General features: G+C 69.0%; 185 protein-coding genes, 2 rRNA genes, 1 pseudogene and 2 CRISPR repeat arrays (2 of these 190 only partly in view). Of the genes and pseudogenes, 105 read left to right on the top strand and 83 right to left on the bottom strand.

All coding sequences use genetic code 11. The features are described 5' to 3' along the window. Window positions 1-1686, top strand: a 23S ribosomal RNA gene (locus A176_RS34855) (it extends 1277 nt beyond the left edge of the window). A 160-nt stretch (window positions 1687-1846) separates the two neighbouring features. Then, window positions 1847-1963: ribosomal RNA gene (rrf, locus tag A176_RS34860) — 5S ribosomal RNA — on the top strand. Window positions 1964-2032: 69 nt separating this feature from the next. Here the strand turns inward: rrf and A176_RS34865 are convergent. Beyond that, the gene (locus tag A176_RS34865) at window positions 2033-2182 is read right to left on the bottom strand and encodes a hypothetical protein (RefSeq protein WP_044889979.1); all 150 of its coding nucleotides are present in this window, start codon (window positions 2180-2182) and stop codon (window positions 2033-2035) included. A 199-nt stretch (window positions 2183-2381) separates the two neighbouring features. On the opposite strand from A176_RS34865, the gene A176_RS34870 reads away from it, so the two are divergent. Then, the gene (locus A176_RS34870) at window positions 2382-2828 is read left to right on the top strand and encodes a hypothetical protein (protein ID WP_002640910.1); all 447 of its coding nucleotides are present in this window, start codon (window positions 2382-2384) and stop codon (window positions 2826-2828) included. Between the two features lie 3 nt (window positions 2829-2831). Here the strand turns inward: A176_RS34870 and A176_RS34875 are convergent, their stop codons facing one another. Then, window positions 2832-3032, bottom strand: a complete 201-nt coding sequence (locus A176_RS34875) for a SlyX family protein (protein WP_002640911.1) — start codon at window positions 3030-3032, stop codon at window positions 2832-2834. Window positions 3033-3097: 65 nt separating this feature from the next. Between A176_RS34875 and A176_RS34880 the strand changes: the two genes are divergently transcribed. Next, window positions 3098-3400 (top strand): hypothetical protein, encoded by a 303-nt coding sequence (locus tag A176_RS34880; protein ID WP_044889978.1) that lies wholly within the window; start codon window positions 3098-3100, stop codon window positions 3398-3400. Window positions 3401-3422: 22 nt separating this feature from the next. On the opposite strand, the gene A176_RS34885 is transcribed toward A176_RS34880, so the two are convergent. The 3 genes from A176_RS34885 to A176_RS34895 all read right to left on the bottom strand — a co-directional run bounded on the left by A176_RS34885 (window position 3423) and on the right by A176_RS34895 (window position 5311). Beyond that, window positions 3423-4349 carry a tetratricopeptide repeat protein gene (locus A176_RS34885; RefSeq protein WP_044890032.1) on the bottom strand — a complete coding sequence of 309 codons (927 nt, stop codon included), beginning with the start codon at window positions 4347-4349 and terminating at the stop codon, window positions 3423-3425. Between the two features lie 86 nt (window positions 4350-4435). Next, window positions 4436-4780 (bottom strand): putative signal transducing protein, encoded by a 345-nt coding sequence (locus A176_RS34890; protein ID WP_002640914.1) that lies wholly within the window; start codon window positions 4778-4780, stop codon window positions 4436-4438. 105 nt (window positions 4781-4885) lie between these two features. Beyond that, window positions 4886-5311: a hypothetical protein gene (locus A176_RS34895; RefSeq protein ID WP_002640915.1), complete on the bottom strand. Its 426-nt coding sequence runs from the start codon at window positions 5309-5311 to the stop codon at window positions 4886-4888. Between the two features lie 214 nt (window positions 5312-5525). Here A176_RS34895 and A176_RS34900 point away from each other — a divergent pair, with 214 nt between their 5' ends. Next, window positions 5526-5747 (top strand): hypothetical protein, encoded by a 222-nt coding sequence (locus A176_RS34900; protein ID WP_002640916.1) that lies wholly within the window; start codon window positions 5526-5528, stop codon window positions 5745-5747. 123 nt (window positions 5748-5870) lie between these two features. Here A176_RS34900 and A176_RS34905 read toward each other — a convergent pair whose 3' ends face one another. Genes A176_RS34905 through A176_RS34915 form a run of 3 tightly spaced genes read right to left on the bottom strand, consistent with a single transcriptional unit; the run spans window position 5871 to window position 9693 of the window. Further along, window positions 5871-6710 carry a hypothetical protein gene (locus A176_RS34905; RefSeq protein WP_002640917.1) on the bottom strand — a complete coding sequence of 280 codons (840 nt, stop codon included), beginning with the start codon at window positions 6708-6710 and terminating at the stop codon, window positions 5871-5873. Further along, window positions 6707-7465, bottom strand: coding sequence for a hypothetical protein (locus A176_RS34910; RefSeq protein WP_021781249.1), 759 nt, complete (start codon window positions 7463-7465; stop codon window positions 6707-6709). The genes A176_RS34905 and A176_RS34910 overlap by 4 nt, the downstream gene beginning before the upstream one ends. Next, window positions 7462-9693, bottom strand: coding sequence for a TonB-dependent receptor (locus A176_RS34915; protein WP_193409821.1), 2232 nt, complete (start codon window positions 9691-9693; stop codon window positions 7462-7464). The genes A176_RS34910 and A176_RS34915 overlap by 4 nt, the downstream gene beginning before the upstream one ends. Before the next feature lie 243 nt (window positions 9694-9936). On the opposite strand from A176_RS34915, the gene A176_RS39250 reads away from it, so the two are divergent. The 4 genes from A176_RS39250 (at window position 9937) to A176_RS34930 (ending at window position 14508) form a co-directional block, all read left to right on the top strand. After that, window positions 9937-10416, top strand: a complete 480-nt coding sequence (locus A176_RS39250) for a hypothetical protein (protein ID WP_044889976.1) — start codon at window positions 9937-9939, stop codon at window positions 10414-10416. Next, a complete protein-coding gene (locus tag A176_RS39480) occupies window positions 10417-10587 on the top strand; it encodes a hypothetical protein (RefSeq protein WP_193409822.1) in 171 nt (56 codons plus the stop codon). It begins immediately after the preceding gene. A gap of 167 nt (window positions 10588-10754) precedes the next feature. Continuing rightward, a complete protein-coding gene (gene glpD, locus A176_RS34925; protein WP_002640227.1) occupies window positions 10755-12452 on the top strand; it encodes a glycerol-3-phosphate dehydrogenase in 1698 nt (565 codons plus the stop codon). 238 nt (window positions 12453-12690) lie between these two features. Then, on the top strand, window positions 12691-14508 hold the full coding sequence (locus A176_RS34930; protein ID WP_002640228.1) for a S8 family serine peptidase: 1818 nt from the start codon (window positions 12691-12693) through the stop codon (window positions 14506-14508). 13 nt (window positions 14509-14521) lie between these two features. Here the strand turns inward: A176_RS34930 and A176_RS34935 are convergent, their stop codons facing one another. Together A176_RS34935 and A176_RS34940 are read right to left on the bottom strand one after the other, a co-directional pair. Further along, window positions 14522-15016 carry an anti-sigma factor family protein gene (locus A176_RS34935; RefSeq protein ID WP_002640229.1) on the bottom strand — a complete coding sequence of 165 codons (495 nt, stop codon included), beginning with the start codon at window positions 15014-15016 and terminating at the stop codon, window positions 14522-14524. Next, window positions 15013-15627, bottom strand: coding sequence for an RNA polymerase sigma factor (locus A176_RS34940; protein ID WP_002640230.1), 615 nt, complete (start codon window positions 15625-15627; stop codon window positions 15013-15015). Before A176_RS34940 ends, A176_RS34935 begins: the two co-directional genes overlap by 4 nt. A gap of 166 nt (window positions 15628-15793) precedes the next feature. Here A176_RS34940 and A176_RS34945 point away from each other — a divergent pair, with 166 nt between their 5' ends. Continuing rightward, window positions 15794-17059 carry an acyltransferase family protein gene (locus tag A176_RS34945; RefSeq protein WP_044889975.1) on the top strand — a complete coding sequence of 422 codons (1266 nt, stop codon included), beginning with the start codon at window positions 15794-15796 and terminating at the stop codon, window positions 17057-17059. 19 nt (window positions 17060-17078) lie between these two features. Here the strand turns inward: A176_RS34945 and A176_RS34950 are convergent, their stop codons facing one another. Beyond that, on the bottom strand, window positions 17079-17372 hold the full coding sequence (locus A176_RS34950) for a hypothetical protein (protein ID WP_002640232.1): 294 nt from the start codon (window positions 17370-17372) through the stop codon (window positions 17079-17081). A gap of 176 nt (window positions 17373-17548) precedes the next feature. After that, window positions 17549-18598, bottom strand: coding sequence for an NAD(P)-dependent alcohol dehydrogenase (locus tag A176_RS34955; RefSeq protein ID WP_002640233.1), 1050 nt, complete (start codon window positions 18596-18598; stop codon window positions 17549-17551). 119 nt (window positions 18599-18717) lie between these two features. Between A176_RS34955 and A176_RS34960 the strand changes: the two genes are divergently transcribed. Continuing rightward, entirely contained in the window at window positions 18718-19626 is a 909-nt protein-coding gene (locus tag A176_RS34960) for a LysR family transcriptional regulator (RefSeq protein ID WP_002640234.1), read from the top strand. A 147-nt stretch (window positions 19627-19773) separates the two neighbouring features. Here the strand turns inward: A176_RS34960 and A176_RS34965 are convergent, their stop codons facing one another. Further along, window positions 19774-21867, bottom strand: a complete 2094-nt coding sequence (locus tag A176_RS34965; RefSeq protein WP_002640235.1) for an ATP-binding protein — start codon at window positions 21865-21867, stop codon at window positions 19774-19776. Between the two features lie 207 nt (window positions 21868-22074). On the opposite strand from A176_RS34965, the gene A176_RS34970 reads away from it, so the two are divergent. After that, window positions 22075-23658 carry a bifunctional 3-(3-hydroxy-phenyl)propionate/3-hydroxycinnamic acid hydroxylase gene (locus A176_RS34970; RefSeq protein WP_002640236.1) on the top strand — a complete coding sequence of 528 codons (1584 nt, stop codon included), beginning with the start codon at window positions 22075-22077 and terminating at the stop codon, window positions 23656-23658. A 16-nt stretch (window positions 23659-23674) separates the two neighbouring features. On the opposite strand, the gene A176_RS34975 is transcribed toward A176_RS34970, so the two are convergent. Together A176_RS34975 and A176_RS39485 are read right to left on the bottom strand one after the other, a co-directional pair. Continuing rightward, window positions 23675-25636 carry a HEAT repeat domain-containing protein gene (locus tag A176_RS34975; protein WP_002640237.1) on the bottom strand — a complete coding sequence of 654 codons (1962 nt, stop codon included), beginning with the start codon at window positions 25634-25636 and terminating at the stop codon, window positions 23675-23677. A gap of 101 nt (window positions 25637-25737) precedes the next feature. Continuing rightward, on the bottom strand, window positions 25738-27105 hold the full coding sequence (locus A176_RS39485; protein ID WP_021781242.1) for a hypothetical protein: 1368 nt from the start codon (window positions 27103-27105) through the stop codon (window positions 25738-25740). A gap of 238 nt (window positions 27106-27343) precedes the next feature. On the opposite strand from A176_RS39485, the gene A176_RS34985 reads away from it, so the two are divergent. Both A176_RS34985 and A176_RS34990 read left to right on the top strand, forming a co-directional pair. Further along, entirely contained in the window at window positions 27344-27751 is a 408-nt protein-coding gene (locus tag A176_RS34985; RefSeq protein ID WP_002639962.1) for a BlaI/MecI/CopY family transcriptional regulator, read from the top strand. Next, the gene (locus tag A176_RS34990; protein WP_002639963.1) at window positions 27748-29364 is read left to right on the top strand and encodes a M56 and MltD domain-containing protein; all 1617 of its coding nucleotides are present in this window, start codon (window positions 27748-27750) and stop codon (window positions 29362-29364) included. The genes A176_RS34985 and A176_RS34990 overlap by 4 nt, the downstream gene beginning before the upstream one ends. A 51-nt stretch (window positions 29365-29415) precedes the next feature. Here A176_RS34990 and A176_RS34995 read toward each other — a convergent pair whose 3' ends face one another. Continuing rightward, entirely contained in the window at window positions 29416-30174 is a 759-nt protein-coding gene (locus A176_RS34995; RefSeq protein WP_002639964.1) for an outer membrane beta-barrel protein, read from the bottom strand. Between the two features lie 183 nt (window positions 30175-30357). Here A176_RS34995 and A176_RS39490 point away from each other — a divergent pair, with 183 nt between their 5' ends. After that, a complete protein-coding gene (locus A176_RS39490) occupies window positions 30358-30525 on the top strand; it encodes a hypothetical protein (protein WP_002639965.1) in 168 nt (55 codons plus the stop codon). Window positions 30526-30537: 12 nt separating this feature from the next. On the opposite strand, the gene A176_RS35000 is transcribed toward A176_RS39490, so the two are convergent. Further along, window positions 30538-31188, bottom strand: coding sequence for a TetR/AcrR family transcriptional regulator (locus A176_RS35000; RefSeq protein ID WP_002639966.1), 651 nt, complete (start codon window positions 31186-31188; stop codon window positions 30538-30540). Window positions 31189-31275: 87 nt separating this feature from the next. On the opposite strand from A176_RS35000, the gene A176_RS35005 reads away from it, so the two are divergent. Next, entirely contained in the window at window positions 31276-32091 is an 816-nt protein-coding gene (locus A176_RS35005) for an alpha/beta fold hydrolase (protein WP_002639967.1), read from the top strand. A gap of 32 nt (window positions 32092-32123) precedes the next feature. Beyond that, a complete protein-coding gene (locus A176_RS35010) occupies window positions 32124-33110 on the top strand; it encodes an extracellular catalytic domain type 1 short-chain-length polyhydroxyalkanoate depolymerase (RefSeq protein WP_002639968.1) in 987 nt (328 codons plus the stop codon). A gap of 12 nt (window positions 33111-33122) precedes the next feature. On the opposite strand, the gene A176_RS35015 is transcribed toward A176_RS35010, so the two are convergent. Continuing rightward, window positions 33123-34070: an MBL fold metallo-hydrolase gene (locus A176_RS35015; protein WP_002639969.1), complete on the bottom strand. Its 948-nt coding sequence runs from the start codon at window positions 34068-34070 to the stop codon at window positions 33123-33125. An 89-nt stretch (window positions 34071-34159) separates the two neighbouring features. Between A176_RS35015 and A176_RS35020 the strand changes: the two genes are divergently transcribed. The 4 genes from A176_RS35020 to A176_RS35035 all read left to right on the top strand — a co-directional run bounded on the left by A176_RS35020 (window position 34160) and on the right by A176_RS35035 (window position 38584). After that, the gene (locus A176_RS35020; RefSeq protein WP_002639970.1) at window positions 34160-35044 is read left to right on the top strand and encodes a LysR family transcriptional regulator; all 885 of its coding nucleotides are present in this window, start codon (window positions 34160-34162) and stop codon (window positions 35042-35044) included. Window positions 35045-35132: 88 nt separating this feature from the next. Beyond that, window positions 35133-36809 carry an isovaleryl-CoA dehydrogenase gene (locus tag A176_RS35025; protein ID WP_002639971.1) on the top strand — a complete coding sequence of 559 codons (1677 nt, stop codon included), beginning with the start codon at window positions 35133-35135 and terminating at the stop codon, window positions 36807-36809. A gap of 90 nt (window positions 36810-36899) precedes the next feature. After that, entirely contained in the window at window positions 36900-37721 is an 822-nt protein-coding gene (locus A176_RS35030) for an SDR family oxidoreductase (protein WP_002639972.1), read from the top strand. 104 nt (window positions 37722-37825) lie between these two features. Further along, a complete protein-coding gene (locus A176_RS35035) occupies window positions 37826-38584 on the top strand; it encodes a hypothetical protein (protein ID WP_002639973.1) in 759 nt (252 codons plus the stop codon). Between the two features lie 6 nt (window positions 38585-38590). On the opposite strand, the gene A176_RS35040 is transcribed toward A176_RS35035, so the two are convergent. Together A176_RS35040 and A176_RS35045 are read right to left on the bottom strand one after the other, a co-directional pair. After that, complete coding sequence (locus A176_RS35040) at window positions 38591-39784, bottom strand: hypothetical protein (protein WP_002639974.1); 1194 nt, start codon at window positions 39782-39784, stop codon at window positions 38591-38593. A gap of 2 nt (window positions 39785-39786) precedes the next feature. Beyond that, window positions 39787-42432 carry a TonB-dependent receptor domain-containing protein gene (locus A176_RS35045; protein WP_021781237.1) on the bottom strand — a complete coding sequence of 882 codons (2646 nt, stop codon included), beginning with the start codon at window positions 42430-42432 and terminating at the stop codon, window positions 39787-39789. Window positions 42433-42723: 291 nt separating this feature from the next. Between A176_RS35045 and A176_RS35050 the strand changes: the two genes are divergently transcribed. Continuing rightward, window positions 42724-46293 (top strand): hypothetical protein, encoded by a 3570-nt coding sequence (locus tag A176_RS35050; RefSeq protein ID WP_021781236.1) that lies wholly within the window; start codon window positions 42724-42726, stop codon window positions 46291-46293. A 107-nt stretch (window positions 46294-46400) separates the two neighbouring features. Continuing rightward, window positions 46401-47636: a murein transglycosylase A gene (gene mltA, locus A176_RS35055; protein WP_002639977.1), complete on the top strand. Its 1236-nt coding sequence runs from the start codon at window positions 46401-46403 to the stop codon at window positions 47634-47636. Here mltA and A176_RS35060 read toward each other — a convergent pair. Next, window positions 47620-48078, bottom strand: a complete 459-nt coding sequence (locus tag A176_RS35060; protein ID WP_002639978.1) for an OsmC family protein — start codon at window positions 48076-48078, stop codon at window positions 47620-47622. The genes mltA and A176_RS35060 overlap by 17 nt on opposite strands. Window positions 48079-48341: 263 nt before the next feature. Here A176_RS35060 and A176_RS35065 point away from each other — a divergent pair, with 263 nt between their 5' ends. The 3 genes from A176_RS35065 (at window position 48342) to A176_RS35075 (ending at window position 51483) form a co-directional block, all read left to right on the top strand. Next, on the top strand, window positions 48342-49433 hold the full coding sequence (locus A176_RS35065) for a 2-oxoglutarate and iron-dependent oxygenase domain-containing protein (protein ID WP_002639979.1): 1092 nt from the start codon (window positions 48342-48344) through the stop codon (window positions 49431-49433). Window positions 49434-49491: 58 nt separating this feature from the next. Then, the gene (locus A176_RS35070) at window positions 49492-49839 is read left to right on the top strand and encodes a DUF2845 domain-containing protein (RefSeq protein WP_021781235.1); all 348 of its coding nucleotides are present in this window, start codon (window positions 49492-49494) and stop codon (window positions 49837-49839) included. A 75-nt stretch (window positions 49840-49914) separates the two neighbouring features. Further along, on the top strand, window positions 49915-51483 hold the full coding sequence (locus A176_RS35075) for a carboxypeptidase-like regulatory domain-containing protein (RefSeq protein WP_002639981.1): 1569 nt from the start codon (window positions 49915-49917) through the stop codon (window positions 51481-51483). An 87-nt stretch (window positions 51484-51570) separates the two neighbouring features. Here the strand turns inward: A176_RS35075 and A176_RS35080 are convergent, their stop codons facing one another. Beyond that, window positions 51571-52896 carry a DsbA family protein gene (locus A176_RS35080; RefSeq protein WP_002639982.1) on the bottom strand — a complete coding sequence of 442 codons (1326 nt, stop codon included), beginning with the start codon at window positions 52894-52896 and terminating at the stop codon, window positions 51571-51573. A 313-nt stretch (window positions 52897-53209) separates the two neighbouring features. Here A176_RS35080 and A176_RS35085 point away from each other — a divergent pair, with 313 nt between their 5' ends. Further along, entirely contained in the window at window positions 53210-53836 is a 627-nt protein-coding gene (locus tag A176_RS35085; protein WP_002639984.1) for a coiled-coil domain-containing protein, read from the top strand. A 69-nt stretch (window positions 53837-53905) separates the two neighbouring features. Then, window positions 53906-54127, top strand: a complete 222-nt coding sequence (locus A176_RS35090; protein WP_002639985.1) for a hypothetical protein — start codon at window positions 53906-53908, stop codon at window positions 54125-54127. A gap of 6 nt (window positions 54128-54133) precedes the next feature. On the opposite strand, the gene A176_RS35095 is transcribed toward A176_RS35090, so the two are convergent. After that, complete coding sequence (locus A176_RS35095) at window positions 54134-54733, bottom strand: CDP-alcohol phosphatidyltransferase family protein (RefSeq protein WP_002639986.1); 600 nt, start codon at window positions 54731-54733, stop codon at window positions 54134-54136. Between the two features lie 183 nt (window positions 54734-54916). Here A176_RS35095 and A176_RS35100 point away from each other — a divergent pair, with 183 nt between their 5' ends. Beyond that, complete coding sequence (locus A176_RS35100; protein WP_002639987.1) at window positions 54917-55855, top strand: DUF4846 domain-containing protein; 939 nt, start codon at window positions 54917-54919, stop codon at window positions 55853-55855. 100 nt (window positions 55856-55955) lie between these two features. Here A176_RS35100 and A176_RS35105 read toward each other — a convergent pair whose 3' ends face one another. From A176_RS35105 to A176_RS35120, 4 genes are all read right to left on the bottom strand, one after another. Then, window positions 55956-57005 carry a fatty acid desaturase family protein gene (locus tag A176_RS35105; protein WP_002639988.1) on the bottom strand — a complete coding sequence of 350 codons (1050 nt, stop codon included), beginning with the start codon at window positions 57003-57005 and terminating at the stop codon, window positions 55956-55958. Between the two features lie 291 nt (window positions 57006-57296). Next, window positions 57297-58586 (bottom strand): cytochrome P450, encoded by a 1290-nt coding sequence (locus A176_RS35110; RefSeq protein WP_002639989.1) that lies wholly within the window; start codon window positions 58584-58586, stop codon window positions 57297-57299. A 413-nt stretch (window positions 58587-58999) separates the two neighbouring features. Beyond that, on the bottom strand, window positions 59000-59410 hold the full coding sequence (locus A176_RS35115) for a hypothetical protein (RefSeq protein ID WP_002639990.1): 411 nt from the start codon (window positions 59408-59410) through the stop codon (window positions 59000-59002). Window positions 59411-59505: 95 nt separating this feature from the next. Continuing rightward, window positions 59506-59925 carry a SpoIIAA family protein gene (locus A176_RS35120; RefSeq protein ID WP_002639991.1) on the bottom strand — a complete coding sequence of 140 codons (420 nt, stop codon included), beginning with the start codon at window positions 59923-59925 and terminating at the stop codon, window positions 59506-59508. Window positions 59926-60167: 242 nt separating this feature from the next. Between A176_RS35120 and A176_RS35125 the strand changes: the two genes are divergently transcribed. The 3 genes from A176_RS35125 to A176_RS35135 are packed head-to-tail and all read left to right on the top strand — an operon-like array spanning window position 60168 to window position 63132. Beyond that, entirely contained in the window at window positions 60168-61448 is a 1281-nt protein-coding gene (locus tag A176_RS35125) for an ABC transporter substrate-binding protein (protein ID WP_002639992.1), read from the top strand. Beyond that, window positions 61445-62323: a carbohydrate ABC transporter permease gene (locus tag A176_RS35130; protein WP_144429674.1), complete on the top strand. Its 879-nt coding sequence runs from the start codon at window positions 61445-61447 to the stop codon at window positions 62321-62323. The genes A176_RS35125 and A176_RS35130 overlap by 4 nt, the downstream gene beginning before the upstream one ends. Next, window positions 62320-63132: a carbohydrate ABC transporter permease gene (locus A176_RS35135; RefSeq protein WP_002639994.1), complete on the top strand. Its 813-nt coding sequence runs from the start codon at window positions 62320-62322 to the stop codon at window positions 63130-63132. Before A176_RS35130 ends, A176_RS35135 begins: the two co-directional genes overlap by 4 nt. Before the next feature lie 9 nt (window positions 63133-63141). On the opposite strand, the gene A176_RS35140 is transcribed toward A176_RS35135, so the two are convergent. After that, window positions 63142-64005, bottom strand: a complete 864-nt coding sequence (locus tag A176_RS35140; protein ID WP_002639995.1) for an RpnC/YadD family protein — start codon at window positions 64003-64005, stop codon at window positions 63142-63144. 182 nt (window positions 64006-64187) lie between these two features. Between A176_RS35140 and A176_RS35145 the strand changes: the two genes are divergently transcribed. The 5 genes from A176_RS35145 (at window position 64188) to A176_RS35165 (ending at window position 72125) form a co-directional block, all read left to right on the top strand. Continuing rightward, window positions 64188-67592: a serine/threonine-protein kinase gene (locus A176_RS35145; RefSeq protein WP_002639996.1), complete on the top strand. Its 3405-nt coding sequence runs from the start codon at window positions 64188-64190 to the stop codon at window positions 67590-67592. Window positions 67593-67606: 14 nt separating this feature from the next. Beyond that, window positions 67607-68389, top strand: a complete 783-nt coding sequence (locus A176_RS35150; RefSeq protein WP_044889972.1) for an RNA polymerase sigma factor — start codon at window positions 67607-67609, stop codon at window positions 68387-68389. 15 nt (window positions 68390-68404) lie between these two features. Then, window positions 68405-69253: a serine/threonine-protein kinase gene (locus A176_RS35155; protein WP_002639998.1), complete on the top strand. Its 849-nt coding sequence runs from the start codon at window positions 68405-68407 to the stop codon at window positions 69251-69253. Between the two features lie 88 nt (window positions 69254-69341). Beyond that, window positions 69342-70205, top strand: coding sequence for a nucleotidyltransferase domain-containing protein (locus A176_RS35160; protein ID WP_002639999.1), 864 nt, complete (start codon window positions 69342-69344; stop codon window positions 70203-70205). Between the two features lie 90 nt (window positions 70206-70295). Further along, window positions 70296-72125: an SAVED domain-containing protein gene (locus tag A176_RS35165; RefSeq protein WP_002640000.1), complete on the top strand. Its 1830-nt coding sequence runs from the start codon at window positions 70296-70298 to the stop codon at window positions 72123-72125. Between the two features lie 46 nt (window positions 72126-72171). On the opposite strand, the gene A176_RS40390 is transcribed toward A176_RS35165, so the two are convergent. After that, a complete protein-coding gene (locus A176_RS40390) occupies window positions 72172-72333 on the bottom strand; it encodes a hypothetical protein (RefSeq protein ID WP_226994083.1) in 162 nt (53 codons plus the stop codon). Here A176_RS40390 and A176_RS35170 point away from each other — a divergent pair. The 13 genes from A176_RS35170 (at window position 72320) to A176_RS35230 (ending at window position 95132) form a co-directional block, all read left to right on the top strand. Beyond that, window positions 72320-73696, top strand: coding sequence for an RAMP superfamily CRISPR-associated protein (locus tag A176_RS35170; protein ID WP_226994084.1), 1377 nt, complete (start codon window positions 72320-72322; stop codon window positions 73694-73696). The genes A176_RS40390 and A176_RS35170 overlap by 14 nt on opposite strands. 4 nt (window positions 73697-73700) lie before the next feature. Then, a complete protein-coding gene (cas10, locus tag A176_RS35175; RefSeq protein WP_002640003.1) occupies window positions 73701-75491 on the top strand; it encodes a type III-B CRISPR-associated protein Cas10/Cmr2 in 1791 nt (596 codons plus the stop codon). Further along, window positions 75488-76690, top strand: a complete 1203-nt coding sequence (locus tag A176_RS35180) for a type III-B CRISPR module-associated protein Cmr3 (protein WP_002640004.1) — start codon at window positions 75488-75490, stop codon at window positions 76688-76690. Before cas10 ends, A176_RS35180 begins: the two co-directional genes overlap by 4 nt. A gap of 2 nt (window positions 76691-76692) precedes the next feature. Next, window positions 76693-77637 carry a type III-B CRISPR module RAMP protein Cmr4 gene (gene cmr4 / locus A176_RS35185; protein WP_002640005.1) on the top strand — a complete coding sequence of 315 codons (945 nt, stop codon included), beginning with the start codon at window positions 76693-76695 and terminating at the stop codon, window positions 77635-77637. Then, a complete protein-coding gene (locus tag A176_RS35190; RefSeq protein WP_002640006.1) occupies window positions 77634-78035 on the top strand; it encodes a type III-B CRISPR module-associated protein Cmr5 in 402 nt (133 codons plus the stop codon). The genes cmr4 and A176_RS35190 overlap by 4 nt, the downstream gene beginning before the upstream one ends. Then, a complete protein-coding gene (cmr6, locus tag A176_RS35195) occupies window positions 78025-79134 on the top strand; it encodes a type III-B CRISPR module RAMP protein Cmr6 (RefSeq protein ID WP_002640007.1) in 1110 nt (369 codons plus the stop codon). Before A176_RS35190 ends, cmr6 begins: the two co-directional genes overlap by 11 nt. Further along, window positions 79131-79757: a type I-MYXAN CRISPR-associated protein Cas6/Cmx6 gene (gene cas6 / locus A176_RS35200; protein WP_002640008.1), complete on the top strand. Its 627-nt coding sequence runs from the start codon at window positions 79131-79133 to the stop codon at window positions 79755-79757. Before cmr6 ends, cas6 (A176_RS35200) begins: the two co-directional genes overlap by 4 nt. A gap of 298 nt (window positions 79758-80055) precedes the next feature. Beyond that, window positions 80056-84501: direct repeats of the CRISPR family, unit length 36 nt; unit sequence GTCGCGCTCGCCGTGATGCCGGAAGGCGTTGAGCAC. 360 nt (window positions 84502-84861) lie between these two features. Beyond that, window positions 84862-85731: a DUF2381 family protein gene (locus tag A176_RS35205; RefSeq protein ID WP_021781226.1), complete on the top strand. Its 870-nt coding sequence runs from the start codon at window positions 84862-84864 to the stop codon at window positions 85729-85731. Further along, window positions 85728-87524, top strand: coding sequence for a serine/threonine protein kinase (locus A176_RS35210; RefSeq protein ID WP_002634056.1), 1797 nt, complete (start codon window positions 85728-85730; stop codon window positions 87522-87524). Before A176_RS35205 ends, A176_RS35210 begins: the two co-directional genes overlap by 4 nt. Window positions 87525-87853: 329 nt before the next feature. Further along, window positions 87854-89485, top strand: coding sequence for an AAA family ATPase (locus A176_RS35215; RefSeq protein WP_002634054.1), 1632 nt, complete (start codon window positions 87854-87856; stop codon window positions 89483-89485). 143 nt (window positions 89486-89628) lie between these two features. Continuing rightward, window positions 89629-91005, top strand: coding sequence for a vWA domain-containing protein (locus A176_RS35220; RefSeq protein WP_226994085.1), 1377 nt, complete (start codon window positions 89629-89631; stop codon window positions 91003-91005). Between the two features lie 216 nt (window positions 91006-91221). Further along, window positions 91222-94203, top strand: coding sequence for a DEAD/DEAH box helicase (locus A176_RS35225; RefSeq protein WP_002634052.1), 2982 nt, complete (start codon window positions 91222-91224; stop codon window positions 94201-94203). Then, complete coding sequence (locus A176_RS35230) at window positions 94200-95132, top strand: SWIM zinc finger family protein (RefSeq protein ID WP_002634051.1); 933 nt, start codon at window positions 94200-94202, stop codon at window positions 95130-95132. The genes A176_RS35225 and A176_RS35230 overlap by 4 nt, the downstream gene beginning before the upstream one ends. A 157-nt stretch (window positions 95133-95289) precedes the next feature. On the opposite strand, the gene A176_RS35235 is transcribed toward A176_RS35230, so the two are convergent. From A176_RS35235 to A176_RS35255, 5 genes are read right to left on the bottom strand one after another with little or no spacing between them, the layout of a single operon-like run. Next, on the bottom strand, window positions 95290-96051 hold the full coding sequence (locus tag A176_RS35235; protein ID WP_144429675.1) for a hypothetical protein: 762 nt from the start codon (window positions 96049-96051) through the stop codon (window positions 95290-95292). Between the two features lie 46 nt (window positions 96052-96097). After that, a complete protein-coding gene (locus tag A176_RS35240; RefSeq protein ID WP_044889970.1) occupies window positions 96098-96862 on the bottom strand; it encodes an SMI1/KNR4 family protein in 765 nt (254 codons plus the stop codon). A 1-nt stretch (window position 96863) separates the two neighbouring features. After that, on the bottom strand, window positions 96864-97856 hold the full coding sequence (locus A176_RS41305) for a DUF4150 domain-containing protein (RefSeq protein WP_420811422.1): 993 nt from the start codon (window positions 97854-97856) through the stop codon (window positions 96864-96866). Further along, on the bottom strand, window positions 97832-98908 hold the full coding sequence (locus A176_RS35250) for a hypothetical protein (protein ID WP_002634047.1): 1077 nt from the start codon (window positions 98906-98908) through the stop codon (window positions 97832-97834). The genes A176_RS41305 and A176_RS35250 overlap by 25 nt, the downstream gene beginning before the upstream one ends. After that, window positions 98905-99945, bottom strand: a complete 1041-nt coding sequence (locus tag A176_RS35255) for a DUF2169 domain-containing protein (protein ID WP_044889969.1) — start codon at window positions 99943-99945, stop codon at window positions 98905-98907. The genes A176_RS35250 and A176_RS35255 overlap by 4 nt, the downstream gene beginning before the upstream one ends. Window positions 99946-99988: 43 nt before the next feature. Between A176_RS35255 and A176_RS39195 the strand changes: the two genes are divergently transcribed. After that, window positions 99989-101287 (top strand): HEAT repeat domain-containing protein, encoded by a 1299-nt coding sequence (locus A176_RS39195; RefSeq protein ID WP_021781224.1) that lies wholly within the window; start codon window positions 99989-99991, stop codon window positions 101285-101287. An 18-nt stretch (window positions 101288-101305) separates the two neighbouring features. On the opposite strand, the gene A176_RS35265 is transcribed toward A176_RS39195, so the two are convergent. Continuing rightward, a complete protein-coding gene (locus A176_RS35265) occupies window positions 101306-102391 on the bottom strand; it encodes an aldo/keto reductase (protein ID WP_002634044.1) in 1086 nt (361 codons plus the stop codon). Window positions 102392-102486: 95 nt separating this feature from the next. On the opposite strand from A176_RS35265, the gene A176_RS35270 reads away from it, so the two are divergent. Both A176_RS35270 and A176_RS35275 read left to right on the top strand, forming a co-directional pair. Then, window positions 102487-102894 (top strand): MarR family winged helix-turn-helix transcriptional regulator, encoded by a 408-nt coding sequence (locus A176_RS35270; protein ID WP_002634043.1) that lies wholly within the window; start codon window positions 102487-102489, stop codon window positions 102892-102894. Window positions 102895-103035: 141 nt separating this feature from the next. Further along, a complete protein-coding gene (locus A176_RS35275; RefSeq protein ID WP_002634042.1) occupies window positions 103036-104124 on the top strand; it encodes an AI-2E family transporter in 1089 nt (362 codons plus the stop codon). A gap of 10 nt (window positions 104125-104134) precedes the next feature. Here the strand turns inward: A176_RS35275 and A176_RS40400 are convergent, their stop codons facing one another. From A176_RS40400 to A176_RS35285, 3 genes and pseudogenes are all read right to left on the bottom strand, one after another. Beyond that, window positions 104135-104494, bottom strand: a complete 360-nt coding sequence (locus A176_RS40400) for a hypothetical protein (protein WP_226994444.1) — start codon at window positions 104492-104494, stop codon at window positions 104135-104137. 792 nt (window positions 104495-105286) lie between these two features. After that, window positions 105287-106039, bottom strand: a pseudogene (locus A176_RS40405) (serine/threonine-protein kinase); the annotation flags it as partial. Beyond that, window positions 106018-106941: a DUF2381 family protein gene (locus tag A176_RS35285; RefSeq protein ID WP_002634040.1), complete on the bottom strand. Its 924-nt coding sequence runs from the start codon at window positions 106939-106941 to the stop codon at window positions 106018-106020. The pseudogene A176_RS40405 and the gene A176_RS35285, both read right to left, overlap by 22 nt. 346 nt (window positions 106942-107287) lie before the next feature. Between A176_RS35285 and A176_RS35290 the strand changes: the two genes are divergently transcribed. The 8 genes from A176_RS35290 to cas2 all read left to right on the top strand — a co-directional run bounded on the left by A176_RS35290 (window position 107288) and on the right by cas2 (window position 117206). Continuing rightward, the gene (locus A176_RS35290; protein ID WP_002634039.1) at window positions 107288-108757 is read left to right on the top strand and encodes an SAVED domain-containing protein; all 1470 of its coding nucleotides are present in this window, start codon (window positions 107288-107290) and stop codon (window positions 108755-108757) included. A 425-nt stretch (window positions 108758-109182) separates the two neighbouring features. Continuing rightward, window positions 109183-109794: a type I-MYXAN CRISPR-associated protein Cas6/Cmx6 gene (gene cas6 / locus A176_RS35295; RefSeq protein WP_082282888.1), complete on the top strand. Its 612-nt coding sequence runs from the start codon at window positions 109183-109185 to the stop codon at window positions 109792-109794. Then, on the top strand, window positions 109791-112031 hold the full coding sequence (locus A176_RS35300) for a CRISPR-associated helicase/endonuclease Cas3 (protein ID WP_002634037.1): 2241 nt from the start codon (window positions 109791-109793) through the stop codon (window positions 112029-112031). The genes cas6 (A176_RS35295) and A176_RS35300 overlap by 4 nt, the downstream gene beginning before the upstream one ends. Continuing rightward, entirely contained in the window at window positions 112028-113632 is a 1605-nt protein-coding gene (cas8a1, locus tag A176_RS35305) for a type I-MYXAN CRISPR-associated Cas8a1/Cmx1 (RefSeq protein WP_021781223.1), read from the top strand. Before A176_RS35300 ends, cas8a1 begins: the two co-directional genes overlap by 4 nt. A gap of 24 nt (window positions 113633-113656) precedes the next feature. Next, window positions 113657-114565 (top strand): type I-B CRISPR-associated protein Cas7/Cst2/DevR, encoded by a 909-nt coding sequence (cas7i, locus tag A176_RS35310; RefSeq protein WP_002634035.1) that lies wholly within the window; start codon window positions 113657-113659, stop codon window positions 114563-114565. Further along, a complete protein-coding gene (gene cas5, locus A176_RS35315) occupies window positions 114562-115206 on the top strand; it encodes a type I-MYXAN CRISPR-associated protein Cas5/Cmx5/DevS (RefSeq protein ID WP_002634034.1) in 645 nt (214 codons plus the stop codon). The genes cas7i and cas5 overlap by 4 nt, the downstream gene beginning before the upstream one ends. Before the next feature lie 41 nt (window positions 115207-115247). After that, window positions 115248-116909 carry a type I-MYXAN CRISPR-associated endonuclease Cas4/Cas1 gene (locus tag A176_RS35320; protein ID WP_002634033.1) on the top strand — a complete coding sequence of 554 codons (1662 nt, stop codon included), beginning with the start codon at window positions 115248-115250 and terminating at the stop codon, window positions 116907-116909. A 3-nt stretch (window positions 116910-116912) separates the two neighbouring features. Then, complete coding sequence (cas2, locus tag A176_RS35325; protein ID WP_002634032.1) at window positions 116913-117206, top strand: CRISPR-associated endonuclease Cas2; 294 nt, start codon at window positions 116913-116915, stop codon at window positions 117204-117206. A 250-nt stretch (window positions 117207-117456) separates the two neighbouring features. Then, a CRISPR array of direct repeats spans window positions 117457-119461; the repeat unit is 37 nt; unit sequence GGTCCCGCTCGCCGTGATGCCGAGAGGCGTTGAGCAC. Window positions 119462-119954: 493 nt separating this feature from the next. Here cas2 and sitI6 read toward each other — a convergent pair. After that, window positions 119955-120680 carry a SitI6 family double-CXXCG motif immunity protein gene (gene sitI6 / locus A176_RS38460; protein WP_021781220.1) on the bottom strand — a complete coding sequence of 242 codons (726 nt, stop codon included), beginning with the start codon at window positions 120678-120680 and terminating at the stop codon, window positions 119955-119957. A 6-nt stretch (window positions 120681-120686) separates the two neighbouring features. Next, window positions 120687-121352 carry a SitA6 family polymorphic toxin lipoprotein gene (gene sitA6 / locus A176_RS35330; RefSeq protein WP_044889968.1) on the bottom strand — a complete coding sequence of 222 codons (666 nt, stop codon included), beginning with the start codon at window positions 121350-121352 and terminating at the stop codon, window positions 120687-120689. Between the two features lie 219 nt (window positions 121353-121571). On the opposite strand from sitA6, the gene A176_RS35335 reads away from it, so the two are divergent. After that, window positions 121572-122690: a glycosyl hydrolase gene (locus A176_RS35335; RefSeq protein WP_002634030.1), complete on the top strand. Its 1119-nt coding sequence runs from the start codon at window positions 121572-121574 to the stop codon at window positions 122688-122690. A 36-nt stretch (window positions 122691-122726) separates the two neighbouring features. Here A176_RS35335 and A176_RS35340 read toward each other — a convergent pair whose 3' ends face one another. Further along, window positions 122727-123386 carry an SDR family oxidoreductase gene (locus tag A176_RS35340; protein ID WP_002634029.1) on the bottom strand — a complete coding sequence of 220 codons (660 nt, stop codon included), beginning with the start codon at window positions 123384-123386 and terminating at the stop codon, window positions 122727-122729. A gap of 233 nt (window positions 123387-123619) precedes the next feature. Between A176_RS35340 and A176_RS35345 the strand changes: the two genes are divergently transcribed. From A176_RS35345 to A176_RS35365, 5 genes are all read left to right on the top strand, one after another. Further along, window positions 123620-124162, top strand: a complete 543-nt coding sequence (locus A176_RS35345; protein WP_002634028.1) for a TIGR02265 family protein — start codon at window positions 123620-123622, stop codon at window positions 124160-124162. 36 nt (window positions 124163-124198) lie between these two features. Then, window positions 124199-124870 carry an exopolysaccharide biosynthesis protein gene (locus tag A176_RS35350; RefSeq protein WP_002634027.1) on the top strand — a complete coding sequence of 224 codons (672 nt, stop codon included), beginning with the start codon at window positions 124199-124201 and terminating at the stop codon, window positions 124868-124870. A gap of 138 nt (window positions 124871-125008) precedes the next feature. After that, window positions 125009-128539, top strand: coding sequence for a serine/threonine-protein kinase (locus A176_RS40935; protein WP_193409823.1), 3531 nt, complete (start codon window positions 125009-125011; stop codon window positions 128537-128539). Beyond that, on the top strand, window positions 128536-129405 hold the full coding sequence (locus A176_RS35360; RefSeq protein ID WP_002634024.1) for a class I SAM-dependent methyltransferase: 870 nt from the start codon (window positions 128536-128538) through the stop codon (window positions 129403-129405). Before A176_RS40935 ends, A176_RS35360 begins: the two co-directional genes overlap by 4 nt. A 250-nt stretch (window positions 129406-129655) precedes the next feature. Beyond that, on the top strand, window positions 129656-132121 hold the full coding sequence (locus A176_RS35365; RefSeq protein ID WP_002634023.1) for a hypothetical protein: 2466 nt from the start codon (window positions 129656-129658) through the stop codon (window positions 132119-132121). A gap of 46 nt (window positions 132122-132167) precedes the next feature. Here A176_RS35365 and A176_RS35370 read toward each other — a convergent pair whose 3' ends face one another. The 8 genes from A176_RS35370 to A176_RS35405 form a co-directional block, all read right to left on the bottom strand. Continuing rightward, window positions 132168-132995 carry an SDR family NAD(P)-dependent oxidoreductase gene (locus A176_RS35370; protein ID WP_002634022.1) on the bottom strand — a complete coding sequence of 276 codons (828 nt, stop codon included), beginning with the start codon at window positions 132993-132995 and terminating at the stop codon, window positions 132168-132170. Continuing rightward, a complete protein-coding gene (locus A176_RS35375; RefSeq protein WP_002634021.1) occupies window positions 132992-133762 on the bottom strand; it encodes a lysophospholipid acyltransferase family protein in 771 nt (256 codons plus the stop codon). Before A176_RS35375 ends, A176_RS35370 begins: the two co-directional genes overlap by 4 nt. Next, window positions 133759-134727 carry a 3-oxoacyl-ACP synthase III family protein gene (locus tag A176_RS35380; RefSeq protein WP_002634020.1) on the bottom strand — a complete coding sequence of 323 codons (969 nt, stop codon included), beginning with the start codon at window positions 134725-134727 and terminating at the stop codon, window positions 133759-133761. Before A176_RS35380 ends, A176_RS35375 begins: the two co-directional genes overlap by 4 nt. Then, on the bottom strand, window positions 134724-136619 hold the full coding sequence (locus A176_RS35385) for a patatin-like phospholipase family protein (RefSeq protein ID WP_002634019.1): 1896 nt from the start codon (window positions 136617-136619) through the stop codon (window positions 134724-134726). Before A176_RS35385 ends, A176_RS35380 begins: the two co-directional genes overlap by 4 nt. A gap of 84 nt (window positions 136620-136703) precedes the next feature. Beyond that, on the bottom strand, window positions 136704-139853 hold the full coding sequence (locus A176_RS35390) for an efflux RND transporter permease subunit (RefSeq protein WP_002634018.1): 3150 nt from the start codon (window positions 139851-139853) through the stop codon (window positions 136704-136706). Window positions 139854-139862: 9 nt separating this feature from the next. Further along, window positions 139863-141074, bottom strand: a complete 1212-nt coding sequence (locus tag A176_RS35395) for an efflux RND transporter periplasmic adaptor subunit (protein WP_002634017.1) — start codon at window positions 141072-141074, stop codon at window positions 139863-139865. After that, the gene (locus A176_RS35400; protein WP_002634016.1) at window positions 141062-142540 is read right to left on the bottom strand and encodes a TolC family protein; all 1479 of its coding nucleotides are present in this window, start codon (window positions 142538-142540) and stop codon (window positions 141062-141064) included. Before A176_RS35400 ends, A176_RS35395 begins: the two co-directional genes overlap by 13 nt. A 148-nt stretch (window positions 142541-142688) precedes the next feature. Beyond that, entirely contained in the window at window positions 142689-143672 is a 984-nt protein-coding gene (locus A176_RS35405) for a hypothetical protein (protein ID WP_021781218.1), read from the bottom strand. Between the two features lie 59 nt (window positions 143673-143731). Between A176_RS35405 and A176_RS39495 the strand changes: the two genes are divergently transcribed. The 3 genes from A176_RS39495 to A176_RS35420 all read left to right on the top strand — a co-directional run bounded on the left by A176_RS39495 (window position 143732) and on the right by A176_RS35420 (window position 146368). Next, window positions 143732-144166, top strand: coding sequence for an SMI1/KNR4 family protein (locus tag A176_RS39495; protein ID WP_063787464.1), 435 nt, complete (start codon window positions 143732-143734; stop codon window positions 144164-144166). A gap of 39 nt (window positions 144167-144205) precedes the next feature. Next, window positions 144206-145447 carry an AAA family ATPase gene (locus A176_RS35415; protein ID WP_002634012.1) on the top strand — a complete coding sequence of 414 codons (1242 nt, stop codon included), beginning with the start codon at window positions 144206-144208 and terminating at the stop codon, window positions 145445-145447. Between the two features lie 93 nt (window positions 145448-145540). Further along, the gene (locus A176_RS35420) at window positions 145541-146368 is read left to right on the top strand and encodes an alpha/beta fold hydrolase (RefSeq protein ID WP_002634011.1); all 828 of its coding nucleotides are present in this window, start codon (window positions 145541-145543) and stop codon (window positions 146366-146368) included. Window positions 146369-146671: 303 nt separating this feature from the next. Here the strand turns inward: A176_RS35420 and A176_RS35430 are convergent, their stop codons facing one another. Continuing rightward, window positions 146672-147532: a sterol desaturase family protein gene (locus A176_RS35430; protein WP_002634010.1), complete on the bottom strand. Its 861-nt coding sequence runs from the start codon at window positions 147530-147532 to the stop codon at window positions 146672-146674. Then, window positions 147532-147783 (bottom strand): hypothetical protein, encoded by a 252-nt coding sequence (locus A176_RS35435; protein ID WP_002634009.1) that lies wholly within the window; start codon window positions 147781-147783, stop codon window positions 147532-147534. Before A176_RS35435 ends, A176_RS35430 begins: the two co-directional genes overlap by 1 nt. A 124-nt stretch (window positions 147784-147907) precedes the next feature. Between A176_RS35435 and A176_RS35440 the strand changes: the two genes are divergently transcribed. Continuing rightward, the gene (locus A176_RS35440) at window positions 147908-148627 is read left to right on the top strand and encodes an N-acetylmuramoyl-L-alanine amidase (RefSeq protein WP_002634008.1); all 720 of its coding nucleotides are present in this window, start codon (window positions 147908-147910) and stop codon (window positions 148625-148627) included. A gap of 8 nt (window positions 148628-148635) precedes the next feature. Here the strand turns inward: A176_RS35440 and A176_RS35445 are convergent, their stop codons facing one another. From A176_RS35445 to A176_RS35455, 3 genes are all read right to left on the bottom strand, one after another. Beyond that, window positions 148636-150879: a hypothetical protein gene (locus A176_RS35445; protein ID WP_002634007.1), complete on the bottom strand. Its 2244-nt coding sequence runs from the start codon at window positions 150877-150879 to the stop codon at window positions 148636-148638. After that, the gene (locus A176_RS35450; protein ID WP_002634006.1) at window positions 150876-151532 is read right to left on the bottom strand and encodes a DUF3142 domain-containing protein; all 657 of its coding nucleotides are present in this window, start codon (window positions 151530-151532) and stop codon (window positions 150876-150878) included. Before A176_RS35450 ends, A176_RS35445 begins: the two co-directional genes overlap by 4 nt. Before the next feature lie 196 nt (window positions 151533-151728). Continuing rightward, window positions 151729-152526: an ABC transporter ATP-binding protein gene (locus A176_RS35455; RefSeq protein ID WP_002634005.1), complete on the bottom strand. Its 798-nt coding sequence runs from the start codon at window positions 152524-152526 to the stop codon at window positions 151729-151731. A 225-nt stretch (window positions 152527-152751) separates the two neighbouring features. Between A176_RS35455 and A176_RS35460 the strand changes: the two genes are divergently transcribed. Next, window positions 152752-153765 carry an ABC transporter ATP-binding protein gene (locus tag A176_RS35460; RefSeq protein ID WP_002634004.1) on the top strand — a complete coding sequence of 338 codons (1014 nt, stop codon included), beginning with the start codon at window positions 152752-152754 and terminating at the stop codon, window positions 153763-153765. Window positions 153766-153777: 12 nt separating this feature from the next. Here the strand turns inward: A176_RS35460 and A176_RS35465 are convergent, their stop codons facing one another. Together A176_RS35465 and A176_RS35470 are read right to left on the bottom strand one after the other, a co-directional pair. Next, window positions 153778-154311 (bottom strand): hypothetical protein, encoded by a 534-nt coding sequence (locus A176_RS35465; RefSeq protein ID WP_002634003.1) that lies wholly within the window; start codon window positions 154309-154311, stop codon window positions 153778-153780. A gap of 58 nt (window positions 154312-154369) precedes the next feature. After that, complete coding sequence (locus tag A176_RS35470; RefSeq protein ID WP_002634002.1) at window positions 154370-154567, bottom strand: hypothetical protein; 198 nt, start codon at window positions 154565-154567, stop codon at window positions 154370-154372. A 171-nt stretch (window positions 154568-154738) separates the two neighbouring features. Here A176_RS35470 and A176_RS35475 point away from each other — a divergent pair, with 171 nt between their 5' ends. The 4 genes from A176_RS35475 to A176_RS35495 all read left to right on the top strand — a co-directional run bounded on the left by A176_RS35475 (window position 154739) and on the right by A176_RS35495 (window position 158622). Continuing rightward, window positions 154739-155059 (top strand): PRC-barrel domain-containing protein, encoded by a 321-nt coding sequence (locus A176_RS35475; protein ID WP_002634001.1) that lies wholly within the window; start codon window positions 154739-154741, stop codon window positions 155057-155059. 195 nt (window positions 155060-155254) lie between these two features. Further along, window positions 155255-156412, top strand: coding sequence for a Kelch repeat-containing protein (locus A176_RS35480; protein WP_002634000.1), 1158 nt, complete (start codon window positions 155255-155257; stop codon window positions 156410-156412). A 304-nt stretch (window positions 156413-156716) separates the two neighbouring features. Next, entirely contained in the window at window positions 156717-157091 is a 375-nt protein-coding gene (locus tag A176_RS35490) for a hypothetical protein (protein ID WP_044890019.1), read from the top strand. A 121-nt stretch (window positions 157092-157212) separates the two neighbouring features. After that, window positions 157213-158622 carry a M24 family metallopeptidase gene (locus tag A176_RS35495; RefSeq protein ID WP_044890018.1) on the top strand — a complete coding sequence of 470 codons (1410 nt, stop codon included), beginning with the start codon at window positions 157213-157215 and terminating at the stop codon, window positions 158620-158622. Window positions 158623-158676: 54 nt separating this feature from the next. On the opposite strand, the gene A176_RS35500 is transcribed toward A176_RS35495, so the two are convergent. From A176_RS35500 to A176_RS35510, 3 genes are all read right to left on the bottom strand, one after another. Beyond that, on the bottom strand, window positions 158677-160320 hold the full coding sequence (locus A176_RS35500) for an Ig-like domain-containing domain (RefSeq protein ID WP_226994087.1): 1644 nt from the start codon (window positions 160318-160320) through the stop codon (window positions 158677-158679). A 318-nt stretch (window positions 160321-160638) separates the two neighbouring features. Continuing rightward, window positions 160639-161802, bottom strand: a complete 1164-nt coding sequence (locus A176_RS35505; RefSeq protein ID WP_002633995.1) for a cytochrome-c peroxidase — start codon at window positions 161800-161802, stop codon at window positions 160639-160641. Window positions 161803-161987: 185 nt separating this feature from the next. Continuing rightward, window positions 161988-162398, bottom strand: a complete 411-nt coding sequence (locus tag A176_RS35510; RefSeq protein WP_002633993.1) for a hypothetical protein — start codon at window positions 162396-162398, stop codon at window positions 161988-161990. A gap of 425 nt (window positions 162399-162823) precedes the next feature. On the opposite strand from A176_RS35510, the gene A176_RS35515 reads away from it, so the two are divergent. Next, a complete protein-coding gene (locus A176_RS35515) occupies window positions 162824-163282 on the top strand; it encodes a DUF2267 domain-containing protein (RefSeq protein WP_002633991.1) in 459 nt (152 codons plus the stop codon). 55 nt (window positions 163283-163337) lie between these two features. On the opposite strand, the gene A176_RS35520 is transcribed toward A176_RS35515, so the two are convergent. Then, complete coding sequence (locus A176_RS35520; protein ID WP_002633989.1) at window positions 163338-164021, bottom strand: outer membrane protein; 684 nt, start codon at window positions 164019-164021, stop codon at window positions 163338-163340. Between the two features lie 110 nt (window positions 164022-164131). Beyond that, on the bottom strand, window positions 164132-165868 hold the full coding sequence (locus tag A176_RS35525) for a S8 family serine peptidase (protein ID WP_044890016.1): 1737 nt from the start codon (window positions 165866-165868) through the stop codon (window positions 164132-164134). 368 nt (window positions 165869-166236) lie between these two features. On the opposite strand from A176_RS35525, the gene A176_RS35530 reads away from it, so the two are divergent. After that, on the top strand, window positions 166237-168534 hold the full coding sequence (locus tag A176_RS35530) for a serine/threonine protein kinase (protein ID WP_044889963.1): 2298 nt from the start codon (window positions 166237-166239) through the stop codon (window positions 168532-168534). Window positions 168535-168553: 19 nt separating this feature from the next. Here A176_RS35530 and A176_RS35535 read toward each other — a convergent pair whose 3' ends face one another. Then, entirely contained in the window at window positions 168554-169225 is a 672-nt protein-coding gene (locus tag A176_RS35535; protein ID WP_002633980.1) for a hypothetical protein, read from the bottom strand. Between the two features lie 410 nt (window positions 169226-169635). Between A176_RS35535 and A176_RS35540 the strand changes: the two genes are divergently transcribed. After that, entirely contained in the window at window positions 169636-173871 is a 4236-nt protein-coding gene (locus A176_RS35540) for a two-component regulator propeller domain-containing protein (protein ID WP_002633975.1), read from the top strand. Between the two features lie 8 nt (window positions 173872-173879). Here the strand turns inward: A176_RS35540 and A176_RS35545 are convergent, their stop codons facing one another. Then, complete coding sequence (locus tag A176_RS35545; protein ID WP_002633974.1) at window positions 173880-174854, bottom strand: PDR/VanB family oxidoreductase; 975 nt, start codon at window positions 174852-174854, stop codon at window positions 173880-173882. Window positions 174855-175214: 360 nt separating this feature from the next. Between A176_RS35545 and A176_RS35550 the strand changes: the two genes are divergently transcribed. Next, complete coding sequence (locus A176_RS35550) at window positions 175215-175850, top strand: hemerythrin domain-containing protein (RefSeq protein WP_002633972.1); 636 nt, start codon at window positions 175215-175217, stop codon at window positions 175848-175850. Window positions 175851-176012: 162 nt separating this feature from the next. Next, window positions 176013-176765 (top strand): SIMPL domain-containing protein, encoded by a 753-nt coding sequence (locus A176_RS35555; protein WP_002633970.1) that lies wholly within the window; start codon window positions 176013-176015, stop codon window positions 176763-176765. A 25-nt stretch (window positions 176766-176790) separates the two neighbouring features. Here the strand turns inward: A176_RS35555 and A176_RS35560 are convergent, their stop codons facing one another. Then, window positions 176791-178725, bottom strand: coding sequence for a hybrid sensor histidine kinase/response regulator (locus A176_RS35560; RefSeq protein ID WP_082282891.1), 1935 nt, complete (start codon window positions 178723-178725; stop codon window positions 176791-176793). Window positions 178726-179030: 305 nt separating this feature from the next. Here A176_RS35560 and A176_RS35565 point away from each other — a divergent pair, with 305 nt between their 5' ends. Then, a complete protein-coding gene (locus A176_RS35565; protein ID WP_044889960.1) occupies window positions 179031-179552 on the top strand; it encodes a hypothetical protein in 522 nt (173 codons plus the stop codon). A 5-nt stretch (window positions 179553-179557) separates the two neighbouring features. On the opposite strand, the gene A176_RS35570 is transcribed toward A176_RS35565, so the two are convergent. From A176_RS35570 to A176_RS38475, 5 genes are all read right to left on the bottom strand, one after another. Beyond that, entirely contained in the window at window positions 179558-182581 is a 3024-nt protein-coding gene (locus A176_RS35570; protein WP_002633966.1) for a putative Ig domain-containing protein, read from the bottom strand. Window positions 182582-182741: 160 nt separating this feature from the next. Beyond that, window positions 182742-184724, bottom strand: a complete 1983-nt coding sequence (locus A176_RS35575; protein ID WP_002633965.1) for an Ig-like domain-containing domain — start codon at window positions 184722-184724, stop codon at window positions 182742-182744. 121 nt (window positions 184725-184845) lie between these two features. Further along, a complete protein-coding gene (locus A176_RS35580; RefSeq protein ID WP_002633964.1) occupies window positions 184846-186264 on the bottom strand; it encodes an IgA Peptidase M64 in 1419 nt (472 codons plus the stop codon). A gap of 140 nt (window positions 186265-186404) precedes the next feature. Further along, window positions 186405-187901 (bottom strand): PEGA domain-containing protein, encoded by a 1497-nt coding sequence (locus A176_RS35585; RefSeq protein WP_044889959.1) that lies wholly within the window; start codon window positions 187899-187901, stop codon window positions 186405-186407. A gap of 34 nt (window positions 187902-187935) precedes the next feature. Beyond that, a complete protein-coding gene (locus A176_RS38475; protein ID WP_144429678.1) occupies window positions 187936-189747 on the bottom strand; it encodes an Ig-like domain-containing protein in 1812 nt (603 codons plus the stop codon). 363 nt (window positions 189748-190110) lie between these two features. Between A176_RS38475 and A176_RS35595 the strand changes: the two genes are divergently transcribed. The 7 genes from A176_RS35595 (at window position 190111) to A176_RS35625 (ending at window position 197906) form a co-directional block, all read left to right on the top strand. After that, entirely contained in the window at window positions 190111-191115 is a 1005-nt protein-coding gene (locus A176_RS35595) for an SDR family oxidoreductase (RefSeq protein ID WP_002633961.1), read from the top strand. Window positions 191116-191197: 82 nt separating this feature from the next. Continuing rightward, complete coding sequence (locus tag A176_RS35600) at window positions 191198-192205, top strand: diacylglycerol/lipid kinase family protein (protein ID WP_002633960.1); 1008 nt, start codon at window positions 191198-191200, stop codon at window positions 192203-192205. Window positions 192206-192289: 84 nt separating this feature from the next. Further along, window positions 192290-192979, top strand: a complete 690-nt coding sequence (locus tag A176_RS35605) for an NUDIX hydrolase (RefSeq protein WP_002633959.1) — start codon at window positions 192290-192292, stop codon at window positions 192977-192979. Window positions 192980-193189: 210 nt separating this feature from the next. Continuing rightward, window positions 193190-193993: a protein phosphatase 2C domain-containing protein gene (locus A176_RS35610; RefSeq protein ID WP_002633958.1), complete on the top strand. Its 804-nt coding sequence runs from the start codon at window positions 193190-193192 to the stop codon at window positions 193991-193993. 4 nt (window positions 193994-193997) lie between these two features. After that, window positions 193998-195875 carry a hypothetical protein gene (locus A176_RS35615; RefSeq protein WP_002633957.1) on the top strand — a complete coding sequence of 626 codons (1878 nt, stop codon included), beginning with the start codon at window positions 193998-194000 and terminating at the stop codon, window positions 195873-195875. A gap of 59 nt (window positions 195876-195934) precedes the next feature. Further along, complete coding sequence (locus tag A176_RS35620; protein WP_002633956.1) at window positions 195935-196999, top strand: cysteine hydrolase family protein; 1065 nt, start codon at window positions 195935-195937, stop codon at window positions 196997-196999. A 109-nt stretch (window positions 197000-197108) separates the two neighbouring features. Continuing rightward, window positions 197109-197906, top strand: a complete 798-nt coding sequence (locus A176_RS35625; RefSeq protein WP_002633955.1) for a hypothetical protein — start codon at window positions 197109-197111, stop codon at window positions 197904-197906. Window positions 197907-197949: 43 nt separating this feature from the next. On the opposite strand, the gene A176_RS35630 is transcribed toward A176_RS35625, so the two are convergent. Continuing rightward, on the bottom strand, window positions 197950-198630 hold the full coding sequence (locus A176_RS35630) for a TetR/AcrR family transcriptional regulator (protein ID WP_044890013.1): 681 nt from the start codon (window positions 198628-198630) through the stop codon (window positions 197950-197952). Between the two features lie 82 nt (window positions 198631-198712). Here A176_RS35630 and A176_RS35635 point away from each other — a divergent pair, with 82 nt between their 5' ends. After that, the gene (locus A176_RS35635) at window positions 198713-199894 is read left to right on the top strand and encodes a DUF418 domain-containing protein (RefSeq protein WP_002633953.1); all 1182 of its coding nucleotides are present in this window, start codon (window positions 198713-198715) and stop codon (window positions 199892-199894) included. Between the two features lie 50 nt (window positions 199895-199944). Beyond that, window positions 199945-201138 carry a glycosyltransferase gene (locus tag A176_RS35640; RefSeq protein ID WP_002633952.1) on the top strand — a complete coding sequence of 398 codons (1194 nt, stop codon included), beginning with the start codon at window positions 199945-199947 and terminating at the stop codon, window positions 201136-201138. Here A176_RS35640 and A176_RS35645 read toward each other — a convergent pair. Continuing rightward, window positions 201069-202331: a glycosyltransferase family 4 protein gene (locus tag A176_RS35645; protein WP_226994088.1), complete on the bottom strand. Its 1263-nt coding sequence runs from the start codon at window positions 202329-202331 to the stop codon at window positions 201069-201071. The two genes, A176_RS35640 and A176_RS35645, sit on opposite strands and share 70 nt — an antisense overlap. Before the next feature lie 92 nt (window positions 202332-202423). Here A176_RS35645 and A176_RS35650 point away from each other — a divergent pair, with 92 nt between their 5' ends. The 4 genes from A176_RS35650 to A176_RS35665 are packed head-to-tail and all read left to right on the top strand — an operon-like array spanning window position 202424 to window position 205414. Continuing rightward, window positions 202424-203338, top strand: a complete 915-nt coding sequence (locus tag A176_RS35650; protein WP_002633950.1) for a hypothetical protein — start codon at window positions 202424-202426, stop codon at window positions 203336-203338. Window positions 203339-203346: 8 nt separating this feature from the next. Continuing rightward, on the top strand, window positions 203347-204024 hold the full coding sequence (locus tag A176_RS35655; RefSeq protein WP_226994089.1) for a hypothetical protein: 678 nt from the start codon (window positions 203347-203349) through the stop codon (window positions 204022-204024). After that, the gene (locus A176_RS35660; protein ID WP_002633948.1) at window positions 204021-204389 is read left to right on the top strand and encodes a hypothetical protein; all 369 of its coding nucleotides are present in this window, start codon (window positions 204021-204023) and stop codon (window positions 204387-204389) included. Before A176_RS35655 ends, A176_RS35660 begins: the two co-directional genes overlap by 4 nt. Next, the gene (locus A176_RS35665) at window positions 204389-205414 is read left to right on the top strand and encodes a hypothetical protein (protein ID WP_002633947.1); all 1026 of its coding nucleotides are present in this window, start codon (window positions 204389-204391) and stop codon (window positions 205412-205414) included. Before A176_RS35660 ends, A176_RS35665 begins: the two co-directional genes overlap by 1 nt. Here A176_RS35665 and A176_RS35670 read toward each other — a convergent pair. Further along, on the bottom strand, window positions 205404-205787 hold the full coding sequence (locus A176_RS35670; RefSeq protein ID WP_002633946.1) for a hypothetical protein: 384 nt from the start codon (window positions 205785-205787) through the stop codon (window positions 205404-205406). The genes A176_RS35665 and A176_RS35670 overlap by 11 nt on opposite strands. A 218-nt stretch (window positions 205788-206005) precedes the next feature. Between A176_RS35670 and A176_RS40940 the strand changes: the two genes are divergently transcribed. Together A176_RS40940 and A176_RS35680 are read left to right on the top strand one after the other, a co-directional pair. Beyond that, complete coding sequence (locus A176_RS40940; RefSeq protein WP_002633945.1) at window positions 206006-207466, top strand: HAMP domain-containing sensor histidine kinase; 1461 nt, start codon at window positions 206006-206008, stop codon at window positions 207464-207466. 117 nt (window positions 207467-207583) lie between these two features. Beyond that, entirely contained in the window at window positions 207584-208177 is a 594-nt protein-coding gene (locus tag A176_RS35680) for a hypothetical protein (RefSeq protein ID WP_002633944.1), read from the top strand. Between the two features lie 16 nt (window positions 208178-208193). Here the strand turns inward: A176_RS35680 and A176_RS35685 are convergent, their stop codons facing one another. The 4 genes from A176_RS35685 to A176_RS35700 form a co-directional block, all read right to left on the bottom strand. Beyond that, on the bottom strand, window positions 208194-208892 hold the full coding sequence (locus A176_RS35685; RefSeq protein ID WP_002633943.1) for a PEGA domain-containing protein: 699 nt from the start codon (window positions 208890-208892) through the stop codon (window positions 208194-208196). 25 nt (window positions 208893-208917) lie between these two features. Then, on the bottom strand, window positions 208918-210441 hold the full coding sequence (locus A176_RS35690; RefSeq protein WP_021781214.1) for a GspE/PulE family protein: 1524 nt from the start codon (window positions 210439-210441) through the stop codon (window positions 208918-208920). A gap of 120 nt (window positions 210442-210561) precedes the next feature. After that, the gene (locus tag A176_RS35695; RefSeq protein ID WP_044889957.1) at window positions 210562-210861 is read right to left on the bottom strand and encodes a hypothetical protein; all 300 of its coding nucleotides are present in this window, start codon (window positions 210859-210861) and stop codon (window positions 210562-210564) included. A gap of 91 nt (window positions 210862-210952) precedes the next feature. Beyond that, window positions 210953-211267, bottom strand: a complete 315-nt coding sequence (locus A176_RS35700; protein WP_275472527.1) for a helix-turn-helix domain-containing protein — start codon at window positions 211265-211267, stop codon at window positions 210953-210955. A 273-nt stretch (window positions 211268-211540) separates the two neighbouring features. Here A176_RS35700 and A176_RS35705 point away from each other — a divergent pair, with 273 nt between their 5' ends. Both A176_RS35705 and A176_RS35710 read left to right on the top strand, forming a co-directional pair. After that, window positions 211541-212980 carry a GDSL-type esterase/lipase family protein gene (locus tag A176_RS35705; protein ID WP_044889955.1) on the top strand — a complete coding sequence of 480 codons (1440 nt, stop codon included), beginning with the start codon at window positions 211541-211543 and terminating at the stop codon, window positions 212978-212980. Beyond that, window positions 212977-215202 carry a serine hydrolase domain-containing protein gene (locus A176_RS35710; protein WP_044889954.1) on the top strand — a complete coding sequence of 742 codons (2226 nt, stop codon included), beginning with the start codon at window positions 212977-212979 and terminating at the stop codon, window positions 215200-215202. The genes A176_RS35705 and A176_RS35710 overlap by 4 nt, the downstream gene beginning before the upstream one ends. A gap of 19 nt (window positions 215203-215221) precedes the next feature. On the opposite strand, the gene A176_RS35715 is transcribed toward A176_RS35710, so the two are convergent. Beyond that, complete coding sequence (locus A176_RS35715) at window positions 215222-215671, bottom strand: energy transducer TonB (RefSeq protein ID WP_002633938.1); 450 nt, start codon at window positions 215669-215671, stop codon at window positions 215222-215224. 92 nt (window positions 215672-215763) lie between these two features. On the opposite strand from A176_RS35715, the gene A176_RS35720 reads away from it, so the two are divergent. Continuing rightward, complete coding sequence (locus A176_RS35720; protein ID WP_002633937.1) at window positions 215764-216645, top strand: YIP1 family protein; 882 nt, start codon at window positions 215764-215766, stop codon at window positions 216643-216645. Between the two features lie 16 nt (window positions 216646-216661). Here the strand turns inward: A176_RS35720 and A176_RS35725 are convergent, their stop codons facing one another. Together A176_RS35725 and A176_RS35730 are read right to left on the bottom strand one after the other, a co-directional pair. Further along, window positions 216662-217759 (bottom strand): hypothetical protein, encoded by a 1098-nt coding sequence (locus A176_RS35725; RefSeq protein ID WP_002633936.1) that lies wholly within the window; start codon window positions 217757-217759, stop codon window positions 216662-216664. A 146-nt stretch (window positions 217760-217905) separates the two neighbouring features. After that, window positions 217906-219252, bottom strand: a complete 1347-nt coding sequence (locus A176_RS35730; protein WP_002633935.1) for a nicotinate phosphoribosyltransferase — start codon at window positions 219250-219252, stop codon at window positions 217906-217908. 276 nt (window positions 219253-219528) lie between these two features. Here A176_RS35730 and A176_RS35735 point away from each other — a divergent pair, with 276 nt between their 5' ends. Further along, window positions 219529-220545 carry a 2-hydroxyacid dehydrogenase gene (locus A176_RS35735; RefSeq protein ID WP_002633934.1) on the top strand — a complete coding sequence of 339 codons (1017 nt, stop codon included), beginning with the start codon at window positions 219529-219531 and terminating at the stop codon, window positions 220543-220545. 42 nt (window positions 220546-220587) lie between these two features. Continuing rightward, window positions 220588-221883 (top strand): universal stress protein, encoded by a 1296-nt coding sequence (locus A176_RS35740; protein ID WP_002633933.1) that lies wholly within the window; start codon window positions 220588-220590, stop codon window positions 221881-221883. A gap of 24 nt (window positions 221884-221907) precedes the next feature. Here A176_RS35740 and A176_RS35745 read toward each other — a convergent pair whose 3' ends face one another. After that, the gene (locus A176_RS35745; protein WP_002633932.1) at window positions 221908-222573 is read right to left on the bottom strand and encodes a metallophosphoesterase; all 666 of its coding nucleotides are present in this window, start codon (window positions 222571-222573) and stop codon (window positions 221908-221910) included. A gap of 207 nt (window positions 222574-222780) precedes the next feature. Here A176_RS35745 and alr point away from each other — a divergent pair, with 207 nt between their 5' ends. Continuing rightward, on the top strand, window positions 222781-224004 hold the full coding sequence (alr, locus tag A176_RS35750) for an alanine racemase (RefSeq protein WP_002633931.1): 1224 nt from the start codon (window positions 222781-222783) through the stop codon (window positions 224002-224004). On the opposite strand, the gene A176_RS35755 is transcribed toward alr, so the two are convergent. After that, on the bottom strand, window positions 223961-225004 hold the full coding sequence (locus A176_RS35755; protein ID WP_002633930.1) for a lysophospholipid acyltransferase family protein: 1044 nt from the start codon (window positions 225002-225004) through the stop codon (window positions 223961-223963). The genes alr and A176_RS35755 overlap by 44 nt on opposite strands. Window positions 225005-225100: 96 nt before the next feature. Between A176_RS35755 and A176_RS35760 the strand changes: the two genes are divergently transcribed. Beyond that, window positions 225101-227845, top strand: coding sequence for a M1 family metallopeptidase (locus A176_RS35760; protein WP_002633929.1), 2745 nt, complete (start codon window positions 225101-225103; stop codon window positions 227843-227845). Window positions 227846-227908: 63 nt separating this feature from the next. On the opposite strand, the gene A176_RS35765 is transcribed toward A176_RS35760, so the two are convergent. Together A176_RS35765 and A176_RS35770 are read right to left on the bottom strand one after the other, a co-directional pair. After that, the gene (locus A176_RS35765; RefSeq protein ID WP_002633928.1) at window positions 227909-228661 is read right to left on the bottom strand and encodes an enoyl-CoA hydratase; all 753 of its coding nucleotides are present in this window, start codon (window positions 228659-228661) and stop codon (window positions 227909-227911) included. Between the two features lie 97 nt (window positions 228662-228758). Then, complete coding sequence (locus A176_RS35770; RefSeq protein WP_002633927.1) at window positions 228759-229664, bottom strand: ribose-phosphate diphosphokinase; 906 nt, start codon at window positions 229662-229664, stop codon at window positions 228759-228761. Between the two features lie 137 nt (window positions 229665-229801). Between A176_RS35770 and A176_RS35775 the strand changes: the two genes are divergently transcribed. Beyond that, on the top strand, window positions 229802-230155 hold the 5' portion of the coding sequence (locus tag A176_RS35775; protein WP_044890011.1) for a phosphoribosyltransferase. The gene runs 330 nt beyond the window's last position; only the first 354 of its 684 coding nucleotides appear in the window; it begins with the start codon at window positions 229802-229804; its stop codon lies beyond the right edge, outside the window.

The raw sequence follows: 230155 nt of genomic DNA on the forward strand, positions 1-230155 counted from the left end.
CTGAAAAGGCGGCTGGAGCGGCTGGGAGTGCTGATGCCGAAATGAGTAGCGATAAAGGGGGTGAGAAACCCCCTCGCCGTAAGCCCAAGGTTTCCTGGGTCAAGTTAATCTTCCCAGGGTTAGTCGGAACCTAAGCCGAGGCCGAAAGGCGTAGGTGATGGAAAGCGGGTTAATATTCCTGCACCATCTTGTGAGCGTTGAACTAAGGGAGGACGGAGAAAGCTAGGCGAGCTGACCGGTGGTTGTGTCAGTCTAAAGGTGTAGGGGTGTCGCGTACGAATAAAGGCGCGGCAGCTATCCCCGAGACTCCATGGCGCCCCGTAAGGGGTAAGTCGCTGATGCTCTGCTTCCAAGAAAAGTCCCGTAGGGAGCTTACAGGGTGTCCGTACCGTAAACCGACACAGGTGGGCGAGGAGAAAATCCTAAGGCGCTTGAGAGAACTCTCCTCCAAGGAACTAGGCAAATTTCCACCGTAACTTCGGAAGAAGGTGGGCCTCTGGTAGGTGTAGGCGTACAGCCGAAGCTGAGAGAGGTTGCAGAGAAATGGCGGTAGCGACTGTTTACCAAAAACACAGGACTCTGCGAAGGCGACAAGCCGACGTATAGGGTCTGACTCCTGCCCGGTGCTGGAAGGTTAAGGGGATTCGTCAGCCGCAAGGTGAAGCGATGATCCGAAGCCCCAGTAAACGGCGGCCGTAACTATAACGGTCCTAAGGTAGCGAAATTCCTTGTCGGGTAAGTTCCGACCTGCACGAATGGAGTAACGACTTCCGCGCTGTCTCGGAGAGGGACTCAGCGAAATTGAAATAGCTGTGCCGATGCAGTTTACCCGCAGCAAGACGGAAAGACCCCGTGAACCTTTACTATAACTTGACAGTGACACTAGGGATTGACTGTGTAGGATAGGTGGGAGCCTTTGAAGCCGGGCCGCTAGGTTCGGTGGAGGCAACGGTGAAATACCACCCTGTTGATTTCTGGTGTCTAACCATGTCCCGTCAGCCGGGATTGGGACACTGTCTGGTGGGTAGTTTGACTGGGGCGGTCGCCTCCCAAAAAGTAACGGAGGCGCGCGATGGTTCCCTCAGCCCGATTGGAAACCGGGCGTCGAGTGCAATGGCATAAGGGAGCTTGACTGCGAGACGGACACGTCGAGCAGGTGCGAAAGCAGGTCATAGTGATCCGGTGGTCCTGAATGGAAGGGCCATCGCTCAACGGATAAAAGGTACTCCGGGGATAACAGGCTTATCTCCCCCAAGAGTTCACATCGACGGGGAGGTTTGGCACCTCGATGTCGGCTCATCGCATCCTGGGGCTGGAGCAGGTCCCAAGGGTTTGGCTGTTCGCCAATTAAAGCGGTACGCGAGCTGGGTTCAAAACGTCGTGAGACAGTTTGGTCCCTATCTGCTGTGGGCGTAGGATACTTGAGAGGCTCTGACCTTAGTACGAGAGGACCGGGTTGGAGGCACCGCTGGTGTACCAGTTGTCTCGCCAGAGGCATCGCTGGGTAGCCATGTGCCGATTGGATAACCGCTGAAAGCATCTAAGCGGGAAACCGACCTCAAGACCAGGTATCCCGGGCGCAAGCCCCTGAAGACCCGTCGAAGACTACGACGTTGATAGGCCGGGTGTGTAAGCGTGGTAACACGTTCAGCTAACCGGTACTAATTGGTCGTGAGGCTTACTTTCCCCATTCTCTTGCATGCCCCCTCAAGGGGAGTAAGGGACTCGGGGCCAAGGCCGAGGCTCGAGTGCGACGCGCACTCGCCTGGAAGACGTACCTACGCACAGCGAGACTTCGCTTGGTAGAAATTCGAAACTTACCCTTTGTATGCACTGTCGCTTGTTTTCCGGTGGCTATGTCGGAGGGGTCCCACCCGTTCCCATCCCGAACACGGAAGTTAAGCCCTCCAGAGCCGATGGTACTTCGCGGGAAACCGCGCGGGAGAGTAGGTCGCTGCCGGATTCTTTTTGAGAAACCCCTGGTGTCCCTCGTGGACACCGGGGGTTTTCCTTTTTGGGCCCTGGGGCTGTCTCAGCGCTGGCGCCGTCCGCGCAGCCAGCGCACGCCCCCGTAGGCCGCCGCCAGCACCGCAGCCAGCAGCACCAGGTGCTCGGCGCGCGCCGCCCCTTTCGCCACCGCATCCACGCTGTGCGAGAAGGCGTAGCCCAGCCCCACACTCATCCTGCGTTGTGATCTGCGGGCTGTCTTGAGCCACGTGATTGCAACGGCGTCCGTTGTGAGTCACTGCCTTCCGTTACGGCTGACCGTCGACAGTGCGATGGTTTGCGTCGTGTTCGTTTGAATCGCTGTGTGGCTGGCTTCATCGCGCGTGGCTTGCTTGAGTACAGACTCCCCCGTTGTGTTGAGAGGAGCCTCTCGAATGAAGCTGCTTCGTCCTTGCCTTGGCGCGCTGCTCGCGGCCGGCCTCTTCATCGTTCCCACGAACTCCGAGGCCGCGGGCGTCCGTGTTGGGCTTGGGGCTGACTATTGGATCGATACGAGCGCGGTCTTCAACTTCACCCTGGGCGTCGAGACTCCGCTCGCGGGTCCGCTCACCGTGGGCGCGCGCTTTGGCGCGATGATCATCACCCAGGGCAATGACATCGGCATCCCCCTGGACCTGGTGCTGCGCGCCAACCTGGCGAGGTCCGGGGTCTACATCGAAGGCCTGGTTGGCCCCTGGCTCGTCTTTGGCCGGGGCGACACGTTCCGCGCCCACGCGGCGTTCGGCTTCGGCCTGCAGGGCAAGGCCGCGAGCATTGGCCTCGAGGTGGGCTACCTGCAGCCCAATCCGACTGTCGGCTTGCGGCTCGGCTACCGGTTCTAAGCCTCAGTAGTGAGGTGGACGCTCGTCGTGCCGGGCGTCCACCAGTCCCGGTTCCGCCTCGAGCTTCTGCTTGAGGCGATCCACCTCGGCCCGCAGTTGGTCGATGACCTTCTGCTGCTCGTAAAGCACCCCGCTCAGCTCCTGCAGCAACTCCTGCTGGTGCATGTAGCGGATCTCCAGCTCGGCGATTCGCTTCTCGTCCATGGCCGGACACCCTTATCCCGCCGAGGTGGCTCACGTCCTCACCTCGTTGCGACTGTCTCGCTCCCATGAACGTCGACGAACACATCCAGCGTGCCCGTGAGCTTCTTGCTCGGAACCAGCCTGAAATGGCCGAGTCCGCGCTCAGTGATGCCATTGATGCCGCCGTCGGCGCCGAGGACATCATCCTGCTCACCCGGGCCCGCTTCGCCTTGGGCGAGCTCTTGTTTCAACAGGAGCGTGACGCGGAGGCGATGCCCTACCTTCAGGCCGTCGTTCGCACCGAACGGGTGGATGGGGCCGTGGACTCGGAGGTGAAGGCTTCCGCTCGGATGCTCCGCCAGATTCGCGGCATCGAGCCTCGCGAATAGCCCCACACAGGCCCTGGTGGGCTCAGGGGATGCTGCAGGACTGGCGAATCAGCTCGGGCTGTCCGGAGAAGCGTCGCTCCAGGTCCATTCGCGTCAGCCGGGCATCGTCGATTCGCTGCTCCTTGAGCTGAATCGCGCACAGGGCCGCGAGCGCCTTCGGGTCCGCCAGGGCCAACCGGTCCGCCCGGCGAAGCGCTTCCTCCGCGGCGTCCAGCCTGCCCAGCCGGTGCCAGGCGAGACCGAGCTCGAAGTGGCCCACGCTCAGCTTCGGGTCTTCCGCCACCGCCGCGCGAAACAGCTTCACGGCCTCCGCGTCACGGCCCTCCCGGCCGTGCACCCGGCCCTGCTCCACGAGGATTCGCGCGGGGGGAACATGTCCCTCCAGTTTCCGCAGGACGGCCAGGGCCTCATCGCCCCGCCTGGCCGCGCTCAGCATGCCCACGTAGCGCAGGCCAATCAGCGCGTCTTCCGGGGCCTTGCCATGCGCCTTCTCCAGGGAGTCCGCGGCGCCCGCCACGTCTCCCGACTTCTCCAAGAGCTCCGCTCGCAGGACGTCCGGTCGTGCATCCCCTGGCGCCAGTGACTCCGCGCGGGACAGGGCGGTTCTGACGCACCGGCTCATCCGCTCCACGTCGCAGATGCGCGCCAGCAGCAACTGGGTCTCGACTTCCTCCGGGCCGCGGCGCTCCGCTTCGAGCGCGAGGGCATGCGCTTCGTCCGGCGCACCGCCGAGAAGCAATGACGCGGCTTCGCGGAGCTCCGCGGTCGTCGCCTGGGCGTCGTCCTTCATGGGCCTCAGGAAGGCGACTCGCTGGGGCACGGTCGACATCGCGCGTGCGATGAAGAGTTGCTGTTCGGGTTCGGTCCTGGGCAGCAGCAGCAGCGGGACGAGGTGGATGACGACGGCCACGGTGCACACCACCAGCAGGCTTCGCCGTCCCCGGCGCATGCCGGGCTTTCGCACGCCCTCTGCTTCCTGCACTCCAGGTCTCCTCGTCGCGGCCCTTGCCGCCCCGCTTTCGTCGCCTGCTGCTACTACACCGCCTTCAACTTGGGACGTAGCCCCGAGGGCAGCTCCAGGCCGCAGCTCCAGCACAGTTCGAAGTTGCCCGGGTTCTCCTCCCGGCACCGGGGGCATTCCACCGACTGCTCGGCGTGCTCCTGGTTCTCCCGGAGCTCCGCCAGGAGGCTCTGGGCGTGCTCCAGGTCCTGGGGGGCGACCCACAGCTCAATCCAGGTCTCCGCGCTCGGTATCTCACCGCTCAGCGGCGCCAGGGCCTCGCCGCGGACCTTCACCGGTACGCCCATGGCCTCCAGCGCGCCCGCGAGCAGCCGCGCTTCTCCCACCGTGCGATGCACGGACAACTGCACCTGCTTCATGCCGCTGTCTTCACAGAAGCCGAGCTCGCCAGCAACCCTGACTCAGCGCCTGTTCACGCCCGGTCGATGGGCGGCCCACCGGGACGCACAGGCCTCCCCGCGACGCTACTGCTCCTCTTCGCGGAGCTGGTGCGGCAACACGGCGTGCGCGTGTCTGGGGGCTCGGGCGTGCAGCTCGGCCGTCAACAGGGCGTCCAGCTCGGACAGGAGGGCGTCGTAGAGCGGGCCCGCGCCCTGGGCGGGAAGCCGCTCGGCCGCCACGCGCACACGGGGCGACTCCTCGTCCTCGAAGGCCAGGGTCACCGCGAGTCCCTCCGGTCCCCCCGCCAGCGGAACCATCACCACGGGCACCGTGTCTTCGTTGGCCCGCTCGAGCAGCGGACCCAGGCGTTGAAGCTCGGCTGCCGTGAGGGCGCGCTCGCTCACGATGTCACCCTGCTCGAGGACCTTCAGGTGCCGCATGCCCTCCAGCCGGAGTGCCTGCGCGCCCGTGTTGGTCCGCCCACTGCGCTCGTACGTTACCGTCCTCACGCCCGAGTCACCTCCTGGGGCACGAGGTAGGCACCCTGGCTCGCCGCCGCATCCAGGCGGCCCTGCGTTCGCGACCGTCCTGTCCGCCCACGGGCGATGTCGTGTTCTTCCCGACACCGGACGAACCCCGCCGCACGAGTGTTCCCCCCTGGGGCACTTCCTAGGTTCGAGCATCCCCGGGCACTTTCGCCATGGGGATTCCCGAGGTCAGTCCATGAGCAAGGACAGCGGCAAGAACCAGAACGACCAGCGCGGCAACACCAAGAATCCGAACAACCCCGCGCACAAGGCGTCGCAGGACAACCGCTCCAACCAGATGAACCCGAACAGCCCTCGGCATCCGGGCAACGGCTCCAACGGGGGGAGCAACAACGGGAACAACCCGATGGGCGGAAACTCCTCCGGCAACTCCTCGGGCTCCTCGAACAAGGGCTGAGCTTTGAAGACCTTCCAGGCCAGGGGAGGGTCGGCCCCAGGCCTGGGTGGCCACGCTGGCGCGGTAGCCGGTGCGGATGACCGCGCTACCGCGCCAGCATGCTTTCTTCCGGGGTGACGTGCTTCAGCGCGCGCGGGGCTCGCACTCGCCCTCGCCGCGGAAGTGGCCCAGGTTGCGCGTCAGCGCGGTGACGAAGTCGCGCAGCGTCCGCACGTTGCCCACGCCCCCCGTGCCGTACTGGCCCGACGGCAGCTCCGTCAGGTCCACCGCCGCCAGCTCCTCCAGCGTCACTTCACCGTCCGGCCCCGCGATGCCGAGGTTGTCCGCGGCAGCCAGCGCGTCGAAGCGCATCCGCGCGTCCGGCGACTGCAGGTGGTCGAAGAAGAGGTGGTCGCCGTGGATGGTGAGCTGCACCGTCTCCTCGCCGTCCTTGGGCACCGTGACGCCCGCGCCCAGGCCCGGGGCCTCGCAGTGCTCGTAGACGGTGTTGGTGGTGAAGCCCCAGGCGAAGCGCTTGGTGGTGTCCCCCTTGGTCGCCGTGCCCTCCATGAAGACGGAGTAGCCGTTGTCCTTCATGCGCGTGACGTCCGCCGCGTCCGCGTTGCCCGCCACGGCGTTCGCGTTGGGTGCGATGGCGAAGCTCACGTGGTCCCATTCCTGTGCCGGCACATCCCGGAACGTCTCCACCGCCACGGGGCCGGGCTTCCGCACGTCGAACACCTTCGCCTGGCTCATGGTGGCGACCGTCTCATCGTGGTTGCCGACCTGCACTTCTCCGAGCACCACGAGGAACTTGCTGAACCGCACCGTCCAGCCGTCCACGATGCCGTCCTCGCCATTCACGGCGGCGGGGATTTCCTTCTCGATGTAGTCCTCGCCGTAGGTGGTGAACGTCACCGTGCCCGAGCTGTCACTGCACGCCATCAGTCCCAGGCACGAAAGCCCCAGCATCCACTTCTTCATTGCGCAGCTCCTTCCACCCACGTCACGACGTAGGCGGTGGTGTCTTCCACGCCACGCAGCAGGGCGTTCTGCGCCTGGCTGTCAGCGGGGAAGGTGTAGACGCCATCCGCGTCCGGGTCGGTCGCGGTGGCGAAGTCGATGCGGCCCAGCCACGTCGCCAGGTTCACGGCAATGCGCACGCGCCCCGGCTCCGTTCCCAAGGTCTTTTCGAAGCGCACACCTTCGATGGGCTTGGACAGGCTCGCCATTGCCTCGAAGCGCACCGTGTCCCCGCCCGTGTTGCGCGCCGTACCCCGCACGCGCATCCCGTGGCCGCTCAGGAGGCCCTGGGCATCCGTGGCCGAGGTGGGCGCCGGCAGCGTCAGCTCCATGGAGCCGTATTGGCCCGTCACCGCGTTGGCGTCGCCCAGTGTGGTGGCCGTGAGCAGGTCCACGGTGTGCGTGCTCAGCAGTTCGGCGAGCGCGTCTCCGGGGGAGTAGTGCCCCGGGTGTGCGTGAGCCGTGCCCCCGATGAGCGTGTACCAATGGAAGCGCCGGGCTTGCAGCGCGCGGCCTTCGAAGAAGCGCACGGGGCCCACCGAGAGATGCGCGGTGTCCACCGTCACCGTCCAGCCGCGCTCGTTGGTGGCGGTGATGGGCGTGGACGTCACCTCCACGGAGAAGGTGCGCCGCTCCGACTCGCTGCCACAGCCCCCCAGGGCCATGGACGCGGCGGCCAGTGTCAGCGCGCCGGTGAGCAGGTGTCTGCGATTCATAGGTGGACCTCCAGTGAGAGCGAGGCCATCCGAGGCGACCCCGCGGTGAAATGTCGTGCCGGGACGAGGCTGGCCGGGGCGCTCGGGTCGAAGCGCGAGCTGTAGACGAACTCGCCGTCCCGCCACCGCGCGTCGAGCAGGTTGGAGACTTCCAATCGCAGACCGAGCTCGCCCCTGCGCACCGCGACGTGCGCGTCCGCGAGGAACACCGTGGCGCTCCGTTCGTCGAAGGGCAGCGGACGCGGGCCGATGAAGGTGAGTCCCGTGCCCAGTGAGAGCGTCGTGCTGGCGCCGAGCCAGGACCAGCCCGGCTGGCCGTCCCAACCCACGTCCGCTCGCGCGACGAAGGGCGCGAAGTAGGGCAGCAGCGTGTCCGAGGACCGCACGTAGGCATGCGCGAGCGTGGCGCTCACGGATGCGACGAGCCCCGGCAGCGGGCGCGCCTGGAGCGCGGCGGAGACACCCGAGCGGAGCGTCTCGCCCGTGTAGACGGTGGTGCCCACCGTGTGGTCGAAGAAGAAGTCGTTGTCCACCTGCGAGCCGAAGAGGCTGAGCTGCAGGGCCCAGCGCTCGCCGTCCTTGCGCGAGCCCACCTCGGCGCTTCGGATGGAGACGAAAGGGGCTCGCTCGCCCTCGGAGAGGCCGCGGGCCTGGGGCGAGCGGAAACCGTCTCCGTAGCTGGCGAACAGCCGCCAGGCGTCCGCGGTGTCTCCCATCGCGTACTCGAGGCCCGCCTTCGTGCCCAGGTGGACGCCGAACGCGCTGCGCGCGTAACCCTGGCCGTCGTAGTGGCGCGGATCCCGGAAGGCGAGCGCGTCGAAGACCTCCACGCCGAGCGCGTCCGCGCGGCCTCCCAGTCGGAAGGACCAGCGGCCCAGCGGCAGCCGCGCTTCCGCCCAGCCCCACACGTCCGTCTGGGTGAACTTCGCGTCGATTTCGTCCGAGAAGAAGGTGCCGTCGGATTCGCGGTAGCGCCGCTGCGTCTGCTCCACGCTGTCGCTCCGCGCGCCCAGGCCCAGCTCCAGCGCCACCGGGCGGCCGAGGATGTTCACCGAGCGGCGGTGCTCGGCGCGGGCGCCCAGCGTGGTGCCGTTGTTCGTCTGCTCCAGGCCGTCTCCACGCACGTCCACGCGAAAGCCCGTGAAGTTGTTGCGCAGGCGCAGGTCCGAAAGGACGCCGAAGACCTCCAGCTTGGTGCGCCCGTTGCCCGTGCGGGGCAGCTCCACGCCGAGGAGGAGTTGATGCCGCGAGACGGAGCCCCCCTGCCGGCCCAGCGCCGCGGAGAAGAAGTCCTCACGGCCCGCGAGCAGGTCGTCCTCGCGCACCACGCCCGGTGAGTCGAAGCGCGTCACGTAGCTGCCGCCGAGCGCGCGCACCGTCACGCCGTTCCCGAGCGATGTGGTGGCCTGGGCGAGCAGGGAGGCTCGGCCGTAGCCGCGCTGCGCGCCGAAGCCTCGGCCCTCGCCCAGCTCCACCGCGGCGAAGGTGCCCGCGTCCTCTCCGGGCCGCACCGTGGCGACGAGTCGCCGCTGGCCGTACTGGCCCACCGTGCCCAGGAGGTGGACGCCGGGCTCCGCGACCCCCAGCTCCATGCGGACCGTGCCCGCGACGGCGAAGTCACCCTGGGATGCCCGATAGGAGCCCTCGGTGACTTCGAGCGACTGCACGACCTCGGGGATGACGAAGTTGATGTCCGCGTACCCGAGCGCGTGGATGTGGCTGACCTCGTTCACCGGCAGGCCACCGACGTCGAGCTCCACGTCCTGGCCGTGAAGCGCGTCGAAGCCTCGGAGGAAGAGCTGCTGGGCCTTGCCCTCGCCGCTGTGCTGCGAGGCGACGAGTCCCGGGACGGCGCGCAGGAGGTCCACGGCGTTGCGTCTCGGCGCTGCGTCCAGGATGTCCCGGCCGAGTGTCACCTCGGACGCTGTCTGGGCGGGACGCGCGCCACGCACCACCGTGGCCTTCTCGGGGGCGTCTTCGGCGGGGGCGGGCTCGGTGGGTGGGGGTGGGGTGTTGGTGTTCGCAGGTTCGGGTGCAGGTGCCTGGTCTTGCCCCACTCGCGGGGCGGTGCTTTCGGCACGGTTCGTTCGCGGGTCTGCTTCGGCCTCGACATGCTCGGAGCGCACGGGCACGCCCTCCGTTCCCTCCTGCGGTGAGGGCGCGGCGGCCAGGACGAGGACACACGAGGACAGTGCGGTAGCGAGAAGCACGGGCACGTACGGACACACGGCGGCGCGGGCCTCGCGCCTTGGCGTCGCGTTCGCGCGGACTTCGCGCGCTTCGCTTGACGCGTGGGTGCGTGGCCCCACCGGCAGGCAGGGGAGGTTCAGGCTGAGGGGATGGAGCGCACGCGCCTCCGCGCGTGCTGCCACGCTCGGGATGCCGCGACCCTTGGTGTTATTGCAGCGCGGCTATGGGCCTTGCGGCATCGCGGTGGGGCGCACCGCGGAGCCGAGGATTCGCGAGGGGCCGTGACGGACTTCGGCCCGCCACGACACCGCGCGCACCAGCGGCAGCTTCAGGGCCGCCCAGGTCAGGGCGACTGCTTGCAGGTGCTCCACCGAGCCTGTCAGGTGCTCGTGGCCTTCCTGTTGATCATCTGGCTCCACCGGGGCGCCGTGGCCCGCGTGGGGGGCTCCCCCCGTATGCCGGGTGGCCTCATCAATGTGTCGGTGGGTGTGCTCGCGGGCGGCGTCGTCACGCCGGTGCGCCTGGGCGCGGGCCGTGTCCCCATGGCGGTGCCCAGGCGCGCGGGCGGTGTCGTCACGCAGGCCCGCGTGCGCGCGGGCGGTGTCCCCATGGCGGTGCCCATGCGCACGGGCGGTGTCGTCACGCGGGTGGGCGTGCTCGCGGGCCGTGTCTCCATGGCGGTGCCCCTGCGCACGGGCGGTGCCGTCACGCGGGTGTGCGTGCGCGCCGGTTCCCTGGAACTCACCCCGGGGGGCATGTGAATGCGGCCTTCCGTGGGCATGGGCATGGAGGTGATGGCCGCCCCCGCCGTGCTCCACCACCGCGTGCAGCACCGGCGCCACGACGAGCCCGTACACCAGGACCATCAGTCCCAGGCACGCCAGGTCGCGTCGGTCGTGGGGGTTCAGCAAGGCCGTGGAGCCCCCGGGTGAGGGGAGGGGTCGGCCGCCTCCTATCTGTCTTCATCCGGACGCGCAAGGCGCCGTCCCCCCTCGGGTGAACACCCTTCCCGGCCTGGAGGACGCCTTCCATGTAGTGCGCTTGACGCGGCGCATTGGTTTGGGCTGCCGACGACGCCCAACGTCGCTACACTTATGCGGTGCGTTCCGAATCTGTCGCGCTCACCCGTGTCGTCCCCGAGGCCGAAGTGCCTCCCCCTCCGTCGCGCGCCGCGCGCCTGCGAACCCTGGCCACCGAGGACTTCGATGTCCTCATCATCGGTGGCGGCGTCACGGGGGCGGGCTCGGCGCGGGATGCCGCGCTCCGGGGCCTCAAGGTGGCGCTCGTCGAGCGAGAAGACTTCGCCAGCGGCACCTCCAGCCGGTCCTCGCGCCTCATCCACGGCGGCCTGCGCTACCTGGAGCACGGCCACCTGGGCCTCGTCTTCGAGTCCAGCATCGAGCGTCAGCGCCTGCTGCGGCTCGCCCCGCATCTGGTGCGGCCGCTCGCCTTCATCTGGCCCGTGTACGCGGGCGCCCGCGTGCCCCGCTGGAAGCTCAACGCGGGCCTCATGCTCTACGACGCCCTGTCGCTGTTCCGGAACGTGAAGGGCTACCGGCGGCTCAACGCCCGTCAGGTCCACGCGGCCGAACCGGGCCTGCGCACCGAGCACCTCAAGGGCGGCGCCCGCTACTACGACGCCGCCACCGACGACGCGCGCCTCACGCTGGCCAACGCCGTGGGCGCCTCCGAGGCGGGCGCCACCGTGCTCAACCACGCGTCCGTGAAGGGGCTCGTGCTCGAAGGCGGCCAGGTGCGTGGCGCCACGGTGCTGGACCACCTCACGGGTGAGGAGGTCACCGTGCGGGCCCGCGCCATCGTCAACGCCACGGGCCCCTGGAGCGACGAGATTCGCAGGCTGGACGCGCCCGATGGCACGAGCCCCGCGGTGCGTGGCAGCAAGGGCGTGCACCTCGCCGTGCCGCGCGCGCGGCTCAATCACCGGGATGCCTTCACGCTGCTGTCCCCGAAGGACGGCCGGGTGATGTTCGTGCTGCCCGCGGACAACTTCACCATCATTGGCACCACGGAAACGTCCACGCGCGCGCACCCCGCGGAGGTCCGCGCCAGCGAGTCGGACGTGGCCTATCTGCTGGAGTCCGCCAACGCCTTCTTCCCGGAGGCGCACCTCACCCGTGAGGACGTGGTGAGCGCCTGGGCCGGAATCCGTCCGCTCGTGGCCAGCGGCTATCACGGCGCGCAGGCCGACGCGGGCAGCGCCAGCCGGGAGCACGCCATCGACGTGAGCCCGTCCGGGGTCCTGGCCATCAGCGGCGGCAAGCTCACCACCTACCGCGTGATGGCGCGCGACGTGGTGGACGCGGTGGAGCGCCGCCTGGGGATTCCACGCCGCCGCTCTCCCACGGAGTCGCTGCCGCTCCCCGGGGGTGACATCCGCAACCTGGACGCCGAGTTCGCCGCGGCCCGCGTCGAAATCGGAGACGAGGCCACGGCCCACCACCTGGTGCGGGCCTATGGCAGTCGCTGGCGCCGGGTGTGGGCGTTGACCTTCGAGGACACGGCGTTGGCCCGGCCGCTCGCGGAGGGGCTGCCCTACCGAGCGGCCGAGGCCGCCTGGGGTGTCACCCACGAGCTGGTGCATTCGCTGTCCGACCTGCTCATCCGCCGCCTCAAGGTGGCCTTCGAGACGCGCGACCAGGGCCATGCCGCCGCGCGCGTGGCGGCGGAAGTCATGGCGCCCCGGCTGGGCTGGGACGCCGCGGAGACGCAGCGGCAGTTGGATGTCTACGCCGCCGATGCGCTCCGCATCTTCGGGGTGGACCCCGCCGAGGCGTGAAGGGGCGGACGCTCCGTCAGGGGAGCGTCCGCTGGTCCACGTGTCCACCGCACGCCTGCATGCCCTCCCCGTCGTGCCCCGAACAGGGGCTTGAGCGGCTGGCTCGCGGCCGTGGTTAACTTGCGCTCCGGGAACGGAAGCAGGTGTCCTCCCGTTCATGCGCGTCCCTCGAAATCCATCAGTCGCGCCGTGCTGTACGACGGGCGTCTTGCTGGACGGGACACTCAAGGAGCGTGAAATGAAGCGTTTCGTCTGGCTGGGTCTGGTCGGAGGGCTGGTGGCGTGCGGCTCGGATTCCAACGTGGAGCCCCAGGCGTGCCCGGGCACCGCGGGGATGGTCCTGCCCCCGGCGACAATGGCGTCCGCCTACCAGGGCGAGGCGGCTCCTCCGGCGGACGGCACGGAGGCGGTCATCATCACCTTCCGGCAGCGCGTGTTCGCCACGGCCAAGGCGAACACGGACGCCTTCGCGGAGGACGTGACGCGCGCCGGTGGCCAGGTGAAGCAGCGCATCCCCTCGCTGAACATGGTGTCCGCCCGCGTGTCGCCGCAGATGCGCGAGGCGCTCGCCCGGAACCCGGATGTCGTGTCCGTGTCTCCCGACCGGGAGGTGCGCGCGCTCGGCATGATGCAGCGGCCGATGTCGCCGCAGGCGTGGCTGGGCGCGGAGCCGAAGCCGGAGCCCAATCGGCAAGGCTCCGTGGGTGAGTACACCCAGGGCTTGAAGATGGTGAAGGCCGACAAAATCTGGGACGCCAACGCCGACGGCATCCTGGATGAAGGCCGCCCCACGGGCACGGGCATCAAGGTGTGTGTCGTCGACAGCGGCTGGGACAACCGTCACCCGGAGCTGAAGGCCGCCTTCATCGGGGGCAAGGACTTCATCCACGGGTCCGCCAACGCCCTGGCGCTGGACGCGCGCGTGGACTCGCAGGGCAACGTGGTGGTGTGGGGCGGCGGGCATGGCACGCACACGGCGGCCACCATCGCCGCGCAGCTCGGCGCGGGCGGGAAGGTGCGGCTGGGGGATGACCCCAACGGCACCGTGGGCGTGGCCCCCACCGCATCCCTGCTGGTGGCCCGCGTGCTGAACGAGACGGGCACGGGCAGCACCACCAACGTCATCACCGCGCTCGAGTGGTGCCAGGAGCAGGGGGCGAACATCGTGTCGCTGTCGCTCGGCGCCGCTTCGAAGAATGCGGCCGAGGAGCTGGCCTTCGATACGGCCAAGGCGAATGGCGTGCTGACCATCGCGGCGACGGGCAACTCGGGTGGAGCGCAGGTGTCGTTTCCGGCCGGCTATGCCTCCGTCGTCGGCGTGGGCGCGGTGAACTTCGCCGGTGAGTGGGCCGCCTTCTCCCAGTACGGCGACGGCACGAACCTGGTGGGCCCTGGCGTGGGCGTGTTGAGCGCGACCATCGTCGGCGGCGCACCCTACGGTGAGGTGGACGCGAACGGTCAGCAGTTCGCCTCCAACCCCCTGGAGTACTCGGCGCTGGGCACGTACTCGGGGCGGCTGGTGGACTGCGGCCTGGGCGCGAGCGTCACCGACTGCGGGGAGGGCGCCACCTGCGAGGGCTTCCTCGCGTACGTGGACCGGGGCGGCGGCATCCTGTTCGAGGAGAAGGTGCGCAACGCCATCCGCGCGGGCGCGAAGGCCGTCATCATTGGCAACCACACCGCGGACGAGGGCGCGGGCAACTTCACGCTCAACGCGCCCTCCGAGCGCTGGGTGCCCACGGTCTCCGTGTCCCTGGAGTCGGCCAACGTCCTGCGCGGGATGATTGGAACGCAGGTGGCCCTGGACGTCTCCGGCCTGGACTACGCGCTGCAGACGGGCACCTCCATGGCGACGCCGCACGTGTCCGGCGTGGCGGCCCTGGTGTGGAGCTTGGATCCGCAGCGGCTGACCTCCGAGCAGGTGCGCTCCGCGCTGATCGACACGGCGGATGACCTGGGCCCCACCGGCTGGGACCAGAACTACGGCAGCGGCCTGGTGAACGCGGAGAAGGCCGTGGACTTCGCCGAGCGGCTGCTGACGCCGCCGGCGCCCTGAGCGCACGGGCGCATCAGCGCAGGGGCAGGAAGGGCGTGGCCACGAGGCACGCCCCCACCCGCGCCTCCAGCGCCGCCACGGCTTCCCGGGAGGGGTCGTCACACCAGTCGACGGGCCGGGCGATGCTGACGAGCGCGTCGCCAGGGCTCCAGGGCTCGTCGACGCTGGGGATGCGCGTCATCTGAATCGTGCTGAGGCCGATGAAGGCCACCACGGCCGTGGCGGCGCTCAGCATCCGTCCCCAGTGCATCCACCCCGCATGTCGAGGCTCGGGCGGTGGCGGCGCCTGTTTCTGGAGCCGGGCCTCCAGCGCGGCGAAGTCCAGCGCGGGCCTTGCCGGCATCCGCTGGGCGCGTTGGGCCATCCAGCCCCGTTCGGCTCGCAGCCAGGTGAGCGCGTGCTGGCAGGCGGTGCAGCCGCTGATGTGCGCGCGGACCCGCGTGGCGTCCTCCGACGCGAGCTCGTTGGCCAGCAGGGCATCCAGTTCGGATTCGCGACAGGCGCTCATGGGCGGCCTCCGACGTGCGCGGCCAGTTGTTCGCGAAGCTGGAGCCGCGCGCGGTGGATTTCGTTCTTCACCTTCTGAATCGACCAACCCATCACCGACGCAATCTCCTCATAGGGAAGGCCATGGTCGATGCGCAGCAGCAGCGCCGCGCGCCGGTCCTCCCGCAGCGTCCCGAGCGCGCCCGCCAGCAGCCCTTCCAGCTCCCGGTCCAGGAGCAGGTCCTCCGGCGTGGGCGTGGGCAGCACCGCGTCCACATGGCGGGCGTGGACGTCATCGTCCACGTCCACATGGACGCCGCGTTGCCGCAGGGACTCCAGGTACACGTGGCGCGCGATGCCCAGGAGCCACGCGCCGAGCCGGTCCTCGTCGCGCAGCGCCCCGAGCCGCGCATGGGCCCGGACGAAGGTCTCCTGCGTGGCCTCGTCCGCCGCGGCGTCGTCGCGCATCAAATCCCGGAGGAAGCGCCACACCCCCGTGGCATGCCGTTCGAACAGCCGCCGGAAGGCCGCGGGGTCCCCCGTGCGCGCCTGGCGCAGCAGCGTCCGCTCCCGGTCCGTGTCGGACGGGGGCGCACCTGCCAGCACCATTTTCATCGCGGAAAGGAGTGCCACGGCACGAAGGTGTCACGAGCCGCCGGGAAGTTTCACGGACGCCCGCGCTTTTCGCGTGCCTGGCTGCCTGGTGGCGGGACTGACACCCCGCTGGCGTCTCCGCAATCCCACGCACGCCCGGTGGTGGTCTTGTTGGATGACAGTCGTTGTTGGTAAGAGCTTTTCCATGTCCTTGAACTCTGGCCGTGTGGATGCTCCCGCGGCGCACGCTCCGCGCCTGCAGGGTCACCTGCCGGTGCTGGACGGCGTGCGAGGTCTCGCCGTCCTGCTGGTGGTGTTCTTCCACACGACGCACCTGAGCGACCAGAGCGTGGCGGGGCGCGTGACGTGGTGGCTGGCCGGGGCTGGATGGACGGGCGTGGACCTGTTCTTCGTCCTCTCCGGCTTCCTCATCACCGGCATCCTGTGGGAGGCGAAGGGACAGCCGTACTTCTTCCGCAACTTCTACATGCGCCGCTTCCTGCGCATCTTCCCGCTCTACTACCTGGCGCTCGCGGTGTCGTTCCTGGTGCTGCCGTCGCTGGCGGGCCGGCTGGGCCTGGATGAGCGCATCACCACCGACGGCGCCACCTGGTACCTGCTGTACCTCTCCAACTTCTACCAGCTCTGGGTGGACACGACGCACCCCATCCTCGGCGTGGTGTGGTCGCTGGCCATCGAGGAGCAGTTCTACATCGTCTGGCCCTTTCTGATCGCCGCGGTGTCCTACCGGGGCGCCATCCGGCTGTGCCTGGGCACCATCGCCATGGCCATCCTGGTGCGGGTGGGGCTCACGCTGTACGGCGCCAGCCTGGAAAGCACGTACGTGGTGACGTTCTGCCGCGTGGACTCGCTGGCCATGGGCGGCCTGCTGGCCATGGCGCTGCGCCACCCGGAAGGCCTGGGGCTGAAGGCCTTCCCCTGGATGCGTTGGGCCGCGTGGGCGTCCGTGCCGGTGGTGCTGGCCCTGGTGGTGCTGCCCGTGGGCCCCATGTTCGAGCTGGTGAAGCGCACGGGGGGCTACACCGCCATCGCCGTCATCTACGCGGTGGGTGTGTACAAGGCGGTGGCCGTGCCCAAGGGCCACCTCGTGCACCGGCTGCTCACGACGCGGCTGCTGCTCACCTTCGGCAAGTACAGCTACGCCATCTACCTCATCCACTCGCCGCTGGACGCCATCCTGCGGCGCACGGTGCTGAAGACACCGCTGAAGACGGTGGCGGGCACGGACTTCCCGATGCAGGTGGTGTTCTACGTGGTGGCCGCCGGGCTCTCGTTGGCGCTCGCGCTGGTGAGCTGGAACCTCTTCGAGAAGCACATGCTGAAGCTCAAGGACTACTTCCCCTACGGCAAGCCCCCCGCGCCCGTGCCTGCCACGGCGTCATTGCCGGTGGCGGCGTCCGCGTCCTTGCCGGAGAGTGAGCGGACAGAGCCGCCCGCCCGAGTGGCGTGACGCTCTCGCTCGGCGCCCGTCAGCCGCGGGGCTTCGCGAGGGCCTCCGCCACGCGCAGCGCCCAGGTCTCCGCCGAGTCCAGCTCGGCGCGGGCGCTGGCGTATCGGTCCAGCCCTTCCTCGGAGCCATCCCGCATGAAGATGGCGTCGTGGAACTCCTTCTGAGCGCGGAGGAGCCAGTGGCTCGCTTTCAGTCGAAGTTGCGCTGCCTTCTGGGGCGTGGGCGCGGCGAGCGCTGGCTCCAGCAGCTCCCGCTCTTCGGGGTACGGGGACGTCACCTTCACGAAACCGGCCTGTGCAATCGTCGTAGTCATGCATTGAGAATCCGCACCCAACGGCGGGCAGGCACCTGACCAGTGGGGCAGGACGACGTGCAATAGCGTGCACTGTCCTGCCCTCCGGCGCGGGTGGGCGGGGCGCGACTTCCAGCAGGGGCCGTCGTTACCTATCGGCCGTTGTCCCGCGAGGTGGGCGCCTGGCTCCGGCGCGATTACTTCCGCAGACTCGCGAGGTCGATGACGAAGCGGTACTTCACGTCTCCCTTCACCAGGCGTTCGTAGGCGTCGTTCACCTGCTGGATGGAAATCAGCTCGATGTCGGAGACGATGCCGTGCTTAGCGCAGAAGTCTAGCATTTCCTGTGTTTCCTGGATACCCCCAATCATCGAGCCGGAGAAGCTCTTCCGCATGGGGATGAGGGAGAAGGGGCGGACCTCGAGCGGCTTCTCGGGGGCGCCGACGAGCACCAGGTGGCCGTCACGGCGCAGCAGCCGCAGGTACGCGTTGAGGTCGTGCTGGGCGGAGACGGTGTCCAGGATGAAGTCGAACTTGCCGGCCTGGGCGGCCATCTCGTCCTTGTTGGCGGAGACGATGACCGCGTCGGCGCCCAGGCGCAGGGCGTCCTGCTTCTTGCGGTCCGTGTGGCTGATGACGGTGACGTGCGCGCCCATGGCCTTGGCGAGCTTCACGCCCATGTGGCCCAGGCCGCCCAGGCCCACCACGGCCACGCGCTGGCCCGGACCGACCTTCCAGTGGTGCAGGGGCGAGTACGTGGTGATGCCGGCGCACAGCAGCGGCGCGGCGGCGGCCGGGTCCAGGTTCTCCGGAATCCGGAGGACGAAGGCCTCGTCCACGACGATGGCCTCGCTGTAGCCACCCTGGTTGACCGTCTTCCCGTCCTTCGACCTGGCGTTGTACGTCTGGATGTTGGCGACCTCGCAGTACTGCTCCAGGCCCTCCTTGCAGCTCGGGCAGGTGCGGCACGAGTCGACCATGCAGCCGACGCCGGCCATGTCCCCGGCCTTGAACTTCGTGACCTGGTCGCCGACGCGAACCACGCGGCCGACGATTTCGTGGCCGGGCACCATGGGGAAGAGCGCGCCGCCCCACTCGTCGCGGGCCTGGTGCAGGTCGGAGTGGCAGACGCCGCAGTAGAGGATTTCAATCTGCACGTCGGTGGGGCCGGGCTCCCGGCGCTCGAACTGGAACGGGGCGAGGGGGGACTTGGCGTCCTGGGCGGCGTAGGCGCGAACGGGAATCATGTGGAGGCTCCTCGAGCGGGGCTGAAGTGGTCTTCCTACCTTGCGCACCGGATGATGCGTCCGGCATCGGCTCAAGGGCACTGATGAATTCGGCACGCGCTGCTTAGGAAAACTTCACAATGGCCTTCACTCCGCTCAACGCCTTGAACGCCTTCCTGGCCGTGGGACGCAAGCGCAGCTTCTCCGCGGCGGCGAAGGAGCTGGGGGTGTCCGGCTCCGCGTTGAGCCAGTCCGTTCGCCAGCTCGAGGCGCGGGTGGGCGTGCCGTTGCTCGTTCGTACCACCCGGAGCGTGGCGCTCACGGACGCGGGGCGCCGCCTGCTGGAGTCCGCGGGGCCGCCGGTGGAGCAGGCGCTCCAGGCGTTGAAGGCGGCGACGGCCCGGCCGGGGGAGGTGACGGGCTCCCTGCGGCTCACCGTGCCCTCCGTGGCGGTGTCGCCCGTCGCGACGCCCATCCTGACGCGCTTCCACCAGCGTCATCCTCGCGTGGAGGTGGAGCTGCGCGTGGAGGACCGGCTGGTGGACATCGTCGCGGAGGGGCTGGATGCCGGCATCCGCATGTCGGAGGCGCTGGAGCGCGACATGGTGCAGGTGCGCCTGTCGGAGGGGGATGACCGCTTCGTGGTGGTGGGCTCGCCCGCGTATCTCAAGCGCCGCGGGATGCCCGAGCGGCCGAAGGACCTGCTGACCCATGACTGCATCTGCATCCGCTCACCGACGAGCGGCGCCATCTACCAGTGGGAGCTGGAGCGTGGTTCGCGGAGCTGGCGCGTCCCGGTGCGAGGGCCCGTCATCACCGGAGAGTGGCGGGCGATGGTGGAGCTGGCCGAGGCGGGCGTGGGGCTGGCGTATGTGTTCGAGCCGAGCGTGAAGAAGCGGCTCGAGCGCGGCACCCTGCGGCTGGTGCTGGAGCCCTACGCGGCGAAGGTGGAGGGCTTCTTCCTGTACTTCCCCAGCCGCGCGCAGGTGTCGCCCGCGATGCGCGCGTTCGTGGACGTGGCGCGCGAGGTGACCGCGCTGGCGCGGTGATCGTGGAGGGCACGCGGTGGGGCTCGCGTGGGTGTTCCTGGTGGGGGCTGTCACGCGGTGGGGATGCCGCGCACGTGGCCTCGGCCCCGGCGTGCGGCCGGCGCGCGGTGGCGATGCTACGAACGAGTGTGCTCCCCGCGGGGCCTGTCACGCGGTGGGGATGCCGCGCACGCGGCCTCGCACCCGTGAGGCCTCATCCGCCTGTCCCGCCTCGTCCAGCAGCGCGGCGGCGCGGTGGAACAGCAGGGCGGCGTCCATGTGGCGCAGGGCCGCGGCCTCCGCGTTGGCCGCGGAGATGAGGAAGGGCACCGCGCGGCGGGGCTCATGCCCATCCATCCAGTGCTGCGCCACCACGACAGGCGGCGCCCCGCGTTGCTCCAGCGCCACGGCCAGCCGGCGGTGCAGCAGCGTGCCCAGCGCGCTGGGCGTCCCCTGCCGCACGACCTCGAAGAGCAAATCGTTGGTGAAGCGCTCGCCCCGCAGAATCTGCGCGCCTTCCAGCTCCGCCACGTGCGTGACGAGCGCGAGCGGATTCATCTCCAGCACCTCGCTGGCCAGCTCCAGCGCGAAGTCCGTCTTCGCCAACGCTGCCAGCCGGGCCACCAGCAGGGACGACGGTGACAATCGCTCCAGCCGCTGCTGGATGAGCTGCTGTCCACGGCCCGACGCGGGGACGTGCTCGGGCCAGCCGCGCTCCAGGCCGCCCGTCTCCAACAGGTACTTGAGCGTCTCCGTGATGAAGAGCGGATTGCCGCCCGTGTGCCGCGTCACGTCCTGCACCAGCTTCTCCGCGCCGGGCAGCTCCAGGCTCTCCAGCAACGCGCCCACGGCGTGGGTGCTCAGCGGTTGCAGCTCGATGGTGATGGCCAGCCCCGCGGCCACCAACTGCTGGATGAACGCGCCGGCCTGCGGCGCCAGCTCATCACCCCGGTACGTGTCGATGAAGCGCGGGAAGCGGCCGCCCGGCCCTGGCGCGTGACGGCGCGACAGCATCAACACCGCGAACTCCGCCGTGGCGCTGTCCATGAACTGGAGGTCATCGGCGACCATGGCGTCCACGCTGGCGGCCAGTTGGTAGACGACCTGGCACTGCGCCTCCAGGAAGCGGCTGCGGTCGGCCTCGTCCGCCATGGGCGGGGGCAGGCCTTCCTGTCCGGCCTGATCCGGCAGCAGCCGCGCCAACTCACGCCGCACCCACTGCGGCAGCTCCGGGTCCGGAATGCGGGCGAGCATCTGCCGCAACAGCCGCACGTGGGACGAGTAGGGCACGCTCTGCTCGCCGGGCCGAGCCTCCAGCAGCAGGTAGGTGCCACGCGACGCGGCGAAGTCATGCGCCAGCCGCGTCTTCCCCACGCCGGGCTCACCGGAGATGAAGATGGTCTGCCCCGCCTCCCACGCGGTCTCCATCCGCGCCCACTCTTGCTCGCGGCCCACGAGCACCGGCGGGCGCAGCACGGACAGGGGCAGCCGCTGCGTGATGGGGGGAATGGACTTGGGCGCCGGCGGGCCCCGCTCGATTTCACGCGCCAACGCCACCGTCTGCGGCAGCGGCGTGGTGTCCAGCTCCTCGCGCAGCAGCCGGCGGCACCGCTCGAAGGCGTTGAGCGCGGCCATCCGGTCCCCGGCCACGTAATGCAGCCGCATCAACCGGCGCCAGGCTTCCTCCGAGTATGGGTCCATGACCAGCAATTGCTCCGCCAGTGCGAGTGAACCCGTCAAATCACCTCGCCGTTCACGGCTTTCCGACTCCGCGACGGCGGCCCGGCGGCGAAGCTTGTCCAACCGCTCACGTGCACTTTCCAGCCACGCTTGGAATTCTGAACAGTCTTCGTATTCAAGAGCCCCAAGTAATACGCCTTCCAGTGCCAGGGCTTCGGTGTAACGTCCCGACAAGACGTGCGCCTGGAGCTCGGCGGCGTCCGAGCCGACGCTGTCACACAGGGAGAGGACGTCCGTGCCCTGTATCAGCTCCACGCCGCAGGCCAGGCGAAGCCGGCGCAGGAGCTGACGCATGTTGTTGCGCGCCGTCGTCTCACCGGACTCCGCCCAGAGCAGTCCGGCCAGCCGGTACTTGGGGTGGGGGCCTTCCAAAGCCAGCCACGCGAGCACTCCGGCGGTCCGCCGCTCCAAGGGGATGCGTGCGTCACCAATCCGGAGCCGGGCCTCGCCGAGCAGCTCCAGTTGAAAACGCTGTGTGCCTGCCGTGTGGCCGGCGGCCATGTCCTCCGGGATTCCTCGCATGGACGGCCCTCAAGTTAACACGCCCGCTCCCAAACCTCCGTCACGGGTAGGGATTGCCCCAGTGGTGACAAAAATTGCGTGTGGTTTTTCCGTCATACGGCAGCTCGCCACCCTGAACGGATGGCTTCGCGTACTTCCGGACTGGTCACACCGTGGTCACACCTGAATCGTTATTAAGAATGCCAGACATTGCCCCGGGAGGCATCCATGGGTTGTGACAGCCAGCAGACCGACGCGCAGGTGGACGTCATCATCAGCGGTTGTGGGCCGGTGGGAGCGTTGACGGGGAACCTGCTGGGTCTCCTCGGCGTGCGCACCCTCTTGCTGGAGCGGGACGTTGCCCCGCACGGCGAGCCCCGCGCTTTTTCGTGCGACGACGAAGGCCTGCGCATCTACCAGTCCACCGGACTGTTGGATTTGCTGCAAAGCAACATGAAGCAGTCGAACTTCGCGGAATACGTGGGAGGCTCGGGAAAGCGCTTCGCGGAGCTCCACATCGGCGATGTGGACTTCGGCTTCGGCCACTCGCCGCTGTGGTTCTTCCACCAGCCCTTGCTGGAGGGCTCGCTGCGTGACGGGCTCAACCGCTTCGAGCACGTGGAGCTGCGCAAGGGCGTGATGGTGGAGGCGGTGTCACAGGACGCCACCGGGGTGACGGTGCGTTACCGTGACTCACGGACGGGGGAGCAGCGCACCGTCCGCTCGCGGTTCCTGCTGGGGTGTGACGGCGCGCGCAGCGGCGTGCGCAAGGCCATGGGCATCCCGCTGTCCGGCCGCGCCTACGGTGAGCCCTGGCTGGCGGTGTCCGGCACCGTCACGGAGGGGGAGGTCCCGGAGCTGTGCCGCTTCGTGTGCGACCCGAAGCGCCCGTCCTTCGTGGCCACCGGCGCGGTGAACCAGATTCGCTGGGAGTTCATGCTGATGCCCGGCGAGACGCGCGAGCAGTTGGAGAGCCGGGACACCATCAACGCGCTCATCGCGCCGTACGTGGACCCCAAGCGCGTCCGCATCGAGCGCGCGCAGGTGTACACCTTCCACTGCCTCAACGCGGCGCGTTGGCGCGACGGCAATGTGTTCCTGCTGGGTGACGCGGCGCACACCATGCCGCCCTTCATGGGCCAGGGCCTGGTGTCGGGCATGCGGGACGCGGCCAACCTGGCGTGGAAGCTCCAGCGGGTGCTCAGCGGGCAGTCCCCGGACTCGCTGCTGGACACCTACGAGCAGGAGCGCCGGCCGCACGTGGAGGCGGTGCAGAAGCTGTGCATCCGGGTGGGGCACCTGTTCCTGGCGCGCAACTCCTGGGTGGCGTCCGCGCGTGACGCGCTGATGCGGACGATTCAGCGCATCCCCCGCGTGCGCAAGTTCATCGAGCGCTTCGAGTTCAAGGAGGCCCCGTCGCACGCGGAGGGCTTCTACTTCGCGGACAAGGGCGAGTACTTCATCCAGCCGCGCGTGAAGCTGGAGTCGGGCGAGGAGGTGCTGCTCGACGACACCCTGGGCAACGACTTCACGGTGATGTGCCGGTGGAACGCGCCGTCGGCGGAGCTGGAGGCGGCGCGGGAGCTGGCGCAGTCCCTGGGCGGCCGGATGCTGACGTTCCGGCCTCCGTCCGAGGCGGCCAGCGATGCGGCGCCTGACGCCGCGCCCGCCGTGGTGGACGTCACCGGGAAGCTGACGGACTGGTTCTCCCAGCACGCCGCGGACGTGGTGGTGCTGCGCCCGGACCGCTTCGTCTTCGGTGCGGTCCAGGCGCGGCGTCTGCCGGAGCTGCGCGAGGCGCTGGGCGTGTAGTCCCGCGGGCCCCGCTTCAGGGGCCCTGCGGGCCGGAGGGCAAACGCGGCGTGAGGTAGGCGATCGCCGTGTGACGGATGTCGCCGTTGGGGTCGTTCTGTCCAGCCCAGGCCAGCAGGTCCGCGGCGCCGGAGAGCTGCGTCACGCGTTCACCCAGCAGTCGCACCACGTCGTTGCGGACCGCGTCCACCGCGTCCGTGCGCAGTGCTCGCTCGAACACCGGCAGGAAGCCCGGCAGCGCCCGGAAGCTCGTGGCGAAGATGGCCGCGCGCCGGACCTCGGGCGCCGGGTCATCCACCATGCGCATGGCCAGGAGCTGGTCCGCGGTGGCGCCGGGAATCAGGCGCAGCGCCTCGATGGCCGCTTCCCGGACGATGGGCGAGGTGTCCCGCAGCGCGTCCTGGATGACGGCGAGCACCTCGGGGCTGGCGGTGTTGCCCAGCGCGCGCAGGCGAAGGGCGCGGGCCTCCGGCGTGGAGGACGCGGCCACGGACTGGGCGAGCTCCCGCAGCAGGTTCTGCGCGTCGGGTGAGTTCTGCTCCTCCAGGTTGCGCGCGGCGTTGCCCAGCGCGAGCGTGGCGGTGCTGCGCACGTCCGTCTCCGGGCTCTGCGCCATCTCCCGCAGCGCGGCGATGCCTTCCTCGGTGGGCTGCGGCGCCATGCCGAGCCCGGCGGCGGCGTCCACGCGCGTGCGCAGGCCTTGCTGGCCATCCGTCATCACCTGCGCCAGGGCGCTCAGGGCCTCGGGCGTGCTGGCCGCCGACAGCGAGCCGATGATGCTGCTGTAGACGTTGCGGTCCTTCTCGCCCCGCAGCAGTTCCGGCACGCCGTGGGCCTTGTCCGGCTCCAGGGTGAAGAGCGCGCGCAGGCGGTTCATCAACTGCGACGTCGCCTCGCCGCTGCTCGCGGAGTCTGGCGGCAGCGCACGGAGCGCGCCGACCAGGTCCGTCAGCTTCGCGCCCGCCACCAGGCGCCGCAGCTCGGCCTTGGGGTCCTGGGCGGCGTACACCTGGGTCGCCAGGGTGGAGGAGCCCAGGTGCTGCCGCCGCAGCTCCAGCGAGCCGATGAGCGCGGGTACGCGCCGCACGTCGCTCCGCGTGAGCCGCACCTCCGAGTCCGCCAGCGCCGTGGGCAGGTCCGGGCCCGACTCCACCGCGACGCGCTCGCGGCTGTGGACCGTCGCGGGCCAGCCTTCCTCGCCCAGGCCGAAGTCGGTGGTGGCGTCCACGGTGATGCTCATCCCGGCCTCCAGCGGGCGCAGGCCCTGGGGCGAGGACATCCGCAGGTAGCGCAGCTTGCGCCGCGCGTATTGCCGCTCGCCCGGGGCGGGCTGGTAATGGGCCACGTACTGGCCGGTGACGTCGAGCTCCTGCGCCTCCCACGTCGTCTGGGTCGTGAGGGGTTTGACGAACTGGGTCGCGGCCACCAGCGAGCGCAGCAGGTTCTGGGTGAGCGGGTCCACGTCCCGCTCGAAGTGCGTGAGCAGCGCGGCGCCCTGCCGGGTGTACGTCACGTAGAAGGGGTGCTGGAGGTGGCCGAGCACGCGCTCACGGGCGTTCGCGTCGAGCGCGTCGCGTCCGTCGGATTGGAAGTCGAAGCGGGCGGTGCGGACCTGCACCTGGGTGTCCAGCCTGTCACCCTGGCCGCCGACGACCGCCATCGTCAGCTCGCCCAGGAAGGTGATGGTCAGGGTTTCACCCGCGCGGGCTCCCTGCTGGGCGAAGGAGAGCTGCTGCCGCGCGTCCAGGTCGTACACGAACTGGGTGCCGGGAACCCAGGCGCGGTGCGCGTGCGCCGTGGGCGGGGACTTCGCGGCACCGGGCGTGGGCGCGGGGGCCGGCGCACTCGAGGCGCGCGCGGTGGGGACCGGGGCGGGCTCGACGGGCGGTGCCTCGTCCGAGAACAGGAGGCGGTGGGCCCCAAGTCCAAGGCCGAGGAGCAGGAGAGGGGCGGCCAGGAGCCAGCGTCGGTCATTCACGGCGAAACCTCGGGACGGCGGAGCGCGAAGGGAGAGGGGGCGTGGCGGCGCGCACGAGGGCGCCGCCACGCCAGGAACCGCGAAACAGCGTTGCTAGCGCCTTACAGCATGCAAGGCATCTGCTCGTACTCGCGCGGCACCTCGAAATGGTGCACGGGCGAGTTCACATCGCCGCCGCAGGAGCCGCCGCCCCAGCCGCCGCCACCACCACCGCCGCCCCAGCCGCCACCACCGCCGCCGCCGCCGTCACCGCCACCGGGGTTGCCGCCGCCCGTGCCGCCGCCGCTGTCGCTGATGAGCGTGCCCGTGCCGCCGACCGGCGCGCCGTTTGAGCAGGTGAAGTTGAGGGGCACGGTGCTGGTGGTGTTGATGAGGTTCCAGTTCTTCGTCGAGCCGCTCCACTTGGCGATGGTCAGCGACGCCTTCTTCTTGATGAAGAACAGCTTGATCTTGACGAAGGCCTTCAGGTTGCCGGACAGCGTGTTGATGTTGAAGTCCGACTTGAGGTTCCAGTCCAGCGAGTTGCAGCTCGTGGAGACGAGCTGGCCGGTGGTGGGCAGGCTCGCGGTGATGAGGGTCAGGCTGCCCTCCACGCCGATGCTCGCCACGAAGACGTTCACGGCCGCGCTGGCCGAGGCGTAGATGCTGCCCTTGGGCGTGGCGACCAGCTTCACCACGGTGGTGTCGACGGAGCCGTCCACCTTGATGCCCGCGTTGCCGTTGAGCGCCGCGGTGACCGTCACGGGGATGAAGAGGATGGTGAAGGTCTTCGACGCGGAGAAGAAGGTCCGGTTGAAGAGCGTCTCATCCACCAACGTGCCGGAGAGCAGGTCCTTCGAGTACACCTGCGAGCCCATCACGTACACGTTGACCTTGGCGCTCGCGAAGGCGTTCTGCTGCGCGGAGCCCGCGGCCCGGGCGCGCACGACCTCGCGCTGGTTCGCGCTGAAGGCCTTGGCCCAGATCTTCCCTTCGGCCACCGCGTCGAGCTTCGCGCCCGCGCTGGGGGTGGCCGGGATGCCGTTCAGCGAGACGTCGATGACGTAGCCCGCGCCGAAGGTGTTGTTGCCAAAGCCCTCGCTCTTGTGGAACGTCTTGCTGAAGGGCTGGCCACCGGTGTTCGCCGTGGACGGGTCCACCTGGCCACCCGGGCCCTCCGTGGTGTTGGCCGCGTCCGGCGTCTCGCCCTCGAAGTCGAAGACGATGATGTCCGGGTCGCCGTACTCCATGCCGGACGTGCAGATGCCCACGCAGTTGCTGGTCGACTCGTAGTTCACCTCCGCGTGAATCTGCGGAAGCACGTAGGGGTCGGCCCCAAAGTAGTTGCCGTCGTCCAGCATGAGGTACGCGACCTCGTGGTGGTACGGCTGGTCGTACATGTTGGGGTAGTTGTAGGCGGCTGCCGGGCTCGCCAGGCAAAGCGCTGCCAGCGCCCCCGTGAGGGGGACGTGGCGTGAAACACGAGACATGGGGGACCTTCTTGTCGTGAGGTGGGTTGTGATTCACCCAGACCGGACAATTCAGTTCAGCCTGGAAGCTGAGTAACCCAATGTTTCACGAAATTGTCAAATTCAGTCGGGAATACACGTTGAGCGATTTTAGCGAGTCTTTGATGACTCATGTTTCAAGCCAGCTCATGCGACAACTAAGTCGTTAGTTGATTTGGAACTAAGCTCTTAGTAGGTTGCTCGTCACGGAGGTTCGCTCGTGACTCGCAAGCCCGTGCCCGAAGTCGAAGAGGCTGCCCGGCCGCTGACGCCGGTGGAGCTGGAGTTGATGCACATCGTCTGGCGCCTGGGGGAGGTGGCCGTGGCGGATGTGCTCACCGCGCTGCCGCCGGAGCGCGCGCTGGCGTACACGTCGGTCTCCACGGTGCTGCGCATCCTGGAGCAGAAGGGCGTGGTGCGCAGCCGCAAGCAGGGGCGAGGTCACCTGTATTCAGCGGTGTTGCCGCGTGACGCCTACGAGGCGCAGAGCGTGCGTCACCTGGTGGAGACCGTCTTCGACGGAACGCCTTCCGCGTTGGTGGCCCGGTTGGTGGAGGCGGTGCCCCTGTCCTCGTCGGACGTGGACCAGTTGCGCAAGCTGCTCGAGGCGAAGGGGCGCAAGCCGTGAGCGCCGTGCTGCGTGAGTTCGCGTCGCTGTATCTGACGTGGGCGTTGCTGCTCGCCGTGGCGCCGCCGTTGGCGTGGCTGTCGTTGGCGGCCCTGGCTCGAATCGGGCGCCCCCTGTCGGCGCGGCAGGCCCTGAAGGTGGGACGCGGCGTGCTGGTGCTCTCGCTGGTGCTTCCGTTGTTGGCGGCGGCCGTGCACACGGTGATGCCCGCGGGGCCGCGCTTCTCCTTCGAGCGCTCGGTGGCGCGTCACGCGGGACGACTGCCCGGGCCCCTGGTGGAGACGCAGCCGGTGGCGCCATCGGCGCGAGTCTCTCGGGCCCTGCCGTCCCTGCCACCGGTGCTGCCGGCCGCCGCGCTGACGCTGCTGCTGGGGGGCGTGGCTGTCACGGTGCGCGCGCTCGTCCGGCATCGGAGGCTGCTGCGCCAGTTGGAGGCGCTGCCGCGCGTGCGAAGCGTGGGGCGCATCGCCGTGGTGCTGGGCGAAGACGGCATGCCGGCGTTCTCCGCGTGGTTTCCGCGCGGGTGGCACCGGGCATCCGCGTGGGTGGTGGTGCCTCCCGCGTTGCTGGAGGACGCGGAGGGTCTGCGGCTCACGGTGTTGCATGAGCTGCAGCACCACCGGCAGCGCGACACGCATTGGGCCTTCGCGCGGCTCGCGCTCACCAGCGCGTTCTTCTGGCACCCGGCCGCGCATGGCCTGTCCCGCTGGTGGGTGTCACTTCAGGAGTTGGCTTGTGACGAGGCGCTCGTGGCCACCGGGCGTGTCCAGCCGCAGGCCTATGCGCGCTGCCTGCTCCAGGCGGCCTTGGCGGTTCCTTCCCATTCCTCACTTCCCGCCGGTGCCACCGGCATGGCTCACCCCACCACAAGGAGAATCCAGATGCTGTTTCAGCCTCGTCCTGCCCGTGCCCAGGGTGTCACCACGCTCTTGGCCGCGCTGTGTCTCGTCCTCGCGCCGCTCGCGGCGTTGTCTCAAGGCGTGGCGAAGGGCCGCGCGGTGACGCTGGTGGAAGCGCAATCCCTGGCGCGGACGAGTCAGCCGGAGGGCGACTTGCCGGTGGTGGTGGATGCGCACGTGGTGGCGCGGCTCAATGCGCTCACGGGCACGGAGAAGGGGCGCGCGTTCATGAAGCGCGCGCTGGAGAACCTGGCGACGCATCGCGCGGCGCTCGCGGGGCCGCTGCGCGCCAAGGGGCTGCCCGAGGGGCTCCTGGCGGTGGCCGTCGTCGAGTCCGCGGCGACGAACATGCCGGAGACGGATGGCCGGCCCTCGCTGGCGCCGGGCATGCGCGGCGCGGGCGTGTGGATGTTCATCCCGGAGACGGCGCGGCGCTACGGGCTGGAGGTGAGTGACGCGCGTGACGAGCGGCTGGACGTGGCGCGCGAAACGCAGGCCGCCGCCGCGCTGCTGTCGGACCTTCACGCGCGGTTCGGTGACTGGCGGCTGGCGCTCGCCGCGTACAACCAGGGCAGCAAGAAGGTGGAGGCGGCGCTCGCCGCGGGCGGCAGCCGTGATGCCACCGCGCTCATCGACGCTGGGCATCTCAACGACTACGCCGCCACCGTGCAGGCGGGGTTGCTCATCCTGCGCAACCCGCACCTGCTGGATTGAGGCGGGTGGGGCGCGGCGCTGGCGAAGCTTTGTCAGCGCCGCGGGCGTGAATCAGAAGCGGACCTGCATCCGGAGGCCCCCCGACAGCCAGGCGTGGACCGCCTTGTTGTCGATGCTCTCCGAGGACGACTCCGAAGCGTCACCCAGGATGGGGACGTTCTTCATCTCGATGCTGGAGGTCGCCGTCTGGTAGACGCCCGCCGCGAGCGACACATAGGGCCCGATGGAGAACGTGTCGTTGATGCGGTAGTCGGCGCCGGCCTGGATGGAAGCGAACTCGATGCCGCGGGCGCCGACGCCGATGATGGACTCGATGTCTCCCTCGCGCGCGGAGACCTTCGTGTTGATCATCTCGTAGCCGATGCCCAGGCCCAGCCAGGGCATGAACTTCTCACCCGCGCGGAAGTGGTAGGACGCGTTGATGCCGAAGCGCATCTGGTCCGAGCTGCAGCTCACCCCCGTCTCGGAGCACGCTGCGTTATCGGGCAGCAGCACGGGCGCATATTGGAAGTAGGCGCCCAGGTAGACGTTCGAGTTGAAGAAGTAACCCACGTCCACCTGCAAGGGGATGGCGCCCTTGTACGCGTCACTCATCTTGAAGTTGTCGCCGCTCCGGGTGCCCGTGGAGTCACCCAGGGGAAGGGCGTAGCCGCCGCGCAGGCCCAAAGTGAAGCCCCGGTCCTCCTGGGCCTGCTCGAGCTCCTCGGTGCTCTTGACCTCCTTGCGCCGGAAGTTGCCGTCGTTGCGCCAGTCCGCGGCGAAGGCGGGAGCGGAGAGAGCGAGGGAGAGCGCCGTGAACTTCCAAATCATGCGAGTCGTCATGGGGAGTGTGTCCAGGGGAGCGAGCCGGCCTCGTTCGCTGCGTGGATGCGCCTTCTGACGGGGCCCCTCCTGGAAAATTCAAAGCGAGCGGCCAACCGGGCCGTCCAGCGCTGCCATGCGGCCGGGGCATCCCTACCTTCAGGGCTCATTCCTGTGTGAAGGAGGCCATCGATGAAGGGGCTGCTCTACGTGGGCCTGGCGTTGCTCACGCTCTGGGTCGTGCTCACCGTGACTCGCGCCGTCGTGGGCGGACTGCTGTGGGTCGTCCTCCTGGTCGGCATCGCCTCACTGGCGGTCTACGCGTTCCAGGTGGCGTCCGGCCGCAGACAGATACGCTAGCCCCAGGCGGCCTCACGTGCTGGAGGCGTGGCCCAGCATCCGCAGCGCGAGCTCTGCGTGGGTGTTCGCCAACGCCTCCACTTCGATGGGGCCGCCGGGCTCGAACCAGTGGGGGATTCGCGAGCCCATGCCGACAATCGCCGCGGCGGTGATGGCGGGATGGAGCGGCGCGAACTGCCCCTGGGCCTGGCCGCGCAGGATGGCGTCCATCAACATGGCGTTGGCCCTGTCCCGCAGCACCTGGGCGGGCGCGGCCAGCTCCTGGCTCAACGCGTAGAACTCCTCGTTCACCACCATGGCGAGCTGCGGGTGCTCCGCGTGGACGCGCGTGTGGGCATGGACCAACGCGCGCACCTGGGCCACGGGCGTGGGCTGCGCGTCGCGGAACGCCGTCTCCAGCGCCTCGAAGTGGGCCTCGTGACCAATGCGCACCAGCTCCGCGAGCACGTGGTCCTTGGCCGCGAAGTGGGCGTACAGCGCGCTGGGCCGCAGCTCCAGGGCGGTGGCGAGGTCCCGGATGGACGTGTCGTGATAGCCGCGGCTCGCGAAGAGCTGGAGGGCCGTCTCCAGGATGCGCCGACGGGTCCCCTCGGGCGGCGCCGCCGTCGTGAGGGGAAGGCGGGCGTCCGTGGCGCGCAGGCGGGAGCGGGGGGGCGTACTCATGAGATACTCTTGATAAACGAACGTTCGTTCATGTAGCTTGGGGCCTGCGGTTCGACACGCTTCCTTACCTGAATCTGGGGTCCGGACATGCCGTTGCTCCAGTTCGAGGAGCTCTCCCTCTACTTCGATGTGTTGGGTGAAGGCACTCCCGTGCTGCTGCTCCATGGGCTTGGCTCCACGGGCCGTGACTGGGAGTCCGTGGCACCCAGACTGACGGCCCGACACCGCGTCATCATCCCCGATGCGCGGGGGCATGGGCGCAGCGGGAAGCCGCCGGGCGAGTATGGGGTGCCCCGCTTCGCTCGGGACATCGCCGGCCTGTGTGACGCGCTGGGTCTGACGCGCGTCCACGTGGTGGGCCTGTCCATGGGCGGCATGATGGCGTTCCAGCTCGCGGCGGATCGGCCGGAGCTGGTGCGCAGCCTGGTCATCGTCAACAGCGGCCCGGAGCTGGTGGCGCGCACGCTGCGCCGCAAGTTCGAGTTCGGGCTGCGCCTGACACTGCTGAAGCTGCTGGGGCCCTCGGCGCTGGCCAAGGTGCTGGCGCCCAAGTTGTTCCCCAAGCCAGAGCAGGAGGCGCTGCGCCAGCGCGCGGTGGAGATTTTCGGCGCCAACGACCCGGACGCCTACCTGCGCGCGACGAAGGGGCTGTTGGGGTGGAGCGTCATGGACCGGCTGGGGGGCATCACCTGCCCGGTGCTGGTGCTCGCGTCGGACCGTGACTACACGCCCGTGGCCGCGAAGCAGGCCTACGTGGACCTGCTGCCCAATGCGAGGCTCCAGGTGTTGAGTGACTCCGGCCATGCGTCACCGCATGACCAGCCCGAGAAGGTCGCCGAGGCCGTGGAGGCCTTCCTGGCCGGAGTCGAGGACGCCGCGGAGGATGCGCGGCAGCCGGGCTGAGCGCGGTTCCCCCACCCCGAAGGAGTCAGCCAATGAAGCGGAACGCTGTCGCGTGCTTACGCACGTGGTTGTTGCTGCTCGCTGTCCTCACGCTCACCGCCGCGGCCCCCGCCCGCGCGGGCACCTGGGTCCATGGCATCGAAGGGACGCGAGGCTTCCAGCTCTGGGTGCCCACGGGCTACCAGGCGGACTCGCCGCTGCCGTTGGTGGTGGCGCTGCACGGCTGTTTCCAGAACCCGAGCCAGTTCGCCGGCCTCACGCGCCTCAATGAGAAGGCGGACGCCGAGAAGTTCCTGGTGCTGTATCCGAACCAGGCGACGTTCGCGAACCCCACCCAGTGTTGGAACTTCATGCTGGTGCTCAACCAGACGCGTGGCCACGGTGAGCCCGCGCTCATCGTGGGCATGGTGGAGCAGGTCCGCCGGCACTACGCGGTGGACGCGCGCCGCATCTACGTGGGCGGTGTCAGCTCCGGCGCGGTGCTCACGGGCACGCTGCTGGCGTGTTACTCGGACGTGTTCGCCGCGGGGATGATTGGCGCGGGGGCCATGTACAAGGCCGCCACCACGATTTCCGGCACGGGCTTCGCGATGCTCTTCGGCAGCATCTACCACCCGGATGACCGGGGCCGGGACGCGTGGGTGTGCTCGGGCCGCCCGCGTCACACGATGCCGGTGCTCGTGGTGCACGGGACGCGGGACAGCGTGGTCGACATCGTCAATGGCCGGCAGGCGACGCGGCAGTTCCTGCAGACCAGTGACTACGGGGATGACGGCGTGGCCAACGACAGCATCCGTCCGGTGGCCACCCAGACGACGCGGGCGAGCGTGCCGGGCGGGCGCAGCTACACCGTGGACGACTACGTCTACGGCGGCTCGCTGGTGGCGCGGCACATCGAAATCCAGGGCATGGACCACGCGTGGCCCGGTGGGGATTCGCGCTATCCCTTCGCGGACCCGTCCGGGCCGGACGCCACCTCCCTCATGTGGGACTTCTTCCGGCAGCACACCCGGAACTGAGGCCTTCGCGCCTCAGTGCTGGTGACCCAGGCGCACCTCGACCTCCGGGTGCGCCTGGGCGAACGCGCGCAGCCGCTTGAAGCTCACCGTCGCGCGGTCCCCGTCGTTGTTGAAGGAGCCTGGCTCCACGTCGTGCTCCCAGCCCCAGCGCGTGTGGCTGATGTCGCCCGCGAGCAGCACCGGGCCCTTCGTGGAGCGCACCAGGTACGCGGTGGTGCCGGGCGTGTGGCCGGGCAGCCAGAGCGCCCACACGGAGCCGTCACCGAAGATGTCCACCGCGCCGTCGAAGAGGCCGGCGTCCTCGCGGGCGTAGGTCCACTCGGACAGCGGCGGCTTGCCGGCCAGGGCGCGGTCGCTGTTGCCCTGGACGACCATGTTCACGAAGGCGCGGTCCCTGGCCTCGCCCGGCCCCGTGTAGACGGGCGTGCCCGCGGGCACGTCCGCCATGCCGGTGATGTGGTCCGGGTGCAGGTGCGTGAGGAACACGCCCGACAGGGGCTGCGGCTGCTTCGCGAGCCACTCGCCCAGCGGCGCGTGCACCGTCATCTTCTCCATGTCCATGGCGCTGGCGATGAGGCCTCGCATCGCGGCCTTCTCCGGCGCGTCGCGCATCGCCGTCTCCACGCCGGTGTCCACGATGAAGAGGCCCTTCTCCGGATGGCGGATGGCATGGAAGAAGACCTGGATGGGCTCGGCGCTGTCGTCCAGGCCCGCGGTCTTCGCGGTGGGGTGGTCCAGGTTGATGAGGCCGCCGCGATCCACGGACCAGTCGCAGGAGACGACCGTCTCCAGTTCCACCGGGCCCGGCTGGCTCAGCAGGGGCAGCAGCTCCGAGGACGGCCGCGCCACGCCGAGCGCGGAGGGCTGCACCCCATGCGAGGTGACGGCGCAGCCGGTGAGGGCCAGGGCGCCTCCGAGCACCGCGGCGAGCGAGAGGGCAATGGAAGAACGGGTCCGCATGGGTGGGGCTCCTTCACGTCGAGACAAGCGCAACGTAGCGATGCGAGAATGAATGGGAAATGGCCATTCCGGCATGAGGTCATGCATTCATGGATATCTCCTGGGATGACGCGCGGCTGTTCCTGGCCATCGCGGAGACGGGCAGCTTCAGCGGGGCGGCGCGGCAGCTTCGCATCGGGCAGCCCACGGTGAGCCGGAGGCTGGCGGCGCTGGAGTACGCGGTGGGCGCCGCGCTGTTCCGCCGGGGCGTGGACGGCGCGGTGCTGACGGTGGCGGGCGAACGGCTGGTGATGCCGGCGAAGAAGATGGCGGAGTGGGCGGGGGAGCTGCACCGCGCGGCGGAGTCGTCGGACACGTCGCCTCGCGGGCTGGTGCGGGTGACGGCCTCGCCGTACATGAGCTTCGACTTCCTCGCGCCCTTCGCTGGGGCCGTGTCGAGGAAGTTCGAGGGCCTGCGGCTGGAGGTTCTCTCCGGGATTCAATACCTGGACCTGGGGCGCGGCGAGGCGGACCTCGCGCTGCGAGCCAAGGCCCCGACGAACGCTGACTTGAAGCGCGTGTATTCGCTGGATGTTCGCAACGCCGTCTTCGTCGCGAAGTCGCTCAAGGCGAGGCTGCCGAAGCGGCCCACGCTCCAGCAGCTCCCGTGGGTGGCCTGGGCGCCGCCGTTCGACATGACGCCACCCAATCCCCAACTGGAGTCCATCATCCCCGGCTTCTCTCCGGTGTTCACGGCGGACAACTACCTGGTGCTGCTGGCGGCGGCCGAGGCCGGCGTGGGGGCCATGGTGCTGGCGGACCTGCGGCACCGCTTCGTGCGCGAGCGGCGCCTCGTGCCGCTCGACATCGACCTGGGGCCCTACGCGACCCTGCCGCTGCACCTGGTGTGCGCGAAGTCCGCGCTCGACATCCCGCGTGTTCGGAAGGTGTCGGAGCTGTTGGTCGAGGAGTTGGAGCAGGCGAAGAAGCGTTGACCCGGCGCGTCCGAGGGCCGCGTGGCGGTGGCCTGCCGAGCCTGTTCACGGTAATTCAAGGGCACTGTTTCCCAGGAGGACCTTCACCATGACTGAACGCAATGCCATCGCCGCCGGCTTCCTCACGCACGAGGTCACGAACCAACCTCCGCCGTTGGTGTACGACGCGTGGAAGACGGACACCGTGCTCCGCGAGGCCGTGGCCCGCGAGGGCGGCGGTTGGGCGGAGGCCGAGCTGGCGAAGTACGGCATCCTGGCGGGCGGCGAGATGCAGCAGTTGGCGTTCCTCGCCAATGAGAACAAGCCGAAGTTCCGGCCCTTCGACCGCTATGGCAACCGCCGCGACGAGGTGGAGTTCCATCCCGCGTACCACCGGCTGATGGAGCTGGGCATGGCCCACGGCGTGTCCGGCTTCGCCTGGCGCAACGAGGACAAGCCCGGCGCCCACGTGGCGCGCATGGCGCTCTTCTACCTGCACAACCAGGCGGACCAGGGCACGAGCTGTCCGCTCACGATGACGTACGCCTCGGTGCCCGCGCTGCGTCACCAGCCGGAGCTGGCGCTGGAGTGGCTGCCGCGCGTCAGTTCCGCGGCCTACGACAGCCGCTTCATCCCCGCCGCGCAGAAGTCCGGCGCCACGCTGGGCATGGGCATGACGGAGAAGCAGGGCGGCTCCGACGTGCGCACCAACACCACCAAGGCGCACCGTCTGGGTGAAGGCCGGGGTCCGGGGCAGCCCTACGCGCTGGTGGGCCACAAGTGGTTCTTCTCCGCGCCCATGAGCGACGCCTTCCTGGTGCTGGCGAACGCCGAGGGCGGGCTGTCGTGCTTCCTGATGCCGCGCTTCACGCCGGACGGCGAGCTCAACGCCATCCGTGTGCAGCGACTGAAGGACAAGCTGGGCGACTGGAGCAACGCCAGCTCCGAGGTGGAGCTGCACGGCGCCTACGCGGTGATGGTGGGCCCGGAGGGGCGCGGTGTCCCCACCATCCTGGAGATGGTCGCGCTGACGCGGCAGGACTGCATGATTGGCTCCAGCGGGCAGATGCGGCAGGCGCTGGTGCAGGCCATCCACCACACGCGGCACCGCGTGACGTTTGGAAAGAAGCTCATCGACCAGCCGCTGATGCGCAACGTGCTGGCGGACCTGTCGCTGGAGCTGGAGGCCCATGTCGCGCTCACCGCGCGCGTCTCCCGCGCCGTGGACGCGACGCCTCGGGACGAGAAGGAGGCCGCGTTCTGCCGCATCGCCACGGCGGTGGGGAAGTATTGGGTGTGCAAGCGCACGCCGGTCTTCGTCAACGAGGCGCAGGAGTGCCTGGGCGGCGCGGGCTACGTGGAGGAGACCAACCTGCCGCGCCTCTACCGTCAGGCCCCGCTCAACTCCATCTGGGAGGGCAGCGGCAACATCCAGTGCCTGGACGTGCTGCGCGCGGCGTCGCGTGAGCCGGCCAGCCGGGAGGCGCTCTTCGCCGAGCTGCTCGCCGCACAGGGCGGGCACCGCGCTTACGACGAGGCCACCGCGCGGTTGGGCAAGGAGTTGGCCAACACGGACTCGCTGGAGGCGCGCGCGCGCTCGTTGGTGGAGGGATTGGCGCTGGCGCTTCAGGCGTCGCTGCTGATTCGCGCGGGGAACACCGCCGTGTCGGATGCCTTCTGCGAGTCGCGCCTGGGCGGCGCGCATGGCCAGACGTTTGGCACGCTGCCGGCGCACGCGCCGATGCAGGTGCTCATCGACCGCGCCTTCTCCGAAGAGACGCCGTGACGTGACGGCCCGGCGAGGTGCTCACGACGCGCCGGGCCAGGAGCGCTCCTCTCGGGAGACCTCGTCGGGTTCGTGATAGGACAGCGCCCCATGTCCAATCTCCACGGAAAGACGCTGTTCATCTCCGGTGCCAGCCGTGGCATCGGCAAGGCCATTGCCCTTCGCGCCGCGCGGGATGGCGCGAACATCATCATCGCCGCCAAGACGACGGAGCCGCACCCCAAGCTCCCCGGCACCATCTACACGGCCGCCGAGGAAATCGAGAAGGCGGGCGGCAAGGCGCTGCCCTGTGTCGTCGACATCCGGGACGAGCAGCAGATCGCCGCCGCCGTGGCGAAGGCCGTGGAGACCTTTGGCGGCATCGACATCCTGGTGAACAACGCCAGCGCCATCAGCCTCACGGGCACGCTCGAGACGCCGATGAAGCGCTTCGACCTGATGCACGGCATCAACACGCGCGGCACGTATGCGTGTTCGCAGGCGTGCATCCCGTACCTGAAGAAGGCCAGCAACCCGCACATCCTCAACAACTCGCCGCCGCTCAACATGGAGGCGCGCTGGTTCGCGCCCCACGTCGCGTACACCATGGCGAAGTTCGGCATGAGCATGTGCGTGCTGGGCATGGCGGAGGAGCTGCGCTCGGACGGCATCGCGGTGAACGCCATCTGGCCGCGCACCGTCATCGCCACCGCGGCGGTGCAGAACCTGCTGGGCGGTGATGAGACCATCCGTGGCTGCCGGACGTCGGAAATCATGGCGGACGCGGCCTACGCCATCCTCACCAAGCCCAGCCGCGAGTTCACCGGCAACTTCTGCATCGACGAGGAAGTGCTGCGCGGCGTGGGCGTGACGGACTTCGACAAGTACCAGTTGGTGCCCGGCGCGGAGCTGCTCCCCGACTACTTCATCTGAGTCTGTTGCACCTCGCCTCGTCCCTCGCGCGGAGTCTCTGGAGCCCGCGCGAGGGCATGGCATGCTGACGGCCCGCACCTGTTGCGTCGAGGGGGCTGTCTTTCATGAACATGAAGTGGTTGGGCTGGGGCTCGCTGCTCTTGGGCTGTCTGTCGGGCTGTGCCGCGTCTTCGCCGGCGCGCGGCGCGCGGGCTGATTCGGGCGGCCCCATCGAGCTGGACCTGCCAGGAGTCCGCTCCAAGGCGGCCCCCGTGGCGCCTTCGGGGAAGGCGTGTCCGGACGACATCGCGGACGAGCCCGCGCTGGAGGACAAGTCCTACACGGGGCGCGAGGCGCGGACGTGGCATGTGAACGTGGACTTGCTGGCGCCGTCGCTCGAGAAGCCTCTCCTGCAGAGGGAGGTCCACAAGCCCTTCACGCTCGCCAGCGGCCCCCTGGAGCTGCTGATTCATCGCTACCTGAGTGAGAAGGGCGAACTCTCCGACGCGACGCTCGTCACGCTGGCCCGTCCTCACGAGGGTGGCCACTGCATCGTGAGCTCCTGGCACCTGGGTGGGATGGAAGGGAAGGCCTCGCTGGTGGACACGTGGGCGGCGCAGGACGGCAAGCACATCATCTTCCTGATGAAGACGGTCCCGACCGAGGACTCCCTGGCCAAGAGCGCCAACTGGGTGGTGGTGGGTTCGGATGGCCGGCGCGCCTGGGCGGCCCTGGGCACGCCGCCGCAGCACCACTTGATGGTGCCGTCGGTGAAGCTCTTCCCCAACGGGAAGGACCTCTACCTGGACATCCAGCAGCGCTACGTCACGCGGCTGCGCCTGGGCCCGGATGGGCGCTTCATCGTGCCCACGCAGGGAAACTGAGCGGCGTCAGGGCGCGGTGAAGAGGGACACCTCCCGGAGCGTCCGGATGCTCTGCTTGAAGCCCGGAGGTCCGCCTCCGGGTGTCGGCACGCCGAACCACACGCGCACCTCGCGGACCTCGGGCACGTTCACCGGCAGCTCCAACCGCACGTAGTACTCCTGGCCGCCCGAGTCCGAGTTCGTCTCGTCCAGATAGGGGCCGGAGGTCGGGTCGGGCAGCACGGCGCTCTTCGCCAGCAGCCGCCAGTCGCTTCCGTCCACCGAGCCCTCCACGTGGAAGACCTGTCCGGGAGGGCCCACCACGCTGGCGCCTCGGATGACGACCTGCCGAGGCCGCGCGGGCTGGGGCAGGACGAGCGTGAGCTCCGTGGCCAGCGCTTGCGGAGGCCCGGGCACGTTGACGGCTTCGAGCCGTCCATCCGTGAAGGGGCAGGGGCTCACGATGCGCGTGCCACCCCGGCAGTCCACGCCGCGGCTGATGGGCACACGTCCCTCGACAGGCAACCGGAAGGGCGGCGCGTCGTGGACGGCGAAGAAGTAGAGCGAGGTGTGGACCCAGACCCGCGCGCCCGCGGAGAAGGCCTGCACGTGGGCGTGCCCGTCCGTGAAGTCCTCGAGGAGCTCCGGGCCCAACCAGGGCTCCTCCTGCTGCGCGGTGCGGATGAGCCACGCGCGCCCCGTGGGGCCGCGTGCCTCCACGAAGTAGTGGGGCTCGGGGACGTCCACGATGGAGGGCATGGCGTCCCACGCCAGCCGGACGCCGCCTGTTGCTTCGACGGACCGGACGTTGCTGCTCCACTGGCGAAGTGGCGGCACGTCCGAGTCCCGGTGGAGCTCGAAGGCGTAGAAGTCCCGGCCTCCGTCCGCTCGCGGGGGCAGCAGGAGCTGAAAGGCATTGTCATCCGCCCAGGGAATGGGGCGCCGGATGTCATCCGCGCCGGTGTCGCGCGCGGTGAGGCGGTGGAGGAACAGGCCGTCCGCGTCGGGTGTCACTTCGGCCCAGGTCTCGAAGCGCATGCGAGGCGAGGACGTGGGCGAGGTCGGAAGGGGCAGGGGCCGGGTGAGGAGGAGCGGCCCGCCTCGCCAGGGCGTGCCGTCCGCCTCCAGCGCGGTGCCGGAGAGGAAGACGGGGTCATCTGGCTCCATCGCGCACGCCAGCAGAGACAGGCACAGGGGCAGCAGGGGCGTGAGGCGAGACATGGTCAGAAGGTCCCCTTCGCGCCCAGCGTGGGCAGGATGACGGGCACGCCGAGAGTGCTCACGCGCAGCGTGTCGACGGCGCCCGTGGAGGTCTCCTCGAAGCCGAACTTGCGGGAGATGACCTCGGTGCGCGCGGTGACGTTGAAGACGTCCAGGTAGACATCGAGCACGAAGTTCTCGAGCGCCCAGGTGTGGGACGCGCGCACGTCCAACCGGAAGAAGGGCGGAAGGCGGTCCACGGCGTCGCGGCTCACGGGGCGCCACTCCGGAGTGCCGTCGTCGGTCGTCCCTGGCCGCATGGTGCGGTAGCCGAACTGGCCGCTCTCCGGTCGGCCCGTGTTGAAGTTCGCCACCGCGCCCACGGTGACGTAGGGGAAGCGGTAGCTGAGCGCGGCCTTGACGGTGTGCGCCTGCTCGAAGACGTAGGGCAGGTAGCCTTCGGCCTGGCCCAGCTCCTCGCCGTTGGGGCCCACGCGTGTGAAGCGCTCGAAGCGCCGGCTCTGGTTGAAGCCGTAGGTGAACCAGCCGAACCAGTTGCGGCCCAGCGGCCGGCGCACCATCAGCTCCACGCCGTAGGTGTGGCCCTTGCCCTGGATGTCCTCCGCCTCCAGGCCGCGGCGGCGCAGGTTGCTGAGCACGTCCTCGAAGTTGAACTCCAGCGTGCGCAGCAGCGGGTTGAAGTAGGCCTCGGCGGAGACCTCCAGCTCCGGGAAGGGACGCCACTCCGCGCCGGCGGAGAGCTGCACCGCGCGTTGCAGTCCCCGGTCCAGCGCGAGCATCTCGCCCGCGGGCACGGGGAGCAGCACGGTGGCGGGTTGATGGTAGAGGCCCGCGCCCGTCTTCAACGTGAGCGTGTCCGTGAGCGCGTGGCGCACCGCGAGCCGCGGCTCCACCGCGAGCATCGTGGGGCTTCCGAAGCCGTGGTAGCTGTCCAGCCGCACGCCGGGCACCAGCGTCCACCGCGCGGAGGGTTTCAGGGCGAGCTGCGCGCCCACCCCCGCGAAGGTGGCGAGGATGTCGGGGCGGTCGTATGCGTCCGGGCCTTCCGCGGGGCCCACGGGGCGGAAGATGCCCACCGCCACCACTTCGGCGCTGCGTCGTTCGAGCTGTCCGAAGAGCTCCATCCGCACAGCGTCTGACAGCTCGCGCGTGAAGCCTCCGCGCAGCGCCACGTTGCCTTGTCGCAGGGTGTATTCGCCGTCGTAGCGGCCGTCGTCGGCGAAGTCGATGCCCAGCTTGTCGGTGCCGAGCGTGAGGCCCAGCTCGGCCTCGCCGCCCGCGAAGGGGTGACGTCCGCGCACGTCCAGTCGGTGGAAGCGCAGTCCCACGCCGCCGGAGTCCTGATTGGCCGCGCGCGCGGAGAGGCCCACCCGGTCCGAGCTGCCCATGGCGAGCACCCGGAGCTGGCCCTGTCCCACGCGCTGGTCCACGCGGGCCTGATAGTCCCAGTAGTTCGCGTAGATGGCCGGGTCTCCACCGCTGGAGTACTGCCCGCCGTCACTGCCTACGTATGCGGAGGGCGCGGTGATGGCGTTGGCCACGCGCGTGACGATAAGGCCCGTGTAGCTGATTCGCGCGGCGGCGGCGACCACGGTGCCCGTGTCCTTCATCGGCACTTCGAGGAAGACGCCGCTGTGGATGAGGTCCAGGTAGGCGCTGCCGTGGATGCCATCCTCTCGGGGCCGACTGATGTGCGCGTCCACCGCGCCGCCCAGCAGGCCGCCGTAGCGCGCGGAGGGGACGCCGACCTGGAAGTCGAGCGTCTCGATGAGGTCGGGGTGCACCACCGCGCCGCCCACCATCAAGTGGTAGAGGAAGGGCACGCGCACGCCGTCCACGTAGAAGGCGCTGGCGGAGGGTTGCACGCCGCGCACCACGGGGTAGGAGAGGCCGGAGGCCAGCGTCGTCACGCCGGGCATCAGCATCACCACGCGGAACGGGTCGCCCATGGTACCGGGGACCTCGCGCAGCTCCTGGTCATGCAAGGTGATGCGGGAGACCTCGGTCCGCGGGCGGTCGCCGCGCACCACCGTCTCGTAGGGGTTCAGCACGAGCGGCTCCAGCGCGTAGACGACCTCCAGGCGTTGGTCTGCTTCCAAGGTCTCCTTCAGGTAGAGCAGCCGGTGTCCGGGCGAGGTGATGAGCAGGGTGTGTTCGCCCGGAGGGAGCGGCAGCTCGAAGAGGCCCTGCGGGTCCGCCTCGGTGAGGTGCTCGCCGCTGCGCACGACGGCGCCTGCGAGCGGCTTGCGCGTGCCCTTCGCCCGGATGCGGCCGGTGAGCATGGCGACGCGGGCGGCGGGCTCGAAGCGGTAGGTGAAGGGCAAGCGCACCGCGACGGGGACACCGCCGGACATGGCCGGATGGAAGCGCAGGCCCGTGGCGGCGTGCAGCGCGGCGCGGAGGAGTTCGGGGGGCGCGTCGTCGCGAGTGACGCGCACGTCGGTGACCTCACCTGCTTCGTCGAGCGTGAGCTCCAGCTCCACCACCACGGGCTCCGTGAGCGGAAAGCCTTCGGGCAGCTTCGCGGGGGAGTTCTCCAGCAGCGTGGGGGGCTCGGGTGGAGCGGGTTCGGCGGCGTCCGACGCGTGAGCGGGGCCTTCAGCGGCCAGGGGCGCTGTCGCGAACGACACCGCGAGCAGCGTGGTCATCACGGTGCCCCAGCCGTGGCTCCACCGGCCCGGACGTGCCCCTCCGTTCGAGGGATGGACAGGTGCCGCTGGAGTGGAGGTCCCTCCCATTCGTCTGTTTCCTCACGCACGTTTCGAGTCCGCGCGCGGCGCACGCCGCGGGCATGTCCATCCGCGGGGACACATTGGCATACGCAGCAGGGGCTGGAATCGGGTTGCTTGCCAAACGGGGCGTCAGTCGTTTCAAAGGGATACACCCTCATCCAGGATGGGCGTTTGTCAGCCTTCCGCGGGTTGGGCAGTCTCCGCGCCATGCTTGTCCCCCGTCTGTCCGAACTGCGCGCGGAGCTGTCCACCCTCCACCGGGATGCTCGTATCCGCAGGATGATTGAACTGGGGCGGCTGGCACCCACGGACCCCGCGGCGCGGGAGGTGTTGGCGGGGCTGTCCCAGGGCGATGCCTACGAGCGGGAGCTCGCGCTTCAGGCCCAATTCACCTGGCGCGATGGGCGGCAGGTACTCGCGGCCACCACGGACGTGTCCGCGCGGGTTCGGTCGCAAGCCTTTCACCTGGTGGCGCTCGCGTGTGATGACCCGCAGGCGCTCGAGGCGCTGAAGATGGCGCATGCCGTCCGCCGGGAGAAGGGGCTCCTTCAGGGGCTCGTGGGCCAGGGGCGGCAGGGCGTCATCGATGCCTATCTCGACTGGTTGGCCCTGCAGGAGGGCGTGTCTGATTTCGCGGACGTCGTCCCGTTGGCGACGCCCGAGGGCACCCGCAAGCACCTGTCGCGGGCGCTGTCGCGGCCCAGCATTCGTTTCTGGGATCGGCTGGCGCGCCACGCGCCCGGCATCCTCGCGGAGGTGTTCACCGAGCGCCTGCAGGCCGTGAAGGGCGAGCCGGACCCCGTCACTCGCATCTACCTGGAGGCGTATCTGGCACGCGTCGCGGACCAGGCCCCCGACGCGGCCCTGTCCTTGTTCGAGATGCTCCTCTCCCGCCACATCCAGCCCGAGGCCAGTGCCTGGCCCAGCCTCGTGGCGCGGCGCCCGGAGGACGCGGTGGCGCTGTTCCAGCGGCACGGGCATGCCACGATTCCGGCGAAGGTGTTCGCGCGTGCCGCCCCGGGGCTGCGTGAGGACTCGCTCCGGTGGCTCGTCCGCCGCGCGCCGGACTCGTTGGGCAAGGCTGGGCGGCTGCTGACCCGGCTCACGGCGCCTGGGGCACTCCGCGCCGTCGTCGAGGCCTGGTGCGCTTCGGTGGACGTGGCTCCGGACTGGGGCCGCGCGTTGCTGCGGTCCATCACCGATGCCTCCGCCCGGGAGCGGGTGTACGCACGCTGGAGCGTCGCCGCGAGGAACCGCGATGGCATCATCCCCGTGCCGCGGTTGAAGGCGCTGCCGTTGGACCTGCGTGAGCGCGAGGCGCGCCGGCACCTCCACGACGTCGTCGCCCTGGGCACGCAGCCGCTGGCGCGCATGGCCTACGCGCAGTTGCTGCCCTGGGACGAGGCGGAGGCCGCGCTCAAGGCCCTTATTGGCCATCCGGAGGGCAACGTGCGTGGCGAGGCGGTGGCCTCGCTGCTGTCGATCGCCGGACTGCGCCCGGATGAGCCCGGGTTGGTGGACCGGGCCCTGCCCTGGGTCCTGGCGCGCAAGAACGAGCAGGACCCCGTGCGCGCGGCGATGTTGAAGGCGCTGGTGCAGTGGCCCCGGCGCGTGTGGCGTCGTGAGCACACCGAGTCGGTGGGTCGGATTTTGCGGGACGCGCTGGACGCCTCCGACCTGTCGCACGTGTCCGCGCAGCTCGCAGAGAGACTCCTTCTGCGGACCTTCGCCAAGGCGCCCGAGTGGGGCGCGACATGGTTGGCCACCCTGCTCAAGGAGCGCGGCCGGTTGCACGACCTCCGCCTGGGTGAGCACCTCACCGATGATGAGGTCCGCGCCGCCGCTGCGCCGCTGCTGAAAATCGCGAAGGCGTGGGCCCAGCGTGAGCGTGGGGGGCCGCTGCTCCATCTGGTCTTCAGTCTGGGAGACCGGATGCGCCTGGTCGAGGGGCTGTCGGAGCTCGTCGCGTCCTTCCGCGACGAGACGACCTGGTCCGCGTTGGCGCTGGGGCTGACCCAGGTGCAGTCCAAGCACGACCATCCCCGCTTCGAGTCCACCGTGGCCGCCACGGTGCGGCGCTTCTTCGACCGGGGATGGCACTCCGAAATCGTCGCGCTGGCCAACTCGGAGGCCGCGGACCAGCCGCTGCATCCCGAGCTCGTCGCCGGACTGGAGCGCGTGGCGCTGCGTCTGAACAAGGAGTCCCACGGGGCCTTGATGGCGCTCCGGTTGCGGTCGCGCGAGGCGTTCGAGCGGCTGTTGCCGGCGTTGTTGGAGACCGATGCCAGCGTCATCTGCTTCCCGGTCGTGCACACGTACCTGCACCGCCGTCGGCAGGACCTCCTGTCGCCCTTCCTGAGCGCGCCGGTCATCACCGGCCGCTACGCGACGGGGAAGACGGGGTGGTTGCTGGCGTTCGACCCGCACGGCTTCTACCGGTGGACGGCGGAGCAGTGCGCCCTCTATTCGCACGCGGTGCAGGGGCTGGTGGAGGACCTGGAGCGGGACACGCCAGCGGTCATCTGGGGCATCGAGACGCTCGCGGCCCTGACCTGGGCGCCGATGGAGGGCCTGTGCGCGCGGGTGGATGACGCGCGGCCGGTGGTGCAGGAGAAGACCCTTCGAGTCCTCGCGCGGTGTGACCAGGGGCAGGGCGTGCCCACGCTGCTGCGTTGCCTGGAGGATGCGCGCGCGCGCATCGCCATCTACGGCCTGCGCCGCGCGTTCAACGGCATGCCGCCTTCGCGTGTGCTGGCCTTGCTGGCGGATGTCCCGCTCACGAAGGTCACCGTCGCCAAGGAGGTGGTGCGGCTGTTGGGCGAGCTGCGCTCCGAGGGGGCCTACGCGCGGCTCCTCGAACTGGATGGCCTGAACCTGCACCGGGACGTGCGCATCGCCATGTTGCGCGCGCTCTGGGACCACCTGGAGCGCGAGCCCACCTGGGCCGTCCTCGAGCGCGCGGCGGAGGCTCCGGATTGGGTCATGGCGTCGCGGCTGGGGGACATTCCGGCGGACCGGCTCACCGAGACCTCCGACCGCAAGCTGTCCGCGTTGCTCGGGCGGGTGCTGGCGAGGCCGGAGCCGGAAGCGCGCATCGACCTGCTCCAGCGCGCCGCGTGGCTCGCCGTGAAGGACATGGAGCGCACCTTCCTGTCCGCGTGTGGTGCGCGGCTGGCGTCGCCTTATGACGACGAGGCGCGCGCGGCGATGCAGGCGCTGCTCCATCGTTCGAATGAGCGGGACCTGGAGCGGCTGGAGGGCATGCTGGACGCGGTGGTGAAGGACCGGCGCGCGCTGAGCGCGGCGTTGAATCAGTTGCTGTCGCTCAACGTGAAGTCTCGCGCCAGCTACATGCAGGCGGCGCGCGCGGCCGAGCGGGTCCTCTCCCGGGACAGCCGTCTGGCGCCGCTGCGGGTCCGCTGCGCCGCTGCGGCGATGCCCCCTCTGGAGCTGGCCGACACGTGGGTCCTCATGGGCGAGACGGGACACCTCCACGCGGACGCGCTGGAGGCCTGTCGCGACGTGGTGGGCACGTTGCCCGAGGGCGACCTGGAGGCCGTGGAGGCCCGGCTCTCCGTGAGCCCGAGCGCCGAGGCGCGGCGCGTGGCCGTCTGGTGCCTGGTGCGCGACGCGGCGCCGGGACGAGGCTGGACGCCCGAGCGATTGGTCCGGCTGGCGCGGTTGCAGGACGACGCCTCGCCGCTGGTCTCTGGCGCGGCCCAGGCCATCTTCCCGCCCAGGGAGCTGGTGGCTCCGGGGGGCGTGGCTCCCGTCTGATGGGGCGCCCGTGGAGAGGCGGTGCCCGCCCGCTTGCTCCCACCCGCGTGCCCGGTGTGGTGCTCCCCATTCGCTCACCCGGGCAGGTGCGATAGGTAGAGGGCCACATGGACCTGCGGCACCTCCGAATCCTCCTGCTGTCGGCGCTGGGGCTCTTCGCCTCGGCCTGTCCCAGCCCCACTCGCGCACCCGTCACCCGGCCCGAGGACGCGCTCCTCGGACTGGCCCGCAAGATGGAGCCGCGCGACGACGGCGACGTCGAGTCCCTGCGCACCGCCGTCGCGGAGAGCCTCGTCTGGCTGCGGAGCCGCCCCTCCGACACACGCTTCATCTACGGCGCGCGGCAGGTCACCCTCGCGGAGCTGCGGACCGCCCTGGAGCGGCTGCACGCGCGGCTCCAGTCGAACCTCACGCCGGAGCAGCTCTGGGCCGTGGTCCTGGAGGACTTCGAGCCCCTGGAGGCCGCGGGCGGCGAGGACGGCCAGGTGCTCTTCACCGGCTACTACGAGCCCACCATCGAGGCGAGCCTGACGCGGACGGCCGAGTACACCGTGCCCATCCACGCGGCCCCGTCCGACTTGATTGAAGTGCCGCTGGAGCCCTTCGCGGAGCGCTTCAAGGCGGAGCGCGTCTTCGGCCGGCTCGATGGGCGCAAGGTGGTGCCGTACTGGTCGCGCGGCGACATCCGCGGTGGGCGGCTCGACGGGCGGAAGCTGGAGCTGGCGTGGGCGAAGGACCCGGTGGCGCTCTTCTTCCTGGAGGTGCAGGGCAGCGGCTCCCTGCAGTTGCCGGACGGGACGCGGCGCCGCTTGGGTTACGCCGCGTCCAACGGGCGCCCGTACCGGAGCATCGGCTCGCTGCTCATCCAGGAGGGCGCCATCCCCAAGGAGGAGATGTCCATGCAGGCGCTGCGCGCGTGGTTGGCGGCGAACCCCCAGCAGCGCACGCGGGTGCTCGAGCACAACGAGTCCTATGTGTTCTTCCGCTTCCTGAACACCGCGTCGGTGGGCTCGCTCGGGCGGCCGGTGACGGCGGGGCGCTCCATCGCGACGGACGCGCGGCTGTTCCCCAAGGGCGGCCTGGCCTTCATCCACACCGAGCGCCCCGTGCGCATGGCTGACGGTTCGGTGCAGTGGAAGCCGCTGGCGCGCTTCGTGCTCAACCAGGACACGGGCGGCGCCATCAAGGGCGCGGGTCGCGTGGACGTCTTCTGGGGCGCGGGGCCCCAGGCGGAGCTGGCCGCGGGGATGATGAAGCAGAAGGGCCGCCTGCTCTTCCTGGTCCCCCGGCCCGGACGCGCCGCGCCCCTGATTGCGCCGCAGCCGCTCACGTCTGCGCCGTAGCGGCCTTCAGCGTGAGGTGCACCGGGGTGGCCCGGGCGAGGTTGTCGCTCACCGGACAGCGGGCCTCCACCTCGCGTTTGAGCAGGGCGAGCTGATCCGCGTTCGCCGGGGTGTGGACGAGCAGGGTGACCTCCAGGGCCTGGTAGCCCGCGCGCGCGCCGCCGCCCTGGCCGGCGAACGTCGCCGGGTCCAGCGAGCCCCGGACGGTGATGTCCGTGCGCGTCACGGGGATGCCCAGCTCGCGGGCGATGAAGAAGGTCATGTAGTTCAGGCAGCCCGCGTGCGCGGCGAGGATGAAGTCGAGCGGGCTGGGCGCGCCATTCCTGCCGCCCAGCTCCACGGGCTCGTCCATGAATATCTTGAAGGGGCCCGCGTCGGTGGTGCTGCGCGCCATGCTCTCTCCGACGGTCCGGACCTCTCCGGTGTACAGGGTGCTTTCCATCGCGGGGTTCTCCTGGTGAGAGGGAATACGCCCGTCCATGTGGTGCCTGGCTGCCTCCGCGCGCGACTGCCCTCGAGGACGAGGTGTCCGGGCCCGGTGCGGGAGCAGGGGCTTTCCGGCCACCTCCGAGAGACGCAGGTGGCGGGCATGCGCCCAAACCGGGCAGTATGTCCCCGTCTCCCTTGTCACGGGTGGCCTGTGCACACCCTGCCCGGCGCGACTGCCGGTGTGGCACCGTGGGGAGAAGACACGAGGCACCTGGGATGAGCAGCGACGTGGTGGAAACGAAAGACGGAGTGGTGGTCCTCGACTATGCGCGGCTCGCGGCGGGCGCGGACCTGAGCGCCGCCATCGAGCGCGCGTACGGGCATGACGGCATTGGCCTCCTGGTCGTCCGGGGCATCCCCGGGCTGGCCGAGCTGCGCGACAACCTGCTGCCCCTGGGCTTCCGGTTCGCGGCGCTGCCCACCGAGGTGAAGGACCGCTACGTCCACGAGCGCAGCAGCTACTCGTTCGGTTGGAGCCACGGCAAGGAGCTGCTGCGTCCCGGCCAGTTCGATGAGTTCAAGGGCTCGTACTACAACAACCCCCAGTACGACGTGCCGCACACCGACGCGGCGCTCATCGAGAAGCACCCGGAGAACTACCACCCCAACGTGTGGCCGGAGGCGGACTTCCCGGAGCTGCGGCCCGCGTTCATGGCGCTGGGGCAGCGCATGGTGGACGTGGGCGTGCTGGTCGCAGGGCAGTGCGACACCTACGTGCAATCCAAGCTGGGCGACCGCTTGTCGCCGGACGCGGCGCTGGCGAAGACGATTCGCGAGTCGCGCGCGTGCAAGGCGCGGCTGCTCTACTACTTCGCCATCAACGAGGACGCGACGCCGCGCACGCGGGATTCGTGGTGTGGCTGGCACAGCGACCACGGCTCGCTCACGGCGCTCTGCCCGGCCATGTACTTCGAGGCCGAGCCCGGCGCGGTGGAGCCCGCGCGCAAGGACATCCCGGTGCCTGACCCGGAGGCGGGGCTCTACGTGCGCACGCGGAATGGCGAGGAGCGCAAGGTCGTCATCCCGAAGGACAGCCTCGCGTTCCAGATTGGCGAGAGCTCGCAGATTGTCACCGGCGGGCTGCTGCGCTCCACGCCGCACGCGGTGCAGGCCCTGGCGCACCCGGCGAGCCGCAACATCTCGCGCTCCACCTTCGCGGTGTTCATGCAGCCGGACAATGACCAGCACCTGCGGGCTCCCGAGGGCGCGGACCCCGTGGAGCAGAAGGTGGGCGCCTTCCAGCCCGGCATGACGTTTGGTGATTTCGCCAAGGCGACGTTCGCGAAGTTTTACAATCCCTACGCGTAACGCCTTCCCGGCTTGCGGGTATTGTAGGGAATCCACCTGGACCGAGAGGAGACAATCAATGCGCGCGTTGGGACTGACAATTGCTCTGGCCATGGCGGGAGCCCCGATGGCGGCGGATGCGGCTTCGCTTCGCTGTGGCCGGGCGCTCGTGTCGGATGGTGCGCTCAAGTCAGAGGTGCTCGCGAAGTGCGGAGAGCCGGAGGCGAAGGGCTTCCGCACGGTGACGGACTCGGCGGGCTCGGTGACGCCCAATCCGAATACGGGGGGCGTCACGACGGAGCGGCGGTCCGTCTCCCGCGAGTACGAGGAGTGGACGTACAACTTCGGGACGCGCCGCTTGATTCAGGTGGTGACATTCGAGAACGGCCGCCTCATCGACGTGCAGAGCGCCGGGTACGGCAACTAGTCGGCCCCGGAGTGCGCCAGCCGGACTGGGAGTGATAGCCTCCAGGTTCCACGTCGGGAACTTGGGGGCGGGTCGATGAAGCACGGGTTTCGCTGGGGCATGGGCCTGGGTGCCATGGCGACGGTGCTCGGGAGCCTGGGCATGTGGCGCGCCGAGGAGCTGGCGCACCCGGAGCTCATCGAGATCCTGACGCCGGAGCTCGTGAGGCTGCCCTCGCTGCCGCCGCTCCCGTTGCCGCCGCCCGCGGCGGATGGCCGGGCGGAGCAGATTCGCGTGCGTGTCCTCTCCGCGAGCAGCGGTGCTCCGCTGGCGGGCGCGATGGTCGCGCTCCTGCGAGGAAAGGCGGACCTCGCGCAGCCGCTGGAGGCCGCGTTCACGAACGCGGAGGGCGTGGCGCTGTTCACGGAGGCGCAGGGCGGGCTGTTCGCCGTCTGTGCCCGTGGCGCGGGCCATGCGGAGGAATGTGAGGCCGAAGTCGGGGTCGTCGCGGGTGGCGAGCTCTCCGTGGAGCTGCGGTTGCCGCCGGGGGCGGTCGTCGAGGGACAGGTCCGTCAGCACGACGGGCTGCCCGCGGCGGGCGTTCGGCTGATGGCGATGGGCACGGCCATGAATGGCCGCATGACAGTGATGCCGACCCAGGCGGTGACGGACGCGGAGGGTCGCTACCGGTTGGATGGAGTGTCGCCGGGGTATGTCCGGGTGACGCCCTTCGCTCCCGAGGGGCCCGGCAACGTCCGGGAGGTTCAGGACGAGGTCACGGTGGGGGCGGTGGCGCGGCTGGACATCCAGCTCGCGGGCTTCGCGCCGGTGACGGTGCATCTGGACATCGCGGAGGGGGACAGGGACGCCGATGTGAGGTCGGTCTCCCTGTCGGGAGCGCTGCGCCGTCAGCCGGACGGCTCCTGGACGGGGGCATCCGAGGCGGGTTCTCAGCGCGCTGGCGCGCATGGATACATCGGTTGGGGCTGGGCGGGGGGCGGGATGCCGGTGGTGTTGACGCCAGGGGTCGCCGCGACGTTCCGGTTTCCCTTCGTGTACGACCGCACTTCCGGAGTCATTCCCAGAGGGCCGCCGTCGCCCAGGGATGAGGACGTCGAGGCCAATCGCTTCGAACTCGCTGGACGCGTCTTCCTGCCGGATGGGACGCCGGTGAAGGGCGGCATTCGGGTTTCGACCGAAGCGCCCATGTACATCGGGCGTTGTGGGAATGTGCCGCGCATCCATTCGCACCATCGCTTCGAGGGCGCGGAGTTCGTCATTCGTCCGATGGTGGGTGAGCGCGAGGTCTACGCGTGGCTCGATGACGGCCGGGCCGGCAAGATCACGGTCAGGGGCCGCGTGGGCGAGAGGGTGTCCGCCGACATCCGGTTGGAAGAGACAGGTGCGGTGGTCGGCCAGTTGGAAGTCGACGACGACTATTACTCGAACAGAAGTGAAGTCATCGTGGTCGATGGCATGTGGTACGGCGTCTGGCATCGCAGTGGCGAAGATGGACGCTTCACCGTGGCGGGGCTCTCGCCGGGAAAGCATTCGCTCGTCACGCCAGCGGGCACGTTGGATTTCAACATCAACGCGCGGGAGCGGACCAACGTGGGGCTCTTGAAGAAGCAGCCGCCGGAAGAGGTCTCGGCCGCGAGTCCGTGAGCCCACTGCCGTGCCAGTCAGGGCTCCGCGGGACTCGGCACACCGAGGGAGTCCTCCCTCGGTGTGGGGGCCACGCTGGGGCTGCGCCTACTTCCCGGCCTTCCGCAACTCGTCGTTGATGATGTTGCGGAACTGGTCGATGGGCCGTGCGCCCACCACCGGGCGGCCGTTGATGAAGAACGTCGGCGTGCCGGTGGCGCCCACGCGCATGGCCTCGGACGCGTCCGCGGTGATGTGCGCGTCATGCTTGCGCGAATCCAGCGAGGCCTTGAAGCGGTTCATGTCCAGGCCCAGTTCCTTCGCGTACGTCTCCAGGGAGGCCCGGTCCAGCTTGCGCTGGTTGGCGAAGAGCAGGTCGTGGAACTCCCAGAACTTGCCCTGTTCGTGCGCCGCCATCGAGGCCGCCGCCGCGGGCTGCGCGTTGGGGTGCTGCGCCAGCGGCTGGTGCTTGAAGGCCACCCGAATCTTGCCCGCGTACTCCTGCTCCAGCGCCTTCAACGTGGGCACGGCGCGAGCGCAGAAGGGGCACTCGAAGTCGGAGAAGGCCACCACCGTCACCGGTGCGTCCGCGGCGCCCCTCGAAGGCGCGTTGCCCACCTCCACCTGCTGCGTCGGAAGCTCCTTCTGCGCCGAGGCCGCGGACACCGCCTCTTCCTTCCCGGCCGCGATGGTGCGCGCATACACCTCCGCAGGACGGACGCCCGTCTTCACCAGGGCCTCCGCCTTGGCCAGCTCCTCGTCCACCACGCTGGAGAAAACCTCCAGTGGCTGCGCGCCACTGATGAAGCGGCCGTTGACGAAGAACGCCGGCGTGCCGGTGGCCCCCAGCTTCAGCGCCAGCGCCTCATCCTGTTGGACACGCTCGGCCAGACGCGGGTCGGCGCGGTCGCGGTTCCACCGCGCGATGTCCAGGCCCACGCCGCGAGCGTGGCGCTCCAGGTCGTCTTCACCCAGGGCCCTCGCGTTGGCGAAGAGCACCTCGTGCATCTCCCAGAACTTGCCCTGCTCACCCGCCGCCAGCGCCGCCAACGCCGCGGGGCGCGCGCGGGGATGCATGGCCAACGGGTGGTGCTTCATCACCACGCGCAGCCGGTCCCCATAGCGCTCCTGGAGCTGCTTCACCGTGGTGTTGCCGCGAGCGCAGAACGGGCACTCGTAATCAGAGAACTCCACCAGCGTGACGAGCGCGTCCTCCGCCCCCGCGACAGGCGAGTTCACCACCGGCACCTTGTAGACGGTGGGCGAGATGGGCGGCCGCGGGCGGGGGGCCGTGGGCGCCGCCGCGTTGACGGCGACCTTCGCGCCCTGCGCCGACCCCGCGGCCGAATCCTCCGTCCCCGACGCGCAACCGCCCACGAATCCCAACGCGAGCCCCATCGACAGGCCCACGGCCCAGCCAGACTGCTTGAGCATGGTGTTTCTCCTCGAGACGAGACACCGGTGGCGCCGCGGTCCGCCGCGCTCCACACCGGGCCAGGCCTTCGTGGGCCCGGCGCCCCAGGAGTGACGCGAGGCCGCCAGGAGTTTCAGCGCCGCCGCGAAGAATTTCCGCGAGGCCTCGCGCCGCTCCCAGGCTCACCGCGCTTCACACCGGACGCGCCTCCCCGGAGCAGCCGGGCCCCTGCCGCCTTGCCTGCCTTGCCAGCACGTCACGGCCGGGCCGGTGGTTGTCCGTTACCCGGCAAGCCCCACCTTTGATGCGGAGCGGAAAGGGGGCCTGTGTCTCATGCTGCGCAAGGCGAGCGGATGGATGTTGGGCATCGCGGGACTGTCGCTGCTGCTGTGCGGCGGGACCGCATCGGCACAGAACACACGACAGGTCCCCGCCCAGACAGGGCAGCCGGCGGAGCAGGCCCCGTCGACCTCGAACACCGACGCCCTCCAGCGCGAGGTGGACCAGCTCCGCGCCGAGCTGACGCAGCTTCGTCAGGAGGTGACGCAGCTTCGCGGGCAGCTCACAGGCGTGGGGGGCTCTGGCGCGCGGGTGGTGCGTCCACGGCAGGACGTGGCCCCGCCGCAGCAGGGCACGGGCGGCACGGGCGCGGCGGGTGTCGTCAGTGACGTGCCTCCCGCGGGCTCGGATGTGCCCACGTCGCCGGGGACGGCCGTGGTGGATGCCGTCTACACGGGCGTGGTCCGTTCGGTGGGGGAGAACCAGGTGGCCATCGCCGTGGGAGAGGGGCCGCCGTTGACGTTGCAGGTGGACCCGCGGACGCGCGTGCTGCGGGATGGGCAGAACATCGCGCTGCGCAAGCTGGAGCCCGGTGAGCAGGTCCGCGCGGTGGTGAACCTGTTGGACAACGAGCGGACGATGGAGATCTCCGTGCTCCCCGCCGACGCTTCCGGGAAGTGAGGTCCCACGCCCCGTCACGCTTCGTCAGTCGCCCGCCCGATGCTCGTCCCCGAGGGGGAGGTTCCCATCATGTCTGCTTACGACCGTTACCGTGCTCTCCTGAACAAGCTGCGGCTCGTCCGCGCTCGGCATCCCGAAGGCGATTCACCCGAGGAGGACGGTCTGCTCGACGCCATGGATGAAGTCTGGATGGAGATGAGCGACGGCGAACGCTCCGCCATCGACACCGAACGCGCGCGCGTGCTGGGCCTGCCCGAATCGCCAGCCGCGGACGCGGCGGTTCCTTCCTGACGCGCGTTACTTGCGCACCGGCGGCAGGGGTGACGCCGGTGACGACGACCCGGCCCCGGGCTTCATCCGCCGGGGGCCGGAGCCTCGCTCCCGGGCTCGCACCACCGCCGTCGAGTAGTCCACCATGGACGCGAGCGACAGCACGCCGATGAGCGCCACCAGCGGCACCACGGCGGGCGGGAACAGCAGGACGCAGAGCAGGGTCACCAACTGCAACGAGGTGACGGCCTTCCCGAGCATCCGGGCTTTCAGCTCGACGCGCCGCAGGTTCGGCACCAGGCGGGCGACCAGGAAGCCCACGGTGGTGCCCAAGTCCCGTATCACCAGCAGCAGCACCGCGATTCCGCTGATGAGCCCGTCGAGGTAGCAGACGACGATGGCCGTCACCATGAAGGCGCGGTCCGCCACCGGGTCGATGAGCGCGCCCAGCCGGGTCGTCAGTCCCCTGTGCCGGGCAATCCAGCCATCCAGGAAGTCCGTGAAGGCGGCCAGCATCACCAGCCCCGCGCGGACCCACACGTCGGGGATGACGACGAACGCAACCGCCAGGGGCAGCCGGGTGAGCGACAAGGTGTTGAGCAGCGCGAGGCTCGCCTGTCGGCGCATACGTCTGAAGGTAGTGCTCGCTCCTCGACGCGCACGTCCAGTGAACCGCGAGCGTTCAGCGGCCGACCCGCCTCGGGCGCCCCGGGTGGATTCGAGGCGTGAGGGAACCTCGGTGCCGTGAGAGACCTCCAACCAGGGGCTCCACCTGTCGTGCCGCCCCTTGCTTCGGGAGCTTGTCGCCGCGTGTCCACGTTCGATTGCCTGCTTCGCCCGTTCATCCCGTCCTGGCCCGTGGGGGGCCGCTCCCGTTCGTGGAAGGTGTGCTGGCCGCTTCTCCTGCTGGCGTTGCTGCCGCCGGCGATGGGCCGGGCCTCGGAGGACGGCAAGCCCCGGGCGCCCACCAAGGAGGAGCGGTCCCGCTACACCTGGTTGACGCCCCAGGCGCAGGTGCGCCCGCTGTCGGCCGCGCTGCCACCGCCGGAGGGCTACACGCGCGTCGCGGTGACGAAGGACTCCTTCGGTGCCTGGCTGCGGGGACTTCCGCTGCGGCCACACGGCACGCCGGTGCTCAGCCACCAGGGCGCGACGATTCTGGCGGCCAGGGACCGGCGGCTGGCGGCGGTGGCGGAGCTGGACGTGGGCACGGCCAACCTCCAGCAGTGCGCGGACTCCGTCATCCGTCTTCATGCGGAGTGGCTCTGGGCCGGCAATCAGACGGACCGGCTCGCCTACCGCTTCACCAGTGGGCACCTGGCGGCCTGGTCGAAGTACGCGGAAGGGGACCGGGCGCGTGTGTCGGGCTCGAAGGTGACGTGGGTGCGCAGCGCGGCGCCGGATGCCTCACGCCGCAGCTTCCGTTCGTGGCTGGACCTGGTCTTCACCTACGCGGGCACGCACTCGCTGTCGTCCCTCAAGGCGCGGCCCACGCACGAGGACGTGCGGCCCGGGGACTTCTTCGTGCTGGGCGGCAGTCCCGGCCACGTGGTGCTGGTGTTGGACGTGGCGGCCAACGCGGCGGGGAAGAAGGTGGCGCTGCTGGGACAGGGCTTCATGCCTGCCCAGGACTTCCATGTGCTGGCGGAGGAGGGGGACACCGCGCCCTGGTTCCCCTTGGAGGAGGGCGAGGACGTCGTGACGCCCTTCTGGAAGCCCTTCCCGTGGTCTTCGTTGCGGCGTTTCTGACCGCGGCGGGCGCCGCGCCTGCTGTCTTCGGTGGAGCCCCCCGGCCACACCTGGGACAGCGGTTGGCGGCGCCCGGCTCACGCGGCCCGGGGCGCCTGTTTCACGAGTGGAGCGGCTGGCCCAGCGCGGCCGGCTGCGACACGGAGGCCGCGGAGGCCTCGGGCTCACGCGTGAGGTGCTGGAACAGGCTGTTCTCCTTGCCCAGGTACGTCTCGAAGCGGTTCACGCCGTCCTCCAGCAGGCCCGTCTTGGCGAACGCCGCGTGCATGGCGGGCAGGTTGTAGAAGGGCACGGAGGGGAACGCGTGGTGGGTGAGGTGCAGGTTCACGTTGAGCGGCGCGATGAAGAAGTTCTCCAGCGCGGTGCCCATCACGTCGCGCGTCTCGCGCGTCTCGTCACCGGACGTCGTCTCCTCGATGGGGTGCTCACCCAGGGCGCGCATCCGGAAGAAGGCCATCATCACCGTCGCCGTCGGCATCACCCACAGCAGCAGCCAGTGCAGCCACGCGCCCGTCGTCACCAGCACGGTGACGAGCGTGGCCACGTAGAGCCAGTAGCGCAGGTGCTCGCCCGCGGTGATGCGCGGCTGGGCGCCCATCGCCAGGCGGCCCCAGTACGTCCAGGGCATCACCACCTTCAGGTGGTTGGGGGCGTAGAGGCCCAGCGCGTCCGCCAGGAAGACGGCCGTCGCGCGCAGCGGCGTGCGCGGGAAGTGCCAGGACGCGTCCACCAACTGCCCGGCCAGGTACGGGTCCTGCGGCGTGTTCACATAGCGGTGGTGCAGCATGTGCTCGTGCCGGTAGCCCGCCGTCGTCATGTTCAGCGGGAAGGCGCAGAGCAGGTCCGCGACCACGTCCGACACCTTGCGGTTGGACAGGAAGTGGTAGTGCGCCGACTCGTGCATCAGCGCCAGCAGCGCGTGCTGCCGCGTCGCGATGACCACGGCCGCCAGCGGCCAGGCCCACCAACGGTCCACCCAGAAGACGAAGGCAAATGCCGCCGCGATGGCTGCCCACTGTACGGCCAGCGTCCATAGCGCCCGCACATTGCTCACCTGGGACAGCTCCCGGGTGACGGCCGCCAGCGCCTTGCGATCAACCCGCTGCGCGAACTGGATGTCTGCCTCATCGACGACCACTTGAGCGTACATGTCGGGGGGCTCCTGATGTTTTACGCGGTAGCAGCGTGTTCCGGGCCTCTTTCTCGTGAAATCGGGCAGTGTGGCAAGAAAATTCTTTCTGGAATGCACGTATTCCAGAATGGGCGCGTTTGGAAGGGTCGCTGGGAACCCTGTGTGGGTTCGCTCTGACTTGGGGTTCGACCTGCGACAGGGTGGGTTTATACCCTTCCTGTAGGAATCCGTGTGCTGAAAACGCGAAGGGCCCGGAGACCGGTGTGGGTCTCCAGGCCCTCGCTCAATTCGGGTACGGCGCGAAGGGGTTCAGTGGGGCGTCCACTCCACCTTCAGGTGCTTCATCTGGCGCAGGACGAGGTTCTGCGTGGTGCCGAAGTCCTGTCCGGCGACGAGCCTGGGGTCGGGCAGCCGGTCCAGGAGGAGGTTGGTGGCGACGTGGAACTGGAGCCGGGCCAGGGGGGCGCCCAGGCAGAAGTGCGTGCCGCGGCCGTAGGTGAGGTGCTGGGGCACTTTCTCCCGGTCCAGGTCGAGCTTGTTGGCGTGGGGGCAGAGGGCTTCGTCCCGGCTCGCCGCGGCGTAGAGCAGCAGCAGGCGTGAGCCTCCGGGAATCTTCACGCCGCCCACCACCACGTCCTCGGTGGCGGTGCGAATCATGGCGTGGGAGACGGAGTCATAGCGGCTGGACTCCTCCAGGAAGCGAGGCACCAGCTCGCGGTGGTCGCGCAGCCGCTGCCAGAGGCCGTGCTGCAGGGCCAGCTTCCAGGCGTTGGCCAGCAGCGCGGTGGTGGACTCGTGGCCGGCGGCCAGCATGGAGCCACCAATGGCCATGATGAGCTCGTGCAGGGACAGGGCCTCGCCGTTGTCCTCCACGGCCAGCATGTGGCTGGCCAGGTCATCGCGCGGGTTGCGGCGCCGGTCCTCGATGAGGCGGATGCAGTACTGCTGGAACTCGAGGAAGCCCTTCGCCATGTCCACCTGCTTCTCGGGCGGGACGTACTCGAAGAGGATGCGCTGCCAGTCGGTGCTCCAGCCCTTGATTCGCCAGAAGTCCTCCTGCGGGACGCCCACGGCGCCGAGGATGACGTGGACCGGCATGGGGTACGCGAGCTGCGTCACCAGGTCCGCCTGGCCCGTCTTGTCGAAGCGCTCCACCAGCTCGGTGGCCATGCGCTGGACCAACGGCGCCAGGCTTGCGACCCGCTGCGGAGTGAAGCACTGGTTCATCAGCCGCCGCAGGCGGGTGTGCTCGGGCGGGTCCATGCCCAGCAGCACGTGCGCGGTGGGATAGCCCTGCGCCAGGATGGCCCGCGCCTCCTCCGTGAGGTGCGCGTGGGTGCCGCTCACGAGCATGTCCCGGTTGGAGAAGCGCGCCGGGTCCCTCAGCACCTGGGCGATGTCGTCGTAGCGGCTGATCAACCACATGTTCAGCATGGGGCTGAACGCGACGGGCTCCTCCTTGCGAAGCTGGTCGAAGAAGGGGTGCGGGTTCTCCACGTGGGGGCCGGCGAAGGGGTTGTACTGGGCTCCCAGGTGAGGACAACGGCCGCTTGAGGCGGGAGCTGGGGCTCCGGTTTCTTCCTGCTTGGGCACGGACATGGCGTGACTCATCAGACGAGCGCGGCCCCCCGGCACGCGGTTCGTTTGCATCGGGTGATGGGCAATGGAGGGGACAGGCCCCTCCTGGCGTGGGTCAGGAATGACGGGAGCCGGCGAGGAACAACCGGGCAGGAAGGGGCTCCCAAATCCGCCTATACAACGAATTCACGCTTTAATGCCAATTTCAGCGCAATTTTTCATCTTCACTGGTTTTCAATATGGACGTTTGATTCCAGTAAAAGTGGCAGATGTGCCTGCGAGTGTGAGGCACTTCACCTTGCGCGAGTCCCCGAGCCAATCACCGGGTGCACCTGGAGTGGGCCCGCCGAGGGCGGTGGCCGGAGGACTCCAGGGCGAAGGAAGGGGCAATCACGGTGGGCCTCGAGGCCCACCCCGGGATGCCGTCAGCGGGCTCAGCCCAGCTTCTTGTTCTTCTGGCGGTGCTGGGCCATCCAGGCGCGGGCCTCGTCATGGTCCTTCACGAACGTCGTTTCGAAGCGCGTCTTGCCGGTGAAGAGCATGCCGAGCGCGATGACCTTGCCGAAGGTCTGCTGCACCACGTCCGCGCCCACGTAGATGCTGCCCTTGAACCAGTCCGCCTTGGCGTTCTCGGACAGGTAGCGCCGCGGCTCTGCGCCGAGCTGGGACTGACCGATGTCCGCGATGAGGTAGTAGGGCCCGTACTTCTGGGCGATCTCCCCATAGGCCTCCACGGACCGCTTGATTTCATCCAGGTCGATGGGCCCGACGAAGTTGGCCAGGACGACGTCTGGCGCCTCGTAGCGAATCGTGTGCGCGCCGATTTTCCATTCCAGTTGCTGCATGTCACTCCCTCCAGAATCCGAGCGAGCATAACGCCCTTGGACGGAATAGTGCGAGATGCATGAATGTCTAATTGGGCGGGGAATTCTTGACCCAGCTAGCCTGTCTTGCCGCGGGCGCGGACCCGGTGCTGGGCCACCCAGGCACGGGCTTCTTCGGGGGTCTTCACGAACACCGTCTCGAAGGTCGACTTGCCGGTGAAGAGCAGCGCCAGGGCGATGGCCTTGACGAAGGTCTGCATCACGATGTCGGCGCCGACGTAGATGATGGCGTGGTACCAGTCGGAGCTGGCCTTCTCGGACATGTACCGGCGTCCCGCGGCCTCCAGCGAGGACCGGCCGATGTCCGCGATGAGGTAGTACTGGCCCTTCTGCTTGTACGTGTCTTCGTAGAGGGTGACCGTCTGTTTCACTTCGTCCAGGCTGATGAGTCCGGTGAAGACGGCGACCAGGGTGTTCGGCTCCTCGATGTGCGCCCGGTGCGCGCCGCACGTCCACTCCCGAGGCTGTTGTTTCATCGTTCCCCCTCCGAGTTGTCCTTGCCTGCGTGAGAATACCGCTCCGGCGGCGTCCAAGCGAATCGTGGCTCTCCCTCAGTTGTCTCTGACTCACAGGCCATGGTTGGCTTTGCTGGCTGACCTTGAATATCTGGAAAGTTTGTTTTCATTCAGAGCGCCAGACTTTCGGGGTGTTGACGTGCGGACCTCCGCGAATTCCCGAGGTTGACGCGAGCGGACGCGGCTGGAGTCATGCCGGGCGCATGGGATGCCCTCGCTCCATCGTGTTCGTCCTGGGCCTCGTCGCGCTGGTGGGCCTGGGCGGTTGCCGGCGCGAAGAAGCGGCGGGCGAGGCCGCGGGCCGCACGCGGCTCGTCTTCAAGTATCAGCCGCTGTGGGGCCCGCCCGAGCCGTTCCGTGAGCTGTTGGCGCGCTTCGAGCGGGAGAACCCGCGGGTGGAGCTCGTCACGGAGGCGTTGCCCAACGCGTCGGACCTGGCGCACCAGTTCTTCCTCACGTCGCTGGAGGGCGGTGCCCGGGACTTCGACGTGTTGGTGGCGGACGTCGTCTGGGTCCCCGAGTTCGCCCGCGCCGGGTGGATTGCCGACCTGTCCGAGTACTTCCCGCCCGAGCGCCTGCGCGAGGATTTCTTCCCGGGCCCCGTGGAGGCGGTGGTGGTGGAGGGCCGCACGTACGCGGTGCCGTGGTACCTGGACGTGGGCGTGCTGTACTACCGGACGGACCTGGTGCCGCGCGCGCCGCGCACGTACGCGGAGCTGGAGCGCTTCGCGCGCGAGGCGATGGCGAAGACGCCGGGGCTCCAGGGCTACGTGTGGCAGGGGCGGCAGTACGAGGGCCTGTCCTGCAACGTCTACGAGGCGCTGTGGGGGCACGGCGGCCAGTCGCTGTCCGCGGATGGGCGGGTGCTGCTGGACGACGCGCCCGCGCGCGAGGCGCTGGCGTACCTGCGCGGGCTGGTGGAGCGCGGCGTGTCACCGGCGACGGTAACGGGGTTCTCGGAGGAGGAGTCCCGGCGCGTATTCCAGGAGGGGCGCGCGGTGTTCATGCGCAACTGGCCCTATGCGTGGAGCGAGGCGCAGAAGCCGGACTCGCCCATTCGCGGCAAGGTGGGCATCGCGCCGCTGCCGACGGTGCGCGGCGAGCCGGGCTCCGGGGCGCTGGGCGGGTGGCAGCTCGCGGTGAACGCGCACGTGTCGCCCGAGCGGCGGAAGTTGGCGGCGCGGTTGATTGCGCACCTCACGTCGCCGGAGGCGAACCGGGTGCTGGCGCTGAACTACGCGCGCAATCCGCCGAGGCCCGCCGTGTATCAGGACCCGCGCCTGCGTGAGGAGGCGCCGTTCATCGCGAGCCTGCTGCCGTTGGTGGAGCGCGCGAAGCCTCGGCCGGTGACGCCGTACTACAACCTGATTTCGGATGTGCTCCAGAGCGAGTTCTCCGCCGCCGTGGCCGGGCTGCGCACGCCCGAGGCCGCGCTGAAGCGCGCGCAGCGGCAGGTGGACCATCTGACGGGGGAGGGGCCGTGAGGGGGCGGGGTTCGATGGAGCAGGAGCGCCGGCAGGCGTACCTGTTGGTGGCTCCGGCGGTGGTGGTGCTGGCGGGCGTGGCGCTGTACCCCATCCTCGCGGCCATCTGGCTGAGCCTGCACCGCTTCATCCTCGTCTTCGGCGAGCGGCGCTTCACGGGGCTGGAGAACTACGCGTACCTGCTGAGTGACGAGCGCTTCTGGGCCGCGCTGGGGAACACGGCGTACTTCACGGCGGTGGCGGTGACGGTGGAGCTCCTGCTCGCGGTGCCGCTGGCGTTGCTGCTGCAGCGGTCCTTCCCGGGCCGGGGACTGTTGCGTGCCTCGGTGCTGGTCCCGTGGGCCATTCCCACGGTGGTGAGCGCGCGCCTGTGGGCGTGGATGTTCAACCCGGAGTACGGCGTCATCAACCGCATGTTGCCGGGGCAGGACATCAACTGGCTGGGCGCGCCGGGGTACGCGTTGCACGCGGCCATCCTGGTGGACGTGTGGAAGACGACGCCCTTCGTGGCGCTGTTGGTGCTCGCCGGGCTGCAAGGCATCTCCGAGGACCTGTACAAGGCGGCGCGCGTCGACGGTGCCTCGCCGTGGCGAACGTTCGTGTCCATCACGCTGCCGTTGCTCAAGCCCGCGTTGCTGCTGGCGCTGTTGTTCCGTTCGCTGGATGCGTTCCGGGTGTTCGACGCCATCTATGTGCTCACGGAGGGCGGGCCGGCGAACACGACGGAGACGCTGAGCATCTACGCGTACAAGACGCTGATGCGCTCGGGGGACTTCGGGTACGGGAGCACCTTGTCGGTGGCGACCTTCCTGTGCGTGGTGATTCTGGCGGCGGTGTGGCTGCGGCTGCTCGGGCGAGAGGAGGCGGCGCGATGAAGCAGCGTCCCGGCCTGGGCACCGCGTTGGCGGTGGTGGCGTTCCTGACCTTCTTCCTGGGGCCCTTCTTCTGGCAGGTGCTGACGAGCCTCTGGCCGGATGGCGAGCTGACGCGGCCGTGGCCCTCGCACCTCACGTTGGAGAACTACGCGAGCGTCCTGTGGGGACGGCCCTTCCTGCGCGTGGTGTTGAACTCGTTGGTGGTGGCGGCACTGACCACGGTGTTTTGTCTCACGGTGGGGGCCGCGGCTGCCTTCGCCCTGGCGAAGCTGGAGTTCCGCGGCAAGGGCCTGCTTTTGAGTGCTGCGCTGGCGGTGAGCATGTTCCCGCCCATCGCCACGGTGAGCCCGCTGTATCTGATTCTGCGCGCGGTGGGGTTGCGCGACAGCCTCGTGGGCCTGGCGTTGCCGTATGCGACCTTCGCGCTGCCGTTGACGCTGTGGGTGCTGACGTCGTTCTTCCGGCAGCTCCCCGACGAGCTCTACCGCGCCGCGCGCGTGGATGGCTGCACGCCGTTCCAGGCCTTCCGGCAGGTATTGCTGCCGCTGGCCGCGCCCGGGCTGGCGACGACGGCGATTCTGGTCTTCATCTTCGCGTGGAACGAATTCCTCTACGCACTGACCTTCCTCTCCACACCGGAGAAGCGCACGGTGCCGGTGGCCATCAGCCTGTTCGCCAGCGAGTACCGCGAGCCCTGGGGCGAAATCGCCGCGGCCTCCGTGGTGGCCACGCTGCCCCTGGTGGCGCTCACGGTGTTGTTCCAGCGGCGCATCGTGTCCGGGCTCACCGCGGGCGCGGTGAAGGAGTAGGGGACGGCGTCAGTGGCCCTGTTGGGCGAGAACCGCACGCAGCTCGGCGGCCGCGGTGTCTGGGGCGGTCACGGCCTGGGTGACGAGGTCCTTCAAGGACGCGGCGCCGAGCTGGGCGAGACGCTCCTCGGCATCGGCGGGCAGGGGGATTCCGCGCGCACGGGCGAAGGTGTGCAGCACCTGGACGCGTTCTTGGACCGCGACTCGGGCCCGAACCAGTTCGCGTTGCTCTTCCCAGAAAGGTGAATCAATCATGATGTCCCTCAAGTGCTGACTGAGCCTTTCCTGCCCGAACCGGCGAGACGCCAGCGTGCCGAGTACCACGAGCAAGTCTAGGCGTTCCTCCGTCGAAAGGCTCGATGCCTGACGGATGCGGGATTCGGCCCAGGCGATGCGTTCAGGACCCGCGCGCGATTCCAGGACAGAGAGGGGAATCAGGGCGGAGGCCGCCTGCAAGGCAGGTTGGAGGTAGTCCACCTCCCAGAGTCGGACCACCTGGAAGTCAAAGGTGAGGACGCGGATGCCAGGGCACGCGAAGCCGTAGGGCGGCGGCGTCCCCTCGGCTTCTGGCGTGAGGTAGATCGCGACCGGAAGCACGGGCAGCTTCTCCCGGCGATGGATGCGGACCGTGTAGTCCAACAACCGCACCGCGAACTGTGGGTCCGCCTGCGCCTGGATTTCGATGTCCACGGCGAAGCGCACGCCGTGGGCTTCCACCACCAGCACCGTGTCCGCGCGCCGCTCGGACTGCGGAAGGCTGGAGTCCGCCATCCGGATGAAGGCGGGCGTCTGTCCCCCAAAGAGGAGCAACAGCAGTTGCTCGGGATGGCCTTGCACCAGCCTGCGCAGGATGAGGTCGAAGACGGTGGTCATGAAGTGTGAAGACCCTACAGGTAGGGTCTGACAGGCGATTCCTCCTGGGTTCAGGCGGGGTCTGACTGCCCCCTACCCGCTTGAATGGCATGGATGACGCTGGAGAAGGGGCGGGGCTGGACTGGGAATGCCCAGGAGGCGCAGGCTCTTGGTGCCTCCGTCCGGGCGGTCACGCGCATCCCATGACGCATCCATCTCAAACCCAGGTCGGTCCCTACCGGTTGCTGCATTCGCTTGGCAGTGGCGGAATGGGGCAAGTCTTCGCGGCGGTCCACGAGAGCGTGGGCAACCAGGTGGCATTGAAGGTGATGTCCCCCTCCGCGGCGGCGGACCCGCAGCGCGTCGCACGCTTTCTCCAAGAAGCGCGGGCCCTTTCTCGGCTGGAGCATCCTGGCGTCGTTCGAATCCTCCACTTCGATCGTGTCGAGGGCACGGCGTATCTGGCCATGGAGCACTTGCAAGGACTGTCGCTCAGGCAGTGGATGCAAGCTCAGCCCCGCATTCCTTTGGAATCTGCCCTGGCCATCTGCGGACAAATCGCCGCCACGATGGTGGACGTCCACGCCGAGGACATCGTCCACCGCGACTTGAAGCCAGAGAACATCTTCCTGTGCCCGGACTCCACGCTGGCGTTGGGGCATCGAATCAAATTGCTCGACTTCGGTATCGCGAAGGTCCCGAGCGGGCAGGCGGACCTGCTGGCCACGCAGGTTCATACGCACGAAGCCACGTTCATCGGGACGTTCCGTTACATGGCACCGGAGCAGTGTCGTAGCGCCGCGAAGGTCGACGGTGCCGCGGATGTCTACGCTTTGGGCGTCCTCTTCTTCGAGTTGCTCGCGGGTCGGCCTCCCTTCGATGAGGACGAGCCCGTGCTGGTCATCGCCGCGCATCAGTACGAAGAGCCCCCGTCCTTGAAGCAGCTTGTGCCGTCCGTGCCCGCGGCACTCGCCACGTTCATCTCGGACATGCTGGAGAAGGAGCCCGCGGCGCGTCCCGACATGAAGCGGTGCCGCGCCCTGTTCGAACGCGCCTGGGCGCAAGAGCTGGATGTCTGCCCCGTACCCGGACTGGCTCCCTTCACGGAGGCGCACGCGGAGCTGTTCTTCGGCCGGCAAGAAGAGTCCCGCGCGCTGCTCCAGCGGTTGGAAGAGGCCCGCCTGGGTTCTCAACGCTGGGTGCAGTTGGAGGGGCCCAGCGGTGTGGGAAAGTCCTCGCTCATCCAGGCCGCGTTGCTACCAGGATTGAGGGAACTGCCTGCTGATGCGGAGCCGCGCTGGCTCATCGCCACGTTGCGTCCCTCGGACACGCCGCTCCGTCATCTCGCGGAGGCGCTCTCCACTGCCTATGTGGCTGTCGGCACCGTCAAGCCGCTTGATGACATCGAGGCGCTCCTCCGAAGTGGTTCTGTCGCTCTCCATGACTTCGTCACGGCGCATACGCCCACGGCGTACCGCCTGCTCCTGGTCATCGAACCGCTGGAGGAGTTGTTCACGCTGGGCAGCGCGGAGTTGGAGACAGTGGATGCGTTGCTCGCGGCCGCGCTGGCGGCCCCGGAGACGCCGCTGCGGCTGTTCACGAGCCTTCGCAGTGACTTCATCCACCGGCTCGAACAGATGCCCTCGCTGCCGCACCACCTCCATGCCGCGGCCCGTTTCCCGTTGCTGCCCATGGGCGACGAGGCCCTCGCGCAGGTGGTCCATGGGGTGGCGAGGCGCGCGAGGCTCCGGCTCAGCGCGGGTCTCGCCGAGCGCATGGTGCAGGACGTCCGGAGCGAGACGGGCCGTCTCCCATTGCTGGGGCATACCTTGCAGAGCCTATGGACGCTCAGTGGCGGCGCGCCGCTGACGCATGAGCACTACGATCGGTTGGGCGGCGTTGGGGGAGCGCTGGCTCTCCAGGCGGAGTCGTTGTTGAAGAGCCTGGGAGAGGAAGGCACGAAGCGGGCGAAGTGGCTCCTCCTGGCGTTGGTTCAGGTGGGGCGCGGCACGGCGGATACCCGCCGCCCTCGTTCCCGTCGAGACATCCTCATGGCGGCGGGAGGCGACACCCTGGCCGAAGAGGTGCTCTACCGTTTGTCTGGCATCCCGTCGGGGCCGTCCACGCCAGGGTTGCCGGGCCTCCGGCTGGTGGTGCTCACGGGAGAGGTCAATCCGTCGCTCCAGCGCGTGGAGTTGGTGCATGAGACCTTGCTGCACCAGTTTCCACCGCTGGCTGCCTGGTTGGCCCAGGAGCGCGTCCTGTTGGAGCGGCAGTTGGATTTGGAAGGCGTGGCGAATGCGTGGGAGCAGGCGCGCCGACCGCGGGAGGGTCTGCCCACTGGGACGCTGCTGGACCACTACAGACGCGGATTCGATATCCCGGACCCACGGGACGCACCCGCCCTCAGCCCTCGCGCGCGGGACTTCCTGCTGGCGGCGGAGCGGCTCTCCCGTCAGCGCATCCGCATCAGGCGGTTCCTCTTGGGCATGGCGGCACTCGCGGGCCTGGCGATTCTCTTCTACGCGGTTCGCGCCGAGCAGGAGCGGCAACACGCGGAGGCCAATCTGCTGCGCCTGGTCGCGGCAGCGGACAACATCTCCGAGGACGCGGATTGGAACCTGAGCAGGTTGGCCCACACGCTCGAACTTCGGCTCAAGATGCTCCGGAGGCTGAACGTGTCCCTGACCTCATTGCCCACGTCCGATAAGGCGCGGTATCCCGTTCGTCTGGCCACCATTCACGTCGCGCACAGGATGGGGGACATCGCCTACTACGATGGCACCCTGGCCGAAGCCGAGAGCCGGTTGACCGAGGCGCTTCGTACGATTCGTTCAGGGCTTGCCGACCGGCCGTCCGACGAGGATCTGCTATGGGAACTCGCGCTGAACGACTCCAAGTTGGGCAAGGTCGCCATGGCGCGGGGGCAATGGGCCCTGGCAGGTGATCGCCTGATGGCGTCCCAGCAGTACATGGAGGAACAGCCCGCGGAGGGAGACACCGCTGTCGATACTCGGCGAAGTCTCGCGGTGAGTCTGTCGGAGCGCGCGGAACTTGAATGGGCGCAGGGACATCTGGGCAATGCCGCCGAACTGTTCGATCGTGCCATTTCGCTGCACGAGATGAATTGGGGGCCCTACGACGAGGCGTTACTCGCGGTGGTGCTCGCGCAGCGGAGCGAGGTCGCCATCGAGGCGGGAGATTTCGACGTGGCGGAGCGGCTCATCCCCAGAACGGTCTTGATTGCGGAGCGATGTGTTTCTGTTCGCGGCGGTGAGCAGTTCTTTCGCTGGGCGCAGGGGCGAAGCCTGGTGGCGGAGGGCGGGCTGCACCTCAGGAAGCGTCGCCTGATGGAGGCGGTGGCGAGTTACGGCAAGGCTCGGGAGTTGGGGAGGGAGTTGCTCGACGGCGAACCCCCCAATAAACGGTTCGCGCTGATGTATGCCCATGCGCTCCGGGGAAGCGAGGACGTGTCGCGCATCCAGGGCCGGGATGTAGAGGGGCAGTCGTTTCGCCAGGAACGGTGTACGCTGGTGAATCGTTTCCTGGAACAGGATCCGGAAGACATTCGCTTCCGTGCCCTGGCATGTGAGAACCACCATCCGTAACGAGGGGGGACGTGATGATTCCGCAATCCCATGAGGAAACAGCATTCGAGGATTTGCTCCAGCGGGCACGTGCTGGAGAGCAGGAGGCCATGGACGCTTTGTTCCGCCGGAGTTGGAAGGCATTGGAGCGGCATGCATCCAAGAGTCCCGCGCTGGGGCTCCAGGGAGCCACCCGCCCGTCGGACATCTTCCAGGACTCCGCGCTGCGCGCCTTCGAGAAGTTGGCGTCCTTTCGTGGCAACTCCGAGGGAGAGTGGGTCACCTGGCTCAAGCAGGTCGTCTTCTCTCAGTCCATCGACATTGTCCGCGTGGAGGCGGGACAGGCGAAATATGTTCCTGGGGGGCGGGTGCCGGAGGGAGAGGCGTCCGAGTCCCTTCCCTCGCAGGAGCGGACGCCAAGCCAGGTCACCGCCCATCATGAGGACTGGCACAGATTGCTGTCGAAGTTCACGCTCCTGACGCCGGACCAACAGAAGGCCATCTCGCTCTTCTGGTTCGACGAACTCTCCGTGGAAGAAGCTGCTCAGCGAATGGGAAAGTCGCATACCTCCGTGTCATCGCTGTTGCAGCGAGGGATGAGCACCCTGCGGCGGGAGATGCGGAGTGATGCGAGTTCCAGCCAGGACGACGCAGAGGTGAGCGCCGCATTGGCCGCGTACTTCCGCAAGCGGGGTGCGGGCGCGTCCCCGGACATGGAAGCCTTCATCGCGGAGTATCCCTCATGCGCGGACGGGCTGCGGGATGCCTTGAACAGTGTGCTGCGGCTGCGCGCGCTCAAGCCCGCCACCCGTTCTTGACGAGGTCCGCCGGGCATGTTGCCTCAAGGAACTCAGGCAGGGGCGTACCGCATCGAACGCAAGGCCGATACGGGGGGAACGAGTGATGTCTATGAGGGCCGCGACGCCAGCGGAGGCCCCGTCGCCATCAAGGTGCTCGCGACCCGGTGGTGTGTCCATGCGGAGATGGTGGCGCGCTTTCTCCAGGAGGCGCAGTCGCTGCTGTCCTTGAGGCATCCGCATCTGGTGCAGGGACTCGCGGTGGGGCTCATCGAAGAGAAGCACCCCTACCTCGTCCTGGAGTGGTTGCCGAGGAGTCTGGAACAAGGGCTCGCCGCAGAGGGAGGCCAATTCAAGGATGATGATTGCGCGCGCATCGTTCACCAACTCGCGGGGGCTTTGTCCCTGCTTCATGAGAATGGGTGGGTTCACCGCGACCTGAAGCCCGCCAACGTGTTGCTCGCCTGCGAGGGCCCGGGCAGGGTGGATGTTCGGCTGTCGGACCTTGGGCTCGCCAAGCGGCTCTCCGGGCCCGAGGCGCCGGACTCCGGCTTGCCGCTGTCGACCGCTGAAGAGTCCTTTTTGGGAAGCCGGCACTACATGGCGCCCGAGCAGTGGGTGAGCGCCAAGCGGGTGGGACCGGCGGTGGACGTCTACGCCCTGGGTGTCCTCTGGTTCCAGATGCTCGCGGGCAGACTCCCGTTTCCCAGCGAAGCCGAGCATGAGCTGATGTTCCAGCATGTCACGGCGCGGCCCCCTACGGAGTTGTTGGAGGCCGTCGCATCCGGGACGACTGTCGAGATGGTCGCGCGGATGCTCGACAAGGTCGCGGGGCGGCGGCCCCCTCTCTCAGACGTCCTCGCGCTGACCTCCGGCACGCGCTGAGGAGGCGTTCCTCAAGAAAATACGCGAGTCGCGATGCCTTTCGCGCGCCGGGAGCGTCCTCCGGGGAGACGGAACAGGAGGCGCCATCGTGTTGAGTGTGGGTGAGGCACTGGAGCGGTTCATCAGTTCGCTGGAGCTGACGGAGGGGCAGCGGGACGAGGTCAGCAGGCAGCACACCTTGGTCCGTGAGGAGCTGAGCCGGAGGCTCGCCGGCTGTGAGACGTCGTTCCTATCGGGGTCCTATAGCCGGAGCACCGCCATCCGGCCGCTGCATGACATCGACATCTTCACTGTGGTGGGGCGGGCATCGTCTACTCCTCCGGAGACGCCGGATGCGGCGCTCAAGCGGGTGCGTCAGGCCCTTCACGAGGCCTGGCCCAATAAGGAACTGCCCATTCTGCAACAGCACTCGGTGCATCTGGAGTTCACGAAGTCCGGCATCGAGTTCGACGTGGTTCCCGCCTATCAGCACCTCAGTCAGGAACTCTTCCTCATCCCGGAGGGGAATACCGGGCGGTGGATTCATACCAACCCACGGATTCACAAGGGGCTGAGTACCGATGCGAACGAGCTGGCGGGCAAGAAGTTCAAGCCGCTCATCAAAGCTGTGAAGCACTGGAACCGCCAGCACGGCTCCAGTCCCTTGCGGTCATTTCACCTGGAGGTGATGGGCTACGAAGCCTTCTCCCAAGCTCCGGTGGGTTATCTGGAGGGGCTGCACACGCTCTTCGCATTCATGGCGGGCCGCGTGGACCGGCCAGTCCCCGACCCCGCGGGGCTGGGAGGCAAGGTCGACGCGCGGATGACGCTTGGGCAGCGGATGGCCGCGAGGAACGCGTTCCAGGGCGCGGCCAGGACGGTGCGGCTGGCGCTGAGTGAGCGCGATTCCAATCCGGAGCGCGCCCATCTCCGGCTTCGGGAGCTCTTCGGCGAGACGTATCGCTATCGCTGACGCCGCGGTCATCCGAAAAGTGAACGGCGCCGCGATGGGTTTCAGGCCTTTTTCGCGTCCTCTCTTTTGAAGCCCTTTCCAGGAGAGGCCATGCGGAGCGAGGACATCCCCATCACCCCGAGGACCCGCGCGCTCATCGTGCGCTACGAGCAGGACCGGCCCGTCATCGAGGCCACTGCGCGGGACACCCTGATTCGGTACGGCCTGGAGGGCGACCGCGACGTCGACTCCGTCGTCTTGCATCCGCATGACCCGGCCCGGGCTGCTCGGAGCCTTCCGGGGCAAGAGTGGAGCGAGTCCTTCGATGAGCACGAGCGTTTCGCGGCGGCCCTGCTCGAGCGGGAGGCGGAACTGCGCATCGACCACCTCCCCGTGCATATCTTCGGCTGCGCGCCCCTGGCGTTGATGCTCGAGCTGGCGTCGCGACTGCCTCGCCGGCCCGTTTGTGTCTATCAGCAGGCGCAGGATGGCTCCTGGTCGCTGGGGTATGACCGGATGATCGCTCCCGCGACGGAGGACTTCTTCCAGGTGGAAGGGCTCCCGTCGGGGCGTCAGGGCGGAAGGGGACATGTCCTGCTGGTCGTCGAGGTGACGCGCGCCATTCGGGACAACGTCCGGTCCAAGGTGTCGGCGTGGCTGCCCGAGGCGTCCCTCCTGACGACGGTCTGCCTCCGTCCCGTGGCGGGGCCATCCACGACCGCGGTCCAGAACCCAGGGCAGGTGGCTCGCGCGGCGGTGCAGTTCCGGGAGGTGCTCGACAGGCTGCATGAGCTGCTGGATGGCGCCGAGTCCGTGGTCCTGGCCATCGACGCGCCGGGCAGCTTCGCGGCGGCGCTGGGCACGGTCGTCAATCCGACCACGCAGCATCCCTTGACGCTCCTACACTTCAACGCGGACCGGCAGGTCTATGACCGGGTGCATGTCATCCGCGCCCGTCGCGTCGTGGCGCCCCGCGTGCCCACCGCGGACGACAAGCTCGCGGCCACGCAGGTGCTCCGAGCGGTTCAACGGGTCCACACGGAGCTGGTCGCCTGGCTCAAGGAGCCTGCGCAGCAGCCCTTCGTCGAGCACATCGATGGGCAAGCCTACCTGCGAAGTGAAATCGAGGACGACCCTGCCTTCGAGAGAACGCCACTCTTCCGTCACGGCGCCGGGAAGTGGAAGTTGGATTGGGAGTTGCTGTTGGGGTTGGGGGCGCTGCGAGAGCGGCTTCAGTCGCAGGACGACTGGAAGGAGTGCCTGCGGCTGTTCCTCATCCACGAGGCCTTCCATGTCCGTCAGGGCGGGCTGACCTCGTACAGCTACCGGGGCATCGGCAGGGCGGGCTTCGTGCTGGAGGCCGCTGACTACGACGCGGATGCCGTGGGCGTCGAGGTGGCGCTGGCGTGGCGCAAGGCCAAGCAGGGCGGCACCGTGAAGGACGTGGGGCAGGTGAAGACGCTCGAGTCCATCGTCTGGAACTCGCTGGAGATTCTGCGGGTCTTCGAGCCCGTGCGCCCCGTGCGGGAGCTCGCCGAGCGGAGGTTGCGCCGTTACCTCATCTGGCTCTTCCATGCGTGCCGGTTCTCCGTGCTCGCGGTGCGTTCACCGGACGCCGAGGTGCGGGATGAGCTGGAGCGGGTGACGGTGGAGTTGGTGGGGCTGCCTGCCTTCAGGGACCCCCACGAGAGCTACTTCCAGCAACGGGTCCGGTTGTCTCTGGAGGACAGCCGCGAGGAGGTGATGCTGGCCATCTACTTCCGGCACCGGCTGGTTCGCATGGACAACCACCGTGCGTGGGTCGAGGACCTGCTCCAGTCGCTCCGGGACTGGGAGGCGTCTTCGCGTGAAGAGCTCCAGGACCGCGTGCGGTTGCTCTTTGAGCGCCTCTTCGAGAGGCACCCGGAGTTGCTCGCCGCCCGGCGGACGGACGCGCGGTAGCCGCGCGGCAGGAAGGCACGGTGGGGCCGGTTCCCACCGTGCGTGCTCACACGCCTCGTTCACGTCGCTGCTCTACCTCCTGCCCTGGGAGCGCCATGTCCCCGTTGGACTTGCCTGAACCTTCTTCAACCGAAGCCAGCTTCTTGCGCCGGCGCTCCGCATCGGCACCGCCGCTGGAGTCCTTCACGTTGTCCTTGAAGACCGTCACGCCCATTCTGGGGGGCGGCGTCGTGGCGCGGAGCCTCGAGCTTCCCACCGTGGACATCATCCGGGTCCCCACCTTGCGCGGACACCTGCGCTTCTGGTGGCGCGCGCTCTACGGCCACGCTTTCGCCGCGCGTGGCCCCGCTGGAGCGGAGGCGTTGGCGCGCGAGGAACGCCAGCTCTGGGGCGGCATGGGAGGGGCGAAGACACAGGACGACGATGACGCCGGTGCCCGTCGCTCACAGGTGGAGCTCCGGGTGCTGGAGGTGCGTCCCGCCGGGGAGGACACGGGGAAGATCGACCTTGGCGCCTTGCCCTCCTATGCGCTGTGGCCCGCTCGGAACGGGAAGGGCGAAGCAGACCTTCCTCGCTGGAAGCCAGGCCTTCGCTTCACGCTGGAAGTCATCGCTCCCCAGGGGGAGGTCATGGCCCAGGTTCGCAACGCGGTGCGTGCCTGGATTCTGTTCGGCGGGTACGGCTCGCGCGTGCGTCGCGGCTGCGGCGCTGTGTGTCTGGAGCCCTCGACGCCCGATATCGCCCAATGGCTCCCGGCTTCGGCGGACCGGGCCTCGCTGCGTCGGCTCTTTGGGGACCTGCCGCTCTTCTCCCCTGAACTGGCGGAACGCCCGGGTGACATGCCCCTGCTTCGGGGAGCGCACCTCTTCCGAGGGGATGTGAGCGCGAGCCAACGTGACGGCGAGAAGGTCTGGCTGTCCGCGTTGGGATGGCTGCGTGATTTCCGTCAGGGCACTCAGCCCACGTCCTCGGGCAACACCGAGGAGCTGGGCGTGGCGAGGAACCCAGGCGAGGGAAAGCGCGCGGGACGCTCCAACTGGCCCGAGGCCGACAAGGTTCGCCGCTTCGCCAGAGCGGCCCGTCATGACAGGCGGGCAGGCAATGCCTATCCAGACGTTCACGCGCCACGCAAGCAACACTCCGCGACGCCAGCATGGCCGCGCTCCGGCTTCGGGCTGCCCATCGTCTTTCACTTCCAGCAGAAGCGGCGAGAAGGAGGCGATTACCTCCCCAAGGAGCCCGAGGACGTACAGCTCCAGTGGGAGCGGCAGGTGGGGAACCAGTGGGAGTCGATGGACCGGCTCGCGTCGCCGCTCATCGTCAAGGCGTTGCCGCTCGCGGATGGTCGCTTCGAGCCCATCGCACTGTGGTTGGAGCGAGGCTCGCCCAAGGGCGGCCAAGTCGTGATGACGCAGTTCAAGGACGCCGACCCGCGCACGCGCGTGTCCTTCGCGCACGCGTTTCGCGCCAGCGACGACCAACCCCTCTTCAAGCCACTCCAGCGCGCGGACAACCTGCGCGACGCCTTCTTCCTGTGGCTGAAGGAAACCCGCAAGGCCCAGGAGGCGTGAGCCCATGAAGCACGTCATCGTTCTCAAGGTGGGCCCGGTTCAGGGCTACATCGCGCAGGCTCGCCGCACGCGGGACCTCTGGTATGGCAGTCAGCTCCTGTCGAAGCTGGCCCGGGAGATGGCGAGGTCGCTCGAAGCGTCAGGGGCCTCGCTCATCTTTCCGCACCCGGACCAGGTGCGCGACACGAGCACCGGTGTGGCCAACAAGGTCGTCGCGCTGGTGGAGGACGCGCCGGAGCAGGCTGCCCGGCGCGCCAGGGACGCGGCGAAGTCCCTGCTGCGGGCAGAGTGGAAGCGGGTCTTCGACAAATGCGAGGCCCTCCTCATTCTCGGCGCGGAGGCGCTCGCCGAGGAGCAACTCGACAGCTTCCTGGAGGTCCACGCCGCGTGGGCGCTCGTCGAGGATGCACCCACGGGCTACGCCACCGCCTTGCATGAGGCCGAGCGTGCCCTGGAGGCTCGCCGCGGCCTTCGCGAGTTCGCTCCGTGGAAGCAGACGCCCCCCGATGGCACACACAAATCGAGCCTCGACGGCGCGCGTCCGTCCTTGCTGCGCCGCGACCGCGAGAAGGGGCGCCTCTGGAGCGCCCTCCGCATCGGCCTGCGCGAGGAGTTGGATGCGCTCGGAGTTCTCAAGCGCGCTGGCGGCACTCCGGGGCAGTTCGTGCCCGTGCCCTCCATCGGGCTGGCGGCATGGCTCCAGGCCGCGCGTGCGCGGCATCCGGAGCTCCTCGCGCGACTCAAGGAGGCGTGTAAGGCGCTCGCCTTCCAATCCGTGAGCACCCGGTCACGTCCCTGGGTGGAGGCGTTCCCCTACGACGGGCAGTTGCTCCATCCCGAGCGGTTGCAGCCGTACTTCGAGGAGTACGCCATCCCCGAAGCCCGGCAGGCCGCCGCGCGCTTCGGCCGTGACTTCGTGGAGCCCTTGCGTCGCGCCATGAAGACAGAGCCCTTCCCTTACGTGGCTTGCCTGGTGGCGGATGGTGACCGGATGGGCCACGCCCTGGAGCAACTCGCGAAGCGGCCTGATGGGCATCAGGCGCACCAGCGTGTCTCCCGGGCGCTCGCCGGGTTCACGCAGGAGGCGAAGCGCATCGTCGAGGTGAATCACCGTGGCGTACTCGTCTACGCGGGCGGCGACGACGTGCTCGCCTTCGTCACGCCCATGGACGCGCCCGCCTGCGCGCAGGCGCTCGCCACCGCCTTCCGCACCGCGCTGGAGGCGGCGCTCGCTGGCACGGGCGCAGACGTTCCCACGCTGTCCGTGGGAGTGGGCGTCGGTCATGTCCTGGAGAGCCTGGGCGAGCTGCTCACGCTGGGCCGCCGCGCGGAGACCGCCGCGAAGAAGGCGGGGCGCAACGCGCTGGCCCTCCTCGTGGCGAAGCACGCCGGCCGGGAGCGCCTGTGGACCGCGCCGTGGACCGCCGACCCCGTGGGACAACTGGAGAAGGACGTGGCGCTGCTCACGCGGGACACCTTGCCTCTGCCTCTGGGCAAGGTCCACGAGGTGGCGGCCCTCGCGCGCCGCTTCCCCGCAGGCACCGCCGACGCGCCCACGTTGGCTCAACTGCTGAAGGATGAAGCTGGCCGAATCCTCGCCAGGACCGAGGCGGGCCGCGCGCCCAAGCCGCTCACTCCAGCGGAGGTGGGCCTCGAGCTGTCCACGGACCCTCACGCCCACGAGTCGCCGTGGGTGGCGCTGGAGCGTTGGTCCTCGCGGTTGCTGGTCGCGGACACCTTCGCTCGCGCGGGACGCGGGCTTGCTTCAGCCGAGGACAAGGAAGGTGCGAGATGAGTGACGCGTGCTTCGCGCTGCTGCCGCGCGACGGCCTGTCGGCCAAGGATGGCCGGGGCTGGTACACCTCGGAAGTGGGGCGCGGGTACTCCCTGCCGTGGCCCCTGCCCACCACGGTGCGAGGCGCCCTTCGCGCGGCCTGGGGCCACGACGTCATGGCGGCCACGGGCATCACCTTGTCCCCAGCGTCGTGGGAGCACCGCTCGGAGCAGGTGGGGCTCCAGCGCTTTATCGCGCTGCGCCGCGCCCTGGGGGAGTCGTTCACGCGCGCCCACCGGATGTGGCCCGTTCCCGCCGACGCGGTGCGTGTCCTCGACGAACGGGGCGCGGAGTGTCTGGTCCGGCTGGAGCCGCACCCAGGTGGTTCCAGGACGCTGGGGCCGGATGAAGACGACGCCCGGGAGGCGCTGTGGCATCCGCGCCGGAGCGCGAGCGGCAAGCCGCTGACCTCGCCCCTGTTCTGGCCGGAGTCCCGGATGATGGCGTGGCTGAGCGGCGCGCCGGTCTCCCCCATGCCGGAGCAGGAGGGGTTGTCTCAGCGTACGGACATCCACCTGGCCATCGACGTGGAGACGCAGGCGTCGCAGGACTCCATGCTTCACTCCCGCGAGGTGGTCGAGATGCTCCGCGCCCAGCGGCAGGCAGGAGGCTTCGCCGTGGAGGAGTGGGCGCTCGGCCTTTCCTGTGTGTGGCCGGATCCGGCCAGCGGGCTGCCGCGAGGCCCGGTGGGCCTGGGTGGGCGGCGGCGTCTCTCATCCGTGGAGCGGCTGGACGTGGCGCTCTTCGCCATGCCGGATGCGCTGGCCCAGAGGACGCGAGGCTTGCGTCTGGTGCTGGCCACGCCCGCGGAGTTCCAGCGCGGCTGGCTGCCGGACGGCTTCGAGCGCGTGGCCGGGGCGCCGCCTCGCTACGTGGGCCGGTTGCCCTGCGTCGACGCGCCCGTGGTGCTGCGGGCCGCGTTGGTGCCGCGTGCATTGGAAGTGTCAGGCTGGGACATGGTGCTGCGGCGGCCCCGTCCCACGCGGCGCTGGGTGCCTGCCGGCGCCGTCTACTTCTTCGAGAAGCACGGCGGTGGGGACTTCACCGCCGAAGAGCTGCGCGCGCTGTGGCTGGCCTCCTGGGGCAGCGGCCACGCGGAGGCGCTGGGGCAGGTGCTGCCCGGCGTTTGGCAACCGCCCCATCACGGACAAGGAGCCTGAGCATGGAGAGCCGACCCTATCTGCTTCACGCGCTGTCACCGCTGCACGTGGGCACCGGACAGAGCGTGGGCGTCATCGACTTGCCCCTGGCGCGAATGAAGGCCACGGGCATCCCCTTCGTCCCGGGCTCGTCGCTCAAGGGCGTGCTGCGCGAGCTGCTGCGGCCTCGCGAGGAGGCGGGCGACGCGAAGAATCTGCACGACGCCGTCTTCGGACCTCGGCGCCTGACGGCGGGCCCCGCAGGTGATGAACCTGGGGACTACGCGGGCGCGCTGGTGGTGGGCGACGCGCGGCTGCTCGCCCTGCCGGTGCGCAGCTTCGTGGGCACCTTCGCGCTGGTGACGTCGCCCCTGTTGCTCGCGCTGGCACGCCGGGACCTGGGCGAGACGGCGGGGGCGTGGCCCAAGGTCGAGCCTTTGGGCAAGCTCGGCGCGCGTGTGGCCTCCGTGAAGGGCAACTCCGTCGTGTATGGCGCCGGGACGCCGTCGGCCCGGGTGTACCTGGAGGACCTGGACCTCCCCGTCGAGCCGAAGGACGACGCGGCCCTGGCCGCCTGGGCCCAGGGACTGTGCGGGTTGCTGCCGGAGCCGGAGCGCGACCTGCTGGCGGAGCGGCTGGTGCTGGTGGACGACGAGACGATGTCCTTCCTCTGGGAGACGGCCACGCAGGTGGACACGCGCGTGAGCATCGACCCGGTGACGGGCACCGCCGCGCCTGGGCAGCTCTGGACGGAGGAGAGTCTTCCCGCGGAGACGCTGCTGGTGGGCGTGCTGGGCGCCACGGGCACCTTCAACAAGGCCCCGCGCAAGTTGACGGCGGACGAGGTGCTGGGCGAGGCGCTCGGTGGCGAGGGCACGGTGCTGCAACTGGGCGGCAAGGCCACCGTGGGACGCGGCCGGTGCCGGCTGCTGGGCTGGACGATGGCGAGCACGCGAGGTGGCCGATGACGGCCCGGACGCGCGAGCAGCAGCGCGCGCTGGAGGTCTACGCGCGGGTCCGCGCGGTGCCCTCCGGCTTGTGCGCGGAGTACAAGCCCCGGGTGAACGGCCTGGGCGCGGCGGTGCTGCGCGACGGACTGGCGGCGGCGCTCTCCTTCCTGGAGCGTGAGCGCGCCAAGAACGAGGCCGCGAGGCAGTTGCTGAAGGACCTGGCCTTCTGTCTGTCCCATGCGCGGCTGCCTGGGCTGACGAAGCCGGGCTTGAGTGATGAGAGCCTGCCGGAAGAGGTGCGGCGACTGGAGTTGAGTGAGTACATGCTGGCCACGCGCGAGTCGCTGCGGCTGCTGATCTGGTTCCGCCGCGCGGTGCAGGCCACGTTCCCCGCGGAGGTGCCTGGTGACGCGTGACGCTCAGACGCCGGTGGAGACCATGCGCGTCGCCTTGCGACCGCTCGCGGGAAGGGTGGAAGAGGGCGCTCACGCCGGGCTCCTGTACGAGCGGTACGCGCCAGCGAAGGTGCATGGCAAGGACCCGAAGACCGACCCGTGGGAGCAGTGGTTGTCCGGGTTGGAGACGCACCCCGAGCCCAAGGGATACGCCGTCGCCTACAAGCGCTGGGAGGAGTCGCTCCGTCAGTCGTACACGGTGACCTTCCGGGCGCGTGCCGACAGCCGCCTGTTGGTGGGGCATGGCAATGCCTCACCGACTGGCGTGGGGCTGACGCTGCACCACACGTGGGGCGTGCCCGTGGTGCCGGGCTCATCACTGAAGGGCGTGCTCGCCGGCTACCTGCGCGCGGTGTACGGCGATGACGCGGCGGATGCGCGGCGCCGACTCTTCGGTGTACCCGGGGAGGATGGCGCGCAGGCCCATGCGGGCGAGGTCATCTTCCACGACGCGCAGTGGGTGCCGCATCCTCGCGAGTCCGAGGGGCAGAAGCCGCCAGCGTTCCTGGCCCGCGACGTGCTCACGGTCCACCACGCGGGTTGGTATGGTGGTTCGTCCGAATGGCCGAACGATTATGAGTCGCCCAATCCCGTGGCCTTCTTGACGGTTCGGCCTGGGGGCTGCTTCCTCGTCGCGTTGAGCCTGGCGCCGGGAATGGAGGCGGACCCCCAGGCGGAAGCGTTCTTGTCCTGGACCGCAAGGCGATTGGACGAAGCGCTGCGGCACTGGGGCGTGGGGGGCAAGACGGCGGCGGGGTACGGCCGGTTGGTCAGGCAAGGGAACTTCGACATCCGTTCTCCCCGGCGTCCGATGCTCGCGTCGCCCGTGCTGACAGAGTTCCTGGCGTGGGTGGATGCGCGTCGTGAAGACAAGACGCCCAAGCGGCAGGTCCTGACGTCCTTTGAGGAGATGTGGCTGCCACGGCTGATGACGCTCGCTCCGGCGGCGCGTGATGAGGGCGCGGCGGGCCTTCGAAAGCTGATCAACAAGCACCCGAAGCTCGAGACGGTGATGGACAACTTGATTGCCCGGATGATGGGTACGGGAGGTTCTCCGTGACGTCTTTCGACCTGCTCTTTCCCGTGCGAGGTGGGCCCGTGCCGTTGGACCACGGATACGTGCTCTTCTCGTCGCTGTGTGCCCGGGTGCCCGAGTTGCACGGGCGGACGGACCTGGGGGTGTTCACCCTTCGGGGCGAGCGCGCCGAGGGAGCGTCGCTGCACCTGGGACGGGGCACGCTGCGCCTGCGTTGCTCACCGGAGCTGGTGCCGCACCTCCTTCCGCTGACCTCCGCGCCGCTGAACGTCGCCGGGCGCGAGGTGGTGCTCGGTTCGCCGGTGGTTCGCGCGCTGGAGCCAGCGTCTTCGCTGAATGCGCGGGTCGTGACCTTCAAGCATGCGCTCGACGCGGCCTCCTTCCTGCGGGGTGTCTCCCGTTCGCTCCAGGAGTTGGAATGTGAAGCGCGGCCGGTGCTGGGCCGCAGGCGGGTGGTGTGCATCCAGGGGCGGCGGGTGGTGGGGTATGCCCTTGAACTGCAGGGCCTGTCGAAAGAGGACTCGCTGCGTGTCCAGGCGCGAGGGATGGGCGGACGTCGCCACATGGGTTGCGGCCTGTTCCTTCCGCCTCGCCCCGCGGTACGAGGCGTCGTCCCGCTTCGTGAGGGGCTCGCGACCGCCGCGTGAGTCCAGGTGCCGTTGTGTCCTGGCAGGGGCCCTGCGGGGATTGAAGGGCGCGAAAGACATTCAAGCACCTCGCCGTGGCGGAGGGCTGTCACGGCGAAATGGGCGAATTCCCCAGGGAGTTCATGGGGTTGTGGCTCTTTGACAGGTGAATAGGTGCATGATCGATGAAAAGACGAGTGATTTCCGTAGGTTCGGAGTTCTGGGTAGGGTCTGGACCTGACAACCTGGGTGGAGGCGGGGGAGGTGCTTGAAAAGAGGGCTGTAAGTCCCTGGAGTTGCTGGGGAATTCGGGCGGGCTGTCGCGCTCGCCGTGATGCCGGAAGGCGTTGAGCACCCCTGGTACTCGTCGTGCTCCTTGACCATGCCCCGGGTCGCGCTCGCCGTGATGCCGGAAGGCGTTGAGCACTAGCGCCCCGCCGCGTCCTTGACCGGCTCGGCGTCCTTGAGCCAGTCGCGCTCGCCGTGATGCCGGAAGGCGTTGAGCACTGGTCGTTTGTCCTTGCGTTTCATCCGATGGCGGGTCGCGCTCGCCGTGATGCCGGAAGGCGTTGAGCACGCGTCAATGAGTTCCTTCACCAGACCCTGCTTGAGGTCGCGCTCGCCGTGATGCCGGAAGGCGTTGAGCACACGAACACCTGCCGGGTCTCGAACAGCTCAAGGCCCGTCGCGCTCGCCGTGATGCCGGAAGGCGTTGAGCACAGACCTCGCGCCGCGATTGACTTGCCCAGTCCGGCAGTCGCGCTCGCCGTGATGCCGGAAGGCGTTGAGCACAGCGGCCACGGGTTGGACTGGATATTGGGTGCGGTGGTGTCGCGCTCGCCGTGATGCCGGAAGGCGTTGAGCACTACGCTACGCATACTGTTCGTTGCGTAGGACGGCGGACGGGTCGCGCTCGCCGTGATGCCGGAAGGCGTTGAGCACACAGGGAGGGGTGCGATGGTGGCGAGCGTGCGCGGCGGTGTCGCGCTCGCCGTGATGCCGGAAGGCGTTGATCACCTATCTCTCTGTGGTTCAGGCAGGGGAAGAAGGGGAGTCGCGCTCGCCGTGATGCCGGAAGGCGTTGAGCGCCACCACTCGATGTTCCGACGCACGATGTCGAAGAGCTGGTCGCGCTCGCCGTGATGCCGGAAGGCGTCGAGCACTTGGACGTGGGCTTGCGGCTGAAGTGGGGGGCGAACGTCGCGCTCGCCGTGATACCGGAAGGCGTTGAGCACTTGACTCGTTGGGCACCAAGACGGTCGCGCGCGCCGTGATACCGGAAGGCGTTGAGCAGCACCCCAGCTTGATCTGAGCGCCGTCACTACCGGCGCTCGTCGCGCTCGCCGTGATGCCGGAAGGCGTTGAGCACACGACGGGCGATGCGCCCACGGCCACCTAGTAGGCATAGTCGCGCTCGCCGTGATGCCGGAAGGCGTTGAGCACTTCTTGATGTTGTGATGCAGGACGCCGTTGATGAGGTCGCGCGCGCCGTGATGCCGGAAGGCGTTGAGCATCAGTGCTGGACCACGATCTCCTTGCCGAAGTGCTTGGGGTCGAACTCGCCGTGATGCCGGAAGGCGTTGAGCACCACTCCCAGTGGTTGCCGATGGCCGACTGGAGACAGTCGCGCTCGCCGTGATGCCGGAAGGCGTTGAGCACTCGGCGGCTACGTGGACCTTGGGCGCAGGTTCGGTGTCGCGCTCGCCGTGATGCCGGAATGCGTTGAGCACCCTTGGACACAACCACGGCTGGCAGACCGGTCTTGGTCGCGCTCGCCGTGATGCCGGAAGGCGTTGAGCACTTCGACGCTGAGAACGACGTAGGACTGGGTGAAGAGGTCGCGCTCGCCGTGATGCCGGAAGGCGTTGAGCACTTGAGCGTGCCCGCCGAAGTCGGCGTACCCGTCACGGTCGCGCTCGCCGTGATGCCGGAAGGCGTTGAGCACCTTCTCCATGAGGGCGAACTTCGGCGTGCAGCGAAAAGTCGCGCTCGCCGTGATGCCAGAAGGCGTTGAGCACAGGAAGTCCGGCTCCAGGTAGAAGGGGAACTCCGTGTCCAGTCGCGCTCGCCGTGATGCCGGAAGGCGTTGAGCACAGCTGTCGGTCGGCACACCCTCAGCCACCGGCGCATCCACGTCGCGCTCGCCGTGATGCCGGAAGGCGTTGAGCACGCGTCGGGGATGCCAGCGAATGACGTGGTGGTGCGTCGCGCTCGCCGTGATGCCGGAAGGCGTTGAGCACGTGGTGCCCGACACCACAGGGTTGCCAGACGGCAGGGTAGTCGCGCTCGCCGTGATGCCGGAAGGCGTTGAGCACGCGTTCTTGACTGAACTTTTCTTCACCATCTCCGGTCGGTCGCGCTCGCCGTGATGCCGGAAGGCGTTGAGCACACTGCTATGCGTCCACGTATGGGCCGTGGGCGCGCGGTCGCGCTCGCCGTGATGCCGGAAGGCGTTGAGCACCACCCTGCAGGCTGCAGAACAGCATGGGTGCGAAGTCGCGCTCGCCGTGATGCCGGAAGGCGTTGAGCACATCTCCGGCAACTTCTTCACGGCCTTCTTCGCCTTCGTCGCGCTCGCCGTGATGCCGGAAGGCGTTGAGCACCGGTAGACGATCTGGGCCTGGAACCCCATCACCTGTCGCGCTCGCCATGATGCCGGAAGGCGTTGAGCACAGGATCAGCTCGCCCGTGCGCCCATCGAACGGCGCGAGTCGCGCTCGCCGTGATGCCGGAAGGCGTTGAGCACTTCGTCCAGAGGATGCACCTCAACCCCTGCACGTCGAGTCGCTCTCGCCGTGATGCCGGAAGGCGTTGAGCACCGAAGCGAACGGAGCCTCTCCGCGCATCAGGCAGTGTCGCGCTCGCCGTGATGCCGGAAGGCGTTGAGCACGTGTCATTGCCATACCACCGGACCGAGCACCGGGTGTCGCGCTCGCCGTGATGCCGGAAGGCGTTGAGCACGTCCGGCCGCGCAGCTCGACCTCAATCTCGACTTCCTGGTGTCGCGCTCGCCGTGATGCCGGAAGGCGTTGAGCACATGCACCGACGCGGGATTGAGTGCCATCACACAAGGTCGCGCTCGCCGTGATGCCGGAAGGCGTTGAGCACCTCAACAGAATCAAGCTGCCATCGGAACGCGTTCTGTCGCGCTCGCCGTGATGCCGGAAGGCGTTGAGCACTTCGAGAGGCCCAGCTTCTCCTTCGCGTTCTGCGTGTCGCGCTCGCCGTGATGCCGGAAGGCGTTGAGCACGGTAGGACGCTGGCACTTATACGCGCGTGAGAACCGGGTCGCGCTCGCCGTGATGCCGGAAGGCGTTGAGCACGGTAGGACGCTGGCACTTATACGCGCGTGAGAACCGGGTCGCGCTCGCCGTGATGCCGGAAGGCGTTGAGCACTCACGCACCCGGGCGACCTCGGGGGCAAGGTACATGTCGCGCTCGCCGTGATGCCGGAAGGCGTTGAGCATCCTTCCCCACCTTGTGCCACGCCATCCCACGTCAGTCGCGCTCGCCGTGATGCCGGAAGGCGTTGAGCACTCGCCGAGGAGGTTCAGATGCAGCTTCATGCTCGTGTCGCGCTCGTCGTGATGCCGGAAGGCGTTGAGCACAACACGTCCGCAATCAGCACGTCATCGATGAAGATTGTCGCGCTCGCCGTGATGCCGGAAGGCGTTGAGCACGCTCTGGCAGCCTCACGCGCCTTGACCGCTCGCGAGGCGGGTCGCGCTCGCCGTGATGCCGGAAGGCGTTGAGCACGTGACGACAGGGCCCTTTCCACGCTTGGCGGCTGTTATGTCGCGCTCGCCGTGATGCCGGAAGGCGTTGAGCACAACGTGCCGGTGAAAAACAGCGGGCCAGCACCGTAACGTCGCGCTCGCCGTGATGCCGGAAGGCGTTGAGCACGGGGTCATTGTCCGCCTGGGTGAGGTGATTCGCCCGTCGCGCTCGCCGTGATGCCGGAAGGCGTTGAGCACAGCATCTGCGCCAACGACGCCAACAGACCGAGCGAGGAGTCGCGCTCGCCGTGATGCCGGAAGGCGTTGAGCACCCTTGCCCGCGCTCAGCGCGAGCATACCGCCAGCGGTCGCGCTCGCCGTGATGCCGGAAGGCGTTGAGCACTACTCCTCGCGTATGAAGGGACCCTTCAACTTGGGTCGCGCTCGCCGTGATGCCGGAAGGCGTTGAGCACCACCACGCGGCGACGCGGTCACACCGCTCCCCGGTCGCGCTCGCCGTGATGCCGGAAGGCGTTGAGCACACTTCCACCCTCGCTACTGGAAGGAAACGAGTCGGAGAGTCGCGCTCGCCGTGATGCCGGAAGGCGTTGAGCACTTGCTGAACGCCCCACCCGGCCACGCACTGCTTCGGCACGTCGCGCTCGCCGTGATGCCGGAAGGCGTTGAGCACCCGTCGAGGCCGCACCACAGCGCATCCACCCACTCCCGGGTCGCGCTCGCCGTGATGCCGGAATGCGTTGAGCACTATTCACCGGCCAAAGCACATACATCCGTCTTAGTCGCGCTCGCCGTGATGCCGGAAGGCGTTGAGCACAGCCAGCCGACCGCGCCGGAAGTGTCGAACTGGAAGTCGCGCTCGCCGTGATGCCGGAAGGCGTTGAGCACTGTGTCGTCGCTGGTTGTCCGAACCCGGCATCCCGTCGCGCTCGCCGTGATGCCGGAAGGCGTTGAGCACCAGTGCTGGACCACGATCTCCTTGCCGAAGTGCTTGGGTCGCACTCGCCGTGATGCCGGAAGGCGTTGGGCACCAGAAGGCCGCAAGGTCAATAGTCGCCGTTCACCAGGCGCCGCAACACTTCGTCGAGCGGGTCCCCAAGGCCTGCAATGGCTGTGGAAGTCGGTTGATGGGCAGAGGTTCCGCGCCACGCTGCCATCAGGTGGTGGAAGTTCCGCTTGTTTCCCGCCAGCGGCACCGTCCGTGCGGCAGCTCGCTGGGGCCTCTCGCCACCACATCCGCTCATGGCGCATCACGTTGTGCCTGCTGGCACAGCGTCAGCACCTGCACCCAGGGGGCCTGGTGGCGCGGAACGCGGCTCGGGCGACAGGAAAGAGCCGCACTGCGCGGGCATCCACGATGGTAGCCTTCCCATTCGGGAGGTCACGTACCATTGCTCCAACCTTTCAGATTGGCCCTCGTGCTCGCGCTCGTCTCGGGCGCCGCTGCGGCGAATGAGCAGGCACCGGGGGCGCGCGTCAGGCGGGAGCGCGCCGTCACCGTCGCCCGTACGCCCGCGGAGCCGCTGCCCGTCGTCCACGTCTCGGGGGACACGCCGACCGTCTTCCTGTTCAATTCGCCCATCCAGAAGAGGACGCTGTCCTTTGATGCGTCCCGGCTGCGTGTCCTGGATGCGGGCGAGCGCTCCTTCATCGTTCAACCCGTGGCCCACCTGGGCGACGGGGAGCGGCAGGAAATCGGGGTCTTCTTCGCCGATGGCCAGCAGCCGGCTCGGGCCGCCTTCGTGCTCATGATCCATTCGGCCGAAGTGGACTCCCGAATCGACGTGCAACGTCCGGAGCCACCGAACACGGCCTGCCAGCCCACGGCCCACGCGCCGACGCCGAAGCCGGAAGACTTCGTGCTGCTCGGCTACGTGGACGCGCAGGGTGTCACGGCATCAAGCCGCAAAGGCAAGCGTGTGATGATGCAGGGGCTCAACCTGGACGAGTTCGTCGCCTATCGGGGCACGGGTTGGATTCTGGCGGACATGAGAATCGTGAACGGCACCACGCACCCAGCCTGGACACCCCGAGAAGCGACCTTCGTGGGTCGAGACGGTGTGTCCCTGCGGGCGCGGCTCGTCACGGAGAATTCAGGGGCAATCCTTCCGGGGAAGGATGGGCGCATTCTGGCGGTCGTGGACGTGCCCAAGACATCATCAGACCTGGTCTTCACCCTGGAGGTGCGTGGGAATGGGGACCGTCGACTCACGATTCCAGACGTGCGCTTTCCGGAGCCCGTCGCGGAGGAGGCACCATGAACGCGACGATGCTCCACGTTCCGCCCGGTTCGTTGATTGACGGATGGCAGGTCTCCAAGCCACTCGGGGACGGAGGCTTTGCGTTCGTCTTCCTCGGCGAAAAGAATGGCAGGCACCGGGCCATCAAGGTGGCTCAGCACCGGGAGTCCAGCGGCGACCCCAAGCAGACGCATGCGCGGACGCTGCGGGAGTTGACGGCGCTGCTCATGCTGGACCATCCCCACATCGTCCGGCCGCAAGGATATGGGCTCGCGGAGAGTGGGAACCTCTACCTCGCGCTCGACTACGTGGACGGATGGACGCTCGCGGAGTGGGCGGAGCGCAAGCACCCCACCGTCCGCGAAATCGTCGCCGTCTTCGAGAAGCTCGCCGGTGCACTGTCGTACATGCACGGCCGGGGCATCCTGCACCGGGACTTGAAGCTGTCCAACGTCCTCATCCGCAAGAGCGACGGCGAGCCCGTCATCATCGACTTCAGTTGCGCGACCTATGCGCTCGCCGAACACCTGACGGACGGGGGCCTGCCTCCGGGCACGGACCGCTATCGCGCGCCCGAGCAGTTCAAGTTCCTGCGCGAGCACAAGGACGAGCACCGGGCCCGCTACGCGTTCCAGGTCACCGACGAAATCTTCGCCGTCGGCGTCATGCTCCATGAGCTGCTGACCGACCCACGCCCGACGGAGCTTCGTCCGCGCTTCGACTTGAACAGCCACACCCTCCGACCGCCGCCCCCTCGACTGGTGAATGCGCGGGTGCCAGCGGTGCTGAGCGACCTCGTCGAGCACATCCTGGCCAGAGACCCGAGGACGCGTCCGGTCGACACCGAGGCGCTGTGCCGCGAGCTGGCGGACCTCCGCGCCGAGCGCTCCGCTGAGTATGACGTGCCGGCCCATCCACCCGCGGAGCAGCGGCGCGGAGGGCCACCACCCGCGGCGCTGGCGATACCCTCCAAGCCGCAACCCATGGAGCGGGAGGTGGCTCGGATGGAGCGACCGCTTCGCGCGGGCAGGTGGCTCGCGGGCCTCGCCTGCATCGTCGCGCTCGTCATGGCCGCGGCCCTCTGGCGCGCGCCAGGGCACGTTCCCTCCGAGTCGCGTCAGGCCACGGCCCCACCCCTGCCTGCCGCCACACCCCATTCCCCACCGTCCCGGATAGCACCTCCTGCTATGACACCTGACAGCGCTTCGACCGTGACAGTCCCGGGGCCCGCCATCGCCGCTGCACCGAAGGAAGGATTCACCTTGAAGACCCCCGTCCCAGAAGTCTCGCCCTCAGCACGTGCGCTCCGCCCGCCGAAGAAGTCCGTTGCCGCCGTCCAGTGCGCGTCGCTGTCGCTGGTCGCTGCGCTGGCGGCGGGGTGTCCGGGGGCCCAGATACGGCCCGAGGCCTTCACGTGCCCGGCTGGGGCGGAGGAGGCCATGCGGGAGCAGCTTCATTGGGAATATAGGGCTGGTTTCTCCCTCCACCTCGATCACAGCCAAGAGCAGTTTGATGGTGTGTGGTTCACCCCTGGTGCTGAGGTGGTGTCGGTTGCCCCTGAAGTCAACGATCACCGGCAGCGTGAGGTCGTCCCCGCCGGAACGCGCTTCTACGGCAAGGCGTACTACCTCTCCGACAAGATGGGGCGCGCGGATGGGCCGGCGCTCGTCATCCGGTACGACCGCGTGAAGCTCCCGGGGCAGGCGGAGTACCCTATCTGCTTCGTCCACGAGGGGACCGTCGAGGAGTTCAAGGACGGCAGGGTGAAGGCGTCCAATCGCGGGCGCGGATACGTTGTTCACCGCTGGCCCTGAGCGGGCCGTGGAGACGCGGTGGGCGGGTGACGCGCAGCTCCTCCTGCGCTACTTCGACGCGCACCTGCATTCAGCGAAATGGGGAAGCCGCCGGTTGATGTTGCGCCTTCCTCGGGAGGGGCTCGGCGTGAAGGCGCTCAAGAGGCGCCCATGATCCCCGAGAGCCTGGATGCACTGCATTCGCTGGTGGGCTGGCTTCGAAGCGACGAAGACCTGCTCACGGCGGCGGCGAGGGTTCTTCGACCGGTGAAAACTACGGGGGGGACCGATGCCGTGGAACCCTTCGGGACGTCTCTCTGAACAGTGCTGCTGCGCTGAACGGAGAAGCCATGTCCGAAGCCCTGAAAGAGTCACCGCCCGACCTCGCCGCTCGCCTCAAGACCCTCCGAGATGGTCTGCTGACCGGGCTCGTCGAACGAGACGTGCCAGTTCGCCTCGCGCTGCTCGCCACCCTGGCGGGTGAGCACCTCTTGCTGGTCGGCCCGCCAGGGACGGCGAAGAGCCTGGTCGCGAGGCGCCTGCATCAGGCCTTCGCGTCGACCACCTACTTCGAGCGACTGTTGACGCGGTTCACGGTGCCGGAGGAACTTTTTGGTCCCCTGTCCATCAAGGGACTGGAAGAGGACCGGTACGAACGCCTCACGGAGGCCTACCTCCCCAAGGCGTCCATTGCCTTCCTCGATGAAATCTTCAAGGCGAACAGCGCGATCCTCAACGCGCTCCTCACGTTGCTCAACGAGCGCGAGTTCGACAACGGGACCCGCCGCGAGTCCACTCCGCTGATCGCCGTGGTGGGCGCGAGCAACGAGCTTCCGGAATGCGAGGAGCTCGACGCGCTCTTCGACCGGTTCCTGCTGCGGTGTCACGTCGGGCCGGTATCGAAGTCAGGGTTCCCCGCCTTGCTGGGGCTCCGGGGCGACGTGGCCGCGGAGGTCGCCACGCACCTCCGGTTGAGCGCCGAGGACCTGAGCGCGGTTCAACAAGCGGCGTCGGCGGTGGCCGTCCCGGATGACGTGGTGGCGTTGCTCTCGGAGCTGCGCGACTGGTGTACGGCCGAGAAGCTCCAGGTGTCGGACCGCCGCTGGCGGAAGGTCGTGAAGCTCCTCCAGACGGCGGCGCTCACGAACGGCAGGAACCGGGTGTCCATCTGGGATTGCTGGTTGCTTCAGCACTGCCTTTGGAACGAGCCCGAGCAGCGCGCCAAGGTCTACGACTGGTACGCGGCGAGGGCCGGAGCGAGCGCGGCGATGGACCCGTCCAGACTCACCCGCATCGTGGTGTCTTGGGAGGCCCGGCTCAAGCAGGACCAGGACAGCCGCTCCCAAGTGCGCGACGCAGCGGGGACCCTCTTGTTCAAGGATTCGACGGGAAAGCCCACGACGAACAACGCCCACACGGAGCAGGCCCGGCGTGGGAAGGACCTGTTGTTCCTTGCTCCCGATGGTGCTCGAACCGTGGACCCCAACTACTACAGGGACAGAGGAGAGATTCGAGACCGTGCCAACGCAGGGCAAGGCTTTACACTTGCCGAGCTGAACCCTCTGTATGTCCAAGACCGGCATTATGGCTGGCGAGAGTTCAAACACTGGTCGAACCGTGACGCCTACGTCGCGGACAAATCGAATTGGCACATGGACGCGTTGCCCCTTCCTCCCCTCGTGGAGCCAACGCGCCAGAAGCCGGCCCATGTCGAGGCCTGTCTCAAGGAACTCGGAACAGTCCGGCAGCAGGTCGAAACCTACAAGGAGCAGTTGCTCGCCCACATCGCCAGCCTGGACGCGGACATCCGTACGCACCTCTGGGTGACCGACGACTTCGCCGAGCCCGCGGCGCGAAGCCTGGGCGCCACGCGGCGTGTGGTCGAAACCCTGCTGGGGCGCATCGAGAAACTGCGTCAAGGCTTCGAGATGCTTCCACGCGAGCAAGACGTCGGTGGCGCCTCCGTGGAGAAAGGTCCATGAAAGAGGCCTTTGATGCGGGCGCCCTCGAACGGGGTTACGCGTTCCTGGACGACTGCCCCGAGCAGTTCCTCCAGGCCCTCATCACGCTGCCCGTCGGCTCCCTCCCGGAGCGAGTCCACGGCCTCCGTGCCTGGCGAGATTCCTTGCTCGACGGCCGCTTCCCACCCCCCGGGACGTGGCCGCCGCCGGAAATCGCCGCCCCCGCGCGGCTTGCCGCCGAGTCGCTGGGCTTCTTGCGCTTTTGCAAGGGCCAGCCCGAGTTGGTGGATGCCTTTCTGCGGGACGTGCTCGTCTCGTTCACGCGTCAGGCGTCCGAGGTCCGAGCCGAGATCGCGACGCGTCTGCGCACGTTGGAGCAACTCGAACGCAAGCGCTTGGAGAAACAGGAATCCCAAGCCGTGACACGAGGGCCGCGGAAGAGAAAGGCCACGCACATCGACGAGGTCATGCTCGCGCGTCTGCGCCAACAGGCCGAGCGAGAGGCCTCCCAGCGGACTGTGACGGAGGACGCTGAACTCATCGCGAGATGGGGAGAGCGGACGCGTGAATGGGCGGCGATCTCGGACGTTTTCGGTGACCTGGGCGAGTTGATGGGGCGAGGCTGGGACCTGAGCCTCGGCGTTTTGAAACACACCGGTTGGACAGACCTCGTGCGTCTGCGTGAACTCGTCAGGCAATTGCTGCAGTTCGCAGATATCGTGCGGACTCTCGGGCGATGGCACGCGAGCGAGGCCGAAGCGACCCTCGCGGAGACGGTTTTCCTCCCCATGCGACGGCTCGAGGAGGAGCGCCGCGAGGTTTGGACGCCACACGTTCCGGCAGAGATGCGGGGCGTCGAACGGAGTGGTGAACTCGCGAGGATGTTGCCTGTGGAGGCGGTCAACCTCGGACACCCCAAGCTCCGCTTTTTGTGGCATGCGCGCCGAGCGGAGCGCGCGCTGCTCTCGTATCGCGTTGAAGGCCTCGAAGTGGAGCGCACGCTCGTCGAGCGCGAAAGCGAAGAGGCCGTCGAGCAACGAAGACCCCGCCCGCAGCGAGGTCCCATCATCGCCGTGATGGATACGTCCGGCTCGATGCACGGCCTGCCGGAGCGAGTAGGGAAGGCCCTGGTGTTGGAGGCACTTCGGACCGCGCACGCGGAGAAGCGCCGATGCTTCCTCTACACCTACAGCGGACCGGGGCAGGTGCTGGAGCACGAGCTCTCGCTGACGGAGGAGGGCGTTGGACGGCTGCTGTCGTTCCTCGGCCAATCCTTCGGAGGCGGCAACGACGAGGCCAGCGTCATGGCGAGGGTGGTTCAACGCCTTGAGGAGAAGGACTGGAGACGGGCGGACGTGCTGTTTGTCAGCGACGGCGAGTGGCCTGCACCGCCCCACCTCAGCCAGATGGTCGAGAAGGCGCGCGAGGCGGGAACCCGGTTTCACGGCGTCCAGATTGGCAACAGGGGCCGCACCGGTCTTCACGCCATCTGTGAGCCGGTCCACGTCTTCCAGGACTGGGCGGCCGCTGGGGGCTGGTAGTTCGCGCGATGCGCTGCGAGGCGGTTGACGCAAGGCCGTGCCTGGCTTGCTGGGGAGGGGGCTGCTCTCAGCTCGTAATGATGCCGGCTCAGCGCGGTCCGCCACATCGTCGCATCCCACTGAAGGTGTCGGCCTCCGGGCAGTCCCTCGCGGCGACTGGCGCCCGCCGTCAAGCTTGGCCTGTCGCTCGCGGTGGTTGGGGTTACTTTCCCCCCGATGCCCCTCGTGTTCCTGCCAGACACCGAGACGCCGTTCCTCTGGGGCACGGAGCTGCTGCCTCGCTCGCTCTCCGGCCTGTCGCGCGCGGGCGCCCGTGCCGCCGCCTCGCTTGTGACACCCGAGGGACTCCGCGAGTGCGACGGACGTGGGCTGCCCTTGGCCGCCACTGTCGAACGGCTCGCGGTGGCTCGGTCCTCCGACGCGGCTGCGTTTCCCGGCTCCATCGCCCTGTGGACGCTGGCCAGCAAGCTCGCGTTGGAGTTGGTTGCGCGTGAGCGCGTGGTTCCCGCGCTCCTGCGGCGGGGTGGGCGCACCGAGGCACGCTGGGGGGCGGCCCTCTCCGCCCCCGAGGACGCCAGCCGCGTCGCCGCCCTCGCCAAGAGCCTGCCGCCCAGCGCGCACGCAGTCCCGGTCGGCCCGGAGCGAGGCGGCACCGTCTGGGCGCCGGATGCCTTGCTGCGCGCCTTCCTCGATGCCACCGTCGACGCCTTCCTGCGCGCGGCGCGAGGTTCCTCTTCGTTTCCGTCGCGTGCCCGTCCCCGGCCCCCGTCCTCATGGGAAGCTCGCTGGAACGAGGCGCTCACCAGCGAGCGGCGCGACTTTGTCCCCGAGGGCTTCGCCGAGCGCTCCGTCGTGGACGAGCTCACCCGCTGGAGCGAGCCCGCGCTCGGCGCCAGGGACCGGCTGCGCGCCTGCTTCCGGCTGGAGCCCCCGAAGGCGGACCATAAGCCCTTCGCCTTGAGCTTCCACCTCCAGGCCCCGGATGACCCGAGCCTGCTCGTCCCGGCCACGGACGTCTGGAAAACGCGCGGACGCAGCCTGGAGAAGCTCGGCCGGGCCTTCCGTGACCCGCAGGAGTCGCTGCTCGAGGCGCTCGGCCGCGCGTCACGGCTCTTTCCTCCGCTGGCGCTCGTGCTCGAGAGCCCTCGTCCCCAGGCGCTCCTGCTCGAACCCGCCGCCGCGTGGACGTTTCTCGCGGAGGGCGCCCACGTGCTCTCCGACGCGGGCTTCGGCGTCATCGTCCCCGGCGAGCTCACCACCTCGGGCAGGCGCCGCCTGCGCCTGCGCATGCGCGTGGGAGCGAGCTCGAAGGCCGTGGGCGTCGTCGACGGCGCCTCGGGGCTGGGGCTGGACGCGCTGCTGCGCGTGGACTGGGACGCCGTGCTGGGTGACCAACCCCTCTCCGCGCAGGAACTGGCGCTGCTCGCCCAGCGCAAGGCCCCCCTCGTGCGCTTCCATGGCGAGTGGGTCGCGGTGGATCCCCAGGAGCTCGACGCCATTCAGCGCCATCTGGCCCAGGGCCCCGGGCGGATGGCGCTGAGCGAGGCGGTGCGGGTGTCCCTGCTCGGGGAGACGCGCCACGGCGAACTCCCCGTCACCGTCCTCGCCACGGGGGAACTCGAAGCGCGCTTGCGCCACCTGCGCGCGGGCGGCGCCACGGCCCAGGGCGCGCCCCACGCGCTGCGTGCCTCGCTCAGGCCCTACCAGGCGCGGGGCCTGCATTGGTTGGACACGCTGGCTTCGTTGGGGCTCGGTGCCTGCCTCGCGGATGACATGGGGTTGGGGAAGACGGTGCAGATGCTGGCCTTCCTGTTGCAGCGGCGCGAGCGCGCCCCTCGCGAGGCAAGCCCCACGTTGCTGGTGGCCCCCACCTCCGTGGTGGGCAACTGGGAGCGAGAGATCGCCCGCTTCGCTCCCACCCTGCGCGTGACGCCGCACTACGGCGCCGAGCGCGCCCGCACGGTGCGCGGCTTCCCTCGCGGGCCAGGCGCGCTGGTGCTCACCACCTACGGCCTGCTGCGCCGTGACGCCGCGCTGCTTTCGCGCGTGAACTGGGACGCGGTGGTGCTCGACGAGGCGCAGAACATCAAGAACGCCGCGTCGGCCACCGCCCGCGCGGCCCGGTCGCTGCGCGCCAGCCAGCGCTTCGCGCTCACCGGCACGCCGGTGGAGAACCGCCTGGCGGAGCTGTGGTCCATCCTCGAGTTCGCCAACCCCGGGCTGCTCGGGCCGCTGGAGACGTTCCGGCGCGAGGTGGCGCTGCCCATCGAGCGCCATGGCAGTCAGGAGGCCGCGGACCGGTTGCGGCGCATCGTCGGCCCCTTCGTCCTGCGCCGCCTCAAGAGCGACCCGACCATCATCGCGGACCTGCCCGCCAAGAACGAGATGAAGGTCGTCTGCACGCTCACGCGCGAACAGGCCACGCTCTACAAGGCCGTGGTGGACGAGGAGCTGCGCCGCATCGAGGCGTCCGACGGCATGGCGCGACGTGGCCGCGTGCTCGCGCTGCTGCTGTACACCAAGCAGATCGCCAACCACCCGGCGCAGTATCTCGGAGAGGCGGGGCCTCTGCCGGGGCGCTCGGGGAAGCTGGCGCGCGTGATGGAGATGCTCGAGGAGGCACTCTCCGTTGGAGACAAGGCGCTCGTCTTCACGCAGTTCCGGGAGATGGGCGACAAGCTGGTGGCGCACCTGTTGGAGCACCTGGGGCACGAGGTGCTGTTCCTCCACGGTGGGACGTCCCGAAAGGCGAGGGATGAGATGGTGCGGCGCTTCCAGGAGGAGACCCACGGCCCGCGGGTCTTCGTCCTGTCCGTGAAGGCGGGAGGCACGGGCCTCAACCTGACGGCGGCGAGCCATGTGTTTCATTACGACCGCTGGTGGAACCCGGCCGTCGAGGACCAGGCCACCGACCGCGCGTACCGCATTGGCCAGAAGCGCGCGGTGCAGGTCCACAAGCTGGTGTGCGCGGGCACGGTCGAGGAGAAGATCGACCGGTTGCTCGAACAGAAGCGCCAGCTCGCGGAGAAGGTCGTGGGCGCGGGCGAGCACTGGGTGACGGAGCTGGGCACGTCGGCGCTGCGTGAGCTGTTCTCCCTGTCCGAGGGCGCTGTCGTGGACGAGGGGGAGGATGAACGGCCACGAGGGAGTCCCACGAGACGAAGCGGACGTGCGCGCTCGAAGGCGGTGGCGTCATGAGCCCTCGGGACTTCTGGGACTGGCCATCCACGCCGAAGCGGCCGCCGCCCGCGCATGGCATCAAGGTGAAGAAGGCCGGCGCCACGTGGTGGGGCGAGCGGTGGTTGGAGGCGCTCGAGAGCGTCCTGGAAGGAGATTCGGGACGGCTGTCCCGGGGACGAACGTATGCGCGGGCGGGGCGCACGCATGACCTGGTCATCCAGCGCGGCAAGGTCTCCGCGCGGGTGACGGGCTCGCGCCCGACGCCCTACGCCGTCTCGCTGTCACTCAACCATTTCGACGCGGGCGTCTGGAAGAAGGCCGTCGCGGGGATGGCTGGCAGGGCCCAGTACGCCGCGGAGCTGCTCGCGGGGACGATGCCCCAGGACATCGACGCGGTCTTCCGCGCCGCGGGCGTCAGCCTCTTCCCTCGAAGCCGCGAGGAGCTGGTGACGAACTGCACATGTCCCGACTGGGGAGACCCCTGCAAGCACGTCGCAGCCACGCACTACGTGTTGGGCGAGGCGCTGGACCGCGACCCGTTCCTCCTGTTCGAGCTGCGTGGTTGGACGAAGGCGCGGGTGCTGGACGCGCTGCGGACCGCGCGCGGAGGCGAGCCGCCCGGTGTTGTGAAGCGGAAGCGGAGGGCGCAGGACGCGGAGGGAGTGGCCCCCGAGGTACCAGGTGTGAAGCCGGGCAAAATGACGCAGGGCCGGTACGACGAGCCGCGCGTGCCACTGCCTGCGATGAGCTTCTCGTTCGACGCACCGGTGGTCCCCGGTGCCGTTCTGCGGCAGTTGGGCGCGCCCGCGTCGTGGGGCGCGGAGGACGCGCCTGGGGAGCTGCTCGCGCCCCGGGTTCGAGCGGCGGCGGAGGTGGCGCGGCGCATCGCACTTCGGGAGACCGACTCGGGAGAAGATGCTCCACCCGCGAGGAAGCCAAGGCGGTAGGGCATCGCGGATGCGCAGTGGCCGCCGGCCGCGCGTGAGAACAGCATGGCTTGCGGCCTTTGGTGCAGCCGGCGGCCCTGTACGGAGCTCTGATGGTGCTGACCTCTCACGGGCCTCTTGCCAGACGGTGAGCTGACACGGCCCTGTCCCTCTCACCTCACAGACCTTCCCTCGATGGCGGTGAAGGAGTCGCGGCCAGTCGTTTGCTCAGCCCCTCTACCAGCTCCTGCAGGCGTACCTCGTCTCGCATAGAAAGGGAGAGGCGCACGGACTCACCAGGGTTGGGACTCATGATGGCGGTCGCGTCGTGTCGCTCGAAGTAGCGAACGACAGTAGATTCGGCGTGTTGCTCGAACCCGAAGGGAGTGAGTTGGGCCGCGCCCCGTTCGACCTCGCTGGGGGACTTCGCCGCGAAGAAAAGGGTCCTCTGATGGGAGAACTGGGGCCAGCGGTATTTCAGGTAGGCCTTGGCGAAGAGCGCTTCGTGAAGCGTGGGCTCGACGAGGTCGAAGATCTGGATGGATTCGGAGAACTCGCGCGGCCGCTCAGGCGGAGGGTATGCGGTGAGCACGAACTCCCCCGTGTCCTCGTCTTCGTCCAACTCGATGGGTTGTTCACCCGTCTCGTAGCGGGAGATGCCGATGACCAGTGCGCTGTCTCGCGAAGCACCCACGTGGGCGTAGTACCGGGTGAGTGCTTCCATGCGGAAATCGCCTTCCTGGAAGGACAGTTCTCCCATCCTGCGGCCCATGCTCCGAAGGAAGTCGACGTAGGGCCCGGGAAGCGGTCGACCCACGATTGCCTGGTGCTTTTCGATTTCCTCGGAAGTGTACCCCTCGATTTCACCGCGGAAGGTGGGGTGATACCGCGTGATGGCGGAAATCAATTGCTCCATTCGGCTCGCTGAGGAAGTGCTCAAGGCTTGCTCCTGCGCGACGGGGCACCTGAAATGGAGGGTTCCCAGGTCATCCGGGCGTGATGAGCTGGAGTTGCTGCGCCAGGACGTCCTCGATTTTGAGCAACTCCTTCCGGTCGTACGCGGCCACGGTGAAGAGCAGGGGCGCGTCCGAAGGATGGCTCTTGCTGGCCACCACCAGACTGGTCGGGCGTTCGTAGTACGCAACGGCATCGCTCGACAGGGGATGCCGCGTAAATCCCAGTTTCGTTAGCGGCGCCGCAGCCTGTTCCTGGTCGAGACGGGAGCGTGCTTCAGGAGATTCGGCGAGGGACGTCCTCTGGGGAAATTGAGACACGTGGAACTGGAAGAATGCCTTGGCGAAAATGAACTCAGAGAGAGAGGGTGCAAGCCAGTCACATTGTTGAATGGCCGCGGGGAAGTCCTTGGCGGACTCGGGCGTCGGGAACCGGATGACCTGGGGTTCTTGGCTGCCACTGTCCAGGTAGATGTCGAAATAAGGATCATCCTCCGCGAGGCCAAACAGCAGGTAGCGCGCTGGTGCTTTGGGGATGTCTTTGTTGTCGTGATACGCGACGACGGGTTCGAAGGAGAAAACGTCTGAGTCCTGGAGCAACTGCAAGGGCCCCGTGCTGCGCCCCATGGTGCGCAGGAAGTCGACGTAGCTGGCTGGCAGCGGCCTGCCGACGGCTGCCTCGATGCGCGCGACCTCGGAAGGAGTGCATCCGCGCACTTCGTTGGCGAACGTGGGGTGGTACTGGGTGATGGCTTGGACCACGGATGGGATTGCGGGCGCCGATGCAGGAGGGGACATGTCAAGAGTCCTTGAGTTCGACGACAGTCGTGCCGTTACCGGGTTGTGGGCACAAGAGGGCGGGAAGAACCTTCTTGCAGGTGGGGCAGGACTCGTAGTGATGGCCGTCGCTCCGCCCCTCTTCGTTGGAGGGGCCGACCCAGAACTCCGTCATGGACTTGATTTCAAGCCCCAGCCGGGTGGCCTCTGAAACGAGCTTCTGCGCCGCGCAGCTCTCTTCCGGTGGCCCCTTGAAGTCGGGACTCCGCGTGAGCTGGATTTTCTGTCCGCCCCGGCTCTTCCACGCGATGGGCGCGGAAGGCTTGGGCTTCATGACGAAGCCTGAGATGGATGTTTTCCCGGAGTGCATCTGCAGGAGGACCGTTCTTCCGGTTTCGGGGTGGCGGCAACGCAGCACACCCGCCATATAGCCTTTTTTCTGGCCTCGAACGCTCTTGTGCGGCGGACATTTCTTGTAGAGCCGCTGGGCCGCTTTCTCGCTGCGTTCATCCGATTTCAGTTCATGTCCCTCCGGATTGCCGCAGATGGGGCACTTGGCGTCCGCGCCATACGTCAGACCCACGCTGGGTTTGCCGGTCGCGGCGTTGCCCCCTGTATTGACCTTGTTTCCGTTGTGCAGGCAGATGTCGAGGAAGCGGACGACGTTCTTTCCTTCGAACTTCACATCCGGGCTGAAGGTGGCCCACGTCAACTTGCCTTTCGTCTTGGAGGAGATGATGCCGCCACCCGCGGTGCCCGCCTCGTCGCCAACGCTGGTGCTCAAGTTGGAGTTGCTGAGGGCCACGGGGTGCCCCTCGATTGACACGGCCTTGGTTCCCTTCGCCAGGTCGGAGTCTCGTGCCACGTTGATGTAGGGGACTGGCACAGGCCCGCCAGGGGATGGCGTCTTGCACACGTCTGGGGCCGGACAGCTCTGAGTCTGTCCATCGCCTGCATTGAGCGCCATGCGCCCATTGACGAAGACATGACTCACGTTTGCACCTCCACCATGCATGCCCCCACGTGGCCGCGATCCGAACAGCCATAGACCAACGTTCTCCAGACGCCTGGTCGTGCTTCGCCCCAGTTGCCCCGGGCATGCAATGCCATTCCAGTCTGGATGATGCCTGCCGCGGCTCCCGGGTCACCCAGGCTCCCGGCAATGACTTCCCCTGTCAACGGTTCAGGCAGCAGTTCGATGTTGCGCAGGTAGGCCTGGGTGAACTCCCGGCCCCAGAATGCCTCCGTGGACTGACATGAAAGGAAGAAGTCGGCACGCCGTGTCCCTGTCACGGGGTGGACCCGCAGTCGCTGAAAGACCTCGGTCAGTCCGTGCCCCAGCGGTGGTTGGGGTTGCAGGAAGTGCCGTTCGTCCGTGGCGAGAGCGCACCCCAGCACCCGGCCCCGTGCCGTATGGGCGCGTGTCTCCATCCCGCCCGCTTTGGAGACAAGTACGAAGCCAGCGCCTTCGCCGGGAATGATTCCGTCCCGATGGGGCCCTCCGAGCGTGCGGCCTTGAGCGGCGAGCCGCTGCAGGGACTCGCGGTCGCAGAAAGAATCCACCGCGCCGACGAGCACACGCGGACAGCGCAGGGTGTCCAGCAACGCACTGGCCCGGCAGAGGGCATGGAAGAAGGCAGCTCGGCCCAAGGCAAGCGCTCCCCTGGGCGCGAGTTGGATGTGCCAGTGCACGCCTGCCTCCTCGATGGCGCGGACCAGTTCCTCGACATCCAACGGCGCGCCCTCTTCGGGGGCGGAGAGCCCCAGTACCAGGGGGAGCAGGGGGAGCGGATGGGGACCTGGGCTGGGCACATCGCGCATGCAGTCCTGAAGGGCGGTGATCGCCATGGCGGCCATTCGCTCCGTGCGTGGCAGTGCCGCGCCCAGTGGCTCCAGCATGGACGCTCGGACGGGTTCTCCCCAGGGGTCCGAGACGTCCGTCTGGAACATGCGAGCGGTGCCCGCGGCAATCTCCGCTTGGGTGGCGCGCGCGGTGAGCCCCAGCGGGGTGCAGAGCCCGATCGCCAGGATGTCGAGCGGCTGGCTGCCCATGTCCGCGGGTGTCATCCGTCCTCCCAGGGCTCGAGCTCGCGCACGAATGTCTGCTCATGATGGGCGAGCTCTCGCTCCGCTGGGAAGGCGGCTCGCCAGTACATCCGGAGTAGCCGCTCGTCGGGCTCCAGCAGCACCGCGTCCAGGCGCATGCGCCGACGGTCGACCCGATTGCGGAACTTCGCGCTGGCCACGAGGCGAGGACGCGGCAGATGGAAGCTGAGGGTTCCATCGGGAGAGAAGCCACTCAGGACCACGGGCTCTCCCCCCTCCAGCCAGGGTGTTGCCACCAAGCCTGGGGAGGCTGCTTGGAAGAATCGCTCATCGAAGTCGCGCGGCCAGAGCGGGGCGCGCTGTTCGACCCACTGTGGGTTGTACGTGCCTCCGTAAGCCAGCCGTGGCTGCCAGGCTCGAGAGATGGCACCAAAGCCCGCAGGTGGAACCCGCTCGGTCGGCGATGCCAGCCGGTGCAAGGGGTCTTCCAGATTGGGCAGCGGTTGATTCTCGGCGTCGCGCCCACCAGGGTGGAAGCCGCGACCAATCGGGTTGCGGTCTTCATATGCACGAGGGCGTTCCGCGTCTTCGCGGACGGCGGGGCCTCCGAAGCTCCGTTCATAGCGGAGTGGCATGGATGTGAAGGGTTCCGGGGATGAGGGGCGCCAGCCGGTGATGCCTCGCCACCACACTCGGTCTCCAAACACCTGAACGCCTTTCTGACAGGTCCCCACCCGGACCGCGACCAGGAGTTCCTTCACCAGACGTCCGCGTGGGGCCCAGGCCTGGCCATTGACGTAGATGTCGGTGCCTGGCCGGAAATAGGCGGATTGGCCTTCGTACCGCACGCTGGAGGTTCCTGGCTCGTCCCAGTACACGTCTTCGGGGAGCGGTTCGGGTTGCGCCTCTGCCAGATGCAGCGCCTCCTGACTGGGTTTGCCAGGGGGTGGAAGGCGGAACGACCCGCAGACACAGATGACCAGCGTGTCCGCCCCTTCCTTGTCCATGGACAGGAAGTCCCGGGCCGTGAAAGCGGTTGCGTTCTCGATGATAGGCATATGTGTGCGGCGCGTTGGGAATGGGATGATGGTATGCTAACGCATGGCCATGCCTCAGATATTGATGGGTGGTGCGTCTGTCATGGAGTTCCTTCAGGGGCTCCAGGAGCAGCACATGTCAGAGCTGGCATTTCTGCTAGCGCAGCGGCAGCGCCAACTGCATGATGCCAGGGTGGAGTGGCCCGATGTCGAGTTGTTGGAGGTTCGCGTACTCCGCCATGCAGAGGCGATGTGTGTGGGAGGTGATGTCGCCCTGGCATGCGCACGTGAGGCATTGGCCAGCGACGCCTTCGACGAGCTTGCCGCGGGCAGCTATGTCCGGGTGCTTCTCGGGCCGGGTGAGGAAGGTATCGAAGAGGTCCTGGCGCGCATTGCCAGTCTGGATGTGGCGTTGCTGTCGCATTGCGCGCAGCCCCTGATGTTGGCGCCGCACCCACGGATGTCGTCGCGGTTGGAAGACTTGCTTCCGTCATCTGGACCCTCGCTGCGGGCTTTCGCTGCGCGCGTCATGGGGCTTCGACGCGACGGTGACGCGGAATCCCTTCTGCCCTTGCTGGATGACAATGAGCCCGACGTTCGTGCCTCCGCTGCGCTCGCGGTCTCGAAGCTGGGATACCGGCCCGCGCTGCCTGTCTTCGAGCGCAAGCTGGCGCAGGCGCCAGCAGGCGAGATGCATGTGTGGGCGTTGGCGGCGCTGCGTGTGGGGTCATCCCGTGCGCTCCAAGTCTGTCGTCAGGCCTGTCGTGCCTTGGGGACGCCACCTCCGCGACTGACCTGGCTCCTGGGGTTGGCGGGGGATGCTCAAGACTTCGGCGTGGTGCGGACGTTGTGTGGCCGGGCGGAGACCTTGGTGGAAGGCCTCGACGCGCTGGGCCTGCTCGGAGTGCCTGAGGCTGTGCCGTTATTACTTGAACACGTGGGTCACGGGGCGCCTGAGGTGAAGAGCGCGGCGGCAGCGGCGCTGGTGCTCATGACCGGGGCGGAGCTTACGGAGACGGTCGAGCTTCCTACGGAAGGGGCCGGTGAGGGCGGCGAGGTGGAGTCAGCGCTGCGCGTGCGCACGTGCACGGACAGCTCCGCGTGGCGGGTCTGGTGGGAAGCCCACCGGCCCCGTTTGGATGGTTTATCGCGGATGCGGCTGGGCCAGCCCTTCCACCTGTCGGTGTGTCTTCAGGAGCTGGCCCATCCACGTACCTCTCTGGCGGGCCGTGAGCGGGCAGGCCAGGAACTCTCCATCCGATCCGGGCAGACCGTGGGATTCCACCCGGAATGGCCGGTTCGTTACCAGCGGCAGGCAATCGAGCAGTGGCGGCAGGTCCGGGCTGTTCATGCCAGGAGATGAAGCCGCGCGTCCGCGCGCTCAGTAGACCTTGTCGCCCTTCGTCACGCCGAAGCCAGACGCCTCCGCGAAGACGCCGTTCACGGTGGTGCCGCCGTTGTGGATGCTGGGGAACATGGGCTCCATGCTCTGCGGGAAGCCGAAGGTGGGCTTCGTGAGCGTGTCGAGCCGCTGGAACTCCTCGGGCGTGAGCTTCACGTCGAGCGCCCCCACGTTGTCCTCGAGCTGCGACAGCCGCCGCGCGCCGATGATGGTCGAGCCCACCGCCGGCTGCGCCTGCACCCAGGCCAGGGCCACGCGGGCCACGGAGGTGTCATGCGCCCGGGCGATGTCCTGGAGCGCGTCGATGAGGGTGTAGGTCTTCTCGTTCAATGCGGACTCGATGAAGGCGGCGCGGTCGGCCTTCTGCTGGCCGGCGTTCGCGCGGGTGTACTTGCCGCTGAGCACGCCGCTCTTCAGCGGCGACCACGGGGTGATGCCCAGGCCGAACTCGCGAGCCATGGGCACCAGCTCCTGCTCCACGCTGCGCTCCAGCAGCGAGTACTCAATCTGCAACCCGATGAACGACGACCAGCCTCGGAAGTGCGCCATCACGTTGGCCTGGGCAATCTTCCACGCGGGCGTGTCGGAGACGCCGAGGTAGCGGACCTTGCCCGCTCGGACGAGGTCCTCCAGTGCGGCCATCGTCTCCTCGATGGGCGTGTGGATGTCCCAATTGTGCAGCCAGTAGAGGTCGATGTAGTCCGTCTGCAGGCGGCGGAGCGAGTTCTCGCAGGCCGCGATGATGGACTTGCGGCCCGAGCCACCGCCGTTCGGGTCACCCGGGTACAGGTTCCCGCTGAACTTCGTCGCAATCACGAGCCGGTCGCGCCGCGCGGGGTGGCGGCCGATGTGGTCTCCGATGATCTTCTCGGAGTGGCTCTTCGTATAGAAGTTCGCGGTGTCGATGAAGTTGCCGCCGAGCTCGATGTAGCGGTCCATGATGCGCTGGGACTCCTCGACGCTGGACCCCCAACCGAGGTCTTCACCGAAAGTCATGGCTCCCAGGCACAGCGGGCTTACTCGCAGGCCGGAACGGCCGAGCGTGACGTAGTGGTTCAGAGGCATGAGGGGCTCCCAAGGGCGTGCTACATTGTGCGGACAGCGAATTAGTTCAACCTGGAACTGGTTTAATTTGGAACCAATTTCCTCGCCATGAAGTCATGTCGAAAATCGACCCTGCGAAAATCTGGTCGCTCAACCACCGGCTGTTGATGGCGGTGATTTCCAGTGTCGCCGCCGACATCGCCGCCCTGGGGCTCGAGACGAAGGAGCTCTTCGTTCTCGCGGAGGTGGACGAGCATCCGTATCCCGCCGAGCTGGCGGCCTCGCTCTGCATGCCGAAGCCGTCGGTGACGCTGTACGTGAAGCGGCTCGAGGCCGCGGGCTTCCTCCGCCGTGAAATTGACACCGAGGACCTGCGGCGGCACCGGCTGCAACTCACCCCGGCTGGCCGCAAGGTGATGCAGCAGGGGACCGCGCTGCTCTCCGAGGCGTACAGCGAGCGGCTCGGACGCTTGAGCGCCGCGCAGCAGTCGGAGCTGCGGGCCCTGCTCGAAAAGATGATTTGACCCTCGGTGTGGCGCGCCGGGGACGTTCGTCGGATTTAGACCGCGCCGGACCGCGTGTGCGTCTCATCCGTTCATGAGGTCACACCGCCGGAAGCTCGCCCGGTGCGCTATCCCACCTCGTGCATAGGGTGCCCGGGACGTATGGCCACCCTGGACTCTCCATCTCACTCCTGGCTCACGCGCAGCGCGCTGTTCAGCGGCAAGCTGATTCTGATCGCGGGCGCCGTGGTCGCGCTCGTGCTGCTGCTGGCGCGGCTCTATCTCATCGTGCTGCCTTCGGTGGTGGCGCTGTTGCTGGCGACCCTTCTCTATCCCCCGGTGCGCTGGCTGTCCGCCGGGAAGGTGCCGCGAGCGCTCGCGACGCTGCTGGCCGTGCTGGTGTTGCTGCTGGTCGCCGGCGCCGTGCTGCTGCTGCTCGTGCCGCGCATCGTCCAGGAGGTCAGCGCGGCGGGGGCGAACATGCAGACGGGGATGGAGGGCGCCATCGGGTGGATGACCCAGGAGCTGCCCGTGTCCCGGGAGCAACTCGATGGCCTGTTGCAAGAGGGGCTGGCGTTCCTGAAGTCGAACGCGGGCCGCATCACCTCGGGCGTCCTCGCGGGCGCCAACTTCGCCGTGCAGGCGATGGCGGGTGGGCTGCTGACGCTGACGTTGCTGTTCTTCTTCGTGAAGGACGCCGAGCAACTTGGCGGTTGGGTATTGGCGCGTGTGTCCCCGACGCGGCGAGACACCGTGCGCGCCGTGGGGCTGCGCGCCTGGAGGACGCTCAGTGGTTACCTGCGCGGCGTCGTCATCATCGCCATGGTGGACGCGGTGGGCATCGGCGTGGGCCTGGCCATCATCGGTGTGCCGCTCGTGCTGCCGCTGGCGGCGCTGACCTTCATGGGCGGCTTCTTTCCCATTGTGGGCGCCACCGTGGCGGGGTTCATTGCGGTGCTGGTGGCCCTCATCACCAGCGGTCCGCTCGACGCGCTCCTGGCGTTGGTCGTCGTGCTGGGGGTCCAGCAGTTGGAGAGCAACGTCCTGGAGCCCGTGGTGATGGGCCGCGCCGTGCCGCTGCACCCGGTGGTCATCCTGCTGTCCATCACCGCGGGCGGCGTGCTCTTCGGCGTGGCGGGAGCCTTCCTCTCAGTGCCTGTCGCCGCGGTGCTGTCCGCCGTGGGCAACGAGCTGCGGCTGCGCAACGAGGCCCGCGTCATCGAGCAGCCGTCGCGAGTCTCGCCACCCTGAGCGGGCGTCTTCAGGGGAATCGATCCACCGCCATGGCGTTGGACCACGGATGAACACGGGTGTATCCAGGGCGGGAGCCCTGGTCCTTGGGCATTCCCGTCGCGTTACCCAGGACGAAGCACACCGGGTACTCACTGCCGTCGGGCGTCCTCACGCGTGTGTAGCGGCCCTGAATTCGTTCTCCGCCCGTCCAGATGCGTCCGTAGAAGAGCGTGTTCGTTGGGAGGTGGCCCAAAGTCTCATCGAGCCGGCTGGTGATGGGCCCGTCACTGACGACGATGCTGTAGTTGGTCTGGTCCGAATCATCCGGCTGCTGAAGGTCGAGCTGGATGAACCCTCCAACGCCGATGGGGAGTTCAAGTCGGCGCATCGACTCCAGTGCCTCGACGGGGCACTTCTCGGGACCGGGCCGTACCTGGGGACCTGAGCAGGCATTGAGACTGGCGGCGGAGAATGCAGCCAGCAAGTAGTGATGGAGTCGGGTGGCACATCGCGCGTGGGGCTCGGTGGTGGACATGGCATCTGCCGGCCACGGGAACTCTGCGATGGGGAACGGATGGGCCGTGGCGGGCAACCCAGTGTCCGCTGGTCCCTCGGTCCGCGCCAGTTGCTGCGCGGGAAGGGCGGCTGTGTTTCCTGGAGGAATGCCTACCTGGGCCAGGGCCCCGGCGATGCACACGACCAAGCTCAGAGCCCCGGCGATTCGTATCCGCCGACTCACGTGTCGTTGCGCTGAAGGGCCTGCTGACTCCGTGGTGCATTGCGCTTCTACCTCCGAACGCACGCGTCGTCGCCGCCAGCGCTTCTCGCGGTGGAGCTGGACCCGTGACTCGCGAAGGGGCCTTGCAGAGTGGAGCGCCGCTTCTTCTCCAGGTGCGACAGCTCCCCCACCGTTCTCCTCCTGTGTCGTGCGCGTCGCGGTTGAGGCGCCCTCGTACCAGTCGAACAGGGGTGCGTCCCAAGCTGGCCCCGCTCGGGCGAGGGCCTCATGAACATCCCTGGCAAGGCTCCCGGCGCTGGCTGGCCGTGCCTCGGGCGTGAACGCGAGCAGCTCACCAATCCATCGGGCGAGAGGCTCGGGCACTCGCGGGTTGAGGACTCGCAAGGTGGCGGAGGCCAGGGGAGGGCGGGGCTCCTGCAGGACAAGCGGTGGATACTGCTCCACCACCAACCGGTGGAAGGTCACGCCCATCGCGTACAGGTCGTCGGCCACCGTGTATGGGTAGTGCTCGGAGGGAGCCGCTTGTCGTGGTGCCTGCATGCTCCAGAGGAGGGCTTGGGGACTGCGGTAGGGGCCTGTTCCAGGCGGCAGCCGTGTCGCGGACGTAAGAGGGCTGGCTTCGGGATGCCAGCTCGCGCCCCAGTCCAAGACCACCAGTCGCCCGTCGTCTCTGATGCGAAGGTTGTCCCCCTTGAAGTCTCGGTGAAGCACCCGCCTGCGATGTGCGGCGTCCAATGCCCAGGCGGACTGTGCCAATAGGCTGGCTACGTGCCGCGCCGTTGGATTCCGTGCTCGGGACCAATCATAGAGCGTGCTGCCACGCACGTATTCCAGCACGAGGTAGGGGTATGCGGCGGTTCCTGTGTGCCAGATCCCTGTAGCTCGCAGTCGCACGACGCCGGGGTGGCGAAGCAGACGAAGCGCCCGGGCCTCGCGTTGGAAGCGGAGGTCTGAGGGGGCGTGGGCCAGCTTGAGCGCGTAGCTGCGGCCTCCGGGACGCGAGCGAACTTCGTACACAGTGCCGTTGCCACCGCCTCCAATGCGACGTGCCACACTCCAGCGGTCCAATCGTGTGCCGACGGGCAGGGCCTGTGTGGACAGCACACGAGGCCTTGGGGAAGAGGATGTTGACTCCAGTCGCATGACGGATTCCTTCGGGGCGGTTGTCCCGTCTACGGCGTCAGTCGTGCCCATCTCGCGCCACGGCGCCGCCCTGTGTCCCAGAGCTCCAGCGCATAGGCTGGAGGCGGACTCACGGGCGCCGACCACTCAATGACGGCTGCCGCGCTTTGTCCGGGCAACAGCCGTGGTTCCTGCATCAGCAGGGGCACCTCCAGCGTCTCTCCCGTGGGGTGGCCACTCGGGTCGAGGTGAATCAGCCGAGCAATGCCCGGCTGCCAAGGCGCCTCACTCCGAGGATTCTCCAGCCTCACGGCGAAAGCCATCCACGCACCAGAGCGATAGCTGCGAAGTCGGTGGACCTTGAGCCCGGTCTCGCTGGCCTTGTCTTCCAGCCAGTGGACGACCACCCCCGAGGACGCGATGGCGTCAGAGAGGATTGCGCCCACGAGCCCCTGTTGCGGCACCGTCCTGCGCGCTGATGCCAACCGGGCCTCCAGCACCGCATTGCGCTCACGGAGTGCCACCAACTCGGCCTCCAGTTGCTCCACGGTGGCGGGACGGCGCCGGACTTCGACGACCGCGTCCACCACGGAGGCTTCGGTCGACAGCTCCAGGACGAGCCTCCGGGGCGCGGCTTCGTCCGTGAAGCGCAGCACCAGGGGCGGCACGCCGCTCGCGGGCATCACGACAGCAGGCTTGAGCAGCAGGTGCTTTCCCGCGAAGTCCAGGCGATGGAACAGCCCCTGGAGGGGCTCGTGCGGTTCACCTTCCAGTACGGCATCCGAGTCGAGCAGCACCGTCGTCACGACACCAGGTGCCACCCGGAGCCGTTGAATGGGCTCACCGGTGCCCGCACTCAGGTCCACGGTTCGTTCAATACGCCGCCAACGCTTCGCGTCCGGCGTCTGGGCCAGTGCTGCCGTGCCCAGCAGGAGCACCACCGCCGTCATCAACAACGAGCCAGGGGGGAACACGCAGAGGCAACCTCCAGGGTTGTAACCTAATCGACGGGGATGACACGACGGGCCGTGCGAAGACCCCGTGTTCTTCGAGGAGGAACACGCCTCCGTCTGGCACCCCGGGATGGGTGATGTCTACCTGAAAGGTAGTCAGGGGCACACAGGACGTTTGAAGGTCGGCGTGACCTCGTTTGGCATGTCCTGGGAGGGCATCACCCGTCGCAGGCCGCACGCAGGGAAGAAAATCAGCAGGCCCGCGATGGAATGTTCCGGGCGTTGGCGTCTTCCTTTTTGAGCGCCGCCATCCATGCCCCTGGGGAGGTATCCACGGAAGCTGCTGGCGTCGCTATGAGGGAACGCCATGGGAGAGCAGAGTGCGTCTCGCCTGGAAGGCGACCGCTATCAGCATCTGCTGAGCTGGTATGAGCTGCTCCGGCTGCTCGAGGCGGACAGCCCTTTTGAGTCTGGCCATGTCGAGCACCCGACGGCGGGCTCCGCGGATGACGTGACGCTGCACGCTCGGCCCGGCGCTGGCGTGTCCAGCCGCTACATGCAGGTGAAGTGGCACGTCGACCATCGGGACACGTACTCCCTCTCCGGGCTGGTGACGCCTCCCCGGGAGGGCAACTCCCTGCTGCGAAAGCTGCTGGAGAGCTGGTTGGCGCTGCGGCCCCTGGGGCCCGTCGAAATCTGGCTGTTGAGCAACTGGGCCTCGGCGGAGGACCTGGGGCGCTATCTGCATGGCAGGGACCACTGCTTCACGGACGCGTTCTTCGTGCAGCCACCGCGAGGTGCCCTGAAGAAGCACTGGGCGGAGTGGGAGCGGCAGCTCGGTGCGCCAGCGGAGACGCTGCGGGCTTTCTGCAAGGACCTCCGCTTGCGGCTCGTCGCGGGCAGCATCACCGACGTGGAGGAACAGGTGGATGACCGGATGGGGAGGCTGGGCCTGCGCACGGGCCGGCAGCCACGCGCCGTCGCGGTGGACGGGCTCCGGGAGTGGGTCGAGCTTGGGGGCGGCAAGAAGCGCGTCACCCCGGAGTCGCTGCGAGAAGTCATTCGGGCCTGGGGGCTGCTGGCCTCGCGGGAGGCTGTGCCCACCGTGAGCCTCTGGATTCATGGGTGGGCGCGGCGTGCGTGGGATGTGCCTCCCACCGAGGAGTTGGATTGGACGGCGTACTTCGACCGAGACACCCGGACGCTGCCGTCGGAGGCGGTGTGGCGGGAGACGTTGCTGCCTTCCTTGCTGGCCGTGCGTCAGCGCCTGTCGAGGCGGCCTGATGGTGCGTTGATCGACCTGCGGGGCAAGTTGCCGCTGAGCACGGTGCTGGCGGTGGGCTTCCAATTCCCGGAGGTGGGGGGCTACCGCTTCCGAGTCGAACAGCCCACGCGGGGAGAGACCTTCCTGTGGCGCTCGGACGCGAAGCCATCTGGGCGCGGGCTGCGTGTCACCCGGCACGACGTCAACGCGGATGCCGCTGAGTTGCTCGTGATGTTCCAGATGACGGGCGATGCGCGCGCGGACGTGGACCGCTTCCTGGCCGAGCGCCCCGGTCACTTTCGCGCGGTGCTCTACCTGGAGCCAGAGGGTGGGCCGCATGATGGCGCCGTGGGTTCGGCTGCGGACGCGGTTGAGTTCGCCGTCCAGGCGCGCGAGCAGCTCCGGCGAGAGCGCAACGCGCTACGAACGACGGTGACGCATCTCATTCTCTATGCCCCCGCGGCGTGTTGCCTGTTCCTGGGCCAGCGGCTCAACGCCGTGGGGCCAGTCGTGGCCTACGAGCGCACCGGGACTGGCGGCTACGCACCCGCGCTCACGTTGCAGACGGGGTGAGACTTGGGGGTAGTGCAATGTTTAAACAAAGTCGCAGGCTTGCCCTGAGGTGTGGAGGCATTGACGGGCACAGGCTCCCGTCTGCATATCCATTCGCGACCTGTGCATGTTGGTATCTGCTCAGGTGAGGAGCGTTGGCGGTAACTTTCGGGAGCGGGCGGAGCGGGTACTTCGAATTGTTTCACTCGTTCTGCTTGTTGCGAAGACGCTGGTCGAGTTGGTGGATGTGACCCTGATCTGAAATCGCTGTCAGGGCGCGGAAAATCGCAGTGACGATCGACGTTGTGCGCGTCGGTGTTGAGCAATTGGTGTCGGCTCAGGTGCAGTTCGAGGTGTCGCGAGCCGTTGGCGCGGGGCGTCGGATGACGGCGCCCCGCGCTGCCGACTGCCTTGGGTGATGTGGTTGGTTCTGAAGGAGACGTCGAATGGCGTTTGTTGATTTGCTGTTCCCTGTGCAAGGCGGCCCGGTTCCGCTCGACCACGGTTATCTCCTGTTCGCCGCTCTCTCTCGTCACATCCCCGCTCTGCATGAGTGTGCGGACATGGGGGTGTTCTCTCTTCGGGGCGTGAGCAACACCCGCGAGTTGCTCTACCTGGGGCGGGGCACGTTGCGCCTTCGGTGTCCCGTCGATGCCGTGGGCACATTGTTGCCGCTGGTCAGCGCACCACTGGAGGTTGCGGGACGGCGCCTGTCCCTGGGCGCTCCCTCGTTGTACGCCCTGGAGCCGGTGCCGGTGCTATCCGCGCGGCTGGTGACCTTCAAGCACGCGATGGACGAGGCTTCCTTTGTCGTGGCGGTCACCCGGGCGCTGGAGACGTTCGGCGTCGAGGCTTCGTTGAAGGTGGGCCGTCGGCGCATCGTGTGCATCGCTGGCAAGAAGGTCGTGGGCTTCGCGCTCGAACTGCATGGACTGTCCGCCGAACACTCGCTCCGCGTGCAGGAGCGCGGCTTGGGCGGCCGCCGTCACATGGGATGTGGTCTCTTCCTTCCGCCGGGCCGAGTAGCGCGCGCTCAGTCTCGAGGGAAGGCCGCGTGAAGCGGCTGCTGGCCAAGACGACCGCCACGCCCGACAGGCCCGAGGGCGAAGCGACGTTGCTGGGACATACCGCCCTGGTGCTGTCATCCGCGCGACGGCTCCTGGAACACCGGGGACGCGCGTCGCTCCTGGCCGCGGGATTGGCCCCGACCTGGGAGCCTCGTCTGCGGCGCATCGCCCTGCTCGCCGCTGCGCTCCATGACCTGGGCAAGTGCAGCGAGCACTTCCAGTCAATGCTCCGCCGCAAGCGCACCGAGCCGCAGTTGGTTCGACATGAAGCGCTCTCCCTGTGGCTTTGCTGGCCAGGCCAGCCTCTTTCGTCGTGGCTCCTGGGCGGGATGGATGAGCTGGACCTGTGCCTCGCACTGGTCAGCGCGGCGGCCCACCACCGCAAGTTTCAGTCAGACGCTTTCGCGCCGGATGGCACGGGGGCCGGGCTGTCGTTGGAGTTGTGGGTTCATCATGAGGACTTCGCCCGGACGTTGAAGCGAATCGCCGAGGAGCTCCAGCTCTCCGCGCCGCCGGTTTTCACCGCGCCCATCGTGCTGCGGGCCACGAGGAAGGAGCACCCGCGCGACCAGCTCCAGTCCTGGCAGGACGACTTCGAGCGCGTCGTGCCCGTGGACTCTCCGGACGCGCGGCTCCTGTCCGTGTGTAAAGCGCTGGTGCTCGCGGCGGACGTCGCTGGCTCGGCGCTTCCTCGGAGCGGCGAGAAACAGGACTGGGTGGACCGGCAGCTCACGGCCCCACACCCGGCGGAGGCGCTTCGCACCGTGGTCGAGCGCCGCCTCGGCGGTCGCTTGCCACGACCCTTCCAGGATGCGGTGGCTCGGAGCTCCGCGCCCGTGACGCTGGTGCGGGCCGGGTGTGGCAGTGGCAAGACGGTCGCCGCATACCTGTGGGCCGTGACGCGGCATCCGGGCCGTCCCCTGTGGCTCACCTATCCAACCATGGGCACGGCCACCGAGGGCTTTCGGGATTACCTCCATGGCGCCGATGTGGATGCCCGGTTGCAGCATTCGCGAGCGGAAGTGGACTTCGACATCTTCGGCCTCCGGGATGGTGCGGACCCGGGTAGGGGCTCGCGGGATCAGGACCGGCTCGACGCGCTCCGCTCATGGGGCGTTGATGCCATGAGCTGCACGGCCGATACGGTGCTCGGGCTCGTCCAGAGCCAGCGCCAGGGGCTCTATGCTTGGCCATCGCTTTGCTCTGCTTGCGTCGTCTTCGACGAAATCCATGCCTACGATGACCGGCTCTTCGGTTGCTTGTTGCGCTTCCTGGAGGCCCTCCCGGGACTCCCCGTCCTGTTGATGACGGCCAGTCTGCCTGTCGCGAGGCTCGGGGCGTTGCGTGACCTGTGCGAGCGCGTCCATGGCCGGAGCCTCGCGGTGGTCGACGGACCGGAGGACCTGGAGACGCTGCCGCGCTACCAGCGCCTCGACGTCGAGGACCCGTGGCCTCTCGTAACCCAGTGCCTGCGGGACGACGGCAAGGTGCTGTGGGTCAGCAACACCGTGGATCGCTGCATGCGGGCCGCTGAGGCGGCCTCGTCACGTGGTGCTCATGCCTTGCTGTATCACAGCCGTTTTCGCTACGAGGACCGCGTCCACCGTCATGGCGCTGTCGTCGCGGCTTTCGCGAAGAGCGGCTGCTCCGTCTTCGCATCGACGACGCAGGTGGCGGAGATGAGCCTGGACCTGTCCGCGGACCTGCTGGTCACGGACCTGGCGCCCATCCCCGCGCTCATTCAACGCCTGGGGCGTCTCAACCGTCGCAGTACGCCCGAAGCGCCGGAGCGGGTCCGTCCCTTCGTGGTGCTGCCCTTCGATGGCGCCCCCTATTCAGCACCAGCCCTGCGCGATGCACGTGCCTGGCTCGTACGTTTGGGAATGGGGGAGTTGTGTCAGCGAGACCTGGTGTCCGCGTGGGAGGCGCACGGGGTGACGGAGGCGCCGCAGCGGTACTCCAGCACCTGGTTGGACGGACGCTTCGACACCTGGCCCGCGCCGGTTCGCGACGGGAGCCCCAGCTTGACGGTGCTCCTGGAGGAGGATGCCCGGAAGGTCCTGGCGGGCGAGGTGCGTGCCCACGAAGTCACCCTGCCCATGAACCTTCCACCTGAGTCCCTCAAGTGGCGTGGCTGGCCGCGCCCTGGCCGGCTGCCGTACCCCATCCCTCCAGCGGGCACGCTGGACTACGACGAACTGCGAGGTGCGCGATGGCGAAAGCCGTGAGCCCGCGGAAGAAGGCGTTGCCTGCTCCGCTCTCCATCTCGCTGTACGCACCTGGGATGACGCCCTTGCTGCGGGCGGGCGCGGGTGGGCTGGCCGCATCCCTTCGCGCCATTCTCCTGGGCGCGACGCCGTCCGCCTCCTGGCCGTCACCGGTTTCACTGGGGCCCGGAACGGCGACGGTGTCGCCAGAGGCCATCCACTTCGATTGGGGCGGTGCGGCACCCGAGGCCACGCTCAAGCCGTTGTTCGAGGCGTCGTTCCGAGTGAAGCAAGGCTTCATCGACCTGCCCGGCGCGAGACGTCCAAACGCCCCTGAGCCGCCGCCCGAGCTGGCCGCCGCGCTTCATGACGCGCTGAAGGTGACCTTCCTCCAGCACGGCAAGTCGACGCAGGGGGGGACGCGCAAGCGCATCACCTTCGAGGTGGATGACCAGCCGGTGGTCGTGGAGTCGCAGGGGTACGCGTCCTTCGTCCATCAGGGCGCCTGGCAGAACGTGCTCGAGGCACTGGAGTCGGGGAGCACGGTGCTGGCGAGCTGGGCCTACCCAGGGGCGGCGGAGCGGCACATTGGCGTGCGGGTCACGAAGGTGGAGTACACGGCGCAGGAGGCGCTCTGTGCATGCTTCGCGCTCGTGGGGTGTGTCTCCTTCAAGCTGCCGCAGCTCCGAGGTGGTGCCTTCGTGGCGCTGGCGCCCACGGACCTAGTTTGTTTCGCGCGGCTGCGTTCCGGGCTGACGCCCGGCAGGCTCGTGGATGTCGCGGTGGCTGGGGCCTCGGACGCGGTGCTCGCGGCGCAGCTCGCGATGAAGCTGGAGGCGAAGGGGGAACTCGGCAAGGTGCTGGGCGCCGCGGAGGCGGTGGCGCTGCGGCAGATGCCGTGGAACGCACAACAGAAGATTCGCGGCGCGGTGGTACGGCAGGACACGGTGAGCGAGGACGTGCTGAACGCCTATGAGGTCGCTGCCGCCGCCTTGAAGTCCAAGCTGAGAGTGCGCAAGCCCGAGGGCAAGGGCGAGGCGGGCTACTTCATCGCGACCAGCGCGCTGCGCGCCTTCATCACCGAGAACCTCGCTGCCGCGCGCCCCTGGTTCGCGGGCTTCGCCACCGCGACGACGGCGGAGGGCCGCTTCATTCACGACTACTGCGGCCGGGACAACCTGGGCGCGTTGCTGTGGGACGAAAGGAAGGGGCTCATCGCCATGCATCCGAAGCTGAAGGAGTCCGAACAGTGGCTCGTCCAGAGCGTTCACCTCGCGCTGCGCAGCCGGTTCAGGGGCATCTACGAGGACACCAAGGAGAGTCCCCCGGCCACGCGCTCCAACAGGCTCAAAGGGGAGCGCGAACGCCTGCGGCTGAGCTTCGCGGGGGCCAAGACGCCGGAGCAGGTACGGGCGGCGCTCGCGGACCTGTGGAGCCGCGCCGGTCCCAATCGGGAACTCCAAGAGCACTGGAAGGACATCCTGCCCCTGCTTGGGCCGGAGCGGTGGCGGGATGCCCGTGACCTCTCATTGGTGGCGTTGGCCAGCTACCAAGGACGCGGAGGCGATACCGCGGAGCTGGAGGACGCGGAGGCGTCATCCGACGCGTCCGAGCTGTCCTGAGCACTCTTTTACCGGAGCCATGTCATGAGCCTTCACGTCTTCGCCGCCTTCGTCACCCCGCTGGGAACCGCCGCCAACAACCGGGGCCTCACCGAGGGAAACATCACCAGTCTTCAGAAGCTGGTGTGGAACGGACAGGTCCACACCACTGTCTCCGCGGAGTCCATTCGCTTCGCGTTGCGGCGGCGCTTGAATGAGCAGGAGCCCTGCAACCGCACCTACGACGATGCTGCGCGCGCCAACGTGTGGAAGGACGACGCCTTCAGCGCCTGGGCCGCGAAGTCCAAGGAGAAGACGTACATCGACGACGACCTGCTGGGCTTCATGTCGGCGGAGGGGGCGAAGCAGGAGAAGGAGAAGGGGACGGCCAAGGTCCGCCGCGCGGTGTTGGAGGTGTCGCGTGCCGTGAGCCTCACGCCGTGGTCCGGGGATGTTACCTTCAACGCCGCGAGCCCGGGAGCCACGCCGTCCGCGCAGAAGAAGGGCAGCAACCCTGTTCCCTATGGCACGGAGATGCATGCGACGCGCTATCAGTATGGCGTGGCGCTGACGCCAGAGGCACTGCGAGTACCGGCGAGAGCCGCGACGGCGCTGAACCAGTTGTGTGCATTGGGGCCGGTCGCGGGGAACCACGGTCGTTTCCTCTTCGACTTCAGCCCGGAGTCGGTCGTGTTCCGGCTCACGCAGGAGGCCGCGCCTCGCATTCTTCATGCTTTCGAGCCGTCATCCCGGGCAGGGGGCGTGGAGCTCGCCTCGTTACTGCGCAAGGTGAAGAGCGGCGATGTTCCCGCGAAGGAGTTGGTCCTGGGGGGGCATGTGGTGGAGGGGCTGAGCGCCGAGGAGCGCGAGGTGCTCGCGGGCGCGGAACTCCACACGGGTGTTGTCGCCGCCTGCCGCGCGGCCTGCAAGCGGATGGAGGTGGGGAAGAAGTGATCGCGATCGAGCTGACCGTGCCCGTGGCGTGCTGGCGGAAGGGCCGGGCGCGTGAGTTGGTGGAGACCGAAGTCCTTCCGCCGCCAGCGACCTGCTACGGCGCGCTGCTGTCGCTGGTCGGTGAGCAGGACCGTGAACGGCACCGGGGCTGCCGCGTGACGGCGGGGCTGTTGAACGCGCCTGGCATCAGCACGGTGCTCCGCACGTTCTGGCGGACGAAGAACCTCAAGGTCGCGAAGGGGAACGAAGAGAACGCCGCGCCAGACCAGCAGCAGCTCGTCATCGACGCGCATCTGGTGGTCTGGTGTGACAGCTCCGAGGAGCACGCCTCCGCCGAGTCGTTGGAGGCCCGTGTCGTCCGCGCGATGCGGGCACCCGGCACCGTGGAGCGTGCTGGTGCGTGGTCGTTGGGCGAGTCCACGCACCTCATCAACGACGCACGCCTGCTCCCGGAGGGGCGTCCTCCTTCGGACTGTCGCGTCTTCCTGACCGCGTCAATGGGAGGCATCACCCTGCCGGTCTGGGTGGACCATGTGGGGACTCGCGGCTCGCGCTACGCGGTGGGGCGGCTCGAGGCGGTCACGGAGGCCCCCGAGGTTCAGCGGCTTCCTCGCATTCCGCTCGTGGAAGAGGCCGCATAGCTGTCTGTCGTAGGGCTGTACCGGGGCGGGGGGCCCCATGAATGAGCACATCCGTCTTGAGTCCGAAGCCGGCGAATACTGAGCCGTCCATCCGGACGCATGCGTTGCACGCGCTCGCGTACTGCGAACGGCTCTTCTACCTGGAGGAAGTGGAGGAGTTGCGTGTGGCGGACGCCGCCATCTACGCGGGACGGAGGCTGCACCATCAGCTCCAGGAGGAGGGCGAGCGCGTCGAACTGGAGTTGGCGAGCGAAGCCTTGGGCCTGCACGGCAGGGTGGACGCGGTGAGGACGCGAGAGGGGACCCTGGTCGTCCATGAGCACAAGCGCGGACGTCATGCGCCGGCCCCGGAGGTGCCGGGGGCCTGGCCGAGCGATCGGCTCCAGGTGGGCGCCTATGCGCTACTGGTGGAGGAGCGCTTCCCAGGTGTACCCGTGGAGTGCCGGGTCCGTTATCACCAGACGGAGACGACGGTGCGGTTCCCTCTTGATGCCGCGCTGCGGGGCGAGGTGGCGTCGGCCGTGGCCCGTGCCCGGTTGTTGCGAGCGTCGCGGGAGCGGCCACCCGTGACGCAAGAGGAGCGAAAGTGCGCGAAGTGCTCGCTCGCGCCCGTGTGTCTGCCCGAGGAGGAGCGGCAGGTCGCCGGGGAAGACCGGCCCCGGCTCTTTCCGGAGGACGACGTGCGGCAGGTGCTGCACGTGGCGACACCAGGGACTCGGGTGGGGCGTGCGTCGGAGGAACTGGTGGTGACGCCTCCGGAAGGGGAGGGGGCGCCGTCGAGACAGCCGGGGCGGATGGTCTCGGCGCTCGTCGCGCATGGCGCGGTGCAGGTGAGCTCGCAGGCGTTGGCGTACTGCGTGGAGAACGACATCGGCGTGCACTGGTTTACTTCCGGTGGTCGCTATCTGGGGGGATTGGGCGGCGGGACGGGGCATGTCCACCGGAGGATGCGCCAGTTCGAGGCGCTCCGGCAGGAGTCGGTGAGCCTGGGGCTCGCGCGTCGTCTGGTCGCGGCGAAGTTGGAGGGGCAGCTCCGCTTCTTGTTGCGTGCGTCGCGCGGAGACGCGGATGCCCGCGAGGTGCTGGCCTCGGCGGTGAGGGATCTCCGGGCGTTGCTCCCGAAGTGCGCGGAGGCGCCTTCCCGGGACGTGCTCCTGGGGCTGGAAGGCGCGGGAGCGGCACGGTACTTCGGGGCGCTGCCGTATCTTCAAGGCGAGGACGTGGACCCGCGTCTGCGTTTCGATGGGCGCAACCGGCGGCCACCGAGAGACCGGTTCAACGCGGTGCTCGGTTTCTTGTATGGGATGGTGCACCGTGAGGTGGATGCGGCCATCCGGTCCGTGGGACTGGATGTGGCGTTCGGCTTCTACCACCAGCCTCGGGGCTCGGCGGGTCCGCTGGGCCTGGATGTGATGGAGCTGTTTCGTGTGCCGTTGGCGGACATGCCGCTGGTGGCATCGGTGAACCGGCGGACGTGGGACGTGGAGGCGGACTTCGAGGTGACGTCCGAGCACGTCTGGCTCAGCAAGGCGGGGCGGGCGAAGGCCATCGAGCTGTACGAGCGCCGCAAGCGGGAGACGTGGAAGCACAACGTGTTGGGGTATTCGCTCAGCTATGCGCGGCTGGTGGAGCTGGAGGTGCGGCTGCTGGAGAAGGAGTGGACGGGCAAGCCGGGGCTGTTCGCGACGTTCCGCTTGAGGTGAGCCATGGCCGAGCCGAGGCGTTGGTATCTGATTACGTATGACATCCGCGACCCCAGACGCTGGCGGAAGGTGTACGCCCTGCTGAAGGGGTATGGGGAGTGGTTGCAGCTCTCGGTGTTTCGCTGCTCGCTGACGGACCGGGACCGCGAGAAGCTGCGCTGGGAGCTGGCGCGCCGGATGGATGCCGTGGATACGTTGCTGGTGATTGGGCGCTGTGGCGGGTGCGTGGAGCGCGTGCGGGCCATCAACGCGAAGGAGGATTGGCCGGAGGAGCCCGCACTTTTCAAGGTGCTGTGAGGTGAGCGACAATCAAGCACCTCGCCGTGGCGGAGGCCCGCGACGGCGATAGTGCTGAAATCCCCAGGAAGTTCATGGGGTTGAGGCTCTTTGACAGGTGAATAGGTGCATGATCGACGAAAAGCCCTGGGGTTTCATGGGGTTGGCGACCTTGGGTAGGGCTTGGGGTTGCCAACCTGGGTGAAGGAGGGGGAGGTGCTTGAAAAGAGGGTCGTAAGCTGGCGGAATTGTTGGGAGATTCAGGCGGGCTGGTCCCGCTCGCCGTGATGCCGAGAGGCGTTGAGCACTTTTCCCGCTCGGCCACGCCGGGCAGGGCGAGCGTGGTCCCGCTCGCCGTGATGCCGAGAGGCGTTGAGCACAAACACTGGCTGGGCGTGCTCGCGCATGCGCCCTCGGTCCCGCTCGCCGTGATGCCGAGAGGCGTTGAGCACACCAACCTTCGCCGTGCGCTGCATGAAGAACGGAAGTGGTCCCGCTCGCCGTGATGCCGAGAGGCGTTGAGCACCCGGGCCGAATGGAAACGCTGGTGCGAAAGGCCGGGTCCCGCTCGCCGTGATGCCGAGAGGCGTTGAGCACTCGAACTCGGCGGCGAAAAACGGGACGCGGGTGGTCGGGTCCCGCTCGCCGTGATGCCGAGAGGCGTTGAGCACATTGCCCACGCATGCGAATTCAGAAACCTTCTTAGGGTCCCGCTCGCCGTGATGCCGAGAGGCGTTGAGCACTCGTTGAGCGCGAGGGGCAGGCCGTAGAGCTTGTTGAGGTCCCGCTCGCCGTGATGCCGAGAGGCGTTGAGCACAACATGAACGAGACGGTGTTTTTCTCTGGTGGGCACCCCAGGTCCCGCTCGCCGTGATGCCGAGAGGCGTTGAGCACACGCACTCGTGCGCATGGCGTCGCTGTACGGGATCGGGTCCCGCTCGCCGTGATGCCGAGAGGCGTTGAGCACCTGCTACTCCGCCCGACTCGGGTCGTCCGGGGCCGGTCCCGCTCGCCGTGATGCCGAGATGCGTTGAGCACGGACCCATCGAGGGGGTGGGTGGGGAATGGGGGGTGGGTCCCGCTCGCCGTGATGCCGAGAGGCGTTGAGCACTTCAGTTGGGCCACCTTGCCTGAATCTGGATACGAGGGTCCCGCTCGCCGTGATGCCGAGAGGCGTTGAGCACACCGTGCAGTCGATTGACTCCGACCTCATCGACGCCGGAGGGTCCCGCTCGCCGTGATGCCGAGAGGCGTTGAGCACGCTTGCAAAATGACCGTACGTGAGCGGCGGGCACCCAAGTCCCGCGCGCCGTGATGCCGAGATGCGTTGAGCACGGCACGCCGCTGGCGGCCTCCTTGGGGGTCGGCGTCCCGCTCGCCGTGATGCCGAGAGGCGTTGAGCACATCCAGGGCGTGGTGACGGCAGCGGCCAACGCAGGCGTGGTCCCGCTCGCCGTGATGCCGAGAGGCGTTGAGCACATTCGGAGCAAGTACGACGCCTTCGAGCGCGCCTTTTCCCGCTCGCCGTGATGCCGAGAGGCGTTGAGCGCAAGGGCGTCCAGGCGTGGATTCCCTTCACGAAGCCGGTCCCGCTCGCCGTGATGCTGATCGGCGTTGAGCACACGTAGCGAAGGCGGCGACCGTTCTCTGGCCTCGTCCCGCGCGCCGTGATGCCGAGAGGCGTTGAGCACTCGACGTGCCCGTCGGCGTAGTGGAGGCGGTAGTCCCGCGCGCCGTGATGCCGAGAGGCGTTGGGCACCTGACTGTCGCCACCATGCCGGTGGACGTGACGGGAAGTCCCGCGCGCCGTGATGCCGAGAGGCGTTGAGCACCGGAACGAATCTTCTGCCCCAGCTTCTCGTCCCACCGCTGGTCCCGCGCGCCGTGATGCCGAGAGGCGTTGAGCACCCATCCTTGATGGTCATCGCGCCAATGGCCATGAGTCCCACTCGCCGTGATGCCGAGAGGCGTTGAGCACTTCGCCGACACCAAGCGCCCTCCCATGGGCAGGGGGCCGGGTCCCGCTCGCCGTGATGCCGAGAGGCGTTGAGCACATGTCGGACATGGCCGTGACCTCGTAGAGCATGTCCCGGAGTCCCGCTCGCCGTGATGCCGAGAGGCGTTGAGCACCTGCACGTCGGGTCTACCGCCGCCGTCACGGTGCCGGTCCCGCTCGCGGTGATGCCGAGAGGCGTTGAACCCTACCAGTCGAGGACGCCCTTTGCGATTGCTACCTCTGGCCCCGCTCGCAATGATGCCGAGAGGCGTTGAGAACGATCGCTGCCAGCCGCGCGGGTTCGATAGCTCGCGCGTCCCGCTCGCAGTGCGGCGATGAGCCTAATTCTGGGCCACCGACGCGAGCCCGGAGGTGACGTCCCGCTCGCCGAGATGCCGAGAGGCGTTGAGCATGTGTCGAGGAAGTCATCCTCGCGCCACCCGACCTAATCCCGCTCGCGATGATGCCGAGAGGCGTTGAGCACCGCTGTTGGCTCGCTTCAGGCGAGCCGCCGCCGTCAGCCCCGTTCGCGGTGATGCCGAGAGGCGTTGAACATGTGTAGGTGGTGTTCATCTCCAGCAAATCCGGGTCTGGGATGTTTCGCTCGCCGTGATGCCTGGAGCCTTAGCGTTGCGTCGCGGATGGTCAGTTCGGTGACGAAGCATAGCAGGTAACTCACCGATTTTCTGCCATGCGAACAGATGAGACGCCTTCCTGGTTCGGGATGATGCACGCTGTTGGAGAGGGACAGTGCGTCGGTGTTTGCGTGGCGGTTAGCGCATAGCGAGTTCGAGAAAGCGGATGCCTTTCAGCTTCGATTGAAGTACCGCATTCATGAAGCGTTCAGTACTTACGATCATCGTTGCGAAGTTCCCCAGCCGGAATATGTCGAGGTTTGGGGGAATTGCTGTCGCATCCAGTACGGGCTCTTCGGGGCGAGAAAGGTCCACCCAGCCGCATGTTCCACACGGTGGAGTCGCATCCCTCGGGAGGCAGTCGGGATGCAGTCGCCCATGAGGTTGGAGCTGGGGCTCGAAGTATGCCGGAGGTGACTTCTGCCGGAACCGTAACGAGGCCCAGCCTCCGATGAAACCGTAGACATCCTTCATCTGGAGCTGCTCCAGCGCATCCTGGCGCATCAGCAGCAGGGCGTTCCCTATCCAGGTGAATGGACCGAGATCTCCTCGGGCCGTGCCTTCCAGCGGGCCGAACCGAGTTCCTGGTGGGAGCGGCACGTGCGGAGGGGCGAGAGGACGCACGAGTTCACGCAGCCGCGCGTACTCGGAGAAAGGTTCGGGCCTCGCCTTCAAGAAGGAGGCTTGTTCAGGGAGCGCGGACAGGTCAACGGCGGGGTAGTAGTGACCAGCGCCTGCCCATGTCGCGCCACATCCTGGGCAACTGGCGAGCCCCGGTAGCTTCCACCGATGTGCCGCGTTGATGTCGCCTGCGTGGCGAGCGGTCGCGGCCTTGTCTTCGACGAGCCAGTAGTAGCGGGTCATTCGTCGTCATGCTCCCGGCCGGGAATAGTAGGGCTGAATCGGACCGCCCAGGAGTTGGAAGCGGTAGATGAGCTGGCCGGCATGCTTGTAGATGTCCTCCGGACGGGCGTTGGGCCTGGCTTCCATGAACTCCCGCCAGGCTTGATTCCACGCGCCGCCGCGTTCTCCGCCCCGGTGAATCCGTTGGTGGAGGTCGCGTGGAATCGGCATGGTGTAGTGGTGAATCTTCACGCCTTGGGTCTCGAACCACTCCGCGAGGTCGCGGGCCTGAGGAAAGATGTGGTGCTTCTCCCATCTTCCCGCCGGAAGCTGGTGGGAAGGTGGGATGATTCGCTCTGGAGCACCATTCCAGTTGGGGAAGACCATGACGGCCCCCCGAGGAAGTTGCTGCCCAGGTCCCCAGTTTCTCCTGGGACCGGCGCCCGGAGCTGCTGCCGCGGCTGGTGGCCGCGCAGGTGGAAATCGTGCTAGCTGGAACGGGCGGAGGTCGTTGTCGCAGCGGTAGAAGCCGCAGGCATCGCCGATACACAACAAGTTGACGCAAGGTGCTTCCGGACTCGGATGACATTCCGTGCTCGCGTCAGCTCCTGTCTGTGCTCGGGATGATTCTGTGGTGGCGCAGGCCTGTATGAACACGGCGAGCAGCAGCCGGAGAAGTAGCCGGGTTCCCATTGTTCGATGCCCCCAGATGCAGGTGTTTGTTTGTTCATGTTTTGCCTGAATTGAGGGTTGACGCAAGAAGGGGCCGCCTGCCAGTTCTCGGCGATGCAGGCAAAGGGAGGCCGCACCCACATGCACACGTCATCGATTGCTGCGTCGCTACGTTTTTCGAACCCCCTCCGGAGAGTCATTCTGGGCGCCGCCGTATGCGTCACGGCCCTGCTCCTCAACTTGAGTCCCACGGCAGCCCAGGCCCAGGTCTCCCGGACGCTGAGCACCCCGTTCCCCTCACCGCAGGCGCGGAAGGTCTTCGACCTGTTGGTGACGCTGGAGAACAACAGCCGCAACGGCGTCTCCAAGCAGACCATCATGGGCCAGCACTGCGAGGCGCAGAAGGAGCGCTACGCAGGCGAGTACTGGGTGCGCGTGGGCGAAATCGCGGGGCGCCGGCCGGGCTTCGTGGAGTTCGACTTCGGGCCGGGCAACTACGGGCCCACGTACCAGGCGCCCTACGTGGACACGTCTGTCGGCTTCGCTCGCGACCGCTTCCTCTTCGGCGAGGGCATCGTTGGCTTCAGCTTCCACCAGTCCTATCCCGGCGCGTCCGTGAAGAGCTGGGAGAACAACTTCCGGCAGCCGTGGATGGATTACAACTGGTTCGGCCGCGTCATCAACTGGCAGGCGAACACGGCGGAGTACCGCGCGCTCCTGTCGGACCTGTCCTTCGCGGCGGACAAGCTCGCCATCCTGAAGCAGCTCAACGTGCCGGTGCTGTACCGCCCGTTCCACGAGATGAACAAGCGCCCCAACGCGTCGCCGTTCTGGTGGTCCAACCAGGACCCCGCCCAGTACAGACAACTCTGGGTCATCATGCATGACTACCTGGTGAGGACGCGGGGGCTCGACAACCTCATCTTCGTCTGGTCGCCGTACGAGTGGGACGGCACCTACGGCGGTGACCCGTGGAACTACTACCCGGGCGATGACCGCGTGGACGTGGTCGCGGTGGACATCTACCACGGCAATCCCTACTTCCCGGGCCAGTTCTACACGGACCTGGGCGCGCGCTACCGCAAGCCGCGCATGCTCGCGGAGACCGACAAGCTCCCGGTGCGCTGGGGCGACAGCCGCTACGCCACCGTGTCTGAGATTGACGCGCGGCCCTGGGTGCTCTGGTCCGTGTGGGGCGACACGCTGCTCTACAACGTGGGCACCACCACGCCGAACGACTGGAACGTGTCGAACAACCACAAGGCCATCCGCGACAGCTACAGCTACCACGACGGCAGCATCTGGCGCGTGCTCACCGGCGGCGCCAACCCCACGTACAACTGGGGCTCTCTGCGCTGACGCCTGTGCACCGCGGGCCCTGGGCGCGAAGACGGCTCAGGCGCCCGCGGCGGCGACCTCGGCCCAGAGGGTGTCTCCCTCCAGCACTTGATTCAGGGGCGCGCGCCGCTCGGCGACGCGCAGGAGCACTGCGGCGAGCTGGTCCAGGTGGATGGGGCGCATGCCGCGAAGCAGTGGCAGGCGCGTGAGCGCGCGCAGCACGGGGCTGATGTGGTGGTACTCGCCCTCGAAGGCGGGCGGGCGGACAATGGTCCACGGGATGCCGCTCTCGCGCACCAACCGCTCCGCCTCCGCCTTGGCCTTGAGGTAGGCCCCCACCGGGCGGCCCGCGCCCACCGAGCTGAGCAGCACCAGGTGGTCCACGCCCAAGCTCTTCGCCGCGTGCACCAGATTCCGCGTGGTGCCGATGTCGCTCGTCTCGTAGGTGTCCCCTGAGCCGAAGCGCTTGCGCATGGTGCCGATGAGCTGAAGCACCGTGGTCACCCCCGCGCCGCGAAGTTGCTCCACCAGTTCGTCGACGCGCGCTATCTCGACCACCGCCTTGTGGGGCCACGCTTGGGCCAGCTCGCTGCTCGCGCTCTTGGGGCGCAGGTGCGCCGTCGCGGGAACGCCGCGCGCAATCGCCTGGCGCATCACGTTGCGGCCCGTGGCGCCCGTGGCGCCCGCGACGAAGAGGTGACGGGGGGACATGTTCATGGCGGGCTCCGGCGAAGTCAGAAGGCGGTCGAGGTGCCGTGATGTCGTGCCCACGCACATGACGCGGGCTGTCGGCTCTTCACCACACCGCGTCGCGCGCGCCCAGCGCCGAATGGCACGGCGTGTTGAATGCGCTACGCGCTCGGGACACCCGCCGGAGTGTTGATAAGTCATCGCACCCGGGGGACCCGCCGGGTTGAGGACCTGTCCTCCAAACGATACATTGCCGCGGCTTGGAAAAACCTGAACCCCTTGTATTCCAGCAGAGCTTCCAGGGTCTGATTCGCGCATTGGGCGACGACCTGGACGACACGTGTGCGGGCCGGCTGCGGGACGCGGGGCTCGACACGCGGGGCTCGCTCGCCCTGGCCTATCCCCTGGAGGTCTGGGTCGCCGCGCTGAAGGTGGCGGCGGCCACCCTGGCCCCGGAGTCGCCGTTGGACGAGGCCGCCGCGGTGGTGGGGAAGCGCTTCGTGGAGGGCTTCAGCTCCACGCTCATCGGCAACGCGCTCCTGGGCACCGTCCGGCTGCTGGGCCCGCAGCGCATGCTGGCGCGGATGACGCGCAACCTGCGCACGGGCACCAACTACCTGGAAACACACATGGAGCAGTTGGGGCCCACCCGGTATGCCCTCACCTGCCGGCCCGTGGTGGTGGCGGGCTTCTACGTGGGGCTCTTCCTGGCGGGCCTGGAGGCCAGTGGCGCCCGCAATCCCGCCGTCCAGATTGTCCGCAGGGAGGGCGAGGAGGCGGTGTACGACATCGCTTGGGGGTGAGCATCAGGGGGGAGGGCGTGCTAGTGACGGCCTGAAATGTCCACGCCTTCGTCGAACCCTTCGTCCTCGTCCGCGAGCTTCTCCGACACCCAGGTCCAGCTCTCCGCCACGCTCCGCGCCCTGTCCTCGCGGCTGCCCGAATCCCTGACGGTGCGCGAGCTGATGCAGGCGTGTGGCGAGCAGGGCCTCCTGCTCTTCTGCTGCATCCTGACCTTCCCCTTCCTGCTGCCCGTGTCGATTCCGGGCGTGTCCACGGTGTTCGGCCTCCTCATCGTCCTCATCGGCGTGGGCGTGACGTTCAACCGGACCCCCTGGCTGCCCCGCAAGCTGCTGGACAAGACGCTGCTGCGCACCAACCTGGCGCCGGCGTTGGACAAGGGCGCGGAGGTCTTCACGAAGTACGTGGACCGGCTGAGCAAGCCGCGGCTGCTGGTCCTCACGCACGGTAGCAGCACCAACCGTTTCAACGGCTTCATGCTGTTCTTCGCCGGCGTGCTGCTGATGATGCCCTTCGGGCTGATTCCCTTCAGCAACACGCTTCCGGCGCTCGCCGCGCTCTTCTTCGCCATCGGCATCCTGCAGCGCGACGGCTACTTCATCCTCATGGGGCACGGCATGACGGTGGGCACGCTCACCTACTTCACCGTCCTCATCTACGGCGCGGTGCAGGGCGGCCGCAGCCTGGCCAGCGTCTTCGGCGGGGGCTGAGCCCGCACGTGGGTGCGGGCTGACCTGCCGCCCGGGTTGACCTTATTTGCCCGGTGAGCCGGGCATTACGGCCCGTCTGGAATCCGTCCTACCGTCCCCGGGCGTTCTCGTTATCATCCGTCCGGGCGGCCCCCCCCGATGCGGCAATACCCTCTCGAAACCCAGCCCCGGCTGGAGGATGCGGCGCGTCGCCACGCGGAAGGCGAGGTCGTGGGCGGCCGTTACCGCATCCTCGACTTCCTCGGTCGGGGCGGGGCGGGCACCGTCTGGCGCGCGCAGGACCTGCTCGCGGGCCCGGTGGCCGTGAAGCGGCTGCACCAGACGCTGGAGGACCTGGCGCGCCTGCCCGAGGGCGAGAACACGCCGTCCTCCATGGCCCGGCACGAGCTGGCGCTGTCGCTGGCGCACGAGTTCCAGACGCTCGCCTCGGTCCGCCATCCGCACGTCATCAGCGTGTTGGACTACGGCTTCGACGCGGAGCACCGGCCGTATCTGGCCATGGACCTGCTGGAGGACGCGCAGCACCTGGTGAAGGCGGGCACGGGCCAGCCGCTGCGCGTGCAGGTGGGCCTCTTGGTCCAGACGCTGCTGGCGCTGGCGTACCTGCACCGGCGCGGCATCATCCACCGCGACCTCAAGCCGGCGAACGTGCTGGTGGCCCATGGCCAGGTGAAGGTGCTGGATTTCGGGCTGGCGGTGGGGCGCGAGCATGTCCACCGCGCGCAGCCGGGCGGCACGCCGGGTTACCTCGCGCCGGAGCTGTTCGAGGACCAGCCGCCCTCCGAGGTGACGGACCTCTTCAGCGTGGGCGCCATGGCCAGCCAGATGATGTTCGGCCGGCTGCCGCATGCGGGGCAGGTGCCCGCGCCGCCGGACTTCCCGCCCGAGCTCAAGGCGGCGCTGGAGCGGTTGGTGTCTCCGGACCCTCGGGAGCGGCCGCGTGGCGCCGACGCGGTGATTGCGGAGCTCTGCGCCGCCACGGGTGAGCCGGTGCCGCCCGAGTCCGCCGCCACGCGGGAGAGCTTCCTTCAGGCCGCGCGCTATGTGGGCCGGGTGGAGGAGCTGTCGCGTCTGTCCGCCGTGCTGGAGGCGGCCATGGTGGGCCGCGGAGGCGCGTGGCTGGTGGGCGGCGAGAGCGGCGTGGGCAAGTCGCGGCTCCTGGAGGAGCTGCGCGCGCTGGCGCTGGTGAAGGGCGCGGTGGTGCTGCGAGGCCAGGGCGTGGCGGCGGGTGGCAGCCCCTACCAGGAATGGCGCCCGGTGCTGCGCTGGCTGTCCATCCTCACCCCGCTGGACGAGCGCGAGGCCAGCGTCCTCAAGCCGCTGGTGCCGGACATCGAGTCGCTGCTGGGCCACCCCGTGGCCGACCCGGCCGAGGTGGGCGCGGACATGGTGCAGGCGCGCTTGCTCCAGGTGGTGGAGGACGTCTTCGCGCGGCTGACGCAGCCCGTGGTGGTGGTGCTGGAGGACCTGCACTGGGCGGGGGGCGAGTCGCTGCACCTGCTCGCGCGGCTGGCCACGCGCGCGCCCACGTTGAGCCTGCTGCTCCTGGGGAGCTTCCGCGACGACGAGGCGCCCGCGTTGCCCTCGGCGCTGCCGGACTTGTCGCTGCTGCGGCTGCCCCGGCTGGGGGCTCGGGAAGTCTCCCTGCTCAGCGAGTCCATGATGGGCGCGCCGGGGAGCCGGCCGCACCTGGTGGAGCTGCTGCTGCGCGAGACGGAGGGCAACCCGTTCTTCCTGGTGGAGGTGGTGCGCGCGCTGGCGGAGGAGGCGGGCGGGTTGGACCGGCTGGGCGACATGGCGCTGCCCGAGCGCGTCTTCGCGGGCGGCGTGCGCCGGCTGGTGCAACGGCGCCTGGAGAAGGTGCCCGTGGCGGCGCGGGAGCTGCTCCGGGTGGCGGCCATCGTCGGACGGCAGGTGGATGTGCCGCTGTTGCGGCATGCCGTGCCCGGCGTGGACGTGGAGGGCTGGCTCACGGACTGCGAGGCGGCCGCCGTGCTGGACGTGGCGGACGACCACTGGCGCTTCGCGCACGACAAGCTGCGCGAAGGCGTCCTGGACGAGCTGCCCGCCGACGCTCGGCCCGAACTGCACCGGCGCGCCGCGCTGGCGATGGAGGCCGCGCACGGGCAGCGGCCGGAGTGGGCCTCCGCGCTGGCCTACCACTGGGGCATGGCCGGGGACGCGCTGCGCGAGGCGTCGCATGCGCGGCGCGCGGGCGAGGATGCGCTGCGCGTGGGCGCCTGTCAGGAGGCGCTGTCGTTCCTGACGCGGGCGCTGGAACGCGTGTCCGGGGCCGGCGGTGATGCGATGTCGCTGGGGCACCTGGAGGCGCTGCTCGCGGAGACGCGCTTTCAGCTCGGGGAGCTTCAGGCGTTCCGGTCTCATGCGGAGCGAGCGCTGAAGCACTTCGGCTGGCCGGTGCCCACCACGCGCATGGGGTGGGCGCTGGGGACGGTGGGGCAGGGCGTGCTGCGGCTGGCGCAGAGCTCTCGGCCGGAGGATTACGACGAGGAGACGGAGGACCGGCGGCGGGTGCGGCGCGTGGCGGGGCGGCTGCTGATGCGGCTGCTCGACGCGTTCATCTACGCGCACCAGGCGCTCCCGGTGCTCTGGTCCGGATTGCGCGCGTTGAACCTGTGCGAGCCCGCGGGGGCTTCGCCGGAGCTGGCGCGGGGCTACACGAGCATGGCGGTGGTGGTGGGCACGCTGCCCATCCGCGCGGTGGCGGAGACGTGGGTCCGCCGCGCGCTGGAGGTGGCCGAAAGCGTGGGCAGCCCCGCGGACCTGGCCTTCGTGCTGTGCCGCAACGCCGTGTACGGGGCGTACGTGGCGCGGTGGGCGGAGGCGGAGGCGTGGCTGGAGCGGGCCATTGGCATCGTCGACTCCGTGGGCGACTTGCGGCTGGCGGAGGAGTGCCGCGCGCTCCTCACGGTGGTGTCGTGCTACCAGGGGAAGTTCGCGCGGGGCCTGCCGTTGATGGCGTGGCTGAAGCACTCGGCGCGGCGGCGTGGCGCGCTCCAGACGCAGCATTGGGCGTTGCACTACCAGGCGCACATCCACCTGCGGCTGGGGGCGCTCGACAAGGCGCGCGCCGCGCTGGAAGAGACGCTGGCGTGGACGGAGTCGCAGGGCGGCCAGACGGACCGCATCATCGTGGAAGGGACGTTGGCGCTGCTGCGGCTGCGCGAGGGCGACGCGGCGGGGGCTCGCGAGGCGGCGGAGCAGGCCCTGGCGAAGATGTCGGCCGGCAAGCCGGTGGCGCACTTCGTGTACTTCGGCGTCGTGACGGTGGCCGAGGTGCTGCTGACGCTGTGGGAGCAGGGCGCGGACGCTTCGCTGGTCGCGAGCGCCAAGGCTGCGCGGCGAGAGGCGGATGTCTTCGCCAGGGTGTTTCCCTTTGGCGAAGCCGCGGCTCGGCTGTGGCGCGGGAGCGAGGCGTGGCTGGAAGGGGATGCCACGCGGGCCTTCGAGTCGTGGCGCCGGTGCATCACCGTGGCGTCGAAGAAGGGACAGGCCTTCGAGGAGGCGCACGCGAGGTTGTCCCTGGCGCGGCATCTGCCTTCGGAGGACCCCGCGCGGTGGGGGCACCAGCAACGCGCGGTGGAGCTGTTTACCCGTCTGGGCATGCGTGATGAGCTGGCCCGGGCGGAGGCCATCGCGAGCCGATGAACGGCGTGCAAGCACGGGATGTGGCATCGCTGGCGTGTCCGGCCTGTGGCGGGACGCTGGTGTTCCACGGGCGCGAGGCGCACGGGTGCCTCCGCGAAGGGTGGCTGCGGTGCGGCGGCTGCGGCGAGGCGTGGCGTGTGGAGCGCGGCATGGCCCGGCTGTACCGAGAGGACACGGTGCGCGGCACGGACCGGCTGATGCGCGTCATCTACGACGGGCTGCCGGTGCTGCATGACCCGCTGACCACGTTGCTGACGCCGCTGTTCCAATCGGTCTCGGAAGCGCGGATGCGCGCGGGGTACATGCGGCGGCTGGAGCTCGCTTCGCTGGTTCCGCACGAGGACGGGAGCCCGGTGCGGGTGTTGGAGGTTGGCGTGGGGTCCGGGGCGAACCTGCCGCTCATCCGGGATGGCCTGCCGTCAGGGCTCGATGTGGAAGTGTGGGGCGTGGACCTGAGCGAGGGCATGCTCAAGCACTGTCGGCGGCGGCTGAAGGCCGGTGATTACTCGGGTGTGCGGTTGATGATGGCGGATGCGCACACGCTGCCGTTTCCGGACGCGTCGTTCGACCGGGTGTTGCACGTGGGCGGCATCGGTGGCTACCGGGAGCCCGCGCAGGCCCTGGCCGAGATGGCCCGGGTGGCGAAGCCAGGGACGCCGCTGGTGGTGGTGGACGAGCAGATGGACCCAGCCTTCCGGCCCTCGCTGTTCCAACGTGCCGCGTTCCGGGCGATTACGTTCTACTCGAGCGACCCGCACTGTCCCCGTGAGCTGTTGCCCACTGGCGCGGTCGATGTCCGCGAGGAACAGGTGGCGCCGTTCTATTACTGTCTGTCGTTCCGGATGCCAGGCGCGCATGCCGGTTGAGATGTCCTGTGCGACACCTGCTTCAGTGGCTCGACCGCATGCCCTGAGCTCGTTCACGAGAGAATGCAGACGCGGGCAGGGTCTCAAGGGCAAACTGCTTCTAGAAACTCAACGTCAGGTGTGCCCGGGGGCTCGGGGGCTCATCGTGAATGTTGTTTGATGGGCAGGGTTCATGTGTCTGATTGAGTGGCCGGTGCTCCTGTGATCGACACTCCTGTCGCCCACCCGCGGGCGTTCAGGAGGATGACGAATGTCCAAGCCAGAGTTCGAGCTTCACTTGGGGGGAGGCCTCTATCTCGACAGTCAGGGAAACATCCGACAGGGCGCCCCGCCTCCCAAGTCCGTGCCCGTCTTCGAAGTGCCTTTCCAGTTGCCCCTGGAGCCGAGCAAGCTCAAGGACACGGTGGCCAAAGTCGAGAAGGCGCTGAAATCCGTCACGAAAGACCCGGAGGTCATCGCGATGTTCGCGCGGTTTGGATATGCATCCAAGCTGCTCGATGTGCTTTCCGCTGTCACGAAGGTGGCCGCGATGATTGCGCCCGTTCTGAGCGTCGCAGCCTTCGCCTATGACATCCTGAAGCTATTCGGTCTCTTCAAGAGCACGCCTTCCTCATTCGAGAAGAAGGTCATGGAGGCCGTGGCGGAAATCACCGACACGCAGCGGGTCATCTTCGCGCATATCACTGAAACCCATGTGACTGGGGCGCACAGCCGAATCTCGACATGGGTCGCAGGTGTGATGGACTACTTCACGTCCCTGCAGAACAGCCACCCGAGCCTTCAGGACTTGAAGGACGAGTACAACAAGCTCGAGTCCACGCAGGAAGAGCGGTCCGGAGACGTCCAGTGGTTGTTGACGGACCTCACCTGGCGCATCCTCTTCCCTCGGGCTGATTATTCCCGGGTGTGGGGATTCATGAGTGACCTGGTCCACACGATGCCCGCGGCCGCCGGTCAACCGCCGGTGAAGACGCCGTTCCCGGCCAACAACAGCCTCGTATTCGACCATCGCCTGATGACGCCGCTGGTCTTGTTTGCCAGCGAGGCATACCTCACCGCCATCCGGGCAATTCGCCCGGAGCACCGCGTGATTGGGACCTTCCACAACAAGTTGCTGCTCATGGCGGACGCGCTGGAGCGTTGCGCGCAGCAGATGCGCTCCGATGGACTGGGGCGCACGGTCTACGCCCCAAGCCACTTCACCAGGGTCCGCGCCAGCGACGTCATCCCCGGCCGGCCGTTCACCGGGGCGCCGGTCATCTCTCCTCGCTGCAGTCGCTGGCCCGTTGGCGCCCTCGACTTGCGGCGGCACAGCGATTCCTACTTCAACACGTTCCTGAACGACCTCTCCCTGGCTGAGACACGCGGCAATGTGACGTCCAGTCGTTTCGGTGGACTCGATTTTCGCTGGATACCGCCCGCGGTGCTCGGGGAGCACCAAGAGCCTTGGGGATGGGAGATCCTGAACCCGGACGAATGCGCGGCCGCCGCCAATGCACAGTCCGAGGCAGACTATGCCGAGTTGCTGGCGACCAGCGGATATGTCGAGTTGCTTCGGGTGGTCGCTCTGTTGCGCAACGAGGCGACGGAGCCTTCCTCCAGCATGACCGCGTCACAGAAGCGGATGAGTCTCTTTCGTGCACCCCTCCCGGCGGAGTCCGTGGCGATCAAGAGCGGCGGCTCCGGTTGGGTCAAGGAGACGGTCGGCACGGGAAAGCGGGAGTCACAGAACTGGGGGGCGACGCTCGCCCTGGGCACGCAGCCCCTGAATCGTGCCTATCCCCTCAAATACAATATCGTGCTGCGAACGCTGGTGGCTGGCGCTTCCTATGAAGATTACTATCGAACGTCTTATGTGCCCGAGCCTGACCGTCCGAGTGCATTGGCGTTGGCCATCGACACGGTGCCCGGCGTCTTGCTCGACGAGTTCTACATCTTCAAGAACGTCGAGAGTCCGCGGGAAGCGGTCGGCCTGCACGACCGCCAGCGGGTGATGACCGCGGCGACATTCGATTGGTGGATTCAAGTTGCTACTCCGTTCTCGCTCGACAATGACTTTCTTGAGACGGCCGTCGAGCTGGGCACGTTAGGGTTTATCGCTCCAGTGGGAGGCGGTTCGGCCGGAGACCGGCTACCAGATGGCACCCCTGGCACGGGCGCCTCGGTGGGCATGGCGTCCTGGCTTCCTGGTGGGCTGCCGAACGACGTCATCGGGACGCACACCCCCTTCATCGGCTGGAAGCCAGGGGTGGCGGAGCTGGATGGGCAGCGTCGCGAACCGAAGGTGGTCCCTGTCACCGTGAAGTATCGAATCGATTGGCTGGGCGACGATCTGCGAATGGAGTTTCGAAACGTCCCGCAGGACCGCAACTACGTGGTGCATGTCGTGCTGGAGGAGTTCCTGCCACGAACGGGCAAATGGCTGCATACGGCGATTCCCGTTCCAATCAATGGCTGCCTGACCTTCATTCCCCAGCGCTTCTTCGAGGAGGAAGCCAAGGCTGTCGCGAACGCGGGCCAAGCCATCGCAGTGTTCTACAAACGCCAGTTCGTGGATGTTGCCGTCGGGCGCCCTCCGCCAGATCCGAAGTTCGACCCGATTCGTCCGGGCGATCTCGTCAGTCTCAATCAGGTCGTTTCACTGGGACAATCGCTTGAGCGCCTCGGCTTCACTCTGGAAATGCAGGAGAGGGATGGGGGCCCTGGCGAGGGGTAGGGGCGGTCGCTTGCGGGAGGCCCTCGCGCGCTTTGTGCACCCGTCCCTACGGATTCAACACCAAATCCAGCAGCCGCAGCGTCATGCCACCCGTGAAATCAATGGTGGCACCGTTGAACCAACCCGCTTCCTCACCGGCGAGCACGGTGACGAAGCGGGCCACTTCCTCCACGGTGCTCATGCGTCCCGCGGGGTTCATCTTCGCGTGCGCGGCCTCCAGCCGGGCCAGGGCCTCCGGCGAGTAGACGTGCTTGAGCGCGGGCGTCATCACCGTGCCGAACTTGAGCAGATTCACCCGGTGTCCCCTGGGGCCCAGCTCCATCGCGAGGTAACGGACGTACATCTCCAGCGCCGCCTTCGACGCGCTGATGAGCCCCGTGTTCCCCAGGTGCGTCTCATCCAGCGGATTCTGGAGCCCCAGCAGCCGCGACTCCGGAGCCAACAGGTCCGCGTCCGCCAGCGCCTGCGCCCAATACACGAACGAGTGCGCCATCGTGTCGAAGGTGCGGCGGATGCGCCGCGCGTGCAGCCGGTCCTCTCCCGCCGACAGGAAGTGCCCCACCGACGCCCCTGCAATCGAATGCACGAAGAGCTTCACGCTTCGGAGACCCGCCACCTCCCGGAGCGCGGCCACGCCCGCCTCCGCGGCCTCCGGCGTGGAGGCATCCGCTTGCCACATCACCACGCGGCGTCCCGCGCTCCGGACCTGTTGCTCCAACTGCGAGGCCGTGTCCGGGTACCGGCCCCGGTGGACCCCGAAGACATTCAGCCCGGGTTTGTGTGCCACCGCCTCCGCGATGCCCGCGCCCGTCCCCGATGAAGCGCCCAGAATGACCGCCCACTCCTGCCCTGTGTCGCCGCCACCTTCGTTCATCGCCCCGCCTCCCTCGTCCCGATGTTGTCCACACCGCGCGCCCTATCGAGCAGCCCCTGCACCGCGCTCGCGACGTCCTGATGCACCGCGCGCATCGCGTCCCGGTCGCTCGCGTCGAAGCCCGGCGCCAGGTGCCGCGTCAGCGGTTCGCCCACCCACTGCGTCATCTTCACGGGGAAGGGCAGGGACAGCGGCCACAGCCCCGTCGCGCCCACGCCCAGCCACAGCGGCAGCCTCGCGGGCATTCCCACGCGGCGCCCCAGCGCATAGCCGTCGTTGAGCCCCACGTACGCGTCATCCATCCCGCTGCCACCCACGGGGACGATGGGCAACCCGTAGCGCACCGCCAGCCGCAGGTAGCCCATGCGCTCGCCCCAGTCGACGCGGTAGCGGTGCCGGAAGTCGCGGCACCCCTCGCGCGTGCCGCCCGGTTGCAGCAGCACGTGCTCCCCGCGCGCCACCGCCTCCGCCAGCCGCGGGTCATCCCCCGTGACGAAGCCCAGTCCATCCGCCACCGTGCGCATGCCCGGAATCGAATCGAACGCGCCATGCGCCACGCCGTGCGGCAGGTAGCCCAGGCGCTCGTACAGGGTCACCGTCAGCATGCACAGGTCCACGGCCAGGGGGCGCCCGTGGTACCCGACGATGAGCTTCGCTCCGGGCCGCAGCAGCGGCTCCAGGTTCATGACCTCGTAGCGGTGATAGCGGCGCAGGAGCCGGAACGTCGCGAGCCACGCTCTCAGGGGCCAGCCCCCTGCTTGCGTCATTCGCCCACCCGGTACAGCACCGCGCCATGGGCCACACCCGCGCCCACGCCCACCAGGAGGATGCGATGCCCCGGCTTCACCGGGCGCGTGCGCAGCAGCCGGTCCAGACTGGTGCCCAAGGAGGCCGAGCCCACGCTGCCCACCGTGTCCACCACGCGCACGCTGCGCTCCGGCGCCACGCCCAACGCGTCCAGGATGGCCTCCAACATGCGCCCATTGGGCTGGTGCGTGAGCACCCACTCCACGTCCCGCATCGCCACGCCCGCCGCGTCCAACGCCGCGTGCGCCGCTCCCACCAGCGCGTCCAGCGCCACGCGCGTCATCGCCTGGCTCGGGGTGAGGAAGTGCATCCGCTCCAGCTTGCCCGTGGCGATGGGATTCTCCAGCACGACATCGGGCGGCAGCGTGCCGTTGTTGCCCAGGGCCACGCCCAGCACGCCTTCACCCGCACGCCCCGTGCCCAGGACGGCCGCCGCCGCCGCGTCACCCAGCACGAGATAGGGTCGCGGTGACTCGGGGGTCGTGGTGCGCGACAGCAGCTCCACGGACACGATGCCCACGGGACCCAGCCCCGTGGCCACCGAGCGCGCCGCCAGGTCGAAGGCGCTCAAGAACCCCATGCAGGCGTTGCTGAGGTCCATGGCGTCGCAGCTCCCCGACAGCCCCAGCGCCGCCGCCACCCGGTTGGCCGTGGCGGGCGTGGTGACGTCGCCGCCCATGGACGAGACGCAGAGGATGCGTCGCAGCGCGGTGGGCTCCAGCGCCGCGGCGCGCAGCGCGTCGCGCAGGGCCTGCGCCGCGACCTCCGCCGCCTTCGTGCCCGGTGGCGCGAAGTGACGCGTGTGGATTCCCGTCTTCCGTTCCACCTCCGAGGCGTCGCGTCCCACCCGTGCGCACAGCTCCGCGGTGCTCACGGCGGGGCCGGGGAGGACACTGGCGGTGCCCAGGATGCGAACGGGAATCATGCGGCCTGCTGTCCTCCAAGTCGCGGGTGGGCACGGGCACCCCGGGCTTTGACCTGGAGCCAGTGCTGCTTCATGTCCTCCAGCCTTTTCGCGAGCGACGCATCCGCCGCCGCCCTGCCCAGAATCTCCCGTGCCCGGGTGAACTCCATGGCCGTCATCAGCGGGGCCTCCGCCGAGTGGAGGTCGTAGCTGACGTCCGCGAGCTGGCTCTCGACGTCACCACTGCGGTGCAATAGCAGCACGCCACTGGCCGCGAGGTCCAGGGCGCGCGCCACCGGATTGAGCCCCGCGAGGAAGCGGCCCAGTCCCGTTGTTGGCACGGGTGGCGCGTGTCTGACCCCCGAGGGGAAGATGTTGCTGGCGAGGATGACGTCCGCGCCCGCGTTGAGGAGTACATGGGCGGGCACCATGCTGGTGAAGGCGCCATCCACGTACCGTGCGGGAGGCACCACCGTGGGTCCCCAGATGCCAGGGGCCGACCCGCTGGCGCGCACGCCCAGCGCCACGGGGCCTCGCTCCAGCGCCACGCATTCACCCCGAGTCAGGTCCGTCGTCACGGGGAGGAAGCGGGTGGACAGCTCCTCCAGGCAGATGGGACCCAGGTCGCGCTCCACGAAGCGCTCCAGGGAGTACGACGTCAGGATGGCGGCCGCGGCGGCCAGGGAGAGCTGACGGCTGACGGCCCGCTCCTCCAGCCGTCGCAGCCCCTCCAGGCCGCTCCGCCCATCCAGCGCGCTCCCGCAGAAGTAGGCCCCCACCAGTGCGCCCATGCTGGCGCCGCTGATGATGTCAATGGGCACGCCCTGACCCACCAGCCAGCGGAGGATGTGGACATGGTAGAAACCCCACACACCGCCGCCGCTGAGCGCCAGACCCACGCGCCGGTGCGTGAGCGCGCGCGCCCAGCGGGCCAGGGCGTCCCGCTCGGTGTGACTCAGCTCCCGGTCCTCCAGCGGCTTGTCATCCAATGCCATCCGCGAGAACCGCTCCAGGTTCAGCCGCAGCGGGCAGGGGGGATGTCGCGGGGGATGCGGATGGGGGCCGTCGTGCTGCGCCTGTCCGCTCAGCTCGGACGTGCGCGTGGGGCGCCGCGGGTCCATCACCACCGTGGGCAGCAGCCGAGGGCTCGCAGCCGTCCGCGCCGACGCGTCCGTCACCAGTCGCACCGTCTTGTCGAGCATCCCCGCGTCCGCGACATCGCAGCCGTCGAGGAAGACCGCGTGCAGCCCGTGCTTGGCCTCGAGCCGTTGAAGCACGGAAGGCGTCAGCCGGCCCGGAGCCCCGGAGGCGGCGGGTGACAGTGTCGCGCGCAGGACACCATCCGCGCCGCGGGTGACGATGGGTACGTCCAAACCCTGCTCATGGCTCCGGGCGGCGGTGCGGAGGACGAGCACCCGGTCCCCGAAGTCCTGGTGGATGACCTTCGCCACCAGCTCGATGAGCGTGGACAGCGGGGCCCTGCGGACGTCGCTCTCGAAGGCGACCACTTCGGCGCGGGGCTGAGGCCGCTCCGGTGGCGCGGAGGGGGCATGGGGCAGGCTCGACACGTCATCCTTCGGAAAGAAGAGGCCGTGGGCGTCCACCGCCGCGCGGACGGTGACGGAATGGCGGCCGCTCGTCAGCGCCTCGAGGCCCAGCGGCGTGCCGGGCTGCAGTATCATCAGCGGCTCGCCACACCGCGAGACTTCCAGCTCACCCTCCAGGAGTACGTAGAAGCCCTCGGTGGCTTCTCCCTCCCGGCACAGCACCTCGCCGCGAGCCCAGGTGACCTCCCGGCTCTTGCTCAGCAGTTGCAGCAGCGCGGTGTTGCCATGATGCCGAAGCCCAGGCGCACGCTTGAGCGCATACAGCCGCCGTTGCCGCGCGTCATCGAGTGACGTGAAGTGAGACATGGCACTTTGCAGGATAACGAAGCCCTTTCATGGGGGCATAAGGAGGCCCGGCCCCTGCGGAAAGTGCTACGCGACCTGACGGGTTCATGCGGATTGCGGCGTGGGTGGGTTGACGGGAGGTGAGCCCTTGTGCCGCCGGAACCGGGACCTCACGCCTTCCAGCACCACGTACAGCACGGGAATGAAGATGAGGTTCACGAAGGTGGAGAGCAGCATTCCGCCGAACACGGTGGTGCCCAGCGACTTGCGCGCGGAGGCCCCCGCGCCTGATGCCAGCATCAGCGGCACCACGCCCATGAGGAAGGCGAAGGACGTCATCAGGATGGGGCGCAGGCGCGTCTGCGCGGAGTGGATGGCGGCGTCCCCCACGCTGCGGCCTTCATGGCGGAGCTGCTCGGCGAACTCGACGATGAGGATGGCGTTCTTGCTGGCCAGCCCCACCAACATGACGAGCCCCACCTGGCAGAACACGTCGTTCTGGAGTCCGCGCAGGTTCTGGAGCCCCAGCGCGCCCAGCATGGCCACCGGCACGCCCAGGAGGATGACGAAGGGCAGGGCGAAGCTCTCGTACTGCGCGGACAGCACCAGGAACACGAAGACGATGCCCAGCCCGAAGATGAGCAGCACGCTGCTGCCCGCTTCCTTCTGCTCCTGGGACAGGCCCGTCCATTCGAAGGTGTAGCCCACGGGCAGGGACTTGCGCGCCACGGCCTCCATCGCGTCCAGCGCCTGACCGGAGCTGGAGCCCGGCGCGGCCTGCCCGTTGATGGTGGCCGAGCGGTACAGGTTGTAGTGCTGGATGTTCTGCGCGCTGGTGATGGGGCGCACCTGCACCAGGGCCTCCAGCGGCACCATCTCCCCGCGCGTGGAGCGAACGTAGAGCGCGTCGATGTCGCGCGGCTCGTTGCGGAAGGGGACGGCGGCCTGCACGTACACGCGGTACACGCGACTGGCGAAGGTGAAGTCATTCACATACTGGCTGCCCAGATAGACTTGCAGCGTGGAGAAGACGCCGTCCAGCGGGACGCCCATCGCCAGCGCCTTCTCCCGGTTCACCTGCACGTCCAGCAGGGGCGTGTTCGCCGTGTAGGAGGAGAAGACGCCGCGCAGGCCGGGGTCCTGGCCGGCCCGGGCCACCAGCATGTCCGTCGTCTGCGCCAGTTGCTCCAGTGAGCGGCCCCCCTGCTGGTCCTCCAGCACGAACTCGAAGCCGCCCACGCTGCCCACGCCGCGGATGGCGGGCGGTTCGAAGGGCAGGACGCGCGCGCCGCCAATGGCCAGCAGCGGGCGCCGGAGCCGCTCCACCAGCCCCGCCACGCTCTGGTCCGGTCGCTTGCGTTCATCCCAGAGGTGCAGGTTGACGAAGAGGGTGCCGTAGTTGACGCCGGTGCCCAGCAGCGAGAAGCCGCCCACGGTGAAGATGTCCGCCACCTCCGGCTGCTGGCGCAACACGTCCTCCGCCTGGAGCAGCACCTGCCGCGTGTAGTCCAGGGAGGTGCCCTCCGGGCCCTGCACGGCGACGATGAGGTAGCCCTGGTCCTCGCCCGGGATGAAGCCCGCCGGCGTGAGGCGGTACACCAGGAAGGTGCCGGCCAGACACAGCGCGAAGGCGATGACCACCGGCCAGCGCAGCGGCCCGATGAGCTTCGCCAGGAGCCGGCCGTAGGCGTCTCGGAACGTATCGAGCCCCTTGTCGAACATGCGGAAGGCCTTCCACTTCTGGCCTTCGTGCGGACGCAGCAGCAGGGCACACAACGCGGGGGACAGCGTGAGCGCCACCAACGCGGAGAGGCTGATGGAGAAGGCCAGGGTGAGCGCGAACTGCCGGTAGATGATGCCCGTCGTCCCGGGGAAGAAGGACACGGGCACGAACACCGACGACAGCACCAGGGCGATGGCCACCAGCGCGCCGGCCACCTGCTTCATGCCCCGGTGGGTCGCCTCGCGCGGACCCACGTTGTCCTGCTCCATGGTGCGCTCGACGTTCTCGATGACGATGATGGCGTCATCCACCACCAGGCCCGTGGCCAGCGTGAGGCCGAAGAGCGTCAGCGTGTTGATGGAGAAGCCGAACGCGTTGACGAAGAGGAAGGTGCCCACCAGGGACACGGGCAGCGTGGTGGCCACCACCAGCACGCTGCGCCAGCCGTGCAGGAAGATGAAGATGACCAGCACCACCAGGAGGATGGCCTCGCCCAGCGTCTGCAACACCTCCTCGATGGAGGCCTGCACCGCCGCCGTGGTGTCGAAGGCGCGCGCGTAGCGCATGCCCGGCGGGAAGTTCTTCTCCAGGCGCTCCAGCTCCGCCACGACGCCTTCGCGCACCTTCAACGCGTTGGAGCCGGGGAGCTGGAAGATGCCCAGGCCCACGCCTTCATGGCCATTGAAGCGCAGGAGCTGTCCGTAGTTCTCCGCGCCCAGCTCCGCGTGGCCCACGTCCTTCAGCCGCACCAGCGAGCCGTCCGGGCCCTGCTGCACGACGATGTTGTTGAACTCCTCGGCGGTGGTGAGCTGCCCCAGCACGCGCACGGTGAACTGGTACGTCTGGCCTGGAGGGGCGGGGGGCTGGCCCACCTGACCCGCGCCAATCTGGACGTTCTGCGCGCGCAGCGCGTTCACCACGTCCGTTGCCGCGAGCCCCCGGCGCGCCAGCTCCGTGGGGTCCAGCCACAGCCGCATGGCGAAGCGCCGCTCGCCGAAGATGCGCACGTCGCCGACGCCGTCCACCCGCAGCAGCGCGTCCCGGATGAAGACGTCCGCGTAGTTGCTGAGGAAGCCCGTCTCGTAGCGGCCGTTCTCGTCGAACAGGCCGAAGGCGATGAGGAGCTGCGTCTGCGCCTTGGTGATGGTGATGCCCAGCGCGTTGACCGCGGCCGGGAGCTGCGCGGACGCGGTGGCCACGCGGTTCTGGACGTCCACCGCGGCGATGTCCAGGTTCCGGCTCTGGTCGAACGTGACGGTGATGGTGCTCACGCCCGTGTTGCTGCTGGTGGAGGAGATGTACCGCATGCCCTCCACGCCGTTGAGCTGGCGCTCCAACACGGTGGTGACGGCGCTCTCCACGGTCTCCGCCGACGCGCCAATGTACGTCGCCGTCACCTGCACCACGGGCAGGGACAGGTCCGGGTACTGCTCGATGGGCAGGTTGGGGATGGAGATGGCCCCCACCAACGTGATGATGATGGACACCACGCTGGAGAAGACGGGACGGCGGATGAAGAAGTCCGTGAACATGCCGTTCTCTCACTGTCCCGGCGCGGCGCCGCTGCCCGCGTCATGGCTTCCGGTGTCCTGTGCTGGCGCCGGGGTCCCTCCATCCTGACCAGGGCCGCTGCCGCCGACGCCGGGAGGCCCGTCGCGGACATGCGCTTTGGGGTGGATGGGTTGGCCGTCGCGCAAGAGCTGGATGCTGCTGAGCACCACCGGCGTTCCCGCGTCCAGGCCGCCCGTCACCTCGTAGTCGTTGCCGGAGACGATGCCCACGCTCACCGGCGACCGCTGCGCCACCGTGCCGCCGTCCGCGTCCCGGACCACGAAGACGAACGTCTGACTGCTGATGCGCGTCACCGCGGCGGTGGGGACGCGCAGGGCTTCCCGGGTGGCGTAGACGACGCGGGCTCGCACGAACTGCCCGGCGCGCAGGCCCTGGGTGTTCTCGAAGGCGCCGCGTATCTCCACGAGCTGCGTGTTGGTGTTGGGAATGGGCGCCACGAAGAACACGGGCGCGGACACCAGGAGGCGTCCGTCCGCATCCAGGACCTCCACCGGCGTGCCACCCACCTTGACCGTCTGGGCCCGCTCCACGGGAATCTGCACGGACACTTCCAGCGTGTTGCTCTGGTCCAGCGTGGTCAGGGCCGTCTGCTGCGTGACGAAGTCGCCCACTTTCACCGGGTAGTCGCCCACGGTGCCCGCGAAGGGCGCGCTCACGTCGTAGAAGCCGAGCTGGACCTCCTGGGCCTGCACCTGCGCCTCGATGGCGCGCGCGCTGGCCTCGGCTTGCAGCGCCTGCGCCACGGCCTGGTCGTAGTCCTGCCGGCTCTGGAGCCCTTCCTTCAACAGTTGCTCGCTGCGCTTTCGCGTCTGCTGGGCGTATTCGCGCTGGGCCAGGGCCGCGGCCCGCTGTGCCTGGGTGGCGCGCAGTCCCGCGCTCTCGCGGCGGGGGTCCACCACGAGCAGCACCTCGTCTTGTTGCACGCGCGTGCCCGGCTTGAGGGGAATCGACTTCACGTAGCCCGCGACCTGGGGGTAGACGGTGATGCTGCTGCGGGAGATGAGCGCGCCCAGGTACTCGTTGGCCTCGCGCACCTCGCCGGGCTCCAGCCGCTCCACCTCGACGGTCATGGCCTGGTTCGCGGCCTGCTGGCCACCCTGGGGACCCGCGTCCTTCTGGGAGTGGCACCCCATGTGGAGCAGTACGGCGAGCCCCAGGCTCCACGTCGTCACCAATCGCATGCGGCCTCCGCCAGAAATGCCGCGACCCGTGCCTGCTCCAACTCGAACTCGCGCACCACGAGGACCAGCTCCGCCTGCCGCAGGTCCGCCGCCGTCTGGATGAGCTCCAGGCTGGTGCCGGTGCCCACCTCGAAGCTGCGCCGGGTGAGCCGGTCGTTCTCCTCGGCCAGCGTGCGTCCCCGCCCCGCGATGCGCGCGGCGGCGTCCGCGACGTCCACGGCGCGCCGGGCCTGCACCACCTCCACCGTGGCCGCGCGCTCCAGCTCCAACAGGCCCTGCTTCGCCAGCTCCACGCCCGCGCGTGTCTGCCGGAGCAGGCCCTCGCGCGCGCCGCCGTCCCAGAAGGGCAGCACCAGGCTGGCGCCGATGTTCCAGACGGGCACCGTCACGAAGTCCTCTTCCACGGTGAGGGCCAGCGTGGTGCTGGTGAGCGCGAGCGTCGGTGCGTAGCTCGCCTTCACCTCCGACACCCGCCGTTCGGCCAGGGTGCGCCGCGAGCGGGCCACTTCGATGTCGGCGCGCCGCTCGAGTGATTCCAAGGGCTGGCAGTCCCGCCGCGCGTTCTGGAGCAGCGCTTCCAGCCGGGCCCCGCGCGCCAGGCCCACGCTTTGGGGAATGCCCAGCACCAGCCCGAGCGTCTCCCGTGCCTTTCGGAGCGACTCATCCCCCAGGACGACGAGGTTGCGCGCCGTCTCGGTGTCCTGTTGCACGCGCACCACGTCCAGCCGCGTGCCGGCGCCCAGCTCGAAGCGGCGCTCGGTGAGGGCCAGCCGCTCCAGCGCGGTGCGGAGGTTGACGCGGTTGACCTCGGCCAGCCGCTCCTGCGCGGAGACGAGCACCAGCGCCTGGGCCAGGGCGCTGGTGAGCTGCCTGCGGGTCTCCGCCAGCGTCAGGGTGGCGTTGCGGCGGGCCTCGCGCGCGGTGCCCAGCGCGACGATGGACGACAGGTTGAACAAGGGCATGGAGGCATTGAGGAGCCCGAGGAAGGGCGGCCGGGTGAGCCGCGGGGACGCGCCCCCACCGACGTCGCCTCCGATGCCGCCGCCAATGCCTCCGCCCACGCCGCCTCCCACGCCACCGCCTCCTCCGAAGAGCGGCGTCGCATCGGGGTTGAGCACGTTGTACTGGACGGAGACCGTGCCGGTGACGGTGGGGAGCAGCGTGGCCAGGGCCACGCGCTGTGCGCCCGCCGCGGCCTCCACCTGGGCGAGCGCGCTGTACAGGGTCGTGGAGCGCTGACGCAGCAGCCGCAGCGCCTCGTCCCAGGTCGCCACTTGCAGGCTGGCGGGGGGAATGGGCTCCAACAGTGGATCCGAGACGGGAAACTGTGGCGGCTCGGGCGTGTCCGGGGAGAGGGCGGGTGCGCTCGATGCGGGTTGCCCCGTGCCCGCATCGCTGCTGGCGCCCGCCTGGGCCAGCAGGACGCTGGAAGTTGAGAGCAGGGCTGCGAGCAGCAGGGCGTTCATGGGAGCGGGCGCACAGGTAGGAAGCGCGTCGCCCGCAGGCCACGGCCGCCAGGGCGGCCCCATGTCTGGTGGACAGAAGAAGCCGTGCGGCGGCGGGTCTGTGAATCACCCCGGACACGGGCCTCCGTCCCCAGGGTGGGTCCGCCGCTCAGAGCTCCGCGTCCCAGTACACGTCGAAGCGCAGCATCCCCGTGAGGGTGCGCGCGTGTTCGCCGGGGGCGAGCCGCGCCAGGCCCGAGCTTGCTTCGAACCCCACCCGGTACTCGCGGTGGGTGACCCACAGTCCACCGCCGAGTTCTCGGTTCCGGAACGCGCCCGCGGTCAGTTCACCGGCGTAGCGATAGTGGAGCCGGAGGCCCACGGTGATGCGCGGGAGGTCGAACACCTGAAAGGGGGGCGTCTGGGCGCCTGCACCCAGGCCCATTTCGAGCAGCCCCACGTCTCCCGGCCCTCGGGTGAGGAGCTGGAGGTAACGCGCATGCGCGGTGGCCTCTGCGTAGGGCCACGGTGACACGCGAAGGGCGAGGCTTGGCGCGAGCGTTGTTCGCCCGCCCACGGAGAGCGCCGCCGGGGTGATGCTGCCCGCGAAGCCCCGACCGTCGACGTACTCGCCGTCGAGGTTCACGGTGAGGGTGGTGTACTGCGGCTCGAAGGGCAGCGCGTAGGAGACTCCCGCGCCGGCCGCCCAGGTCCGCCGTTCGGAGTCCGCGAGCGTCAATCCCTCGACGTCGGTGAGCGTGGCGCCGGTAAAGCGCAGCCGCGTGGCGAGGCGGGGCAACGCGTAGTGCTGGACGTTGATGCTCGCGGACGGGCCGCTGTACCTGCCAGAGGGCGTGTCGCCGCCGGAGTACGTCAGGCCCGAATAGGCTACCTGGGCGCCCACATGGTCGAAGACGTCGGTGTCCGGCACGCCCTCCGCGGGCATCATCGTGGGGGCGCCCCAGACGCAGAGCGGGATGATGCAGGTCGTGCCGGGGCCGGTGCAGATGCCACAACCGCGATTGCAGCAGGTCTCGTTCTTCCCACAGTCGTTGGGGCCGCAGCGGATGCGGTTGAAGCACCCGGAGCCGCCAAGACTCACGGCGCACGCCAGGAGGAGGCACAGCAGCCTGTTCGAGCCAGAGGTCGTCATGCGAGGAATTACGCATGGTGCTTCCTGCCGCATCCTCATGGCTTCATCATGGATGGCGCATGAAGGTTGAAGCGTTTCGAAGGGCCCTCGACAAACGGACCGCGTCCTCGGGACTGGCCGTGGACTTCCACCCGCCCGCCACCCCCGGCGCGCTGCGCGCGCTCTCGGAGCGACTGGGCGAGCCGCTGCCGCCGCAGGTCGAGTGGTTCTGGGGCGCCCACGATGGGCTCGTCATCCAGGAGCCTCGCTTGCACATCCTGGCCTGCGGTCAGTGGGCGCCTGTCAACGGGCTCATGCACTTCGCCACCTTCGACGACACGCATCGGCTGGGCTTCGACCTCCGGCGCCGGAACGAGGCGGACCAGTGGGACATCCTCAACGTGGAGACCGGGTTCCGCGTGACGCTGACGATGGCCAGCTTCTGGTCGAACAAGGTCCTGGCCTGGGTGGACAAACGCCGTGCCGTCTGGGCTCCCTGGGCCCCGCCAGCCTGAGTTGACGTTGATACGTCCAGGGCGCCAGTCTCCCGCTTGATGCTCAAGCTCCAGTGGCTCCAGGTCCACCAGTTCCGCACCGTGAAGCCCGGGACGCGGCTGTTGTTCAGCCCGTCCCTCAACGTGCTGCTCGGGGACAACGGCACTGGGAAGTCCACGCTGCTGGACCTCGCCGCCGCTGTCGTCAGCTCGGACTTCACGCCGCTGCGGCACGAAGCCCTCGACCTCGAATACGCGCTGGCCGCCGACTCCGGTCGCATCACCGTGCGGGTGTGCAACGTCCCCTCGCCTGGAGAGGGGACAGGCGGCCTGTCCATGGACATCACCGTGGCGCCCCGCGACATGGCCTGGCCCATCGTCATCCACCGCGAGGGCCAGCAGGTCCGCGTCTCCCGCGAAGGAGACACCTCCGACGTGGTGCATGAGCGCATCGCCCCCGAGGTCGGCGGCCGTCTGTGGCTCGTCCTCATGTCCGGCGGCATCGCCTGGGTGGAGAAGACGGGAGAAGGCACCGCCGCCGTCGAGCCGCTCCTCGCCATGGCGCGAGAGGTCTCCGCGCTGTCGGACCTCCGCCGCTTCGACGAGGGGCTCGCCCACTTCGATCAGCTCTGGCAGGCCGAACTGCGGCTCTCCCGCCGCGCGGAGGGCGTGCTCGCCACGGGCACGGGCGTGGCCTCGGAGGACCTGCTGGACGGGCTGCGCAAGGTCGCCGCCGCGCAGTGGGGCTCCCCTCGCTACGTGCTGCCTTCCCCGAGCGTCCCCTTCCTCCATGACGCGGCCCGTCTGCTCGGCTTCACTTCCGCCGAGGCGCTCCTGTCGCCGCTGGAGACGCAGCCCCAGGGCAAATACGAGACGCTGACGCTGGGCCACCTGGACCTGTGCTTCGTCACCGCCTCCGGGCAGCGGCTCTCCGCGCGACAGCTCGGCTATGGCCAGAAGCGCCTGGTGGCCTTCCTCCACTACCTGGCCCACGCCCGCGCCGTCGTCATCGCGGACGAGGTGGCCCACGCGTTCCACCCGCGGCAGGTGCGCGCCCTCCTCGACCAGTTCGGCGGCCGGCAGGCCCTGCTCACCAGCCAGAGCCCGGAGCTGCTCGACAGCCTCACCTTCGACTCGCCGGAGGAGGTGCGCTCCACCTTCGTGCGCTGCCGCCGCGAGGACGACACCGGGCGCCTCGTCTGGGAGAACCTGTCTCCCGACGCCGCTGGAGACGTCTTCGCGGCGTGGCGCGCCGAGCCTCGGCACGTGGGCGAGCTGCTCCAGTCGAAGGGCCTCTGGTAGCGCCGGACGTCATCCGGCCAACGACGGCATGGCGTGAAGCGTCAGACTTGGGTCCCGCTCGTCTATCCTCGCGAGCCGGGGAGGGTGCCACGCATGCCGATGCTGCCGGTCAACGGAACGGAGCTGTACTACGAGGACTCGGGGGGCACGGGCGTGCCCATCGTCTTCAGTCACGGCCTGCTGTGGAGCAGCCGCCTCTTCGACCCGCAGGTGGAGGCGTTGAGCGGGCGCTACCGCTGCATCGCCTATGACCACCGGGGACAGGGCCAGAGCGCCGTGCCGCCGGTGCGCGTCATCGACATGGAGACGGTGTACCTGGACGCGGTGGCCCTCATCGAGCAGCTCGGCGTGGGGCCTTGCCACTTCGTGGGGCTGTCCATGGGCGGCTTCGTGGGCATGCGCATCGCCGCGCGGCGACCGGACCTGCTGCGCTCCCTGGTGCTGATGGAGACGTCCGCGGACCCCGAGCCCCTTCTCAACGTGCCGCGCTATACGCTGCTCAACCTCACCGCCCGGCTGGCGGGGCTGCGCCCGGTGGCAGACCCGGTGATGCGCATCATGTTCGGCCGTGGATTCCTGAACGACCCCAATCGCGGTGAGGAGCGTGCCCGCTGGCGCGAGCGCCTGCTGGGGAACCGCCGCGACATCTGGCGCGCCGTCAACGGCGTCATCGAGCGCCGTGGCGTGGCCAACGAGGTGCCCCACATCCGCGTGCCCACCCTCATCGTCGTGGGCTCCGAGGACACCGCCACCGTCCCCGCCAAGGCCGAACGGCTCAACCGCCTCATCCCGGGCTCGCGGCTCGTGAAGCTGCCGCGCGGCGGGCACTCGTCCACGGTGGAGGAGCCCTCGCTCGTGAATGCCACCTTGGGAACGTTCCTGGATGCGCAGACGGAGCCCAAGGCATCCCAGGCGGGGTGACGGGTTGAAACTGTCAGTCTTTGAATCCTAGCCTCTCATTCATGACCAAGCTGATGCGTGTGCTGAGGCGGAGTGCCCTTGCGGGCGTGGTGCTGGGCCTGTCCGCATGCGGCGGTATCGAGGTGCCCGAGACGGACGCGCGGGTGTCCTCCGAGGACCGGCTGACGTGCTCGTCGTGCGGCCCCACGCAGCACTCCGATTCCGCGGGAGGGGAGGGCATCACGTGCGGCGCGGCATACCGGAGCGCCACGGCGGCCCTGCAGGTCTACATGCAGCGCGTTTGCTCGGCGGGGACCTGCAATGTCAGGACGTCGCTCGAGGACTGCTGGCCGGTGGGGCCGAACCGCGACGACGGCTTCGAAGCCGAGGCCAGCGTGACGTTCCACTGCTGTCAGTAGTCCGCGCCACCGGCGAGACGAGCTGCGCGAGGAAGCGCCGGGGAAACGGCTCCACGAGCCCGAGCGGATACAGCTCGGGTCCGGTGGGTCGGTGGTAGGTGCCGAAGAGCCAGTCCGTCCACGGCGCGAGGTTGCCGAAGTTGTGCCGCGTGTGCCGCTCGCGCGCGTGATGCCAATGGTGCAGCTCGGGCGCGCCGAAGAGGAAGCCCAGCGGGCCCAGCGGCAGCCGCACGTTGGCGTGGATGAAGATGGCCCACATGCCCCGGAAGACGATGAGCATCGCCAGCGTGGGGAGCGGGAAGCCCATCATCAGCGCGGGGAGGTTCACGACCATCTGCGTGAGCAGTCCATCGACGGGGTGCTCGCGGTGCGCGGCGAGCCAGTCGAGGTGCTCGGCGGAGTGGTGGACGGCGTGGAAGCGCCAGAGGAAGTCCACCTGGTGCGACAGCCGGTGGAAGCCGTAGACGAGCAGGTCGCACAGCACCACCGCTTCCAGCGCCTGCAGCCACCAGGGCTGGCTCGCCACCGCGGCCTGGAAGCCCATGAGCGCTTCGGTGTGGCAGAGCGTCTTCACGCCGCTCAGGACGAACAGCGACAGCGGCGCGAGGACGAGGTACTGCGCGACGAAGTAGGCCAGGTCCGTGCGGAGGCCGGGGCGCAGCAGCGGCTGTTCAGGACGCGCGGCCCACGCCCGCTCCAGCGGCCAGAAGAGGATGGCCAGCACGACGAAGGACAACACCATGCCGCCAATGGCAGCCAGGGGCATCACGGCGTGGCCGGGGGGCCGGCGTCGCCCGCGTCTGGCGCGTGCGGGGTGCTCGCGTCAGGCGTCTCCACGTCGAACCGGGTCATCACGATGGGGTCGCCCGCGAGCGCGTCCGCGGACCCTCGGTAGAGAGCGCCCACCTTGGTGCCGCCGAAGAAAGTGGCGGCTCCCGTCAGCACGATGACTGCAAGTCCAATCACCGCGATGACCACGGTGACGGGGCCCAAGACCTTGCGCTTCTGCGATGACATGAGTTTACCGGCTCCCGCTGTCTGGGAAAGCTACACCAGGGCTGCACGTCACGCACGACCGCGCAACATCTCGGGGCTGGAGAAGATAATCCCAGCAGTCCCCCACCCCCCCCAGGAGATGGACATGGTTTCCCGGCTCAATGGCTCCTCTCGGAGCCGCTCCGTCCGTCCGCCCTCCGAGGTCGAGTCCCGGCGTCTTCCGAAACCCGAGGCCCGCGTGGCCCCTCCGCCGCGGGACACCTTCGAGCCCGCGCGGGCCGTGAGGACGAACGGGCCGGACGCGCCGAATGACACGAGCCGGGTCCGGCCGACGAAGCCCGAGGTCGTGTCCCGCCCGACGGACAATTTCAATGCGCGCCCGCCGGGTCAGGACATCGACACCATCGTCCTGCACCACACCGCGGACGGAGACGACAAGAGCAGCCTGGAGACGCTGACGGGCCAGTCGGACAACCTCCTGGGACAGGCCTACCTGTGGGCCAAGGAGCAGATCAAGGGCGAGGTCAGCGCGCACTACACCATCGGCAAGGATGGGACCATCTACCAGCACGTGGATGATGAGATGCGCGCGTGGCACGCCGGTGTGGGCTCGCTGCGAGGCGATGGCGCGGATGTGAATGACCGCTCCATCGGCATCGAAATCGTCAACGAGGGTGACGGCCAGGACGCCTACACGGAGGCGCAGTACCGCGCGCTCGAACAGCTCGTGCCGTACCTCGCGAGCGAGCACGGCGTCCCCTTGGAGAACGTGGTGGGCCACAAGGAGACGAACCCGAACAAGGTGGACCCGTCTCCGAACTTCGACTTCGACCGCATCCTGGACGCCACCCGGCGGGTGCTGTAGGCGCCGCGTCAGTACACGTAGGGCGTCCGCTTCGCCCAGGTCGTCTTCCCGTAATGCTTGTGCAGGTAGCGGAAGGCCGCCTGGGCCTCGGGCGTGCGTTGGCCGCAGCCGCGTTTGCTGGCCCGGACGGCGCGGAACAGCGCGATGGGAGAGCGCGGGTCGTCCGGATGCGCCTTGGCCCACGCGAGCGCGACGCGCGCGAAGTACGGCACCGAGTTCCCCGCGTCGACGAGCGCCTGCCACTCCCGCGCAGCCTCCTCGGCGTCGGGTGGGGGCGGGAAATGCGCGGCGGGTAGCTCCTGCTCCTTGGGCGGGCCGCACCACCCGTTGCGCGTATAGGACATGTCCAAGGTGAGGTTGAGCTTGGGGCTGGTGTCCTGCAGCCGGTCTTCCAGGGGCTGGAGCCGCGCGGAGACCGCGGGCAGGCCCATGAGCAGCAACTGCGCCTCGAACTGGCGCTCCTCGGCGGTCGGCTTGTCCACGAGCGCCAGCAGCTCCGCCTTCGCCGTCGGGTTGGTCTCCGCCAGGCGCTTCGCCACGCTTTGAAGGGTCGCGTCGTCCCCCGCGATGGCCGCGCGCGCGAAGGCGGCCCACAGCACCTGCCGGCGAGGGACGGCGGGGTTGCCGTCAATCTCCGCCAGCACGACCAGCCGCTTCGCCGTCAGCCGAGCCTCCAGGGCGTACACCGTCTTGGGGCTGAAGACGCGCGGCCGGGAATCCCCAGGCGCGTCGTAGGGGCCGCCATAGCTCTCGTCCGAGGTGTAGTCCGCGACGTCGCTGAGGGACTCCTTCATCGCCTCGTCCAGGTCCCTCGCCAGCGCGAAGCGTTCATCGCGCAGGAGGTTGCGCGAGGTGGGGCTGTGCCGCACCTGCTCGGAGGGCACCGTCGCGAGCCGCGCCCGCGCCGCATCCAGGTCCCCGCGCGCATGAAGGACCTGGGCGCTGTAGTAGGCAATGGACACGCCCGCGGGTGACTCCGGCGGCACCTTCGCCGCGGCCTCGAGCAGCGCGGGCAGGCCGGGGGACTCGGGCACCGCCGTCTTCAGCGCGGCGAGCAGCCACGTCACATGGCGGGCCTTCTTCCAGTGGGTCCGCGCCAGGTCATGCTGGGCACGCTGGTAGTGGTCCCGGTTCTCCACCTTGAGCGGCGCGCTGCCCATGGACTGGAGCCAGGCGTGGAGCTCCGCCGCGGGGGCGGGGAGCCCTTCACACGTCATGTCGAAGCGGATCTTCCAGAGCAGGTTGAGGTCGCCGAGCTCCGAGGCGAGCGCGGAGCCTGTCCCCGGTTCGAGCACGTGTGACAACAGCTCGCAGGCCCAGGACTCGGGCTGGAGTCGGTAGCGCACGATGCTGCGCAAACCCCGGGCGGGGCCATGGACCTCCGCGAGCGCGGGTGACGCGAGGATTCCCGCGATCACCTTGTCGGCCTCGGTGAGGCGGGAGAGGAAGACGCCCGTCGGCTTCTGGGGTTCGTAGCGGAAGGTCGCCGGGTTCTCCATCAGGGCCTGGCGCACGTGCGTGCGCGCCACGAGATACGCGGCGAGGACCCGGTGGGGCGACTCCTTCGAGTCGGCGATGGCCTGGAAGGCCGCCATGGCTCCGGGATAGTCATCGCAGTAGAAGCGCGAGGACGCCTCCTGATAGGCGCGCTCGGCCCGGCGGCGGGCCTGCTGTTCGGGGCTCACGCCTTCGTCGAGTCGAGGGTCGAGCTCCGGCAGGATGGTGCAGACACCGAAGACGGCGTCCTGGTTGCTCAGCCACTCCGCCATCAACGCGGGATGTTTCTTCCACGCCTTCGCGAGCGCGTCGGCCGTGTTCGAGGCCCGCCGGAGCGCGTCGTCATGGATGCGGATGCGCTCCGCGTAGTCCGCTTCGCTCGTCATCAGGGGCTCGTTTTCGGGCGCTTGGGGCACGATGCGCCTGCGGGTTGCCAGCCACCGCTGGAGCTCGGGCGTCACGGTGCTCGAATGCAGCACGGTGTGCGCGCTCTGCCAGCGGGTCACCAGGTGCCGCTGCTCCTCGGGCGTGGTGGGGATGCCCTTCATCGTCCGGTACGCATGAATGGCGTACATCGGATTGTCCCAGCCGAGCACGATGCCCAGGCGCCCGGCCGCGAACGGCTCGATGGGAAAGTCCGGCCGCGCGGTGTTGAAGAGCTCCGTTTGATAGGAGCTGGGGCCACAGGCCCGCGCCTCGGTGGGATGGAGCAGGAGCGAGAGACCACTGGTGCATGCGACGAGCAGCTTCTTCATGGTGAGAGCCCCGTCACCGCGCGCGTGAACGCCTCGGGCGTCCAAGGGCGGGGGTTGAAAACATAGAGTGTGGAGACGCCGGGCGGAACAGCCTGCCATTCATCGAGCGCGAGCCCCACGCTGCCACGGCAGGGCGCGGGCACGCCGCGTGCGAAGCGGGCGCGCCACGTGGACGCGTCCGGGCCCATGCGGAAGAGCTGCGGCACCACCTCGTCCACGGGCGCGCGCGTCAGCCAGCTCCCCGGCGCGCACCATGACGCCAGGCCGGTGATGGACAGCGTCATCGTGGAGGGCAGGTGTCGTCGGAGCGCCTGGAGCAGCGCGACGTAGGCCTCGTATTCGGACGCACGGGCGTCGAAGTCGAGCTGGAGCCCCGTCACCTCCGGACGCTTCGCGAGGGCGGCCAGCCGCTCCGCCAGGGACTGCAAGCGCTCGGGCGGGTAGTTCGCGAGCGAGGCCTTGGGCTGGGCCTCCAGTCGCACCGTGGCCTGGAGCTTCATGCCGGAGGGGACGTGGAGCGGATACCGGCGGGGCTGCTCCCGCACCTCCGTCTCCGTGAGCGCGAGCGTGGCGAGCAGGAAGGCCACGCGGACCGGGCGTCCCGAGTCCGCGAGGAAGCGCAGGTCCTCGGGGCGCTCCCAGGCCCAGAGCACGACCTGGGGCGGGGCGGGGGGCGGTGAGGACGGACACGCCGCGCACAGGAGCGCCGCGGCGAGGGTGGCCCATGGGCCGCGCCGTGTCCTTGCTGCCGCGAATGGTGAGGAGGTCTTCGAAGGCATCGTGGTCGCCGGGCCGCGTTCGGGCGGCGGGCCGGACGGTTTGCAACCCGCGTTCCGTTCGCGGGCCGCCTCAGGCCTGGGCCGCGCGCCGGCTCTGGGCGCGGCGCTGGAGCCAGTTGCGGAGGAAGGCCTTCACCTCGGGGTGTTGCGACTCGCGGAAGGTGTCGGGCGGGCCGTACTCCACGACGCGGCCCTCGTGCATGAGCGCCAGGTGGTCCGCCATGCCGAAGGCGGAGGCCACGTCCGGCGTAATCACCACCGAGGTGGCGCCGAGCTGCTGCTTGCCGGTGGTGATGATTTCGTTCACCGCGGCGGTGGTGAGCGGGTCCAGGCCGGCGGTGGGGTCGTCGTAGAGGAGAATCTTCGGCTGGAGGATGGTGGCGCGCGCGAAGCCCACGCGCTTCTGCATGCCGCCGGAGAGCTCACCCGGGAAGCGCTGCGTCGCGTGCGACAGGCCCACCCGCTCCAGCGTCTTGTTCACCAGTTCGGCGATTTCCTTCTCGGGCGTGCGGGTGCGCTCGCGGAGCGGAAAGGCCACGTTGTCGAAGACGGTGAGCGAGTCGAAGAGGGCGTTGGCCTGGAAGAGGATGCCCTGCTTGCGGCGCATCTCGCTGAGGGCGCTCTCGTTCATCCCCGCGATGTCCTCGCCCTCCACCTGCACGGAGCCCCGGTCCGGCTGGAGCAACCCCATGATGTGCTTCATCAGCACCGTCTTGCCGGAGCCGGACACGCCCAGCAGCACGCAGGTGGTGCCCTCCGGCACCACCAGGTTCACCCCGCGCAGCGCCTGCTGGTCGCCGAAGGACTTGTGCAGGTCCCGCACTTCGATGGCCAGCTTGGGGGACGGCGAGGGGCTCGTGGTGCTCATGGCCGCGCGAACATAGTGCGCGTCCGCCGCCTTCCGCCTCCAAGAAGCGGCGGGCGAGCGTCCGGCGAAGGGGCGCCCGGCCGCCTGGGCTCCCGCCCGGTGTCAGCGGGTGTACGGCGCCTCGCCTCGGGGCTTGCCCTGGGAGCACGGGGCGCGATGCTTCCGCACCTGTGGGTGTGACAGTGCGACACGAGCCGTGTCCAAGACACCCGGGAGGCATGGCGTTTGGCGACGGTGTCCCTGGAGGACGTGCGCAAGGTGTATCGGGGCGGGGTGGCCGCGGTGAAGGGCGTGAGCCTGGACATCGCGGACGGTGAGTTCATCTCCCTGGTGGGGCCGTCGGGTTGCGGCAAGTCCACGACGCTGAACCTCATCGCCGGGCTGGAGGAGATGTCGGGCGGCACGCTGCGCATCGACGGTGCGGTGGTGAACGACATGTCGCCGCGCGAGCGGGACATCGCCATGGTGTTCCAGAGCTACGCGCTCTACCCGCACCTGGACGTGGCGCGGAACCTGGCCTTCCCGCTGAAGGTCGCGGGGCTGTCGCGGGAGGACATCGACGCGCGCGTGCGCGAGGTGGCGGCCCTGCTGGGGCTGGACGCGCTGCTCTCGCGCAAGCCGAAGGAGCTGTCGGGCGGTCAGCGGCAACGCGTGGCGCTCGGCCGGGCGCTGGTGCGGCGGCCCAAGGTGTTCCTCTTCGACGAGCCGCTGTCCAACCTGGACGCGGCGCTGCGCACGCAGATGCGGGGCGAAATCAAGAAGCTGCATGAGCAACTCAAGGCCACGTTCATCTACGTCACGCACGACCAGGCGGAGGCGATGACGCTGTCGGACCGCGTGGTGGTGATGCACCAGGGCGCGGTGCAGCAGGTGGCCCCGCCGCGCGAGCTGTACGACGCGCCCGCGAACCTGTTCGTGGCGGGCTTCTTCGGCGCCCCGCGCATCAACCTGGTGAAGCCCGGGACGCTGGGCCAGCCGGACGCGGACGTGGTGCTGGGGCTGCGTCCCGAACACCTGGAAGTGGGGCAGGGTGACGCCCCTCCCGGCGCGCTGGAGGGCCGCGTGTACCTGGTGGAGCCCATGGGCGCGGAGAGCTGGGTGACGGTGGAGTCCGCTGGCGAGCGCCTGGTCGCGCGCGCCGCTGGGGACTTCCGGGTGCCCACCGGCGCGTCCGTGTGGCTGCGGTACGACGCGTCGAAGCTGCGGCGCTTCGACGCGAAGTCGGGGCGGGCCCTTTGAGGGGCTTGGCGGCTACCGGAGGAACCGGAAGTTCTCCTCGGGGAAGGCTTCCTTGGCGAGCTGGTACAGGAACGTGTAGTCCGACAGGACGCCCACGTTGCGCGAGGCAATCTGCTCGCCCTTCGCATCGATGTAGATGAACTGGATGCAGCCCAGGCAGACGATGACATCCATCCACGTGTTGCCGCGCCAGTAGCGCAGCGCGATGTCCGGGTTGAACCCGCACTTCTTTTCCGGGATGGGGTTGGGTTCGGACGCCGGGACGAAGGCGGCCGCCAATTGCTTGCGGTGTTCCTTGCTCAGCTCGGGGCCCTCCTGGGGGAGCACGAAGTTCTTGCCGCTGCGGGGAAGGTCTTCCTCCTTCACGCCCGGGGGCAGGTCGCGATAGTCGCGGCCCCAGGACGTCGGGTGGTCCGCGAGGAATATCTGCACCCGGTCCGGGCGGCGGAGGAAGTCCTCGTGGGACGCCCCGAACGTGAAGGCGTCCGCGGTACAGGAGAGGGCGGCTGGGATGACCAGCAGGACGGCGAGAAACGGCGTGCGCATCGGGCGAGCCTATCGCGTCTTCCCTGGACTGATAGGAATCAGCGCATGGCGACTCGCGTCAGGCGTAGACCTGCTCCCCCTCGAGCGACATGTCGAGCCGCCGGTTGAGCTGGTCCAGCCGGGTGAAGCGCTCGCGCAACAGGTCGCGGTAGGCGCTCGGCCCCGCTTGGGCAATCTCTTCCTGAAGCGCGCGCAGCGCCGAGTCCAACGCTTGCTTCATCTCGCGAGCCTCCACCGCGGACAGTTCCACCAGCATGGTGCACCTCCTGCGCGGAACGTTAGGCACGCGCGTGAAGGGGCAGCGTTTGCGTTTGCCTGGAACGGGCGGGGCCAGGCGCCCTGGCGCTGGGTGCAATGGGCCCTGCCCGCTCGCACCGTTGTCTGGGATGCCCGGACGCAGGGGCCGCCCGAACGCGAGGAGGCCGGAATGATTCGGACAGACGCGGTACACGAAGGCATGACGGTGCGGACGGCGAAGGGCGTCGTCCTGGGGCACGTGACGGCCATCGGAGACACGCACTTCGAACTGGAGCCCGGGCTCGTCCCCATCCCCCGGCGTGACTACCTGGTGGAGTTCTCCGACGTGGACTTCATCAGCGGCAAGGACGTCTACCTGGTCGACGCGGACCATCCGCTCCTCACGCTGGAGGTGGATGACGACGGCGGCGCGCTTCCACCCCGTCATTCAAGGGGCATGGACCGGGAGCCGGTGAACGAGGGCCTGGAGTCCGAGCCCGCGCGCGAGTGAGTGACGCAGGGCGTTGCATGGCGGGGTGGCGCCGCTCCCGGGTGGGGTCTCACCGGTCCCCGGGGGAGGGTTAAGCGTCGGGAATCACTCAGGTTGGCCAGCCCTGGAATGTCAGACGGTCAGGTTAAACGTGACCGCTTCGACGGGCCTTCCAGGTGGGTTATGCAACGGTTTTCGACGTCATGCGTCACGGTCATGCTTTTCGCTCTCATGTTCTCCTGCAGCGCGGGTCCGCGTTCGGAGGACGGCGATTCCGGGGTGGTGGGGCAGGGGCTGACGCTCGCCTCGCCGCGCAAGCTGCTGCCCTTCGTCACGTTGGATGACGGGCGCGTGCTGGCCGCCGGCGGGCATGACGGCCACCGCACGCTGTCGAGCTGCGAGGTGTTCGAGCCCGCGACGGGCCGCTGGAGTGAGACGGGGCCTTTGCGCACGCGCCGGCGCAACCACGCGGCGGTGCGGCTGACGGACGGGCGCGTGCTGGTGATGGGCGGCTCGAACGGCGTGGCCATGGGCGCGCTCGCGGAGGCGGAGGTGTACTCGCCTGTCGCCGGGACGTGGACGGAGGTGGCCCGCATGGCCGTGGCGCGCAATGACCCGGCGGCGGTGCGCCTGGCGGATGGACGGGTGCTGGTGGCGGGCGGCACGGACGTGGACCTGCGGCCCCTGCGCTCGGCGGAGGTGTTCGACCCGGAGACGGGGACGTGGAGCTTCGTGTCGCCTCCGGGCTTCGTGCGGGGCGGCGCCCTGACGGCGGTGCTGTTGGACACGGGCAAGGTGCTCTTCGTGAGCGGGCTCCAGGCGGAGCTTTACGACGCGGTGACGGACCTCTGGGAGAAGGCGGGACCCGCGGGGGGCGCGGCGGGGACGCACCGGTTGGCGCATTCGGTGACGTTGCTGCAGGACGGGCGCGTGTTGGTGGTGGGCGGGACGACGGCGCGCGCCGCGGCCACGGCGGAGGTGTACTCACCCCAGACGGGAACGTGGACGCTGGTGGCCGCGCCCCAGGTGCCTCGCGAGCACCACGCCACGGTGGTGTTGCCGGATGGCGCGGTGCTGGTGATGGGCGGCGAGCACTACACGACGGGGGCGCTCGCGTCCGTGGAGCGCTTCGACCCGCGGACGGAGACGTGGTCCTCCGAACCCGCGTTGGAGGAGCCGCGTGAGAAGCTGGGCGCCCTGGCGCTGGTGGATGGCGCGGTGCTGGTGATGGGCGGAGGCAATGAGGCGATGGGCATGCTCATCGAGGCCGAGCGCTATGTGCCGGGGACGTGTGGCGTGCAGCCGTGCTCGGCGCCGCAGCCGGCCAGCGTGCAGGGCGTGGCGGCGCTCCCGGTGTCCGGGTTGGCCGAGTAGGCGGGCGGCGCGCTGTGGCCACAGCGTGCCGGAGCCGGCCCGTGTGGTGCGCGTGGTGGCCGTTCCGTTGCTCGGGAGGGGTGAGTGATGGATCGGCACGCGCTGGGCAGTCCGGCGCTGGAGTTGGCCCGTGCAATGCGCATGGCGACCCTTTGGGGCTCCGTGATGGAACAGCGCGAAGCCGTTCTCGGCACGCCACTGCAGGCCCGTGCGCGGGGCGTGGCTGCCCTCTCGACGTCCGGGCCTGTCGAGGGAGCCCGCCGCGCCAGTGACTTGGATGCCCATGCCGGGTGAGAGTGCGGGCATGAACCCGAGGATGGCTCCGCTGGTGATGTCGACGTGGCTGTGGGCGTGTGGTGGCGCGGAGCCGCAGCAGCTCTCCTACGTGGGTTGGGCGGAGCGGTCGGCGGCCTCGGCCTGTGCCCACACCGAGCTGTGCGGAACGCTGGAGGTGCCTCGCGAGCAGTGCGAGGCGGACCTCTTCGCGGCCTACGCGGCGGTGGAGGCCCGACTCGCGCGTGGCGACACCGGCGCGAAGGCGGGCTGTGTGCAGTGCATGCGCATCCGCGCCGAGGAGTTCGACGTGGCCACCGCGAGCGGGTGTCAGCAGGTTCCCAACGAGGCGCGGCTGCTCGCGGTGTGCGGCGAGGACAACGCGGCCTGTGCGGGCGTGCCCTGACGCGCGCGAGTTGAGGGCTGCTCACCGCGTTCCGGAGTCTCCGGGCTCACGGGGCCCGTGCGCGGCATGACGCGTGAAGTCCGCGCGCGCCGCGTGGCCGTGCGTGACAGACTGCGCGGCCATGCGCACCCGGACCTTGCTGCTTGCCCCGTTGCTGCTCTCCACTTCCTGCGCCACCGTCGCTCCCTCGGCGCAGGCCTCGGACGCCGCCGAGAAGACCGCGGCGAAGGCGTCCACGCCCGCGCGTCCCTTCGGCACCTTGCGTGAGCAGGCGCAGCGCCAGCAGACCTGGCTGGCCGAGCGCATGGAGACCGCCTTGCCCCAGCTCATGCGGAAGTACGGCGTGGACATGTGGGTCATCCCGATGCGCGAGTACAACGAGGACCCTGTCTTCAAGGCGCTCGTGTCGCCCACGACGTTCGCCGCGCGCCGCCGGACCATCTACGTGTTCTTCGACCGGGGCCCCGAGCAGGGCATCGAGCGGCTCGCGTTGGGTGGAGGCTCGCAGGGCGGCATCTACACGCCACGCCGCGCGCAGCGGCAGGTGGACGGCGGCGGTGTGAACCGTCAGGCGGAGCTGTGGGGCCCCGAGCAGTGGCAGGTGCTCAAGCAGGTGCTGGAGGAGCGCCAGCCGAAGTCCATCGCGCTCAACGTGTCGCGCACCTTCGCTTTCGCGGACGGCCTCAGCCATGGCGAGTACGAGGGCATGGCGGAGGCGCTCGGGCCCGACTGGGTGAATCGCTTCACGTCGGTGGACGGGCTGGCGGTGGACTTCATCGCCTGGCGCTCGGCGGACGAGGCCCGCTTCTACGAGGAGCAGACGAAGCTCGCGTGGGACATCATCGAGACGGCCTTCTCCAATCAGGTCATCACCCCGGGCGTCACGACCACGCGTGACGTGGAGTGGTGGATGCGGCAGCGCCTGGCGGACCTGGGCCTGGAGACGTGGTTCCAGCCGTCGGTGGACGTGCAGCGGCAGGGCGCCGACGACAAGGGGCTGGGCGAGAACCCGGTCATCCAGCGCGGCGACGTGCTGCACTGCGACTACGGCGTCACCGCGCTGGGGCTGAACACGGACACCCAGCACATGGGCTACGTGCTGCGCGAGGGCGAGACGGACGTGCCCGAAGGGTTGAAGGCGGCGCTGAAGGCGTCCAACCGGCTGCAGGACATCGTCTTCGAGGAGCTGCGTCCGGGGCGCTCGGGCAATGACATCCTGCGCGTCTCGCGGGAGCGGATGCGCGCCGAGGGCATCAATGGCACGGTGTACTCGCATCCCATTGGTCTGCACGGCCACGGCGCCGGCCCCATGGTGGGCCTGTGGGACCGGCAGGAGGGCGTGCCCGGCAATGGGGACCATCAGGTGATTGCGAACCAGTGGTACTCCATCGAGCTCCAGGCCACGTCCGCGGTGCCGGAGTGGAACGGCCAACTGCTGCGCTCGGCGCAGGAAGAGGACGTCACCATCGACGCCGAGGGCCGCGTGCACTGGGCCTGGAAGCGTCAGACGGACTTCCACCTGGTGCGCTGAACGCTGGGCCCGTGAGGCGTGACGCGCGGCTCCGGGCAGGAGCCGCGCGGGACTTCACTGCGGGCGTACGACGGCGCCGCCCGACAAGGCCCAGGGGCCCCCAGCGGTGTCGAGCAAGAAGTCCTGCAGCCACTCTCTGGCAATGAATTGCTTGAGCTCCCAGCCCGTGGCACGGCGCCTGCGGAAATAGCTCTCTACCTCTGAGATATACATGTGGCGTTCGGTCCACGCCAGCCAGGGCTCACCGTCGTTGTCGACGACGAGATGGAGTTCCGAGTACCGACTCTCGCCAATCTGGGCAGCTACAGATTCGGGTGAGTCCCAATTGGATTGCGAGGAGTCCAGCGTCATGGATGAAACTTTGATGTTGCTTGAGGTGTGGGAAAATCCGTTCTCAGTCCAAGAAATGAAAATGTGGCGGTCGGGTTGTATCGCAAGCGTGATGTGGTCCACGAATGCATTCGCTCTGGATGGGATGGCTGTGCCTACGGGAGTCCATCTTCCATTCTCGAACGCAGCGACGTGGATGTGCTTGGCGAAAAGACCTGCTGCGAAGGTCCACTCCTCCCAGCCCACGAACACTCGAGTGGCATCGACAGCGATAGCGACCTGCGGCATGGGGCTCCTGTTGAAGGGAGTGCCCAGTGAAATCCACTCCGAGCCTGTCCATCGAAGGACTCGGACTTCCGTTTCGGAAGCGGAGACATTTCGCTCCACTACGATGACGGGTTTGCCCTCCTCGTCCAGCGCCAGAGGGATTTTTCCGAGGTCGGAGCGAGTGTCGTGGGGCGCGCCCAGATGTTGCCACGCCCTTCCGTTGTAGCTCGCGACATGAAGTTGAATGGTTCGGGTCGTTGCGCTCTTCTCGGTCCAGGCGGTGACAAGCACGCCGGTCTTTTGCGCCACCAGAATCTCGGAGGCATGTTCAGTTCGTGTATTGGCTTCGCGAATCGGGGGGAGTCGCTGCCAGGCGCCGTCACGCCATCGTGCGACCATGGGCTCTCGGATACCCTGTTCGTCTTGGGTATAGCCGATGATGGGCTCGGTCCTGTTATCGCCGCTTTCAAGCACGAACGAACGCGGCCCTTCGCCGGAGGCAAGAGGCGCCGTGACACGGCCAAAGGGCCAGTAGTCGGCGAAGTGCATGTGAGCGAAATCTGGCAGGACTGTCTCGAGTAGGTTTCCGGCCAGGTCGGTCAGGCTCGTCTGGAGTTCCAGCGCATACAACGTGAATGGGGGCTGGAGCAGTGATTCCGGCACCAACTCAAGGACCGTTCCGTTTTCCCGAAGAACCGCTTGATATGGGACTGGTAGATTGGTCGGGCCGATGAGCCTCGCCGGCTCGGATTGAAGTGACTCCGGCAGTATCGGCTCTGAGAAGACGAACCCCATTGGTGAAGACACGGACGGATGGCTGTGGCCAGGCTTCACGGAGACCACGGTCGGTGGCGTGCGGTCCACCGTGACAGCCACCGCTTCGGCGTCGACGTGCTTGCCATCAACCCACGCGCGAGCCTTGAACGCGAAGCGTCCCTCGGCATGAGCGGCGCAGTCGACGACGTGCTGGTACGGGGCCTCCAGCCGCGTGGGTACCTCGTCGTTCGTGATGAGTTGGACTCGCTCCGGAGTGGCGCCTTCGAAGGAGACGGAGAGCGTCCACGCTCCCTCCCGGCAGTACGCCGGGCCTTGGGTCTGCACGGTGACGCGCAGCGCGGGTGGCTGCTCCCCGGGATGGGGCGGGGGCGTCGGAGGGGACGGGGAGTTGTCGCAAGCGGGGAGTCCCAGCGTCGCGCAGAGCAGTGGAAGGGCCCAACGGGCGTGGAGATGTCTGGGGTTCATGAAAGACCTTTGGGAGGACACGCCCAACCGTTGCGGCGGAACTCGGCGCGAGCAGCTTGGACCGAGTCCCCGCCTGGCGACAATGCCAGCACGGTGGATGAGCACCTTCCACCGGGCTTGCCACTCACCACCTGCCGTCCGCGCACGGACGCGGAAGGCAGGCTGGGAACTCCGCGCTCAGTGGTGCGTCGCGCCCGTCATGGACTGGAGCAGCGTCACCAGCGCGCGCTTCTCCTCGTTCGTGAGGTCCAGCGGCACCATGGTCTCAGTCTTCTTGCCCACGAAGGTGCCGGCCGCGCCGCCACCGTCGTTGTAGAAGTCGATGACCTCTTCCAGCGTGGCCTGCTCGCCGGTGTGCATGTACGGCGCCGTCAGCGTCAGGTTGCGCAGCGACGGCGTGCGGAACGCCCCCTCCAGCGTCTCGCGGTTCGCCTGGGTCCTCAGCGTCTGGAGCCGGGCCGCGATGGTGCCGGTGGGCGCGTCGCTGTGGCGGCTGGCGGCGTTGAACTCCCAGTCCAGCAGCGGCGTCAGCACGCTCCACTGGCCCCCTCCGCCGGGGCCGGTGTCCTCCACGCCGATGTTGTGGAACAGGTCGTCGGTGAGCGCCGGGCCCTTGTGGCACACGATGCACTGGCCCTTGCGCAGGAACGTCTTCAACCCCAGGTACGCCGGGTCCGCCTCCGCCTGGCCCGCCTCCACCGCCGTGAGGAAGCGGCGCACGTCGGCGTCGAACGGCGCGTCGATGCGCACCAGCGTCCGCTGATAGGCGGCCATCGCCTTGCCCACGTTGGCCAGCAGCGCGTCGTCCGTCGCCTCCGAGGGCGTCGTGCCGAACATGGCCTGATACTCGGTGACGTAGTCGGGAACGGCGTCGAGCCGGGCGCGCACCACCTGCGCGTCCGAGTTCATCTCCACCGGGTTGAGCAGGGGCAGGACGGCCTGGCTCCACAGCCGGTCCGCGCGGCCGTCCCACATGAACCAGCGGTTGTACGCCACGTTCAACAGGGTGGGCGGGTTGCGCTCGGACAGGTGCCCGTCACAGCCCTCCGCCTTGGCGGTGCTGACCGTGAGGCCCTCGCCACCGTGGCAGCTCGCGCAGGACACCGTGCCGCAGCGTGACAAGCCGGCATCGTGAAACAGCCGGTCGCCCAGCGCCTCGGCGCGTGCCACGCCGTCCACGCGGTTGGTGCTGTCCCTGGGCGGCTGACGCCCCAGGCTGTGCAGGCTGCGAAGCTGGTCCAGCTCGTCGAGATTGGGGAACGCTTCTTCGGATTCACACGCCATGCCCGACCCGCCGAGGACCAGGGCGAGCGTCACGGCGCGCCAGCGATACAAAGTCATCACCCAACTCGTCTTTCTGCGAAGGACCCGGGAAGCTTCGCGTCCCCTTCGACGCGAATCAATCCACAAGGCCCCCTTGCCCGCAGGACGAGTTCGTGCTGATGCCGTGACGCCGCCTCGCCTGCCCCAGGGGGCGAGGACGGGCGGCGCCCGGTTCGGACTTCAAGACTTCAAGACGCCGGACTTCAGGCGCCGCAGCTCAGCGAGAAGTCGCGGGTGGCGGTGCCGTAGTCGTTCACCTTCACGGTGGTCGGCTCCGGGGAGACGGACGGCGCGGCGCCCGCCTCGCACTTCAGGTCGCTGCCCACGGTCAGGCCGACCTGGAGGTCGGTGTTGCTGGGGACGCCCGTCACGGAGAACGAGCAGCGGTTGCCACGGCTGGGCTTCACCATGGCCCGGCCCAGCCCGACGGTGGGCGAGGACGGCGACGCGACGATGACCTGCAACTGCCCGCACGCATCGTCAGCACGCAGCCCGCTCTCCGGCAGGCGGACGACCCCCGCGACGGTGGCGTTGCCCTCGCGGCCTCCACCACCGCCCGTGGTGGCGCAACCGGATGCGGCAAGGACCAGGGCGGCGACGGCAATGCGATACATGAAATCCTCAATTCTTATGGGTTGAGATGGCGGTAGGGCCGCCGTGCAATGGAACTACGATGCGCGCCCTAGACAATTGCGACGGGAATTCATTCCAACCAGTCCTCTGCTTCTTTTGGGGGGCAGGGTTTAAACAATTCCCCTGGATTACCGGGCGACTCCGGACGCCGGGTGGTGGAAGGTCGACACGCGCGGTGACGTCCCATCAGGGGAAGTCATCAATCGAATCAAACACAGACGGTGGCGCCTCCCGGAGGGCCGCTTCGTCCCAAAGACGGACACCCGCGTTCCGATTCCGGTCATGTCAGGAATTGGAATTCCGGGCCGATTCCCAGCGGACCGTGCGTCCCTGCCGCCGCCTCGCGCTCTGCTGTCAGCGCCGCTGCGTGCCCCCACGGTGAAGGGGAGGCAGAGGAGGCGACACCATGTCGATACAGAAGCAGGAGCGCACGACCTCGTGGACGGGGTTGGGCGTGGGGACGGACCGCAAGTCGTTTCTGGACGCAATATCCTCCCAGATTCCGGATTACGAGGCGGACCGGGCGGCCGAAGCGGTGTTCTGCACGCTGTCGGAACGGCTGTCCGCGTCGTGGGTGGCGCACCTGCGAGAGCAGCTCCCGCCGGACATCCGCGACGCGTTTCGCGTTTGTCACCGGCACCGGGGGGAAGCCCCCGTGAAGCTGGACCGCGATGACTTCTACCTGAGGGTGGCCAACCACCTGAACGCCGAGCCGGAGAACGTGCGGCTGGTGCTTCACGGGGTGTTCTCCGCGCTGCACGCGCAGCTTCCGGATGCGGAGGCCAAGAAGTTGGAACAGCAGCTTCCCGCCTGGCTCCAAGGCACGTGGGCCGCCGCGCGGTTGCACGTGGACCGGCCGTACTGAGCCCGTACCACCGGGCGTCCGGGGCAGGGGTGCCCGGACGCTCGCGCGGTCCTCTTCAATAGGTGCCGCCCAGCGAGAGCACCGCCGCGTAGCGGCCATCCAGCGCGCCCGGCTCACGCCCACCGGGGGCGAAGTCCTGGTCGAAGAGGAAGTTGTAGTTCACCCGCGCGTCGGCGGTGATGAGCTGGCCCACCTGGTAGCGCAGGCCCACGCCCGCCGGGACGTAGCCGCTGGTGTCGTCCGAGAAGCCGCGCAGCGCGCCTCGGGCATCATTGCGGACGTTGTAGCGGTCCACGCCGATGCCCGCGAGCACGTAGGGCTGGAGCCGGGTGTCGGTGAGGTTGCCCACGACGACGGCCTGGCCGGCGTTGCGCACGATGTCCGGCCCACCCCGGGTGTCTTCCAGCAGGCCCACGCGGTCGTCGATGTCGCTCAGGCCGCCGCTGTAGCCCAGCTCCAGTGCGACGAACGGATGGGGCCGGTAGCCCACGGCGACGCCGTAGGAGAAGCCGGGGGTGACCTCCGGGGCGAGCTGTCCGGTGTAGCCCTCCAGTCCGCCGCCGAGCTGCGCGTAGATGCCAGTGTCGGCCCGCGGCTGCTCCCGGTCCCGGTCCCGGACCGCCACGGCCTCTGGAGAGCGCAGGTCCGGTTCTTCGTAGGGGCGGTCATCCATCTGGGCCAGCGCCGCGCCACCCCAGAGCGCCGCCGTGCACAGCGCGCCACGTCCGAGTGCCTTCATGACGGACTCCTTTGTTCGCGTCCGAAAGGCAACGTGGTCCGCGCGGGAGGGCCTGGCAATCAGGCCCACGCGGGCCGTGAGGCACCTGGTGGGGCTGGACTTCCCTCCCTTCAGGGCATGGCGGCGAGCGTCTCCAGCGCGAGCCGCGCCTGCACCAGGCCGTGGCCGTAGTCCTCGTCGTAGCCCGCGGGCCCCAGGTCCTTCGCGGAGGACAGCAGCGCGTGCTTCACCTGGTCGGGCGTGGCGGCGGGGTAGGCGCTGAAGAGCAGCGCGGCCACGCCACTGACGTACGGCGTGGCCATGGAGGTGCCGGACATATACGTGTAGTCCGCCCGCACCATGCTGACGCGCGCCAGCTCCCCCAGCATCCGGTTCAGGACGGTGCCTCCCGCCTGGGTGATGGTGACGGCGGGCACCCACTGCCCGCGCCTGGGCATGGAGAGGATGTCCACGCCTCCCTCCGGGCGCGCGTTGCCGAAGATGACGGCGCGCGCGCCCTGCTTCATCACGTTGACCATGGCGAAGTCCGTGGGGACCTTGCCGTGGCGGACATAGGCGATGAACCCGCTGCACGTGCTGCCCTTGCAGGAGTCCAGCGAGTCGCCAAAGCCGCAGTCCACCAGCTTGCCCCATCGGTTCTCGATGGGGCCGTACAGCAGCGAGCGCGACGTGGGCTGCGTGCCCTGCACGTCCACGGTGGAGAAGGCCCCCTGGCCGCGCGGGAAGGTGGAGAGCACGTCCACGCCCGGTGCCATCAGCGCCAGCCCGCGCCCGCCCGAGGAGAAGTTGGCGCGGCGGTCGTAGGCGTCCAGGGCCCCCACCGCCAGCACGTTCGGATCCGACGCGGGGTAGTCCACCGCCTGGACCGCGTAGTTGCCCGATGCGGCCACCACCAACATGCCCTGTGCGCGCGCGGCCTCGAACACCTCGAGCGTCGTCTTGGTGGCGACGCCGCCGCCCAGGGACAGCGAGACGACCTTGGCGCCTTGTTCGGCGCAGTACTCCACCGCCGCCAGCACGAAGCTCATGTGCGTGCTGCCGTAGAGGTCCAACACGCGCGCGATGACGAGCTCCGCGCCGGGTGCCACGCCCATCAGTCCCGTGGGCTGCAGCGCCGGGGTGCCCTGACCGCCGTGGCCCGGCCGCGCGGCGATGATGCCGGCCACGTGCGTGCCATGGCCGGTGCCCCACCCGTGGCTGCCGCTGAAGTCGGACGGCGTGTCGTCGTCATCCAGCAGGTCGCGTCCGGCCACCACCGCGTCCATCAGCTCCGGATGTTCCAGGTCCAGCCCGCTGTCGATGACACACACGCGCACGCCCGCGCCCGTGGGGCGGCCCGGGTCCGGCAGGCCATCGCCGTCCAGGTCCCACACCTCGTTCGCCTGGACCTTGCGCAGCCCGGCGGTGAGCTCGTTCGGGTTCGCGCCGCGCGTCAGCGCCGTCAGGAGGGTGGGCGCGGGCGCCGTGGCGGCCGCGAGGGCGTGCCAGGTCTGGTCCAGCTCGATGCTCTCCACCAGCGGGTCTTCCGCCAGCAACGCCCGCTGCTCCTGGAGGGACATCCGCGCCGCCACCGCGGGGGTGGTGCGGAAGGTGGCCGTCACCTGGCCGCCCACCTGCTCCACGCGCCCCTGGGCCCGAACGCCCATGTTCCGGTAGCGGATGATGACCCGCTGCCGGCCGTCCTCCTCCATTTGGAGGGGCGCGCCGACCTGCCGGGTGCTCACGGGCTCCGACAGGGCGCCCGCGATGACGTTGGGGCACACACGACTTTGGGCTCCCTTGTCGGAGGCGTCGTCCGGCCCACATGCCACGAGCGCCAACAGCCCCATGAGTCCCCACCGCTTCATGAGCCGCTCCTTCTCGAACGGCGTCCGGCCGAGGTACCGGGCGCGCACTCCCAGGGAACGCACTTCCTGAAAGCGTGGCATCGGACTGGGGGGCGGCCCTCTGCCTGGGGTGCGCCGGTTCACATCGCGTGTGTTGGGCGCAGGAACCTGCCCGGGAGCGGGCTTGCCTTCACGCACGCACCCGGCGTCCCCCTCGCTCCTGGACACCCACCCTGCCCGACGGGTGCGCGGCGGGCGCACGGGCGGACGCCTTTCGGACCGGTGGGGTGGGGGAGTTTGCGTTCGAGGCCTTGGCGGTGTCCGTGGGAAGGAAGTCGTCCACTGCTTGATTCCGTCCGCTTTCGAGTGCTTCGCTGCCGCCAGACGCCATGAGTACCGACCCCACAGAGTCCTCTCGCTTCCTCGGACGCTACGAGCTCGTCCATCCCCTGGGTCAGGGAGGGATGGGTGAGGTGTACCTGGCGAAGATCAGCGGCGCGGCCGGCTTCGAGAAGCCGTGCATCGTGAAGACCATCCTGCCGGCCCTCCTGAAGGACCGGCAGTTCCTGGACCGCTTCCACCATGAGGCCAAGGTGCTGGTGCACCTGGTGCACTCGTCCATCGCCCAGGTCTACGACATGGGGGAGGCGGACGGGACGTACTTCATGGCGCTGGAATACGTGGCCGGCGTGGACCTGGCCTACCTGCTGGAGCAGGCGCGCGCGCAGGGCGTGGCGGTGCCGGTGCCGGTGGCGCTGTTCATTGGCCAGCGCATCGCGGAGGGCCTGGGCTACGCGCACCGCAAGGCGGGGCCGGATGGCTCGCCGCTGGGCATCGTCCACCGCGACGTGTCGCCGCACAACGTCATGGTGTCCTACGAGGGCGAGGTGAAGGTCATCGACTTCGGCCTCGCCAAGTCCGCGGCGCGCAGCAAGTACACGCTGCCGGCCACGGTGATGGGGAAGCTCGGCTACATGTCGCCCGAACAGGTGCGCGCCGAGCCCCTGGACCACCGCAGCGACATCTACTCCAGCGGTGTCGTGGTGTGGGAGATGCTGGCCGGCCGGTCCCTCATTCCCCACGGCACGGTGGGGGAGATGATGGCGGCCATGTCGAATCCGGTGGTGCCTTCGTTGAAGGAGCTCCGCTCGGACGTCGAGGCCTCGTTGGATGCCGTCGTGGCGCGCGCGCTCGATGCGCGTCCGGACGGGCGCTACACGCGGTCGGATGAGCTGGCGCGCGCGCTCAACACGGAGCTGGTGCGCTCGGGCGCGGAGATGGGCGCGGAGGAAGTGGGGCACTTCGTGCGCGGCTTGTGCCCGGAGGCGTTCGATGCCCAGCGCAGGCTCATCTCCAAGGTGTCCTCGGGCTCCAACATCCGCCGCACCCCCACGCCGGCCGGATATGGCACGGGGCCGCAGCCGGTGAGCGCCTTCGAGCACACGGTGATGCGCGGCCCGGAGACGCAGCCGCGTCTCGTCTCCGGCGGCGTCGCCCGGCCGGGCGCCGTCTACGCGGATGAAGCGGATGACCTGGGCACGGGCGCCACGGCGGTGCGGCCGTCCTTGGACTCCACCCCCACCGTGATGGTGTCCGGGATCACGATGTCGTCCGCGTCCGCGGTGGAGCGTGAGCCTGTTGACGGGGCCTCCGGCCTGGACACGGCGACGTCCCGCAAGCGGCCGATGGGGCTGTATGCGGCCATCGCCGTGCTGCTCGTGATTGCCACCGCCGCGACCACCGCGTTGGTGGTCCAGACGCCCGCGGGCCCGGAGCCGGTCGCCAGTGCCACGGGGAAGGATGCTCCGTCAGTGGAGCCCGCGGTCGGGATGCTGGGCCAAACGGCGCAGGCGCCCGCGCAGGCTGTCGGCGTGGGCATCGACGCCGGCGAGGCGGGGAACGCCGTGGCCGAGGTGACGCCCGACAAGGTGGCGGCGATCACCCCTGACGTCGACGCGCCGGAGAAGGTCGCGCCGGACAAGTCGAGGACGCCTCGCGCGCAGCCGGTGAAGGCGCCGGTGAAGAAGCCGGTGGCCGTCACGCCGGCCGTGGTCTACGTGACGCCCGCGAAGGTCGCCCCCATCAAGAAGCTCAACGGCAAGCCGTACGTCGACAGGGTCCTGGGCCGGGCCTTCGCTCCTGGCGAGGAGGTTGACGTGCTGGGGCCGCTGAAGAGCGGCAAGCACGAGGTCCTGGGCCGGGCCCGGGTGACGCGCGGCGGGCGCGCTGGACTGCGGCCGATGCGGGCGTTCCTGGAGCTGGATGACCGCGCGCTCGAGGCCACGGGGGCGCTCTTCGTGGCGGTTCCGGATTTCGGGCCGGCCGCCGCCGAGGCCAAGGCCGATGAAGAGACCTCCGCCGCGTCACCTCCCTCCGCCACGTCGCAGGTCGACGCCGGCGTGACGGTGGCGCCTCCCGCGAAACGCACCCTGCGAGGCCATGTGAGCGAGCAGGGCGGCGTGGGGGGATTCCTGGCCCCCGGGGTGGAGGTCCAGAATCACGAGCGGATCGACTGGACCGACTGCAACGTGGTGAAGGACATCCGCAGCGTGGCGTGGCTGGGCGTGGTGAAGGCCGGGGATCGCAAGTCGGCCAGCCGTTTCCGGATCGACTCGGACTTCGACGTGGGCTCCGGCTACCTGGGCGTCTTCTGCAATGAAGGCGAGCTGCGCGTGAAGCTGCGCTGACGCCTGGCCCCGCTCGCGCTCACGGCTTCAGCCGCGCGCCCGCGACGGGGCAGTCCGCCACCAGCTTCTGGACGTCCGGGTCCTCGCCCCGGGCGTTGCGCACCGCGCGGTCCAGCGACGTGCGGCACTGCCACGTCACCTCACGCGTGCCGTGGCAGCAGTGCCAGCCCGTCAGGGTGCGTCCCAGGTACTGGAGCATCTCCGCCCGGGTGGGCGTGACGAGCAGCCACACCGCGCTGGCCAGCACCGCGAGCCAGGGCAGTTGGAGCGCCACGCCCTTGAGGCGGGGGCCCACGCCCGCGTCCACGGGCTCCGCGTGCAGGCCCAGCAGCGAATCCAGCGGCCTGCGGAGCAGCACGCCATTGAGCAGCAGGTCCAGCGGCGTGGTGAGGCCCCGGGCCAGGCCGCGGAGCAGCCCGGGCCGGTGCTCCGCGCGCACCAGCTTCACGCCCGCCACCTGCCGCCAGAACGTCCGGCCCGTCACGCCGCCCACGGCGGAGGTGAGGAGCCACGTCAGGACCATGGACAGGAGCATCGATGCGGGCGTGCGGTCCAACTCCAGGGCTCGCAGCGCGGCCCACCCCACGAGGACGGACGTCCCCAGGTCCAAGACATCCGCCACCCACAGGTGCCACTGGTACCGCGACTCCGTGGCCACCTGGTCCGTCGAAAACAACGACCCGTCGCTCATCCACCCTCTTTTCGGCGCGCGGAGCATAGACCGGACGGGTGGCCGTGCGCCTCATGGCTCCGCCGGCTTCGACCGGGGGACACCCCGGGTGTCTCATTCCCGCAGTGGCGCGCTGGAGGAGCGCCTCGCATCTTCATCTCTGCGCGACGCGTCGGAGACCTCCGCCACCACCGGGGTCTCCTCGCCGGACGCGCAATGGCCAAGGCCATGAAGGAGCCGGGAGTGCGGTCCCCGGTTCCACAGGTGGTGGCGGACGCGGCGGCAGCGGCGGGGGGAAGTCGGGGGGTTGTATTGGGTGAGGAGGCCGGTCCCCCGCCGCTGTCGCCAAGACCGTTCACTGAACGTTCCACTCTGAGTGGATTGGCCCGCGTGTGGCCTCGCGGCCGTTTCTGCCGGACACTGCGGTCGACATGCGCACTCCGGGGCAACGGGCCCGCGCTTCGTGGCGGGGGTTCATCGGCTGGTTCTTCCTCGCGGGACTCGTCCTGGCGACGCCGGGCATGGCCTTGGACCCCCAACGCCGCGTCTCGCAGTACAGCCAGGACGTGTGGCGCAGCGACGAAGGGCTCCCGCAGAACAGCCTGCTGTCCATGGTGCAGACGCGCGACGGCTACCTCTGGGTGGGCACGTGGGAGGGGCTCGCGCGCTTCGACGGCGCGCGCTTCACCGTCTTCGACAAGCGCAACACGCCGGAGCTGCGCAACCACACCATCAAGGCGTTGGTGGAGGACGCGTCCGGCACGTTGTGGGTGGGCACGGACCAGGGGTTGGTGGCCTACCGTCAGGGCCGCTTCGAGCGTTCTCCCGGCGCCGCCGCGGCGCTGGAGGGCGCGCGGGTGGAGACGCTGGTGGCGGGCGATGGCGTGCTCTGGGTGGGCACGACCACTGGCCTCTGGCAGGTGCCACGGGGCGAGGGCGTGGCACGTCAGTACACCGTCGCGGATGGACTGCCGGCCGCTCGCATCACCGCGCTGACCCGGGGCGAGCGCACGGCGCTCTGGGTGGGGACGCCCGAGGGCCTGGTCCGGCTGGTGGACGGCAGCGTGGTGCCAGCGCCTTTTCCGTTTCCAGGCCCGGATCCCCGGCCGCACGTGACGGCGCTGCGCCGTGACGCGATGGGCGTGCTCTGGGTGGGCTCGCAAGAAGGGCTCTACGCCTGGAATGGCGTGGTGGCCCGGCGCTACACGCCCGACGAGGGCCTGCCGTCCCTCTCCGTCAACGCGCTGTACGCGGATGGCGACGGCAACCTCTGGGTGGGCACGCAGCGCGGGGGCCTGACGCGGCACAACGCGAAGGGCTTCAGCGAGCCCGTGCCCGGCATGAAGTGGATGGCCGAGTCGGCCGTGTTGTCGCTGCTGGAGGACCGGAACGGCCACCTCTGGGTGGGCACGTATTCGGGCCTGATGCGCCTTCGCGACGGACCCTTCGCCACGTACGGCATCCCGGAGGGCCTGGCCGACGAGATGGTGAGCGCGGTGCTGGAGGACCGGCACGGCACGTTGTGGCTGGGCACCACCAGCGGCCTGTTCCGGTACACGGGCGGCGCCTTCGTCCACGTGGGCGCCGAGCAGGGGCTCCCGGAGAGCGTCATCCCCGCGCTGCACGAGTCGCCCGACGGGACGCTGTGGGTGGGCACCCTGACGGGCGCTTACCGGTATGACGGCCAGCGCTTCACGCGGGTGTCGCGCGCGCAGGGACTGCCGCATGACGTGGTGACCGCCATTCTGGTCGACTCACGGGGCGACACGTGGCTGGGCACGCAGGCCGGGCTGGCGCGGCTGCGTGGGAGCGAGGTGACCGTCTACGGCGCGAAGCAGGGCTTCAGCGACCCCATCATCGTCATGGTGGAGGACGTCCAGGGCCGGGTGTGGTTCGGCTCGGACACGGGGCTGATGCGGTGGGACGGCGAGCAGAAGGGCTTCCAGCGCTTCACGCAGAAGGACGGCCTGCCCGGGGACCTGGTCCTGGCGCTGCTCGCGGATCCGGACGGCACGGTGTGGGTGGGCACGGAGACGGGCCTGGGCCGCTGGCGTGATGGCACCTGGGTGCGCTTCACCGTCGCCCAGGGCCTGTACGACGACGCGGTGTTCAGCCTGGTGCCGGATGGGGACGGCTCGCTGTGGATGAGCAGCAACAAGGGCGTGTCCCGCGTCGCCCGCAGGGATTTGGAGGCGGTGGCGGCGGGTGAGCGTCCGCGCCTGACGACGCTGGATTTCGACACGCGCGACGGCATGCGCAGCGCGGAGTGCAACGGCAACACGCAGCCTTCGGCGTGGCGAGGCCAGGACGGGCGGCTGTGGTTCACCAACCTCCGGGGCGCCATCGCGGTGGACCCGGTGCGCGTGCACGCGAGCCGTCAGCCGCCCGAGGTGCGGATTGAAGAGGTGCGCGTGCAGGGCAAGCCGGTGTCGGTGGAGGGCCCGGTGGAGCTGGAGCCCGGCGCGTCCCGGTTGGAGATTCGCTTCACGGCCTTCACGGCGGTGGACGCGGCGCGCCTGCCTTTCCGCTACCGGCTCGCGGGCCACGACGATACGTGGGTCCACGCGGAGGCCCGGCGCGCGCTGTACAACGGGCTGCGGCCAGGCAGTTACCGCTTCGAGGTCCAGGCGAAGGGCCGCGACGGCGGTTGGACGGAGCCCGTGTCGCTGGACGTCCTGCTGGAGCCGAAGCTGTGGCAGCGCACGGGCTTCTGGCTGCTGTGCGTGCTGGGTGTGAGCATGCTGGCCGTCAGCGTGTACCTGCTGCGCGTGGGGCAGTTGAAGGACCGGGAGCGGTGGCTCGCCGAGCGCGTGCAGGACCGCACGCAGGCGCTGGCGCGGGCCAACGCGGAGCTGGAGGCGAACATGCGCACGCTCCGGCAGGCCCAGGCGCAGCTTGTCCAGACGGGACGGCTGGCGGCGGTGGGCCAGTTGGCGGCGGGCGTGGGGCATGAAATCAACAACCCGCTGGCCTACATCGTGTCCAACCTGGAGCACGCGAGCGATGAGGCCGACGCGCTCGCGCGGGAGCTGTCGGGCACGCGGGATGTGGGCACGCGGTTGAAGGACGTGAACCAGGCGCTTCGCGAGGCGCTGCTCGGCGCGGAGCGGGTGCGGCGCATCGTGCAGGACCTGAAGATGTTCTCCCGGCCGGACGAGGAGCATCAGGGGCCGGTGGCGTTGCACGCGGTGCTGGACTCGGCGGTGAAGATCGCCATGGGCGAGCTGCGCCCGCGCGCGAAGCTGGTGCGGGACTATGGCGACGTGCCCCACGTGGAGGGGAACGAGGCCCGTCTGGCGCAGGTGTTCCTCAACCTGCTCATCAACGCGGCCCAGGCGCTGCCAGAGGGACAGGCGGAGGCGAACGAGGTGCGGCTCGTCACGCGCACCAACCCGGAGGGCCGCGTGGTGGCGGAGGTGCGGGACACCGGCAGCGGGATTGCGCCCGAGTTGCTCGGTCGCATCTTCGACCCCTTCTACACGACGAAGCCCGTGGGCGTGGGCACGGGCCTGGGCCTGTCGCTGTGCCACGCCTACCTGACGGCCATGGGCGGCACCATCGCGGTGGAGAGCGAGGCCGGGAAGGGCTCGGTGTTCCGCGTGACGCTGCGGGCCGCGTCCGTGGCAGCCGGTGCGCCGCTGTTGGAGGCGGGGCGGTCAGCGGTCGAGGTGGCGCGGGGACAGGATGTGTCCACGGCGGAGGCCGGTGTCGCGGCGGAGACTCGAGGTGACGCCGCGGACGCGAAGGCCGAGGCCCGGCACGTGTCCGATTCGGGGGCCGTCCCTGTTCCTGTCCGTGAAGCAGGCCACGGCGCTGACGCAGGCTCCCCTGCGCGAGAAGAGGTTTCAGGCGCCACGCACGACGCCGTTGCGGCTGCGGCCGTGTCGGCCGGTGCGCGAGGGCCTGGGACTGCCGCCTTCACGCCCGCGCATCCGGATGGGGCGCCTCGCGCCTCGGAGGCAGTGGCTCCGGGGGAGCGACGAGGAAACGGAGGTCATATGGCCGAGCGAGACTCCGGTACCGAGGACACGGCAGCGCGGTCACAGGAGGCACGGGGCGAGGACGTCCCTGTGAGTCGGGGCGGTTCGGCTTTGGGTTCAAGAGGGACGTCCACCGCCGAGGGTCACGCCACTTCGCCACCCGTTTCGAGCCACACGGGCTCGGGCTCGGACGCGCGGGGTGGCGCCGCTTCGGGACAGGGAACTCGTACGGAGTCTCCCTCCAGCGTGTCAGCCCAGGCGCCCGACGCGGAGTCCTCGCGCGCGGTGCGAGGCCGGGTGCTGGTGGTGGACGACGACGCGCTGGTGAGTGGCGCCATCCGCCGCACGCTGTCCCGGGAGAACGACGTAGAGGTGCTGGTGAGCGCGCGTCAGGCCCTGGAGAAGCTCACCGGGCCGGAGGCGCGCTACGACGTCGTGCTCTGCGATTTGATGATGCCGGAGATGACCGGCATGGACCTGTACGACGCGCTGTCGCAGGTGTCGCCGCGCGCCGCCGAGCGCATCGTCTTCATCACGGGTGGCGCCTTCACCTCCACCGCGCGGCTGTTCCTGGAGCGCGTCGGAAATCCGCGCGTGGAGAAGCCCTTCGACCCGGAGGCGCTGCGTCAGGTCATCCGGACCGAGGTGGCGCGTGCCCGCCGTGAGGCCTCGGGCCGGGCGGCGTGACGGAGCCTTCAGAGGTCCAGCACCAGCTTTTTGGACCGGGCGCGGGACACGCAGACGAGCATGCGCTGGTCTCCCGCGGGCTCCGCCTGGAAGAACGTGTCGCGGTGGTCGACCTGTCCATCGCAGACGCGCGTGACGCAGGTGCCGCAGGTGCCGGCCTCGCAGTCGCTGGGGATGCGCACCCCGTTGCGGCGCAGCACGTTGAGCACCGACTGGCCGGCGGGCACTTGCAGCACCTGGCCCGTGCTGCGGATGGTCACCTCGAAGCCCTGCTCCTCGCGGCCCGTGGCGGCGCTGGTGCCCTCGGCGGTGAAGGACTCGAAGTGCACCTTCTCCCGGGGCCAGCGGTGCAGGGTGGCGGCGTCACGCACGGCCTTCATCAGGCCCGCGGGGCCACAGCAATACAGGCGGGCACCCGGCAGCCGCGTGGCCAGCAGCTCCTTCACGTCGAGCCCCTTGCTGGGGTCGCCTCCGTCGAAGGAGAAGCGCACGCGCTCGGTGAAGGGGGCCTGGGACAGCAACTCCCGGTAGGCGGTGCGTCCGGGCTCGCGGGCGCAGTAGTGCAGGGAGTAGTTCGCGCCCGTGCGTTCGAGCATGCGCGCCATGGACAGCAGCGGGGTGATGCCAATGCCACCGGCCACGAGCATGTAGCTGCGCGCGAACAGCAGGGGGAAGTTGTTGCGAGGCGCGTGGACCTCCAACGCGTCGCCTTCCCTCACGCGTTCGTGCATCGCGGAGGAGCCGCCGCGTCCCTTGGCATCCCGTGAGACGGTGATGACGTAGCGGTGCGTCTCCTCCGGGTCGTTGCAGAGCGAATACGCGCGCAGGAAGTCACCTGGGCCCGGGACGCGGACCTCCAGATGGGCGCCGGCCTCGAAAGCAGGCAGGGCGCCTCCCTCCGCCGCGACCAGTTCGTACGACAGGATGTCCTCGGCCTCGCGTGTGATGCGCGCGACGCGGACACGCAGGATGTCATTGCCCATGGTGCTCCCCCTTCCCCAGTCCCATCAGCGGCGCACCCATCCATCCAGGGTACGGTGGACCGGACATTGGGCCGGGAAACGCCCCCGGGTGATTGCCCGGGAGTCCCGGAGGACGTCGTCCCCGCGTCGCGTGTGGCGCCTCCACGGCGCGTTGAATGGACGCGTCACCGGACACAGGGCCCGTGGCGAGGGCCTCCCGGTCGCCTGCTGGGCGTCCAGGGCACCGAGCCGTCCGCCGTCCGCCCCCGCATCCTCGCGTCACCATCCCCACCATCCACGACATGCCGCGCTGCGCCAGGAATGGACTGGCGCACGAAGCCGGGAACCCGTCGCGGCCCACGAACTCAGGGAGGCGAACCCATGGATGCCATTGCGTTGCTGAAGGCGGACCACAAGACGGTGGAGCAGTTGTTCCGGAAGTTCGAGAAGGCGGGCCCCAACGCGCACAAGCTGAAGCGCCGGCTGGTGGACCAGATGGTCACCGCGCTGTCCGTGCACGCCACCATCGAGGAGCAGGTCTTCTATCCGGCGGTGCGCTCGCGCTCGGAGGCGTTGGGTCCGGAGGTGCTGCGCTCGCTGGAGGAGCACCACGTGGTGAAGTGGGTGCTGGCGGAGCTGGACGGCATGTCGCCCGAGGCTGAGCGCTTCGACGCGAAGGTGCAGGTGCTGATGGAGAACGTGCGAGCCCACGTGCTCCAGGAAGAGAACGAGCTGTTTCCCGCGCTGAAGAAGGTCTTCCGTCCGCAGGAGCTCCGGACGATGGGCGACGTGCTGGAGATGTCGCGCAAGACGGCGCCCACGCGGCCGCATCCGATGGCGCCGGACACGCCGCCGGGCAACCTGGTTGCGGGCGCGGTGTCCGCGGTGATGGACATGGGCCGGGATGCGCTGCGCGCCGCGCGGCGCAAGGCCACCACCAAGGTCCGCTCCGTCGCGGCGCGGGGCCCCCGCCAGGTGATGCGCGACATGACGGGCGCCGAAGCCGCCAGTCCGTGACATTCCGGTGACACGGAAGGCCCGCGCTCCTTTCTCCTCCTGGGAGGAAGGGGCGTTTCGGGCGTGGGTTGGGGCGTGTGAATGTCCCCGGGCGCCATCCGTTCCATGGGGTAAGGACGTCGAAGTCCGACGCCAGCAATGGCTGACCCCCAAGGAGGCACCATGTTTCGAGCCCGCCCTGTTCGTTCCCTGCTGCTGACCGCGATGCTCTTCACGGGCGCGACGGCTTTCGCGCAGCCGCAGCCCGTCTCCACGCAGCAGCGAGCGCAGGCGCCCGCGGGCCTGCGGACGATTCGCGTGGAGGGCACCGGCGAGGTGAAGGCGCAGCCCGACGAGGCCTTCATCGACGTGGCGGTGGAGACGCTGGCGCCCAACGTGAAGGCCGCGGGTGAGCAGAACGCGAAGCGGATGGAGAAGGTGATTGCCGCGTTGACGTCCGCGGGCATCGCCCGGCGCGACATCCAGACGCGCAACTATTCGGTGTACCCGGACTACGCGCCGCCGCTGCCCAACCAGACGGAGCCGAAGCTGCGCGGCTACCGCGTGAGCAACCTGGTCAGCGTCCACGTGAAGGACCTGTCGCGCGTGGGCAGCCTGCTGGACCAGGCGCTGGCGGCGGGGGCCAACCGGGTGGACTCGGTGCGCTTCGGGCTCAGCCGCCAGGAGGCGGTGCAGGGCGAGGCGCTGCGGCAGGCGGTGGCGCGGGCCCGCAAGTCGGCGGAGGTGCTGGCCGCGTCGCTGAACGTGAAGCTGGGCGCGGTGCTCGACGCGAGCACGGTGACGGAGCCCCCGCAGTTCTACCCGGCGCGGCTCGCCATGGCGGAGGCGGCGGATGGCCGCGCGATGTCCACGCCCATCCAGCCCGAGGAGCAGACCGTGCAGGCGAAGGTGACGCTCGTCTTCGGCATCGAGTAGCCCGCCGCGGAAGGGATGCCCCTGCTCAGCCTCGTGTTTCGGGGCGGGCGGGGGCCTGTCGCGGCAGGCTCACGGTGAAGGTGGTGCCTTCTCCCCGCGAGGACCTCACGTCGATGTGTCCCTGGTGCGCGTCGACGATGGCCTTCACGATGAAGAGCCCGAGCCCCACGCTGCGGCTGGTGACGTCCACCGCGTCGGAGCCTCGCTGGAGGGGCTGAAAGAGGCCCTGAAGGCGCTCGGGGGGAATGGGGGGGCCTTCGTTGTGGACCCGCAGCGTCACCGGGTCGCCGTCGCCTTCAATCTCCACCAGGATGGGGGCTCCGGGCTGGCCGTACTTCACGGCATTCATCACCAGGTTCTGCAGCACCTGGGAGAGCCGGTCCGCGTCCCAGGCGCCCCGCCCATCTCCGCGCGTTGTCAGCTCCACGCGCGCGGCGGGGTTGGCCTCCTCCACTTCCTCCAAGGCGGTCCGGCCGAGCGCATGGAGGTCCATGGGCGCGCGCTCGATTCGGATGCCGCCGCCCAGGCGGGCTTGGGTGAAGTCGAGAAGCTCCCGTACCAGGCGCACCGCGCGGGCCGCCGACTCGAGGATTCGGTCCACGGTCCGGATGGCGCTGGGTGCCAGCGCCTCCTTGCGCTTCAGCCGCTCCGCCCCCAGGTGGATGGCGCCCAGGGGGTTGCGCAAATCGTGGCTCACGATGCCGATGAGCTGCTGTTCGAACTCCGCCTGCTCCTGGAGCCTTCGCGCGTGCAGCTCGCGCTCCTGCTCCAGCTTCCTTTCCACCGTGATGTCCTGGAGCAGCGCGACATAGCCCGCCCCGGGCTGCCCTGGCTCGCTGTGCGCGATGAAGGACACCTTCACGTCCCGTTTGCCGCCCAGCCGATAGGGGACGTCGTGTTGCTCGAAGGAGAGGCTCTCGCCCGCGAGCCCGCGCTTCACGAAGGGGCTCATCACGGCATAGGCCGCCTCGCCGATGACATCGCGAATCTTCTGGTCCCGAAGGCCGTCCTGCGAAATCCCGAACCACTCCTCGTAGGCCTTGTTGACGCGGCCATAGCGCTCGTCCGCGTTGACGAACGAGACGAGGACGGGAATCGCGTCGAGCAGCGTGGCCTGTTCCGCCTCACTGGCCCGCAGCCGCGCCGTGAGGGCTTCGTTGCGCTCGCGCACCTGGGTCTGCGCGGTGACGTCGCGGAAGATGAGCACGGCGCCGGAGATGTCGTGAGGGCTCGTGCGAATCGGCGCGATGCTGCCTTCGATGGGGACTTCCGTTCCGTCCTTGCGGAGGAGCAGCGTCGGCCCCGAGAACCCTTGCGCCTCATCGAAAGGGAGGGCGGGTACCCGGGGCACTCGCGTGGTGGCGTCGATGATGCGGCACACCTCCACCGCGGGGTGCTGCCATGCCTCCCGCGTCGTCCATCCGGTGAGCCGCTCGGCCGCGGGGTTGAGCAAGACGACGCGGCCGGCGCGGTCCGCGGTGATGACGGCGTCGCCGATGCTGGCGAGCGTCGTGAACAGGTACGCCTCGCGTTCCTTCAGCCGCTCGCTCTGCGCTCGGATGCGCTGGAGACTGGCCACGCGGGCGAGCAGCTCCGCGTCGTGGTAGGGCTTGGCGATGTGGTCGTTGGCTCCCGCCTGCAACCCTTCCGTGAAGTCAGCGACGGTGCCTGGGTGTGAGAGCACCAGGATGGGGAGGGAGACCTCGTCGTAGTGCTCGCGCACGGCGCGGCAGGCCGCCAGTCCCGAGATGCCCGGCAACTGCCAGTCCAGCAGGAGCACTTCGGGAGGCTGCCTCAGGGAGAGCCGCCCCAGCATCTGCTCTGCGTCGCGGAAGGTCTCGACCGCGTAGTGCCTCGAGAGCAACTCACGGGCGCGCGCCAGGTGTGTCGGGCTGTCATCGACCAGCCAGACGCTGGGCAACGGTGCGCTGTCCAGGGCTGGGCGAGAAGGACGAGTCATGGGGCTCCGCTTCCCTGGGTGAAAATAGGCAGGAACTGGGGGCTCCGCCGGGCTCTCCCGCCAAGGGGGGGCCGCTTGCTCGCATGCTCGGGTCCGCTCACTTCGCGTGCCTGGCCGCGAAGCCGCCTGGGCCGGAGAGGGGCCGGGCAGCACGGCCCTGGGTTGCTTGCTGGGGCATCTCAGGTGCTCGCTTCGCGCGGCCTGGGTTCTCGCCCGCCAGGGCCATCCTCATGTTGAAGAGGCGACACGATGCGCCGGGCTGCGGCCGGGCTGGCAGTGACTTCCACACGCGGAGGCACGTGACGATGAAGGCAACGCGCGGCTGGAAGTGGGTGGGCATCGCGCTGTGTGCGGCGTGGTTCAGTTGCGGCCAGCGGAGCGAGGACCGAAGCCCTCCTTCCGCGAATGAGCGAGAGGGCCGCTCCGACATCCTGCAGGGACTCATGTCCTCGCGTGAGCGTGCACCCGCTGGCGGCGTTGGCTCGGCCGTCCTGCCCACGGAGCCGTTGGGACAGGGAGGGGCAGGCCGGCCAGAGCCTTCGGGCCGGCTTCAGGGGCACGTGTCCTGGGTGGGAGACAACGAGCTGCTCATCAAGGATGCCGACGGCGTGGAGCACGACGTCGGCGTGGATGCCCAGACCCTGCTCTACATGCAGGGAGAACCCGCGAGCGGGCTGCGCGAGTTCCGCGAGGGCGACGAGGTTCGAGTCACGTACGGTGATGGTCCCGGCGGGCTGGTGGCACATCTGGTGGATGGGACGCCTGGGCCCGGCCCGCGCCAGGGCGATGCGCGCCCGGAGGCGTCCTCGTCCGATGGGGCGCGGTGAGCCTGTCAGAAGGCACTGCCGTTCGCGCGGCGCCCTGGGGAGGAGTTCCGCCCGGGCGACACGATGTGGTGATAGGTGAAGCCCGCGTTCGGCGTGAGGTCGGGCGACCGGTTGTAGGAGACGTTGTCGAGGGTCTCCCCATAGAGCATCGTGTCCGCGTACTCGCCACTGGGCGTGAGGAGGGAGACGATGTCGCTGTCGTTGTTGAGCCCCAATCCTCCCGAGGACGCCACCACGGTGTTGGGCGTGCCCGGCGGGAAGCCTCGGGGGCCGCCGTAGACGACGATGACACCACCGGGGCTGAGGGTCGTGCCGGACGCGAACACGTGCCTGACGGTGGCGGCGTCCGTCAGGCTCCAGCCGGACAGGTTCACCGCGGTGTTCCCCGCGTTGTACAGCTCGATGAACTCGTATTGGGTGTCCGGCAGCGTCTGCCCGGGGGGGATGGGCTCGTTGGGAAGGACCTCGTTGATGATGACGCGCGGCACGGGCTGCGGGTCGGTCTCTCCTCCCGAGCCACCCAGGGCATAGCGGCTGATGACGGGATAGTGGTCGCTGACGATGTTCCCGTAGTTGGGGAGCGGAATCGACAAATCCGGCCGCAGGATTTGGACCGAGCCGGACAGGTAGTCCACGGCCATCTCGTTGGACGCGAGCGTGTGGTCGATGACGTCACGGTACGAGACGGTGGTGCGCTCACCCGCGGATGACAGCGGCGCGGTGATGAAGGTGTAGCGCTGCGTGTCCTCGACGAACGCGGCGAAGGGGGTGGGCAGGTACGCGCCGTTGCCTCCGCGGGTGATGGACTGGTCGACGTCGTCGTTCCAATCCCCGATGACGAGCACGCGCTCGGTGGGGAGCTGGTTGTCGAGATAGTCCTTCAACGCCGCGCTCGAGCGTTGCCGCTGGCTGTAGGACGTCTCGTCCGCGAACGCCTTCATGTGGAGGACGATGACGACCAGCGGCGTGTTCACGCCGTGGATGCGCGTCGTGAAGTCCACGCGCAGCGGGGGGCGGCCTCCGAAGTCCGAGTCGTAGGCGGTGAGGATGAGCTGCACGTTCTGGAGGGTGAGGCTGCTGTCGTAGAGGATGCCGGGCTTCTGCTCGCCGTTGCTGTAGTAGGCCGTGCCGTTGGGCACGTAGGCCGTGTCATTGGCGAGAAAGCCGTCGTAGCCAGGGAGCTGGGCCTTGAGCGTGGCGAAGTCCGCCGCGTCCACCATCTCCACCAGTCCCCACACGTTGACGCCCGAGTCGCGGATGATGTCGCGGGCGTGGGCAATCTGGAGGTCGTCGGTCGCCCCGCCCGGCGACGTGGAGTCCGGCGGGCCCTGGTTGGGGGCTCCGAACCACTCGAGGTTCCAGTGGCCCACGGTGAAGGTGCCTCCGCCGCCGCGAATGGTGAGCGTCAGCTCGCGGTAGGACTCCTGCGCGTTGGCGTCCGTCACGACGGCGGTGAGGGCGACTTCCTGCGCGTTCGTGGTGGTGCCGCTGATGACGCCCGAGGTCGAGAGCGTGAGTCCCGGAGGGAGCACGGCCCCCAGGTTGCGCCAGGTCAGCGGCGCCTTGCCCCCGGTGGCCTGGAGCTGGGTGGAGTAGGGGACGTTGATTCGCGCTTCGGGGAGCGAGGTGGTGGTGATGGCCGGGCGTTCGTAGATGGTGAACGCGACCGTGCGCGAGTTTGTGCGGCCGTTCGCGTCGGTGACCACGACTTGCCCCGTGGTGTTCCCGGAGGCGGTGGGTGTGCCCGTCATCGACCCGGCCGGGAAGAGCCGCATTCCGGCGGGCAGCTCGCCGGTGAGCGTGAACGTGTAGGGCGGCTTGCCATCGGTGGCGGAGTACGTGGCGCTGAAGCCCTGGGCGACATAGCCGTCCAACTGCTGGGCGGGGCCCGTCACGGTGGGGGGCCGGTACACGACGATGCTGAGCGACCGCGTCGCGGTGCGAGCGTCGGCATCGGTGACGCGGATGGAGAAGGTGGACGTGCCCACCGAGGAAGGCGTGCCTTCGAGCACCCCGGCGGCGGTGAGGCGGACTCCAGAGGGCAGGGTCCCCGAGGCCATCGCCCATGCGAACGGCGCGCGTCCATTCAGCGCGGAGAGGCTCTGTCGGTAGGGGGTGGCGGTATAGGCATCCGGAGCGCTCTGCGGGCTGATGCCAAGGCCGCCCTCCACGGTGAGGCGGAAGGTCCCAGACGCGGCACGGCCGTTGGCGTCCTGGGCTTCGACCGTGAACGACGTGGTGCTCGCCGCGCTGGGCGTGCCGAGCACGGTGTCCGCTTCCAAGCGGAGCCCCGCGGGCAGGGAGCCCGAGGTGATGCGGAAGGTGAGCGGTGGCCGACCCCCGGTGGCGGTGAGCCTGGCGGAGTAGGCGGCGCTGCTGAGCGCGGGGTCGAGCGTACCGCCGGCGATGGAGGGCAGGGAGAATGCGGAGAGTTCGACGGTGCGCTGGTCCGTGAGGCCGTTGGCGTCCTGGACGCGCACGGTGAGGGAGAAGGTGCCGGAGGTGGTGGGGGTGCCCGAGACAGCGCCTTGAGAGTCGAGGCGCATGCCCGTGGGCAGGGTGCCCTCCACGAGGGTCCACGTCTGCGACCCCACGCCGCCGGAGGCGGGGATGTTCGCCGAGTACGTTTCGCCCAGGTACGCATCGGGGAGCGCTGACGCGGCGATTCGAAGCTCGGTGTGGCGGACCTCGAGCGCGAAGCTGTTGCGAGCGGTATTGCCGCGCGAGTCCCGGACCTCGGCCTCGAACGACGCGGTGCCCGCCGACTGCGGCGTTCCGGTGATTTCGCCCAACGTGGAGAGGCTGAGCCCGGAGGGGAGGGCGCCTTGGACGACCCGCCAGGAGTAGGCCGGCGTGCCACCCGAGGCCGCGAGGTCATTTCGGTATGCCTGCGCGACCGAGGCGAAGGGCAGCGAAGCGGTGGTGATGGCCAGCCTGGGGCCGGTGCCGTCGGAATCAGGAGGTGTGGAGCCAGGACACGCGGTCAGCAGCAGCGCGAGAAGCAGGGGCAGGGCGGGGTGAACGCGCATGAAGACTCCGGCCCGCCAAGGTGTCGGGCCCACGGATGAATTGGGCCGCACTGTAATGTCACTTGGGGTGAAGGCGTCCAGAGGGGGCGGGCGGGCCAATGAAAAGGGCCGCGGCTCCCAAGGAGCCGCGGCCCGGATGCTTCAGAGAGAACCGCTCAGACTACATCGGGTTGGGCACGCCCCACGACGGAGCGCCCACGGCCCAGTCCGCGGCCGTGTTGGTGTCCGTCGCGCTGATGCGGCGGACACTGGGGCTCGTCGCATTCGCACCATTGGAAATGCCCCCCCAGTTCGCGGAGATTTCGGAGGCAGTGGGCGACGAGGTCGCCGTGCAGGGGGCGCCACTGCAGTCCGCGGGGCTCCACTGGCCAGCGGCCTGGATGGCCTGCAGGTAGGTCGGGAACGCGGCCGGCGGCGTTCCCGTCGTCCGGAAAGGCACCGCATCCTGAATCGTCCCCGCGGCGTCCTGCACGAGGATGACGCGGCTGGAGTAGGTGATGTTGGGGGCGGCGGTGCCGTTGCCGGTGGCCTTGAAGTCCCACGCGGTGTCGTAGTGCGCCGCGTTGGTGGCTCGGGGCGCCTCGTCCTTGGACACGGTCTCGGTGATGAACGTGCCAGTCGTTTCGTCCGGATTGAAGTGCACGACGATGATGTCACCTTCCGCGACGTCCACATCCGGGAACCGGGTGAGGATGCCGTTGTTCGCGGTGGCTGAATCCTGAACCAGGATGAGACCCGCCGTGGTCCCGGCGGTGACGACCTGCAGTTCGACCAGGTCCCTCGAGCTGCCTGCGTTCGGCTGCACTTCAGTAAGACGGAGAACCGCACCCGTGCGGAAGCCGCGGAACGCCTGCGTGCTCGCCCCGGCGGCGATGGTGCCACCCGACAGGTCCGTCACCGTGTTCGCAACGGTGACCGAGTAGTTGGTGCCCGGGGTCTGCTCGCTCGTGGTCAGGAAGACCTGCCGGCCCTCAACGCGGGCCGAGGCGACAGTCAGTCCCTCGGTCAGCGTGAACTGCTCTTGCGCGTTGGTGATGCTCGCCGCCGAGATGTTGCGGCTGAAGTTCAGGACAACCTCCGTCAACGACGTCGCCGAAGCCGAGTTGAACGCGGGGGCCGCGCAGTTCGTCAGGGTGAGATCGGCAGCGGTGAACGCGGACGGCTGCGCGTTGCCCGTGAACCGCCAGATCGGGCCCGCGTTCAGCGTGAACGTGCAGCCCGGCTCGATGTCGAGCTCGGCCACGAGCGCCGCGGGGACGCGGAGCCGGAAGGTGGGCGCGCCAGCGGCGATACCCGCAGTGGTGATCTGGAAGCCGGTGTAGCCAGTGCCGATCCCGCCGCTCGTGCCGATCGTGCCCGTCAGGTACGTGAGTTCGGACTCCACGGCGTCGAGGCCGTCGACCAGCGTCGCGGAGGTGTCCGCCGAGCGGTCAACCGCCAGACCGGCCGGGGTCGCCGTCGACAGGTTCCGCACGGGGTGACCCTGGCTGATGACCGTGGTCCCCGTGACGGCGGACGCGATGCGCAGACCATCGGTGGTCGCCTTCGTGGACACGGAGAAGCTGACCCGGTCACCGACCGTCACGAGGCCCAGCGCGGTGGCGTCGGTCACGAAGAGGGCGGGACCCTGCGCCTCGGCCTGGACGAAGAAGCCGACCGGCTCGGAGCTGCCCGCGACAGTGGGCTTGATGAACGTGACGAAAGCACCTTCGATCGCGAGCGCGGGGTCGAGCGCGCCGTCCGCGGCATCCCGGACCGCCTGGATCTGCGTGCTGGTCGTCGCCACCGGCGTGACGAAGGCGGAAGGCTCGCAGGTGCTCGCCTCCACGTTGCAGGTCTCGGTCAGGCCGCAGGTCGCGTTGCTGGTGCAGCCCTCGGTGCCCGCGTCCGGGTCGGTGCCGGCATCCGTCTCCGGGTCGGTGCCAGCATCCGTCTCCGGGTCGGTGCCCGCATCATTGGGGGGCGGGGTGGTGAGGTCGCGCTGCTCGCACGTACCGGAGTTGCAGGTCCAATACTTGCCGGCGGGCGGGGCGCCCTTGTCGCTCCGGCAGTCGAACTGGTCAACGCACTCGTCGCCACATCCCGTGCCCATCGTGACCATCGCGGCCGTGAAGACCGCCGGGAGCCAAAATCGTTTCTGCATTGAGTTCCCCTCCATGGGAAGCAGGTTGCGTCCCCCCTTACACCTGAACTGGAGGGCAATCCATTGTCCAGCCTTGGTGACATCCGCATGTCACACAAGTTGGCACTGGATTTTCAGGGGTTCAGGGCTTGGCCCGAGGTTGCTTGGCGGAAGGCCCGGAATACAGGTCGATGACCTCGGAAATGGCGCTCTGGCACACCGCGCAAAAGGGCACGCGGTCCCGAGTGAACATCACGCAGTCGACCTGTGGCCGGTAGTAGCCCTTCGGCTCGTACATGGCGCCCTCGAAGGCGCCGACCCGGCCTGCATACTTCTGTGAGGAAAGGAACTTTTCCTCCCAGTCGCGCTGGGACATGAACAGGTTGTCCATCTCCGACTCAGGTTTACGCTGTGCACGGATCTGCCCTCGGCGCTTCTGCACATCATTGGAGTGCTTTTCGTAGCCGGGCTTGTCCCAGGGAGTGGGCAGTGGTGTCCCAGGGGAGACGAGATGCTTCCACTTCACGTGCTCAGGGGAGTGGAGGGCCGTGACGTTCTTCTCCCACGGCTCCTGTCGGTCCGCGGCGGGCGCGTAGACGGATTCGGACGTGTAGTACTCGTCGGCCAGTCCGGCGAAGTGGTGGCCGAACTCGTGGACGAAGACGTACGGCGCCCACAGGCTCTCCGCGGCCACCGTGCCGTAGAGGCCGAAGATGCCTCCTCCGCCGTACGTGTTGCCGTTGACCAGGATCTCCACGAACTCATACGGCGCGAACGCAGCCGTTTCACGGAAAGCCTTGTTGTCGAAGGTGAGGACGTAGCGCTCGCTGCCGAAGGCGTCATAGGTCGCGCCGATGGGCGAGCGCCGGTGGATGCCCGTCGAAGGACGGGAGATGCCGGACTGCGCCGCGGCGGGCACGAGACCCCACACATTGAAGTCCGACTTGCGCTCCTTGAAAGGAGCGTAGGTGAAGAGGATGTCCACCATGCGCCGGGCGTCCTTCTCGAACTTGGCGTGCTCGGCCTGGGTGTAGCCGTCACCGAGGATGAGCAGGTCCACCTTCTGTTCCGGAGGGCCGTTCTCCAGCAGCTTCAACAGGCGCCCAGGCGCGGGAGGTGACGAGGGGTCGACGAACATGCCCTTCGGATCCACGACCAGCGACCACACTTCTCGAAAGGCGTTCTGGGCATCCCGCTTCTTGAGGAGGACCTGAACCGGGCGGTCTGGAGTGGGGAACCGCAGTGATTCGTGGAAGGTGCGGTTGCTGCTGCGCGCCTCGTTCGTGACTTCCCACTCGCCATAGATGGAGGCGAAGCCGCGCGAGAAGAGGAGCCGGTTGTTGTCCCGGTCCCGGACCTCGAAGAGGTACTTGCCGAGGTTCGTCTCGTCGATGGCGCGTTCCGGGTGGCCGGGCCACGGCAGCGGTTCGATGACGACCTTGTCGAGACTGAAGCGCTCCTCGGTGGCGTTGCCGGTGTGGAAGTAGTCGACCCGAAGGGTTCGCGGCGACGCCGCGGAGGCGCTGGTGGCCAGCAGCAGGACGAAAAGGGCTCGCATCATGACCGGCACTCTACGCGCCCAATCGGGCGACGGCGCGCACTCCGCACGCGTCCTATTCAACGCCAGACGTGCGTGGCCACGGCATTCCCCGGATACGCGAACACCCGAGGAATGCCGCTCCCTTGGGGTGGCGGTTCCGTTCAGAACGCGCCCGAAAAGGAGGCCGCGGCGCCGTGGCTGTCAGCGGAGACGCCGACCGTCACGGGAGGCGCCGAACGTGAATCTGGTGACAGCAGATAGAGCACGGCGCCCGTGGCGACGGCCGCGCCGCCTCCAATGAGCAGGCCGTTGAGGATGTTGCTCTTCTGCATCAATGCATTCCTGAGTCCGAGCGCCTCCTTGTCCGTGGACAGAATCCGGCCGTTGTCGAGCCGCTTCTCCAGGGCATTCATGTCCTTCTGGGCCAGAAGCCGGACAATGCCCGCCCCTCCGAACGCCGCGACACCTGTTCCGAGCGCCACGTAAGACGCCATGCGGAGCCCTGAGTTCGAGCGCGGCCTGGAGTCTCCCTCCGAGAGCATGTTGGGAGCGCTGAGGTCCATTCCGCCCTGTTTCAATCCAGCGGGAGGATCCCAAGGCGCCTTGCCATTGGAGTTCATGACCACCAGGTTCGAGGGGGAGCGGCCGGTGGTGACGAAGTCGACGAGGGCGGCGAGGGCTTCGTTTGAAGTTTCCGGGTCCTGCGTCTTGAATCCGCCCTCGCGGAGTTTCTGTCCGCCTTCGACATTGAGCACGGTGGCCGCGAACCACTTCGGGCCACTGCTCGGTCGCTCAAGGCGGACAACGATGACTTCCTCGACACCCAGCGTGCCGCCCAGACGGACGGCGTGGCTGAGGGTTCGTTCGTCGTTGCCATCGGTAGCCGCAAGGCAGGGGAAGGGGCTGGCGGAAACAGAGCCTTCGTAGGCCACGTCGACGAGCAACGGTGTTTCAGTGCCTTGCACCTGGACGTTTCGCGGGAAGCTGGTGGTGTCGCCCTTGACGAGGGTGAGGTGATAGGTGCCTGGGACCGCATCGAGCGCGAGCGGCGTCTGGCCCAGCTTGAGGCCGTCCAGGTACACGTCGGCGGTGGGCAGCGTGGACTTCACGGACAGCTTCACCTTGCGCGTCTGGTCGAGTTCGCGACGGAGCTTGTCGAAGTTCTGCCGTACGGACGGGGCAAAGTAATCCGCGTCGAGTTCGTGCTTGGGCTGGAGCCGCAGCACGTTGCGGAACGCGGCATCGCTCTCTTTCGCCTTGCCCATGGCGCGGTAGTTGAGGCCATGGAGAAGCTGCGCATCGACGTAGAGTTTCCAGCGTGCATCACCCACGGGGAGCCGGGTGATTTGTTGCAGGGCTTCATCGACGGCTTGGAGGGTCCTGGCGTTGCGGCCCTCGTAGAACTGGTCCTGGGCAGCTTCGAGTTGACGCTGGAGGTCCTCGAAGCTCTTGGTCGGCTGGGGGAAGAGCCGCTCACTGAATTGCGCTGCGCTGAGCGTGTCCTGCTCTGGCCGGGAGGCGAGGGCGCTCAGGAATGCCTTGGCCTGCCCGCTCAGTTCCGCGTCCTTGCAGTCGCCACTGGCAACGACTGTGCGGAGAGGGGCTGAGTAAGCGTGGGTTGATAGACAAAACGCCAAGATGGCTGGTGCGATCCTCATCTTCAACTCTCTTTGATACGTAAGGTCGGCGGGACTAGGGTTGTTGATTTTTTCTGTATACGAGAATTTCGTCTTGATGGTCGTTGTGCCTCTCGGTCCAGGAGAGAACAATGTTTCCCTGAGCATCTGAGGCCATGCTGGAGTTGTGGAATTTGAAGTTCGTTTCGCGAAATGCGTCGTCTGAACTCCAGATTTTCTCCCATGTTTCGTTGGTGCGGTGGCTTAGTGTCAGAGAAGAAATACCTGCATTGTTTTCCACGAACGAGACAATTAGCGTTTCGTCAGGACTGCAGTAGGCTCCATGGACACTCCTGTCGTTCTCCGCTGAGAGTTTGGGTGGTGTGCCAAGCCAGACCCATTGGTTGTTGACCCAGTGGCTGGAAAAGAAATCGTTTGTTGTTGAGCCGGTGGTGGCTTGGCCTGACCAGGTTATTATGGGCTGGTTGTGCTGATTGAATGAGATGATTTGCTTGGGAAATGTGGATGAGGTGCCGCTGGGGTTGACTGTGTTGCCTAGTGATTCGAAGTCAGTCCCATTCCATCTTTGTGCGAAGAGTTTGGTTGACTCGCCTGAGTGGTAGAACGCGACGACAGGGCGATCGAGGAGATCAAGGGCGAGAGTCGGGGTGCTTGTCTCGGATGTAGGAGCGGCACGGACCGGAGAACCGAGTCTCGTCCAGTTGCTCCCCTGAAATTGGTATACATGGATGGTTCCACCCTCGATATCTTCCCAGTCCATGTTAATGGCAACTACAGGTTGCCCTTGACGGGTCAGTTGTAGCGAAACGCTCCGTGCGTGAGGCCGGTCGGGAATGATTCCTTGCTCTCCGCCAAGGCGTTTCCAGTCTTCCCCCGTCCATTGGGCGACATGCACATAGTTGTTGAACTCAGCGCCCATGTCTTCTTGCCATGCGACAATTGGATTTCCATCTGGCGACAGCTGGAGATTGGGGTGGTGGAGTTCATACTCGTCAGGGCTTGTTTTGAGGTTGGAGCCCAGTTGCTGCCACGCCTCACCTGTCCATCGACTGACGGACAGGTGGCCGCCTTGCGCATTCTCATAATGTGTCATGACGACGGGGTTCCCATTTGGGTCCAGTCTGACCTGAGCTCGCGCTGCACCACTCCATGGCCTACGGGGCACTGGGTGGAATGGATACGGCACGAACTCCGGAACCACCCACCCCCACGCCGCCCCCAGGTCGACAGCGGCGTTCCCAGCCAGGTCCGTGAGCGCCCCCGTGACACTCAACTCCACGGTGCTGGGCGCGGTCAGCGCCGTGACGGGTGTCACCGTCACGGTCCTCCCGTCCTCCGACAGGGACACCGTGTGGGCCACGGCGAGTTCGCCGACGCGGAGGTGTACGGACTCGGTGGTCACGGTGCTGCGCTTCATGGGTTCGGAGAACTCGGCGCGGATGGGGCTCTGGACCCAGACCTCCTGGGCACCCGGTTCCGGAACACGCGACACCACCTGCGGTGGCGTCCGGTCCACGACCACGTCGCGGCTCGCGCTCACGAACGCGGTGTCGCCCAGCACCGCGCGGGCCTCCAGCCGGTAGGTCCCCTCGGCTTCACCCGCCGTGTCCCACGTGTACACGTACGGCGGCGCCAGCTCCGCCAGGACCTCGCCGTTCTTCAGCAGCTCCACCCGCTCCGGCGCGTGGCCCGTGACAGCGAGCCGGAACTCCAGCACACCGTTCGTATAAGCCGTCTCCACGGGCGAGGTGATTCGCACCTCCGTTTCGGCGGACTCGATGGCCGGCACGTTGATGCACGCCGAGGCACACAGCAGGACGACAGCCGCCGTCCAAGGCGGCGGGAAGAAGCGTTCGGGAAGGTTCATGGCGCGGGTGCCGGGTGCAGGTTGCGTTCCGTTGCCTGCCCGACAGTCGCTCGCACATACCAAGCCGGTTCCGGTTCCTCCAACTCACCGTTCCCGCACGAAAACCCGAGCCATCTCCACCCTTTACCCGCGTGGGACCGAGTCTCCACCCGCCGTGCGGACACACCCCTCCGCGAACCGGCGCCCGTCCCGGCGCTGGACCCCCATCCCCGACGACGGCCTGCCTCCGCAGCCCGAGCCCTCGCCCCTCCGGCTGCCCTTCAGCCGAGTGTGCGATGACCCGGTGCGTCGCTGTGTGCAGTCGCCATCTTCGCGAGGGGGACGGGGTGCCGTGCGCCGAGGCACGCGAAGGAGACCGCGGACATGAAGCGAGCCTGGAAGAACCGAGTCGTCGTCGTCACCGGTGCGTCGAGCGGAATCGGCCGCGCCACCGCATTGGCCCTGGCGAAGAAGGGGGCCCACGTCGTCCTGGCTGCTCGCCGTGAGGAGCCCCTGGAGGACCTCGCTCGGGAGTGCGAGGCGCTCGGCGTCCGGGCCATCGTGGTCCCCACGGACGTGTCGGATGCCGCCGCCGTCCAACGACTCGCCGAGGAGGCACGCACCGCCTTCGGCCACTTCGATGCGTGGATCAACAACGCGGGTGTCTACCTCATGGGCCGCTTGGAGGAGACGCCCGACGACGCCTTCCGCCAGGTGATGGAGACGAATTTCTTCGGCACCGTCAGCGGCGCCCGCGCCGCCGTGGCGCAGTTCCGCCGGCAGGGCTACGGCACCCTGGTCAACGTCTCCTCGACCTTCGGTACGGTGGCCGCGCCCTATGTCAGCGCGTACGTGGCCTCCAAGCACGCGGTGCGCGGCTTCTCCGCCTCCGTCCGCCAGGAGCTGCTCGATACGGGCATCGACGTGTGCACCATCCTCCCCGCCGCCATCGACACGCCGCTGTGGCAGCACACGGCCAACTACACCGGCTGGCGCATCCGTCCCGTGGAGCCCGTGTACACCCCGGAGCGGGTCGCTCGGGCCATCCTCCGGGTGCTGCGCAGCCCCCGGCACGAAGTCTTCGTGGGACCCGTGGCCCGCAGCTTCGCGGCCCTGCATGGTCTGCTGCCGCGCACCTTCGAGCGCACCATGCACGGTGTCACCGAGGCCCAACACTTCGAGCAGGAGCGCCAGGGCCACACCTCCGGCACGCTGTTCCGGCCCATGGCCGAGGGGACCGGGACCTCGGGCGGCTACCATGCGGCGGGCAAGCAGTGGTTGCGCCGGCTGCTCCTGGCGGGAGGGGTGGCCACGGCGGCGTTCTCCCTGCGCCGGCGGCGGGAAACACGGGGGCTGAGGGCCCGTGTTGCTCAGGTACTCGGAGCGTGAAGTCATTTTTGCGTCACGCCGTGTCACGCGTTGCGACGCCATGACAGGGCCATGACAAAGCGTGGGGAGAGTCCCGCCCGCCATGAACGACATCGCCGTCCTCGTCAACCTGCGTGCACGCCGGGGCTCCGAAGGCATGGGAGGGCTGGTTCAGCGCTTCCTTCCGCGGGCTCGCGTGGCGCTCACCCGTTCGCTCGAGGAGGCCCGAGCGTGGATTTCGGACACGCTCCGGCCCAACCCGCCCGCCCTGCTGCTCGCGGGCGGTGGAGACGGGACGATTACGGGGCTGCTCAACGAGCTGCGGACCGCGGGCGTCGCCCTGCCGGCCATCGGCGTGCTCCCCATGGGCACGGGCAACGCCTGGGCCCGAGTCACCGGCGCGCCCCGGCCCGCCGTGGCCCTGAAGCAGATTGCCGCGGTGGGCGAGCGCCTGCCCCCCCTGCGTCCCTTCTCCCTGGTTCGCGTCGAGGGCAAGGTGGCCCCCTTCGCGGGCACCGGCTGGGACGCGGAGATGATTCAGGACTTCAAGAACCAGCTCGCCGCCTCCGGTCCCCTGCGCAGCACCCAGGCGGGCCTCCGCGGGTATCTGGGCGCCATGTTCACCCGGACGGTGCCGCGCCACGTCTTCGGCGAGGGCAACCCCATGGTGTCCGTCTACAACCTGGGGGAGCCCGCGCTCACGGTGGACGCGAGCGGTTCCGTGCAGCCCGTGCCCCACGGAGACAAGGGCGCGCTCCTGTACCGGGGCCCCGCGGGCGTCGCGGGCGCGGCGACCACGACCGAGTGGGGCTTCGGCTTCAAGGCGTTCCCCTTCGCACAAGCGGTGCCCCACCGGCTGTCCGTGCGCGTCTACGGCGGGGGTGTGCTGGAGGCCACCCGGAACATGTTCCGGCTCTGGCGGGGCGAGCACCCGATGCCCCACATGCATGACTGGTTCGTCCAGCGCCTGCGCATGGACTTCGATCGCGAGGTGCCGTTCCAGATGGGCGGGGACGTGATTGGCATGCGCCGCTCGCTGGAGTTCGACCTGGCCGAGGAGAGCGTCCAGCTCGTGGATTGGCGCCAGTTGTCGCGCATGGTCCACCTGTAGGCCGACCCGTCGCCCATGGCTTGACCCGGGTGTGTTCCGGACACTATGCGAGGAGCCCCCTCGCAGCCCGGAACGGATGGACCCGTGAGCTACACCTATGAGTACCCGAGGCCGGCGCTGACGGTGGACTGCGTCGTCTTCGGTCTGGATGACGACGACCTGAAGGTGTTGCTCATCCGCCGGGGCGTGGAGCCCTTCGCCGGCAGGTGGGCGCTGCCGGGTGGCTTCGTGCGGATGGAGGAGTCGCTCGACGACGCGGCCCGCCGTGAGCTGGAGGAGGAGTCCGGCGTCCGTCCCGGCCACCTGGAGCAGCTCTACACGTTCGGCACGCCGGGGAGAGACCCTCGGGGCCGCGTCGTCACCGTGGCGTACTTCGCGCTCGTGAAGCTCAGTGACCACGTGCCGCATGCCTCGACGGACGCGCGCGAGGCGGCGTGGTTCTCCGTCTGGGACACGCCGAAGCTGGCGTTCGACCACGCGGACGTGCTCGGCACCGCGCTGCAGCGGCTCAAGGGGAAGGTCCGCTATCAGCCCATCGGCTTCGAGCTGCTGCCGCCCAAGTTCACGCTGACGCAGTTGCAGCGGCTGTACGAGGTCGTCCTGGAGCGGGAGCTCGACAAGCGGAACTTCCGCAAGAAGATCCTCGCCATGGACCTGCTCGAGGAGCTGGATGAGGTGGAGCAGGACGTCTCCCACCGCGCCGCGCGCCTCTACCGGTTCGACCACAAGAAGTACAAGCAGTTGGAAAAGGCCGGCTTCAACTTCGAGCTCTGAGTCCTGAACAACGTCCCTCCCCTGGGACAGGGCCCCTCTGCGGATTGACATTGTGTCATTCGGACACTATGTTGGTGTCATTGAGACACGAACTTGGGTGGACCCAGGTTCGTGAGGGGCCGCTGCCCACGGGGTGTCCGTGGGGCTCGTCGTGCCGCCCAGTGACTGTCCGTCCCGCTGTACGTGCTCCGCCGGAGCCACGGGAGAGCCATGTCCGCGCTGCCATTCGACATCGCCGCTGCCTCGGTGCTGGGGCGGGAGCACGCCCGGGCGGGACGCAACAACCAGGATGCGCTGTGTGTCCGCGCCAGTGAGCACGGGCTGGTGGCCGTGGTGGCGGACGGGTGTGGCAGCCAGGCGTGCAGTGAGTTGGGAGCGCAGCTCGGTGTTCGTGGGTTGGTGAGGGCGGCGCTGGCTCGGCTCGCGGCGGGCGAGTCCGTGGACGCGCCCGACTTTCTTCCCGCGCTCCGGCAGGACGTGTTGCTGCTCCTGGCGCGGCTCCGCGAGGACCTGGGCCGGGAGGCGGTGAAGGACTTCCTCTTCACGGTGGTCGGCGCGGTCATGACGCCCGCCTCGACGCTGGTCTTCTCTGCGGGGGATGGCGTGTGGGCGCTCAATGGGGAGGTGCGTTCGCTCGGACCGTTTCCGGGGAACGCGCCGCCGTACCTCGCCTACGCGCTGGTGGGCGGAGATGACGTGCCATTGATTCAGCAAGCCTTGCTGCCCACCGAGGACGTCCACGCGCTGCTGTTGGGCACCGATGGGGTGGTGGACCTCGAGCAACTGGCCACCACGCGAATGCCGGAGCGTGAGGAGTGTGTCGGTCCGCTGTCCCGGCTCTGGACCGAGGACCGCTACTTCGCCAACCCGGACGCGCTGCGACGGCGGCTGGCCTTGCTCAACCGCGAATCCGTCCGCGCTGACTTCGCCACGCAGTGCGTGGTGCGCACGCCGGGCTTGCTGCCGGACGACACCACGCTGGTGGTGCTGCGCCGTCGCATGGGGAGGGCGTGAGGCCATGGACATCTGGCTCGAAGGAAAGCGGTTCCGGTTGAATCCCGCGAAGGCGCTGGGCAAGGGCGGCGAGGCGGATGTGTTCGACCTGGGGGATGGCCGTGCCCTCAAGGTGTTCAAGCCCCCTGAGCATCCCGATTACATGGGCCTGCCCACCGAGCAGGCCGCGGCCCGCGTCCGTTTGGACGAACACCAGCACAAGCTGCGCGCCTTTCCCGTGGGACTCCCTGGCCGGGTGGTGTCGCCCCAGGCCCTGGCGACGGACAAATCAGGGCGGGCGGTGCTGGGCTACGCCATGCGCAAGCTGGACGGCGTGGAGCCGCTGCGGCGCTTCAGTGAGCCATCATTCCGCAGGGCCGGCGCCACGGCGGGGCGTGTCGTCGAGGTGCTGAGCGGGCTCCACCGGACGCTGGGTGCGGTGCATGCCGCGGGTGTGGTGGTGGGGGACTTCAATGACCTGAACGTGCTGGTCGAGGGGACGTCGGATGCCTACGTCATCGACGCGGACAGCTTCCAGTTCGGCGCGTTCCTGTGTCCGGTGTTCACCGAGCGGTTCCTCGACCCGCTGCGGTTGGGGAAGAACGGTGCGCAGGGCCTGGTGCCCTCGCGGCCCGCGTCGCCTGAGAGTGATTGGTATGCCTATACCCTCGCGGTGATGCAGTCCCTGTTGTGCGTGGGGCCGCATGGCGGCGTCCACAAACCCAAGAGCCTCACGGCGCGGACCACGCCCGCGGGACGGCTGCTCCAACGCATCACCGTCTTCCACCCGGAGGTGCAGTACCCGAAGCCCGCGCTGCCCCTGGCGACATTGCCAGACACGGTGCTGCACCACCTGTACGGCGTCTTCGTGGAGGACCGGCGCGGTGCCTTTCCGCTTCCGTTGTTGGACTCGCTGCGCTTCGCGCCGTGCACGTCGTGTGGTGTCGAGCACGCCCGCGCGGCATGCCCCATGTGCCGCCCGCACGCGACGGCGGCCACGACGCCCGTATCGTCCGCTCGAGGGCAGGTGACGGCGACGCGCTTGTTCTCCACGCGAGGCGTGCTGGTGCACGCGAGCAACGAAGAGGGCGTCCTCCGTTGGCTGTACCACGCGGACGGGGCGTACCGGCGCGAGGATGGGCGGGTTGTCCTGAGAGGACTGCTGGACCCGTCGCTGCGTTGGGCCCTGCAAGGTGAGGTCACGCTGGTGGGGCGAGGGGGCGAGGTCGCGGTGCTGGCACCGGGCCGGCCACCCGAGCGCGTGGGGGTGGACGCGCCCGAGGGGACACCGGCCTTCGCCACCAATGCCCGGCATCGCTACTGGGCCGTGGGGGGCGGCCTGTGGCGGGACGGGCCGCATGGTCCGGAGCGCATCGGAGATGTGCTCGAAGGACAGACGCGGCTCTTCGTGGGGCCTCGCTTCGGGTTGGGCTTTCACCGGGCGGCTGGACTGCGCGGCGCTTTCGTCTTCGACGCGGAGCGCTTGGGGTTGAAGGACGGCCTCGTGTTGCCGTGGCCCTCGGGGAAGCTCGTGGATGCGGAGTGCGTCTTCGACGGTGACCAGGCCTGGTTGTTCCTGGTGGAGGAAGCCGGCGGACGCACGCTGAACCACTGCGTGGTGGTGGGCGCGGACGGTGGCGTGCGCGCGAGCGCGGTGGCGGTCGCCGGGGATGGCTCGTGGTTGGGCAACGTCCCTCGAGGACGGTGCGCGGTGGGGCATGCGTTGTTCTGTGCCACCGACACCGGGCTCGCGCGGGTGGAGTTGCGGCAGGGGCAGTTGGAGATGGTGCGCGAGTTCCCCGACACCGAGCCCTTCGTGGATTCGGGCAGCCCGCTCTTTCTCGTGGAGCAAGGGCTGGCGGTGGTGGGGCGGCAGGACATCACCGCGCTGCGGATGGCGTGAATGGATGTGTTTCGACCGCGTGGAGCAGGCGTCTCCACGCCAGACAGGAGGGTAGGACGATGAAGACGCAAGTGAAGTCGCTTCCGCTTCCGGGGTTCTACGATGCGGCCCATGCCGGGCAGTACGCGTATGGCCCCAATGCCGGGACGCTGCAGATGGAGGCCTGGCGCTGGCGCGCGGCGAACAACCTGACGGTGTCCGCGACGGACAGCTTCAACCTGCACCTGCTCCTCATCGACGTGCAGAAGGACTTCTGCTTCCCGGAGGGTTCGCTCTACGTCGCGGGGCGCAGCGGGCGCGGCGCCGTGGATGACAGCCGCCGCATCGCGGAGTTCATCTACCGGAACCTCGGCGCGCTGACGAACGTGACGACGACGCTGGACACCCACTTCGCGTACCAGATTTTCTTCCCGGCCTTCTGGGTGGACCAGGATGACCAGCCGCTGACGCCGTATCGCGAAGTCACGCGCGAGCAGATTGAGCGCGGGCAGGCGCGGCCCAATCCTGCGATGGCGAAGTGGCTGTGCGGCGGCAACTACCCCTGGCTGCTCAAGCAGGTGAAGCACTACTGCGAGGAACTGGAGCGGGCCGGGAAGTACACGTTGTACCTGTGGCCGCCGCACTGCTTGCTCGGCAGCGATGGGCACGCACTGGCCGGTGTGGTGCAGGAGGCGCGGCTGTTCCACGCGTTCGCTCGCGGCGTGCAGTCGTGGGCGGAGGTGAAGGGGGGCAATCCGCTGACGGAGAACTACTCGGTGCTGCGGCCGGAGGTGCTGGGTCGGCATGACGGCCAGCCGCTGGCACAGCGCAACACGCAGTTCCTCAAGACGCTGCTGACCGCCGACGCGGTGGTGATTGGTGGCCAGGCGGCGAGCCACTGCGTGAAGAGCTCCATCGATGACCTGCTCGGGGAGATTGTCGCGCAGGACGCGGCGCTGGCGCGCAAGGTGTACCTGCTGACGGACTGCATGTCGTCGGTGACGGTGCCGGATGGGAAGGGCGGTTTCGCGGCGGATTTCACGCCACAGGCGGATGCGGCGCTCCAGCGCTTCGCTGACGCGGGCATGCACCTGGTGAAGTCCACGGACCCGCTGGTGAGCTGGCCGGACCTGCGCATCGCCTGATTCTTCCGGCGCACGCAAAGACACTCATTCAATGACGGGCTTTGACAAGTCTCGCCAGCGCGGGATGGGCGGAGCCCTGCCCTCGGAAGAGGGAAAAGGAGCGTGGGACATGGGCAGCAAGGCGAATGGCACGGGCATCCAGAAGCTCTTCGATGACGCGCATGCGGAGGGCGTGCTGAGCCCGGCGGGGTTGCAGGCGCTGTCGGTGGTCGACCTGGGCGCGCAGATTCAGGCGGGCCTGGGCGTCAACGTGGACGACGTGCAGGCCAGTGAGGTGGTGCTGGTGACGGTGATGCCGGATGACTCGGGGAGCATCGACTACGCGGGGCACTCTAAGACGGTGTGTGATGGGCACAACCTGGTGCTCGACGCGCTGCTGGCGAGCAAGCAGAAGGATGGCGTCCTCTTCCACACGCGCTACCTCAATGGGTTCGTGCTGAACCCGTTCCGGCCCGTGGAAGACGTGGTGCGGATGCATGGCAAGAACTACCGGGCGGACCAGGGCACGCCCCTGTATGACCAAGCGGTGGTGCTGCTGGGCACGGTGCTGGCGAAGGCGCAGGAGTTCAGCGCCAACGGCGTTCCGGTGCGGACGGTGACGCTGCTGATTACGGACGGCGGCGACGCGCATTCGATGAACGCGAAGGCGCGGGACGTGGCGGCGGTGGTGAAGGACCTGAAGCGCGCGGAGAACCACATCGTCGCGGGCATGGGCATCAGCGATGGGAGCACGGACTTCCGCCGCGTGTTCCGGGACATGGGCATCGATGACAAGTGGATTCTCACGCCAGGGCAGAGCGCTCAGGAGATACGCGCGGCGTTCCAGGTGTTCAGCCAGTCCGCCGCGCGCGTGAGTCAGGGGGCCGCGAGCTTCAGCCGTACGGCGCTGGGGGGCTTCGGGCAGTGACGGTGGGTGGGAAGTGGCCTCCGTTGGGGCGGAGGCCACTGCTTCAAGTCGTACGGCGGCGGCGAGGCGGGCTCCGCTGAGCCGCCGGTGCGCGCCGTACACCCAGGTAGCCGGCCATCAGTGCACGCAGCTCACGCTCGAAGCGCGGGCTGTCGAGCAGCTCCGGCTGGAAGAGCAAGGCATGGTCGGTGAGCGCGTCGATCGAGGTGATCAGGATGTGCGCGGTGAGTGATGGGTCGGCGACGTCGAGCTCGTCGCGCCGAACCACCAGCCAGTCGGCCAGTGCGTCCGCGAGCCGTCGATTGACACGTGCGAAGAGTTCCAGTGTGCCCTGGCGAGGCAGTTCGATGAGCACTGCCCGGTAAAGCGGGGCGTCGCGCCGGGAGAGGTCGAGGGCCGCGCGCACGAACGTCGTGATGCCCTCGTCGACCGTCGCGTCGCCCAACGCCGTGCCCACCTCAATCAACCGCGCCGTCATCTCATCGGCGATTCGCTCGACCAGCGCGAGCAGCAGTGCCTCCTTGTTCGGGAAGTACTGGTACAGGCTGCCCACGCTCACGCCTGCCTCGCGGGCAATCTGATTGGTGGTCATCGCCTGCCAGCCATCTCGGAGCAAAACGCGAGCTGTCGTTTGAATCAGGGCATCGACCAGCGCTTTGCTGCGGACCTGCGAGGGCTGCTTGCGGGCGCCATCTCGCCTGGGGCTACGGGTTTTCGTGCGCATCGCCGCCATCCTGGGCAGGGGTTCTCGAACGCGAGTCCGCTGCGAGTATCGAACGCGAGCATTCATTCATAATTTTCAGTGCATGAGCCAGCGTTCTCGTCTTGCCCCTATCGATGTCCTGCGAGGCTTCTGCCTGCTCGGCATCCTCGTGATGAACATCCAGACCTTCTCGATGCCCTTCGCGGCCTATCTGAATCCCACGGTGTTCGGTTCGCTCGAAGGCGCGGACGGTCTTGCCTGGGCGCTCGGGCGTCTTCTCTTCGACTGCAAGTTCCTCAATCTGTTCGCCATGCTCTTCGGCGCGTCCCTGGTGCTGGGCGGCGATGAAGTCCGTCCCCGCAAACGGCTCGCGTGGCTGGTCGTCTTCGGGCTCGTGCATGCCTATGGCGTCTGGTACGGCGACATCCTGTTCACCTACGGCGTCGTCGGCATGCTGATTGTCGGTGCGCGCACCTGGTCTCCCGGGCGGCAGTTGCGTCTGGGGCTCGCGCTCGTTTCCGTCGGGCCCGCGCTCTCCCTGGCGGTTGCCCTGGGGTTCGAACACCTTCCGCCCTCGGTGGTCGGCGGGATCCGCGAGGTCCTTGGTGGAGGCTCGGTCCCGGGAGAACTCGCGGCCTTCGGTGGGGACTGGATGGCGCAGTTGCCCGTTCGGGCGAAGCTGGCCTTCTCGGCCCAGACCTTCCACCTCGTCTTTGAAACGGGCTGGAGGGCGGCGGGGTGCATGTTGCTCGGCATGGCGGGGCTTCAGTTCGGGGTGTTCGAAGGACGCTTCGTGTCACCCCGAGGCGCGTTGCTGCTCGGTGGGCTTGGCCTTGCGGTGACCTCCGCGGGTCTGGCGGTGCAGATTGTCTGGGGCTTCGCACCGCGTGCCTGGTTGGTCGCCCAGGCGCTGCACGAGTTGGGCGCGGTCCCGCTGGCCATCGCGATTGGCGTCACGGTGGTGGGGCTGGCCCGGCGCTTCGCGGAGGCTTCGCCCACGCGTGCCATCGCGTCCCTCGGCAAGGTCGCGTTCACCGCCTACCTGATGCAGTCCATCGTCGGAACGCTGGTGTTCGGAGGTCACGGCCTGGGCGCCTTTGGAACGTGGAGCCGTTTGGCGCTCCTGCTGGCTCCGTTCGTCTTCTGGGGACTGCAGGTGATGCTCGCGAACGTCTGGTTGCGGCACTTCGGGCGCGGCCCGCTCGAGGCGCTCTGGCGAGGTCTCACGCGCAAGGACTTCTCGCTCCGCCCCCGCGTGCCACAGGCCAGGCAGCCGGTCGTGTGATTCAGGTTGCGCGTGGAGCGGGCTCGCGACGGAGGTAGGGTGCACGGGCCATGTCCGACAGCCCGCGTGTCCTCCTCCTCGCTGAACGCTTCCCGCCCGATATCGGAGGCCTGGCTCGCAGTGGGGCGCGCACGGCGGGCTCGCTGGTGAAGCTGGGCGCCAAGGTGGACGTGCTGGCGTGGACACGCACCGCCGCGCCGGGTGCGTTGCAGACCGTGGACGACGCGGGAGACATCTCCCCGTTCGCTCGCGGCGTGACGCTCCACCGGCTGGGGCTCTTCGGCAGCACGGACCTGTCCATGCAGCACACGCTCGACGTGCTCGGCTACCTGCACGCGAAGCAGCGGTATGACCTCGTGTGGGGGCACTACCTGTTCCCGCCCGGGTTCCTCGCCGTCGCCTTCGCCGAGTCCGTGGGCATCGCCTCCGTCGTCAGCGCCCGGGGCAATGACGTGGACCAGCTCATGTTCCCTCCGGGCGACTTCGCGCGCCTGCTGTGGACCCTGCAGCGGGCCCGTATTCTCACGGCTGCGTCCGCGGACCTCGGCCGGAAGATGTGCATGCTCCTGGGCCGAGAAGAGACGGTCGAGGTCGTCCCCAACGCCGTGGACACCGCCATTTTCTCGCCCGGTCCGGCGGACCCCGCGCTCCGGGAGCGGCTGGGCATCGCTCCCGATGAAGCCGTGCTCGGCTTCTCCGGCGAGCTTCGTCACAAGAAGGGCCTGCCCTTCCTGCTCTCCGCCCTCACCGAGGTGCGCCGCGTACGGCCCGCGTGCCTGCTCGTCATCGGTGAGGTGCGGCCGCGCGACGCCGAGCACCTGGTCGCCTTCCGCGCCGAGCATCCCGAGGACGCCGCGCGCATCCTCATCTCCGGGCCGCTCGACACACCGGAGTCCATCGCCGCGCACCTGCGCCTGTGTGACGTGTACCTCCAGCCGTCCCTGTGGGAAGGCATGCCCAACGCCCTGCTGGAGGCCATGGCCTGCGCCCGGCCCGTCGTCGCCAGTGACGCGGGCGGCATCCCCGAGGCCGTGGACGCGGGCCGCAATGGCTTCATCGTCCCCAAGGCCTTGCTCAATCACCTGGGGCAGGCGTGTCTCGACGTGCTCTCCCTGCCTCCCGAGCAGCGCGCCGCGCTCGGCGTCGCGGCCCGTCAGCGCATCGAAGCGCGCTTTCAGGCCGAGGCCGAAGCCGAGGTGCTCCGGCGCATCCTGGCCCGCGCCATCCCGAGCCGCTCTTCGTAGACGCGCACCAGCGCCTCCCCCGCGCGGCTCCAAGGGAAGTCCCGTTCCACCCGCGCCCGGGCCTTGGCGCTCAGCGCGGGGCCCAGGGTCGGGTCCGCGAGCAAGGCCTTCACCGCCTCGGCGATGGCCTTCGCGGAGCCCGGCCGTATCAACATCACCTCGTCGGGCTCGGCCAAGGTGCGCACCACGGGGAGGTTGCTCGCCACCACCGGTGTCCCCGTGGCCATCGCCTCCAACAGCTTCAGCGGACAGCAGCCCTGCACGCAGTTGCGGTCATTCACGGGCAGGGGCACCAGCACCACGTCACACGCGTGGTGCAGCGCCGCCAGCTCTACCTGGGGCAGGGGCTCCAGCAGCTCCACCGCGCCCTCCAGCAGCAGGTCGCCGCACCGGTCCAACAGCGCCCGCTTCGCGTGCCTGCGCAGCGGCCCCACCAGCGTCAGCACCGTGGGCACCTCCCGCCGCAGCAGCCGGCACGCCTCGATGGCGTGATGCACGCCCTGCCACGACGTCATGGTGCCGCTGTACAGCAGCCGCACGGGACGCCCCGGCTCGGGAGCGCGCGGGGGCGCGTAGCGGAACACCTCCAGGTCGGCGCCATTCGGAATCACCTTCACCCGTGAGGCCTCCACGCCTCGCGCCGTCACGAGGTACTCCGCCGTCACCTCGCTCGGTGTCAGCAGCAGGTCCGCGCGCGACAGGCACACGTCCTCCTGGGCCACCAGCTTGCGCAGCAGCTCCGCGTCGTCCGCGACGTCCGGGTAGTGGTACTTCAGCTCGATGGAAGGCAGCCCGTTCACCTCGAAGACGAGCGCCTCCGTGAGGGCCTCCTTGCGGCAGGCGACGGGGTAGCCCTCGAAGATGGAGCGCACGTGCACCACGGCGGCGCGCGGACGTCCTCGCCACCACTCCGCCAGGTGCGAGCGGAATGACAGCGCCTGCGCCACCAGGTCTTTCCCCCGGGATTCCAGCGGGTGATACGTCACGCCCTCCGTGAGGGCGAGCGGGCCGGTGGGCGATGTGCTGCTGTCCCGGAGCGCGACCAGGTCCACGTGGCCAAACGCCGCGCCCAGGGCCTCGACGAAGGCGCGGATGTGCACCGCCGCGCCCTTGGGCGAAGGGAAGCGGTCGAACGACGCGTAGACAATGCCGGTGTCGGGAATGGGAGACACATCGGCGTTGCTATCGCGCATTGGCCGGTCCAGCAAACACGAGGGTTTGACCCTGCTGGAGGGGACCCGTACGCTCCGAATACTTCCGAGACGCCGAGGGGGCGAAACTCACCGTGGCTTTCAACATCGACCGGTTCCGCAAGGAGCAAGTCTACAGATGCGCCGGCCCCATCGCCGAGCTGCGGGCCGACCTCGAGCAGCTTGGCCTCTTCGACACGGATGTGGAGCGGTTGAGGAAGGCGTGGGGGCAGGCGACCCTGCTGTGTCTGGCCGCCGCCTTCGTGGCCTTCATCACCTGGGTGATGACGGTGGCGGGGCCGGAGGAGGACCCCCTGGGAATGCTCACCCTGGGCGCGTTGGGGTTGCTGCTCGTGGGCACGGTGGGCTGCCTCGTGCGATACCTCGGCTACCGCCGTCTCGACCTGGACAACCGCCGCTACACGCTGGCCGGCCAGGTGATTCACCGGCTGCGCCGGGACATTGGCCCCACCGCGCCCGTGACGCTGTCGATGGACTTCCGCCGGGTGGACCTGCCGGAGAAGAAGCTGGGCAATCGCGTCACGCCGAGCGGCTGGAAGGCCGAGGACTTCGCTGACCCCTGGCTGACGCTCCAGACGCGGCTGCTGGATGGAACGCACCTGAGCATCGGCATGGTGCAGCGCCTCCAGAAGCGCTCGCGCACGCGTCGCAGCATCAGCGGCAAGTACAAGACGAAGTTCCGCAAGAAGGGCTGGGTCGTCATCCAGATTCAGCTTCGCGTGAAGGCGGAGCGGTATCCGGACCTCGCGCTGCTGGAGCCGGAGGCCCGGAAGTACCTGAAGTTGCCAGAGGGGGTCTCCGTCGCGCGGCTCCAACTGAGCGAGGACCGGCTGCTCCTGAGCGCGCGGCTGGACGAGAACTGGACGGCGGGCACGCTCGCCCAGGATGCCGCCCCGGACGCGTCGAAGGCGGTGGTGATGATGTTGCTGAGCCTCTACCAGGTACTCAACTACTCCAAGCACCTGCACAAGCAGGCGAAGGCTTCGTGATGATGGGCATGGGCCGTTTGTTCCTCATGGGTTCGCTCGTGGTGCTCACGGGTGCCACCGCGTGCACGCGCCAGGGCGAGGCCGAGGCGCCGCGAGAAGCCGCTGCGAAGGCGGGCCCTGGCTCGGCCTCGGCCGCGGTGGGGCTCCAAGGCACGGTCAAGTTCAAGGAGGACGGTGGCCGCGAGCGCTTCTCCCTCAAGCCCAAGGAGGATGGCGCCAAGCTGGTGGACGCGGACGACCGTGAAATCGCGCGCCTCAAGTGGAAGGGCGCGGCGCTGAAGGTCTCCGGCCCGGATGACGTGGCGTTGGGCTACGTCGTGGGGTCCGCGGGCGGGGCGCTCACCGTGCGGGATGGCGAGCAGCAGCAGGTGCTCTTCACGCTCGCCCGGCAGGGCGCGGGCTGGCGGCTCAACGACATGAAGGGCCAGCTCCTGTATTCGATGTGGCCGGAGGATGAAGGCGCTCGCATCCAGGACGGCGCGGGCGCGGAGGTGGGGCGCGTGAAGATTCGCGAGGGCAAGGTGTCGCTGCGCGACGCCGAGGGCCGTACGCAGCTCTCCACCAAGTCGCTGCTGGACGCCGAGGCGGTCGCGTGTCTCGCGTTCGAGGCGATGGACCTGCCCCTGCGCGTGGCGTTGCTCTTCCACCTCCAGGCTCCGCGTTCGACGGAGCCGTCCTCCCCATGAGCGCCTTCGTCTGTCAGGAGAACGTGGGCTTCTTGTTCTCCCATGCCTGTGGGGGCGACGCGGCCATGGCGTGCATGCGGTGCGCGAAGCCGCTGTGTGATGCGCACCTGACGTCCGTGGGCGGGGAGTCGCTCTGCGCCCAGTGCGCCCGGGAGCATGAGGACTCCACGGAGGACTCGCACGCCGCCGACGAGGACGACCCGAGCTACTACTACAACAACTACGGGTACTACGGCGCCGCCTCGGCCGGCTCCTCGTGGGGCCGGGGTTCGTCTCACGACGCCAACGATTTCACCGAAGCCGACGGTGAGAGCCTCCGCCGTGAGGACGACGCCTCCTTCGAGGAGGACATGGGCGGGAGCTGATGGTGGGCCGCTGGCTCATCTACGCGCTGGGAGGCGGCATGGGGCACCTCACCCGTGCTTCCGCGCTCGCGCGTGCGGCGGCCCGAAGGGGCCACGGCGTGGTCCTGCTCATCAACACGCCCTTCGCGCCCGGGCTGCCCTTGGAGGACGTGCTGGGGCCGCGCGTCCAGGTGCTTCGCCTGAGTCCCGCGTTGGGCAAGGCGGGCGTGGGCGAAGTGGTGGCGCGGTGTCTCGAGGACGTGCGCCCGGACCTGTTCGTCGTGGACACCTTCCCCCGAGGGCTCGGCGGTGAGCTGGTGCCGCTGCTGGCCCGGATGCGCGCGCGCAAGGTGCTGGTCCACCGCGACGTGAACCCCGTGTACGTGAAGAAGTACGGCCTGGCGCGGGCGGTGGACGCGTTCGACCTGCTGCTCGTCCCGGGCGAGGACGCGCCCTTCGGCAGACATCCCCGCGCCGTGCGGACCGCGCCCTGGCTGCTGCTGCGCGCCGGGGAGCTGCTGTCCCGAGGCGCCGCGCGGGCCCGGCTGGACGTGCGGGCCGGTGACGCGCGCCCCCTGGTGGCGGTGATGGGGTGTGGCACGCCGGAGGAGGTGGAGGAGGCGGGGGGCATCGCGTCGCGGCTGGAGGCGACGCTGGGCGCTCACGCGGTGGTGCGGTGGCTGGTGCCTCCCGGCTTGGACGTGGACTTGGAGGGAGCGCCTGGGTCGAGCCGCGCCGAGAGGGCCGTCGTGTGGCCCGCGCTGGCGGTGCTCCCGGGCGTGGACGTGCTGGTGGGGGCGGGCGGCTACAACACCGTGCAGGAGGCGCGCGCCACGGGAACGCCTTTCGTGGCGCTGGCGCGGTCTCGGCTCTACGACAGGCAGGCCGTGCGGCTGCGTCCCGAGGAGCTGGCGGGCTCCGTGGACGAACTGGTGGCCCGGGCCGCGGAGCTCGCGTCCAGCCGTCCCGTCAGAGGTCCGTGCCTCTACCTCAGCGGGACGGAAGACGCGGTGACGCTCATCGAGCGCACCGTGCTCAGTGCTTGAGGTCCTTGTGGCCCGGCGCCGGGTCGATGCCGTGCGCCATGATGAAGTGGTAGAGCGCCTGCGGGTCTTCCTTCGGTCCGCCCATGAGCTCGACCAGGAAGTGGCCCTGGGTGCCGGTGTCCGGGTCGGGGGCGACGTTCACCTCGGTCACCTCGCGGCCGGGGATGATGAGCTCGCCCACCAGCACCTTGCCCTTGAGGACCTGGACGATGTGCTGACGCTCCTCCTCCAGGAGGGCCCAGTGGAAGTCGTCGTGGTCGTACAGCATGGCGTCGACGGAGCCGCACCGCAGGATGCAGTGCGTGTGCTCCTGGAGCCAGCGCCAGAAGCCATCGAATTTCAGGGTGCGTACCGGCTGGGAGATGATGTCCATGGAGCCCTCTCGCTCGTCTACCGCCCCTCCCTAGCATGGCTGGCGGTGCCGGGGGCGGTCCCCTTTTCCGGGACTCCCGGGCCCATGCCCGCCTGCTGTCGGGTCCGCGAATCCCGCGGGCACCAGGCGTGTTCCTCCTCTCAGAAATCGGGGCGCTTCTCGCGTCCCGGAATGCCGGTGGGGGCGCATTGAAGGTTCCTTTTGGACAGGCGGGCTCCATGAGCCTGCGGGCATGGTTGGGCGCGACCATGGGCATCCTGGCCCTGTTGACGCTGTCCGCCGCCGCCTTGCTCGTCATCCTGACGGCCGTGTTGGACCGCTCCGCCGCGACCTTGGGCGACGCCGTGGAAGGCATCCGCTTGTCCGAGGAGCTGGAGGTCGGGCTGCTGGCGCACGACCGGATGGTGCGCGAGGGCCCGACGAAGGTACCGCGTGGCCCCGGTGGACTCACTCGCATCGAGCTCGAGGCCTCGCTGTATCAACAAATCGGGTCGCTGCGCCGCATCGCTGCGACCGAGGAGGAGCGCGGGCAGCTCGACGCGGTTCGTGGGGACGTGGACGTCTACTTCTCCTCGCAGTGGGACCCGGCGCGGGCGGAGAAGGACGCGGGGCCGGCGCTGGACGCCGCGTTGGGCGGGCTGGAGCATGTCATCGCCATCAACGTGGAAGGCGCGCGCGTGGCCCGGCTCCAGGCGGAGCGGTGGAACACCATGGCGGACTCCGCAGGGGTGGTGCTCTGCGTGTTGCTGCTGGTGGGCGTGCTCGTCGTGAGCCTGTTGCTCCGGCGCGTGGCGCTCCAGCCCTTGCGAGACATCAGCCAGTCCATGCGCCGCTTCGGCGCGGGCAGCAAGCGCACCCGCGCGCCCGAGGCGGGGCCCACCGAGCTGCGCGACATGGCCCGGACGTTCAACGAGATGGCCAACAGCCTGACGCACCAGCAGGAGCAGCAACTGGCCTTCCTCGCGGGCGTGGCCCACGAGCTGCGCAACCCGCTGTCCGCCCTCAAGTTGTCCACGGCCCTGACGGACCGGAGCCGCGCCCAGCTCACCCCCGAGCGCATGGACCGCACCCTGGCCCTGGTGGGCCGGCAGGTGGAGCGGTTGGACCGGATGGTGGGGGACCTGCTCGACGCCACCCGCATCGAGGCGGGCCGGCTGGAGCTGCGGCCGGAGGTTCGGGACGCGTGTGAGCTGGCGCGCGAGGTGGTGGAGCTCTACCGCTCCGGCGACACCGGCCATGTCCTCCGCCTGTCCCTGCCGGACGCGCCCGTGCTGGTGCGGGCCGACGCGGCCCGGCTGGAGCAGGTGCTGCACAACCTCATCAGCAACGCGCTGAAGTACTCACCGGGGGGCAGCAGCGTGGAGGTGCTCGTCCGCCGGGAGCAGGGGGAGGCCGTCCTGTGCGTGACGGACCAGGGCATTGGCATCTCCGACGACGAGAAGCGCCTGCTCTTCGCGCCCTTCCAGCGCGCGGGCAACGCGCGTCAGCGCGCGCCGGGGGTGGGCCTGGGACTGTCGGTGGCCCGGCGCATCGTCGAGGCCCATGGTGGCAGCATCGACGTGGTGAGCGAGCCGGGCCATGGCTCCGTCTTCTCCGTGCGGCTGGCCCTGGCCTCCGAGGCGCCGCGGCATCCGGAAGAGGGCGGGGGGCTGACGCCTCCCCAGGACGCCTTGCACTGAGGCACCCCTGGGTGGGGCGAAGCGTCGCATGCCGCGCGTCCCCGCGCAGAGGGCGGATGCGTTCCGGCAAGGCCCGACGTACCTTCGGGGCCCAACCATCAGGAGTCGCCTGCCCTTATGAAAAACCTGCGCCGAGCCGCGCCGCTTGCCGCCCTCCTGGCCCTGGGAGGGCTGGGGGCGTGTGCCTCCCGTCAGCAGGCGCCGGCCGCCGCGAAGCCCGAGTCCTCCGAGCCTGTCGTCCAGTCCACGGAAGGGGGCTTCTCCGTCGCGATTCCCAGGCCGGTGAGCGAGGAGCGCCGTTCGCAGGAGACGGATGTCGGCGCGGTGACACTCCACACCTTCATCTCCGTCCGTCCGGACGTGGACACCGCGTACTACGTCTCCTACACGGACTTCCCGCCCGCCGCCGTGGCCCAGGCCGACCCGCGCGACGTGGTGGCCCGCGCCAGCAACGGGGCGCTGGAGGCGCTGGGCGCCACCGGGCTGTCCTCGCGTCCGCTGATGCTGAGCGGCTTCCCGGGTTGGGAGATTGAAGGCATCTCCGGCCCGCGTCACCTGCGCGGGCGCTTCTTCCTGGTGGGGCCGCGCCTCTATCAGCAGTTGCTGCTGCACCCCGAGGGCAAGCCCCCGCAGGACGCGGAGCGCTTCTTCGAATCGTTCCAGTTGGATCCGCAGGTGGCCGCGATGCTGACGGGCGAGCGGCGCTCCTGAGCACCCGGCGCGGCGCTCACGGCTTCGCGCCGCCCCGGGCCTTGCGCAGCTTGCCGGTGAGCTGCGTCATCGTGTCCTGACGGCAGGTCAGCGTGTGCTCGAGTGGGCTGAATCCCCGGCGCGTGAGCTTCACCGCCACGGGGGTGCCCGCCAGACAGTCCAGCGTCACCGTCAGCGGGGTGGCGCCCTCGCTTCGGCCGTTCACGAACAGGGTCGCTCCCGGCGGGAGGGTGTCGACCATGAGCACGCTGACGCCTTCCATGAACGCGTGCTGCGCATGGACCTCGCCCTCGCGGACCTCGACGGGGGTGTCGAGTTGCGGCGCGAGCGTCGTCTCGGGGCGGGCCGTGGCCAGCTCCTCGCGCGTGGGCGGCGCCTCGCCTGCTTTCTGGAGCGCGGGCAGCGCGAAGATGCCCGCGGCCACCACGGCGGCGGCGGCGCCGCACAGCCGGAGTGCCGCGGCCAGCGCGCTGGGCGGCGGAGGCGGTGGCGGGACGTTGACGAGCTTGCGCCGGGGCGCCGCGTTCCCCTCCACGGGCAGGTGCCGTCCCGGCGCGGTGGCCGCGTCGTCGTCGGACGCGGCCGTCTGGGCCTGCTGCGCCTGGAGGTGGGCCAGCTCCTCGGTGCGCCCCATCAGGGACTGAGACCAGGTGTCGGGCTCGGAGGACGCGTTGTGCGTGGGGCGGCCGTGGCTGGGCGTGGGAGAGGTGCTCATGTCGGGGTGCTCCCTCGGAATGCGTTCATCCGCCCACCACCCGGAAGACTTCCCGCAGGGACGTGGTGCCGTCGCGCGCGCGTTCGACGCCCGCGGCGAGCAGGGTGACCATGCCCTCCTGGACGGCGATCTCCTGGACGCGGGAGCTGGGCACCTTGGCGTTGATGGCGTCGCGGATGTTCTGGGAGATGACGAGCATCTCGTAGATGGCGGTGCGGCCCAGGTAGCCGCTGCCCTCGCAGCGCTCGCAGCCCACGGGCCCGAAGAAGTTGCCACGGGGCAGGCCCGCGGCGTCCAACCGCACCGCCTCTTCCGGCGTGAGCGGCTGGGGCGCCCGGCAGTGGGGGCACAGGCTTCGCACCAGCCGCTGGGACAGCGTGGCGGCGGTCGCGGAGGCGAGCAGGAAGGGCTCGACGCCCATGTCGATGAGGCGGTTGAAGGCGCCCGCGGCCGAGTTCGCGTGGATGGTGCTCAGCAGCAGGTGACCGCTGAGGCCCGCCTGGATGGCCGTGCGGGCCGTCTCCGAGTCGCGAATCTCGCCCACCATGATGACGTTGGGGTCCTGCCGGAGCACCGCGCGCAGGCCCTGCGCGAAGGTGAAGCCCTGCGCGGCGTTGACCTGCGTCTGGGCGAAGAGCGGGACGTCGAACTCGATGGGGTCTTCGATGGTGGCGATGCGCGTGAGCTCGCCGCGCGACTGCTGGATGTGGCCCAGCGAGGCATACAGCGACGTCGTCTTGCCGCTGCCGGTGGCGCCCGCCACCAGGATGAGGCCCTGGGGAAGCGCGAGCCGCTCCTGGAACTTGGAGAGCAGGGCCTCGGGGAAGCCGAGCGCCGACAGTTGGGGCAGCCGCACGCCGGTGCGCGCGATGCGCAGGGCCACCGCCGCGCCGTGGTTGGTGGGGAGGATGGAGACGCGGATGTCCGCGGGGCCCTCGTCCGTGGACAAGGGAAAGTGCCCGTCCAGCGGCTTGTCGAGGTCGTAGAGCGGCAGCTTGGCGAGCACCTTGACGCGGTTGATGAGCCGCGAATGGTGCTCACGCGGGAAGGTGAGCACTTCCTCCAGGACGCCGTGCATGCGGAAGGCGATGCGCGTTCCCGCCTCCAGCGGATGGATGTGGACGTCGCTGGCGCCCAGCCGGATGGCGCCGTCCATCAACTGGCCCATGAAGCCGATGATGTCCGGATCGGGCTTCGCGGCGATGCGGCGCAGTCGCTGGCCCAGCTCCGTCAGCAGGGTCCTGACGGCGGTGGCCGTGTCATGGGTGAGCACCTCCAGCGGAGACAGGCTCGGTCCCTTGGCCAGCGGCTTGGGCTTGGGCTCCCGGTGCCGCGCGCGGCGGGCCGCCACACCCGAGGCGTAGCTGAAGCCGAAGGCCAGGGCCACGCTCGCGGCGAAGAGCGGTGACATCACATCGCGCAGGTAGTGGCCGCCGGCCTCGAGGGCGGGGCCCGTTCCCAGCGAGGCGTGCCGGTACACCCACACGCCGGTACCTCCCACCACGGCGAGGACCGCCAGGGTCCACAGCAGGTTGGCGGCTCGATTCATCAGCGGGGTCATGTGAGGTCAAAGACTATCACCCTGGCCGAGCTCCCTCCAACGCGGCCAGAGACAGGGGGGCAGGTGCGGTGGGCGCATCCTGACCCCCTGGAAACCCCTGAGTCCGGCTCAGCTCTCGACTTCGGTCGAGGCCTTGTCGGCGTTCTGCTGCGTGTCACACGCCTTCTGGGCGTCGTCGGACGACGTCTGCGAATCCGCGGACGCCCGCGGGTCGGCCTTCGCGCAGTTGCCGACGCACGGCATGCCCGCCGAACCGCACCGGGAGCGCTCACCCATGTCCTGGCACGGCGTGTTGCAAGCCGACGTGCACGTGCAGACGTCTGCACAGGACTGCGCCTGGACGCCAGGGGCGAAGGTGAGCGCGAAGATGAAGGAGGCACCCGCGAAGAACTTCGTCAGCATGGTCATGATGATTCCTGTGAGGAACAGCCACGTCGCGGCCCTTCATGAGCCGCGACGTTGGGTGTACCGGCCACAGGGTGATGAAAGCGTGACGGGCTCAGCGCTCCTCGAACATCGCCTGGATGACGCGCCAGGCGAGGTCCACCTCCCGCCCCGAGCGCAGGGACAGGAAGTCGCAGATTTCCGCCACGGCGTTGGAGCGCTCGCGCTCGAAGCCCTGGAAGAGCGTCTTCAAGGAGACGTCGAGCCCCTTGGAGAGCTTGCCGAGCGTGTCGAGGGAGGGAGAAAAGGAACCCCGCTCGATCCGCCGGATGGCATCGACAGACAAGTCGCTGCGTTCGGCCAGTGACTCCTGGGTGAGTTCCCGGGCCGTCCGGAGCTTGCGCACGTGGTCGCCGAACCGGCGATGCAAGCGCGTCCAGTTGGCGACCCTGTTGTTCCGTTTCTCCATAAGAGGGAACGGATAATTTGGGGCATCCCGGTCCCAAGTGAAGGGAGGATGTTCGGGGCTTGACCCTGCATTTGCGCCGGGCCGTTTCTCCCGCAACTTCCAATGACTCAGAGGCACCACTTCACGGGGGCCAGGAACGCGGAGTGCGAGCCCCGGGCCCGCCCCTCCAGCAGGCGGGGAGACGGCGGCCGGGAACATGCGCGGCCAGGGGCTTTCGTCTACGCTGCTGCCTACATGACGCATCTGGAAGTCGGGCGGGGCGGCCGGCGGACCTGGTTCCCGGTCCTGCTCGGTGGGCTGCTGACCGCCTGTGACATCGGGTCCCCGCCTCGCGCCGCCACCCCCCCGGCCCCCGCAGTGGAGAGTCCCGCCCCGAAACCGGCCCCCGAGCCCGTGTTCCGCCGGGTGATGCCCGTTCGGCCCGATCGCATCGGGGTGGTGCAGGCCCAGGCCGAGAAGCTGGGCGCACCCGGCGCCCGGGTCGAGGACCCGTGTGTGACGCCCTCGGGCGGTGGCTGCGCGCGCACGGCGCTGGCGCCCTTCTTCACCGCGCTGGACGCGCTGGCCGCTGGGACGGCTTCGGGCCCGGTCGTCATCGAGGCGTTCGGGAACTCGTTGATCGCCGGCGATCGCATCGTGGACGTGCTGCGGGATGACCTGTCCACGGCCTACGGGAGCGCGGGGCGGGGGGTGTTGCTGGTGGACCGCATGGCGCCCTACGGCGGGCGGGGCCGCACCAGCGCGAGCAGCAGCGGATGGCAGCCGCGCACGCTGGGGGAGCTGCGCGCGCCGCCCCATGCCTTCGGCATCAGCGGCGTGTATCACGTGGCCACCCGCGCGAAGGCGCGCAGCCGCTTCAAGCTGGAGGGCGAGGCGCGCGGCACGTTGTGGTGGCTGGATGTGCCCGGCGGCGGGGCGCTCACGGTGATGAGCGAGGGCCAGGTGCTCGCGCGGACCGAGCCCACGGGTGACGGCGCGTCGCGCGCCACGGCCTTCGTGTTGCCCGAAGGCGGACGGACGCTGGACGTGGTGGCCGAGGGCCAGGGCGCGGTGGTGCAGGGCGTCGTGTTGCAGCACGCGCGGCCCGGCATCGTCCTGGACACGCTGGGCGTGCCGTCCTCGGACGCGGGGCTCTACGCGCGCATCGACGGCGCGGCGCTCACGTCCCAGCTCGCCGAGCGCGCCCCCAAGCTGCTGGTCTTCTTCCTGGGCGGCAATGAGTCCAAGCGCATCGAGTGGAAGCGCCTGGACATGGAGAAGCTGCGCGCGGACCTGAGCGCGTTGCTCCGCCGCACGCGGGCCGCCGCGCCCCAGAGCGCCTGCCTGTTGGTGGGGCCCATGGACGCGGTGCGCGGGCCCGACGCGAAGGCCCAGTCGCTGACGCAGCGGCCCTCGCTGGAGGCCGTCAACGCGGCGGAGCGGGAGGTCGCGCTCGCTGAAGGGTGCGCCTTCTTCGACTTCTACGCCGCCATGGGCGGAAAGGGGGCCCTGGTGCGTTTCCATGAGGCGGGCTTCATGCACGAGGACCTGGTGCACCCGCGTGGCGCGGGGCTGGACGTGCTGGGGCACCTCGTCACCGACGCGCTACTGCGCGCCTATGTGGAGACGCCGCCGTTCGCGCCGGGCGTCGCGGTCGCCTCCCCGAACGAGACCAGCGTGGAGGTCACGCCATGAGTGGAGGGTGGGTGAAGTTCAGCGCCGTGGCGCTGCTGGTGTTCTCGAGCCCCTCGGCCTGGGCCGCCGCGCCTCGCGCCGCGCTGGAGATGACGTGTGAGCCCGGTCCCGGCGACGACGAGGCCTCGCCGCGCGCGTTTCCCGAGGAGGTGCGCACCGCGCTGGACTCGATTGTCCGCGCCGAGTTGTCGCAAGGGCCCGTCGCGGGCCTGTCCGTGGGCGTCACGCGGGGGGCGTACCGCTGGGTGTGCGCCTACGGCCATCGGGATGTGGCCCGCCGCCTCCCCGCGACGCCGCGCACCACGTACCGCATGGCGTCCGTCACCAAGTCCTTCACCGCGGTGGCGGTGCTCCAGTTGGTGGAGCAGGGGAAGCTGGACCTGGACGCCAACGTCACCACGCTGGTGCCGGCATATCCGGGCAAGCAGTGGCCCGTCACCGTGAGGGATTTGCTGGGGCACCTGAGCGGTGTGCCCACGTACGACGGGCCCGCCGCCACCCGCAATTTGAAGGCGATGAACTCCGCGGAGGCCATCGCCGTCTTCGCGAGCAAGCCGCTCGTCTTCGAGCCGCGCACCCGCTACCTGTACACGACGTGGGGCTTCAACCTGCTGGGCGGGGTGGTGGAGACCGCCTCCGGCCAGTCCTACCGGGACTACGTGCGCGAGCACCTCTTCAAGCCCGCGGACATGCCGTTCGCGGACCTGGACATCCTGGCCACGCGGGATGAGCACCATGCCAAGGGCTACCGGGTGGTGGGCGGGAAGCTGAAGCCCTCGCGCTTGCTCGACGTGACCAGCCGCTTCGCGGGCGGTGGGACGCGGGCCACGGTGGGGGACATGCTGGGCTTCGGCCGGGCCGTGCTGGCGCACACGTTGGTGTCCCGCGAGACCATGGGCCGGATGCAGACCTCCATGGCCACCACCGACGGGCGCCTGACCGACTACGGCATGGGCTTCGCCACCTATCCGGTGCGAGGCCACTACGTGGTGGCGCACGCGGGAGGGCAGCCCGAAACGAGCACGATGTTGATGATGCTCCCCGCCGAGGACACGGTCATCGCGCTGGCCACCAACGTGGAGGGCGAAGCCCGGCGCATGCGCCGGCTCACCAACCGGTTGATGGAGCAGTTGGTCGATGACGCCCTCACGCGCCGCGACGCCTATGTCTCGGACCCGGTGGACGCGGTGGTGAACGAAGGGCTGAACCGCGTCGCCAGCTATGGACTGTCCTACTACCAGTGGGCCACGCGCGGTCCAGGCTCGCTGCCCGAGGTGGCGGACCTGCCAGGGGCCTTCGCGAGTGTCTCCGCGATGCTGAGCCGGAAGGAGATTGGCCGGGATACGCGCGTGGCGCTGGAGCGCGTCCGCGGTGGTCACGAGCCCCGTTCGGGCGCGGCCTTCATCCACGTGGGCGCGCACATGGCGCGCACGTTGGAGAAGCTCCACGGCGCGGAGCGCCTGAGCGCGTATTCCGCCGAGGGGCCGCTGGCCTTCTTCGCGGACTACCTGGCCGCGTGTGGCGCGGAGAAGGTGCCCAGCGCGGAGTGCTTCGGTGAGCCGCTGCGGGGAGATGTGCTCCGGCTCTCCACGGTGTGGAGGCGCGCGCAGGTGGCTTCACTGGACCGCGTGCGCCTGGACGAGGAGAAGAGCCCGGAGTCGCACTGGGCCGCGCTGCGCAAGTCCGTGGCGGCCTCGCCGGGCTTCCATCCGGACTACTCGGATGAGCTGCTGCGCATCGCGGACGGCTTCGCCTGGCGCAAGCAGCAGGTGCTCCGCCGGCGCTGGTTGGAGCGCGCCGTGGAGCTTCAGCCCCGGGGCTTGGATGCGCGCTGGGCGCTGTCCGAGGCGCTGCTGACGGCGAACCCGGAGGACGCGGTGCTGCCGCACCTTCGCGAGGCGGTGACGACGCCGCAGGGCGCCCTGGCGCTCGCGCCGAGGAACTTCCTGAAGCGCCTGGCGAACGTGGAGTCCGCCGCCGTGGCCGCGGGACTGCTGCGCGCGGGGGTGCTGCTGCATCCGGATGCGCCAGAGCTCTGGGATGCCCTGGCGCGGCGGGAGAAGTCGCTCGGGAGGAAGGCCGCGGCCACGACGGCGCAGCGCGAGGCCGAGCGCGCGCGGAAGGCGCCCAAGCCGGCGGTGGTGCCCGTCGCGCCCGTCAGCGACACGCCGGGCGGCGGAGCGGTGCCGGACGACCACGGCGTGGTGCCCGCCGGGAAGTGACCGGGGGCGCCGTCTCCGCTCAGTTCTGCGGACGCGGCGTCAGCTTTCCCGACACAGTGCAGATGACCGCGTTGGGCTCGCCTTTGTACATGGCGGGCTTGAAGCGCCACTGCTTGATGCGCTCGCGGTTCTTGGCGTCCAGGCCCAGCGATGGCTCGTACATCAAGCAGCGCGTGGCCTTCCCGTCGAGCTTGAACGTGCACCTCAGTTGGTAGGTGGTCTGGTCCTCGTCGAGGCGCGCGAGTTGAGCGGGGGCGAAATCGAGGTCCTCGCCGCTGATGCGCTCGGGGCGCATCGGTGGTTGACCACAGGGGATGGGGAAGGTGCGGTCCCTGTTCTTCTCGATCGTCTCCATCGTGCGCTGGATGTCGGCTTCGAGGGCGGCCTTGTCCTGGGCCTGGGCGGCTGGCTCGGCGGCCAGGACAGGCGCGGACAGCAGGAGGACGGAGGCGAGGGCGGTCAGGTTCATGGTCTGTCCTTGTAAGCGGCCCTGGGGGCGCGCGAAAACGAAAGGGAGACTCCGGCCTCACCGGGAGGACTCATGCGAGGATGGCGGCACGTATGAGCATTCCGTGTCCCCGCTGTCAGGCCCTCGTCGTCCCCGGTGTGGAGCGCTGTGCCTGGTGCGGCAACTCACTCGTGATGGAGGCCACGCCCGGCTCCTCCGACCCGGTGTGCGCAGTCCACCCGGAGCTGCGCAGCCTGCACGCGTGCGCCCGGTGCGGCAGCTTCGCGTGCGCGAAGTGCTTGCGGAAGGGGTATCGGGACGAGCCCCTCTGCGCTTCGTGCCATGAGCGCGTGCCCGAGGATGCCCTGCCTTGGGACCAGCGCGCCGAGCTGGGGACGCTGAAGGCGTTCTGGCAGACGTGTCTGGCGGTGCTGTTTCGCCCGTCGGCCACCCTGGAGCGCGCGCGGCCGGACGGCTCGGTGGGCAGCTCGCTGGGGTTCGCGGCGCTGAGCTACTTCGTGGGCTACTTCACCACGATTCTCCTCTACATGACCCTCGTGTTCGCCATCCCTCGGGAGCTGGCGGAGAGCGACAACATCAATCCAGACGCGATGCGTTTGATGTGGCTGGGGTTGATGTGCGTGGGCCTCGTGATGGCGCCCGTCATGGGCGTCGCGACCACCATCGTGAACTCGGGCCTGGACCACCTGGTGTTCCGGCTGCAGGGCACCGGGCAGCCCTTCTCCGTCACGCTGAGGGCCAACGCGCTGTCCCTGTCTCCGTTCCTGGTGGGCTTGATTCCCCTCTGTGGCGCGTACGTCTCGCCCCTCTGGTCCCTGGGCCTGCGCATCTACGCGTACCGGGCCCTGCACCGCACGAACTGGGGAACCGCGGCGCTGGGCGCGCTGGCGGTGCCGCTCTTGTCCTGCGGCCTCGTCTTCGGCCTCTACGCGGTGCTGCTCCTGGTGGGCCTGAGCATGGGCGGCGGCCGGTAGCGCGCCACCCCGGGGGCTACGGCGCCGTCACCGCGCTGGCGGGCACCGCGGCGGTGACGGTGCGCTGCCGCGGCCAGAAGCTCGCGCCGCGGACGCTCTCCAGCGCGGCGAGGCGCTTCTTCGTCTTCGCGTCATAGACGCGGGCGGACTGCTCCGCCGAGACGAGCAGCAGGTGGTCGCGCATCCGCAGCTCCACGCTGGAGGTGGGGGCCAGCGCGAGCTGCTCCGGCTCCACCAGCTTGTCATTCACTTCCCAGCGGAGCGGAAGCATGAGCGTGGGCAGCTCGCTCGCGGCTTCCCAGGCGTAGAGCGGACCCTGGTGGGTCTCCATGGAAATCCACATGCCGTAGGCCGTGTGGCCCCGGTCCTTCACCACCGCGTCGAGCCGGGCCGCGTCTTCGCTGCCTTCCACCAGCTCGGACTCCACGAGCCGGTCGGGGTCTCGCATGAAGGTGGAGGACGTCAGCCGGCTCGCCGTGGCCAGGGCGTTGGTGCCCGCGGCGCCATCCATTTCGAAGAGGCTGACCACCGTCTCCAGGTGCTTCCACTGGCCCGCGTCATGGCGGTACGCGTGGGCCAGGCCCGGGGTGCCGTCGGCGTCCGGGACGAGGTAGCGCTTGCCTTCGTGCAGGAGGTACTCGCGGCCGCTGTCCATCTTCCGCGGCAAGTCGTCCAACTGCGACACCAGCGCGACGACGTGGCCTTCCTCGTCGAAGCCCAGCGTGTCCGTGTGGCCGGACTCGGGGAGGAGGAGCCGGTTCGTCTGGGCGGATTCGAAGTCCACCTGCCACGCGCGGGGCGGCAGCTCGCCGTTGCCCCGGTCCACCATCAGCCCCTGCCGACCCCGGGGGCCCCAGGCGAGCTTGAGCCGCTCACACACCGCATCCACGGTGGCGAGCGGCTTGCGTGTGCCTGTCGATTCATGGCGCGTCCAGGTACAGCCCGAGGGGGACGCGGCTTCGAGGAAGGACAGCGTGTAGCTGGGGGCGGGCTCCGTGGGCGCCGGAGGCTTGGGGGCGGGCGCCTCGGGGGCGGGGTCCTCTGACTTCTTGCAGGCGCTGCCCAGGAGCAGTGCCGAGCCAAGGATGAGTGCGGGGCCGAGACGGCGATCCATGTTGCGCTCCAGCGGAGAAACGGCCCTCCACCATGGCAGATGCTTGGCCCTCAGAGGAAGTCACCCCAGGAGTACCTGGGAGGCGGCACCGGGGTGGTTCGGACCTCCTCGCTTGCTGTCCTTCATGGCAGCGCGTGCGCCGCGTCTCACGGCGCCGCGGACCACAGCTCCACTTCATGCTCGCGGGCCCGTGCCAGCGCGCGTCCCAGCGTCACGGGATAGGGCGGGCGCGCGGGGGCCAGCGCGCGGAGCTCGGGTGGAAGCCGTGACACTTCGCGTCGCGCGTGCGCCTGGATGTCCGCGAGCGTGGGTGTGGCGCCAGGCAGGCGTTGACCCGCGCGCATCACGGGTTGAAGCAGCGGCCTTCCGGGCGCCACGTCGTCCCGGTTGGTGAGCACGTCGCCGCGCGCCACGCCGTCCACGTCGTGCCGGTAGATTTGCTTCGCGCCCGGCAGCAGCACCTTGCCCGAGGACAGCTTCACCCGGGGACGGCCCGCGTACGCCACCAGCTTGTAGGCCATGTCCAACGCGGGCGCGTCCGCCGACACGCCCATCGCCGTGCCCACGCCGAAGCTGTCGATGGGCGCGCCGTGTGTCACCAGCCGCGCCACCGTGTCCTCGTCGAGTCCACCGCTCGCGTACACCCGCACCTGCGGGAGGCCCGCCTCGTCGAGCATCTCGCGCGCGGCGATGGACAACGAGAGCAGGTCGCCAGAGTCCAGCCGGATGGAGCGCACCTGGAAGTCCTCGCCCAGCTCGCGCGCGAGCCGGATGACGTGCTGCACGCCGCGCAGCGTGTCGTAGGTGTCCACCAGCAGCGTGGCGCTGGGGTAGACGCGCACGAAGGCGCGGAACGCCTCCAGTTCGTCGTCGTGCGCCTGCACGTAGCTGTGCGCCATGGTGCCCGCGAGCGGAATCCCGTACCGCTTTCCCGCCAGCACGTTGGAGGTGGAGCCCACGCCCGCGAGGTACGCGGCGCGCGCGACCTTCAGGCCCGCGTCCGTCCCGTGGTAGCGCCGCAGGCCGAACTCCATGACGTCGCGCCCCGCGGCGGCTTCCACCACCCGCCGGGCCTTCGAGGCCACCGCCGTCTGGAAGTGCACCTGGTTGAGGAGGTACGTCTCCACGAGCTGCGCCTCGGGCAGGGGCGCGCGGACCTCCAGCAGGGGCTCCTCGGCGAACACGGGCGTGCCTTCCGGCACCGCGTCCACGTCACCGCTGAAGCGGAAGCGTTCGAGCCACCCGAGCAGCCGGTCCGAGAAGCGTCCCTGGGATGCCAGCCAGTCCAGCGTCTCCGCGTCGAAGCGCAGTTGCTCCAGGTAGGTCAGCGCATCGTCGAGCCCCGCCGCCAGCAAGTAGTTGCGCCGGGCCGGGAGCTTGCGCGCGAAGAGGCTGAAGACGGCCTCGTCCCACATTCCTTCCTCGAGATAGGCCTCCGTCATCGTGAGTTCGTAGAGGTCCGTCAGCAGCGCGGTGTCGTCCGGACGATTCATGTCGGGGGCTCCGCTCGAAGGGGGCTGGTGCCTGCGATTCAAGCTAGGCCCTGGACCGCGCGCGCGCTCACGCGGCCCGCCTTCGCCGCGCCCTCCAGTCCGCTGCCTGGCGAGCAGGCATCCGCCCACCGCGCAGGTTTTGCCGCCCCCACCCTCGCTGCGCATCTTTTGCACGGCTGTCGAGGACCGATGTCTTTGGGGGGCCGCATGGAGCAGGCCTTGCACTGAAGCGGGCCATACCGGGCCGGAGGGGCCCGCCGAGCAGGGGAGCAGGCGATGCGGGTGGCCGTCTTCGATACACACCGATACGACCGGGACGCGTTGGAGGCGGCGAACGTCCGTTTCGGACACGCGCTCACCTACTTCGAGCCCCGGCTGACCTTGCAGACGGCGCCCCTGGCGGAGGGGTTCCCCGCCGTGTGCTCCTTCGTCAACGACACGGTGGACGCGGCCACGCTGGAGGTGCTGCACGCGGGTGGGGTGCGGCTCGTGGCGGCGCGCTCCGCGGGCTACAACCACGTGGACCTGGAGGCCGCGCGGCGGTGGGACCTGCGCGTCACGCGCGTGCCGGAGTACTCACCGCACGCGGTGGCCGAGCACGCGGTGGCGCTGGTGCTGTCCCTCAACCGCCACATCCCGCGTGCCTTCTCCCGCGTGCGGGATTGGAACTTCTCGCTCGACGGGTTGGTGGGTTTCGACCTCGCCGGCAAGACGGTGGGCGTGGTGGGCACGGGCCGCATCGGCCGCGTGGCGGCGCGCATCTTCAAGGGCTTTGGCTGCGACGTCCTCTGCTACGACGTGGCGCCGGATGCGGCGTTCGAGCGTGAGCTGGGGGTGCGCTACGTCGCGCTCGACGCCTTGTTTTCTCAGGCCGACATCATCTCCTTTCACATCCCGCTCACGCCGGACACGCGGCACCTGGTGGACGCGGCGGCGCTGGCGCGGATGAAGCGGGGCGTGATGCTCATCAACACGGGACGCGGCGCGCTCATCGACAGCAAGGCGCTGGTCGCCGCGCTCAAGTCCGGCCACGTCGGCGGTGCCGGCTTGGATGTGTATGAAGAAGAGGAGGGGGTCTTCTTCCAGGACCTCTCCGGGCAGGTGCTCCAGGACGATGTGCTGGCGCGGCTGCTCACCTTTCCAAACGTGCTCGTCACGTCGCATCAGGCCTTCCTCACCCACGAGGCGCTCGCCAACATCGCGGAGACGACGCTGGCGGGCATCCAGGCCTTCGAGCGTGGCGAGCCCTTGCTGAACGAGGTTCGCGCCGAGCAGGTGCTTCGCGCGCGTTGAGTGGATTCGAGGATTCAAGCCCCACCCTTACCTGGAGCTGCCATGTCCATTGTCTGCGCCACCAACTTCTCCGACGACGCGCGGCGGGCCTCCACGCTTGCCGCGGAGCTCGCTCGCAAGGCCGGTACGCCCTTGTGGCTGGTTCATGTGCTCAACCCCGACTCCGTGCGTGCCTTCGGCAAGGCGCTGATAGGCTCCGCCGAGGCGGTGCTGAGTGACGAGCAGAAGCGCTTGGAGAAGCTGGGCGCGAAGGTGGAGCCCGTGCTGCTCACCGGCGAGCCCGCGGTGAGGGTGGAGGAGTTCTGCCGCGAGCGGGGGGCCTCGCTGGTGGTGGCGTCCCGGCCTCCCGACGAATCCCAGTTCGGTGGCGAGGGCGGCACGGTGGACCGGATGGCGCAGTCGTTGACGGTGCCGCTGCTCGTCGTGAGGGACCCCGCGCCGCTGGAGGCCTGGGCTCGCGGCGAGCGCCCGTTGAAGGTGCTGCTGGGCGTGGACCGCTCGCTGCCCTTCGAGGCCGCGCGGGATTGGGTGCTGGCGCTGGGCAAAGGCGGCCCGCTGGACGTGGTGGGCGGGCGCGTCTACTGGCCCGAGGAAGAGGCCCGCCGGCTGGGGCTGAACCAGCGCATGGACTACGGCGAGGCCTCGCCGGAGCTGCGGCAGGCGCTGGAGCGCGAGAGCGCGGACCTGGTGGCGCCGCTGGCCCAAGCGGGCGGGAGGTCCGTGCGCCTCCGCGTGGAGCCGGGTGTGGGGCGCATCGCCGACCATCTGGTGGAGCTGGCCGACCAGGAGCATGTGGACCTCCTGGTGGTGGGCACGCACCACCGCAAGGCGCTGGGGCGGTTGTGGAGCGTGTCGCGGCATGCGCTGCGGCTGGCGCGGATGTCGGTGGTGTGCGTGCCCACGCAGGCGCTGTCGGTGGGCGCGGAGACGCCGCTGCCGGAGTACCGGGAGGTGATGGTGACCACGGACTTCTCGGAGACGGGCAACCGCGCGGTGGCGCATGCCTTCGCCCTGGCGGCGCCGGGGGGCACCGTGCACCTGGTGCATGCCACCGAGTCGAAGCCGTCGCTGGAGGAGGAGGCGCGGCTTCGCGAGCAGCTCTCCACGCTGGTGCCCAAGGCCGCGCGGGACCGGAACGTGCGACTGGAGATTGTCCCGGGCGGCAAGGACGTGGTGGCAACGCTGGCGCAGACGGCCGAGCGGCTGGGCGTGGGCGCCATCGTCATGGGCACCCATGGCCGGTCGGGCTGGAAGCGCGCGGTGCTCGGCTCGGTGACGCAGTCCATGCTCGTGCACACGGACCGGCCGGTGCTGCTGGTGCGCGCTCCGGGGGCGTGAGCGTGGGCCGCGGTGGACGCCTTGCTAGTGGGCGTCCACATCCACGTAGGCGCGCCGGGCCAGCACGGACACGAGGCGGCCCTCCGGCATCACGTAGGCGGTGAGCTTGCCGCCGTACACGCAGCCGGAGTCCAACCCCACGGCGTGCGGATGGCGCTGGATGCCCCGCATGGCGTCGTGGCCGAAGATGACCAGCTCGGGGCCGGTCCAGAGGCTGGCCCAGGGCGCGCCCGCGTCCACGCGCTTCGAGGGCGTTCCGTCCGGCAGGATGCTGCGCAGGTTGAGCAGCTCGTCCTCCTTCTGGGCTTCCAACGGCACGCCCGGCACCAGGCCGCCGTGGACCGCCACCACGTTCAGCTCCGGGAAGCAGCGGTAGAGCGGCTGGGCTTCCAGCCACGCCCAATCCTCGGGCGTCAGGGTGTCCAGCACCTGCTGATGCTCGGGCTTCAGCTTCTTGCCGCGCGGCGCCCGGCCCGCGTGCCAGCGCAGCACGTGGGCGTCATGGTTGCCCCTCACCGCGAGAAAGCCGCGCTCCCGCGCGCGACGCACCACGCCAGCGGAGTCCGGGCCCTTCGCCACCAGGTCGCCCACCAGCACCACGCGGTCGCCAGGCTGCCAGTCGCACCGGGCCAGCAGCGCGTCCAGTTCCTCCGCGCACCCGTGCACGTCCCCGATGAAGAGCGTTCGCATCCACTCTTCCTTTAATGCGCTTTGCCCGCGTCCGGAAACCCTCTGTCGGCTGTCTGGCGCTCCAGGCGCTGGCGCGGCGGGGATGTGTGCGGGCCTGGGCAGGCCGGTCCGCCCAAGCCGCCGTCCGCCTGCTTCAGACGCGGGCGGGTGTGGCGTGCCGGCCGCGCCTGGCGCATGGCCCGCGCATTGCTGGTATGGCTGGGGACCGTGGCGGAGGTGAATGTGGAGTCGATTGGCAGTGGCCCTGGAGACGCGGTCCATTCCTCGTGGCTGGAGGTGAGCGCGTCCGCGTTGCGGCACAACGTCGCCGTGTTCCGGGCCCTGGAGGGGCAGCAGGGCGCCACGCCGCGCGCGCTGGGTGTGGTTCTGAAGGGCAACGCCTACGGGCACGGGCTCGCGCAGGTGCTGCCCGCGGTCCACGGCGCGGTGGACCTCCTCTATGTGATTGCGCCGCAGGACGCCCTGAAGGTGCGCGAGTACGAGCGGGCCCAGGGGCTTTCGCCCCGGCAGGTGCTCGTCCTGGGGGCGGTGGCGCCCGAGGAAGCGGTGGTGCTGGCGCGCGAGGGCGTGGACGTGGTGGTGGCGGACCGTGGCTGGGCGGACGCGGTGCCGGTGTTGCGCGCGGCGAAGCTGGAGCGCCCCCTGCGGGCCCACGTCCACATCGACACGGGCCTGGGGCGCGAGGGGTTCACGCTGGAAGGGCTGCCCACCGAGTCCCGCTTCCTGGTGGAGGCGCGCGACGTGCTGGAGGTGGTGGGCGCGCTCAGTCACTTCGCCAACACGGAGGACGTGACGGAGCAGGGCTACGCGCTGGCGCAGGTGGAGGCCTTCGAGAAGGGCCTGGCCTTCCTGGCCTCTCAACTGGAGCCGGCCCAGCCTCTGCAACGCCACATCGCCGCGAGCGCCGCTACATTGGTGCTGCCGCGCGCGCGCTACGAGGCGTTGCGCGTGGGCATCTCGCTGTACGGCCTGTGGCCCTCCGCGGAGACGCGGCTGTCGGCGCGGCTGGTGCTGGGCGAGGTGCCAGTGCTCAAGCCGGCGTTGTCGTGGCGGTGCCGCAGCCAGGTGGTGAAGTGGCTGCCCGCGGGCAGCTACGTGGGCTACGGCTGTACGTACCGCTGCCCGGAGCCCACGCGCATCGCGGTGCTGCCGGTGGGGTACTACGACGGATATCCCCGGCTCGCGTCGGGGCAGGCGCACGTGCTGGTGAATGGCCGCCGGTGTCCGGTGCTGGGACGGGTGATGATGAATCACCTCATCGTGGACGTGACGCGCGCCACGTCCGACGAGCGCCCGGTGACGGCCACGCTGCTGGGCCGTGACGGCGAGGAGGCCGTGCCCGCCGAGTCATTGGCCGGCTGGGCCCAGACGATTCACTACGAGGTCGTCACCCGGCTGGGGGCGCATCTGAAGCGGGTGGTGGTGGCGTAGTCCCCGCGGGCAGGGCGGCCTCCGACGGAGGCTGCACCTTCCAGCGGCGGTGCAGCCACATCCACTGGTCCGGGTGCTTGCGGATGCAGCGCTCCAGCGCGGCCGTCACGCGCGCGGTGTGCTCCGTCATCGGGTCGGCGCACTCCCCCGGCGTGGGCGGGAGGATGGGGCCTTCCACTTCCATCCGGAAGCGCGCGCCGCCTCGGCCGTTGCGCACGGCCATCACCACGAACACCGGCGCCTTGGTCCGCGCCGCCGCCACCGCCATGGCGGGTGTCGTGGAGGCCAGCTTGCCGAAGAAGGGGACGAAGGCCGCGCTCTTCGCGGGCAGCGCCTGGTCCAGCAGCATGAGGGGCGACTCGCCGCGCTTCACGGCTTCGATGATTTCCTGGATGGCGCCACGTGGGTAGATGAGGCCGGCGCCCATGCGCACGCGGTTCTCCGCGATGCGCGTGTTGAGCGCGCCCTTCAGCGGGCGCACCAGCCCGTCCATGGGAACTCCGCGGCGGATGAGCATCTCCCCCAGCAGTTCCCAATTGCCGAAGTGCGCCGTCACCAGCAGCGCGCCTTTGCCCGTGTCCACGCGTGCCTTCAGGGCCCGCCACGCCTCTTCGCCCTCGAGGCCCTGCTCGGCCCAGTCCTTGGGCAACCGGTCGCCCGACGGCAGTGACTCCAGCACCACGCGTGTCATGTTGATGTAGGCGCCGCGCGCGATGTCGCGCCGCTCCGCGTCACTCTTCTCCGGCATCGCCATGGCCAGGTTTTCCAGCGCTACGCGACGACGGATGCCCAGGCTGTAGGCCAGGTTGCCAAAGAAGCGGGCGAGCGCGTCACGCGACTCCGGAGACAGCCAGGTCAAGAAAGCCCAGACGAAGCGCGTCAGGAATCCCACCACCCGTCCGGGCGGCGTCCCGACGACGCGGAGCAGGTGCGCCGAGGAAGGCTTCAGCGTCACGGGAAGTGCGTCAGGGGGCGGGGAGGCAGGCTCGGTCACGGACACGGGGGCGCACTCCATCGTGAAGTGGAGATGACAGCAAGGCCACACGTGCTGGTTGCGCGCTACCTTGCCCGCCCGGCATGGGACACACTGCGCGCCATGCCCAACCTGCTCCGTCCAGCGGCACTGGCCGCTGTCGCCCTCCTCAGTGCGTGCGGTGCCCGGCAGAATCCTCCCGCCACCGCCGAGCCGCCGCCTTCCTCACAAGCCGTCACCGCCACACCGCAGTCGCCGAAGCTGCGGCTCCCCACCGAGATGCGGCCCACGGGCTACACGGTGGAGCTCACCCTGGACCCGAAGGTGGCCACGTTCCAGGGCGTGGTGGACATCGACCTGGACGTCACGAAGTCCGTGTCCGTCGTGTGGTTGCACGCCAAGGGCCTGACGGTGAAGAAGGCCACGCTCACGCAAGGCGCGTCCTCCTTCGACGTGACGGCGGTGCCGGGCGAAGAGGACTTCCTCGGCTTCCCGTTGGCGAAGGCGCTGGCCACCGGCCCCGCGAAGCTGCGCGTCGTCTATGACGGCCTCGCGTCGGAGAAGGAGACGAACGGTGCGTTCCGCGTCAACGAAGGCGACGACTGGTACATCTACACCCAGTTCGAGCCGGTGGCCGCGCGCCGCGTGTTCCCCTCGTTCGACGAGCCCGGCTTCAAGGTGCCGTGGCAGCTCACCTTCCACGTGCCCGCGGGCACGGTGGCCGTCACCAACACGCCGCAGGAGTCCGAGGAGGCCCGCCCGGACGGTGGCCGCACCTTCCGCTTCGCGCGCACGCAGCCGCTGCCCAGCTACCTCATCGCCTTTGGCGTGGGCCCCTTCGACTTCCTCCCCGCCGCCGACGCGGGCCAGAAGAAGGTGAAGACGCGCATCATCACCCCGCGCGGTCGCACCGAAGAGGGCGTCTACGCCGCGCAGGTGACGCCGGAAATCCTCGCCGCGCTGGAGGACTACTTCGGCATGCCGTACCCGTACGAGAAGCTGGACGTGCTGGCGGTGCCGCTGCTCGGCGGCGCCATGGAGCACCCCGGCCTGGTGACGTTCAACTCGCGCTTCATGCTGTCCAAGCCGGCGGAGGACTCGCTGGGCCGCCAGCGCGCCTTCTCCGAGACGCAGGTGCATGAGCTGGCGCACCAGTGGTTCGGCAACCTGGTCACCATGCAGTGGTGGGACGACCTGTGGCTCAACGAGGCCTTCGCCTCGTGGATGACCCCGCGCATCGTGGAGACCTGGCGCCCGGGCTGGGACGCGCCCGTCGAGCGCGTGCATGACCGCGCCCGGGCCCTGGACTCGGACAGCTTGCTGTCCGCGCGCCGCATCCGCCAGCCCATCGAGAGCGCCAACGACATCCACAACGCCTTCGACGGCATCACCTACGGCAAGGGCTCCGCGGTGCTGAGCATGACGGAGGAGTGGCTGGGCCGGGACGTCTTCCGCCGCGGCATCCAGCGCTACTTCCGCAAGCACGCGGGCGGCAACGCCACCGCGAAGGACTTCCTGGACGCCGTGTCCGCCGAGTCTGGCAAGGACGTGACGGGCATGCTGGGGACCTTCCTGGACCAGAGCGGCGCGCCGCTCGTCACCGCGTCGCTCGCGTGCGGCGCGGACGGGGCGAAGGTGGTGCTCACGCAGAAGCGCTACCTGCGTCTGGGCACGCAGTCGCCGGGCGCACAGACGTGGAAGGTGCCGGTGTGCGTGAAGTACGCGAACGGCGCGAAGGAGGCCCGGACCTGCACCCTGCTGGAGGGCGAGCGCACCGAGGTGGCCCTGCGCGAGGCGAAGACGTGCCCCGCCTGGGTGTTCCCCAACGCCGAGGGCGCGGGCTACTTCCGGGTTCAACTGGACGCCGACGCGGCGGCGAAGCTGGCGAAGGCGGGCATGCAGAAGCTGTCGCGCACGGAGCGGGTGACGTTCCTGACGGACGTGCGCGCGTTGGCGCTGGCCGGGTCGATTCCCGCCGCCGACGCCCTGTCGCTGGCGCGCCGCATGTCGAACGACCCGGACCGCGTTGTCACCCTGGCCTCGCTGGACCTGCTGGAGCTGGTCAGCTCGCGGCTGCTCCCGGACGAGAAGCTGAAGGACCGGGCCCGCTTCCTGCGTGACACGTATGGCCCCCGGGCGCGGCAGCTCGGCTTCACCCCGCGCAAGGGCGAGAACGAGGACACCCGCCTGCTCCGCCCCCGGCTGGTGCGGCTGGCGGGCCGTGACGGCAGGGACCCGAAGCTGCTCGCGGAGGCGCGCACCCTCGCGGACACGTGGCTGAAGGACAAGAGCGCGGTGGCGCCGGAGATGGTGGACGTGGTGCTCGCCATCGCCGCCACGGAGGGCGACGCGGCCTTCCGGGAGAAGCTCGCCGCCGCGGTGCGGGGTGAGAAGGACCGGCGCACGCGCCAGTACCTCATCGGCGCGCTGAGCAACTTCACGGACCCGGAGCTGGTGAAGAAGAACCTGGCCCTCGTCTTCGAGAAGGGCCTGGACCCGCGCGAGACGGTGTGGATGGCGTTCGCGGCGTCGCAGGGCCTGCGCACGCAGGACGTGGCCTTCGACTTCGTGACGACGAACTACGACCGGCTCGTGGGCGATTCTCCCGAGGCGCTGTTGCCCGAGGAGGCCGCCGGGCGCATGGCCTACGTCGGCAGCAACTTCTGCGACGCGGGCAAGCGCCAGCAGATGGCGGACTTCTTCACCGAGCGCAGCGCGAAGGCGAAGGGCGGCCCGCGGACGCTGGCGCAGGTGCTGGAAATCGTGGACCAGTGCATCGCGCTGAAGCAGGCGCAGGGGGCCAGCGTCGAGTCCTTCCTCGCGCAGGGCGCCACGCCGCGTCCGCCGCAGGCTCCGGCCGTGCGGTAGTCCGGGGTGCCATCCGGGCCCGGCGCGTGTCCTCGCGTCCGGGCCCGGTGTCCCGCCGGGGTGCTACTTCCGGCCGCGGGACATGAACGACATGAAGGCTTCCTGCGCCTCGGTGGACTGGAGGCGCTGGATGAACTCGGCGCCCTCGCGGGCCAGCGTCTCGCGAATCTGGGCGCGCAGCGGCTCGCGGACCAGCCGCTTCGTCACGCGCACCGCCTCCGCGGGGCGCGAGGCCAGGGTGGCGGCGCGCTCGGCGGCCACCTGCTGGAGGCTGCCTTCCGGCACCACCTTGTTGATGATGCCCGCGCGCAGCGCCGTGGCCGCGTCGAAGGGCTCGCCGAAGAGCAGCAGCTCGCTGGCCAGCGCGAGGCCCGCCGTCCTGGGGATGAGCAGGCTGCTGGCGCCCTCCGCGCACAGCCCCAGTTGGACGAAGGGCATGTGGAAGCGCGCGCGCTCCGTGGCCACCACGTAGTCACAGTGGAGCAGCAGCGTGGTGCCAATGCCCACCGCGGGGCCGTCCACCGCGGCCAGGATGGGCTTGTCGGCGTCCACCAGCGCGCGCAGGAAGCGGAACACGGCGCTGTCCTCGCCCGCGGGCGGGTGCTCCATGAAGTCGCCAATGTCGTTGCCGGCGGTGAAGACGCTGCCCGCGCCGGTGAGCAGCACCACGCGGACGTCCGCGTTGCCTTCCGCGTCCTTCAACGCGGCGGTGGCCGCCTCGTACATGGCATGCGTGAAGGCGTTCTTCTTCTCGGGCCGGTTGAAGGTGAGGGTGAGGACCCCCGAATCGAGCTTCGTGAGCAGCGTGTCGGACATGGCGCCGGAGCCTAACCGACTCCGTGTGTCAGGGCGGGAGAATGCCGCTTCGCGAGCGGCGCCCCTCGGTGGCTTACCCGGCCCCCGGCGCCCGAGGTCAGGGCCGCAGCGCCCGGGCCACCAGCGGCGCCAGCGTCACCACCTGGTGGTGGAAGGGCAGGCCCTGGACGGGCTCCACGCTGTCGGTGCTGACCAGGCGGGTCAGCGGCAGGTTGCGCAGCCGCTCCACCGCGGTGCCCACCAGCAGGGCGTGCGTCGTCACGACCGTGAAGTCCTCCGTGCAGCCCGCGTCGCGCAGGGTGCCCGCCGCCGCGGCCAGGGTGCCGCCCGTGGACACCATGTCATCCACCAGGATGGGACGACGGCCGCGCACCTCGCCCATGAGGCCGCTGGCGTGGACCTCGTCGCCGCTCAGGCGCACCTTGTGGATGACGGCCCACGGCCGGTTCAGCAGCCGGGCCAGCGCCTCCGCGCGCTTCACCGCGCCCAGGTCCGGGGCCACGACGACGGACGTGTCGGTGACGGACTCGCGCAGCGCGTCCGCCAGCAGGGGCAGCGCGGTGAGGTGCTCCAGGGGCGCGCCGAAGCAGCCCTCCAGCGCGGGGCTGTGCAGGTCCACCACCTGGACCTTCGCGAAGCGGCCCTGGGTGAGCAGGTCGGCAATCAACCGCCCGCCCAAAGGCTCGCCGGGCTTGGCGCGTCGGTCCTGCCGCGCGTAGCCGAGGTAGGGGACCACCGCCTCCAGCCGCGCGGCGCCCATGCGCCAGCACGCGTCCGCCATCAGCAGCAGCTCCAGCAGGTGCTCGCCCGCGGGCGGCGTCGTGGACTGCACCAGCACCACGGTGCGGCCACGGACGCGCTCGGGCACCTCGACGTGCATCTCCCCGTCCGGGAAGCGCTCGAAGTGGCAGTCCGCGGGCGCCACGCCCAGGGCTTGCCCGAGCGCGCGTCCGAGGTGAGGGCTCGCCGTGCCAACAAGGAGGACAGGGTCCATGGGCCGCACCCTAGCGCGCCTGCCAGGCGGACGGCGCATTCAGCGAGGTCCCCCCGCGAGCATCCCGGCGGGACGGCCCCTGCCTGCCCCTTCGCCGCCAGTCGGGGGCCCCGTGACTTCCTTGTGTGAAGTGGAGGATGGACGCGATGCGGTTCAGGGACCGAGCAGATGCGGGTCGCCGGCTGGCGACTCGGCTGTTGCCTTACCGGGGGGATGCGGTGCGCGTGCTGGGGTTGGCCCGGGGCGGGCTCCGCGTGGCGTACGAGGTGGCACATGCGCTGGAGGCGCCGCTGGACGTGTGGGTGTCGAGACGCATCGACGTGCCGGGCCGGATGACGGTGCTGGGCGCGGTGTCGGAAGGCGGCGGCATCTACCTGGACCACGACGCGCTCCGGAGCCTGGGCCTGCCGGAGGTGGAGGCCCGGAGCCTGGCGCGCGCCGAGGCTTCGGAAGTGGACAATCAGGTCCAGCGGCTGCGTGGGACGCCGGAGCCCGCCCTG

Origin of the sequence: Myxococcus hansupus, assembly GCF_000280925.3 — a bacterium.
In the GTDB taxonomy this organism is placed as follows: domain Bacteria; phylum Myxococcota; class Myxococcia; order Myxococcales; family Myxococcaceae; genus Myxococcus; species Myxococcus hansupus.

Coding starts and splice junctions, on each gene's coding strand:
- A176_RS35615 (WP_002633957.1), top strand. CDS start 193,998: ATGGACATCTGGCTCGAAGGAAAGCGGTTCCGGTTGAATCCCGCGAAG.
- A176_RS35565 (WP_044889960.1), top strand. CDS start 179,031: ATGAAGGCAACGCGCGGCTGGAAGTGGGTGGGCATCGCGCTGTGTGCG.
- A176_RS35350 (WP_002634027.1), top strand. CDS start 124,199: ATGTCCACGCCTTCGTCGAACCCTTCGTCCTCGTCCGCGAGCTTCTCC.
- cas6 (WP_082282888.1), top strand. CDS start 109,183: ATGGCGTTTGTTGATTTGCTGTTCCCTGTGCAAGGCGGCCCGGTTCCG.
- A176_RS35120 (WP_002639991.1), bottom strand. CDS start 59,925: ATGAAACAACAGCCTCGGGAGTGGACGTGCGGCGCGCACCGGGCGCAC.
- A176_RS35720 (WP_002633937.1), top strand. CDS start 215,764: ATGAGCATTCCGTGTCCCCGCTGTCAGGCCCTCGTCGTCCCCGGTGTG.
- A176_RS35705 (WP_044889955.1), top strand. CDS start 211,541: ATGACGCATCTGGAAGTCGGGCGGGGCGGCCGGCGGACCTGGTTCCCG.
- A176_RS35400 (WP_002634016.1), bottom strand. CDS start 142,540: ATGAACGCCCTGCTGCTCGCAGCCCTGCTCTCAACTTCCAGCGTCCTG.
- A176_RS35470 (WP_002634002.1), bottom strand. CDS start 154,567: ATGCTGGTGGAACTGTCCGCGGTGGAGGCTCGCGAGATGAAGCAAGCG.
- A176_RS34885 (WP_044890032.1), bottom strand. CDS start 4,349: ATGCGCCGGGGACGGCGAAGCCTGCTGGTGGTGTGCACCGTGGCCGTC.
- A176_RS35760 (WP_002633929.1), top strand. CDS start 225,101: ATGCCCAACCTGCTCCGTCCAGCGGCACTGGCCGCTGTCGCCCTCCTC.
- A176_RS35535 (WP_002633980.1), bottom strand. CDS start 169,225: ATGAGCGACGGGTCGTTGTTTTCGACGGACCAGGTGGCCACGGAGTCG.
- A176_RS35475 (WP_002634001.1), top strand. CDS start 154,739: ATGATTCGGACAGACGCGGTACACGAAGGCATGACGGTGCGGACGGCG.
- A176_RS35490 (WP_044890019.1), top strand. CDS start 156,717: ATGAACCCGAGGATGGCTCCGCTGGTGATGTCGACGTGGCTGTGGGCG.
- A176_RS35665 (WP_002633947.1), top strand. CDS start 204,389: ATGGTGGGCCGCTGGCTCATCTACGCGCTGGGAGGCGGCATGGGGCAC.
- A176_RS35420 (WP_002634011.1), top strand. CDS start 145,541: ATGCCGATGCTGCCGGTCAACGGAACGGAGCTGTACTACGAGGACTCG.
- A176_RS35290 (WP_002634039.1), top strand. CDS start 107,288: ATGGGAGAGCAGAGTGCGTCTCGCCTGGAAGGCGACCGCTATCAGCAT.
- A176_RS34865 (WP_044889979.1), bottom strand. CDS start 2,182: ATGAGTGTGGGGCTGGGCTACGCCTTCTCGCACAGCGTGGATGCGGTG.
- A176_RS35765 (WP_002633928.1), bottom strand. CDS start 228,661: ATGTCCGACACGCTGCTCACGAAGCTCGATTCGGGGGTCCTCACCCTC.
- A176_RS35495 (WP_044890018.1), top strand. CDS start 157,213: ATGCGCACCCGGACCTTGCTGCTTGCCCCGTTGCTGCTCTCCACTTCC.
- A176_RS35010 (WP_002639968.1), top strand. CDS start 32,124: ATGAAGCGGAACGCTGTCGCGTGCTTACGCACGTGGTTGTTGCTGCTC.
- A176_RS39485 (WP_021781242.1), bottom strand. CDS start 27,105: ATGTCTCGTGTTTCACGCCACGTCCCCCTCACGGGGGCGCTGGCAGCG.
- A176_RS35560 (WP_082282891.1), bottom strand. CDS start 178,725: ATGACTCGTCCTTCTCGCCCAGCCCTGGACAGCGCACCGTTGCCCAGC.
- A176_RS35140 (WP_002639995.1), bottom strand. CDS start 64,005: ATGACCACCGTCTTCGACCTCATCCTGCGCAGGCTGGTGCAAGGCCAT.
- cas10 (WP_002640003.1), top strand. CDS start 73,701: ATGAAGCACGTCATCGTTCTCAAGGTGGGCCCGGTTCAGGGCTACATC.
- A176_RS35625 (WP_002633955.1), top strand. CDS start 197,109: ATGGGCAGCAAGGCGAATGGCACGGGCATCCAGAAGCTCTTCGATGAC.
- A176_RS35660 (WP_002633948.1), top strand. CDS start 204,021: ATGAGCGCCTTCGTCTGTCAGGAGAACGTGGGCTTCTTGTTCTCCCAT.
- A176_RS35015 (WP_002639969.1), bottom strand. CDS start 34,070: ATGCGGACCCGTTCTTCCATTGCCCTCTCGCTCGCCGCGGTGCTCGGA.
- A176_RS35270 (WP_002634043.1), top strand. CDS start 102,487: ATGTCGAAAATCGACCCTGCGAAAATCTGGTCGCTCAACCACCGGCTG.
- A176_RS35045 (WP_021781237.1), bottom strand. CDS start 42,432: ATGACCACGCTGCTCGCGGTGTCGTTCGCGACAGCGCCCCTGGCCGCT.
- A176_RS35510 (WP_002633993.1), bottom strand. CDS start 162,398: ATGTATCGCATTGCCGTCGCCGCCCTGGTCCTTGCCGCATCCGGTTGC.
- A176_RS34880 (WP_044889978.1), top strand. CDS start 3,098: ATGAACGTCGACGAACACATCCAGCGTGCCCGTGAGCTTCTTGCTCGG.
- A176_RS35210 (WP_002634056.1), top strand. CDS start 85,728: ATGAACGCGACGATGCTCCACGTTCCGCCCGGTTCGTTGATTGACGGA.
- A176_RS34870 (WP_002640910.1), top strand. CDS start 2,382: ATGAAGCTGCTTCGTCCTTGCCTTGGCGCGCTGCTCGCGGCCGGCCTC.
- A176_RS35580 (WP_002633964.1), bottom strand. CDS start 186,264: ATGATGCGAGCCCTTTTCGTCCTGCTGCTGGCCACCAGCGCCTCCGCG.
- A176_RS35515 (WP_002633991.1), top strand. CDS start 162,824: ATGTCGATACAGAAGCAGGAGCGCACGACCTCGTGGACGGGGTTGGGC.
- A176_RS39195 (WP_021781224.1), top strand. CDS start 99,989: ATGGCCATGCCTCAGATATTGATGGGTGGTGCGTCTGTCATGGAGTTC.
- A176_RS35265 (WP_002634044.1), bottom strand. CDS start 102,391: ATGCCTCTGAACCACTACGTCACGCTCGGCCGTTCCGGCCTGCGAGTA.
- A176_RS35320 (WP_002634033.1), top strand. CDS start 115,248: ATGAGCACATCCGTCTTGAGTCCGAAGCCGGCGAATACTGAGCCGTCC.
- A176_RS35250 (WP_002634047.1), bottom strand. CDS start 98,908: ATGACACCCGCGGACATGGGCAGCCAGCCGCTCGACATCCTGGCGATC.
- A176_RS35445 (WP_002634007.1), bottom strand. CDS start 150,879: ATGAAGAAGCTGCTCGTCGCATGCACCAGTGGTCTCTCGCTCCTGCTC.
- sitI6 (WP_021781220.1), bottom strand. CDS start 120,680: ATGACCCGCTACTACTGGCTCGTCGAAGACAAGGCCGCGACCGCTCGC.
- A176_RS35745 (WP_002633932.1), bottom strand. CDS start 222,573: ATGCGAACGCTCTTCATCGGGGACGTGCACGGGTGCGCGGAGGAACTG.
- A176_RS39495 (WP_063787464.1), top strand. CDS start 143,732: ATGAAGGTTGAAGCGTTTCGAAGGGCCCTCGACAAACGGACCGCGTCC.
- A176_RS35215 (WP_002634054.1), top strand. CDS start 87,854: ATGTCCGAAGCCCTGAAAGAGTCACCGCCCGACCTCGCCGCTCGCCTC.
- A176_RS35155 (WP_002639998.1), top strand. CDS start 68,405: ATGTTGCCTCAAGGAACTCAGGCAGGGGCGTACCGCATCGAACGCAAG.
- A176_RS35020 (WP_002639970.1), top strand. CDS start 34,160: ATGGATATCTCCTGGGATGACGCGCGGCTGTTCCTGGCCATCGCGGAG.
- cas2 (WP_002634032.1), top strand. CDS start 116,913: ATGGCCGAGCCGAGGCGTTGGTATCTGATTACGTATGACATCCGCGAC.
- A176_RS40940 (WP_002633945.1), top strand. CDS start 206,006: ATGAGCCTGCGGGCATGGTTGGGCGCGACCATGGGCATCCTGGCCCTG.
- A176_RS35645 (WP_226994088.1), bottom strand. CDS start 202,331: ATGCGCGATAGCAACGCCGATGTGTCTCCCATTCCCGACACCGGCATT.
- A176_RS34910 (WP_021781249.1), bottom strand. CDS start 7,465: ATGAATCGCAGACACCTGCTCACCGGCGCGCTGACACTGGCCGCCGCG.
- A176_RS35440 (WP_002634008.1), top strand. CDS start 147,908: ATGGTTTCCCGGCTCAATGGCTCCTCTCGGAGCCGCTCCGTCCGTCCG.
- A176_RS35620 (WP_002633956.1), top strand. CDS start 195,935: ATGAAGACGCAAGTGAAGTCGCTTCCGCTTCCGGGGTTCTACGATGCG.
- cmr4 (WP_002640005.1), top strand. CDS start 76,693: ATGGAGAGCCGACCCTATCTGCTTCACGCGCTGTCACCGCTGCACGTG.
- A176_RS34875 (WP_002640911.1), bottom strand. CDS start 3,032: ATGGACGAGAAGCGAATCGCCGAGCTGGAGATCCGCTACATGCACCAG.
- sitA6 (WP_044889968.1), bottom strand. CDS start 121,352: ATGGGAACCCGGCTACTTCTCCGGCTGCTGCTCGCCGTGTTCATACAG.
- A176_RS35530 (WP_044889963.1), top strand. CDS start 166,237: ATGAGTACCGACCCCACAGAGTCCTCTCGCTTCCTCGGACGCTACGAG.
- A176_RS40935 (WP_193409823.1), top strand. CDS start 125,009: ATGCGGCAATACCCTCTCGAAACCCAGCCCCGGCTGGAGGATGCGGCG.
- A176_RS35005 (WP_002639967.1), top strand. CDS start 31,276: ATGCCGTTGCTCCAGTTCGAGGAGCTCTCCCTCTACTTCGATGTGTTG.
- A176_RS34955 (WP_002640233.1), bottom strand. CDS start 18,598: ATGATTCCCGTTCGCGCCTACGCCGCCCAGGACGCCAAGTCCCCCCTC.
- A176_RS35000 (WP_002639966.1), bottom strand. CDS start 31,188: ATGAGTACGCCCCCCCGCTCCCGCCTGCGCGCCACGGACGCCCGCCTT.
- A176_RS34900 (WP_002640916.1), top strand. CDS start 5,526: ATGAGCAAGGACAGCGGCAAGAACCAGAACGACCAGCGCGGCAACACC.
- A176_RS35455 (WP_002634005.1), bottom strand. CDS start 152,526: ATGAGCACCACGAGCCCCTCGCCGTCCCCCAAGCTGGCCATCGAAGTG.
- A176_RS35550 (WP_002633972.1), top strand. CDS start 175,215: ATGGATGCCATTGCGTTGCTGAAGGCGGACCACAAGACGGTGGAGCAG.
- cas7i (WP_002634035.1), top strand. CDS start 113,657: ATGAGCCTTCACGTCTTCGCCGCCTTCGTCACCCCGCTGGGAACCGCC.
- A176_RS35555 (WP_002633970.1), top strand. CDS start 176,013: ATGTTTCGAGCCCGCCCTGTTCGTTCCCTGCTGCTGACCGCGATGCTC.
- A176_RS35275 (WP_002634042.1), top strand. CDS start 103,036: ATGGCCACCCTGGACTCTCCATCTCACTCCTGGCTCACGCGCAGCGCG.
- A176_RS35395 (WP_002634017.1), bottom strand. CDS start 141,074: ATGCGATTGGTGACGACGTGGAGCCTGGGGCTCGCCGTACTGCTCCAC.
- A176_RS35390 (WP_002634018.1), bottom strand. CDS start 139,853: ATGTTCACGGACTTCTTCATCCGCCGTCCCGTCTTCTCCAGCGTGGTG.
- A176_RS35570 (WP_002633966.1), bottom strand. CDS start 182,581: ATGCGCGTTCACCCCGCCCTGCCCCTGCTTCTCGCGCTGCTGCTGACC.
- A176_RS35150 (WP_044889972.1), top strand. CDS start 67,607: ATGATTCCGCAATCCCATGAGGAAACAGCATTCGAGGATTTGCTCCAG.
- A176_RS35430 (WP_002634010.1), bottom strand. CDS start 147,532: ATGCCCCTGGCTGCCATTGGCGGCATGGTGTTGTCCTTCGTCGTGCTG.
- A176_RS35695 (WP_044889957.1), bottom strand. CDS start 210,861: ATGACCATGCTGACGAAGTTCTTCGCGGGTGCCTCCTTCATCTTCGCG.
- A176_RS34890 (WP_002640914.1), bottom strand. CDS start 4,780: ATGAAGCAGGTGCAGTTGTCCGTGCATCGCACGGTGGGAGAAGCGCGG.
- A176_RS34995 (WP_002639964.1), bottom strand. CDS start 30,174: ATGATTTGGAAGTTCACGGCGCTCTCCCTCGCTCTCTCCGCTCCCGCC.
- A176_RS35710 (WP_044889954.1), top strand. CDS start 212,977: ATGAGTGGAGGGTGGGTGAAGTTCAGCGCCGTGGCGCTGCTGGTGTTC.
- A176_RS35125 (WP_002639992.1), top strand. CDS start 60,168: ATGGGATGCCCTCGCTCCATCGTGTTCGTCCTGGGCCTCGTCGCGCTG.
- A176_RS35050 (WP_021781236.1), top strand. CDS start 42,724: ATGCTTGTCCCCCGTCTGTCCGAACTGCGCGCGGAGCTGTCCACCCTC.
- A176_RS35095 (WP_002639986.1), bottom strand. CDS start 54,733: ATGCGCCGACAGGCGAGCCTCGCGCTGCTCAACACCTTGTCGCTCACC.
- A176_RS35525 (WP_044890016.1), bottom strand. CDS start 165,868: ATGAAGCGGTGGGGACTCATGGGGCTGTTGGCGCTCGTGGCATGTGGG.
- A176_RS34905 (WP_002640917.1), bottom strand. CDS start 6,710: ATGAAGAAGTGGATGCTGGGGCTTTCGTGCCTGGGACTGATGGCGTGC.
- A176_RS34960 (WP_002640234.1), top strand. CDS start 18,718: ATGGCCTTCACTCCGCTCAACGCCTTGAACGCCTTCCTGGCCGTGGGA.
- A176_RS35480 (WP_002634000.1), top strand. CDS start 155,255: ATGCTTTTCGCTCTCATGTTCTCCTGCAGCGCGGGTCCGCGTTCGGAG.
- A176_RS35465 (WP_002634003.1), bottom strand. CDS start 154,311: ATGCGCACGCCGTTTCTCGCCGTCCTGCTGGTCATCCCAGCCGCCCTC.
- A176_RS35610 (WP_002633958.1), top strand. CDS start 193,190: ATGTCCGCGCTGCCATTCGACATCGCCGCTGCCTCGGTGCTGGGGCGG.
- A176_RS35365 (WP_002634023.1), top strand. CDS start 129,656: ATGTCCAAGCCAGAGTTCGAGCTTCACTTGGGGGGAGGCCTCTATCTC.
- A176_RS35600 (WP_002633960.1), top strand. CDS start 191,198: ATGAACGACATCGCCGTCCTCGTCAACCTGCGTGCACGCCGGGGCTCC.
- A176_RS35735 (WP_002633934.1), top strand. CDS start 219,529: ATGCGGGTGGCCGTCTTCGATACACACCGATACGACCGGGACGCGTTG.
- A176_RS35070 (WP_021781235.1), top strand. CDS start 49,492: ATGCGCGCGTTGGGACTGACAATTGCTCTGGCCATGGCGGGAGCCCCG.
- A176_RS35585 (WP_044889959.1), bottom strand. CDS start 187,901: ATGAGGATCGCACCAGCCATCTTGGCGTTTTGTCTATCAACCCACGCT.
- A176_RS35715 (WP_002633938.1), bottom strand. CDS start 215,671: ATGAACCTGACCGCCCTCGCCTCCGTCCTCCTGCTGTCCGCGCCTGTC.
- A176_RS35385 (WP_002634019.1), bottom strand. CDS start 136,619: ATGTCTCACTTCACGTCACTCGATGACGCGCGGCAACGGCGGCTGTAT.
- A176_RS35060 (WP_002639978.1), bottom strand. CDS start 48,078: ATGGAAAGCACCCTGTACACCGGAGAGGTCCGGACCGTCGGAGAGAGC.
- A176_RS35655 (WP_226994089.1), top strand. CDS start 203,347: ATGGGCCGTTTGTTCCTCATGGGTTCGCTCGTGGTGCTCACGGGTGCC.
- A176_RS35540 (WP_002633975.1), top strand. CDS start 169,636: ATGCGCACTCCGGGGCAACGGGCCCGCGCTTCGTGGCGGGGGTTCATC.
- A176_RS35630 (WP_044890013.1), bottom strand. CDS start 198,630: ATGCGCACGAAAACCCGTAGCCCCAGGCGAGATGGCGCCCGCAAGCAG.
- A176_RS35110 (WP_002639989.1), bottom strand. CDS start 58,586: ATGTCCGTGCCCAAGCAGGAAGAAACCGGAGCCCCAGCTCCCGCCTCA.
- A176_RS35545 (WP_002633974.1), bottom strand. CDS start 174,854: ATGGGCAATGACATCCTGCGTGTCCGCGTCGCGCGCATCACACGCGAG.
- A176_RS39480 (WP_193409822.1), top strand. CDS start 10,417: ATGCGGCCTTCCGTGGGCATGGGCATGGAGGTGATGGCCGCCCCCGCC.
- A176_RS35165 (WP_002640000.1), top strand. CDS start 70,296: ATGCGGAGCGAGGACATCCCCATCACCCCGAGGACCCGCGCGCTCATC.
- A176_RS35435 (WP_002634009.1), bottom strand. CDS start 147,783: ATGTCATCGCAGAAGCGCAAGGTCTTGGGCCCCGTCACCGTGGTCATC.
- A176_RS35680 (WP_002633944.1), top strand. CDS start 207,584: ATGAAAAACCTGCGCCGAGCCGCGCCGCTTGCCGCCCTCCTGGCCCTG.
- A176_RS35670 (WP_002633946.1), bottom strand. CDS start 205,787: ATGGACATCATCTCCCAGCCGGTACGCACCCTGAAATTCGATGGCTTC.
- A176_RS35730 (WP_002633935.1), bottom strand. CDS start 219,252: ATGAATCGTCCGGACGACACCGCGCTGCTGACGGACCTCTACGAACTC.
- A176_RS35640 (WP_002633952.1), top strand. CDS start 199,945: ATGTCCGACAGCCCGCGTGTCCTCCTCCTCGCTGAACGCTTCCCGCCC.
- A176_RS35740 (WP_002633933.1), top strand. CDS start 220,588: ATGTCCATTGTCTGCGCCACCAACTTCTCCGACGACGCGCGGCGGGCC.
- A176_RS39490 (WP_002639965.1), top strand. CDS start 30,358: ATGAAGGGGCTGCTCTACGTGGGCCTGGCGTTGCTCACGCTCTGGGTC.
- A176_RS35085 (WP_002639984.1), top strand. CDS start 53,210: ATGCTGCGCAAGGCGAGCGGATGGATGTTGGGCATCGCGGGACTGTCG.
- A176_RS35380 (WP_002634020.1), bottom strand. CDS start 134,727: ATGATTCCCGTTCGCATCCTGGGCACCGCCAGTGTCCTCCCCGGCCCC.
- A176_RS35180 (WP_002640004.1), top strand. CDS start 75,488: ATGAGTGACGCGTGCTTCGCGCTGCTGCCGCGCGACGGCCTGTCGGCC.
- A176_RS35065 (WP_002639979.1), top strand. CDS start 48,342: ATGAGCAGCGACGTGGTGGAAACGAAAGACGGAGTGGTGGTCCTCGAC.
- A176_RS35520 (WP_002633989.1), bottom strand. CDS start 164,021: ATGAAGGCACTCGGACGTGGCGCGCTGTGCACGGCGGCGCTCTGGGGT.
- A176_RS38475 (WP_144429678.1), bottom strand. CDS start 189,747: ATGAACCTTCCCGAACGCTTCTTCCCGCCGCCTTGGACGGCGGCTGTC.
- A176_RS35575 (WP_002633965.1), bottom strand. CDS start 184,724: ATGCAGAAACGATTTTGGCTCCCGGCGGTCTTCACGGCCGCGATGGTC.
- A176_RS35415 (WP_002634012.1), top strand. CDS start 144,206: ATGCTCAAGCTCCAGTGGCTCCAGGTCCACCAGTTCCGCACCGTGAAG.
- A176_RS35690 (WP_021781214.1), bottom strand. CDS start 210,441: ATGAATCGAGCCGCCAACCTGCTGTGGACCCTGGCGGTCCTCGCCGTG.
- A176_RS35225 (WP_002634052.1), top strand. CDS start 91,222: ATGCCCCTCGTGTTCCTGCCAGACACCGAGACGCCGTTCCTCTGGGGC.
- A176_RS34935 (WP_002640229.1), bottom strand. CDS start 15,016: ATGAGCGCCTGTCGCGAATCCGAACTGGATGCCCTGCTGGCCAACGAG.
- A176_RS35405 (WP_021781218.1), bottom strand. CDS start 143,672: ATGACGACCTCTGGCTCGAACAGGCTGCTGTGCCTCCTCCTGGCGTGC.
- A176_RS35090 (WP_002639985.1), top strand. CDS start 53,906: ATGTCTGCTTACGACCGTTACCGTGCTCTCCTGAACAAGCTGCGGCTC.
- A176_RS35190 (WP_002640006.1), top strand. CDS start 77,634: ATGACGGCCCGGACGCGCGAGCAGCAGCGCGCGCTGGAGGTCTACGCG.
- A176_RS35040 (WP_002639974.1), bottom strand. CDS start 39,784: ATGTCTCGCCTCACGCCCCTGCTGCCCCTGTGCCTGTCTCTGCTGGCG.
- A176_RS35230 (WP_002634051.1), top strand. CDS start 94,200: ATGAGCCCTCGGGACTTCTGGGACTGGCCATCCACGCCGAAGCGGCCG.
- A176_RS35080 (WP_002639982.1), bottom strand. CDS start 52,896: ATGCTCAAGCAGTCTGGCTGGGCCGTGGGCCTGTCGATGGGGCTCGCG.
- A176_RS34970 (WP_002640236.1), top strand. CDS start 22,075: ATGGGTTGTGACAGCCAGCAGACCGACGCGCAGGTGGACGTCATCATC.
- A176_RS34930 (WP_002640228.1), top strand. CDS start 12,691: ATGAAGCGTTTCGTCTGGCTGGGTCTGGTCGGAGGGCTGGTGGCGTGC.
- A176_RS35370 (WP_002634022.1), bottom strand. CDS start 132,995: ATGAACGAAGGTGGCGGCGACACAGGGCAGGAGTGGGCGGTCATTCTG.
- A176_RS34950 (WP_002640232.1), bottom strand. CDS start 17,372: ATGACTACGACGATTGCACAGGCCGGTTTCGTGAAGGTGACGTCCCCG.
- A176_RS35255 (WP_044889969.1), bottom strand. CDS start 99,945: ATGCCTATCATCGAGAACGCAACCGCTTTCACGGCCCGGGACTTCCTG.
- A176_RS40400 (WP_226994444.1), bottom strand. CDS start 104,494: ATGCGCCGACTTGAACTCCCCATCGGCGTTGGAGGGTTCATCCAGCTC.
- A176_RS35135 (WP_002639994.1), top strand. CDS start 62,320: ATGAAGCAGCGTCCCGGCCTGGGCACCGCGTTGGCGGTGGTGGCGTTC.
- A176_RS35505 (WP_002633995.1), bottom strand. CDS start 161,802: ATGACTTTGTATCGCTGGCGCGCCGTGACGCTCGCCCTGGTCCTCGGC.
- A176_RS35635 (WP_002633953.1), top strand. CDS start 198,713: ATGAGCCAGCGTTCTCGTCTTGCCCCTATCGATGTCCTGCGAGGCTTC.
- A176_RS41305 (WP_420811422.1), bottom strand. CDS start 97,856: ATGCATGGTGGAGGTGCAAACGTGAGTCATGTCTTCGTCAATGGGCGC.
- A176_RS35340 (WP_002634029.1), bottom strand. CDS start 123,386: ATGAACATGTCCCCCCGTCACCTCTTCGTCGCGGGCGCCACGGGCGCC.
- A176_RS35685 (WP_002633943.1), bottom strand. CDS start 208,892: ATGAGCACCTCTCCCACGCCCAGCCACGGCCGCCCCACGCACAACGCG.
- A176_RS34965 (WP_002640235.1), bottom strand. CDS start 21,867: ATGCGAGGAATCCCGGAGGACATGGCCGCCGGCCACACGGCAGGCACA.
- A176_RS35030 (WP_002639972.1), top strand. CDS start 36,900: ATGTCCAATCTCCACGGAAAGACGCTGTTCATCTCCGGTGCCAGCCGT.
- A176_RS35360 (WP_002634024.1), top strand. CDS start 128,536: ATGAACGGCGTGCAAGCACGGGATGTGGCATCGCTGGCGTGTCCGGCC.
- A176_RS35075 (WP_002639981.1), top strand. CDS start 49,915: ATGAAGCACGGGTTTCGCTGGGGCATGGGCCTGGGTGCCATGGCGACG.
- A176_RS35240 (WP_044889970.1), bottom strand. CDS start 96,862: ATGTCCCCTCCTGCATCGGCGCCCGCAATCCCATCCGTGGTCCAAGCC.
- A176_RS34945 (WP_044889975.1), top strand. CDS start 15,794: ATGTCCTTGAACTCTGGCCGTGTGGATGCTCCCGCGGCGCACGCTCCG.
- A176_RS35035 (WP_002639973.1), top strand. CDS start 37,826: ATGAACATGAAGTGGTTGGGCTGGGGCTCGCTGCTCTTGGGCTGTCTG.
- mltA (WP_002639977.1), top strand. CDS start 46,401: ATGGACCTGCGGCACCTCCGAATCCTCCTGCTGTCGGCGCTGGGGCTC.
- A176_RS35115 (WP_002639990.1), bottom strand. CDS start 59,410: ATGCAGCAACTGGAATGGAAAATCGGCGCGCACACGATTCGCTACGAG.
- A176_RS35105 (WP_002639988.1), bottom strand. CDS start 57,005: ATGTACGCTCAAGTGGTCGTCGATGAGGCAGACATCCAGTTCGCGCAG.
- A176_RS35025 (WP_002639971.1), top strand. CDS start 35,133: ATGACTGAACGCAATGCCATCGCCGCCGGCTTCCTCACGCACGAGGTC.
- A176_RS35725 (WP_002633936.1), bottom strand. CDS start 217,759: ATGGATCGCCGTCTCGGCCCCGCACTCATCCTTGGCTCGGCACTGCTC.
- A176_RS35375 (WP_002634021.1), bottom strand. CDS start 133,762: ATGACGCAAGCAGGGGGCTGGCCCCTGAGAGCGTGGCTCGCGACGTTC.
- A176_RS35145 (WP_002639996.1), top strand. CDS start 64,188: ATGACGCATCCATCTCAAACCCAGGTCGGTCCCTACCGGTTGCTGCAT.
- A176_RS35595 (WP_002633961.1), top strand. CDS start 190,111: ATGAAGCGAGCCTGGAAGAACCGAGTCGTCGTCGTCACCGGTGCGTCG.